171 protein-coding genes and 3 tRNA genes (1 of these 174 cut by a window edge) are annotated in these 184,951 nt (G+C 61.3%); 117 read left to right on the forward strand and 57 right to left on the reverse strand.

All coding sequences use genetic code 11. The features are described 5' to 3' along the window. Positions 1 to 321 carry the final stretch of a uracil-DNA glycosylase gene (locus ACFIQF_RS08365; protein ID WP_393941885.1) on the forward strand. The gene continues 372 nt to the left of window position 1, outside the view, so the window shows 321 of its 693 coding nt (coding positions 373–693); its start codon lies beyond the left edge, outside the window; its stop codon occupies positions 319 to 321. On the opposite strand, the gene ACFIQF_RS08370 is transcribed toward ACFIQF_RS08365, so the two are convergent. Both ACFIQF_RS08370 and ACFIQF_RS08375 read right to left on the reverse strand, forming a co-directional pair. Continuing rightward, on the reverse strand, positions 315 to 1,340 hold the full coding sequence (locus ACFIQF_RS08370) for a DMT family transporter (RefSeq protein ID WP_393941886.1): 1,026 nt from the start codon (positions 1,338 to 1,340) through the stop codon (positions 315 to 317). The genes ACFIQF_RS08365 and ACFIQF_RS08370 overlap by 7 nt on opposite strands. 188 nt (positions 1,341 to 1,528) lie before the next feature. Continuing rightward, positions 1,529 to 2,443, reverse strand: coding sequence for a LysR family transcriptional regulator (locus tag ACFIQF_RS08375; protein WP_393941888.1), 915 nt, complete (start codon positions 2,441 to 2,443; stop codon positions 1,529 to 1,531). Between the two features lie 237 nt (positions 2,444 to 2,680). Between ACFIQF_RS08375 and ACFIQF_RS08380 the strand changes: the two genes are divergently transcribed. From ACFIQF_RS08380 to ACFIQF_RS08395, 4 genes are all read left to right on the forward strand, one after another. Continuing rightward, positions 2,681 to 3,712 (forward strand): Bug family tripartite tricarboxylate transporter substrate binding protein, encoded by a 1,032-nt coding sequence (locus ACFIQF_RS08380; RefSeq protein ID WP_393941890.1) that lies wholly within the window; start codon positions 2,681 to 2,683, stop codon positions 3,710 to 3,712. An 86-nt stretch (positions 3,713 to 3,798) separates the two neighbouring features. Next, positions 3,799 to 5,400, forward strand: coding sequence for a gamma-glutamyltransferase family protein (locus tag ACFIQF_RS08385; RefSeq protein ID WP_393941892.1), 1,602 nt, complete (start codon positions 3,799 to 3,801; stop codon positions 5,398 to 5,400). 157 nt (positions 5,401 to 5,557) lie between these two features. Beyond that, positions 5,558 to 6,109: an HdeD family acid-resistance protein gene (locus tag ACFIQF_RS08390; protein ID WP_393941893.1), complete on the forward strand. Its 552-nt coding sequence runs from the start codon at positions 5,558 to 5,560 to the stop codon at positions 6,107 to 6,109. 578 nt (positions 6,110 to 6,687) lie between these two features. Continuing rightward, a complete protein-coding gene (locus tag ACFIQF_RS08395) occupies positions 6,688 to 10,722 on the forward strand; it encodes a DUF5979 domain-containing protein (protein ID WP_393941894.1) in 4,035 nt (1,344 codons plus the stop codon). A 120-nt stretch (positions 10,723 to 10,842) separates the two neighbouring features. On the opposite strand, the gene ACFIQF_RS08400 is transcribed toward ACFIQF_RS08395, so the two are convergent. Beyond that, positions 10,843 to 11,694 carry a DMT family transporter gene (locus ACFIQF_RS08400; protein WP_393942156.1) on the reverse strand — a complete coding sequence of 284 codons (852 nt, stop codon included), beginning with the start codon at positions 11,692 to 11,694 and terminating at the stop codon, positions 10,843 to 10,845. 598 nt (positions 11,695 to 12,292) lie between these two features. On the opposite strand from ACFIQF_RS08400, the gene ACFIQF_RS08405 reads away from it, so the two are divergent. From ACFIQF_RS08405 to ACFIQF_RS08430, 6 genes are all read left to right on the forward strand, one after another. Further along, entirely contained in the window at positions 12,293 to 13,243 is a 951-nt protein-coding gene (locus ACFIQF_RS08405) for a siderophore ABC transporter substrate-binding protein (protein ID WP_393941896.1), read from the forward strand. A gap of 114 nt (positions 13,244 to 13,357) precedes the next feature. Beyond that, positions 13,358 to 14,311, forward strand: coding sequence for an ABC transporter permease (locus ACFIQF_RS08410; RefSeq protein WP_393942157.1), 954 nt, complete (start codon positions 13,358 to 13,360; stop codon positions 14,309 to 14,311). A 67-nt stretch (positions 14,312 to 14,378) separates the two neighbouring features. After that, positions 14,379 to 15,341 carry an iron chelate uptake ABC transporter family permease subunit gene (locus tag ACFIQF_RS08415; RefSeq protein ID WP_393941897.1) on the forward strand — a complete coding sequence of 321 codons (963 nt, stop codon included), beginning with the start codon at positions 14,379 to 14,381 and terminating at the stop codon, positions 15,339 to 15,341. A gap of 13 nt (positions 15,342 to 15,354) precedes the next feature. Continuing rightward, on the forward strand, positions 15,355 to 16,110 hold the full coding sequence (locus ACFIQF_RS08420) for an iron ABC transporter ATP-binding protein (protein ID WP_393941899.1): 756 nt from the start codon (positions 15,355 to 15,357) through the stop codon (positions 16,108 to 16,110). A gap of 267 nt (positions 16,111 to 16,377) precedes the next feature. Continuing rightward, on the forward strand, positions 16,378 to 16,728 hold the full coding sequence (locus tag ACFIQF_RS08425) for an FHA domain-containing protein (protein ID WP_393941901.1): 351 nt from the start codon (positions 16,378 to 16,380) through the stop codon (positions 16,726 to 16,728). 246 nt (positions 16,729 to 16,974) lie between these two features. Then, positions 16,975 to 18,018, forward strand: coding sequence for a hypothetical protein (locus ACFIQF_RS08430; protein ID WP_393941903.1), 1,044 nt, complete (start codon positions 16,975 to 16,977; stop codon positions 18,016 to 18,018). A gap of 55 nt (positions 18,019 to 18,073) precedes the next feature. Here ACFIQF_RS08430 and queA read toward each other — a convergent pair whose 3' ends face one another. Continuing rightward, the gene (queA, locus tag ACFIQF_RS08435; protein ID WP_393941905.1) at positions 18,074 to 19,255 is read right to left on the reverse strand and encodes a tRNA preQ1(34) S-adenosylmethionine ribosyltransferase-isomerase QueA; all 1,182 of its coding nucleotides are present in this window, start codon (positions 19,253 to 19,255) and stop codon (positions 18,074 to 18,076) included. A 225-nt stretch (positions 19,256 to 19,480) separates the two neighbouring features. Here queA and ACFIQF_RS08440 point away from each other — a divergent pair, with 225 nt between their 5' ends. Both ACFIQF_RS08440 and ACFIQF_RS08445 read left to right on the forward strand, forming a co-directional pair. Beyond that, positions 19,481 to 20,509 (forward strand): ABC transporter substrate-binding protein, encoded by a 1,029-nt coding sequence (locus ACFIQF_RS08440; protein ID WP_393941906.1) that lies wholly within the window; start codon positions 19,481 to 19,483, stop codon positions 20,507 to 20,509. Between the two features lie 81 nt (positions 20,510 to 20,590). Further along, the gene (locus tag ACFIQF_RS08445) at positions 20,591 to 22,150 is read left to right on the forward strand and encodes an ABC transporter permease/substrate-binding protein (RefSeq protein ID WP_393941907.1); all 1,560 of its coding nucleotides are present in this window, start codon (positions 20,591 to 20,593) and stop codon (positions 22,148 to 22,150) included. A 30-nt stretch (positions 22,151 to 22,180) separates the two neighbouring features. Here the strand turns inward: ACFIQF_RS08445 and ACFIQF_RS08450 are convergent, their stop codons facing one another. Further along, complete coding sequence (locus tag ACFIQF_RS08450) at positions 22,181 to 22,531, reverse strand: FHA domain-containing protein (protein ID WP_393941909.1); 351 nt, start codon at positions 22,529 to 22,531, stop codon at positions 22,181 to 22,183. Positions 22,532 to 22,862: 331 nt separating this feature from the next. Here ACFIQF_RS08450 and recG point away from each other — a divergent pair, with 331 nt between their 5' ends. The 4 genes from recG to ubiA all read left to right on the forward strand — a co-directional run bounded on the left by recG (position 22,863) and on the right by ubiA (position 28,347). Next, positions 22,863 to 25,100, forward strand: coding sequence for an ATP-dependent DNA helicase RecG (recG, locus tag ACFIQF_RS08455; RefSeq protein ID WP_393941911.1), 2,238 nt, complete (start codon positions 22,863 to 22,865; stop codon positions 25,098 to 25,100). 280 nt (positions 25,101 to 25,380) lie between these two features. Then, positions 25,381 to 26,349, forward strand: a complete 969-nt coding sequence (locus tag ACFIQF_RS08460; protein WP_393941913.1) for a LysR substrate-binding domain-containing protein — start codon at positions 25,381 to 25,383, stop codon at positions 26,347 to 26,349. Between the two features lie 162 nt (positions 26,350 to 26,511). After that, positions 26,512 to 27,414 carry a phosphatase PAP2 family protein gene (locus ACFIQF_RS08465; protein ID WP_393941915.1) on the forward strand — a complete coding sequence of 301 codons (903 nt, stop codon included), beginning with the start codon at positions 26,512 to 26,514 and terminating at the stop codon, positions 27,412 to 27,414. Between the two features lie 45 nt (positions 27,415 to 27,459). Next, positions 27,460 to 28,347 (forward strand): 4-hydroxybenzoate octaprenyltransferase, encoded by an 888-nt coding sequence (gene ubiA / locus ACFIQF_RS08470; RefSeq protein ID WP_393941917.1) that lies wholly within the window; start codon positions 27,460 to 27,462, stop codon positions 28,345 to 28,347. 245 nt (positions 28,348 to 28,592) lie between these two features. On the opposite strand, the gene ACFIQF_RS08475 is transcribed toward ubiA, so the two are convergent. After that, positions 28,593 to 29,873 carry an aspartate carbamoyltransferase gene (locus ACFIQF_RS08475; protein WP_393941918.1) on the reverse strand — a complete coding sequence of 427 codons (1,281 nt, stop codon included), beginning with the start codon at positions 29,871 to 29,873 and terminating at the stop codon, positions 28,593 to 28,595. A gap of 225 nt (positions 29,874 to 30,098) precedes the next feature. Here ACFIQF_RS08475 and ACFIQF_RS08480 point away from each other — a divergent pair, with 225 nt between their 5' ends. Then, positions 30,099 to 30,743: a DUF1269 domain-containing protein gene (locus tag ACFIQF_RS08480; protein WP_393941920.1), complete on the forward strand. Its 645-nt coding sequence runs from the start codon at positions 30,099 to 30,101 to the stop codon at positions 30,741 to 30,743. A gap of 101 nt (positions 30,744 to 30,844) precedes the next feature. On the opposite strand, the gene proC is transcribed toward ACFIQF_RS08480, so the two are convergent. The 6 genes from proC to ACFIQF_RS08510 form a co-directional block, all read right to left on the reverse strand. Continuing rightward, positions 30,845 to 31,678 (reverse strand): pyrroline-5-carboxylate reductase, encoded by an 834-nt coding sequence (gene proC, locus ACFIQF_RS08485; RefSeq protein ID WP_393941921.1) that lies wholly within the window; start codon positions 31,676 to 31,678, stop codon positions 30,845 to 30,847. A 21-nt stretch (positions 31,679 to 31,699) separates the two neighbouring features. After that, on the reverse strand, positions 31,700 to 32,422 hold the full coding sequence (locus tag ACFIQF_RS08490; RefSeq protein ID WP_393941922.1) for an ABC transporter ATP-binding protein: 723 nt from the start codon (positions 32,420 to 32,422) through the stop codon (positions 31,700 to 31,702). Beyond that, positions 32,419 to 33,210, reverse strand: coding sequence for an ABC transporter ATP-binding protein (locus ACFIQF_RS08495; RefSeq protein ID WP_393941924.1), 792 nt, complete (start codon positions 33,208 to 33,210; stop codon positions 32,419 to 32,421). Before ACFIQF_RS08495 ends, ACFIQF_RS08490 begins: the two co-directional genes overlap by 4 nt. Next, positions 33,207 to 34,094: a branched-chain amino acid ABC transporter permease gene (locus ACFIQF_RS08500; RefSeq protein WP_393941925.1), complete on the reverse strand. Its 888-nt coding sequence runs from the start codon at positions 34,092 to 34,094 to the stop codon at positions 33,207 to 33,209. The genes ACFIQF_RS08495 and ACFIQF_RS08500 overlap by 4 nt, the downstream gene beginning before the upstream one ends. Beyond that, complete coding sequence (locus tag ACFIQF_RS08505; protein WP_393941927.1) at positions 34,087 to 34,980, reverse strand: branched-chain amino acid ABC transporter permease; 894 nt, start codon at positions 34,978 to 34,980, stop codon at positions 34,087 to 34,089. The genes ACFIQF_RS08500 and ACFIQF_RS08505 overlap by 8 nt, the downstream gene beginning before the upstream one ends. 199 nt (positions 34,981 to 35,179) lie before the next feature. Further along, positions 35,180 to 36,295, reverse strand: a complete 1,116-nt coding sequence (locus tag ACFIQF_RS08510; RefSeq protein ID WP_393941929.1) for an ABC transporter substrate-binding protein — start codon at positions 36,293 to 36,295, stop codon at positions 35,180 to 35,182. Positions 36,296 to 36,455: 160 nt separating this feature from the next. On the opposite strand from ACFIQF_RS08510, the gene ACFIQF_RS08515 reads away from it, so the two are divergent. Next, positions 36,456 to 37,124: a GntR family transcriptional regulator gene (locus tag ACFIQF_RS08515; RefSeq protein ID WP_393941930.1), complete on the forward strand. Its 669-nt coding sequence runs from the start codon at positions 36,456 to 36,458 to the stop codon at positions 37,122 to 37,124. Positions 37,125 to 37,238: 114 nt separating this feature from the next. Here ACFIQF_RS08515 and ACFIQF_RS08520 read toward each other — a convergent pair whose 3' ends face one another. Further along, positions 37,239 to 38,477 (reverse strand): esterase-like activity of phytase family protein, encoded by a 1,239-nt coding sequence (locus ACFIQF_RS08520; protein ID WP_393941932.1) that lies wholly within the window; start codon positions 38,475 to 38,477, stop codon positions 37,239 to 37,241. 161 nt (positions 38,478 to 38,638) lie between these two features. On the opposite strand from ACFIQF_RS08520, the gene aqpZ reads away from it, so the two are divergent. Then, positions 38,639 to 39,343 (forward strand): aquaporin Z, encoded by a 705-nt coding sequence (aqpZ, locus tag ACFIQF_RS08525; protein ID WP_393941933.1) that lies wholly within the window; start codon positions 38,639 to 38,641, stop codon positions 39,341 to 39,343. Between the two features lie 67 nt (positions 39,344 to 39,410). Here the strand turns inward: aqpZ and ACFIQF_RS08530 are convergent, their stop codons facing one another. From ACFIQF_RS08530 to ACFIQF_RS08575, 10 genes are all read right to left on the reverse strand, one after another. After that, positions 39,411 to 40,310, reverse strand: a complete 900-nt coding sequence (locus ACFIQF_RS08530) for a DMT family transporter (RefSeq protein WP_393941935.1) — start codon at positions 40,308 to 40,310, stop codon at positions 39,411 to 39,413. Between the two features lie 17 nt (positions 40,311 to 40,327). After that, positions 40,328 to 40,645 carry a hypothetical protein gene (locus ACFIQF_RS08535; protein WP_393941936.1) on the reverse strand — a complete coding sequence of 106 codons (318 nt, stop codon included), beginning with the start codon at positions 40,643 to 40,645 and terminating at the stop codon, positions 40,328 to 40,330. 19 nt (positions 40,646 to 40,664) lie between these two features. Beyond that, entirely contained in the window at positions 40,665 to 41,315 is a 651-nt protein-coding gene (locus ACFIQF_RS08540) for a GntR family transcriptional regulator (protein WP_393941937.1), read from the reverse strand. Positions 41,316 to 41,364: 49 nt separating this feature from the next. Beyond that, the gene (locus ACFIQF_RS08545; protein ID WP_393941939.1) at positions 41,365 to 41,820 is read right to left on the reverse strand and encodes a VOC family protein; all 456 of its coding nucleotides are present in this window, start codon (positions 41,818 to 41,820) and stop codon (positions 41,365 to 41,367) included. Between the two features lie 21 nt (positions 41,821 to 41,841). Further along, a complete protein-coding gene (locus tag ACFIQF_RS08550; protein ID WP_393941941.1) occupies positions 41,842 to 42,624 on the reverse strand; it encodes an amino acid ABC transporter ATP-binding protein in 783 nt (260 codons plus the stop codon). A gap of 8 nt (positions 42,625 to 42,632) precedes the next feature. After that, entirely contained in the window at positions 42,633 to 43,505 is an 873-nt protein-coding gene (locus ACFIQF_RS08555; RefSeq protein WP_393941943.1) for an amino acid ABC transporter permease, read from the reverse strand. Between the two features lie 69 nt (positions 43,506 to 43,574). Further along, positions 43,575 to 44,468, reverse strand: a complete 894-nt coding sequence (locus ACFIQF_RS08560; protein WP_393941945.1) for an ABC transporter substrate-binding protein — start codon at positions 44,466 to 44,468, stop codon at positions 43,575 to 43,577. Between the two features lie 57 nt (positions 44,469 to 44,525). Further along, a complete protein-coding gene (locus ACFIQF_RS08565) occupies positions 44,526 to 45,029 on the reverse strand; it encodes a gamma-glutamylcyclotransferase family protein (protein WP_393941947.1) in 504 nt (167 codons plus the stop codon). Positions 45,030 to 45,360: 331 nt separating this feature from the next. Then, positions 45,361 to 46,854: a glycerol kinase GlpK gene (gene glpK, locus ACFIQF_RS08570; protein WP_393942159.1), complete on the reverse strand. Its 1,494-nt coding sequence runs from the start codon at positions 46,852 to 46,854 to the stop codon at positions 45,361 to 45,363. A 102-nt stretch (positions 46,855 to 46,956) separates the two neighbouring features. Further along, on the reverse strand, positions 46,957 to 47,730 hold the full coding sequence (locus ACFIQF_RS08575) for a DeoR/GlpR family DNA-binding transcription regulator (protein WP_393941949.1): 774 nt from the start codon (positions 47,728 to 47,730) through the stop codon (positions 46,957 to 46,959). Positions 47,731 to 48,084: 354 nt separating this feature from the next. Here ACFIQF_RS08575 and ACFIQF_RS08580 point away from each other — a divergent pair, with 354 nt between their 5' ends. From ACFIQF_RS08580 to ACFIQF_RS08680, 21 genes are all read left to right on the forward strand, one after another. Continuing rightward, on the forward strand, positions 48,085 to 49,689 hold the full coding sequence (locus ACFIQF_RS08580) for a glycerol-3-phosphate dehydrogenase/oxidase (RefSeq protein WP_393941951.1): 1,605 nt from the start codon (positions 48,085 to 48,087) through the stop codon (positions 49,687 to 49,689). Between the two features lie 274 nt (positions 49,690 to 49,963). Then, positions 49,964 to 50,332 (forward strand): 50S ribosomal protein L14, encoded by a 369-nt coding sequence (gene rplN / locus ACFIQF_RS08585; protein ID WP_393941953.1) that lies wholly within the window; start codon positions 49,964 to 49,966, stop codon positions 50,330 to 50,332. 11 nt (positions 50,333 to 50,343) lie between these two features. Further along, entirely contained in the window at positions 50,344 to 50,661 is a 318-nt protein-coding gene (gene rplX, locus ACFIQF_RS08590; protein ID WP_393941954.1) for a 50S ribosomal protein L24, read from the forward strand. A gap of 10 nt (positions 50,662 to 50,671) precedes the next feature. Beyond that, complete coding sequence (gene rplE / locus ACFIQF_RS08595; protein WP_184705455.1) at positions 50,672 to 51,220, forward strand: 50S ribosomal protein L5; 549 nt, start codon at positions 50,672 to 50,674, stop codon at positions 51,218 to 51,220. An 8-nt stretch (positions 51,221 to 51,228) separates the two neighbouring features. Beyond that, entirely contained in the window at positions 51,229 to 51,534 is a 306-nt protein-coding gene (gene rpsN, locus ACFIQF_RS08600) for a 30S ribosomal protein S14 (RefSeq protein ID WP_393941957.1), read from the forward strand. 18 nt (positions 51,535 to 51,552) lie between these two features. Then, on the forward strand, positions 51,553 to 51,948 hold the full coding sequence (gene rpsH / locus ACFIQF_RS08605) for a 30S ribosomal protein S8 (protein WP_393941958.1): 396 nt from the start codon (positions 51,553 to 51,555) through the stop codon (positions 51,946 to 51,948). A gap of 28 nt (positions 51,949 to 51,976) precedes the next feature. After that, on the forward strand, positions 51,977 to 52,510 hold the full coding sequence (rplF, locus tag ACFIQF_RS08610; protein WP_393941960.1) for a 50S ribosomal protein L6: 534 nt from the start codon (positions 51,977 to 51,979) through the stop codon (positions 52,508 to 52,510). Positions 52,511 to 52,521: 11 nt separating this feature from the next. Further along, on the forward strand, positions 52,522 to 52,887 hold the full coding sequence (gene rplR / locus ACFIQF_RS08615) for a 50S ribosomal protein L18 (protein ID WP_393942161.1): 366 nt from the start codon (positions 52,522 to 52,524) through the stop codon (positions 52,885 to 52,887). A gap of 15 nt (positions 52,888 to 52,902) precedes the next feature. Continuing rightward, positions 52,903 to 53,421 (forward strand): 30S ribosomal protein S5, encoded by a 519-nt coding sequence (gene rpsE / locus ACFIQF_RS08620; RefSeq protein WP_393941962.1) that lies wholly within the window; start codon positions 52,903 to 52,905, stop codon positions 53,419 to 53,421. A 14-nt stretch (positions 53,422 to 53,435) separates the two neighbouring features. Next, entirely contained in the window at positions 53,436 to 53,618 is a 183-nt protein-coding gene (gene rpmD / locus ACFIQF_RS08625; protein ID WP_066475638.1) for a 50S ribosomal protein L30, read from the forward strand. An 11-nt stretch (positions 53,619 to 53,629) separates the two neighbouring features. Continuing rightward, positions 53,630 to 54,061, forward strand: a complete 432-nt coding sequence (gene rplO, locus ACFIQF_RS08630) for a 50S ribosomal protein L15 (RefSeq protein ID WP_184705467.1) — start codon at positions 53,630 to 53,632, stop codon at positions 54,059 to 54,061. 21 nt (positions 54,062 to 54,082) lie between these two features. Beyond that, complete coding sequence (gene secY, locus ACFIQF_RS08635; RefSeq protein ID WP_393941964.1) at positions 54,083 to 55,402, forward strand: preprotein translocase subunit SecY; 1,320 nt, start codon at positions 54,083 to 54,085, stop codon at positions 55,400 to 55,402. A 93-nt stretch (positions 55,403 to 55,495) separates the two neighbouring features. Then, positions 55,496 to 55,609, forward strand: a complete 114-nt coding sequence (gene rpmJ, locus ACFIQF_RS08640; protein ID WP_003050535.1) for a 50S ribosomal protein L36 — start codon at positions 55,496 to 55,498, stop codon at positions 55,607 to 55,609. A 21-nt stretch (positions 55,610 to 55,630) separates the two neighbouring features. Beyond that, on the forward strand, positions 55,631 to 55,996 hold the full coding sequence (gene rpsM / locus ACFIQF_RS08645) for a 30S ribosomal protein S13 (RefSeq protein WP_393941967.1): 366 nt from the start codon (positions 55,631 to 55,633) through the stop codon (positions 55,994 to 55,996). 18 nt (positions 55,997 to 56,014) lie between these two features. Then, positions 56,015 to 56,419, forward strand: a complete 405-nt coding sequence (gene rpsK, locus ACFIQF_RS08650; RefSeq protein WP_054257670.1) for a 30S ribosomal protein S11 — start codon at positions 56,015 to 56,017, stop codon at positions 56,417 to 56,419. A gap of 82 nt (positions 56,420 to 56,501) precedes the next feature. Further along, complete coding sequence (gene rpsD / locus ACFIQF_RS08655; RefSeq protein WP_393941969.1) at positions 56,502 to 57,125, forward strand: 30S ribosomal protein S4; 624 nt, start codon at positions 56,502 to 56,504, stop codon at positions 57,123 to 57,125. 119 nt (positions 57,126 to 57,244) lie between these two features. Beyond that, positions 57,245 to 58,240: a DNA-directed RNA polymerase subunit alpha gene (locus tag ACFIQF_RS08660; RefSeq protein WP_393941971.1), complete on the forward strand. Its 996-nt coding sequence runs from the start codon at positions 57,245 to 57,247 to the stop codon at positions 58,238 to 58,240. A 114-nt stretch (positions 58,241 to 58,354) separates the two neighbouring features. Beyond that, positions 58,355 to 58,741 carry a 50S ribosomal protein L17 gene (rplQ, locus tag ACFIQF_RS08665; protein WP_184705477.1) on the forward strand — a complete coding sequence of 129 codons (387 nt, stop codon included), beginning with the start codon at positions 58,355 to 58,357 and terminating at the stop codon, positions 58,739 to 58,741. 259 nt (positions 58,742 to 59,000) lie between these two features. After that, a tRNA-Met gene (locus tag ACFIQF_RS08670) sits at positions 59,001 to 59,077 on the forward strand. 103 nt (positions 59,078 to 59,180) lie between these two features. Continuing rightward, a tRNA-OTHER gene (locus tag ACFIQF_RS08675) sits at positions 59,181 to 59,264 on the forward strand. Positions 59,265 to 59,593: 329 nt separating this feature from the next. Further along, positions 59,594 to 59,670 (forward strand) — tRNA-Met (locus tag ACFIQF_RS08680). Between the two features lie 279 nt (positions 59,671 to 59,949). On the opposite strand, the gene ACFIQF_RS08685 is transcribed toward ACFIQF_RS08680, so the two are convergent. Continuing rightward, positions 59,950 to 60,363, reverse strand: a complete 414-nt coding sequence (locus ACFIQF_RS08685) for a VOC family protein (RefSeq protein WP_393941973.1) — start codon at positions 60,361 to 60,363, stop codon at positions 59,950 to 59,952. Between the two features lie 126 nt (positions 60,364 to 60,489). Between ACFIQF_RS08685 and ACFIQF_RS08690 the strand changes: the two genes are divergently transcribed. Both ACFIQF_RS08690 and ACFIQF_RS08695 read left to right on the forward strand, forming a co-directional pair. After that, complete coding sequence (locus ACFIQF_RS08690) at positions 60,490 to 61,245, forward strand: PhaM family polyhydroxyalkanoate granule multifunctional regulatory protein (RefSeq protein ID WP_393941975.1); 756 nt, start codon at positions 60,490 to 60,492, stop codon at positions 61,243 to 61,245. 120 nt (positions 61,246 to 61,365) lie between these two features. Further along, entirely contained in the window at positions 61,366 to 62,592 is a 1,227-nt protein-coding gene (locus ACFIQF_RS08695; RefSeq protein ID WP_393941976.1) for an FIST signal transduction protein, read from the forward strand. A gap of 39 nt (positions 62,593 to 62,631) precedes the next feature. Here the strand turns inward: ACFIQF_RS08695 and ACFIQF_RS08700 are convergent, their stop codons facing one another. Next, positions 62,632 to 63,372: a helix-turn-helix domain-containing protein gene (locus tag ACFIQF_RS08700; protein WP_393941977.1), complete on the reverse strand. Its 741-nt coding sequence runs from the start codon at positions 63,370 to 63,372 to the stop codon at positions 62,632 to 62,634. A 92-nt stretch (positions 63,373 to 63,464) separates the two neighbouring features. Here ACFIQF_RS08700 and ACFIQF_RS08705 point away from each other — a divergent pair, with 92 nt between their 5' ends. Genes ACFIQF_RS08705 through ACFIQF_RS08720 form a run of 4 tightly spaced genes read left to right on the forward strand, consistent with a single transcriptional unit; the run spans position 63,465 to position 67,211 of the window. Further along, complete coding sequence (locus ACFIQF_RS08705) at positions 63,465 to 64,316, forward strand: hypothetical protein (RefSeq protein WP_393941979.1); 852 nt, start codon at positions 63,465 to 63,467, stop codon at positions 64,314 to 64,316. Between the two features lie 57 nt (positions 64,317 to 64,373). Continuing rightward, complete coding sequence (locus ACFIQF_RS08710) at positions 64,374 to 66,305, forward strand: MFS transporter (RefSeq protein WP_393941980.1); 1,932 nt, start codon at positions 64,374 to 64,376, stop codon at positions 66,303 to 66,305. Then, complete coding sequence (locus tag ACFIQF_RS08715; protein WP_393941982.1) at positions 66,302 to 66,814, forward strand: hypothetical protein; 513 nt, start codon at positions 66,302 to 66,304, stop codon at positions 66,812 to 66,814. The genes ACFIQF_RS08710 and ACFIQF_RS08715 overlap by 4 nt, the downstream gene beginning before the upstream one ends. 46 nt (positions 66,815 to 66,860) lie before the next feature. Beyond that, positions 66,861 to 67,211: a DUF333 domain-containing protein gene (locus tag ACFIQF_RS08720; protein ID WP_393941983.1), complete on the forward strand. Its 351-nt coding sequence runs from the start codon at positions 66,861 to 66,863 to the stop codon at positions 67,209 to 67,211. A gap of 92 nt (positions 67,212 to 67,303) precedes the next feature. Here the strand turns inward: ACFIQF_RS08720 and ACFIQF_RS08725 are convergent, their stop codons facing one another. The 6 genes from ACFIQF_RS08725 to tgt form a co-directional block, all read right to left on the reverse strand. After that, on the reverse strand, positions 67,304 to 68,209 hold the full coding sequence (locus tag ACFIQF_RS08725; RefSeq protein ID WP_393941985.1) for a dienelactone hydrolase family protein: 906 nt from the start codon (positions 68,207 to 68,209) through the stop codon (positions 67,304 to 67,306). Between the two features lie 86 nt (positions 68,210 to 68,295). After that, a complete protein-coding gene (locus ACFIQF_RS08730; protein ID WP_393942163.1) occupies positions 68,296 to 69,459 on the reverse strand; it encodes an ABC transporter substrate-binding protein in 1,164 nt (387 codons plus the stop codon). 332 nt (positions 69,460 to 69,791) lie between these two features. Then, positions 69,792 to 72,620: a DUF7933 domain-containing protein gene (locus tag ACFIQF_RS08735; RefSeq protein ID WP_393941986.1), complete on the reverse strand. Its 2,829-nt coding sequence runs from the start codon at positions 72,618 to 72,620 to the stop codon at positions 69,792 to 69,794. A gap of 762 nt (positions 72,621 to 73,382) precedes the next feature. Next, positions 73,383 to 76,022 carry an alpha-ketoglutarate dehydrogenase gene (mdeB, locus tag ACFIQF_RS08740; protein ID WP_393941987.1) on the reverse strand — a complete coding sequence of 880 codons (2,640 nt, stop codon included), beginning with the start codon at positions 76,020 to 76,022 and terminating at the stop codon, positions 73,383 to 73,385. Between the two features lie 175 nt (positions 76,023 to 76,197). Continuing rightward, complete coding sequence (locus ACFIQF_RS08745) at positions 76,198 to 77,616, reverse strand: GGDEF domain-containing protein (RefSeq protein WP_393941989.1); 1,419 nt, start codon at positions 77,614 to 77,616, stop codon at positions 76,198 to 76,200. Positions 77,617 to 78,004: 388 nt separating this feature from the next. Continuing rightward, a complete protein-coding gene (gene tgt, locus ACFIQF_RS08750) occupies positions 78,005 to 79,177 on the reverse strand; it encodes a tRNA guanosine(34) transglycosylase Tgt (protein ID WP_393941991.1) in 1,173 nt (390 codons plus the stop codon). 137 nt (positions 79,178 to 79,314) lie between these two features. On the opposite strand from tgt, the gene ACFIQF_RS08755 reads away from it, so the two are divergent. Continuing rightward, positions 79,315 to 79,785 (forward strand): universal stress protein, encoded by a 471-nt coding sequence (locus tag ACFIQF_RS08755; RefSeq protein WP_393941992.1) that lies wholly within the window; start codon positions 79,315 to 79,317, stop codon positions 79,783 to 79,785. 88 nt (positions 79,786 to 79,873) lie between these two features. Here the strand turns inward: ACFIQF_RS08755 and ACFIQF_RS08760 are convergent, their stop codons facing one another. Further along, positions 79,874 to 80,410 (reverse strand): MarR family winged helix-turn-helix transcriptional regulator, encoded by a 537-nt coding sequence (locus tag ACFIQF_RS08760; RefSeq protein ID WP_393941994.1) that lies wholly within the window; start codon positions 80,408 to 80,410, stop codon positions 79,874 to 79,876. Positions 80,411 to 80,524: 114 nt separating this feature from the next. Here ACFIQF_RS08760 and ACFIQF_RS08765 point away from each other — a divergent pair, with 114 nt between their 5' ends. From ACFIQF_RS08765 to ACFIQF_RS08820, 12 genes are read left to right on the forward strand one after another with little or no spacing between them, the layout of a single operon-like run. After that, positions 80,525 to 82,858, forward strand: coding sequence for a bifunctional salicylyl-CoA 5-hydroxylase/oxidoreductase (locus tag ACFIQF_RS08765; RefSeq protein ID WP_393941996.1), 2,334 nt, complete (start codon positions 80,525 to 80,527; stop codon positions 82,856 to 82,858). A gap of 1 nt (position 82,859) precedes the next feature. Beyond that, positions 82,860 to 83,630: an SDR family NAD(P)-dependent oxidoreductase gene (locus ACFIQF_RS08770; RefSeq protein WP_393941998.1), complete on the forward strand. Its 771-nt coding sequence runs from the start codon at positions 82,860 to 82,862 to the stop codon at positions 83,628 to 83,630. 13 nt (positions 83,631 to 83,643) lie between these two features. Continuing rightward, positions 83,644 to 84,498, forward strand: coding sequence for an enoyl-CoA hydratase family protein (locus ACFIQF_RS08775; RefSeq protein ID WP_393941999.1), 855 nt, complete (start codon positions 83,644 to 83,646; stop codon positions 84,496 to 84,498). A gap of 1 nt (position 84,499) precedes the next feature. Further along, complete coding sequence (locus ACFIQF_RS08780) at positions 84,500 to 85,663, forward strand: acyl-CoA dehydrogenase family protein (RefSeq protein ID WP_393942000.1); 1,164 nt, start codon at positions 84,500 to 84,502, stop codon at positions 85,661 to 85,663. Between the two features lie 58 nt (positions 85,664 to 85,721). After that, positions 85,722 to 87,338 (forward strand): benzoate-CoA ligase family protein, encoded by a 1,617-nt coding sequence (locus ACFIQF_RS08785; RefSeq protein WP_393942001.1) that lies wholly within the window; start codon positions 85,722 to 85,724, stop codon positions 87,336 to 87,338. Positions 87,339 to 87,386: 48 nt separating this feature from the next. After that, entirely contained in the window at positions 87,387 to 88,571 is a 1,185-nt protein-coding gene (locus ACFIQF_RS08790; RefSeq protein WP_393942003.1) for an ABC transporter substrate-binding protein, read from the forward strand. A 46-nt stretch (positions 88,572 to 88,617) separates the two neighbouring features. Next, positions 88,618 to 89,538 (forward strand): branched-chain amino acid ABC transporter permease, encoded by a 921-nt coding sequence (locus ACFIQF_RS08795; protein ID WP_393942005.1) that lies wholly within the window; start codon positions 88,618 to 88,620, stop codon positions 89,536 to 89,538. Continuing rightward, complete coding sequence (locus ACFIQF_RS08800; RefSeq protein WP_393942007.1) at positions 89,531 to 90,538, forward strand: branched-chain amino acid ABC transporter permease; 1,008 nt, start codon at positions 89,531 to 89,533, stop codon at positions 90,536 to 90,538. The genes ACFIQF_RS08795 and ACFIQF_RS08800 overlap by 8 nt, the downstream gene beginning before the upstream one ends. Further along, the gene (locus ACFIQF_RS08805; RefSeq protein WP_393942008.1) at positions 90,535 to 91,296 is read left to right on the forward strand and encodes an ABC transporter ATP-binding protein; all 762 of its coding nucleotides are present in this window, start codon (positions 90,535 to 90,537) and stop codon (positions 91,294 to 91,296) included. Before ACFIQF_RS08800 ends, ACFIQF_RS08805 begins: the two co-directional genes overlap by 4 nt. After that, positions 91,293 to 92,003 carry an ABC transporter ATP-binding protein gene (locus ACFIQF_RS08810; protein ID WP_393942010.1) on the forward strand — a complete coding sequence of 237 codons (711 nt, stop codon included), beginning with the start codon at positions 91,293 to 91,295 and terminating at the stop codon, positions 92,001 to 92,003. Before ACFIQF_RS08805 ends, ACFIQF_RS08810 begins: the two co-directional genes overlap by 4 nt. A 7-nt stretch (positions 92,004 to 92,010) precedes the next feature. Continuing rightward, on the forward strand, positions 92,011 to 92,469 hold the full coding sequence (locus ACFIQF_RS08815) for an acyl-CoA thioesterase (RefSeq protein ID WP_393942012.1): 459 nt from the start codon (positions 92,011 to 92,013) through the stop codon (positions 92,467 to 92,469). Positions 92,470 to 92,483: 14 nt separating this feature from the next. Then, entirely contained in the window at positions 92,484 to 92,876 is a 393-nt protein-coding gene (locus tag ACFIQF_RS08820) for a RidA family protein (RefSeq protein ID WP_393942014.1), read from the forward strand. Between the two features lie 81 nt (positions 92,877 to 92,957). Here ACFIQF_RS08820 and ACFIQF_RS08825 read toward each other — a convergent pair whose 3' ends face one another. After that, positions 92,958 to 93,953, reverse strand: coding sequence for a helix-turn-helix domain-containing protein (locus ACFIQF_RS08825; protein WP_393942015.1), 996 nt, complete (start codon positions 93,951 to 93,953; stop codon positions 92,958 to 92,960). Positions 93,954 to 94,151: 198 nt separating this feature from the next. On the opposite strand from ACFIQF_RS08825, the gene eat reads away from it, so the two are divergent. The 4 genes from eat to ACFIQF_RS08845 all read left to right on the forward strand — a co-directional run bounded on the left by eat (position 94,152) and on the right by ACFIQF_RS08845 (position 99,176). Beyond that, positions 94,152 to 95,555: an ethanolamine permease gene (gene eat, locus ACFIQF_RS08830; protein ID WP_393942017.1), complete on the forward strand. Its 1,404-nt coding sequence runs from the start codon at positions 94,152 to 94,154 to the stop codon at positions 95,553 to 95,555. Positions 95,556 to 95,582: 27 nt separating this feature from the next. Beyond that, complete coding sequence (locus ACFIQF_RS08835) at positions 95,583 to 96,971, forward strand: ethanolamine ammonia-lyase subunit EutB (protein WP_393942018.1); 1,389 nt, start codon at positions 95,583 to 95,585, stop codon at positions 96,969 to 96,971. Positions 96,972 to 96,985: 14 nt separating this feature from the next. After that, positions 96,986 to 97,816: an ethanolamine ammonia-lyase subunit EutC gene (gene eutC / locus ACFIQF_RS08840; RefSeq protein WP_393942020.1), complete on the forward strand. Its 831-nt coding sequence runs from the start codon at positions 96,986 to 96,988 to the stop codon at positions 97,814 to 97,816. A gap of 73 nt (positions 97,817 to 97,889) precedes the next feature. Next, positions 97,890 to 99,176, forward strand: a complete 1,287-nt coding sequence (locus ACFIQF_RS08845) for an HAD family hydrolase (RefSeq protein ID WP_393942021.1) — start codon at positions 97,890 to 97,892, stop codon at positions 99,174 to 99,176. An 88-nt stretch (positions 99,177 to 99,264) separates the two neighbouring features. On the opposite strand, the gene ACFIQF_RS08850 is transcribed toward ACFIQF_RS08845, so the two are convergent. From ACFIQF_RS08850 to ACFIQF_RS08860, 3 genes are read right to left on the reverse strand one after another with little or no spacing between them, the layout of a single operon-like run. After that, positions 99,265 to 100,452 carry a phospholipase A gene (locus ACFIQF_RS08850; RefSeq protein ID WP_393942023.1) on the reverse strand — a complete coding sequence of 396 codons (1,188 nt, stop codon included), beginning with the start codon at positions 100,450 to 100,452 and terminating at the stop codon, positions 99,265 to 99,267. Positions 100,453 to 100,500: 48 nt separating this feature from the next. Further along, positions 100,501 to 100,926: a polymer-forming cytoskeletal protein gene (locus tag ACFIQF_RS08855; protein WP_393942024.1), complete on the reverse strand. Its 426-nt coding sequence runs from the start codon at positions 100,924 to 100,926 to the stop codon at positions 100,501 to 100,503. Positions 100,927 to 100,938: 12 nt separating this feature from the next. Continuing rightward, positions 100,939 to 103,017, reverse strand: a complete 2,079-nt coding sequence (locus tag ACFIQF_RS08860; protein WP_393942025.1) for an ATP-dependent helicase — start codon at positions 103,015 to 103,017, stop codon at positions 100,939 to 100,941. Positions 103,018 to 103,286: 269 nt separating this feature from the next. Here ACFIQF_RS08860 and ACFIQF_RS08865 point away from each other — a divergent pair, with 269 nt between their 5' ends. The 8 genes from ACFIQF_RS08865 to ACFIQF_RS08900 all read left to right on the forward strand — a co-directional run bounded on the left by ACFIQF_RS08865 (position 103,287) and on the right by ACFIQF_RS08900 (position 111,319). Beyond that, on the forward strand, positions 103,287 to 103,994 hold the full coding sequence (locus ACFIQF_RS08865; RefSeq protein ID WP_393942026.1) for a hypothetical protein: 708 nt from the start codon (positions 103,287 to 103,289) through the stop codon (positions 103,992 to 103,994). Then, positions 103,991 to 104,563: a GTP-binding protein gene (locus tag ACFIQF_RS08870; protein WP_393942028.1), complete on the forward strand. Its 573-nt coding sequence runs from the start codon at positions 103,991 to 103,993 to the stop codon at positions 104,561 to 104,563. Before ACFIQF_RS08865 ends, ACFIQF_RS08870 begins: the two co-directional genes overlap by 4 nt. Continuing rightward, positions 104,560 to 104,958 carry a roadblock/LC7 domain-containing protein gene (locus ACFIQF_RS08875; protein ID WP_393942030.1) on the forward strand — a complete coding sequence of 133 codons (399 nt, stop codon included), beginning with the start codon at positions 104,560 to 104,562 and terminating at the stop codon, positions 104,956 to 104,958. The genes ACFIQF_RS08870 and ACFIQF_RS08875 overlap by 4 nt, the downstream gene beginning before the upstream one ends. 125 nt (positions 104,959 to 105,083) lie before the next feature. Further along, positions 105,084 to 105,443: a hypothetical protein gene (locus ACFIQF_RS08880; protein WP_393942032.1), complete on the forward strand. Its 360-nt coding sequence runs from the start codon at positions 105,084 to 105,086 to the stop codon at positions 105,441 to 105,443. Positions 105,444 to 105,592: 149 nt separating this feature from the next. Continuing rightward, positions 105,593 to 106,555: an AEC family transporter gene (locus tag ACFIQF_RS08885; RefSeq protein ID WP_393942034.1), complete on the forward strand. Its 963-nt coding sequence runs from the start codon at positions 105,593 to 105,595 to the stop codon at positions 106,553 to 106,555. A gap of 215 nt (positions 106,556 to 106,770) precedes the next feature. Next, positions 106,771 to 108,537, forward strand: coding sequence for a PHA/PHB synthase family protein (locus ACFIQF_RS08890; RefSeq protein WP_393942036.1), 1,767 nt, complete (start codon positions 106,771 to 106,773; stop codon positions 108,535 to 108,537). A gap of 120 nt (positions 108,538 to 108,657) precedes the next feature. Beyond that, positions 108,658 to 110,100 carry a bifunctional enoyl-CoA hydratase/phosphate acetyltransferase gene (locus ACFIQF_RS08895; protein ID WP_393942038.1) on the forward strand — a complete coding sequence of 481 codons (1,443 nt, stop codon included), beginning with the start codon at positions 108,658 to 108,660 and terminating at the stop codon, positions 110,098 to 110,100. Positions 110,101 to 110,128: 28 nt separating this feature from the next. Next, positions 110,129 to 111,319 carry an acetate/propionate family kinase gene (locus ACFIQF_RS08900; protein WP_393942040.1) on the forward strand — a complete coding sequence of 397 codons (1,191 nt, stop codon included), beginning with the start codon at positions 110,129 to 110,131 and terminating at the stop codon, positions 111,317 to 111,319. 76 nt (positions 111,320 to 111,395) lie between these two features. Here ACFIQF_RS08900 and priA read toward each other — a convergent pair whose 3' ends face one another. Beyond that, positions 111,396 to 113,516, reverse strand: a complete 2,121-nt coding sequence (gene priA, locus ACFIQF_RS08905) for a replication restart helicase PriA (RefSeq protein WP_393942042.1) — start codon at positions 113,514 to 113,516, stop codon at positions 111,396 to 111,398. A 910-nt stretch (positions 113,517 to 114,426) separates the two neighbouring features. Here priA and ACFIQF_RS08910 point away from each other — a divergent pair. The 3 genes from ACFIQF_RS08910 to ACFIQF_RS08920 all read left to right on the forward strand — a co-directional run bounded on the left by ACFIQF_RS08910 (position 114,427) and on the right by ACFIQF_RS08920 (position 116,923). Then, positions 114,427 to 115,221: a lysophospholipid acyltransferase family protein gene (locus ACFIQF_RS08910; RefSeq protein ID WP_393942043.1), complete on the forward strand. Its 795-nt coding sequence runs from the start codon at positions 114,427 to 114,429 to the stop codon at positions 115,219 to 115,221. Positions 115,222 to 115,383: 162 nt separating this feature from the next. After that, entirely contained in the window at positions 115,384 to 116,406 is a 1,023-nt protein-coding gene (locus ACFIQF_RS08915) for a M48 family metallopeptidase (RefSeq protein WP_393942165.1), read from the forward strand. 82 nt (positions 116,407 to 116,488) lie between these two features. Further along, positions 116,489 to 116,923: a rhodanese-like domain-containing protein gene (locus ACFIQF_RS08920; protein ID WP_393942044.1), complete on the forward strand. Its 435-nt coding sequence runs from the start codon at positions 116,489 to 116,491 to the stop codon at positions 116,921 to 116,923. A 73-nt stretch (positions 116,924 to 116,996) separates the two neighbouring features. On the opposite strand, the gene lysM is transcribed toward ACFIQF_RS08920, so the two are convergent. Continuing rightward, positions 116,997 to 117,455, reverse strand: a complete 459-nt coding sequence (gene lysM, locus ACFIQF_RS08925; protein ID WP_393942046.1) for a peptidoglycan-binding protein LysM — start codon at positions 117,453 to 117,455, stop codon at positions 116,997 to 116,999. Between the two features lie 196 nt (positions 117,456 to 117,651). Here lysM and ACFIQF_RS08930 point away from each other — a divergent pair, with 196 nt between their 5' ends. The 24 genes from ACFIQF_RS08930 to ACFIQF_RS09045 all read left to right on the forward strand — a co-directional run bounded on the left by ACFIQF_RS08930 (position 117,652) and on the right by ACFIQF_RS09045 (position 141,686). Next, positions 117,652 to 118,425 carry a type III pantothenate kinase gene (locus tag ACFIQF_RS08930; protein WP_393942048.1) on the forward strand — a complete coding sequence of 258 codons (774 nt, stop codon included), beginning with the start codon at positions 117,652 to 117,654 and terminating at the stop codon, positions 118,423 to 118,425. Between the two features lie 209 nt (positions 118,426 to 118,634). Continuing rightward, entirely contained in the window at positions 118,635 to 119,690 is a 1,056-nt protein-coding gene (gene rfbB, locus ACFIQF_RS08935) for a dTDP-glucose 4,6-dehydratase (RefSeq protein ID WP_393942049.1), read from the forward strand. A gap of 61 nt (positions 119,691 to 119,751) precedes the next feature. Then, positions 119,752 to 120,645, forward strand: coding sequence for a dTDP-4-dehydrorhamnose reductase (rfbD, locus tag ACFIQF_RS08940; protein ID WP_393942051.1), 894 nt, complete (start codon positions 119,752 to 119,754; stop codon positions 120,643 to 120,645). A gap of 3 nt (positions 120,646 to 120,648) precedes the next feature. Further along, the gene (gene rfbA / locus ACFIQF_RS08945; protein ID WP_393942053.1) at positions 120,649 to 121,539 is read left to right on the forward strand and encodes a glucose-1-phosphate thymidylyltransferase RfbA; all 891 of its coding nucleotides are present in this window, start codon (positions 120,649 to 120,651) and stop codon (positions 121,537 to 121,539) included. Positions 121,540 to 121,544: 5 nt separating this feature from the next. Beyond that, positions 121,545 to 122,093: a dTDP-4-dehydrorhamnose 3,5-epimerase gene (gene rfbC / locus ACFIQF_RS08950; protein ID WP_393942055.1), complete on the forward strand. Its 549-nt coding sequence runs from the start codon at positions 121,545 to 121,547 to the stop codon at positions 122,091 to 122,093. Positions 122,094 to 122,209: 116 nt separating this feature from the next. Then, a complete protein-coding gene (gene gspE / locus ACFIQF_RS08955; RefSeq protein WP_393942057.1) occupies positions 122,210 to 123,946 on the forward strand; it encodes a type II secretion system ATPase GspE in 1,737 nt (578 codons plus the stop codon). Then, entirely contained in the window at positions 123,939 to 125,210 is a 1,272-nt protein-coding gene (locus ACFIQF_RS08960; protein WP_393942059.1) for a type II secretion system F family protein, read from the forward strand. Before gspE ends, ACFIQF_RS08960 begins: the two co-directional genes overlap by 8 nt. A gap of 26 nt (positions 125,211 to 125,236) precedes the next feature. Next, positions 125,237 to 125,668: a type II secretion system major pseudopilin GspG gene (gene gspG / locus ACFIQF_RS08965; protein ID WP_393942060.1), complete on the forward strand. Its 432-nt coding sequence runs from the start codon at positions 125,237 to 125,239 to the stop codon at positions 125,666 to 125,668. 32 nt (positions 125,669 to 125,700) lie between these two features. Continuing rightward, on the forward strand, positions 125,701 to 126,183 hold the full coding sequence (locus ACFIQF_RS08970; protein WP_393942062.1) for a GspH/FimT family pseudopilin: 483 nt from the start codon (positions 125,701 to 125,703) through the stop codon (positions 126,181 to 126,183). Further along, positions 126,180 to 126,614, forward strand: coding sequence for a prepilin-type N-terminal cleavage/methylation domain-containing protein (locus tag ACFIQF_RS08975; RefSeq protein ID WP_393942064.1), 435 nt, complete (start codon positions 126,180 to 126,182; stop codon positions 126,612 to 126,614). The genes ACFIQF_RS08970 and ACFIQF_RS08975 overlap by 4 nt, the downstream gene beginning before the upstream one ends. Positions 126,615 to 126,625: 11 nt before the next feature. Next, positions 126,626 to 127,315, forward strand: a complete 690-nt coding sequence (locus tag ACFIQF_RS08980; protein WP_393942066.1) for a prepilin-type N-terminal cleavage/methylation domain-containing protein — start codon at positions 126,626 to 126,628, stop codon at positions 127,313 to 127,315. After that, a complete protein-coding gene (locus ACFIQF_RS08985; RefSeq protein ID WP_393942068.1) occupies positions 127,312 to 128,172 on the forward strand; it encodes a type II secretion system minor pseudopilin in 861 nt (286 codons plus the stop codon). Before ACFIQF_RS08980 ends, ACFIQF_RS08985 begins: the two co-directional genes overlap by 4 nt. 18 nt (positions 128,173 to 128,190) lie before the next feature. After that, positions 128,191 to 129,480, forward strand: a complete 1,290-nt coding sequence (locus ACFIQF_RS08990; RefSeq protein ID WP_393942070.1) for a PilN domain-containing protein — start codon at positions 128,191 to 128,193, stop codon at positions 129,478 to 129,480. Then, complete coding sequence (gene gspM / locus ACFIQF_RS08995) at positions 129,477 to 130,046, forward strand: type II secretion system protein GspM (RefSeq protein ID WP_393942072.1); 570 nt, start codon at positions 129,477 to 129,479, stop codon at positions 130,044 to 130,046. The genes ACFIQF_RS08990 and gspM overlap by 4 nt, the downstream gene beginning before the upstream one ends. Then, a complete protein-coding gene (locus ACFIQF_RS09000; protein ID WP_393942074.1) occupies positions 130,043 to 130,669 on the forward strand; it encodes a hypothetical protein in 627 nt (208 codons plus the stop codon). Before gspM ends, ACFIQF_RS09000 begins: the two co-directional genes overlap by 4 nt. A gap of 132 nt (positions 130,670 to 130,801) precedes the next feature. Further along, positions 130,802 to 133,219, forward strand: coding sequence for a type II secretion system secretin GspD (gene gspD, locus ACFIQF_RS09005; protein WP_393942076.1), 2,418 nt, complete (start codon positions 130,802 to 130,804; stop codon positions 133,217 to 133,219). Between the two features lie 158 nt (positions 133,220 to 133,377). After that, positions 133,378 to 133,797 (forward strand): hypothetical protein, encoded by a 420-nt coding sequence (locus tag ACFIQF_RS09010; protein WP_393942078.1) that lies wholly within the window; start codon positions 133,378 to 133,380, stop codon positions 133,795 to 133,797. 235 nt (positions 133,798 to 134,032) lie between these two features. Continuing rightward, positions 134,033 to 135,736: a cell surface protein gene (locus ACFIQF_RS09015; RefSeq protein WP_393942080.1), complete on the forward strand. Its 1,704-nt coding sequence runs from the start codon at positions 134,033 to 134,035 to the stop codon at positions 135,734 to 135,736. A gap of 106 nt (positions 135,737 to 135,842) precedes the next feature. Continuing rightward, positions 135,843 to 136,742: a peptidylprolyl isomerase gene (locus tag ACFIQF_RS09020; protein WP_393942082.1), complete on the forward strand. Its 900-nt coding sequence runs from the start codon at positions 135,843 to 135,845 to the stop codon at positions 136,740 to 136,742. A gap of 188 nt (positions 136,743 to 136,930) precedes the next feature. Continuing rightward, positions 136,931 to 137,671: an ABC transporter permease gene (locus ACFIQF_RS09025; RefSeq protein ID WP_393942084.1), complete on the forward strand. Its 741-nt coding sequence runs from the start codon at positions 136,931 to 136,933 to the stop codon at positions 137,669 to 137,671. Further along, positions 137,668 to 138,975, forward strand: coding sequence for an ABC transporter ATP-binding protein (locus ACFIQF_RS09030; protein WP_393942086.1), 1,308 nt, complete (start codon positions 137,668 to 137,670; stop codon positions 138,973 to 138,975). The genes ACFIQF_RS09025 and ACFIQF_RS09030 overlap by 4 nt, the downstream gene beginning before the upstream one ends. Before the next feature lie 51 nt (positions 138,976 to 139,026). Then, complete coding sequence (locus tag ACFIQF_RS09035; protein WP_393942088.1) at positions 139,027 to 139,902, forward strand: SAM-dependent methyltransferase; 876 nt, start codon at positions 139,027 to 139,029, stop codon at positions 139,900 to 139,902. 8 nt (positions 139,903 to 139,910) lie between these two features. Next, complete coding sequence (locus ACFIQF_RS09040; protein WP_393942090.1) at positions 139,911 to 140,780, forward strand: class I SAM-dependent methyltransferase; 870 nt, start codon at positions 139,911 to 139,913, stop codon at positions 140,778 to 140,780. Between the two features lie 39 nt (positions 140,781 to 140,819). Continuing rightward, positions 140,820 to 141,686 (forward strand): class I SAM-dependent methyltransferase, encoded by an 867-nt coding sequence (locus ACFIQF_RS09045; RefSeq protein ID WP_393942091.1) that lies wholly within the window; start codon positions 140,820 to 140,822, stop codon positions 141,684 to 141,686. A 63-nt stretch (positions 141,687 to 141,749) separates the two neighbouring features. On the opposite strand, the gene ACFIQF_RS09050 is transcribed toward ACFIQF_RS09045, so the two are convergent. Beyond that, positions 141,750 to 145,514: a methyltransferase domain-containing protein gene (locus tag ACFIQF_RS09050; RefSeq protein WP_393942092.1), complete on the reverse strand. Its 3,765-nt coding sequence runs from the start codon at positions 145,512 to 145,514 to the stop codon at positions 141,750 to 141,752. A gap of 72 nt (positions 145,515 to 145,586) precedes the next feature. On the opposite strand from ACFIQF_RS09050, the gene ACFIQF_RS09055 reads away from it, so the two are divergent. The 11 genes from ACFIQF_RS09055 to ACFIQF_RS09105 all read left to right on the forward strand — a co-directional run bounded on the left by ACFIQF_RS09055 (position 145,587) and on the right by ACFIQF_RS09105 (position 158,150). Further along, complete coding sequence (locus tag ACFIQF_RS09055) at positions 145,587 to 146,393, forward strand: glycosyltransferase family protein (RefSeq protein ID WP_393942094.1); 807 nt, start codon at positions 145,587 to 145,589, stop codon at positions 146,391 to 146,393. Then, positions 146,393 to 147,493 (forward strand): glycosyltransferase family 4 protein, encoded by a 1,101-nt coding sequence (locus ACFIQF_RS09060; protein WP_393942095.1) that lies wholly within the window; start codon positions 146,393 to 146,395, stop codon positions 147,491 to 147,493. Before ACFIQF_RS09055 ends, ACFIQF_RS09060 begins: the two co-directional genes overlap by 1 nt. A 74-nt stretch (positions 147,494 to 147,567) precedes the next feature. After that, positions 147,568 to 148,461 carry an acetylglutamate kinase gene (gene argB, locus ACFIQF_RS09065; protein ID WP_393942097.1) on the forward strand — a complete coding sequence of 298 codons (894 nt, stop codon included), beginning with the start codon at positions 147,568 to 147,570 and terminating at the stop codon, positions 148,459 to 148,461. Between the two features lie 191 nt (positions 148,462 to 148,652). Beyond that, positions 148,653 to 149,333: a nucleoid occlusion factor SlmA gene (gene slmA, locus ACFIQF_RS09070; protein ID WP_393942099.1), complete on the forward strand. Its 681-nt coding sequence runs from the start codon at positions 148,653 to 148,655 to the stop codon at positions 149,331 to 149,333. Positions 149,334 to 149,553: 220 nt separating this feature from the next. Beyond that, positions 149,554 to 150,267, forward strand: a complete 714-nt coding sequence (locus ACFIQF_RS09075; protein WP_393942101.1) for a TetR/AcrR family transcriptional regulator — start codon at positions 149,554 to 149,556, stop codon at positions 150,265 to 150,267. A gap of 21 nt (positions 150,268 to 150,288) precedes the next feature. Beyond that, on the forward strand, positions 150,289 to 152,091 hold the full coding sequence (locus ACFIQF_RS09080) for an acyl-CoA dehydrogenase C-terminal domain-containing protein (protein ID WP_393942102.1): 1,803 nt from the start codon (positions 150,289 to 150,291) through the stop codon (positions 152,089 to 152,091). 40 nt (positions 152,092 to 152,131) lie between these two features. Then, positions 152,132 to 152,578: a DUF2147 domain-containing protein gene (locus tag ACFIQF_RS09085; protein ID WP_393942104.1), complete on the forward strand. Its 447-nt coding sequence runs from the start codon at positions 152,132 to 152,134 to the stop codon at positions 152,576 to 152,578. Positions 152,579 to 152,644: 66 nt separating this feature from the next. Further along, positions 152,645 to 155,053, forward strand: coding sequence for a 3-hydroxyacyl-CoA dehydrogenase/enoyl-CoA hydratase family protein (locus ACFIQF_RS09090; protein WP_393942105.1), 2,409 nt, complete (start codon positions 152,645 to 152,647; stop codon positions 155,051 to 155,053). 17 nt (positions 155,054 to 155,070) lie between these two features. Further along, the gene (locus ACFIQF_RS09095; RefSeq protein WP_393942106.1) at positions 155,071 to 156,267 is read left to right on the forward strand and encodes an acetyl-CoA C-acyltransferase; all 1,197 of its coding nucleotides are present in this window, start codon (positions 155,071 to 155,073) and stop codon (positions 156,265 to 156,267) included. 172 nt (positions 156,268 to 156,439) lie between these two features. Further along, entirely contained in the window at positions 156,440 to 157,282 is an 843-nt protein-coding gene (locus tag ACFIQF_RS09100; protein WP_393942108.1) for a thioesterase family protein, read from the forward strand. An 85-nt stretch (positions 157,283 to 157,367) separates the two neighbouring features. Further along, positions 157,368 to 158,150 (forward strand): enoyl-CoA hydratase, encoded by a 783-nt coding sequence (locus tag ACFIQF_RS09105; protein ID WP_393942110.1) that lies wholly within the window; start codon positions 157,368 to 157,370, stop codon positions 158,148 to 158,150. Positions 158,151 to 158,232: 82 nt separating this feature from the next. Here the strand turns inward: ACFIQF_RS09105 and ACFIQF_RS09110 are convergent, their stop codons facing one another. Genes ACFIQF_RS09110 through ACFIQF_RS09120 form a run of 3 tightly spaced genes read right to left on the reverse strand, consistent with a single transcriptional unit; the run spans position 158,233 to position 160,510 of the window. Continuing rightward, complete coding sequence (locus tag ACFIQF_RS09110; RefSeq protein ID WP_393942111.1) at positions 158,233 to 159,042, reverse strand: ChbG/HpnK family deacetylase; 810 nt, start codon at positions 159,040 to 159,042, stop codon at positions 158,233 to 158,235. Beyond that, positions 159,039 to 159,446, reverse strand: a complete 408-nt coding sequence (locus ACFIQF_RS09115; RefSeq protein ID WP_393942113.1) for a GtrA family protein — start codon at positions 159,444 to 159,446, stop codon at positions 159,039 to 159,041. Before ACFIQF_RS09115 ends, ACFIQF_RS09110 begins: the two co-directional genes overlap by 4 nt. Beyond that, complete coding sequence (locus ACFIQF_RS09120) at positions 159,446 to 160,510, reverse strand: glycosyltransferase family 2 protein (RefSeq protein WP_393942116.1); 1,065 nt, start codon at positions 160,508 to 160,510, stop codon at positions 159,446 to 159,448. The genes ACFIQF_RS09115 and ACFIQF_RS09120 overlap by 1 nt, the downstream gene beginning before the upstream one ends. Before the next feature lie 126 nt (positions 160,511 to 160,636). Here ACFIQF_RS09120 and ACFIQF_RS09125 point away from each other — a divergent pair, with 126 nt between their 5' ends. Next, the gene (locus ACFIQF_RS09125; protein WP_393942117.1) at positions 160,637 to 161,134 is read left to right on the forward strand and encodes a thioesterase family protein; all 498 of its coding nucleotides are present in this window, start codon (positions 160,637 to 160,639) and stop codon (positions 161,132 to 161,134) included. A gap of 175 nt (positions 161,135 to 161,309) precedes the next feature. After that, positions 161,310 to 161,948 carry a bactofilin family protein gene (locus ACFIQF_RS09130; protein WP_393942119.1) on the forward strand — a complete coding sequence of 213 codons (639 nt, stop codon included), beginning with the start codon at positions 161,310 to 161,312 and terminating at the stop codon, positions 161,946 to 161,948. Positions 161,949 to 162,036: 88 nt separating this feature from the next. On the opposite strand, the gene ACFIQF_RS09135 is transcribed toward ACFIQF_RS09130, so the two are convergent. Then, complete coding sequence (locus tag ACFIQF_RS09135; RefSeq protein ID WP_393942121.1) at positions 162,037 to 162,453, reverse strand: acyl-CoA thioesterase; 417 nt, start codon at positions 162,451 to 162,453, stop codon at positions 162,037 to 162,039. A gap of 41 nt (positions 162,454 to 162,494) precedes the next feature. On the opposite strand from ACFIQF_RS09135, the gene ACFIQF_RS09140 reads away from it, so the two are divergent. Then, positions 162,495 to 164,312 (forward strand): ABCB family ABC transporter ATP-binding protein/permease, encoded by a 1,818-nt coding sequence (locus ACFIQF_RS09140; RefSeq protein WP_393942123.1) that lies wholly within the window; start codon positions 162,495 to 162,497, stop codon positions 164,310 to 164,312. A gap of 57 nt (positions 164,313 to 164,369) precedes the next feature. Further along, positions 164,370 to 165,878, forward strand: coding sequence for a PIN domain-containing protein (locus ACFIQF_RS09145; RefSeq protein ID WP_393942125.1), 1,509 nt, complete (start codon positions 164,370 to 164,372; stop codon positions 165,876 to 165,878). Positions 165,879 to 165,916: 38 nt separating this feature from the next. Here the strand turns inward: ACFIQF_RS09145 and ACFIQF_RS09150 are convergent, their stop codons facing one another. From ACFIQF_RS09150 to exaC, 3 genes are all read right to left on the reverse strand, one after another. Continuing rightward, a complete protein-coding gene (locus tag ACFIQF_RS09150; protein WP_393942126.1) occupies positions 165,917 to 166,354 on the reverse strand; it encodes a polyhydroxyalkanoate granule-associated phasin in 438 nt (145 codons plus the stop codon). A gap of 181 nt (positions 166,355 to 166,535) precedes the next feature. Beyond that, positions 166,536 to 166,922 carry a DUF779 domain-containing protein gene (locus ACFIQF_RS09155; protein ID WP_393942128.1) on the reverse strand — a complete coding sequence of 129 codons (387 nt, stop codon included), beginning with the start codon at positions 166,920 to 166,922 and terminating at the stop codon, positions 166,536 to 166,538. Between the two features lie 151 nt (positions 166,923 to 167,073). Next, positions 167,074 to 168,594, reverse strand: coding sequence for an acetaldehyde dehydrogenase ExaC (gene exaC, locus ACFIQF_RS09160; RefSeq protein ID WP_393942130.1), 1,521 nt, complete (start codon positions 168,592 to 168,594; stop codon positions 167,074 to 167,076). Between the two features lie 316 nt (positions 168,595 to 168,910). Between exaC and ACFIQF_RS09165 the strand changes: the two genes are divergently transcribed. Next, positions 168,911 to 170,893 (forward strand): sigma-54-dependent Fis family transcriptional regulator, encoded by a 1,983-nt coding sequence (locus tag ACFIQF_RS09165; RefSeq protein ID WP_393942131.1) that lies wholly within the window; start codon positions 168,911 to 168,913, stop codon positions 170,891 to 170,893. On the opposite strand, the gene ACFIQF_RS09170 is transcribed toward ACFIQF_RS09165, so the two are convergent. After that, positions 170,881 to 171,471, reverse strand: coding sequence for a hypothetical protein (locus ACFIQF_RS09170; protein WP_393942132.1), 591 nt, complete (start codon positions 171,469 to 171,471; stop codon positions 170,881 to 170,883). The two genes, ACFIQF_RS09165 and ACFIQF_RS09170, sit on opposite strands and share 13 nt — an antisense overlap. Before the next feature lie 117 nt (positions 171,472 to 171,588). Between ACFIQF_RS09170 and ACFIQF_RS09175 the strand changes: the two genes are divergently transcribed. After that, complete coding sequence (locus tag ACFIQF_RS09175) at positions 171,589 to 172,434, forward strand: creatininase family protein (RefSeq protein ID WP_393942133.1); 846 nt, start codon at positions 171,589 to 171,591, stop codon at positions 172,432 to 172,434. Positions 172,435 to 172,525: 91 nt separating this feature from the next. Here the strand turns inward: ACFIQF_RS09175 and ACFIQF_RS09180 are convergent, their stop codons facing one another. From ACFIQF_RS09180 to ACFIQF_RS09220, 9 genes are all read right to left on the reverse strand, one after another. Then, entirely contained in the window at positions 172,526 to 173,515 is a 990-nt protein-coding gene (locus tag ACFIQF_RS09180; RefSeq protein WP_393942135.1) for a glycosyltransferase family 2 protein, read from the reverse strand. 104 nt (positions 173,516 to 173,619) lie between these two features. Continuing rightward, the gene (locus ACFIQF_RS09185) at positions 173,620 to 174,597 is read right to left on the reverse strand and encodes a threonine dehydratase (protein ID WP_393942137.1); all 978 of its coding nucleotides are present in this window, start codon (positions 174,595 to 174,597) and stop codon (positions 173,620 to 173,622) included. A gap of 25 nt (positions 174,598 to 174,622) precedes the next feature. Next, entirely contained in the window at positions 174,623 to 175,312 is a 690-nt protein-coding gene (locus ACFIQF_RS09190; RefSeq protein WP_393942139.1) for a VOC family protein, read from the reverse strand. Then, positions 175,309 to 176,244 carry a PhzF family phenazine biosynthesis protein gene (locus tag ACFIQF_RS09195; RefSeq protein WP_393942140.1) on the reverse strand — a complete coding sequence of 312 codons (936 nt, stop codon included), beginning with the start codon at positions 176,242 to 176,244 and terminating at the stop codon, positions 175,309 to 175,311. The genes ACFIQF_RS09190 and ACFIQF_RS09195 overlap by 4 nt, the downstream gene beginning before the upstream one ends. 31 nt (positions 176,245 to 176,275) lie before the next feature. Continuing rightward, positions 176,276 to 177,151 (reverse strand): PhzF family phenazine biosynthesis protein, encoded by an 876-nt coding sequence (locus ACFIQF_RS09200; RefSeq protein ID WP_393942141.1) that lies wholly within the window; start codon positions 177,149 to 177,151, stop codon positions 176,276 to 176,278. 51 nt (positions 177,152 to 177,202) lie between these two features. Further along, positions 177,203 to 177,844: a glutathione S-transferase family protein gene (locus ACFIQF_RS09205; protein ID WP_393942143.1), complete on the reverse strand. Its 642-nt coding sequence runs from the start codon at positions 177,842 to 177,844 to the stop codon at positions 177,203 to 177,205. Positions 177,845 to 177,998: 154 nt separating this feature from the next. Beyond that, a complete protein-coding gene (locus ACFIQF_RS09210; RefSeq protein ID WP_393942144.1) occupies positions 177,999 to 179,186 on the reverse strand; it encodes an aminotransferase-like domain-containing protein in 1,188 nt (395 codons plus the stop codon). A gap of 126 nt (positions 179,187 to 179,312) precedes the next feature. Next, positions 179,313 to 180,260: a DMT family transporter gene (locus ACFIQF_RS09215; RefSeq protein ID WP_393942146.1), complete on the reverse strand. Its 948-nt coding sequence runs from the start codon at positions 180,258 to 180,260 to the stop codon at positions 179,313 to 179,315. Positions 180,261 to 180,294: 34 nt separating this feature from the next. Further along, positions 180,295 to 180,891 carry a LysE family translocator gene (locus ACFIQF_RS09220; protein WP_393942148.1) on the reverse strand — a complete coding sequence of 199 codons (597 nt, stop codon included), beginning with the start codon at positions 180,889 to 180,891 and terminating at the stop codon, positions 180,295 to 180,297. A 195-nt stretch (positions 180,892 to 181,086) separates the two neighbouring features. Here ACFIQF_RS09220 and ACFIQF_RS09225 point away from each other — a divergent pair, with 195 nt between their 5' ends. Next, positions 181,087 to 182,559, forward strand: a complete 1,473-nt coding sequence (locus ACFIQF_RS09225) for an aminotransferase-like domain-containing protein (protein ID WP_393942150.1) — start codon at positions 181,087 to 181,089, stop codon at positions 182,557 to 182,559. Positions 182,560 to 182,633: 74 nt separating this feature from the next. Here ACFIQF_RS09225 and ACFIQF_RS09230 read toward each other — a convergent pair whose 3' ends face one another. Beyond that, entirely contained in the window at positions 182,634 to 184,574 is a 1,941-nt protein-coding gene (locus ACFIQF_RS09230; protein WP_393942151.1) for an ATP-binding cassette domain-containing protein, read from the reverse strand. Between the last annotated feature and the right edge of the window lie 377 nt (positions 184,575 to 184,951).

The following is a 184,951-nucleotide window of genomic DNA, read 5'->3' on the forward strand; positions in this document are numbered from 1 at the left end:
TGGGCCACGCATGGCGTGCTGCTGCTCAACACTTGTCTCACGGTGGAAGAAGGCCAGGCCGCAAGCCACGCCAAAAAAGGCTGGGAGCAGCTGACCGATGCGGTCATCCAGCAAGTGGCCGAGGGCGACAAACCTGTGGTCTTCATGCTCTGGGGCAGCCATGCGCAGTCCAAGCAAGTCTTCATTCCGCCCGATCGCGGGCACCTGGTACTCACCAGCAACCACCCGTCTCCGCTATCGGCGTTGCGCCCGCCGGTGCCATTTATTGGCAATGGGCATTTCAGCCAAGCCAAGGCTTTCCGCGAGCAGCACGGCTACTGACGCGCAGGCCGCTCGCGCGCAGTCAGCCAGATGCTGATGCAGCCGCAAAAGCTGATCAGCAGCATGCCGACGACGGACAGCGTATCGGGCACCTGGCCAAACGCGGCCCAGCCCACCAAGGTGGCAAAGCCGATCTGGCTGTACAAAAAGGGCGAGATCACCGCCGGCGTGGTGCGGGCGTAAGCGGTGAGCAGGAGCAGGTGGCCAATGGCGCCAATTACGCCCATGGCCGCCAAGGCCGCCCAGGCGAGCCAGGGTGCACCGGATTGCCAGAACAGCGGCAGCAGTGGCGCGCCCAGCAGTACCGGTATCCAGTTGCTGTACAACTGCGTGGTGTTGGGGCCGTCCAGCCGCGCCAGGCGGCTGCCCAGCAACTGGTTGGCCGTGCCGCACACCAGCATGCCTATGGGGTAAATCACCGCCCAGCCTAGTGGCGCGGCACCGGGCTCGGGCCGGATGATCAACAACACCGCGCCCAGGCCGATCACCAGCAGCAACCAGCGCGACCAGCCCACCGGCTCCTTGTAAAGCAGCGCAGAAGCAGCCACCAGCAGCAAAGGCACAACGGACCACGTCGCGGTGAAGTTGGCCAGCGGCATGTTGAGAATGCAGAAAAAGCCGCAGGCCGAGGTCATGCAGCCCAACAGCGCCCGCGAGTACTGAAAGCGCGGGTGCACCGTGCGCAGCGCGGCGAGGCCTTGGCGCGGCAGCACCAGCGCGGTTGTCACCAGCGCCTGCACCAACAGCCGCACCCACAGCACCATCAGCATCGGCAGCACCTGGCCAACATAGCGGGTCACGCCGTCCATCACCGAAAACAGCGCACAGGACAGCACCGCAAATGCAATGCCCGCCAAGGCCGATGGTGCTGCGGCGCTGGCTGATGCGGTGACGGTGGCGGTATTGGTGCTGACGGTGGCAGGTAGCGCTGCTGCGGTACTGCCGGCGAGCGGGGCGACGGTGACCGGCTGGCCCAGGCGGCTGGCAGTCTGCGGACGGGAATCGGTGGTTGGCGACACGCAACGGCAATCTGCCCACCCGGGCCGGACGCCTGCGGCATCGAAGGGCGGAGTGGTGCGGTGGCTTGATTGTAAAAATGACCAGGCGGTCACGTGCTTGTGTTTGCGGTCACTCAGGTGGCAATGTATCTGCTGTTTGCTATTGAATATATAGCTTTCGGTATAGACACAATGCGCTTTTTCATGGCCTATGCCGAGGCAGTCAAATGCTGCACCAGCAGTTGCAAAAATGCATCTGCCGCGGCTGGCAGTTGCCGGCCTTCCAGGGTTTGTACTTCGATATCGCGCAAGTCCATGCCGGCGTCGGACAAGGGTTTGGCCAGCAACTCGCCGCTGGCCAGCAGGTGGCGCACGCTGACTTCGCTGGAGACGCTGACCCCGCCGCTGTGCTGCACAAACTTGAGCAGGGTTTGCGCATGGCTGCTCACCAAGACCGGGTCCAGCGCCAGTTCCTGCCTCGCGCAGGCCATGTCTACCACCTGGCGCACAGCTGTCTCAGCCGGCGGCAGGGCCAGCGGGTAGCGTGTCAGCTCGGCCAGGCTGAGGCGGGCCTTGCGCGCCAGCGGGTGTTTAGGCGGCAAAACGGCCACCACAGGCGCCGATTGCCGGTGCACCACGCGAATGCCTTTGGCCGGCGCCAGGCTGAAGCACAGGCCGACCTCGGCGTCGGTGGCCAGTACTTTGCTGGCGACCTGGGCCGTGGGGCACACCAGCACCTGAAAGCGCACGCCGGGGTAGTCGCGCTGAAACTGCGCGCAAACCTGGGGCACCAGCTCGTTGGCGAATGCGTCCGATGTAGCAATGCGCACCGCACCACTGCGCAGGTTTTGCAGGGCGTGGATGTCTTCCACGGCTTGCCTGGCTTCCAGGCTGATGCGGCGCGCATGGTGCGCCAGTATTTCGCCCGCCGCCGTGGGCACCATGCCGCGTGCGTGGCGCTCGAACAAGGGCGTCTCCAACTGCGCTTCCAGGCTGGCAATCTGGCGGCTGATGGCCGACATGGCCACATGCAGGCGCTGCGAAGCCAGGCTGACTGAGCCGCACTGCACCACTTCCAGAAAGTAGCGCAGCGCGGTTTCTTGCAGGTAGGTGGAGGGACGCATGGGACAGGGCTATTGCTGAAAACAGCGTGATTATGCTTAAAGCATTGCTGTATTGGCAAACCGGCCTTGCCAAATCAGTGGTGGTCCTTGGAGGCAGGGGCTTTTACCATCGGGCTTTGGGGTACCCACCGCAACGCCCGCCCAGCACCCTGGCAGGCGTGATGGCTGGCGCTAAGCGCGCACGGTCAGTGGCAGGGCAGGTGCTCTCGTCCCAATCCTCTGACTTTGATGACTGCCATGCCACGTTTGAATGCTTTGTCCCTGAGTTCCCGTTCCTCGGCGCTGTCGCGCCGCAGTGCTTTGCTGGCGGCCACCGCGCTGTTAGCTTCGGCTGCCGTGCCTTGGGCGGCGCATGCGCAGGGCGCTGCCTGGCCTGAGCGCTCGATCCGTGTGATCGTGCCTTTCCCGGCCAGTGGCGCAACCGATCTGGTTTCGCGCGTGGTGGCGCAAAAGGTGGGCCAGGAGCTGGGCCAGTCGCTGGTGATCGACAACCGCCCCGGCGCAGGCGGCACCATCGGTACGGCCGAAGTGCTCAAGGCCCCGGCCGATGGCTACACCCTGCTGTTCACCACCAGCAGCACGCACGCCATCTCGCCGCACCTGATGTCCAAGCTGGCCTACAAGGCGGACAAGGATTTCACGCCGATCGCCCATGTGGCCGACGCCGCCAGCGTGCTGCTGGTGACGCCTTCGCTGCCGGTCAAGAACGTGCAAGAGTTGGTCGCTTACGCCAAAGCCAACCCCGGCAAGCTGAACTACGCCAGCAGCGGCAACGGCACCATCGTGCACCTGAATGCGCTGGAGTTCTCGGCCCGCTCTGGCGTGCAGATGACCCATGTTCCCTACAAGGGCACGGCGCAGTCGATCAGCGATCTGGCGACCGGCCAGGTGCACGTTTTGTTTGATTCGATCCCCACCGGCATGCCGCATGTGACCAGTGGCCGCCTGCGTGCGCTGGCGGTGACCAGCGAGCAGCGCAGCAAGCTGGCGCCCGAGCTGCCGACCGTGGCGGAATCGGGCCTGCCCGGCTATTCGTCGGTGACTTGGTTTGGCGTCTATGGACCGGCCGGCATGAAGCCCGAGCTGGTGGCCAAGGTCAACGCGGCTTTTAACCAGGCCATTGCCGACCCGGCGGTTGCCGCCAGCCTGGCCAAGCTCGGTGCTGAAGTGGCCAAGCCCGGCACGCCTGCGCAGTTTGCCGATATGGTCAAGGCCGACAGCGCGCGCTGGGCCAAGGTCATCAAGGACAACAACATCTCTTTGGACTAGTGCGCCGGGGCCGCTGCGCAATAATTTCGGGCCGTGTGCAAGCCACAGAAAACACGGCCTTCACCTTGAACAGATGGATGGAAGACATGACGAAGATTAAAGACTGGACGCTGCCTTACGCCTCGCACCGCTCCTCCGTGCTGGGCCGCAATGTGGTCAGCACCTCGCAACCGCTGGCCGCGCAGGCCGGCTTGCGCATGCTGCTGGCGGGCGGCAATGCGGTAGACGCCGCCTTGGCGGCCGCAATGACTTTGACCGTGGTGGAACCCACCGGTTGCGGCATTGGCAGCGATGGCTTTGCGATTGTCTGGGACGGCAAAGAGCTGCATGGCCTGAACGCATCCGGCCGCTCGCCCGCTGGCTGGACGCCCGAGTATTTCGACAAGCTCGGCGGTATCCCCGAAAAGGGCTGGAACGCGGTGACTGTGCCCGGCGCGGTGTCGGCCTGGGTCGAGCTGTCCAAGCGCTTTGGCAAGCTGCCGTTTGCGCAAGTGGCGCAGCCGGCCATCGACTACGCACGCAACGGCTTTGCCGTCTCGCCCACCATTGCCAAACTGTGGGAGCTGGGCCTGGCCAAGCTCGGCGACCAGCCCGGTTTCAAGGAATGTTTTGCCCCCGACGGCCAGGCGCCCAAGGCTGGCGAAGTGTTCAAAAGCGAAGCCCATGCGCGCACGCTCGAAGAGATTGCCGCCACCATGGGCGAATCTTTTTACCGTGGAGAGCTGGCCAAGAAAATCGCGGCCCACTCGCAAGCGAACGGCGGAGTGATGACGGTGGAAGACCTGGCCGCGCACCAGTGCGATTGGGTAGGCACGGTGGCCCAGCCGTTTGGCGATTCGGTGATCCACGAAATTCCGCCCAACGGCCAAGGCATTGCCGCGCTCATGGCGCTGGGCATGCTCGATGCCATCGGCATCGGTGAGCAGCCGCTCGACAGCGTGGAGACGGTGCACCTGCAGATCGAGGCGATGAAGCTGGCGCTGGCCGACTTGGCGCAGTACAACGCCGATATCGACCATATGCGCGTCCAGCCGCAAGAGGATTTGCTCAACCCGGCTTACCTGGCCGAGCGCGCCAAGCTGATCGACCGCAGCAAAGCCAGCCTGGCCAGCTACGGCGCGCCCAAGCCCGGTGGCACGGTCTACCTGTGCGCTTGCGATGCAGACGGCATGATGGTGTCGTTCATCCAGTCGAACTACATGGGTTTCGGCTCGGGCGTGGTGGTGCCGGGCACCGGCATCAGCCTGCAAAACCGCGGCTTCGGTTTTACCACCGAGGCGGGCCACGCCAACCAGATGGCGCCGCGCAAGCGCCCTTCGCACACCATCATTCCGGCCTTCGCCATGCATGCCGACGGTACGCCGCAAATGGCGTTTGGCGTGATGGGCGGCCCCATGCAGTCGCAAGGCCATGTGCAAATGGCCGTGCGCGTGCTGCGCTACGGCCAGAACCCGCAAGCCGCCGCCGATGCGCCGCGCTGGCGCGTGACCGGCGGCAACAAGGTGTCTGTTGAGCTGGGCTTTGACGAGCAAGTGGTGGCCGCATTGCGCGCCCTGGGGCACGACATCAGCGTGGAAGAGGGCAACGGTGTGTTCGCGTTTGGCGGTGCGCAGCTGATCTTGCGCGATGGCCAGCACTACATAGCTGGTTCCGACCCGCGCAAAGACGGCCAGGCCGTAGCTTTCTAAACTCGAACACCACCTTGGGTGAACAACGCCGCTGCGCACTCTGCGCGCGGCGTTTTTTCATGCGCGAACCGAGTGCGGCGCTGTCGGTCTTGGATGACGCAGTGCTGTCGCAGGCAATGCGCATAATGGTTTCATCATTGGCAACCGGAGAAACCGCATGCAAGTCCCCGAGCAGATCCAGCAAACCATAGGCCGCAGCTGGTGGCTGATTTTGTTGTTCGGCGTGGTGTCTACGCTGTTTGGCGTGATGGCCTTGGTGAACCCGGTGGCCGCGGGCGCCAGCCTCACCTGGGCGATCGGCATTCTGGCCGTTGCCGAAGGGGTGGTGGGCCTGATGGGCGCATTCAGCAAAAACGGCGGCGTCTCGCGCGGCTGGATGGTTTTTTACGCGCTGATATCGCTGGTGTTCGGCGCCATGGCCATTGCCAACCCGGTGTCAATGGCGGCGAGCATCGTCATGGTGGCCGGGGCCTGGTTTTTGGTGGCAGGCGTGATGCGGGTGATTTTTGCGATCCGCGTGCGCAAGGAAATCGACCACGAATGGATGCTGATTCTGGGTGGCGTGCTCGGCGTAGCGCTGGGCATTTTGCTGCTGGCCGCACCTCTGGCGGGTTTGATTGTGGGCGTGATCTGGATTGGCATTGGTGCGCTGATTTACGGTTTGCTGCAGATCTACGCTGCATTCAAGGTGCGCAAACTGCCGCACTGATGTGTTTGCGATTTTGAAGATGCGCTGACGCTGGGGCCGGCTGCACACCCGCCACCTGCACTAGCCATCTGCCCGATCCCGCTGCCTTGCAAGCCTGGCGTTTGCAAGGCTTTTTTCATTTCCGGGCGTGGGTCTGGGTGCGGGCGGAAATTGCTTTGCGGTAAATCATTGTTTCCAACTATTTTTGTCTCCCGCGAAGCGGGGGCCGTGTTTCCGACCGCTTGTGCTGGCGCGCCAAGCTGCAAGCCGTGGCCAGGCGGTGCACCGAGCCTGCAATTGCGGGAAGTACATGGATCGGTAAAAGCCCAGATTTAGGTTGTTTGGAAAGTGAGCAATTGCACTGTGAACAAATGCCAAGTCTCTACAGCCTTTGATTAACCTTTGGTCATAAATGATATTAATGATCATAAATGATCAATGCGACGCTAAGATATTGGGTTAATCAATATGTAACAGCTATGTATTGCGTGGCGCCTGCGTGGCCGCTGGCGCCGGCTGTTGCTGCAAGGCGGCTGCTGGGCCGCTGTGTCCGGGCGGGTCTGCCCACGGACCCCGACACCCAAGCTCAGGAGGAAATCATGGGTCAACAATTTCCGTATCGGTTGCAGACAGGCGCTCGCTGGTCTGCTTGGCGCCTGCGCTGGTTGCCAGCGTTGGCGCTGGCTGGCTTCACCGGTCTGTGGTCTGCTCCAGCGGCGGCCGCCATCACGCTCGACTCGATCTCGGTGGAGCGCGATGGCTCGCCCGGTACCTTTGATGCAGACGACCTGCCGGGCCACGACAGCAGCCCGATCAACGGCTGGGTGCGCACGCAGGATGAAATGGCCTTCAAGGTGAGCTACCACTCATCGGGGACCACCGCAGACACCATCACCCTGCAAGTGCCGCAGGGCATGCGTTTCAATGAGAGCGCTAAGGCCAGTGCCGTCTGCAATGTGAGCGGGGCGCTCAATGCGGACAAGACCGTGCTGACCTGCGTGCGCGCGCCGGTGGCGGGCATCGAGTCCTTCACGGTCATGGCGATGGCGGGCGCGCTGGCCCATGGCACCGATGTCGCCACCCACGGCGCGGGCGTCAGCGGCCATACCGCCAGCAACAGCACCCGTGTGAAGCTGCCCGTCGGCCAGCTCCGCATCTCGGCGGCTCCCCAAACCCAGGTGTATACGCTGGCCGAGCAATATGCGCGAAAGCAGGTCGGCGGTGTGAACGGGCGGCGCTTTGTCCAGAAGGTCTATTTTGGTGCCTCCCTGCCGGCCCGCGAAAGCAGTGTGGACGCCTACAAGTTCAAGGGTTTCGAGGCTTTGCAGACGCCTATGAAGCTGGCCATTCAGGTGATGCCTGGCGCCTTGCTGCAGTCTTGCAACCCTGCTGTGGTGTGCTCGCAGCCAGGTGGCGCGGGCGGCGCTATCGAACTGACTTTCGGCAGCGCTACACGCACCGATTTTCTCGACCCGGTGCGCTTTCCGGTCACCGGCGCTAGCGATTGGTATGCCACCACCTCCACCCCGGCCGTGAGCCTGGAAATCTGGACGCCGGATGGGCCCAACTTCCCGCCTGGCGTGCTGAGCAGCTTGCAAACCGTGCTGACCGGCTTTCAGCCACTGGGGCTTTCCGGGGCTGGCAACCTGTCCGGCCAACCTGCGCACGACACGCCGGGCGGCCTGGCTTGCGGCGTGGCCGACAATCCCCGCCGTACCCAGGCGCCCTCGTGCTTGGGTTTGGGGGTAGACCGCCGCAACCCGCTGCGCGTGCAAGACATTCCCAGCTCGGCCGTGTATTCCCGTGCCTCGTATCTGTATGGCGATACGCACGGCTTTGTTCAGAGTGCGGAAAAAGTCGTCCCTGGGCAAGATTTTGTGGCCATGGTGGGGCGCGGCAACTCGGTGAACTCGGAAGAGAACCTGCTGTATTCGTCGGGCTGTGTGGCCTGGGATCCAAAGTGGCTGGAGCTGCGTGCGGCGCCCACTTTGCACCTGGTGCTGGACAACGGCATGTTCTTCTCGACCGACCACATCAACCGGCCCGCGCCGGCCAGCGGCAACTACGTCATCGAGTACTACACCGGCGCCCATGCCAATGACCAAGAGCGCAAAACCTTCAGCTGCGGCACGCCCGGCACGCCTGCCAGCGGCTGGGGTGCGCTGCCCGCCGACCCGAGTGTGGTCACTGCCGTGCGCTATGCGTATGAAGACACCCATATCGATGGCGGCATTCCGCCCGGCTCGGCGCTGGGCCTGGGCATTCCCATGCGCCGCAGCAGCAATGAAGACGCCAAGACACTGCCCACCGACAGCCGCTTGCCATGGTTCTACCAGTACCGGGACAAAGACGCTGGCGCCAACTGGGTGCCGTCCACCTACGACCCGGCCATGGATGGCATGGCCACCGGTGGCGGTGTGCAAAGCGTGGCTGCGCGTGTACGCCACGGCATTCAAGTGACGCCGGTGGCGGCGCCCAATGAAACGGCGGCATTCACCATCACCCCTCGCCTCATTGGCCCACCGCTGGCCGGTGTCAATACCAAGGCGGAAAACCTCCAAGTCAAGGTCAGCTTTGAGGCGCAATACCTCGAGCTGCCGAGTACTGCGCCAACCGGCGTCACCTACTTCAACGGCAATGCCGGGCCCGACGGCATTTGGGGAACGGCTGACGATGTGGCGTCTTACGCCGAGTTCAAACTGGGCAATCCTGATGCGCTTGGCGGGCCGGTGACGGCGGGCTACCAAGGCCATATGACCGAGCTCGCGCCGCTGACGTTTGAGCTGCATGTCAAGGCCGATGCACCGCAGCGCAGCTACAGCTTTCGCAGCGTCATCTCGTCGGACAGCGATTCCAGCTACGAGGACTACAGCGGTGTGAACGGTATCCTCGGCTCTGCCGCTGCGCAAGACCGCACCGAGACCACCTCGATGGTAGTGGCAGGCGTAGCCTCGTTCAGCGTCAGCAAGGCTGTGACGGGCGGTGCTGTGCGCGAAGACCCGAGCGACCCGACATCGCCCTGGATCATCACTGCCGGTGAGCCTTTCAGCTACACCATCCGCTTTGCCAACGTCACCACGGCGGCCACCGGCCCAGGCCATTTTGTCGACGTGTTGCCATTCAATGGCGATGGTCGCGGCACCAGCGGCCTGCCCAGTGCGCTTCAATTGCTGGCTGTCAGCGCCGAGATGGAAGAGCCCAGCGCGATGACGATCAGTGCCGAATACACCACCGACGCCGCAGCTGCCGTGTTGGCTGCCGTGCAAATGCCTGGCAACGAACACGCGACCAGCGGCGTGCATTGGCAGAGCCTGGATGCGGCGGCTATTCCAGCAGCGGCCACGGCCTTGCGCTTCAAAACCTCGGGCAATCTGGTAGCGGGCTCCAAAGGCAAGATCAGCCTGACTTTGCGCGCCGACGGCGATGTCTCCGGCGTGGGCGGCGTGGTCAACGATCTGTATGGCCGCACCATGGATGCCGTCGATCCCAAGGTCATTCGGGGCGATGCCGTGGCCAAGATCAAGGGCGCACGTGCCGGTGCATCGCTCGAAGGCCGGGTGTTCCACGACGCCAATGGCAACGGCCAGTGGGATGTGGGCGAAGCCGGTATCAGCGGTGTGGAAGTAAACATCAGCTGCGAAGCGGGCTCCAGCGCTTGCGTGGCTGGCAGCACGTTGACGGGCAGTACCGATGCCACGGGTGCCTACCACTTCAGCAACCTGCCCAGCGGCAACTGGACGCTTGCCATCGCTCCGCGGCCCGGCTGGCAGGCGATTGCTTCTCTGCCCGGCACGGTGAACGGCGCCGCCACCGGTACGGCTGGTGTACGCCAGATCACCGGCATTGCCATCAGCTCTGCAAGCACTGCAGTGGATTACCAGTTTGCCGAGCGCCAGCAGCTGGGCATACTGACCATCCGCAAAGCGCTGGATCTGCCTGCGGGCGTGAGCGGGCCTTTGGCATTCAGCTTCCAGGCGCTGTGCGACGGGCAAAGCTACACGGCGCAGATCAGCGACTACCCGAACACCAGCTCGGTGACGGTGGCGACGGCCCTGCCGCTGGGCATGCAGTGTACGGTGACGGAAGACGCTCTGCCCGCTGCGCCGGACGGCTACCACTGGGCCAGCCCCAGCATCAGCCCGGCAGGCCCGGTGACGGTGACGAACGCTGGCGCCGAAGTGTTGGTGACCAACCGGCTTGAGGCGCAAAGCGCTGGCTCCAGCGCCACTGTTCAGCTGAGCCTGCAGCTGGATCTGCCCAGCGGCGTGAGCGATACCTTCAGCACTGCAGTGGAAATGACTTGCGCTGGTCAAAAGCATTCCAGCGTACTCACTACTGCGGCTGCTCAATCGCAAACCGTCGCCGCCGATGTGCTTTGCACGGTTGACAAAGCGATAGCTTCTGAGGCGCCTGCGGGATACACATGGGGCGCCCCTGTTATCAACCCGGGATCGCTGACCACGGAAGCCGGCAAGACCGCGTTGGTGCTCATTTCTCTGCGCTTGCTGAGCGACGAAACACCGCCGGTCGCCACCGCAACGCCGGTGCCGGTGAACGCGCCGCTGGCTTTGCTGCTGGCGAGCCTGTTGCTGGCAGTCGGGGCTGGTTGGCATTTGCAGCGCCGCCAGCGATAGCACAGGGCCTGCGCGAGCGGCTGTAAAACAAAAACAGCGCTTCGGAGCTTTCCGAAGCGCTGTTTTTTATGAGAGGGTGATGCTGATGCGGCTGCCTGGGAGGCAGAAAATTTTGCTGCCTCAGCGCCGGTCGCGCATCGACAACCAGGCGCTCAGCGCGCCGCCCACGGCAATGGCCAGCATGCCCAGCACGGCCCAGTGGTCGGGGATATGGCCATACAGCAGCCAGCCGGAGAAAACGGCAAACGGAATCTGGCTGTAGAGGAAAGGCGAGATGGTGGCCGGCGTGGCGTGCTCATAGGCCTTGAGTAGTGCCAAATGGCCGATGGTGCTGCCCAGGCCCATGGCCAGCGCACCTAGCCACAGCGCCCAGGTGTTGGGCCATTGCCAGAACCAGGGCAGGCTGGCACTGGTGAGCAGCAGAGCCACCAGGCTGGTATAGATCTGCGTGGTCACCGGGCGCTCTTTGCCGGCCATCTGGCTGCTGACAATCTGGTAGGCGGTATTGGCCAGCAGTTGCAGCAGTGGCCAGATGAGCGCGCCGCCGCTGAAGTTGGCGCCACCGGGCCGGATGATGATGATGGTGCCGATAAAGCCCACAGCCACCAGCACCCAGCGCAGCGGGCTCACCGCCTGGCGCAGCCAGAGCGCGGCCACTAAGGTCATGGCGAGCGGCGTCATCGCGACCACGGCGGTGAACTCGGCCAGTGGCAGGTAGCGCAGGCTCATCATCGCGCAGGCATTGCTGGTGCAGAACAGCGCTGCGCGCATCATCTGAAAGCGCGGGTGCGTGGTGCGGAAAATATCAGCGCCGTGCTGCGCCACACCCCAGCCCACGGTAAAAATGGATTGCAGCAGGTAGCGCAGCCACAGTGCCATCAGCAAGGGCAGGGCTGCGCCCACGTATTTGGAGCCGGTATCCAGCACACAGAAGAACACGCAGGCCGCCACGGTCAGCGCAATGCCGGTCAGGGCCGATCCCTGGCCGGGGCGCGGCGGGCGTGGTGCAGGTGTTGTGGCGTTGGCGGCGGGCGCGGCAGGCGAAGCGGGCAGCGAAGGCGGGAGAGTGGCGGTCAGGGCGGCAGGGCTCAGAGCCGCTGGCGCGGTGGAAGCAGTCGGGGGTGTCACGCGGGCAAGGTCAGCGTGCGGCAGCCGGTCTCCTGCGGAGTCGAAGGGCGGGCGCGCTGGTGCCGCCATTGTAGAAAAAACCGGCTGTCTGACCAGCGCTCTGTGGTGTTGCTCGGGCCGACTGGTGGCGCCATTGTCGGCTCAGCGACAGTCCGCTGGCCAAGCCTCAAAGCCTCACCGGGCTCGCTGGATTTAGCGCTGCCGTTTGGTTCCTGGCGCAACCGCGTGTTACCATCAAATGAGAATGATTCGCATGTGTGTTAATTTCTTGTAAAGCCTGTGCCATTGGGCAGGCTGTCGGCGCATCGCGCAATCATTGCAATCAATTAACCGCTGGGGCAGGTGTGGCGGGCGCAAGCAGCTATTGAAGCAATAGCATTTCGTAGCGATACGGTCTTGGGTCAGGTGCATGGGCTGCCAGCACTCGACCAAAGGATGTTCCATGTCGCGCTCCGCCTCGCTTTCGATCAACCGCCGCCAATCGCTGCTGCAATTGGGCGCCATGGTGAGTTTGCCCTGGGCGGCGAGCGCGGCGCTGGCGCAGCAGAGCTTTAGCGTGCAGCAAGCCAATGGCGCGGTGCAAGTGCCCGTCAAACCCAAGACGATTCTGGTGTTCGACCTGGCAGCGCTCGATTGCTTGCGTGCCCTGGGCGCCGAAGTCCAAGGCGTGCCCGAGGTGGTGAAGTTGCCGCCCGTGCTGGAGCAGTACGCCGACAAAAAATACACCCGCATCGGCAGCCTGTTCGAGCCCAACTACGAGGTGGTCAAAGGCCTCAAGCCCGATGTCATCGTGGCCGGTGGCCGCTCGGCCGCCAAGGTGGCCGAGCTGTCCAAGATTGCGCCTACGCTGGATCTGACGGTGGATAACACCAAGCCGGTGGACAGCGCCTTCAAGCACCTCAAAATTCTGGGCCAGATGGTGGGCCAGGAGGCCAAGGCCGAGGAGCTGATCAAGGCCATGCAGGCCGATATCGACAAGCTCAAGGGCCTGACTGCTAGCAAGGGCACCGGTTTGATGGTGATGACCAATGGCGGCAAGCTCAGCGCTTACGGCCCGGGCTCGCGCTTTGGCATGCTGCACGATGTGTATGGCATTCCGGCCGCGAACAAGGACATTCAGGTGGCGGGCCACGGCCAGGCGATCTCGTTCGAGTTCATCCTCAAGACCAACCCGGACTGGCTGTTTGTGCTGGACCGCGATGCCGCCATTGGCCGCGAAGGCGCCTCGGCCAGCAAGCTGCTGGACAACCCGCTGGTCAATGCCACCAAGGCGGCCAAGAAAAAGCAGATCGTCTACCTGAACTCGGCCAACTGGTACCTGCTGGGCAACGCCAGCCCGGGCTCGCTGCACGACGATGTGACGCAGCTGATCACGGCTTTCTCCAAGGCCTGAGATGGCTTGCGCTGAAGCCAGTCTGACACCAGCCACAGCATGTCTCCGATGGTTTTGAAAGTGCCATGCAGCGACCGCAGTGCGCTGCGCTCGCTGGCTTTCGCTGGCCCGGCCATGGCCGCGTTGGCGGTGCTCGCTTTCATCAGCTTGCTGGTGGGCGTGAGCGATGTGTCGGTGGGCACGATTGCCCGCCTTTTCTCGCACAACGAAGACGACCTCGCCACCCAGGTGCTGGTGGCCAGCCGCGTGCCGCGTACCTTGGCATTGCTGCTGGCTGGCAGCGCCATGGCGGTGGCCGGTTTGCTGATGCAGATGCTGGCGCGCAACCACTATGTGGAGCCGGCCACCATGGGCACAGCCGAGTCGGCGGGCATGGGCATGCTGGTGGGAATTCTGCTGTGGCCGGACATGCCGATCTTCGGCAAGATGGGCCTGGCTGCGTTGTTTGCGCTGGCGGGTACGGCGCTGTTTTTGGCGCTGCTCTCGCGCATCCGCCTGCGCTCGGCCTTGATCGTGCCGCTGGTGGGCCTGGTGCTGTCGGGCGTGATTGAGGCGGCCACTACCTTCATCGCTTATCGCTTTGATCTGATGCAGGCGGCGCGTGCGTGGATGACGGCCGATTTCTCAGCCATCGTACAAGGCCGCTACGAGCTGCTGTGGCTGTCTCTGGGCGTCACTGTGCTGGCCATGCTGGCGGCTGACCGCTTTACCGTAGCCGGCATGGGGCAAGACTTTGCCACCAATCTGGGCCTGAACTACAAGCGCCTGGTGGCGCAAGGCGTAGCCGTGGTGGCGGTGGTGACGGCGTCGGTCATCGTCACGGTCGGCATCATTCCGTTTGTCGGGCTGATCGTGCCCAACCTGATGCGTCTGGTGGTGGGCGACAACGTGCGCAAATCGGTGCTCTGGGTAGCCTGGGCGGGCGCGCTGATGGCGCTGGTTTGCGACCTGATCGGCCGCCTGGTGATTGCGCCTTACGAGGTGCCAATCGGCACGGTGATGGGCGTTATCGGCAGCGCCATGTTTCTGTCTTTGCTGCTGCTGCGCCGCAAGCGCATGGGAGGCTGAGATGGCGCAAAGCTCACTGAATTCCAGCCCGCTTGCGCGGGCTCAGAGCCTAGGCCAGAGTGCTAGCGTGCGCAAAAGCTGGCTGGCCGATCCCCTACATTGCCTGTGGCTGCTGCTGGCGCTGGCCGCCGTGGTGAGCGGCTTGTTCATGACGCTCAATGTGCAGGCCGAATGGAGCTTTGTGCTGCCGCTGCGCGGAGGAAAACTGGCTACGCTGTGGACAGTGGCGTTCGCGATTGGCGTGTCGACCGTGCTGTTCCAGACCGTCACCAACAACCGCATTCTGACGCCTGCAGTGATGGGCTTTGACGCGCTGTTCCAGTTGATCCAATCAGTGCTGGCTTTCAGCATCGGCGTGGCAGCCATGCAGATGCCCGAGCTCACGCGCTTTGGCATGAATGTGGGTCTGATGGTGCTGCTCTCAACCAGCCTTTTCGTCTGGCTGTTCCGCGGCCAATCCAGCAACCTGCATTTGCTGCTGCTGGTGGGCATTGTGGCGGGCATCTTTTTCCGCAGCTTGAACAACTTTGTCTGGCGCATCATGGACCCGAACGAATTCGTGGTGCTGCAAGACCGCTTGTTCGCCAACTTCAACACCGTGTCGGTGCCGCTCCTGCTGCTGTCGCTGGCGGTCATTGCGCTTGTTGGCGTCTGGGTATGGCGCCAGCGCCATGTGCTCGATGTGCTGGCGCTCGGGCGCGAGGTGGCCATCAACCTGGGCGTGGATTACCAGCGCTCGGTGCTGGGCGTGCTGGTGGTCATCGCAGTGCTGGTGTCGGTTTCGACCGCGCTGGTCGGGCCGGTCACTTTCTTTGGCCTGCTGGTCAGCAACATGGCCTACCAGCTGATGCACACGCACCAGCACCGCTACACCTTGCCAGCCACGGTGCTGTTGGGCGCGCTGCTGTTGGTGGGCGGCCAGATGGTGCTGGAGCGGGTGTTCAGCTTCAACACCTCGCTGTCCATCGTGGTCGAATTTCTGGGCGGGCTGACCTTTATCTATCTGTTGGTGCGCAAGGCCAAGAACTGAGCGCGGCAAAGCCATGATTGAAACTGAAAACCTGCGCATGACGCACGGCAGCACCACGGTGCTGCACGACGTCAGTCTGCGCATTCCACAAGGCCAGCTCACGGCCATCATCGGCCCCAATGGTGCGGGTAAATCGACGGCGCTGTCGCTGATCAGCCGCCTGGTGCCGATGACCTCGGGCTCGGTGCGCATCGAAGGCCAGGACATCACGACCACCGCCAGCGACGCTTTAGCGCGCATGCTCGCCATCTTGCGGCAGGACAACCAAAGCGCACTGCGCTTGACGGTGCGCGACTTGGTGGCCTTTGGGCGCTTTCCGCATTCCAAGGGCCGGCTCACGCTGGAGGACAAAGCGCATGTGGACCGCGCCCTGGCCTACCTGAAGCTGGAGCCGCTGCAAGAGCGCTTTCTCGACGAGCTCTCGGGCGGCCAACGCCAGCGCGCCTACATCGCCATGGTGCTGTGCCAGGACACGCGCTACATCCTGCTCGACGAGCCCTTGAACAACCTCGACATGGCGCACGCCGTCGGCATGATGAAACTGCTGCGCCAGGCGGTGCAAGACACCGGCAAAACCGTGGTGGTGGTGTTGCACGACATCAACTTTGCCGCCAGCTATGCCGACCACATCATCGCCATGAAGGATGGGCGTTTGTACTGCGAAGGCTCGCCGCAAACCGTGGTGCGCGACGAAGTGCTGAGCGATCTGTACGAAATCGAGGTGCGTGTGCACGAGGTCGCGGGGCGGCGTTTGTGCGACTATTTTTAGCGGATCGCTCGTCTGGACCGCTGCGCCCCAATGCTTGTTAATTTATTTTATTTAATAATCAATCTAATAAATAAAACATCTTGCAAATGTAATCAATCCAACCTCGCTGTGCCTGTTTCTCCAGGGGAATGCTGATTGAGGCGTGACGAGGATCAATTAATTCATTGGGAAAATAGATAGAAACCCTGATTTCCCTCAAAGAAGTGAAACTTTTGAGCAAACCGTATGATCTAGTTTCAATTAGATACATTGAAATATGAGATTGCGATGTTGCCTGAGCTATTGGTCCGAGACAAAAACGAGTTGATCCTGCGTTCGCTGATATTGGAAGACGGCTATTCCACCATCGGCCGCGAGCCCACCAGCACCGTGGTGCTGGACGATCCCAGCGTCAGCCGCAACCACGGCGCCTTCTTTTTGCGCGAGCGCTTTGGCATCCTGACGGTGGAAGACCACGGCAGCATGAACGGCACCTTTGTCAACGGCCTGCAGGTCAAGCGCAAGATCCTCTACGCGGGCGACATCGTGCAGATGGGCGATTTCCAGATCTACATCCGCCACGGCTCCACCCTGCCCAACAAGCCGATGCCAGACAGCAGCGAAATCCGCAAAGACTGAACCGTTGCCTCAGCCGCGCATGTCTGCCGGCTACGACAGCGTCTGTTCGTGGTGTTTGCAGTAAAAAACATAACAATGCATGCTGGCGAATCCACAAGCCCATCGCTTGGCCCCGTGCTTTCTGGCGCTTGCTGAGCGCTGATCTCCCGCTGCTGAGGCTTTGTTCACAAAGCCTGCGTCTCCTGCGCGGGCCGCATTTCCGGCCCGGCATCTATGATGGGCAGTCCACCACCGATGGCCCACTCCATGCAGCTCTTGTACGCCTTTGCCCTGTTTCAGCTCGCGCTCCTGGCGCTGGTGTTGCGTTTGTACTGGCGCAATCGCGCCATGAAAAAACGCCAGGATGCTTTGGTGGCCGGCTTGCAAGGACAGCGCTACTGGCGCATCAACATGGCGCGGCAGCCTTTCTTTCAACGTTGGTTGCGCGTGCTGCCTTTTGAGGCCAAGGGCGTGTTGATCGACGAAGGTGCGCAACTGCGCATCCAAGGTTTTTGGCTGAACACTGCCAAGGCTTTTGATGTGGCGGTAGAGAAAAGCCAATGCCAGGTGGAATGGCTGGGCAACCGCAGCCTGCGCGCCGGCAACCTGTATTGGGCCGAGCTGGTCACGGCGCGCTGGCGCTTGCTGTTTTGCGCCGACACCGGCATGTACGCCTTGCCTTCGCGCGAGGCGCTGGCCGATATCTTTCGCAGCGTTTTCCCCCAAATTCCGCTGGACAAAGCAAAAACCTCCGACTTTGCGCTGGAGAAGAACCCGCGCAGCCTGGTGGCGGTTTGTCTGTTTTTGGCGCTCATGCTGTTTGCCTTGCTCGACAGCTTTGTCTTCAACCATTTCGAGCTGGTGGATGCGGCACTACTCAAAGGTGTTTGGCCCCTGCTGGTCGGCGCCTTGCTGCTGCTGATCTTGCCCGTGCTGTTTTACCGCTGGCTGGCGAGCGGTGCTGTGCCAGCGCGTGAATCGCTGGTGCTGAGCATGATGCTGACGCTGAGCATCTTGCTGGCCGCGCTGCCGCTGGCCAAACGCGCAGACCAGGTGCTGGCCGGCCAACCGGCGCAAATGCATGCTTACCGGATCAACGCGCCAGGCAAGCTGGAGCCCGTGGACACCAGCCAGGGTTTGCCATCGCTGGACTATTCGCGCCTCAAGGAATACTGGGCCCAGTTCCCGGACGGCACGGTCTACCAGGTGCCGCTGCTGCGCGGCCCGCTGGGCTTGTGGCAGTTGGATCACCAGATTTTTGATGTACCGATCCAGGCGTTCTACAAGAACCCCGCAAACACCAAACCTTGAAACAAAAAACCGCTCCTGGAACGAGCGGTTTTTTTGTGGGCGAGAGGCTTGCCGATCAGGCGGCGTCTTGGGGCTCTTCGGCCTGCGCGGCGGGTGCTTGCGCTGCTTCGTCAGGCTGCGCTTCTTCGCCGTGCGCCATGTGCTTTTTGCGTTGCAAGAGCATGGAGTCGCCATAGCTGAAAAAACGGTACTGGTTTTCCACCGCGTGCTTGTACACGGCCATGATGTGTTCGTAGCCGGCAAAGGCGCTGACCAGCATCATCAAGGTGCTCTTGGGCAGGTGGAAGTTGGTCACCAGCATGTCGACCACGCGGTACGGAAAACCGGGTGTGATGAAGATATTGGTGTCGCCCGAGAGCTGGCCGGTGCGTGCCCAGGATTCGAGCGTGCGCACGGTAGTGGTGCCCACCGCTACCACGCGGCCACCGCGTTGGCGGCAACGCTCCAGCGCCGCCAGTGTGGCGAGCGGAATGTTGTACCACTCGCTGTGCATCTGGTGGTCTTTGAGGCTCTCGGTCTTGACCGGCTGGAAGGTACCGGCGCCCACGTGCAGCGTGACGCTGGCGCGCTCCACGCCCTTGGCTTGCAGCGCGTTGAGCACTTTTTCGTCAAAGTGCAGAGCGGCGGTAGGTGCGGCCACGGCGCCGGGGTTTTTGGCAAACACCGTCTGGTAGCGCACTTCGTCTTCGGCTTCGTTGGGGTCCTGGCCCGATTGCTGCTCGCGCTCGATGTAAGGCGGCAGTGGAATATGGCCGTGTTGTTGCATCAGCTCCCAAGGCGTTTCGCCGTTGGGGCCGTCCAGGCGCAGGCGGAAGAGGGCGCCCATTTCGTTGGGCCAGCGGCCCATCAGGGTGGCATCAAAACCGCCGGCTTTTTTGCCGCCCATCATGCGCAGCACGCCGCCGACCGGGGGCTTTTTGCTGACTTTCATGTGGGCCACGACTTCGTGCTCATCGAGCACGCGCTCGATCAGCAGCTCGATCTTGCCGCCGCTGCTCTTCTCGCCGAAGATGCGCGCCTTGATCACCTGGGTGTCGTTGAACACCAGCAGGTCACCGGCTTGCAGTTGCTCGGGCAGGTCGTAGAAATGGCGGTCCACCAGCTCGGCTTCGCGGGCATCAAGCAGGCGCGAGGCACTGCGCTCGGCAGCCGGGTGTTGGGCAATCAGCTCCGGGGGGAGCTCGAAATCAAAATCACTCAGGTGAAAGGTGCGGCGCGCACCGGAAAAGGCAGTCATCGTCGGCTCTTGCAGGCGGAACACACCTGCAGCTCACAGGGATCAAAACAAGGGGGCGATTGTGCCACCGCCGCAGTGGCACAGCTGGCAGCGCGGGCTTGCGCAGTGCGGGGCAGGGGAAGCGTTGGTTTGCGACTTGTCACAAATTGGTCACAATTGCGGCTTGCTGTGGCTACGGCTGCAACAAAAATGCAAACCACCCACAAATACCCAACAGGAGCACACATGGCGCACTTTTCTCTTCGTTCCCTTTCTGCCGCTGCGGCGCTGGCGGCCTTGGCCGCAGGTGCGCAAGCGCAAGGCGTGGTCAACGCCCTATGCAGTACCGACGCACCCTGGTGCGAGGCAGCGGCCAAGGAGTTCACCAAGAAAACCGGCATCAAGGTGAACCAGGCGCACAAGGGCACGGGTGAGATCGCCGCCCAGCTTCGCGCCGAGGCCAACAACCCCAAGACCGATATCTGGTGGGGCGGCACGGGCGATCCGTTCTTGCAGGCGGCCGAGCAGGGCTTGCTGGCCGAGTACCGCCCGGCTTACATCAACGATTTGCGTGATTGGGCGGTGCGCCAGTACGCCATGTCGGGCAACCAGGTGGGCGGCTTTTACAGCTCGGCCATCGGCTTTGGCTACAACACCGACATCCTGAAGAAAAAGAAGCTGCCCGAGCCCAAGTGCTGGGCCGATGTGGTCAAGCCCGAGTTCAAGGGCGAGGTCGAGATTTCGCACCCCGCCAGCAGCGGCACGGCCTACACGGTGATCGCCGGCCTGGTGCAGCTGATGGGCGAAGACAAAGCGTTTGACTACCTCAAGGCTTTGCACAAGAACACCACCACCTACACGCGCAGCGGCCAGGCGCAGGCGCCCAACGTGGCCAAGGGTGAGGTGGGTGTGGGCATCACCTTCATGTTCAATTTTGAAAAGTGGAAGGCCGACAAGTACCCGGTCAAAACCCAGGCGCCTTGCGAAGGCACGAGCTACGAAGTGGGCGGGATTGCGCTGGTCAAGGGCGCTCGCAATATGGACAACGCCAAGAAGTACTACGACTGGTTGATGAGCCCCGAAGGCCAGGCCGTGGGCGCCAAGGTGGGCAGCTACCAGGTGCCCGCCAACAAGACGTTCAAGATGGACCCGCGCATTCCCACCATGGACGACGTGAAGCTGATCAAGTACGACTTCGAGAAGTACGGCAAATCGGCCGAGCGCAAGCGCCTGATCGACCGCTGGACCAAGGAAGTGGAATCGCTGCCACGCTGATGCCCGTCGGCTTGGCACGATCGCAGCATTTGTAGGAGACGGCCCGCAGACTGCAAGCGGGCCGCTCGCTATAGTGGCGCGATGAAACTTGCCCACCGCCTGCTGGCCGTTTGCTCTGTGTTGCTGTGCGGCTGGGCCAATGCCCAGGCGCCGGCGGTCGAAACACTGCAGGTGGGTTCCAAGCGGTTTACGGAGTCGTACATCCTCGCCGAGATCGTGGCGCAGACGGCGCAGCAAGCGGGCGCCCGCACGCAGGTGCGCCAAGGCTTGGGCAACACCGCCATCGTGTACGAGGCCTTGCGCAGCGGCCAGATCGATGTTTACGCCGAGTACACCGGCACCATTGCGCAAGAAATAGTCAAGGACCCGGCGCATGCCTCGGTCGAAGAGCTGAACCAGGCGTTGGCGCCGCTCGGGTTGGCGGTGGGCGTGCCCTTGGGTTTCAACAACGGCTATGCGCTGGCCATGCGGCGCGAGCAGGCTGCCCGGCTGGGTATTCGCAGCCTCAGCGACTTGGCGCAGCACCCGCAGTTGCGCTATGGCTTGTCGAACGAATTTATCGGCCGCGCCGATGGCTGGCCCGGCCTGGCGCAACGCTACGCTTTGCCAGCGCGGCCACTCGGCCTGGACCACGGGCTGGCCTACGAGGCCATGGCGCAGCAGCATATCGACGTGATGGACATCTACACCACCGATGCCAAGATCGACGATCTGGGCCTGCTGGTGCTGCAAGACGACAAAACCTATTTCCCGCGCTACGACGCGGTGCTGCTCTACCGCAGTGATTTGCCGCAAAAGCAGCCGAAAGCCTGGGCGGCGCTGCAGCGTTTGCAAGGGCGCATCAGCGAAGCGGCGATGATCCAGATGAACGCGCAGGCCGAGTTGCACGCGCAAAGTTTTGAGCGCATTGCGCAACAGTTCTTGCAGGGTGGGCCGGCAACGGGTAGCAGCGCTGTTGCTGATGCGAATGCGCCACCTGCGTCACCCATGGCTCGCCCAGGCTTTGCCGTGCAGCTGTGGCAGCGCTTGGTGGCCGACGACCTGTGGCGTTTGACCGGCCAGCATCTGCTGCTGGTGCTTTTGTCGGTAGGTGCCGCTGCGCTGATTGCGGTGCCGGCGGGCATTGCGCTGTTTCCACACCAGCGCCTGCGCGCCCTGGCCTTGGGTGCTGCGGGGGTGATGCAGACCATTCCGTCGCTGGCGCTGCTGGCGGTGTTGATTGCGGCGCTGGGCATGATCGGCCGCATACCGGCTTTGCTGGCGCTCACCGCTTATTCGATCTTGCCGATTCTCAGCAACACCTGCGCCGGCCTGGCCGAGGTCTCGCCCGGATTGCGCAGCGCCGGATCGGCTCTGGGCATGACCCGGCCGCAGCGCATGCGCTGGGTGGAGCTGCCGATTGCCATGCCGACGGTGATTGCCGGCATCCGCACGGCTTGCGCGATTGCCATTGGCACGGCCACCATTGCCGCCTTTATCGGTGCGGGCGGCTTGGGCGAGCGCATTGTTACCGGGCTGGCGCTCAACGACAGCGCTTTGATGTTGGCTGGCGCCTTGCCCGCAGCAGCACTGGCCTTGCTGAGCGAGTTGCTGTTTGAGCTGTGGGAGCGCTACTTGCGCCGCAAGCGTGTGCGGCGCTGAATCTGAGCCGGCGCCGCTTGGTTTTTATATTTAGTGGGCCGTGGCGGTACTGAGCAGAGAGCTGGATACTGCCGGCCCGGACGAGCCCTGGCGCACCACGATCTCGTAATTGCCCACGCGCACCACATCGCCCGAATACAGCACCGAGCGCCGCATTTGCAGGCCGTTGACAAAGACGCCGTTGCGGCTGCCCTGGTCTTCGACCGACAAGACGCCAAACAGGCTGGAGTGCAGAAAGGCCGCGTGGTGGCGGCTGATGTCGGGCGAGGGCAGCACGATGGAGCAGCCCGGCTCGCGGCCCACGGTGAACAGGCCGTCGTTGACAATCAGCGAGCGCAGCACTTGCGACTGGGCATTTTTGACAAGCAGTTCGGGCAGCATGGGCGTTGGTGTTGGCGAGAACAGATGGCTGGCAATTTAGCAATTTGCGCTGGCTTGCGCACTATCCAAATGAACAGGCGGTAGCCTGCCCCAGTCAATAACATGTATTCTTACTGATCTGTGTCAAGTATTCTGTCAGTGTTGGCCTCTGTTCTTTGCCGGGCAGGCTCGCATTGCTGCTAAGCACTTTGCCCCTGTGCAAGCTTGGGCACTGGCCGGATCGGGTGTGCGAAAAGCAAGGCCGGAAAAGGCAGAAAAAGCGTCGGCAGCTATGGTTTTTGCATGTTGACTTACTGCGTTTTTAACCAGTGTTGCAGCATTCCGTGCCAGAATGTGCGGCAGATGGAATCTGCCCATGCCTGCTAGCTCCGCCCCCACTTCTGCTGCCAGCGCTGCCCCTGAGGCGCGCAAGCCAGGCCGTCCGCGCAAGGCGGCGGCTGCTGCGGCGAGCGCCGAGCCGGCAGCGGCCAAGACACCGGCCAAAAACCCGGCGCAGCAAGCGCTGGTCAAGCTCGGATTGGTGCGCGATATCGATCTGGCTTTGCACTTGCCTTTGCGCTACGAGGACGAGACGCGCATCACCCCCTTGCGCAATGCCCGCGATGGCGAGGTGGCGCAGATCGAGGCGACCGTGGTGTCCAGCGAAATACAGATGCGGCCTCGGCGGCAACTGGTGGTGCGGGTAGAAGATGCGGCGGGCGACCAGTGCGAGCTGCGCTTTTTCAGCTTTTACCCATCGCACCAGAAAACCCTGTCGGTTGGCAGCCAGCTGCGCATCCGGGGCGAGATCAAAGGCGGCTTCTGGGGCCGGCAAATGGTGCATCCGGCGTTTCGCCAAGCCGGCGGTGAGCTGCCGCAGTCGCTCACGCCGGTCTACCCCACCACGGCCGGTTTGCCGCAACCGTATTTGCGCCGCGCCGTCATCAGCGGCTTGCAGCGCGCAGACCTGGGCGAGACCTTGCCGCCAGGCGTGGAGCTGCCCTATGCCCGCTATTACGGCGCGGGCGGCCAATTGCAGCCTTACAGCTTGCGCGATGCCTTGCAGTTTTTGCACCATCCCACGCCCGATGTGGCGCTGGCTACGCTGGAAGACCACAGCCACCCGGCTTGGCAGCGCCTTAAAGCGGAAGAGCTGCTGGCGCAGCAGCTTTCGCAGCTGACCGCCAAGCGCGAGCGCGACCGCTTGCGCGCGCCAGCACTGGTGCCGCAGCGGCCTGCCGATGGCAGCCTGAACCTGCACGAGCAGTTTCTGGCCGCGCTGCCTTTTTCGCTGACGCAGGCGCAGCGCCGGGTCTGCGAAGAGATTGCCCGCGACTTGGCGCGCCACGTGCCCATGCACCGCTTGCTGCAGGGCGATGTGGGCTCGGGCAAAACAATCGTGGCGGCGCTTTCGGCGGTGATCGCCATCGATGCCGGTTGGCAGTGCGCGCTGATGGCGCCTACTGAAATTCTGGCTGAGCAGCACTTTGCCAAGCTGGTGGGCTGGCTGGAGCCGATTCTGGCGCCGCACGGGCTGAAGGTGGCCTGGTTAGCCGGCGCGCAGAAAAAGAAAGAGCGTGCTGCCATGCTGGCCTTGGTGGAGAGTGGCGAAGCGGCACTGGTGGTGGGCACGCATGCGGTGATCCAGGAGCAAGTGCAGTTCAAGCGCCTGGGCTTGGCGGTGATCGACGAGCAGCACCGCTTTGGCGTGGCGCAGCGCCTGGCGCTGCGGCAAAAACTGGCAGCCACCGGCATGGAACCGCACATGCTGATGATGAGCGCCACGCCCATCCCGCGCACCCTGGCGATGAGCTATTACGCCGACCTCGATGTCTCGACGATTGATGAATTGCCGCCCGGGCGCACGCCTGTCGTCACCAAGCTGATCAGCGACAGCCGGCGCGACGAAGTGGTGGCCCGCATTGCCGACCAGATTGCCCAGGGCCGGCAGGTGTATTGGGTGTGCCCGCTGATCGAGGAGAGCGAGGCGCTCGACCTGAGCAACGCCACGGCCACCCACACGGATCTGAGCGAAGCCTTGCCAGGCGTGATGGTGGGGCTCTTGCATTCGCGCATGCCGACGGCCGAGAAAAAAGCGGTGATGGAGCTGTTCAGCGCCGGTGTGATGGGCGTGCTGGTGTCCACCACGGTGATCGAAGTGGGTGTGGATGTGCCCAACGCCAGCCTGATGGTGATCGAGCACGCCGAGCGCTTTGGCCTGAGCCAGCTGCACCAGCTGCGCGGGCGCGTGGGGCGCGGCGCGGCGGCATCGGCCTGTGTGCTGCTGTACTCGGTGGGCGACAGCGGCAAGCTGGGCGAAACCGCCAAAGAGCGCCTCAAAGCCATGGCCGAGACCAGCGACGGTTTCGAGATTGCGCGGCGCGATCTGGAGATTCGCGGCCCCGGCGAGTTTCTTGGCGCCCGCCAATCGGGCGCGCCGCTGCTGCGCTTTGCCGATCTGGAGGCCGACAAGCATTTGCTGGAATGGGCGCGCGAGCTGGCCCCGCAAATGCTGGACCACTGGCCCGAGCTCGCGGCGGCCCATGTGTCGCGCTGGTTGGGTGGCAAGGCCGAATACCTGAAAGCCTAGCCTGCGAGCGCGCGCGACAGGTCTTTGTGAAAAGTCAACATCTAATAAATAAAGGCTTTCCCGGTGAGCGGGCGCCAGCATTTGGCGCATAATAGCTAAATCCTATTCTTGCTGTCGGACATTTCAAAACCACGCTGCGCCGGAATCGGGTACAACTACACGCTTGCTTCTTTATTGAATCCCGTTCTATTGGTGCGTCGTGCTTTTGACCAGCTGGGGAAACTTTTCTCCGGCCCGCGCTCAGTGCATGCACAATACGCGATTCGCACAAAAAACTGACATGACACTTACTGAGCTCAAATACATTGTTGCCGTTGCACGCGAAAGACATTTCGGCCGTGCAGCTGATGCGTGCTACGTGTCGCAACCCACCTTGTCGGTCGCCATCAAGAAGCTGGAAGAAGAACTCGAGGTCAAGCTGTTCGAACGCAGTGCCTCGGAAGTGTCTGTCACCACTTTGGGCGACCAGATCGTGCGCCAAGCACAGATCGTGCTGGACCAGGCGGCCGCTATCAAGGAAATCGCCAAGCGCGGCAAGGACCCGCTGGCCGGCGTGCTGACCCTCGGCGTGATCTACACCATTGGCCCCTACCTGCTGCCCGAGCTGGTGCGCCAGTCGATCGAGCGCACGCCGCAGATGCCGTTGATGATCAACGAAAACATGAAGGCCAAGCTGCTGGAGATGCTGCGCACCGGCGAGATCGACTGCGCCATCGTGGCCGAGCCTTTCCCCGACACCGGCTTGGCCATGGCCCCGCTGTACGACGAGCCTTTCTACGCTGCCGTGCCCAGCACCCACCCGCTGGCCACGCGCGACAGCATCTCGGCTGGCGAGCTGAAGAACGAAACCATGCTGCTGCTGGGCGCAGGCCACTGCTTCCGCGACCATGTGCTCGAAGTCTGCCCTGAGTTCGCTCGCTACTCCAGCAACACCGAAGGCATTCGCCGCACCTTTGAAGGCTCGTCGCTCGAAACCATCAAGCACATGGTGGCAGCCGGCATGGGCGTGACCCTGGTGCCACGTCTGTCGGTGCCCAAGGATGCGCTGGAAAAGGGCGTGCGCCGCCGCAAGTCGGACGAAACCCATATCCGCTACATCCCGGTAACGGACGAGGCCAGCGGCGATTCGCCCAAGCGCCGCGTGGTGCTGGTGTGGCGCCGCAGCTTCACCCGCTACGAGGCCATTGCAGCGCTGCGCAATGCCATCTTTGCCTGCAACCTGCCTGGCGTGACCATGCTGCAGTCCTGATCGGCCCAGCCTCTAAAAAACAAACCCCATGCGCGTCTGGCGTGCATGGGGTTTGTTTTTGAGCGCTGCTCCTTGCCCATACAAGGCAATACCTGGTTGGCGCTGCGTGCAGACCCAGGGATTTCAACGTGGCGTTGCTGGCCGGGGAGCTTGACCTCTATCATGGCTGTCATGTTTCAGCGCTCTTCTTTGTGGTTCGCGCCTTTGTGGGCGGTCTTGTTGTTGCTCAGTGGCCCGGCGGCGGCCATGGTGTCGCCCGAGACGGCGCGCCAGGTGGCCGCAGGTCTGAAGCGGCTCGACCCCTGGATGCCGCTGCTGCTGGTGTTGTGGCTGGTGCTGGGCGCTCTGGGCTGGTGGCTGGTCACACAGCCCTTGCGTGCGCGCCAGCGCTTGCGGCAGCAAATGGGCGCGGATGCACCTGTGGCAAAGATTGCGGCGCTCCAGCCGTTTGTGCTGGCGCTGCTGTCCTTGCTGGCCGTGCTGTGGTTGGGGCGGGCCGTATTGCAGCCTGAGAGTTGGGGCCATGCCAGCTTGTTGGCTTGGGATGCTTGGGCGCAGCAGTGGTCGCAGCAGCATGTCAGCGCGGCAGCGCGCAGCCGTCTGCAGTACCTGACCGATACGGGCGATGTGCTGTGGCTGGGTGTTTTGTCCGTCTTGGTGGCCGTGCTGTTGGCTGCACGGCGCCAGTGGTTGCCGTTGCTGGTGTGGGGACTGGCGATTGGCTTGAACGGCCTGGGCACCCGTGTTCTGAAAAACGCTTTTCAGCGCGAGCGTCCTGTGGCGCTGTACGACATGCTCACTTCGGGCGCCAGTTTCCCCAGTGGACACACGGCGGGCTCCATCGTGGTCTATGGCTTGCTGTGGTGGTTGCTGCGGCCGGCGCTGGGGGTGCGCAAGAGCTGGCTGCTGGGTGCTGGCTTCAGCTTGCTGGTGGTGCTGATAGCGGCCAGCCGCATCTGGCTGGAAGCGCATTTCTTCACTGATGTCTTGGCTGGGGCGCTGTGGGGCCTGGCGATTCTGGGCTTGGCGGTTTGGGCGCTGGAGCGTGGCCGGGCGCTGAATTGAAAACCCCCTGCCTGGGGTACCACTTGCGCGCTATGCTTGCCGCCTATGTCTGCTGCTGCCCGTCCTCCTTTGCCTTTGTCTGAGCGCTTCTCGCTCTACCTCGACCTGATCCGTTTCAACCGCCCCGCAGGCTGGCTGGTGTTGGTCTGGCCCACCTTGGTGGCGCTGTGGGTGGCGGCTGACGGCTTCCCGGGCTGGCACCTGCTCATCGTGTTTGTGCTCGGCACATTTTTGATGCGCAGCGCCGGCTGCTGTATCAACGATATTGCCGACCGCAAGTTCGACAAACATGTCAAACGCACCGCCAACCGGCCTATCACGACCGGCAAGATTTCGGTGTTTGAGGCGGCTATGGTCGGCGTGGTGTTGACGCTGGTGTCGCTGGGCCTGGTGCTAACCACGCGCTGGGAAGCGGTGGCCTGGTCGGTGCCTGCGGTGCTTTTCACCATTCTGTACCCGTTCACCAAACGCTTTTTCGCCATGCCGCAGGCTTTCCTGGGCATCGCTTTCAATTTTGGTGTGCTGATTGCCTTTGCTGCGGTGCAAGGCGCCGTGCCGCTGACTGCCTGGCTGCTGTGGCTGGCCAACATGTTCATGGTGCTGGCCTACGACACCGAATACGCCATGGTCGACCGCGATGACGACCTGAAAATCGGCATGCAGACCTCGGCCATCACCCTGGGTCGCTTTGACGTGGCGGCCATCATGCTGTTCTTTGTGCTGTGCCTGGGTTTGACGGTGGCGGCCATTGCGCCTTACCAGCTGGGCTGGCCCTGGTGGGCGGGCGTGGCGGTGGCCGGCGCGCAGATGCTGTGGCATTACACCTTGATCCGGGGCCGCACCCGCGAGGGCTGCTTTATCGCTTTCAGCAAAAGCCACTGGATGGGCGTGAGCCTGTTTGTGGGCGTGGTGCTGGCCTACGCGTTGCGCTAAGAGCGTGTTTACGATCTCCTCGCGCCTAAAGCAGCGGGCCGCGCCATTGCGGCAAACACCAATGGTGAGGTGGCCGGGCTTGTGTACAAATTTCTCGTAATTTCATAGCCTTATACAGAAAAAAGCGGCCATCCTTGGATGGCCGCTAACACTGGAGTCGCAGGAAAAAAACGAGAAAAACAAGCAGGATTTGAGGCGATTTTTAGAAAAAATGTCTCAAATCATGGTGTTGTGTAAGGCAGAGTTTAATCCAAAGTATCGAACACTGCATCATCCGGGCCCACAAAAGCCGGAGAACGCCAGGTGACATCTCGGAGATTGCGGGCAATCTGGTTCTCCACGCCCATCAAAACCGCGAACAAAGCCATACGAACTGGTATGCCATTGTCGGTCTGGCGGAAGATGGCCAGGCGTGGATCGTGGTTCAGGTCGGTCGACAAATCATTGGCGCCGGCGCGGGCATCGCGGGGCAGCGGGTGCATGATGATGGTGTCGGGCTTGCAGACCGCGTCCACCAGCGATTTCTGCACCTGGAACTCGGGCGTATAGCCCTCGATGTTCTCACCGGCAAAACGCTCTTTCTGGATGCGCGTGGCATACACCACATCGGCGCCCTTGAGATCTTGCAGCGAGGTGGACACTTCCACCACGTGGCCGTTGCTTGACGCCAGATCGACCAGGTAGGCCGGCATCTCCAGCGAGCTCGGCGAGATCAGCGTGAACTTCATGCCCTTGTAGAGCGACAGCAGGCGGATCAGCGAGTGCACGGTGCGGCCGTACTTCAGGTCGCCCACCATGGCGATGTGCGCGCCGTCCATCAGCTTGCCCAGGCGCGAGAACTCGCGCTGGATGGTGTACATGTCCAAAATCGCCTGGCTGGGGTGTTCGCCCGGGCCGTCGCCGGCGTTGATGACAGGGATGTTGGTGGCGCGGGCAAACTCGGCCACCGAGCCTTGCTCGGGGTGGCGGATGACCAGCGCATCCACATAACCGGCCATCACGCGGCTGGTGTCGTAAATCGATTCGCCCTTGGCCATCGACGAGAAGGTGAAGCCCGTGGTGTCGCAGACCGAGCCGCCCAGGCGGCTGAAAGCGGCGCCAAAGCTCACGCGGGTGCGGGTGCTGGCCTCAAAGAACAGGCTGCCCATGACCGCGCCTTCGAGCACGCGGCAGACCTTGTGGCGGCGTGCAATCGGCTGCATCACATCGGCAATGCGGAACAGCTCTTCGAGGCTTTCGCGCTCGAGCTGGGCCACCGACAGCAGCTGCGGCCGGCCATCGGCCGACATGCGCTCGGCCAGCGGGCGCTGCTGCTTTTGCGTGTCGTTGCCAGCAGCTTCGCGCAAGAGGATTTCCGAGACGAACTTCTGCGCCATGTCGGGCATGGCGCGGGCCTCGCCCGAGGCCTCGGGCAGCAGCCAGGTGTCCAGCGTGCGGCGGCGCACCCCCAGACGTTCGGCGAACGCGTCGCGCGTCAAGTTCAAACGGCGCATTGCGTCGCGAAGAAAATCCTGTTGGCTGTCCATGGCCTGACTCCGGTGCAGTGGTGAAACGGTGGCGAATTATACGCTTTGCGTTTGTGTTTTGCTAGAAATATACGCAATGCGTTGCCTGTGCGGCGGCCAGTCAAAGCCTGCAAAGCTTGCAAGCATGTGTATTTGTAATCTATTTGATAAAAATGATTGCGCTTATGTATTTATAGTGGTCCGGACGAGTGCAGCAGGTGCTGCGCCAAACCAGGGAGCTATCAGATGGACAAAAACGTAGTGGTGCTGAGTTTTGCCGAGGCCAGCAAGGCCTACCAGGCCTTGTCAGAGCTCAAGGTCGCCGCCGGCCAAGGCAGTGTGGAGCTGGACACTGCCGCCGTGGTGGCGCGTGGTGCCGAAGGCAAGATCGAGGTGAAAGACGGCGCCAGTGACGGCACTGCCACCACCGGTTCGCTCACCGGCACCTTGGTCGGCTCGCTGATCGGTATTTTGGGCGGTCCCTTGGGTATGCTGCTGGGCGGCATGTCGGGCGCCTTGGTGGGAACGGCCATGTCGCTGGAAAAAGTCACCGGGCGCCTCAGTGTGCTCGAGCAGGTGATGCGCGCCATGCCGGTGGGATCGACCACGCTGATCGCCACGGTCGAAGAAGCTGAGCCGGACGTGGTGGACCAACTGGCCGCCAACTTGGGTGGTACGGTGCTGCGCCGCCCGCTGGAGGCGGTGCTGGCCGAAATAGAAGCCGAGACCGAAGCACAGGAAGCTGCTGCCGAGCAGGCGCGCAAGGTGCTGCGCGACAAGCAAAAAGACGAGTGGCGCGACAAGTTCGACAACTGGAAAGACGAGCTCGGCGAAGGCATCGACAAGCTGCAAGCCAAAATAGCCGAAGCCTTTGGCGGCAAAAAAGGCTGAACTCGCCACGCCCAGTGCCTGCTTGTTGGCAGTAACAAAAACGCCACCTCAACGGGTGGCGTTTTTGCATGAGGCGGCTGCAGTTTGCAGGCGCGGCAGGCTTATTTGCCGAACTCGTCGCCCAGCTCTACAGCGCGCTTTTCAGCGGCCTTCATGGCAGTAATAAAGTGCTGGCCCAGGTTGGCGGCGCGCATGCTTTCCAGCGCTGCAAACGTGGTGCCGCCCTTGCTGGTGACGCGCTCGCGCAGCACGGCAGGTGGTTCGCTCGATTGCGCTGCCAGCTGCGATGCGCCGGTGAAAGTGCCAATCGCCAGCTGCAATGCTTGCTCGGCCGGCAGACCCATCTCCACGCCGGCTTGCTGCATGGCTTCGAGGAAATAGAACACATAGGCCGGACCCGATCCGGACAGCGCGGTTACCGCGTCGAGCTGCTCTTCTTTTTGCACCCAGATGAACTGGCCGGTGGTGCCGATGATCTGCTCAGCCAGCGCTTGCTGTGCAGCAGTAACGCCAGCGCGTGCAAACAGCGCCGTCATGCCTTGGCCCACCAAGGCAGGCGTATTGGGCATGGCGCGCACGATGGCTTCGTTGGCCGTCCACTGGGCAATCGAGCTGCTGCGGATACCGGCGGCCACGCTCAGGTGCAGTGCATGACCGGTGAACGCTGCCACCGACGAAGCCGCATCTTTGAAGGTTTGCGGCTTGACGGCCCACACCACCACTTGGGCGTTGGCCAGGGAGTCGTCAGCGGCTGGCAGCGCCTGAATGCCAAACTGCTGCAGCAGCACGGCGCGCTGCGGCTCGTAGGGTTCAACGATCAAGATGCGCTCGGCAGGCAGACCTTGGCGGATCAGGCCGCCGATGATGGCGCTGGCCATATTGCCACCGCCGATGAAGGCGATCGAAGGGAGCGAGGAAATGGGTGCTTGGGACATGATGGGGCTATTGTCGCTGTTTTAATTTGCGCTGCGTCCGCCCAGGTAAAGCTCCCGCACCTTCTCGTCCTGCAGCAGTGCATCGGCACGCCCGGTCAGAGCGACGGCGCCCATGGACAGCACGTAGGCACGGTCGGAAATGCGCAAGGCTTCCATGGCGTTTTGCTCCACCATCAAGATGGTCACGCGTTCCTGGTTGCGCACATGGACGATGGCGTCAAAGACCTCGTGCAAGACCTTGGGTGAAAGGCCGGCGGAGGGCTCGTCGAGCAGCAAAATCTCGGGCCTGGGCATGAGCGCACGGGCGAGCGCCAGAATCTGCCGCTCGCCCCCGGACATGGAGGCAGCGCGCGCATCATACTTCTTGGCCAGAATCGGGTAGAGCGTGCACAGCTCTTGCATGCGGCGCTGGCAGTCGCTTTTGCTCATGAAGCTGCCACCGACCTGCAGGTTTTCGCGGATGGTCAGGGCGCTGAAGACGTTGTCGGTCTGCGGCACAAAGCCCAGGCTGCAATGGCGTATTTTGCGGTGCACCGGGATCTGCGAGACATCTTCGCCACGCAATTGCACGCGCCCGCTGCGCGGCAGCAGGAAGCCGGCAATGGTCTTGAGCAGCGTGCTCTTGCCGCAGCCGTTGGGGCCCAGCAAGGTGACGATCTCCGACGCTTGCACCTGCAAGCTCATTTTGCGCAAGATATCTATTTCGGCGGTGTAGCCCGCCACCACGTTGTCGATCTCGATCATGAGGCGCTCTCTGCTTTCAAAGGCTGGGCGCCGGCAGAGCCCAGATAGGCCTGCAGGACGCGCTCGTTGCTGGCCAGCTCGTCGGGGCGGCAGCTGGCTACGATATGGCCGCGGTCGAGCACCACGCAACGGGTGCAGACATCGCGGATGAAGTGCATGTCGTGTTCCACGATCACCAGGCTCATGCCCTGGGCGTTGAGGCGCTGCAGTGCAGTGACGATGTCGCGGCGCAGGTTGGGGTGCACGCCGGCGGTGGGCTCGTCGAGCAGCAGCATGCGTGGCTTGGCCATCAGTGCGCAGACGATGCCCAGCAGCTTTTTCTGCCCTCCGGAGATGGCCGAGGCTGGCAGATCACGCACGGGGGTCAGCAGCAGCTCGCCGAGCAGGCGTTCTGCGTCATCGCGCGCCTGGCGTTCGGTGGCGCGTGCGCCAGCGGTGCCCAGCAGCGTATCGAACACGCCGTGGTGCGCAGTGGCCGCTGCCATGGCCACTTCCATGACAGACATCTTGGTGGGCATGGATGGCAGTTGAAAGGTGCGCGCCATTCCGGTTTGCACAATGCGGTGCGCGGGCATGCGGTCAATGCGCTGGCCGGCGAAATGCACGGTGCCGGCATCGGCCGGCGTGAAGCCGGTGATGACATTGAGCAGCGTGCTTTTACCCGAGCCGTTGGGGCCTAGCAGACCGACGATTTCGCCGGGCGCGATGTGCACGCTGATGTCTTCGAGCACCTGGTTGCCGCCGAAGGCTTTGGCCACAGAGTGGACTTCGAGGAATGCGGTAGTCATGGGATTTTGCGCAGCTTTTCGGGGATGAGACCCTGGCTGCGCCACAGCAGGCAAGCCAGGAGGATGGCGCCAATCAGGCCCAGGCGCACGGCGCCTGCCAGATCGGAGCTGAACTGGAAATGGTCCTTGGCAAACGGCACCAGGGCGTAGGCCGCTTGCACCAGTACCACGCCGGTGAGCACGCCCAGCGTATTGCCCAGGCCGCCGATCATCAGCATGGTCCAGAGCAGGAAGGTCTCGGACGCGATCATGTAGTCGGGGCCGGCAAAGCTCATGTAGTGCGCGTACAGTGACCCGCCCAAGGCCGTCACGGCTGCGCCCGCCATGATGGCGTGCGATTTGAGCTGGCGCAGGTCATAGCCCATGCACACGGCCAGCTGAGGCTCTTCCCGCATCAGGCGCAGTGCCCGGCCAAAACGGCCGATGGTCAGGCGCTGGCAGAGCCAGGCGAAAGCAGCGAGCACCACCAGCACCACAGCCAAAAAGGCCAGTGCGCTCCAGGGGCGGCCCAGACCGTCGAACAGCGAGGGGATGCCGGCGATGCCGTTGGCGCCGCCGGTGAGCCAGTCTTCATTGGTGGCGATGGTGCGCAATATCTCGGCAATGGCCAAGGTGGCGATGCCCCAGTAGTCGGCGCCCAATTGGCGCCCCAGGCGGGCCATGCACCAGCCCAGCGCCATGGCAACCAGCATTCCGCAGGCCGTACCCGCCAAGGGCGGCCATCCAGCCTGAATGGCAATGCCGGTGCCGTAAGCGCCTATGCCGGCAAAGGCAATATGACCAAAGTTGAGCAGGCCGCTGACGCCGGCTTGCAGGTTCAGGCCCAGCGCCATGAGGCCGTAGATGCCCGCCACCGTGAGCGTGGAGATGAGGAAATCAAACACGGCGTACCTCCCGGTCGAACAGACCATAGGGTTTGAACAGCAGCGCCAGCAACAAGATCAGGAAGGAGCCTGCGCTGATGTAGGAGACCGGCAGAAACGCCATGGATTTGCCCAGCAAGGGGCCGAAATTGAGGTTGGTCACCAGTGTCTCGGTGAGGGCGATCAGCAATGCACCCAATACCGCGCCCAGTGGATTGCCCAGGCCGCCCAGAATGGCCGCAGCAAACACGGGCAGCAGCAAGTCGTGCCCCAGGTTGATGTGCGCACCCGTGGACAGCGCCAGCACACTGCCGCCGAGGCCGGCAATGGCGCCGCTGGCAAAGTTGACCAGGCGGGTGATGCCTTCGGCATTGAGACCGGATGCAGCAGCGAGAGCCGGGTTGGTGGACAAAGCCCGCATGGCGCGGCCGGTGCGGGTGAAAAACAGCAGCAGGCTGAACAAGATCAGCAGCACGGTGGTGGTGGCCATCGATGCGATCTGGGTGTGCGACAGGCGCACGCCGCCGATGAGGACCGGCTCGGTGATCGGCAAGTTGAACATGCGCGGAAATGAGCCGGCAAAACCTTGCGCAAACGCCACCACCAGCATGGCCACGGCCAGCGAGCCGATCATGGTGATGGCAGGGCCCGCGCGCAGCAGGCGACGAAAGACCAGCAAGTGCAGCGCCAGTGTGACCAATCCGGTCAGCACACTGGCCAGCGCGATGGCGACGGGCAAAGGAGCACCCAGCGAAAAGATGCCGTAGCTGGCGTATGCGCCCAGCATGGCGTATTGCACATGGGCGATGTTGGGAAACTTGACCAGGCCGTAGACGGTGCTCAGCCCCAGGGCGATGAGCGCGAGGTCTGAAGCACGCAACAGCGTGTCAAAGAGCAGTTGAAGCATGGGAGGGGATGGGAGCGGAAGGAGGAAGGCTGCCAGCGCATGGTGACGGAGCACGCAAGGGGCAAGCCGGCGCGGCCGACCAAGATCGGCCTGCCGGCCCGCAGGCGTTGGGCGCCCGAACAAGCCGCAGTGCAGCAACACGGTGGCGAATCACCGTGCGCTGACTCAACCCTGGGCGGCAACAGTGGCAGCAGCGGCTTTAACGGGGGACGATCTTGTCCTCGTACTTGAGCTTGGCGTATGGCGGGTCAACGCGCTGGCGCTCTGCATCCAGCACCACGGGGCCGGTCACGCCCACATAGCCTCCTTTGCCGATCTCTTTGAGGGCGGCCTGCACCGCGGCGGTGTCGGTGGATTTGGCCTTGTTCATGGCGGCCGCGGTCATCAGCACCGCGTCATAGGCATAGCCGGTGTAGGAGGTCTTGATGCCTTCTTTGTGCTTGGCGGCAAAGGCATCGGCATAGGCTTTGCCGGCGGCGCCGTAGACGCTGCCCACTTCCATGCCGATCTGGCCCTTGGCGATTTCAGGGGGCGTGTCCGACAGGCTCATCGAGAACAAAATGGCATAGAACGGCTTCGCGCGCAGGCCCAGCTCCATGGCTTCCCGGTTGATGACGGCAGACTCCTGGCCGTAAGCGGTGTAGATGAAGCCATCGGGGTTCGAGCGTGCCAACTGTTGCAGCTCGCGGCGGTAGGTGGATTGGCCGGCGGTGTACAGCGCCTCGGCCACCACCTTGCCGCCCAGCTTTTCAAATTCTTGTTTGAACCCGTGCACCACGCCCTGGCCATAGGCATTGTTGGGTGCAATCATCACCACGTTGCGCATGCCCAGATCCCAGACGTCCTTGGACGAGAACTGGTTGCCCTTGTCTTCCAGCCCGATGAGGTTGAAGGACGAGGCCCCCAGCTCGCGCACCTTGACGCTGGTGCTGGCGATATTGATATGCGCCACGCCTTCTTTGACCAGGTACTGCGCCATCGGCAACGTGATGCCCGAGGAGTACTCGCCGATCACCACAGGCACCTTGTCCACGCTGACCAGTTTGCGTGCCGCGTTCAATGCCGTGGTGGCATTGCCGCCCGAGTCTTCCACGATGACGTTGAACTTTTTGCCCAGCACGCCACCGTCGGCATTGACCTTCTCCACCGCCAAGGCCACGGCTCGGCGCACGTCTTCGCCGACGGTAGCGTTGGCGCCGGTCAGCGAGAGCACGGCCCCCATGTTGATGGTTTCCTGCGCGCTGGCGGGCAGGGCGGCGGCAAGGCCCAGCGCAAGCGCTGCAGCAGTGGAGATTTGGCGGCGGGTCAAAGACATGGGAGTTCCTTCTCAGGGGGTGTTGAAAAAGCCAGAAAGTGCTGGTTCAGCACTTCGTAATATCCGAATGATTAGTAATTGGATACAAATGTATTTAATTGGATCCAAAACAGCAAGTAAGGAGAAACCCTGCGCACAAAATCTGATCCAATAAGGTGCCATGAAGCCCCACACTTCAGCGCCCCGGGCGCTGCACCACCACATCCGAGAGGCCCTGCGCCATGACATCCTCAGCGGTGAATTGCAAGCTGGCCAAGAGCTGCGCCAGGACGCCTTGGCCGAGCGCTTCAACGCCAGCCGCATTCCTGTGCGAGAAGCGTTGCGCCAGCTGGAAGCCGAAGGCCTGGTGGTGCACCAGCCCAACCGCCGGGCCGTGGTGGCCGGGATGAGCATGACCCAGTTGTGTGAGTTGCTCGATATCCGCATTGCGCTGGAGTGCCATGCTGCACGTCTGGCGGTGCCCAACATGGTGCAACGCGATTTCGAGACCATGGAGCAGATCCTGGCGGACTACGCTGCCTCGGATTCGCTGAACGAGTGGGCTGAATACAACCGCCAGTTCCACCGGGCCATCTGTGCGCCTGCCAACAACGCACGGCTGCGCCAATTGATTGAAGAGTTCTGCCTCAACACCGACCGCTACACACACCTTGCCATGTCGGAGGCCACGGGCCTGGAGCGGCCCATGCGCGACCACTACGCCTTGCTAGAAGCCTGCCGCGCTGGCGATGCGGAGTTGGTGGTGAGCTTGCTGCGCGACCACATCGACCACACGCGCAAGGAGTTGCAGGCGTCGGAGCGCCAGCGCTCCTTGGGCAAGCCCGCGTAGCACGCGCGTCCGGGGTTTTCTGCGGGCGCGCCGGTGGTCAGACCCCCTCCGGCGACCGTTCAGCAGCGGGTGCCAAGACTCAGAACCTGGCCAAAAGCCAGGCCTTGCCATGTATCAATGTGTACAACCGTTTTGCGCCAGCGCTACGAACTGCGTCACCTCGGCGGGGTTGAAGTTGTTGTCGCTCACCAGCAGCAGCACGCGCTCGCCGCTGGGCAGGCGCGGGCCCCAGGTCATGCCTTCGATGTTGTCCACCGTTTGGAGACCGAGCTGCGCGGCGTCGAACAGCAGTTCTTTGGCAGCGGGCTGGAACTGGCCGGGCACTAGCATATCCACGTCCAAGGTATTACTGGCGCCGCTCTTGCTTGGATCGGTGTTGGTCGCGATGCGGTACAGCCGCACCGAAAACCCGCTGCCCAGCACATAAGAGCGCTCCAGCACCAGCAGGTGGTCGGGGCCATCGGCCAGGATTTCGCTGACGCCGTTCACCGCCAGCAGCGGCAGCGTGAAATTGTCGGGCGGCAGCGCATCGGGCACATAGGCGATCTGGCGCAAGGGCTGGCGTGTGGCGATGTCGTACTCGGTGATCCTCACCGGCCCGCCTTCGCGGCCTCGGGCGGGCAACGGGCCGTCTTGCTTCAAGGCGCCTTCCATGGCGAGCCACAGCCGGTGCTGGTCTTCGCTGATGGCCATGCCTTCCAACGTCATGTTGTTGCGCGGGCCGGTGCGGCTGGCGTCACCGCTGGGCAGTTGCAAATGCTGGGGCAGCGGCCAGGGGCGCAGCCAGCGGCCATCCAGGCTTGCCTCGTTCAGCTCCGGCCCAAAGCCGCGTGAGAAATCGCCTTCGCTGCTCCACACCAAACGGTGGCTGCCGGGCAGCACGCGCAGCGCCTCGGGGTCGGGCACGGCAATGCCTGTGCGTGCGTTGCGCTGGTTGGCGTAGTGCTGCCCATCGGGCGCGCCCAAATACACCGCTTGCTCCAGCTGCACTTGGTGCAGGCCGTCTGCGTCGTAACGAATGCTGGCGCGATACAGCCGCGCGCTGTCGTGGGCAGAGCGGTCATCGCTGACCAGGTAATAGCTGCCGTCTGCCGCGTTGTAGTCGATGGAGGAGAGCCCGCCCACCGGCACGCCGCCAAACTGCATATCCAGCCCCCAGCGCACTTCGCCGAGCAAGCGAAAACTGGGCGCGCTGTTGGCGCTGCAGGCTGGCGGTGCAGCCGCTGCAGGCGCGGTTGCATTGGGTGCTGGCGGCGTTCGCTGGGCACAGCCCAAAGCCAGCGCGCTGGCCAAAAGCCCGGCAAGCAGCCAAGAGTGCTGGCGGGCGCGTAGGGAATCGGGGTTGTGGTTCATCTGCTGCAGTGCATCAGAGTCTTGCTGGGGCGGAGGAAATTGTTCACATTGCCCCGATGTTGCCTGACACACGGAATTTCTAACATGGTCTTGAACGGCGCGGCGGGTGCAATCGGACTGTGCTGCGCATGCCAATGTTTTATCAAAAGGGGTTACATCGCATGGCGACGAAGATGCAAAAGTGGTCGGCAGAGTTTTTGGGCACATTCTGGCTCACCTTTGGGGGCTGCGGCAGCGCGGTGCTGGCGGCAGCTTTTCCGCAAGTCGGTATCGGCCTCTTGGGCGTGTCCTTTGCTTTCGGCCTGACGGTGCTGACCGGTGCCTACGCATTTGGCCCGGTTTCGGGCGGTCACTTCAACCCGGCGGTGTCGGTGGGGCTGGCGACGGCCGGGCGCTTTCAATGGGGCGTGTTGCCGGGCTACATCATCGCCCAGGTGCTGGGCGCCATTGCGGCCGGTGCGGCGCTGTACCTGATTGCCACGGGCAAGGCGGGCGCCAATGTCACTGACTTGGCGACCAACGGCTATGGCGAGCATTCGCCCGGCAAGTTCAATCTGGTGGCGGCCCTGGTGACCGAAGTCGTGCTGACGGCGGTGTTCCTGCTGGTGATTTTGGACTCCACCACTAAAAAGGCAGCGGTCGGTTTTGCCGGCATGAGCATCGGCTTGTGCCTGACACTGATTCACCTGATCTCCATCCCCGTGACCAACACCTCGGTCAACCCCGCACGCAGCACCGGCCCCGCGCTGTTCGGCCCGGCGATTGCGCTGGAGCAGCTGTGGCTGTTCTGGCTGGCACCCATTGTGGGCGCCATCATCGGCGCGCTGATCTACAAGGCGCTGCTGGGTGGGGATAACGCGGAATAAGCGCGGGCTTGAAACGGCAAAGGGCGCGCTGGTGTTCACTTAGCGCATCCTTGGGAATGGTTGGTTTTCAACATGGTTTGGTAGCACTTTGTTTGTCGCCATGGCCAGCCGGGTTTGTGACGCTGCGACGCGTCATCCAGGCTGCCAAGCAGCCGCTGACCAGGATCAAGGCCATACCGATCGCTGTGCGTGTGCTGGGCAGATGGCCGAACAAGGCCCACCCCAGCAAGCCGGCCCACAACAGCTGTGAATACGAAAATGGGGCAATGGATGCCGGTGGCGCATGGCGGTAAGCCAAGACTACCAACCATTGCGCAGCGCACCAACAGGCGGCCATGGCAAGCAATGCAGGCCAATGCGCGATGACCGCTGCGAGCTGGGCTGTTCCACTGGGCGGAGTCAGCACCACCACCCCCAACGCCGAGGAGTACAGCATGGTGGTGATGGCTGAATCGCTATTGCCTAGCAGGCGCGTGCAGATGACGGCAGCGGCCCATCCCAGGGATGAGGACATGGGGTAGAGCACAGCAGGGTTGAACTGCATCTGGCCGGGTAGGGCAATGATGAGTACGCCTACAAATCCCATCAGTACCGGTATGGCTCGGATCAGGCTGAAGGGCTCGCGCAGCAGTAATACAGACAGCACGGTCACATACAGCGGTGAGGCAAAAACGAGGGCTGTTGCATCGGCAATGGGCAGTGATTTGAGCCCTTGCAAAAACAGCAGCGCGGAGCCAACCAAGCCCAATGCTCGGCCCACTTGCACCCAAGGTCTTGACGAACGCCATAGGCGCGGTTGGCGGGCCAGCAGGGGCAGTACGGTCAGCAGCAGCAAGCTGTAGCGCAGCCATGCCAATTGGGCCGGAGGCAGGCTGGAACCTGCGTATTGGACCAACGCATCCGACAGCGAAAAAGCGCCCATGGATGCCACTAGCAAGAAGATACCTGTAGCGGGAGACGAGGACATCACGACCTCAAAGTGGCTTAGGGTGGAGTGAAGGTGACAGGCGGTCGCAGTGCGCGCCAAGTGTGCGGCGTGCTGTGTGCCTGCAGCAACCAGATCTGGGCAGCTATCGAGCTGCCGCGCGCCGTTTGACGCGCTGCCAGCCGCAGCAGCCAGTCTGGGCCCGTTGCAGCAGACAGTTGTCCATGGCCTTGGGTTTGGTCGGAGAACTCGATCAGCACGTCGTCACCAGCGCGCCAAGTGCCATTAGCAGATGCGGGCTCGGCAAGCTGCAGCAGCGCACCCGCAAACAGGTGGCTGCAGCCCGTGCGCAGAATCCAGAGTGCGAGGTGCGCCATGGTCTGCGTTCTGTCGGGTTCAGCGCTCGCCCAGTGCGTCGGCCACGATGCGCATCGTAGATGCGATGTGCTCGCGCGTGAGCTTTTCCGCCAGATCGCCGTCGTGCCGCTCTACCGCTTCGAGAATCTCCAGGTGCTGCACTGCCGAATGAGACAACTGGTCTTGCGCAAAAATCACCGGCAGGCGCAGGCTCCAGTAGTGGAACTGGGTTCGTGCGTGCTGCTCGACGAAATACGGGTTCTCGGATAGGGCCACCAGACGGCGGTGGAAGATTTGGTTGAGGCGGTTGACTTCGCTGCGCGAGATCGCTTCGGCCGCATCCATTTGCTGGAGCAGGGAGCGCAGTTCGGCCACGGTTTCGGGTGTGGATCGCTCGGCGGCCAAGCGGGTGGCATAGCCTTCGATGGCCATACGGCCTTCGAAGATGCTGCGAAACGCCAGCGGCGCACCGGTGCCTACAACCCAGCCACGGCTGCGCGTGACGAGGCCTTCGCCTTGCAGGCGTAGCAGGGCTTCGCGTACGGGCGTGCGGCCGGCCGACAGGCGCTCACAGATCTCGTCTTCGACCATGCGGTCGCCTGGTTTGGCTTCGTGCGACAGAATTTTGTCGCGCAGCAGCTGGTAGATATCGGTGGCAATGGAGGCAGTGGCTGGACGATTCGGCGTCATGGCTGTAGCGGGTGTTGGAGGCACATCGGTGAAAGCTTTTCAGCGCGGTTCAGGCTGCGGTCTTACGGACTTCGAGCACCACGCCGGCACCAGCTCGGGTGTCAAAGTAGCTGAAACCGGATTGGTCGGCGCGGCGGCCGCGGGCCGTGATGCCGACGCCGGACTGTTGTGCCTGTGCTTCGGCCTGGTCGCAATCAGGAACTTCGAATCCCAGGTGGTACACGCCTTCGCCGTGGGTGTCGAGAAATCTACGTTGCGGCGAGTCTAGCATGGAGGGTTGGCATAGCTGGAGCTGGAAATTGTCCAGGTCCAGGCATTTGTAGCGCATCTCGGCCGAGGCCTCCGGGTTAGGTACGTCAAAGGCCACGTAGGCCTGGCCTTTGGGATAGTCGAACCAAGGGCCCATGCCCAGGCTTTCGTAGTAGGCGACTGCCTTTTGCAGGTCGTGCACGACGATGCAGACATGGTGCAGTTGGCGGAACGGGGTGGTGGCGGTAGAGTGCATCAGCATAGGTCTTGAGGCCTTTCAATGGGCCAGGTGGTGGGCAAGAAACTGGCGGCCGCGTTCGCTGGCCGGCGCGGAGAAGAACTGGCGTGCTGGGGTGACGTCTTCGACGATTTCGCCGTTGACCATGAACAGCACGCGGTCGGCAAAATCGCGAGCCAGCGACATCTCGTGCGTGGCCATCATCATGGTGATGCCGTCCTCGGCCAAGCGACGGATGACGGCGACCACCTCCTGAGCGAGCTCGGGATCGAGGGCACTGGTGGGCTCGTCGAGCAGCATCACCGAGGGCTCCATCGCCAAGGCGCGGGCAATGGCCACGCGCTGTTGCTGACCGCCCGAGAGCTGGTTGGGGTAGACACCGGCCTTTTCTTCCAAGCCTACTCGTCGCAACAATGCCAGTGCTTGCGTGCGCACTTCGGCTTTGGGGCGACGCAGTACGCTCAGCGGACCGGACATGACGTTGTCGAGCACCGTCATGTGGCGAAACAGGTTGAAGCTCTGGAACACCATGCCGGTCTTGCGCCGCTGCAGACTGCTGTCGTGGTCGCTGAGCTCGTAGAGCACATCACCGCGCTCACGGTAGCCGATGGTGTCACCTTCGACGACGATCTTGCCGCCGTCAATGGTTTCGAGGTGGTTGACGCAACGCAGCAAGGTAGATTTTCCCGCCCCGGAGGGGCCCAGCACGGCCACGACCTGGCCACGCGGGATGGAAGCGGTGACATTGCGCAGTACGCACTGGCTGCCACGGAATTTCGTGACCCCCATCAGGTCGATGGTAGGAGAGACAGAAGTGGGCATGGTGAGGCTCAGCGGTGGGGAAAGAGTTTCTCCAGTGCCGTTTGCACGGCAGTGGCAAAGGCGGTCATCACCAGGTACCAGAAGCCAGCCACGGCCAGCAATTCGACCACGTGGAAGTTGGAGGCGTAGATATCGGTGGAGATGCGCAACAACTCCAGATAGCCGATGGCAGATGCCAGCGAGGTGGACTTGAGCAGCAAGATGTATTGGTTGCCTGCTGTTGGCACGATGATGCGCGCCGCTTGCGGAATCACCACCTTACGCATCAGCAAACTGTTGGACATGCCGATGGCGCGTGCAGCATCGCGCTGGCCGTTGTCCACTGCCATGAAGCCACCTCGGATGATCTCGGCCATGTAAGCGCCCTCGGCCAGGCTCAGGCCAATGAGGGCTGCCACATGCGGGGTGATCACATGGGTCATCTGGATATCGAGCAGCACCCAGTTGGTGAATGGAATCGCGATGTAGAGCTGCGGAAACATGATCGGGAAGGCGTTGAACCAGAAGATCAGCTGGATCAGCATCGGTGTGCCGCGAAACAGGTAGATGTAGGTCGAGGAGATGGCAGTGAGCACCGGGTTGCCGCTCACGCGCATGAGTGCGGCAACCAGGCCGACGGCAGCGGCCAGGAACATGGCGATAGTGCCGAGCATCAACGAGTTGACGGCGCCGGCGAGCACCAGTTCGCTGAACAGATACTCCAGAAAAATCCCCAGGTTCATGACCTTGGAGGCGATGGCAGCCTTGAGCAGCAAGGCCAGCGCCAGCACGACCACGATGGCAAAGGCCCATGGCCCCCAGGAGCGCCGATGCACCACACGTTGTGGCGCCGCAGTGCCAGCGGGTGCGGTGGTAGAAATGACAGAAGTTGCGGGAGTCACAGAGAAAGCTCCGGTAGGAATGAATCGCTGGCGCATGGTGCGCACAGGGCTGCATGCAGCCCTGGTGGATTACTTGTTGCGTTTGGTCGCTGGCAGGTTGACGCTGATGGCCGGCAGTGCGGCGCCGCTGACGCCCCACTTGTCGAGCAGCTTCTGGTAGCTGCCGTCATCCATCATGGATTGCGTCGCTTTTTGCACTGCATCGCGCAGGCCGCTGCGGTTCTTGGCGAAACCCCAGCTGGTGATGTAGGAAGTCAGCATGTAGTTGCCGCCGACCAGCTTGTAGCGTCCGGGGAACTGCTGGCCCATGTAGACGAGGGCGGGAAAGTCACCAAGATAGCCGTCGACCCGGCGCAGGTCGAGCTGCATCCGGGCATCGGGCGCCGAGGGCAGTTGCTCGGAGCGGATCGTGGACTTGCCCGCTTTGACGCAGCGCTCGGAGGCGGCTTCGACCTGGGTCATGATCACGCGGCTGCCGAGCAAGGTGGCGACGCTTTTGCCGCAAAAATCGTCGATGGTTTCCAGCTTGGCGCTGTTGTTGGCGAGGACCAGGATGCTGGCTCCCGAGAACATGTAGTTGACGAAGTCGACCTTCTGCTCGCGCTCTTCGGTATCGCTGATACCGCCTGAGGCGAGGTCGAAGCGGTCGGCTTCCAGGCCCGGGATCAGTGCCGAATACTCGGCCTGAATGAACTCGAGCTTGAGGTTCAGGCGCTTGGCCACTTCGGCCAGCAAATCGCGGCTGGCGCCGGTGACTTCGCTTTTGCCGGCCTCGCGAAATTCAATCGGCGGAAAGGTCTGCTGTGAGCCCACTCGCAGTGTCCCACGGGCCTTGATCTCAGCGGGCAGTGCTGCCTGCACGTCCGCTGGCAAGCTGGTGGTAGTTTGGGCTAACGCGGCGAACGGTGCGGCACAAGCCAGCGACAGCAGCAGGCGACGGGAAAAAGGCGTAAGAAAACGCATGGTGACATCCTTCAAAGAGGGGCGGGTGGGCTCTGGGAGCTGGAGCGGCTAAGCGGGTTAGCGGCTCTCGGCCGATTTGCCTGGAATGGCCGATGGGTTGGGGCGATCGGCGCGCGGGCACTCGGCAGCGGCATCGAAGGTGGCCTGGACCGAATCGATATAGGCCTGCGGGAAGTTCCAGGCTGTCAGGCCGTCCGGAATATGCTGCCAGTAAAAGTTGGGCGGACGCATGGCCATGCCGGGGTTGGTCAGGCGGTAGGTCCAGCAGTCATAAGCCTTGCCGTCATCGCCATGGACGGTGAGGAAGAAACGCTCAAAGTCGTCGTAGTCTTCGTTGAACTGGTGCGGCTCGTGTTCAAACACCACGCCCAGCGCATTGACGCCGTGGGCATCAGACACGCCATTGAGGTGGCACCAGCCACGGTCCTTGCGATCGGCGGCGGCGTGGAATTGCAGACGGTGGTTGGCTGCATGGCCCTTGGTAATGGCTTTGACGGTGGGCCAGTAACGGCGGATCTCAGGGTCGTTGAGCCAGGTGCAGTAGGCGAAGTAGTAGAGCATGGAACTTATCTTTCAAATAAAACACAGGAATCAAAACAGATTTGTAACGTACACAGAAACATATACGAAACAATTTTCTGAAAAAGCTGCAGTACACGAGGTAGACGCAGCTTGATCAGCTCCCGCCCTCAGCGGGTTTCTGTTTCATATATATTAGAATATATGATGCAATGGCTGCGAATCGGGACTAACCCGGAGCGGGGTAATTGCATGCAGATTTTGGGCCTGCAGCCCGCTGGGCTGCGTGGCTTAAAGCGCACTGGGTTGCAAACAAAAAAGGATGCCGTCGGGCATCCTCTGCTGGCGTGCCACCAACGTGGCAAACGACCTGTTACACCGCCGTAGCTTGCCGCACGGCTTGTTCCCAGCGGGCCATCAGGGCGTCGGCGCGGGCTTTGTCCAAGGTGGGGACAAAGCGGCGTTCGGCTTTCCACAGGGCGGAGAGCTCTTCGGTGCTTTGGTAGACGCCGGTGGCGAGGCCCGCCAAGTAGGCGGCGCCCAGGGCGGTGGTTTCCACGCAGGCGGGGCGCACCACGGGGATGCCCAGCAGATCGGCCTGGAACTGCATCAAGAGGTTGTTGACGCAGGCGCCGCCGTCCACGCGCAGTTCGCTCACGGGCTGGCCGCCGTTGGCGACGGCGTCGCGGCTCATGGCTTGCAAGAGGGCGGCGCTTTGGTAGGCAATGGATTCGAGCGCGGCGCGTGCAATGTGGGCGATGGTGGTGCCGCGTGTCAGGCCGGTGATGGTGCCGCGGGCATCAGCGTTCCAGTACGGCGCGCCCAGGCCGGTGAAGGCGGGCACCATCATCACGCCGCCGCTGTCGGGCACGGATTCAGCCAGTTGCTGCACCTGACCGCTGTGTTCGATGGCTTGCAGGCCATCGCGCAGCCACTGCACGACGGCGCCGCCGACAAACACGCTGCCTTCCAGCGCAAACTGCGGCTGGGCCGTGGCTTGTGCGGCGCTGGTGGTGAGCAGGCCGTTGCGCGATGTCTGGAACTTGTCGCCGGTGTGCATCAGCATGAAGCAGCCGGTGCCGTAGGTGTTTTTGGCCATGCCGGCCTGGAAGCAGGCCTGGCCGAAGAGGGCGCTTTGCTGGTCGCCGGCCATGCCGCCAATGTGGATGGGCGCTCCCAAAAAGTCTGCCGTGGTATCGCCAAAATGGCTGGCCGAGGGCTGTACTTCGGGCATCAGCGAGCGCGGGATGCGCAGCAAGGCCAGCAGCTCTTCGTCCCACTGGTTGCTATGCACGTTGAAGAGCATGGTGCGGCTGGCGTTGCTCACGTCAGTGACATGGCGCTGGCCGCCGGTCAGCTGCCATACCAGCCAGGTGTCGACCGTGCCAAAAGCGAGTTCACCGCGCTCGGCCGCTGCGCGGGCGCCGGCCACGTTGTCCAGCAGCCATTGCAGCTTGGTGGCCGAGAAATAGGCATCGACCAGTAAACCGGTTTTTTGCTGGATGGTGGCCGCATGGCCATCGGCGCGCAATTGGGCGCAGACGGGTTCGGCGCGGCGGTCTTGCCAGACCAGGGCGTTGTGGATAGGTTGGCCGGTTTTGCGGTTCCAGACCACGGTGGTTTCACGCTGGTTGGTGATGCCGAGCGAGGTGATCTGGCTGGCGCTGATGCGGGCGTTCTTCAAGGCTTCGCGAGCTGTTGCCAGTTGCGTGCCCCAGATCTGCAGCGGATCGTGCTCCACATGGCCGGGGCGCGGGTAGATTTGCGGCAGCTCTTGCTGGGCCATGGCGACGATGCTGCCACGGGCGTCAAACACAATGCTGCGGGAGCTGGAGGTGCCCTGGTCGAGGGCGAGCAAGTAGGTCATATCCATCAGCCGGCTTGCGCCGGGGTGCTATATCAATGGCGGCTTTTGGGGCACTTTGTGCGGGTGCGCCAAAGCCGGTTTTGGCTGAAATTTTTACCGGAATCAAGCCACCGTGCAACGCACATTGGCGTCTTGCAGCAGGCGCGGAAAAGGTTCGGGCGGCGGCTCGTCGGTGAACAGGCGGTCCAGGCGCGAGAGCGGCCCCACTTCGACCATCGCTGGTCGGCCAAATTTGCTGTGGTCGGCCGCCATCCACACTTCGCGCGCCTGTTCCATGATGGTTTGCGCCACCTTCACTTCGCGAAAGTCGAAATCGCGCAGGCTGCCGTCTGACTCGATGCCCGAGATGCCGATCAGCGCAATGTCGACGCGGAACTGGCGGATGAAATCCACCGCCGCTTCGCCGATGATGCCGCGGTCCCGCCCGCGCACCACGCCGCCGGCCACGATCACTTCGCAATCGCTGTTGCTGCTGAGCGTGGCCGCCACGTTCAGGTTGTTGGTGATGACGCGCAGGCCGCGGTGCTGCATCAGCGCGCGCGCAATGGCCTCGGTGGTGGTGCCAATGTTCAGGATCAGCGAGCAGTTGTTGGGCACTTGCGCCGCCACCGCTTTGGCAATGCGCGCTTTGCCGTCGGCATGCAGCGATTCGCGCTGCGTGTGGGCCAGGTTCTCGGTGGTGGAGCTGGGGAGTCGCACACCGCCATGAAAGCGTGACAGCACGCCTGCATCGGCCAGGCGTTGCACATCGCGGCGCACGGTTTGCAAGGTGACGCCCAGAAGATGGGCCAGCTCGTCGACCGTGACCGATTGGCGCTGCTGCACCTCGCTGAGCAAGCGGAGCTGGCGGGGGTTGGTGTTGGGGAGCACCGTCATGGGCTGAAACGAATGAAAACGAAAACTCTCGCAAATATAGTGCAAAAGCGGGTGGCTGGGCAGGCGGGCGGCCCAGGCTGCTCCCAGTTGCAGGCGGATCTACTGGAATAGCGGCTGGCTGGGGCTGTCATCAGGCTGGCATGCGTAAGCCTTAAGCTTTTGCGAAATTACCACGGTGCAATAGCGCTAAATTCAGCGGTAATTGCGCAAATGCGAAACAAAAAAATCAAAAACGAATAAAATTTACTGCTAAAAAGCGCAATAACGAAATATCTCGGGCTGCGCTTTGGTGGGCGTGGCACCACTCATGCGGAGGGTGCCACTGCAACTTTCTGATCCAGCCAGGCCAATTCCATGCCATCCGAATCCAAGACCGCTCCCATGTTCACTTCTCGCAGCGAATTGCTGGCGCAGCTGGGCGCTGCGCAGCAGTTTGACTTGGCCGTCGTTGGCGGCGGAGCAACCGGTTTGGGCGTTGCGCTGGATGCTGCAGCCCGCGGCTTCAAGGTGGTGTTGCTGGAGGCAATGGACTTTGCCAAGGGCACCTCGTCGCGGGCCACCAAGCTGGTACATGGCGGCGTGCGCTACCTGGCGCAAGGCAATATCTCGCTGGTGCGCGAGGCGCTGCACGAGCGCACCACCTTGCTGCAAAACGCGCCCCATATTGCGCAGCCGCTGGCATTTGTGATGCCCTCGTACAAGCTGCTCGATACGCCGTTTTATGGCGTGGGCTTGAAGATGTATGACGCGCTGGCCGGCAAGGCAGGCCTGGGATCGACGCAATTTCTGTCGGCAGGCGCGACGCGCAAGCTGCTGCCCACGGTGCAGACGCAGGGCTTGAAAGGCGGCGTCAAGTACTGGGATGGTCAGTTTGATGATGCACGCCTGGCCTTGGCTTTGGCGCGCACTGCTGCGACCAAGGGGGCGTTGCTGCTGAACTATTGCCCTGTCACCCGTTTGCTGCAGGAAAACGGCCGTGTGGTAGGTCTGGAGTGCCAGGATGCGGAGAGTGGCAAAAGCTATACCGTGCGTGCCCGCTGTGTGGTGAATGCCACCGGGCCCTGGGTTGACCAGCTGCGCCAGCAAGACGCCGAGCTGCTGGGCAAGCCCGTCAAGCCCATGGTGGCGCCCAGCCAAGGCGTGCATGTGGTGGTGGACCGAGAGTTTCTGCCGACCGACCATGCCTTGCTGGTGCCCAAGACGGCGGACGGCCGCGTTTTGTTTGCCGTGCCTTGGTTGGGCAAGGTGATTTTGGGCACGACGGATACACCGCGTCACGACTTGGCACGTGAGCCGGTGCCGTTCGAGGAAGAGCTGAACTTCATCCTGACGGAAGCGGGCAAGTACCTGACGCGCCAACCCACGCTGGCCGATGTGCGCAGCATGTGGGCGGGCCTGCGTCCCCTGGTCAAGCCGCAGGACGACGATGGCGAGAACACCAAGAAGATCAGCCGCGAGCACACGGTGCTGACCAGTAAATCCGGCATGGTCACGGTGACCGGCGGCAAGTGGACCACCTACCGCGCCATGGCTGAAGATGTGCTCGAAGCCTGCTTCAATGCCGGCGAGCTGCCGCGCAAGCCGGGCGGGGTGACGGTACACCTGCCTCTGGTGGGGGCACCTGCGTCGGGCCGTTCGCAGCACAGCATGCACATGGCGCAGGGCATGCACTCCTATGGTGGCGAAGCCGCGCTGGTGAGCGCGCTGCCAGGGGCTTCGGTCTGGCTGGCCGACAGTCTCAGCGAAGGCATGGTGCGCTTTGCAGTGCGCTATGAATATGCGCGCACCGTAGAAGACGTGCTGGCGCGCCGCAGCCGCATGCTGTTTCTGGATGCGCGTCTGGCGGCCAAACTGGCACCGCGCGTGGCTGACATCCTGCGTGAAGAACTGATTGCCGAGCCGGCCTTGGAGGCCTTTTTGGTGCTGGCGCAACAGTACAGTGCAAAAAAACCGGTGTAAAACCCGAAAATTCTGGCAGAACCAAGGCCGCTTGCTTGACGAGATGTGCTATGTCTGTCAGAATCATCAGCTTCGCGTTTAATTTAATCGCCATTGGTGCCTCGCGCGCCAGGCGGTGGTTGGGTTAAGGCGCGAGGTTTCTGCCCAGGAGAAGCATGGCGAAATGGTTCGCGATGTGGACGACGGGCCCAAGACTGACTGGCTGCTTGGCTGTCCATGAGGATTAATTCTTATTGGGCTGTCCGGTCTGCTGGTGCAAGTTGGGAATATTGAAATGATCCAGACAGAATCTCGACTCGAGGTTGCCGACAATACCGGCGCGAAGTCTGTCCAGTGCATCAAAGTGCTGGGTGGTTCGCACCGTCGCTATGCGAGTGTTGGTGACATTATCAAGGTGAGCGTGAAGGAAGCTGCTCCACGTGGCCGCGTCAAAAAAGGCGAGGTTTACAGTGCTGTGGTGGTGCGTACCGCTAAGGGTATTCGCCGTCCTGACGGTTCGCTCGTTAAATTCGATGGCAACGCCGCTGTGTTGCTCAACGCCAAGCTGGAGCCTATCGGCACCCGCATCTTTGGCCCCGTGACCCGTGAACTGCGTACTGAAAAGTTCATGAAGATCGTGTCGCTGGCCCCTGAAGTTCTCTAAGGAATAGCACCATGAACAAGATTCGCAAGGGCGACGAAGTTATCGTGCTGACCGGCCGTGACAAGGGTAAGCGCGGTGTTGTGACGCTGCGTTCGGACGACTCCCACCTGGTGATCGAAGGCATCAACCTGGTGAAGAAGCACGTCAAGCCAAACCCCATGAAGGGCACCAACGGCGGTATCGTGGAAAAGGCCATGCCTATCCACCAATCCAACGTGGCTATCTTCAATGCGGCAACCGGCAAGGCTGATCGCGTGGGCATCAAGGTGAACGCCGACGGCGCACGTGTTCGCGTGTTCAAGTCCAATGGCGCTGAAATCGCAGCCTAAGGAGTAAGACATGGCAAACGTTGCACGACTGCAAAAACAATACCGTGAGCAAATCGCTCCCGAACTGATGAAGAAGTTCGGCTACACCTCCCCCATGGAAGTGCCTCGCCTGACCAAGATCACCCTGAACATGGGTGTGAGCGAAGCCGTTTCCGACAAGAAGGTGATGGACAACGCTGTGGCTGACCTGACCAAGATCGCTGGTCAAAAGCCTGTGGTGACCAAGGCCAAGAAGGCTATCGCTGGTTTCAAGATCCGCGAAGGCCAAGCTATCGGCTGCATGGTGACCCTGCGTGGCGTTCAGATGTATGAATTCCTGGACCGTTTCGTGACCGTGGCTCTGCCCCGCGTGCGTGACTTCCGTGGTATCTCCGGCCGCGCATTTGATGGCCGTGGCAACTACAACATCGGCGTCAAAGAACAGATCATCTTCCCTGAAATTGAGTACGACAAAGTCGATGCACTGCGTGGTCTCAACATCAGCATTACGACGACTGCGAAGAATGACGACGAAGCCAAGGCTTTGTTGCAAGCTTTCCGCTTCCCGTTCAAGAACTGAGGTGATGCATGGCTAAACAAGCACTGATCCAACGCGAACTGAAGCGTGAAAAGCTGGCTGCCAAGTACGCAGCCAAGTATGCAGAACTGAAGGCTATCGCCGGTGACAGCAAGCGCACCGACGAAGAGCGCGATGCAGCCCGTCTGGGTCTGCAAAAGCTGCCTCGTAATGCCAACCCCAACCGTCAACGTGCACGTTGCGAAATCACGGGTCGTCCCCGTGGCACATTCCGTCAATTCGGTCTGGGCCGCGCCAAGATTCGTGAACTGGCATTTGTCGGCGCCATCCCTGGCGTGACGAAGGCCAGCTGGTAAGCAGTCAGGAGATTAAACATGAGCATGAGTGATCCAATCGCTGACTTGCTGACCCGTATCCGCAACGCCCAAATGGTGTCCAAGGCCACCGTGTCGGTGCCATCTTCCAAAGTGAAGGTTGCCATCGCCCAGGTGCTGAAGGAAGAGGGTTACATCGACGGCTTCGACGTGAAGACCGAAGATGGCAAGTCTGAACTCGCAATTACTTTGAAGTACTACGCCGGTCGTCCTGTGATCGAGCGTATCGAGCGCGTGAGCCGTCCTGGCCTGCGTGTGTACAAGGGCTGCAATGCAATTCCTCAAGTCCAAAACGGCTTGGGCGTTGCCATCGTGACCACGCCCAAGGGTGTGATGACCGATCGTAAAGCGCGCGCTGCCGGTGTCGGCGGTGAAGTGCTTTGCTATGTGGCTTAACCCGTGACATTGAAGGAGAAATACTGAAATGTCCCGCGTAGCAAAAATGCCTGTGAGCATCCCCCAAGGCGTGGATGTCTCCATCAAGGAAGACCAAATCAGCGTGAAGGGCGCCGGCGGTACGCTGGCTCTGGCTCCTAACGCCCTGGTCAAAGTTTCCAACAACGACGGTAAGCTGGCTTTCGAGCCCGTGAACGACTCCCGTGAAGCCAATGCCATGAGCGGCACCATGCGTCAGCTGGTGAACAACATGGTGGTTGGCGTGAGCAAAGGCTTCGAGAAGAAGCTGTCTCTGGTGGGCGTGGGTTACAAGGCTGCAGCCTCTGGCAGCAAGCTGAACCTGAGCGTTGGTTATTCTCACCCAGTCAACTTTGAAATGCCTGCTGGCATCACCGTTGCCACCCCTACCCCTACGGAAGTGGTGATCAAGGGTGCTGACCGCCAAGTGGTGGGTCAGCTGGCAGCTGAGATTCGTGCCGTTCGTCCTCCCGAGCCTTACAAGGGCAAGGGCATCCGTTATGCGGATGAGAAGGTCACGATCAAAGAGACTAAGAAGAAATAAGGAGCTGCATGATGTTCAACAAGAAAGAGCAGCGTCTTCGTCGTTCCCTGCAAACCCGTATTCGCATTGCCAACCAAGGCGTTGCGCGTTTGACGGTGAACCGTACGAACCTCCATATCTATGCCACCATCATTTCCGGCGACGGCACCAAGGTGATCGCTACCGCATCGACGGCCGAAGCCGAAGTGCGCAGCAGCCTGGGTGCATCCGGCAAGGGTGGCAACACCGCAGCAGCCACGATCATCGGCAAGCGCATCGCTGAAAAAGCGAAGGCCGCTGGCGTTGAAAAGGTTGCATTCGACCGTGCAGGTTTTGCATACCACGGCCGCGTGAAGGCTCTGGCTGATGCAGCCCGCGAAGCCGGCCTGCAGTTCTAAGCGGAGTGGATAGAAATGGCTAAATTTTCCCCCAAAGTGCAAGACGAAGGTCGTGACGACGGTTTGCGCGAAAAAATGATCGCGGTCAACCGCGTCACCAAGGTTGTGAAGGGTGGTCGTATTCTCGGCTTCGCTGCACTGACCGTGGTTGGCGACGGTGACGGCCGTGTTGGCATGGGCAAGGGCAAGTCCAAGGAAGTGCCTGCTGCCGTGCAGAAGGCTATGGAAGAAGCCCGTCGCAACATGATCAAGGTGTCGCTCAAGAACGGCACCCTGCATCACACCGTGATGGGTCACCATGGCGCTGCCAACGTGATGTTGGCTCCTGCTCCCAAGGGTACCGGTATCATCGCCGGCGGCCCAATGCGCGCCGTTTTCGAAGTTCTGGGCATCACCGACATCGTGGCCAAGAGCCATGGTTCGTCGAATCCCTACAACATGGTTCGCGCCACTTTCGACGCTTTGAACAACTCCACGACCCCTGCGGAAGTGGCTGCAAAGCGTGGCAAGTCGGTTGAAGACCTGTTCGCCTGATCGGAGTCGTCACTATGACTACACAACAAACTGTGAAGGTCCAATTGGTGCGTAGCCCGATTGGTACCAAGCAAGACCACCGCGCCACCGTGCGTGGTCTGGGTCTGCGCAAGCTGAACAGCATCAGCGAACTGAAGGACACCCCTGAAGTGCGTGGCATGATTAACAAGATCGCCTACCTGGTGAAGGTTCTCTGAAAGGATTGATGATGGAACTCAATAGCATCAAGCCTGCAGCAGGTGCCAAGCACGCCAAGCGCCGCGTCGGTCGCGGTATCGGCTCCGGTCTGGGCAAGACTGCAGGTCGCGGTCACAAGGGTCAGAAGTCGCGTTCGGGTGGCTACCACAAGGTAGGCTTCGAAGGCGGTCAAATGCCTCTGCAGCGCCGTCTGCCTAAGCGCGGTTTCAAGTCGACCACGCTGAAGTTCAACGCCGAAGTGTCGCTGGCTGCTCTGGAGCGCCTGGGCGCTGCGGAAGTGGATCTGGCGGTACTGAAGCAAGCTGGCCTGGTGGGTCAGCTGGCCAAGGTCGTCAAGGTGATCAAGGCTGGTGAACTGACCAAGGCTGTGAAGCTGAACGGCATTGGCGCCACCGCTGGTGCCAAGGCTGCGATCGAAGCTGCTGGCGGTAGCATCGCCTAACCCTTTCTGAAAGATTCATCAGTGGCTACGAACACCGCAACAATTGCAAAGACCGGTAAATATGGCGATTTGCGTCGTCGCTTGGTTTTTCTGTTGCTGGCGCTGATCGTGTACCGCATCGGGGCTCATATCCCGGTGCCGGGCATCGATCCGAACCAGTTGCAGCAACTGTTCAATAGCCAACAGGGTGGAATTCTCAATCTGTTCAACATGTTCTCGGGCGGAGCGCTCTCGCGCTTCACCGTGTTTGCACTGGGGATCATGCCGTACATCTCGGCATCGATCATCATGCAATTGATGACCTATGTCGTCCCAACGTTTGAGCAGATGAAGAAAGAGGGCGAAGCTGGCCGTCGCAAGATCACCCAGTACACCCGTTACGGTGCGCTGGCTCTTGCACTGTTCCAGTCGCTGGGCATTGCCGTGGCACTGGAAGGTACTGCTGGTTTGGTTCTCAACCCTGGTTTCGGGTTCCGTCTTACTGCCGTGGTCAGCCTGACCGCCGGTACGATGTTCCTGATGTGGTTGGGTGAGCAGATCACAGAGCGTGGTTTGGGCAACGGGATCTCGATCCTGATCTTCGCTGGTATTGCTGCGGGTCTCCCCAGCTCCATCGGCGGACTGCTCGAATTGGTGCGCACTGGTGCGATGAGCATCATTGCCGCGATCTTCATTGTTCTCGTTGTGGCAGCCGTGACGTACTTCGTCGTGTTTGTCGAGCGTGGACAGCGCAAGATCCTGGTGAATTACGCGCGCCGTCAGGTTGGAAACAAGGTGTATGGTGGCCAGTCTTCGCACTTGCCACTGAAGCTGAACATGGCCGGGGTCATTCCTCCCATCTTCGCTTCCTCGATCATCTTGCTGCCTGCTACGGTTGTGAACTGGTTCAGCGCTGGCGAATCGATGCGTTGGCTCAAGGACATTGCAAGCACGTTGACTCCTGGTCAACCGATCTATGTGATGCTCTACGCCGCAGCGATCATCTTTTTCTGCTTCTTCTATACGGCCCTGGTTTTCAACAGCCGCGAAACGGCCGATAACCTGAAGAAGAGTGGTGCCTTTATTCCCGGGATTAGACCAGGGGATCAGACAGCACGTTATATTGATAAGATTTTGGTGCGTTTGACACTTGCAGGGGCGATCTACATCACCTTTGTGTGTCTGCTGCCAGAATTCTTGATCCTGAAGTACAACGTTCCGTTCTATTTCGGTGGCACTTCCTTGTTGATCATCGTTGTGGTGACCATGGACTTTATGGCCCAGGTACAAAACTACATGATGTCCCAGCAGTATGAGTCGCTTCTGAAGAAGGCGAACTTCAAGGCCTCGGCCAAGAGCTGAGATCGACAGGAAAGTGTGCCCTCCAGTCCATTGGGGCCAAAAATTTGAAATGCCGTCACGGACTGGAGCGGATGGAAGTTTTAGGAGAATGAAATGAGAGTTTCAGCTTCGGTAAAGAAGATTTGCCGTAACTGCAAGATCATCCGTCGCAAGGGTGTCGTTCGTGTGATCTGCACCGACCAGCGCCACAAGCAGCGCCAAGGTTGATTGAAAGACTAGAGGACGCAAATGGCACGTATTGCTGGTATTAATATCCCTCCGCACCAACATGCGGAGATCGGCCTGACCGCTATCTATGGCATCGGTCGTACCACGGCTCGCAAGATCTGCGAAACGACCGGTATCGAGTATTCCAAGAAGGTCAAGGACTTCACGGACGCTGATCTGGAAAAGATCCGCGACGCGATCGCTCACCTGACCCTGGAAGGTGACCTGCGCCGTGAAACCACGATGAACATCAAGCGTTTGATGGACATCGGCTGCTACCGCGGTTTCCGTCATCGTCGTGGTCTGCCCATGCGTGGTCAACGTACCCGCACCAATGCCCGCACCCGCAAGGGTCCGCGCAAGGGCGCAGCGGCTTTGAAGAAATAAAGAGATTGAAGGTACACAATGGCTAAGTCTCCTGCTAACAACGCAGCTGCTCGTGTACGTAAGAAGGTTCGTAAGAACATTTCTGACGGTATTGCACACGTTCACGCTTCGTTCAACAACACCATCATCACGATCACCGATCGCCAAGGCAATGCACTGTCTTGGGCTTCGTCCGGTGGCCAAGGCTTCAAGGGCTCGCGCAAGTCGACGCCTTTCGCAGCCCAGGTCGCTTCCGAAGTGGCCGGTCGTGCTGCTATGGAACAAGGCATCAAGAACCTGGACGTCGAGATCAAGGGCCCCGGCCCAGGTCGCGAATCCTCGGTTCGTGCATTGGGTGCACTGGGCATCCGCATCACCTCCATCTCGGACGTGACGCCGGTTCCCCATAACGGCTGCCGCCCTCAAAAGCGTCGTCGTATCTAATTCACCATAAGCCCACCGCCGCCAGCGCATGGTGCACTGGCGGCTCCCGCATTTTTGCGGTAGCTGAAAAAAGGATATTCAAGTGGCACGTTTTATTGGCCCTAAGGGCAAGCTTTCCCGCCGCGAAGGCGTAGACCTGTTCCTGAAGAGCGCTCGTCGCTCGATCGCGGACAAGGTCAAGCTGGACACCAAGCCAGGTCAGCACGGCCGCACCTCCGGTGCCCGTACCTCTGACTACGGCCTGCAACTGCGCGAAAAGCAAAAGGTCAAGCGCATGTACGGCGTGCTGGAAAAGCAATTCCGCCGCTACTTCGCTGAAGCAGACCGTCGCCGTGGCAACACCGGCGCCAACCTGCTGAGCCTGCTGGAAAGCCGTCTGGACAACGTGGTCTACCGCATGGGCTTCGGCTCGACCCGCGCTGAAGCACGTCAGCTGGTGTCGCACAAGGCCATCACCGTGAACGGCCAAGCCGTCAACATTCCTTCCTTCATGGTCAAGGAAGGCGACGTCGTGGCAGTGCGCGAAAAGTCCAAGAAGCAAGCCCGTATCGTCGAGTCGCTGCAATTGGCCGGTCAAGTGGGTTTCCCCGCTTGGGTGGAAGTGTCGGCTGACAAGGCTGAAGGTACCTTCAAGAAGGCTCCTGACCGCGATGAATTCGGTGCCGACATCAACGAATCGCTGATCGTCGAATTGTATTCTCGTTAATTTCACGGTCGTTCCCGACTGCGAAAGTGTATCCGTCCCAGAACCGCGAGGCATCGCGGTTCTGGTGCTTCACCAGCCTTACCGGTGTAACGAGCCGGGGGTATTGAGAGGAAGTTTGCATGCAGACCAATTTGCTGAAACCCAAGACAATCAACGTAGAACAGCTGGGCCACAACCGCGCCAAGGTAGAGCTGGAGCCGTTCGAGCGCGGTTACGGTCACACGCTGGGCAATGCCCTGCGCCGCGTTTTGTTGTCGTCGATGGTGGGTTATGCAGCGACGGAAGTAACCATTGCAGGTGTGCTGCACGAGTACTCGTCCATCGATGGCGTGCAGGAAGATGTGGTCAACATCTTGCTGAACCTCAAGGGCGTGGTGTTCAAACTGCACAACCGTGATGAAGTCACCCTGAGCCTGCGTAAAGACGGCGAAGGTGTGGTGACGGCTGCTGACATTCAGACGCCGCACGATGTTGAAATCATCAACCCTGATCATGTGATTGCCAACCTGTCGCAAGGCGGCAAGCTGGACATGCAGATCAAGGTGGAAAAGGGCCGTGGCTATGTGCCCGGTAACGTGCGCCGCTATGGTGACGAATCGACCAAGTCGATTGGTCGCATCGTGCTGGACGCATCGTTCTCGCCCATCAAGCGCGTGAGCTACACGGTGGAATCTGCCCGTGTGGAACAGCGTACCGACCTGGACAAGCTGGTTCTCGAGATCGAAACCAACGGCGCCATTGCTGCTGAAGACGCAGTGCGCTCGTCGGCCAAGATCCTGGTGGAACAGCTGGCCGTGTTTGCCCAACTGGAAGGCGGCGCGCTCGACGTGTTCGACCAACCTGGCGGTCAAGCGCGCAACAACGCAACCTTCGATCCGATCCTGCTGCGTCCTGTGGACGAGCTCGAGCTGACCGTGCGTTCTGCCAACTGCCTGAAGGCCGAAAACATCTACTACATCGGTGATCTGATCCCGCGCACCGAAAATGAGTTGCTCAAGACGCCTAACCTGGGCCGCAAGTCGCTCAACGAGATCAAGGAAGTTCTGGCTTCCCGTGGTCTGACCCTGGGTATGAAGCTCGAAAACTGGCCACCTGCCGGTTTGGAAAAGCGTTAAATTATAATGGCGGGCTTTCCCTCCTATCGGGGGGAGCCCATTTTGTTAGTAGTGCGTCAGACAGTACCTGATCCGGCTGTTTGATTGAATCAATTCTTAATAAGGAAAAGCACCATGCGTCACGGACACGGCCTCCGTAAACTGAACCGCACCTCGTCTCACCGCAAGGCGATGCTGCAAAACATGATGAATTCGCTCATCGAGCACGAAGCCATCAAGACCACCGTGCCTAAGGCCAAGGAACTGCGCAAGGTGATCGAGCCCATGATCACCCTGGCCAAGGTGGACACCGTTGCCAACCGTCGTCTGGCATTCGACCGCCTGCGTGACCGCGACAGCGTGACCAAGCTGTTCAACGTGCTGGGCCCCCGCTCGGCCAACCGTCCTGGCGGCTACACCCGTATCCTGAAGATGGGTTACCGCGTGGGCGACAACGCTCCTATGGCGTACGTTGAGCTGGTGGACCGCGCTGAAGAAGCCGGTGAAGCAGCAGCTGAATAAGCAAGAGGCATCAGCCCCTTGTTGGAAAAGCCCACTTCGGTGGGCTTTTTCTTTGTCTGAGCGCTGGCTCCCAGGGCGTGCAGTCCGGGCGAGCCGTCATCGTCTCTGCCCCGCATTTCTTGCTGAGCCTTGTTTTGCTTGTGTGGATGGGCCACGCCCGACAGGGGCTGCAGGCTGGATTCACTTGCTGCACTGCAAAATATTTCCGAAATATGGCATGCAACTGCATATGCTGGAAATCCCTGGGTTATAATTGCGGTGCGCGATGGAGCAGTCTGGTAGCTCGTTGGGCTCATAACCCAAAGGTCGGAGGTTCAAATCCTTCTCGCGCAACCAGAACAATGCAAGTAAAGCCAGCTGATCAGCTGGCTTTTTTTGCGTTTAAGGCGTCCGAAGCCTCACTGCGTTCGTTTCTATCTTGAGAGAACGTGGAGAGCGGTGCGCGATGGAACAGTCTGGCAGCTCGTCGGGCTGGGGTCGTAGAGCCCAAAGGTCGGAGGCTCAAACCCTTCTCGCGCAACCAGAATTACAAAGCCAGCTTTCGAGCTGGCTTTTTTGCGTCTGGGGCGTTCGCAGCTTCACGGCATTCGCTTCTACCTTGGGAGAAGTCGATGGCGGTGCGCGATGGTGCCGTCTGCCAGCTCGTTGAGCTGGGTTTCATCGAGTCCCAAGATCGGTGGCTTTAATTCTTCTTGTGCCACAGGAACAGCCAAGCTTGGCTGGTTCGTTTCTCCCTTGGTTTTCGCGGGTGTAGTCCGGAAATTTTCGTGCTATCAAAAGCGAAGCTGGAAAAATAATCAGCAAAAGCGCAGAACTCGAAAATTGTGCGGTTCTATCGCGCTATAATTGCGGTGCGCGATGGAGCAGTCTGGTAGCTCGTTGGGCTCATAACCCAAAGGTCGGAGGTTCAAATCCTTCTCGCGCAACCAGAACAAAGCAAGTAAAGCCAGCTGATCAGCTGGCTTTTTTGCGTCTGGGGCGGCGTACGAAGCCTCACTGTGTTCGTTTCTCCCTTCAGAGCAATCAGATGGAGGTGCGCGATGGAGCAGTCTTGCAGCTCGTCGTGCTGGGTTCATCGAGCCCAAAGTCGGTGGCCCAAACCCTTCTCACGCCACCAGAACACCAAAGCCAGCTGTCGAGCTGGCTTTTTCGTTGTGGTGCCAAGACTTGCTGGCACATTCTTCAAGCCTCACGCGGGGCTGCATGTCTCAATGCGCGTAAAGCGTCTCCAGCGAGCGGAAGCCTTTCACTTCAATCGGGTTGCCGCTCAGGTCGTAGAAGAACATGGTCCACTGCTCGCCGGGTTCGCCTTCAAAGCGTACTTGCGGCTCCAGCACAAACCGGGTGTTGGCGGCGCGCAGGCGCTCTGCCAGTTTTTTCCAGTCTTCCAGCTGCAGTACCAGGCCAAAGTGCGGCATGGGCACCAGGTGTTTGCCCACGTGGCCGGTGTTGCTGGTGCTGAAGGGCTGGCCCAGATGGCAGGAGATCTGGTGGCCGAAAAAGTCAAAATCTACCCAGGTATCGGTGCTGCGGCCCTCGGCGCAGCCAAGCGTGGTGCCGTAGAACTGCCGTGCGGCATCCAGATCGTGAACGTGAAAGGCGAGATGAAAAAGGCTTTGCATGGAGGTCTTTCTGGTCGGTGTCGCCGCAAGGCGGCTTTGGCGCGAACTACGCATAGGCAGCGGGCAGCCAATCGGGTAAGCTGCCGCCTTGCACATTGGAAACTATAGCAAGAGGAGGCAGTCGCCATGGCAAGCAGCAATGATTCCTTCAATCCGTTCGCGCCGGGTTTTGACTTTTTGCAGCGCCTGGGCCAGGCGGGCAAGGGCGCAGGCGCCAGCTTTCCCTCTTGGGGCGATTGGGCGGCGCCGACGGTCAGCGTCGAAGAGCTGGACAAGCGCATTGGCGAACTCAAAACCGTGCTTTTCTGGCTTGAGCAAAACGAGCGTGCCTTGATGGCCACCATCCAGGCCATGGAAGTGCAGAAGATGACTTTGTCGACCCTGCAAACCATGAACGTGCCCATGGACAACTGGGCGCAATCGATGGTGCAGCATTGGCAGAAGTTTGCCCAAGGCGCAGCGCAGTCCGAGCCCGCCGCGGAGGCCGCTGCGCAGCCGCCTGCCCCAGCTCCCGCACCTCCGCCTGCCGCAGCGGCCCCTGCCGAACCGCCAGCCAGCGCACCAGCGGCCACACCAACAGCAGCTCCGGCTGCTGCAGCCGCTGCTGATCCGCTGCTGTGGTGGAGCGCGCTAACACAGCAGTTCCAGCATATTGCGCAGCAAGCGGTTAGCGACGTGACTCAGCACGCCATGCAGCACGCCGCCACTACGCAAGAGGCGGCAGCGTCGGCCGTGCAAGCCATGGGGGCCGCAGCGGCGCCGCGCAAAGCGGCTGCGCGCAGCACAACGCGCAAGCCGGCGGCCAGCAAATCGACTGCGCCCAAGGCCAGCAAATCCACGGCCACCAAGGCCAAAGCGCCAGCCAGCAAACCCAAGCGTTGATCGGCGCAGAACAGCAGCGACAAGCGGCCTCGGCTGACAGCGCAGATGGCCGGGGTGCCCCTTAGAATGGACCGCATGAAGCGGTTCCCTTACGGCCATGCCACGCATCCTGACTGGCGTATGGCAGTTTCTTTGGTGGTTGCCCAGATCCGTGGCCGCATGGCGCAAAAAGCCTATGCCAGCCATCCCGGCCTGGGTCTGGCTTATTTCAGCGACCACTTTGCCCCGCATGCCGAGGCCTTGCTGGAGGTGTTGCAGGATGAGTTTCCCGAGGTGAGCGACTGGTCTGGCGCAGTGGGCGTTGGCGTGGTGTCCACGCAGGCCGAGTACATGGGCGAGCCCGCGCTGGCGGTGATGCTGCTCGATTTGCCGCCGCAAGCCTACCGCGTGTTCTCCGGCATTGCTCCCTTGCGGGCCGATGCGCATTCACCGGCCTGGGAGCGCGCCCTGGTGCACGCCGATGCGGGCTTGCCCGATCTGCCGGAACTGGTGGAAGAGCTGGCCGCACGCACCAGCGCCGGGCAATTGTTGGGCGGCCTGTGCTCCGGCACGGTGGCGCCTTTGCAATGGGCTTGGAGCAAGGCGCTGGAGCCGAGCCACAGTGGCGTATTGCGCGGTGGCATGTCGGGCATTGCTTTTGCCGCCGAGGCGGGCGTGCTGCAATCGGTTACCCACGGCTGCCAGGCCACCAGCGCCCGTATGCGCATCACCGCGCTGCAAGACAACGTGCTGCTGTCGCTGGATGGCCGCCCGGCGCTCGATGTGCTCGAAGAGTTGATGCTGGTGCGCATGGACGAAGCGCCCGAAATGGCCACGCGCAAAATGCGCCATTTGCAAGTGGCGCTGGAGAGCGAAGAACACGCCGGCGTGCTTTACTCCGGCCAGTTGCCGCCGCAAGCGCGCGTGTCCACCCTGGTGGGGGTGGATATGCAGCGCCGCGGCATTGTCTTGCCCGAATCGGCGGTGCAGCAAAAATACCTGCGCTTTTGCCAGCGCAACTGGACGGCGGCGCGCGCCGATCTGCTGCGCATGTGCGCCGAGCTGCGCGAGTCGCTGGCGCCCCAGAGTGCCTCGCTGGCAGATGGTGAGGAGCCCGGGCAAGCCGGGGCCGCTGCCGAAGCCTTGTGGCCCGAAATCGGTGCTGAGCGTGCTATTGCCGGTGCTGTCTACATCAGCTGCAGCGGGCGCGGTGGCAATTACTTCGGCAGTACCAATGCCGAGCTGGATTTGCTGCACCATGTGCTGGGCGATATCCCGGTGATCGGCTTTTTCAGCCAGGGCGAAATAGCCGGCCAGCAGTTGCACCGCTACAGCGGTGCGCTGCTGGTGTTTACGCAGCCGGTATGAAGCCTGAGGCCAGGGCTCCTGTCACTGGCGCAGCCGGTATCAGGTATTGGTACGGCGCATGGCGGTAAAAACCGAGAGTTCCCAGCTGCGCATGGCCAGCAGCAGGGTATAGCCTTCACGTTCTTTTTCGGGCAGGCGCTGGTCGGTCAGGTGTTGCTGGGCAAAGTCTTGCGCCACGCGTTGCAGGCGCTCCAAAAACGCTGGTGCCAGCGTGCGGCTGATGGAGCCGTGCACCAGCATCAGGCCTTCGCCCGCTTTGTCGAAGGTGCCAGAGTAGTAGTCATGCAGCGCGTTCTCGCGGAAATACTCCATCACCGGGCCATGCGGGCGCCAGCGGAAAGTCTTGGCGAGCTTGAGCCGGTAGCGGTTCATGGGCCGCAGCTCGATGATGCCGATGCGGTCCAGCTGCGCCAGGTATTTGATGCCTTCGGCCTCGGTCAGGCGGTAAGTGGCCAGCACCTGCTCCAGCGTCCATTGGCTGAGCACGCAAATGGCCATCAGCAGCAGCTTTTTGTCGGCAATCACGGCCTGCTCCTGCTGCTGCGTCAGCTCTTTGATCAGCGGCTGGTTGTCGGCCACGCGGCGCGAGAGATCGGCAAAGTCCAGGCGCAGCACATGGCAGATGGCGTCAATGCGCGAGAGCGGCATGTCGCCCTTGGCCAGCATGCGCTTGACGCTGGATTCCGCCATGCCCAGCGCCTGGGCCAGGTCGGCGTAGGTCATTTGCGCGGCTTTCAGCTCTTTTTTCAGCGCCAGAATCAGATCGGCAGTGGTGCTCATAGGTATCGAAAATCAGTACTCCCGGCGCCATCATAGGCGATCGTGCTTTTTGTTCGAGACTGAGCGTTGGGCGCCCGGCACAGTTCGCAGCCATGACTGATACCGCCATTCATCACCCATCTTCCTCCACTTCGCCAGCCAGGGCCGAGTGGTTGCTCTACACCGCGTATGCCGCGTTGGCTGCATTGGCTCTGTGGGGGCCGTATGTGCCGCAAGTCGCGCATTACCACGAGTTTGCCGACCAGCGCAGCCTCTGGGGCCTGCTCAATGCGGCCGATGTGCTCAGCAACCTGCCGTTCTTGCTGGTCGGTATTTGGGGGCTGTGGCGCACTGTGTGGCAGGCGCCCGACGCCGTGCGCGCCAGCGGTGCTGTGCCCTGGTTGGCGCTGGTGTTTGCCGGCCTGCTGACCACAGCCGCAGGCTCCACCTATTACCACCTGGCGCCGAGCGATTGGCGCGTGTTCTGGGATCGCATGGGTATGGTGCCGGTATTTGCCGGTGTGCTGGCCCTGGCAGTGCATTCCTTGTTGGGCCAGCGGGCCGCGTTGGTGACCGCATTACTGGTGCTGTTGGGCGGGCCGCTTGCCTTGCTGCAATGGTTGCAAACTGGCCAATTGCTGGCCTGGGCGGTGATGCAAGGTGGTGGCATGGTGCTGCTGCTGGTGCTGGCTTTTTGGCAGTGGCGCCACGCCATTCCAGCACCGCGCATTGCTTGGCCGCTGGCCGCGGTGTTGGCCTGGTATGTGCTGGCCAAGTTGTTCGAGCTGGGCGACCACGCCATCTGGCAAGCCAGCCAGCATGTGCTGGCCGGCCATGGCCTTAAGCACCTGGCTGCCGCGCTGGCGCTGGTGCCGCTGCTGCAAACAGTGCAGCGCCTGCGCAACGCTGGCCCCGCACAAGTGGCTGGCGCAGGCAAAATGCCCCAGGCAGTGCGCGAGGGTTGAGCCATGACAACCGCTACCAAACCAGCAGCCACCCCCGCCCGCCAGGAGACGCAACGCATGAGCCACAACCACCCGCCCACTGACGCCGAGGCGCATCCCAACCAGTTTGCCTTGCTGGGCCAGCGCCGCTTTGCGCCGTTTTTCTGGACCCAGTTTGCCGGCGCGGCCAACGACAACCTGTTCAAGTTCGCATTTACCGTGATGGTCACCTACCAGCTGCAGGTGGCTTGGATGCCGGCGTCGATGGCCGGCCTGGTGATTGGGGCGCTGTTCATTCTGCCGTTTCTGCTGTTCTCGGCCACCTCGGGCCAGATCACCGACAAGTTTCCCAAGCACCGCATGATCCGCGTGGTCAAAGATCTGGAGATCGGCATCATGCTGATCTCCGGTGTGGGCTTCTGGATCGAAAGCCCGGTCATCTTGCTGGGCTGCGTTTTCCTGATGGGCTTGCATTCCACCCTGTTCGGCCCGGTCAAATACGCCTACCTGCCGCAGGTGCTGCGCGACAACGAATTGACCGGCGGCAACGGCATGGTCGAGATGGGCACTTTTGTCGCCATTTTGCTGGGCAATGTGGTGGGCGGTTTGCTGGTGGCTTTGCCCGAGATCGGCCATGCATCGGTAGCGGTGGCCTGTATCGCCTTGGCGCTGCTGGGGCGGTTGATGGCGCAAGGCGTGCCGCCCGTGCCGGCCACCGATCCGGGGCTGCAGATCAACTGGAATCCGCTCACCGAAACCTGGCGCAACCTCAAGCTCGCCAAGAGCAATGTGGTGGTATTCCGCTCGCTGCTGGGTATCAGCTGGATGTGGTTCTTTGGCGCGGTGTTTCTGAGCCAGTTTCCCAGCTTTGCCAAAGAGGTATTGCACGGCAACGAGCATGTGGCTTCGCTGCTGCTGGTGGTGTTCTCCATCGGCATCGGCATTGGCTCCTTGCTGTGCGAGATGATGTCGCGCCGCCAGGTGGAAATTGGCCTGGTGCCGCTGGGCGCCATCGGCATGAGCGTGTTCGCGATCGATCTGTACTTTGCCTCGCGCAACCTGCCTGCTGCACCGCTGATGGACATTGGTGCCTTCGTCTCGCAATGGGCGCATTGGCGGGTGATGGCCGATCTGCTGCTGCTCTCGCTGTTTGCCGGCCTGTATAGCGTGCCCATGTATGCGCTCATCCAGATGCGCAGCCAGCCCACGCACCGCGCCCGCATCATCGCGGCCAACAATATCTTGAACGCGCTGTTCATGATCGCCAGCTCGCTCATCGCGGGCAGCTTGCTGGGCGCGGGTTTCAGCGTGCCGCAGATCTTTTTGTTCACTGGCATTGCCAATGCGCTGGTGGCCGGCTACATCTTTTTTCTGGTGCCCGAATACCTGCTGCGCTGTGTGGCCTGGGTGGCCACGCATCTGGTCTACCGCTTCAAGGTGGAAGGCGCGCAAAACATTCCCACCAACGGCCCGGCGCTGCTCACCTGCAACCATGTGAGCTTTGTCGACCCGATCTTGCTGATGGCGGCCAGCCCGCGCCCGATCCACTTTGTCATGGATTACCGCATCTTCCGCGCGCCTTTGCTCGGCTGGCTGTTCCGCCTGTGCAAAGCCATCCCGATTGCGCCGCAAAAAGAAGACCCGGCCGTCTACGAAGCCGCCTTTGCCCGCGCCGCGCAGGTGCTGCGCGATGGCGATTTGCTGGCCATCTTCCCCGAAGGCGCTATCACCCGCGACGGGCAGCTGCAAGCATTCAAGGGAGGCATGATGAAGATCCTCGAGCAAGCCAAGGCCGATGGCCTGGATGTGCCCGTCGTGCCCATGGCGCTGTCCAACTTGTGGGGCTCGTACTTCAGCCGCATCGAGCCCAACGGCGCCATGAGCAAGCCTTTCCGCCGCGGCGCCTACAACCGTGTCACTTTGCGCGTGGGCGAGACCATTGGCCCCGAGCAGTGTCAGCCCGAGACACTGCGCCAGCGGGTGCTCGGCTTGCTGGAGCGGCAGGCATGATCGAGCCGCTGGACGAGGCCGAGACGACCGAGCGCATTGTGCAATTTCTGCGCGACATAGGGCTGGAGGTCAAGGATGCCGTGCTGGCTGACGACTGCTTTCTGCCCGGTATCCGCATCACGCAGGGCGGCCTGCAGGTAGATCGTCAGCGGCTGCGCTGGCCCGGCGACCTGCTGCATGAGGCCGGGCATCTGGCAGTGGTGCCTGCGGCTTTGCGGTCTGGTATGGACGACGCGCTGGAGGATCTGCCCGCAGTGGAGCACGGTGGCGAGATGGAGGCCACCGCCTGGGCCTGGGCCGCGCTCAGCCATTTGCAACTGCCCGCGCACGTGTTGTTCCACGACGGTGGTTACCGGGGCCATGCAGCGGGCTTGCGCTTGAATTTCGAGATGGGCGTATACCTTGGTGTCTCCGGCTTGGTACAGGCGGGCCTGGCATGGCCGCCGTACCCGGCGCGCGCTGACGAGGCGCCTGTTTATCCACAGTTGCGCTGTTGGTTGCGCAGCTGAGGTCATCTGCTGCAGACTGACGCGCGGCGCGAAGGGCTTTGGGATAATGCAGGTATCGCAACGCAGCCGCCTCGCCTGGACGCGGCTGCACCAAGGCATGGAGATGATTGTGATTGCACGCCTAGTAAAAAGCGTTGCTGCTGTAGCAGCGCTGGCGGCCCTGGCCGCTTGTACCAGTACCTCCGGACTCAAGCCGCTGGAAGACCCGAACGAGAAAAAGCAGGATTCCTACGCCACCACCTACAAAGGCCCGCGCAGCCCTGCGGCTGCGTATTGCGTGCAGATGGGCGGCGCCATTCTGGATACGCCCAAGGGCAAGAACACGCTGTGCCGCTGGCCCGATGGCAAGGAGATGGATCCCTGGGAGCTGTTCTGGCGCGACAACCCTTTGAACTGAGCGCTGCGCCCGCGATCGGGCGCATCCAAAAAAACAGCTGCTGGCGCGGTTTGACCGCGCTCCAGCAGCTGTTTTGTTTGTAAAGCCCGGGGTTACACCACGCCCTTGGATTTGAACCAGTCGAGCATGCGTTTCCAGCCGTCGTCTGCAGCGTCCTTGCGGTAGCTGGGGCGGTAGTCGGCGTGGAAGGCGTGGCCCGCGTCGGCGTAGATATGGAAGGTGGAAGCAGCTGCTGCCGCGTTACCTGCACTGCCGGCTTTTTGCAGTGCCTCTTTCATGGCATCGACCGAGTCCAGCGGAATGCCCTGGTCTTTGCCGCCGTACAGGCCAAGCACCGGCGCTTTCAGCTCGGCGGCCAGCTCTACCGGGTGCTTGGGCTGGTTGGCGCTGGCGGCGCCTTGCAGGCGGCCATACCAGGCCACGCCGGCTTTCACCTTGCCGGTGGCTGCGTACAGCCAGGTAATGCGGCCACCCCAGCAAAAACCGGTGATGCCGGCGCGGCTGGTGTCGCCGCCATTGGCGGCTGCCCAGTCGAGCGTGGCGTCCAGGTCTTTGAGCACCTGGGCATCGGGCACCTTGCTCACCAGCTCGGCTTGCAACTGGCTGATCTCGGTGTACTTGCGCGGGTCACCCTGGCGCGCAAACAGCTCGGGCGCTATCGCCAGATAGCCCAGTTGCGCCAGGCGCCGGCAGGTGTCGGCAATGTAGTCGTGCACGCCAAAAATCTCTTGGATCACCAGCACCACCGGCAGGCCGGTTTTGCCCTCGGGCGCGGCGCGGTAGGCGCTGACCTCGAAGCCATCAACCGTGTACTTGACCGTGCCCGCTGTCAGCCCGGTCTCGGGCGTTTTGATGGCGGTCTGCGCCATCACCGGTGCAGCGGCGGCGGCATAGCCTACGCCGAGCGCCATCTGCAGTGCGGTGCGGCGGGTGCTGCCGGCGGCGGTGGAGCGGCCGGGCAGCAGGGAGTCAAATTCGGCGTCGGGCTGGATGGGCATGGAACTTCCTTTGGGGGGGAAAACGCGGGAGGGTGGACGAAAAACGCCTGACCACAGGCCAGGCGTTGTTTTGGGGTGTGCTCAGCTTACTTCCACAGTGGGCACTTGGTTTCGGCCTTGGTGGTGAAAACCTCGGCACCGGGCAGTTGCTTGACGATCTTGTAGTAATCCCAGGTGCCCTTGGATTCCTGCGGCGTCTTCACCTGCACCAGGTACATGTCGTGCTCGTAGGTGCCGTCCGGGCGCAGCTTGCCCGAGCCGAAGAAATCTTTCATCGGCATGGCGCGCCAGGCGGCCATCACCTTGTCGGCATCGGTGGTGCCGGCGGCCTGCACGGCCTTGAGGTAGTTCATGGTGGCCGAGTAGTCGGCAGCCTGGATTTCGGTGGGCCGGCGCTGGGTTTTCTTCATGTAGGCGTCGGCGAACTTGCGCGTCTCGTCATTCATGTCCCAGTACCAGCTGGTCACAAACTGCATGCCGGCCGTGTTCTTCAGGCCCAGGCTGTGGATGTCGCTGTAGAACACCAGCAGCGGCGCGATCTTCATCGACTTGTCGATGCCGAACTCTTTGGCCGCCTTGATCGAGTTGATGGTGTCACCGCCCGCATTGGCCAGCGCCAGCACCTGCGCCTTGGAGCTTTGTGCCTGCAGCAGGAAGGACGAGAAGTCCGAGGCGTTGAGCGGGTGGCGCACGGCGCTCGCCACGCTGCCGCCCTTGGCCTTGACCACGGTGGAGGCGTCCGCTTCCATGGCATGGCCGAAAGCGTAATCGGCCGTCAGAAAGAACCAGCTCTTGCCGCCGCCATCGACAATGGCGCCAGCGGCGCCTTTGGACAGCGCCACCGTGTCATAGGCGTAGTGCACGGTGTAGGGCGTGCACTGCTCGTTGGTGATGGCCGAAGACCCGGCGCCGTTGTTGATCATCACGCGCTTTTTCTCGTCGGCCACCTTGGCCAGCGCCAGCATCACCCCGGAGTTGGTGCCGCTGAAGATCATGGTCAGGTTCTGGGTGTCGATCCATTCGCGCGCCTTGCTGGCGGCAATGTCGGCCTTGTTCTGGTGGTCAACGCTGAGCAGCTCGATGGGTTTGCCCAGCACCTTGCCGCCAAAGTCGTCAATCGCCATCTGGATGGCGGTGGCGCCGCCTTTGCCTTCGAGGTCGGCGTACAGGCTGGACATGTCCGAGATGTAGCCGATTTTCACTTTGTCCTGGGCATGGGCGCTGCCCATGGCGGCGCCGAGGCCGATCATGCCCAGCGCAGCCAAGGCGCGGGCCAGACGAGTACGTTGCATAGTTGCTCCTGGTATAGCTGTGTTCTGTCTCAATGCAGCAGCCGCAGTGCGGCTGTGCTTCGATACTGGCACGCTTGCGGGCGCAACGCATTGGGGCAATCACTGCAGTGTGCGTGTGCTCGGGAGGCCCAATCAGTCAATAAAAATTGCCGCCAAGCTAAATCAGAAAAGCGCTGTTAGCTATCAAAATAATCAGAATATAGGCTTGGGCATCCACGCACAGCGGCGTGGCATTTTTGCCCAGCAACAAAAAACAACCCCGGCCAATGCCGGGGTGGGTGACAGTCCTTTTAGTTCAGACTTTGTTTGCGACGGGAGGCGCCCATTAGCAGCATGCCCAAGGCTCCACTCAGGCCCAGCAGGGCGAGTGGGTGGTTCACAGGCACAGGCTGAACCTTGCCATTGCCGTTACCAATAACGCCGCCGTCCTTGGTCACTGTCAGGCTTACGACTGCGGTCGAGCAATTGTTGGGCTGAGCCTTTTCGCAGACCTTGTAGACCAGCGCATGCGGGCCCTCGGGCGTTCCTTGCTTGACGGTGACAGTGCCGGTGGCCGAGTCGAGTGTGATGCTAGAGGCCTTGGTGGTCGCTTCGGCGGCACGGGTCGTAGACTCGGTCGTCAGCACCAACTGATCGCGGGCGAGGCTGGCAGACTGGCCGTTGAAACTGTCATTGGCCAGTACATCTGCCACGGCCACCTTGTCACCGTCGCTGACATTGACGCTGGCGCTGTCGGGCTGGGCTGTCAGGTTGCCGCTGCCGACAGTGATGGTTGCGGTGGCGGTAGCGCAGTTGTCGGGCAGGGCTACTTCGCAGACCTTGTAGTTCAACGTTTGGTTGCCGGCAGGCGTACCTTTTTTGACGCTGACGGCGCCGCTGTTGGGGTCGAGCGTGAGGTTGGCGTGGCTGGCGCTCACAGTGCTCAACACCAGTTGACTGCGTGCAGTATTGGCTGCCTGGCCGTTGAAACTGTCATTGGCCAGAACGTCGGCCACGGCCACCTTGTCACCGTCGCTGACATTGACGCTGGCGCTGTCGGGCTGGGCTGTCAGGTTGCCGCTGCTGACAGTGATGGTTGCGGTGGCGGTGGCGCAGTTGTCTGGCAGGGCTATTTCGCAGACCTTGTAGTTCAACGTTTGGTTGCCGGCAGGTGTACCTTTTTTGACGCTGACGGCGCCGCTGTTGGGGTCGAGCGTGAGGTTGGCGTGGCTGGCGCTCACAGTACTCAACACTAGTTGACTGCGCGCAGTACTGGCTGTCTGGCCGTTGAAACTGTCATTGGCCAGAACGTCGGCCACAGCTACCTTGTCACCGTCGCTGACATTGACGCTGGCGCTGTCGGGCTGGGCTACCAAGCTGCCACTGCTGACAGTGATGGTCGCGGTGGCGGTGGCGCAGCTGTCGGGCAGGGCTACTTCGCAGACCTTGTAGTTCAACGTCTGGTTGCCGGCAGGCGTACCTTTTTTGACGCTGACGGCACCGCTGTTGGGGTCGAGCGTGAGGTTGGCGTGGCTGGCGCTCACAGTACTCAACACCAGTTGACCGCGTGCAGCACTGGCAGACTGGCCGTTGAAACTGTCATTGGCCAGAACGTCGGCCACGGCCACCTTGTCACCGTCGCTGACATTGACGCTGGCGCTGTCGGGCTGGGCCACGAGCTTGCCTGCTGTCAAAGTGACAGTCAAGGTCACGGTAGCGGTGGAGCAGTTATCGGGCAGGGCGGTTTCGCAGATCTGGTACATCAACTTTTGCGTACCGGTGGGCGTGCCCTTTTTCACGCTGATGGCACCAGTAGTGGGGTTCAGCAAGACGTTGGCGTGGCTGGCGCTCAAGGCGGTCAGACTCAGCAAGCTGCGGGAGCCAGAGGCAGGCTGGCCATTGAAGCTGTCATTGGCCAATACGTCGGGTACGGCAATCTGGTCGGCGCTGGTGATATCGGCAGTGCCACTGTCTGGTTGGGCCACGATGGCGCTAGCTGTCACCTTTATCGACGCGGTCGCAGTGGAGCAGTTATCGGGCAGGGCGGTTTCGCAGACCTGGTATTTCAGGCTGTGATCGCCGGCGGGCGTGCCTTTTTTGACGGTGATGGCGCCCGAGCTCGAGTCGAGGCTGATATTGGGGTGGCTGGAAGACAGCGTGCTCAAGGTCAGCAGCCCACGAGCGGCAACTGCACTTTGGCCGTCAAAGCTGTCGTTGGCGAGCACATCGGCTACCGCAATCTGGTCGGCGTTGGGGTTGGTTGCACCCACGTCGTCTGTGGCAGCGATGTCGCGCTTGACTACTTCCAAAACCTCATCGATCACCATGTTGGCGATATTGACCAAGCTCGTGATGTTGTCCGTCTTGTTGTGGTACCTGCCCGGTTGCGTAGCGACCACATCGACGGCGATTTCGCAGTGCAGCTCATCACCTGCAATGGCAACCTTTTGCAAAGTAGCGTTGGAGACTTTGATGCTTGCGCTTCCTGCGGTTGCCTCGACCGCCATACCCGCAGGCAGGTTTGCTGACATGGCTGTGCCTGCAGGGCAACTGGTCTGGATGTTGGGGGTGGGCGCTACGGTAACGCCTGTCGGCAGGTTGTCGGTGAAGCCCAGGCCCACAACATCCGTGGTCTGTCGGTTGGCCAGGCTAAAAGTCAGTCTGGACGCCTCTGCAGTTTTGACCGTTGCAGGCGTGAATCTTTTGAACAGATCGACAGGACTGTAGGTGAAGGCGACACGGTACTGCACCACAAAACTTGGAGCACCAGATGGCACGTTCCACTGCACGCCCAATCCATTGTCTACATCGGAGTTGGGCTCAACTGTGTTGGACAGATCTCCAGTGCTACTACCCATCTCGGTGAGCGGGGTGCTATATCGGCCCGTGAAATAGCGGTCCCAAATAGGTGTTTGGGCCGAAAAATCGTGCACCAAGGTTTCCATTTGTGCACCTTTTACTACGCCCACATAGTCCGGCACATTGGTCGTATTGTTCGGCGTTGTGCGGATGAAGCCTGGACCTTGGTCGTCATTGCTGGTTGCTGGATTGCGGTCGTCCAAGAAGGTGTCGATGAATTGGTAGAGCTTGAACTTTTCGCCGCTGGCTGGGAGGCCACTGATCTCGATACGTCGGGTCAACCATAGCTGTGACTTGACATAGCTGTCGATAACTTTGATTTTGATGTCAGGGTAAGACTGTAGTGGGTCGCTTCTCACCGGAAGCAGTTCAGTCACCACTGTCCAAGGGGCTGCTGCGCTACCGTCGCCGCTAACAGGTGTTTGGGTGGACAGCCCGTCGCTGCCGAGAGGCTGCTTGAACCCACGCCCTCCTCCATTGTCTCCGGCCGCATAGATGGCTTTTTGGGCGCCAGTCGCATCTTCAATCCGCAAGGCAGGGCCGTTATAAATACTGCCGTTTTTGGGATAGGAGGTTTGGCCGTAGGTTTGTCCAGTACCGCCCAGAATCACTTGGAATTGGCCATTGCTGCCAATATGCCACTTCAACCCATCTGAAACATCCGCTAGCTGGCCACCTGTGGGGTTGATCACTTGCTCGGAGAGTGCTCCTGATGCCCAGACGTTGCTGCTCAGCCCTGCAGCCAGCAGGCCCAAGGACATCCCCAGACGTCGTACCCACGCAGAACGTGGATTGTCAAACCAACGATGCATCTAACACCTCCCCTCGATTGATTTAAATAAACTATTAAAAATTGGATTTTATTTGATCATTCTTTTTTAAAACAAGTGTTGATTTAATTGAATTTAACTATTCTGTTGGTGTTTGGCGGCATAGCCTGCTTAGGCTGCCGGTAGAAATAAAAAAGCTGCTAACGCACTTATTAAAAGCGTTGGCAGCTATCAAAAATGGAGTGCAGGCGCGTGATGCGCACCTGCAATGTGTTACGGCGTCATCTGGCTGCGCAAACAGGTTTGCACAATGGCCTGCGCATCCACGGCAAAGTGGCGGCGCAGTGCGGCGCGCGAATCGCTGCGGCCAAAGCCGTCGGTGCCCAGCGTGTAGTAGCGCTGGCGCGGCAGGCCACGTTCGTCGCAGGGCAGGTAGGCGCGCACCAGCTCAGGCAAGGCGCGCACATAGTCGCTGGCGGCGATGACCGGGCCTTGCGTGGCCGCCAGCTGCTGCGCAAACCAGCCCGGCTGCAGGGCTTGGCCGCTGCTGCTGTTGCGCCAGGCTTCCAGCTGGGCCTCGCCGTCGCGGGCCAGCTCGGCGTAGCTGGTCACGCTCCACACATCGGCGGCTATGCCGTGCTCTTCTTGCAGAATGCGCGCGGCCTTCAGCACTTCGCCCATGATGGCGCCGCTGCCCAGCAACTGGGCGCGCTGTGGCAGATCGGCCGGGCCGGCCTGCAGCAGGTACATGCCGCGGATCACGCCTTCGTGCGCCTGGGCCGGCAAGCTGGGGTTGGCTACGTTCTCGTTGGTGACGGTGATGTAGAAAAACTCGTCGCGCTGCTCTTGCAGCATGCGCTGCATGCCGTGGTCGATGATCACGGCCAGCTCGCCGGCAAAGGCCGGGTCGTAGCTCTTGCAGTTGGGCACGGTCGATGCGGTCAGCAAGCTGGAGCCGTCCTGGTGCTGCAGCCCTTCGCCGCCCAAGGTGGTGCGGCCCGAGGTGGCGCCGATCAAAAAGCCGCGGGCGCGCTGGTCGGCGGCGGCCCAGATCAGGTCGCCCACGCGCTGAAAGCCGAACATGCTGTAGAAGATGAAGAACGGCAGCATGGCCGTGCCGTGCGTGCTGTAGCTGGTGGCGGCCGCCGTCCACGACGAAATGGCGCCGGCCTCGCTGATACCTTCTTCCAGAATCTGGCCCGTGGTATCTTCGCGGTAGAGCAGCATCGAGGCGTTGTCTTCGGGTTGGTAGAGCTGGCCAAACGGCGCGTAGATGCCTACCTGGCGGAACAGGCCGGCCATGCCGAAAGTGCGTGCCTCGTCGGCCACGATGGGCACGATGCGCGGGCCCAGCTCCTTGTCTTTGAGCAGGTTGCCGAGCTGGCGCACAAAGGCCATGGTGGTGCTCATGGGTTTGCCATCGGCCTCCAGCGCGAACTGCGCGGTGGCTTGCAGGCTGGGCACGGCCACCACGGGCGCCTGGGTTTTGCGGGCGGGCAAAAAACCGCCCAAAGCCTGGCGGCGGGCGTGCAGGTAGCGCATTTCGGCGCTGCCATCGGCCGGCTTCAAGAAAGCGGCGGCGGTGGCTTGCTCGTCCGTCAGCGGCAGCTGGAAACGGTCGCGGAAAGCGAGCAGGTCTTCCGCGCCCAGCTTTTTCTGCTGGTGCGAGGTCATGCGCCCCTGGCCGATGCTGCCCATGCCGTAGCCCTTCATGGTTTTGGCCAGCACCACGGTGGGCTGGCCGCTGTGCGCGGCAGCGCTGGCAAAGGCGGCGTGGATCTTGACCGGGTCGTGGCCGCCGCGGCGCAGACGGTCGATGTCGCTGTCCGACAAATGGGCCACCAGCGCGGCCAGTTCCGGGCTCTGGTTGAAGAAATGCTCGCGGTTGAAAGCGCCGTCGTTGGCCGACAAGGTTTGGAACTCGCCGTCCACCGTGTGCGCAAACGTGCGCGCCAGAACATGCGTGTGGTCGCGTGCCAGCAGCGCGTCCCACTCCGAGCCCCAGAGGCATTTGACGACGTTCCAGCCCGCGCCGCTGAACAGGGCTTCGAGCTCGTCAACAATGCGGCCGTTGCCGCGTACCGGGCCATCGAGGCGCTGCAGATTGCAGTTGATGACGAAGATGCAGTTGTCCAGCCCTTCGCGTGCGGCGAGTGTCAGCGCGGCAATCGATTCGGGCTCATCCATCTCGCCATCGCCAAAAAAGCCCCAGACCTTGCGCCCGGCCGTATCGGCCAGGCCGCGGTGCGCCAGGTAGCGCATGAAGCGCGCCTGGTAGATGGCGTTGATCGGGCCGATGCCCATCGAGCCGGTGGGGAACTGCCAGAACTCGGGCATCAGATACGGGTGCGGGTAAGAGCACAGGCCCTGGATGCCCTGGCTGGCGGCCACCAGCTCTTGCCGGTAGTGGCTCAGGTTGTCTTCGCCCAGGCGCCCTTCGAGAAACGCTCGCGCATACACACCGGGCGAGGAGTGCGGCTGAAAATACACCAGGTCGGCGGCCTGGTGGCCGTCGTCGGCGCGGAAAAAGTGGTTGAAGCCGGTTTCGAACAGATCGGCGGCCGAGGCATAGCTGGCAATATGGCCGCCCAACTCGCCATGCGCGGCATTGGCACGCACCACCATGGCCAGCGCGTTCCAGCGCAGGATGGCGCTGAGCTTCTTCTCCAGCTCCACATCGCCAGGGTAGGGCGGTTGCTCGTCAACGGTGATGGTGTTCAGGTAGGGCGTGTTGCCCGATGGCTTCCACGGCACATGGCGCTTGCGGGCGTGGGCCAGCAAAGCGTCCAGCAGTGCCGCAGCTTGTTCTTTGCCTTGCGCGTTGCCATAAGCGGCCAGCAGGCCGTCGAAGGCATCGCACCACTCGGCCAGCTCGGCGGGGTCGGCATTGGTGGGGGCGGGCTGCTGGCGCATGGCGGAGTCTCCTGTCGGCATCGGTTGTGGGGGGCAATGGCGGGCCATCATGCCATGAGTGCAGGCGGCATGAAGCAGGCTGCGCGACAGCCACAGGCAAGGTCGCTGCAAGTGCCCGCAGGCACGGCGAACCAGGGAGACGGAAGGCGCGGAAGCCGGAGAAGCCGTCGCCGGATCAGCGCACCGGGCTGAGCACCACGCGGTCGCGGCCGCCGGCCTTGGCCTGGTAGAGCGCCACATCGGCGTCGCGCAGCAGGTTCTCTATCGAATCCTGCGAGGCGAGCTGCGTGATGTAGGCCACGCCAATGCTGACGGTGGCGCGCAGCGGCTCGTTTTGCGTGGTCTGGAAATTACCGCTGCGCACGGCGTGGCACAGGCGTTCGGCAATGGTGGCGGCATCGGCCGCGCTGATGCGTGGCAGCACCACGGCAAACTCTTCGCCGCCAATGCGGCCCAGCACATCTTGCGGGCGCAAGGTCTGGGTCATGGTGCGGGTGAACTCGCGCAGCAGCAGATCGCCCGTGGCGTGGCCGTAGCTGTCGTTGACGCGCTTGAAATGGTCCAGATCGAGCATCAGCACCGCCACCGAGCCGCTCTCGTGCGTAAGCCGCTGCAGCAGGGAGTTGCTGGCCTGCACAAAGCCGTTGCGGCTGAGCACATCGGTCAGGCTGTCGTGGTGGGCCTGGTAGCGCATGCGGTGCAGCAGTTCGGAGCGTGCGGCGTGCGCGCCTGCCACCGACAGCGGGCCGAGGATCAGCATGGTGATGCCCAGTCGCAGCGTGGCCACATCCACATAGTGCGCGGGCGTGAAATCCATGCTGCCCGCCGATGCGGCGATCACCTTGGTGGCAAACACCAGCATGGTGATCATGGTGGTCGTGATGATGCGGTAAGTGAGTGCGCACCAGATCAGGGCCGGCAGCGAGAACACCAGCGAGCCTACTTTGCTGCCCACGGTATAGCTGGCCGCTTCGAGCAAGACCACAGCCACCACGGGCAGCACCAGCGCCAGGCCTTGGGCTCGGTCGTGCGGCAACGCCGTTTTGCGCACCGTCGGCAGAGCCAGCAGGAAAGGGAGGATGATCATGGCGTTCATCCACTCGCCGGTCCACCACATCACCAGGCCTTTGACCAGCGGGATGTTGAAGGCGTAAACGCTGATGGTGCCGCCCAGCAGGGCCGAGACGATGGAGGCCACGCCGCTGCCGTAGAACACCAGCAGGCCCGAGTACTGGCCTTCCATCTGCAGGTCGCGCTCGGACTGTTTGTGCAAGATCAGCCAGGCCACCGCAGCACCAGCCATGTTGGCCAGCGTAAAGCCCACCGACACCCAGAGCGCGCTGCCGGTGATGAGGTCGGCCAGCACAAAGCTGGCAAAAATGGCGAGCAGGCTGAGCGGCTGCAACAGCACGCGCGGGTAGCGCAGTATCAGCACCAGCAGCAATTGGTTGGCCGGCCAGAAGACCGACAGATAGCCGATCGGGCGCAGCAAAATGCCCATCATGCAAGCCACAAAAATGCCCAGGCAGGCGAGAGCGAGCAAGCGGCCGCTGTGCGACTGGCTGGTGGAGGTGGCGGTGGATGCGAGCAACATGGCTTGTAAGCAGATGTGTTGAATATACCTGCTTGCCCGGCTTTCCTATGTATCCCAACCCTGCGCCCAGCTCACGCTTTTTTGGTGCAGAGCTCGCCTGCAAGCGCGCTGGTCGGAGCGGGCGCCAGTGCAGCAGCGCCATTGCTGAGCCCATGTTTTGCTCTTAAATTGATAGTGTTGCAGGCTCGCAGGAGTAGCTCTTGGCTTCGGTTTGGTCCTGCCCGCAGCGGCCTTTCCGGTTGCCATGCGCAGCGCTGATGCAGCGGTTCAACCGCTCTGCGCACGGTCGCCAAAGCGCTGTTGCAGGAATGTCAAACCTTGTCAAAGCTGTATCGCGCAGCGGACGCCGACACCCGGTCAGCGCCCGTATACAGCTTTACAAATCGGCTTATACGCCGCGTGCGCGGTCGGCCTTGAACTGGGCACGGAACTGGGCAAAGGTGCCGGCATCGAGCGCGTTGCGCACTTCCTGCATCAGGTTCAGGTAGTAGTGCAGGTTGTGGATGGTGGTCAGCATCGGGCCGAGCATTTCGCCGCAGCGGTCGAGGTGGTGCAGGTAGGCGCGGCTGAAGCCGTCGCGGCCGCCAGCGTCCCAGCTCACGCCGCTCTTGCCGGCGCAGGCGTGGCAGGTGCAGGTGGTGTCGATGGGCTGGTGGTCGGTCTTGTGGCGGGCGTTGCGGATCTTCAAGTCGCCGTAGCGGGTGAAGATGGTGCCGTTGCGTGCGTTGCGCGTGGGCATCACGCAGTCGAACATGTCTACGCCGTCGGCCACGCCTTGCACCAGGTCTTCGGGCGTGCCCACGCCCATCAGGTAGCGCGGCTTGTGGGCGGGCAGCAGGTGCGGCGTGTGCTGCATGATGTCGAGCATCTCATCCTTGGGCTCGCCCACGGACACACCGCCCACCGCGTAGCCGGGGAAATCCATCTCCACCAGCGCTTGCAGCGATTCCTCGCGCAGGTTCTTGAACATGCCGCCTTGCACAATGCCGAACAGCGCGTTGGGGTTGCCCAGGCGCTCGAACTCGTCTTTGGAGCGCTGGGCCCAGCGGCGGCTCATCTCCATCGACTTGCGCGCTTCGGCCTCGGTGGTCTTTTTGCCGTTGGTCTCGTACGGCGTGCATTCGTCGAGCTGCATGACGATGTCCGAGTTCAGGATCGTCTGGATCTGCATGCTCACCTCGGGCGACATGAACAGCTTGTCGCCATTGACCGGGCTTTGGAAGTGCACGCCTTGCTCGGTGATCTTGCGCATGGCGCCCAGGCTCCAGACCTGGAAACCGCCCGAGTCGGTGAGGATCGGCTTGTCCCACTTCTCAAAACCGTGCAGCCCGCCGAACGACTGCATGATGTCCAGCCCCGGGCGCATCCACAGGTGGAAGGTGTTGCCCAGGATGATCTGCGCGCCCATCTCTTCGAGGCTGCGCGGCATCACGCCTTTGACGGTGCCATAGGTGCCCACGGGCATGAAGATGGGGGTTTGCACCACGCCATGGTTGAGCGTGAGCGTGCCACGGCGGGCGTGGCTGGTCGGGTCGGTTTTGAGAAGGTCGAACTGCAGCATAACCGCGCATTTTCGCAGATGTGCCGGAGGCAACGCGTGCGGGCAGACTTTCCCGGAGCCCGGCTGGTGGCTTTGCTTTGGGCCTCTACACTGTGCTGACAGGTTTTCTCGAACTCAATCGTTTCAGGAGAGTGAATATGTTGACGATCATGATTGCCGTTGATGGCTCGGAACCATCGCTGCACGCCGTGCGCCACGGCATCTGGCTGGTAGCGCAGGGATTGCCCGCGCGCGTTTTGCTGGGCCATGTGCAAAAAAGCGCCAGCCTGACCGAGCTGGCCACCATTGGCCCGGCTGGCACGGCAGACGCCAGCCTGCGCGCCGGCATGGATTTGCTCACGCCCGCCATCGCCTTGCTGCGCGATGCGGGTGTGACGCACGATGTGGACGTGCGCATGGGCGATGTCTACCCCACCTTGCTGGACATTGCCGAAACCCACGAGGCCGAGCTGATCCTGATCGGCGCCACGGACGAGGGCGCGCTCTCGCGTATCTTCCTGGGCTCGATCGGTAACGATCTGGTGCGCCACAGCCGTGTGCCCGTCACCATTGTCAAAGCACCCGAAGTGCTGGAGGCCGACGACGAAGAAGAAGCCGCGCAAGACTGAGGCGGCTGCGCGCATTGGTGTGCGCACTTTAGCCCGCCCCTGTGCCAGCTAGCGCCTGCAGCGCCTGGCACGGTGGGCTTTTTGCTTTTTAGCTGTCTTCCGCACCACTGGCGGCCGCATCGGTTTGCGCCAAGGTCTGGCGCAGTTGGCCCAGCTGCGCATACAGCTCGCGCGCCGTGGCTGCGCCCAGTGGGGCCAACAGTTGCTCCAGCCATTGCTCGTGCGCCTGGGCCATGGCGCTGAACTGCTTTTTGCCGCTGCGCGTCATGCGGATGATCATGGCGCGGCGGTCCTCGCCATCGGCCACCCGCTCCACCCAACCTTCGGCCACCAGTTGGTCGGTCAGCCCGGTGATATTGCCGCCGGTCACCATCAGGTACTCCGACAGGGTTTTCATGCGCAAACCTTTGGGGAAACGGCTGAGCTGCGCCAGGTAGTCAAAGCGCGGCAAGGTGGTGCCAAACTGGGTGCGCAAATTGCTGCGAATCACTTGCTCGATCTGCGTGCTGCAGGTCAGAAGGCGCAGCCACAGACGCACGGCCTGGTGGTCGTCGTGCGACAGGCCGGCCTCGCGTCCGGGGACATGGGGCGCTGCAATCAAAGGCTTGTCTGGTGTGGTGTCCATGGCGATATCGTGCCCGCTGCCGTGCAAAAAAGTCCTAGGGTAATTGCGAATTTTATTCCAATCTTCATACATAAATAATTTAGGTGTAAAGCAATTTGCCGGAGCCTGAATTCCATGAAAATTGTCTGCATTGGCGGTGGCCCCGCCGGTCTGTATTTCGCGCTGCTGATGAAGCAGATGAATCCGGCGCATGACATCCGCGTGGTCGAGCGCAACAAGCCCTATGACACCTTTGGCTGGGGTGTGGTGTTCTCGGACGCGACCATGGACAACATGCGCCAGTGGGATCCGGCTACGGCTGCCGAGATAGAGCAGGCTTTCAACCACTGGGACGATATCGAGCTGCTGTTCAAAGGCCGCAAGATCCGCTCGGGCGGCCATGGCTTTGTCGGCATCGGGCGCAAGCACCTGCTCAATATTCTGCAAGCCCGCTGCGAGGCCTTGGGCGTGCAACTGGTGTTCGAAACCGATGTGAAGAACGACGAGGATTACGCCGACGCCGACCTGATCATTGCCTGCGACGGCGTCAACTCGGTCATCCGCAGCAAATACCAGGACATCTTCAAACCCGACATCGTGGTGCGCCCCAACCGCTACATCTGGCTGGGCACGAACAAGGTCTACGAGGCCTTCACCTTTGATTTTGTGCGCACCGAGCACGGCTGGTTCCAGGCGCATATCTACAAGTTCGACGACCAGACCTCGACCTTCATCGTTGAAACCACCGAAGACACCTGGAAAGCCAGCGGCCTGGATAAGGCCGACCAGGCGCAGTCCATCGCCTTCTGCGAAAAAATCTTTGCCGACAACCTGCAAGGCGAGAAGCTGATGACCAATGCCCGCCACCTGCGCGGCTCGGCCTGGATCAACTTCAACCGCGTGGTGTGCGAGCAATGGTGGCTGAAAAACCCGCAAGGCAGCCATGTGGTGCTGATGGGCGACGCAGTGCATACGGCGCACTTCGCCATCGGCTCGGGTACCAAGCTGGCCATTGAAGATGCGATCGAGCTGGCGCGGCAGTTCCAGATCGCGGGCGACAGCAAAGACCAAATTCCCGAGGTGCTGGCTGCCTACCAAGAGGTGCGCCGGGTGGAGACGCTGCGCATCCAGAACGCCGCCTGGAACGCGATGGAATGGTTCGAGGTCTGTGGCCAGCGCTACTGCGACCAACTCGAACCCGAGCAGTTCATGTATTCCATGCTCACCCGCAGCCAGCGCATCAGCCACGAAAATCTGCGCTTGCGCGATGCGCAATGGCTGGGCGGTTACGAGAAATGGCTGGCCGAGAAGAATGGCGTTGCTGTGGACGGCAAGGCGCCGCCACCGATGTTTTTGCCATACACGGTGCGCGGCCTCACGCTGAAAAACCGCATCGTGGTTTCGCCCATGGCGCAATACTCTGCCGTCGATGGCGTGCCCGGCGACTACCACCTCATGCACTTGGGCGCGCGTGCCATGGGCGGCGCAGGTCTGGTGTTTGCCGAAATGGCCTGCGTCAGCCCGGAAGGCCGCATCACGCCCGGCTGCCCCGGCACCTACAACGAAGCGCAAAAGCAAGCCTGGAAGCGTATCTGCGACTGGATCCACCAGAACACCGATGCCAAGTTCGCCATGCAGATCGGCCACGCTGGCGCCAAGGCATCGACCCGCCTGGCATGGGAAGGCACGGATTTGCCGCTGGAGCAAGGCAATTGGCCGATCATGGCCGCGTCCGAGCAGCAATACCTGCCCGGCACCAGCCAAACGGCCAAGGCCATGACACGCGCTGACATGGACGAGGTCAAGCAGCAGTTCGTGCACGCCGCGCAAATGGCTGCCGACATTGGCGTCGATTGGCTGGAGCTGCACTGCGCCCACGGCTACCTGCTGTCCAGCTTTATCTCGCCGCTCACCAACCATCGCACGGATGAATACGGCGGCAGCCTGGAAAACCGCCTGCGCTATCCGCTGGAAGTGTTCCGTGCCATGCGCGCCGTCTGGCCGCAAGACAAACCCATGTCGGTGCGTATCTCGGCCACCGACTGGGTACCCGGCGGCACGACGGCTGAAGACGCAGTGCAGATAGCGGCCGCCTTCAAGGCAGCGGGAGCGGATGTGATCGACGTGTCGTCCGGCCAGGTGAGCAAGCAGGAAAAGCCGGTCTACGGCCGCATGTTCCAAACGCCGTTTGCCGACCGCGTGCGCCAGGAAGCGGGTATCGCCACCATCGCCGTGGGCGCCATCAGCGAGGCGGATCATGCCAATTCCATCATCGCCGCTGGCCGTGCCGATTTGTGCGCAGTGGCTCGCCCGCATCTCGCCAATCCTAACTGGACGCTGACCGAAGCCGCCAAAATTGGCTACACGCCCATCAGCTGGCCCAAGCAGCTGTACCAAGGCAAGCGCCAGATGGAAAGCCTGTTCGAGCGCGAGAAAGCCCAGCAGGCCGCTGCGGCGGCGGGGCACTGACATGGCGGGAAAGCTGCACAAGCAACATGCGCTGGTGACGGGCGCTGGCCAAGGCATTGGTGAAGCGATTGCGCGCGATCTGCTGGCGCAAGGTGCCAGCGTCACCGTGCTGGGGCGCCGTGCTGAGCCCTTGCAAAAACTGGTGCAAGAGCATCCCGGCCGCTGCCAGATGGTGTTGGCCGATGTAGCCAACGCAGAGCAAGTGCAAGCTGCGTTTGCGCAAGCGGTGGCTGCGCAAGGCGCCATCAGCATCTTGGTCAACAACGCCGGCCAAGCCAGCAGCACACCGTTTTTGAAGATGGATGCTGCCCACTGGCAGAACATGCTCGATGTGAACCTCACCGGCACCATGCTCTGCATTCAGCAAGCGCTGCCAGCCATGCTGCAAGCGGGTTACGGCCGCATAGTCAACGTGGCCAGCACGGCTGGGTTGACGGGTTATGCGTACGTGTCTGCCTATGTGGCGGCCAAGCATGGCGTAGTGGGTTTGACGCGCGCGCTGGCGCTGGAGCTGGCGCAAAAAGGCATCACGGTGAATGCCGTGTGCCCCGGCTATACCGAAACCGAGATTGTCAAAACCAGCATCGAGCGTGTGGTGGCCAAGACCGGCCGCACGCCCGAGCAGGCGCTGGCCGAATTTGTCAAAGGCAACCCGCAAGGCCGTCTGGTGCAACCGCAAGAAGTGGCCGATGCGGTGCTGTGGCTGTGCGGCACGGGGGCAGCCGCCATCACCGGCCAGGCGATTGCCGTTGCCGGTGGCGAAATCATGTGAACGAGGAAGCAAGATGAGCGCATACAACATCGATCCCGGCCTGGTTGCCGGCAACCACCAGCAACTGGCCGGCTACCAGGCCGAGCATTTTTTGTGGCAGGTCAGCGACCAGGTGGCCACCATCACGCTCAACCGACCCGAGCGCAAAAACCCGCTCACTTTCGACTCTTACGCCGAGCTGCGCGATCTCTTCCATCGCCTCAAGTGGGCGCAGGATGTGAAGGCCGTGGTGCTGGTGGGCGCGGGCGGCAACTTCTGCTCGGGTGGCGATGTGCACGAGATCATCGGCCCGCTGGTGCAACTGAAGGCGCCCGAGCTTTTGATGTTCACCCGCATGACGGGTGAGCTGGTGAAGATGATGCGCGCTTGCCCGCAGCCCATCGTGGCAGCGGTAGATGGCATCTGCGCTGGCGCGGGCGCCATCATGGCCATGGCATCGGACATGCGCCTGGGCACGGCGCGCAGCAAGACGGCTTTCTTGTTCAACCGCGTCGGGCTGGCCGGTTGCGACATGGGCGCCTGCGCATTTTTGCCGCGCATCATCGGCCAGGGCCGCGCCAGCGAACTGCTCTACACCGGCCGCAGCCTGGGCGGCGAAGAAGGCGAGCGCTGGGGCTTTTTCAACCGCCTGTGCGAGCCTGATGCCGTGCTGGCCGAGGCGCAGAAGCTGGCCGCCGATCTGGCTGCCGGCCCCAGCTTTGCCAACGGCATCACCAAAACCATGCTGCACCAGGAATGGGCGATGACGATCGAGCAGGCCATCGAGGCCGAGGCGCAAGCCCAGGCCATCTGCATGCTGACTGAGGATTTCTCGCGCGCCTACCACGCGTTCGTGGCCAAGCAAAAGCCCAAGTTCGAGGGCAACTGACATGGCCGATACCAGTTACCTCCAATGGCCGTTTTTTGCGACCGCGCACGCCCGCTTGGCTACCGAGCTGGACGCCTGGGCCGCCCAAAACGCAGCCCATGTTCACAGCGATGACAACGACGCCGATTGCCGCCAATTGGTACGTGCACTGGGCGCTGCCGGCTGGTTGCGCCACGCGGTGGCAGGCACGGAAAACGGCGGTGCCAGCGCACAGATTGACACGCGGGCGATTTGCCTGATCCGAGAAACGCTGGCGCGCCACAACGGCTTGGCCGATTTTGCCTTTGCCATGCAAGGTTTGGGCTCGGGCGCCATCTCGCTGGCCGGCACGGCCGAGCAGAAACAGCGTTACCTGCCCAGAGTAGCCAGTGGCGAGGCGATCGCGGCCTTTGCCTTGTCCGAGCCCGATGCCGGGTCGGACGTGGCGGCCATGGCTTGCGAGGCGCGATTGGAAGGCGATCACTACATCGTCAACGGCGAGAAAACCTGGATATCCAACGGCGGCATCGCCGATTTCTATGTGGTCTTTGTGCGCACGGGCGAAGCACCGGGCTCGCGTGGCATCTCGGCGCTGATCGTCGATGCGGGCACGCCCGGCTTTGAGATTGCCGAGCGCATCAACGTGATTGCACCGCACCCCTTGGCCAAACTGCGCTTCAGCGATTGCCGCATTCCGGTGACGCAGCGCGTGGGCGCTGGCGGCGAAGGTTTCAAGGTGGCCATGCGCACGCTCGACGTGTTTCGCACCTCGGTGGCCGCAGCGGCGCTGGGCTTTGCGCGCCGCGCCATGGACGAGGCATTGCACCGAGCCACCACGCGAAAAATGTTTAACGGCGTGTTGGCCGATTTTCAGCTGACGCAGTCCAAGCTGGCGCTGATGGCGACGCAGATCGACAGCGCCGCGCTGCTCACCTACCGCGCCGCCTGGCAGCGCGACCAGGGTGAGAACGTCACCCGCGCTGCCGCCATGGCCAAGATGACGGCCACCGAGAACGCGCAACAGGTGATAGACGCAGCGGTGCAGATGTGGGGCGGTTTGGGCGTGGTCAGCGACCAGCCGGTAGAGCGCTTGTACCGCGAGATCCGGGCCTTGCGCATTTATGAAGGCGCGACCGAGGTGCAGCAGCTCATCATCGGCCGCGATCTGATCAAGAACCACAGCTAGAGCTGGCAAGCTTTGCCTGCCCACTCAGAAACACGGTTTTGTTCGAAAGGTTGGGTTCATGTCGTATACCGCGCATATCGACCGCTTTACTGCCAACAATCTGCCGCCACCCGAGCTGCAGCCAGACTACATTTTTGAGCTGCCCGAGCTGCAGTTTCCCGAACGGCTCAACTGCGCCGCGGAGCTGCTCGACAAACATGTGGCCCAAGGCCGTGGCGGGCGCTTGTGCATCCAGGCCGAGGGCGTGCGCTGGAGCTACGCCGAGCTGCAGGCCCAAGCCAACCGCATTGCCAATGTGCTGACGCAGCAGCTCGGCCTGGTGCCGGGCAACCGCGTGCTGCTGTGCGCACCCAATAACCCGATGCAGGTGGCTTGCTGGTTTGGTGTCATCAAGGCGGGCGGCGTGGCGGTGGCGGCCATGCCTTTGCTGCGCGCCAAGGAGCTGTCGACGATTGTCGATATCGCGCAAATCAGCCATGCGCTGTGCGACGAAGCCTTGCGCACCGAAGTGCTGGGCGCGCAAGAAAAATCGCCGCAGTTGCAGGTGGTGCGCTTCTTCAACAGCCAGGGCGAGCAAGCGCTGGAAAGCCTGATGGCGCAGGCCTCGGACCAGTTCACGGCGGTGGACACCGCCGCCACCGACACCTGCTTGCTCGGTTTTACCTCGGGCACTACCGGCGTGCCCAAGGCCACCATGCATTTCCACCGCGATGTGATGGCCATCTGCGCTTGCTGGCCGCAATCGACCTTGCGCGCCCATGCCGACGATGTGTTTGTGGGCAGCCCGCCCATCGCTTTCACTTTTGGTTTGGGCGGGCAGGTGCTGTTCCCCATGTCGATTGGCGCCTCGATGGTATTGCTGGAGAAAGCCAGCCCGCCGCTTTTGCTCGATGGCATAGAAAAATTCGGTGCCACCGTGGTGTTCACGGCGCCCACTTCTTACCGGGTGATGGCGCAGCAGGGCGAGCGCGTTCGCCAAAGCAAGCTGCGCAAATGCGTGTCGGCTGGCGAGGCACTGACCGCATCGACCCGCGCCTTGTGGCGGGATGCGACGGGCATCGAAATCATCGACGGCATCGGCTCTACCGAAATGCTGCACATCTTCATCTCGCACCGCGAAGAAAATGCGCGCCCGGGCGCCACCGGCAAGGCCGTGCCCGGTTATCGCGCCAAAGTGGTCGACGATGAGGGCAATGAGGTGCCGCCGGGCACCGTGGGCCGGCTGGCGGTGCAAGGCCCGACCGGTTGCCGCTACCTCAACGACAGCCGCCAGACCAAGTACGTCAGCCGGGGCTGGAACCTGACGGGCGACGCCTATCTGATGGACGAGGACGGCTACTTCGTCTACCAGGCACGGACGGACGACATGATCATCTCCGCCGGCTACAACATCGCCGCGCCCGAGGTGGAAGAAGCGCTGATGGCGCATGCTGGCGTGGCCGAGTGCGCCGTGATTGGCGTGGCCGACAGCGAGCGTGGCCAGATTGTGAAGGCATTTGTGGTGCTGCGCTCCGGCCATGCGGCGGGAGAGGCCATGGCCAAGGAGTTGCAGGACTTTGTCAAAAGCACGGTGGCACCCTACAAATACCCGCGGGCGGTGGTTTTTGTCGAGCAGCTGCCGCGCACGGCTACGGGAAAACTACAACGTTTTCGCCTGCATAGCTCGGTTCAGTAACGGGGTTTTGCTTTTAACCTCAAGCCATCATTCAACCAGGAGATCGCCATGCAGTACCCCTCTTTCCGCCGCCCTTTGTTGGCCTTGTCCATCAGCGCCTTGCTGGCCACGGCAGCGCACGCTGCCGACCAGGTGAAGGTCGGCATGCTCAGCACCTTGTCCGGACCGGGCGCGGGGCTGGGTATTGATATCCGCGACGGCTTCAACTTGGCGCTCAAGCACATGAACGGCAAGATCGGCAATCTGCCCGCCGAGGTGATCGTGGCCGACGACCAGCAGAACCCGGAAGTGGCCAAGCAGACGGCCGAGCGTCTGCTCAAGCGCGACAAGGTCGATTTCATGACCGGCACCGTGTTCTCCAACGTGATGCTGGCCGTAGGTACACCGGCTTTCCAGAACAAGACCTTCTTCATCAGCCCCAATGCCGGCCCTTCGCAGTACGCGGGCGCGCAATGCAATCCGTACTTCTTCAACGTCTCGCAGCAAAACGATGCGCTGCACGAGGCTGCGGGCAAGACCATGCAGGACAAGGGTTTCAAGCGCGTGGCACTGATCGCGCCCAACTACCCGGCAGGCAAGGATTCGATTGCCGGCTTCAAGCGCTTCTACAAAGGCGAGATCGGTATGGAAACCTACACCGCGCTGAACCAGCTCGACTACGGTGCCGAGCTGTCCAAAATGCGCGCAGCCGGGGTGGACGGCGTCTACATCTTCCTGCCCGGCGGCCTGGGGGTGAACTTCATCAAGCAGTTTGTCGGTGCTGGCCTGGCCAAGGACATGACCTTGTACGCGCCCGGCTTCTCGGCCGATGAGGACGTGATCCGCGCCGTGGGCGATTCCATGCTCGGCACCTTCAACACCACGCAGTGGGCGCACGATATCGACAACGCGGCCAACAAGAGGTTCGTCACCGATTTCCAGAAAGAATTTGGCCGCATGCCTTCGCTGTACGCATCGCACGGCTACGACGCTGCACGTTTGATGGATTCAGCCGTGCGCGAGGTCAAGGGCAAGCTTGACGACAAGGCTGCGCTGCGCAAGGCGCTGGAAGCGGCCAAGTTTGACTCGGTGCGCGGCGCCTTCAAGTTCAACAGCAACCACTTCCCGGTGCAGGATTACTACCTGCGCGTGGTGAGCAAGGATGCGCAGGGCCGCCTGACCAACCGCACGGTGGGCACGGTGTTCAAAAACCACCAGGACGCCTACGCCAAAGACTGCAAGATGCCCGGCTGATGCCGTTGCCTCTGTACTGCTGCACCTATCTGCCTGACCCTTTGCGATGAACTCGATCCTGATTCTGGAACAACTGCTCAACGGCCTGCAGTTCGGGCTCATGCTGTTTTTGCTGGCGGCGGGCCTGACGCTCGTCTTCGGCATCATGGACATGATCAACCTCGCCCATGGCTCGCTCTACATGATCGGCGCCTATCTGGTGGCCACGCTGACTCAGGCCACCGGCTCGTTCTGGCTGGGCCTGTTGCTGGGCGTGGTGGCCACGGTGCTGGTGGGCATTGTTCTGGAATACACGGTGCTGCGGCGGCTCTACCACCGCGACCATCTGTCGCAGGTGATGGGCACCTTCGCCATTCTCCTGATGAGCAATGAGCTGGTGCGCATCATCTGGGGCGCCCAGCCTTTGCAGCTGAACCCGCCCGCCAGCCTGGCCGGTCCGGTGGAGCTGTTCGCCGGCTTCTCTTACCCGGCTTACCGGCTGCTGATCATTGCCGTAGGTTTGGTGGTGGCGGCGCTGCTCTACGTGCTGGTCACGCGCACGCGCTTTGGCATGCAGGTGCGTGCGGGTGCCGCCAACCACGAGATGGCTACCAGCATGGGCGCCAATGTGCGCCGCCTGTTCACCTTGGTGTTTGCCTTGGGCGCGGCCTTGTGTGCGGTGGCCGGCGGCATGCTCGGCCCGCTGCTGGCCGTGCAGGTGGGTATGGGCGAGAGCATCCTGATTCTGGCCTTTGTGGTGATCGTGATTGGCGGCATTGGCTCGGTGCGTGGTGCGCTGCTGGGCGCTTTGCTGGTGGGCCTGGTCGACACGGCTGGCCGCACCGTGGTGCCCATGTTGTTCGAGCACACCATGGGCCCAGATATTGCAGCCAACGCCGGCCCGGCGGTGGCCTCGATTCTGATCTATGTGTTGATGGCCGCTGTGCTGTTCTACAAACCCCAAGGCCTGTTCCCAGCCCATGACTGAAAACACTTCCTCCCCGGCGGCGGCCAAGCCGCCCGTGCTGGCGCTGCACAGCATTCTGGATCACCGTTTGCACTGGCGGCTGATGCTGCCGCTGCTGGTCTTGCTGGCGCTGTTTCCCACCATCGCCAACGCTTTGAACGAAAGCTTTTACATCGGCGTGGCCAGCCGCGTGCTGATCTTTGCCTTGGCGGCGGCCAGCCTCAATTTCATTCTCGGTTTTGGCGGCATGGTCAGCTTTGGCCACGCGGCTTTTGTGGGCCTGGGGGCCTACACGGTCGGCGTGCTCGCGCAGCAAGGGCTGACCTCGGCCTGGCTGGCCTGGCCGCTGGCGGCCTTGATGGGCGCCTTGTTTGCCTTGCTGGTGGGGGCCATCAGCCTGCGCACGCAGGGCGTGTACTTCATCATGATCACTCTGGCGTTTGCGCAAATGCTGTTCTATCTGATCATGTCGTTCAAATCGCTGGGCGGTGATGACGGCCTGTCGCTGGCTGCGCGCTCCAGCGTTGGCCTGGGCCTGGATCTGGGCGACGACAGCACCTTCTACTACGTGGTACTGGCCGTGGTGGCGTTGTGTACCTTGCTGATGGCGCGCATGCTCAACGCCCGCTTTGGCCATGTGCTGCAGGCCATCAAAGAGAACGAGACCCGCATGCTGGCGATCGGCTTTCCGGTCTACCGCTTCAAGCTGGTGGCTTTCACGATTGCCGGCGCTTTTGCCGGCCTGGCTGGCGCCATGCTGGTGAACCAGAGCAACTTTGTCGGCCCCGGTGTGCTGCAGTGGACGCAGTCGGGCATCTTGCTGATCATGGTGATTCTGGGGGGCGTGGGCTACCTGTATGGTGGGCTGGTGGGCGCTGCGGTGTTCTTGCTGCTGGAAGAGTTTTTGGCCGCCTACACCATGCACTGGCAACTGGGTCTGGGCGCAGTGTTGCTGCTGGTGGTGCTGGTGGCACCCAACGGCTTGCTCAGCCTGCGCCGCGGCCTGTGGAGAAAGCCATGACAGCCAACACGCCCTTGCTGGAAGTACGCCAGCTCGTCAAACGCTTTGGTGGGTTGACGGCCACCGATCACGCCAATTTCAGCGTACAAACCGGTGAGATCCACGCGCTGATCGGCCCCAACGGTGCGGGCAAAACCACGCTGATCCACCAGCTCTCGGGCGCGCTGGCGCCTGACAGCGGTGACATCGTTTTTGCCGGCGAGCGCGTGAACGCGCTGAGCATGCCGGCGCGCGTGCAGCGCGGTCTGGTGCGCTCGTACCAAATCACGAGCATCTTCAAACGTTTGTCGGTGCAGGAGAACCTGGCGCTGGCTGTGCAGGCGCGCGATGGCTCGAACTGGCGCTTTTGGCGCCCGGCACGGGCCGAGGCCGAGCGCTATGCGCAGGCCGCCGAGTTTGCCGAGCGTGTGGGCCTGCAAAAGCAGTTGCACCACCTGGCTGGCATGTTGGCGCACGGCGAGCAGCGCCAGCTCGAAGTGGGGCTGGCGCTGGCTTGTCAGCCGCGCATGCTGCTGCTCGACGAGCCCATGGCCGGCATGGGGCCGGACGAGTCGGAGCGCATGGTGGAGCTGCTGCTGCAACTGCGCCAGCACACCACCATCTTGCTGGTGGAGCACGACATGGACGCGGTTTTCCGCCTGGCCGACCGTATTTCTGCCCTGGTGTTTGGCAAGGTGATTGCCAGCGGCACGCCGGACGAGATTCGCCGCAACGCCGATGTAAAACGGGCCTACCTGGGCGATGAGGAGCTGGCATGAGTGCCTTGCTGGAAGTAGAACAGCTCGACACCGCCTACGGCAGCAGCCAGGTGTTGTTTGGCATGCAGCTGGCCATTGGCCAAGGCGAAGTAGCCAGCTTGCTGGGGCGCAATGGCATGGGCAAAACCACCACGGTGCGCAGCCTGCTGGGGTTGACGCCGGCGCGCGCTGGCAGCATCCGCTTTCGCGGTGAGCGTATTGAGCGTTTGCCGGCCGATCGCATTGCCCGCATGGGCATGGCCGTGGTGCCTGAAGGGCGGCAGATTTTTGCCAACCTGACGGTGCAGGAGAACCTGCTGGCCTTTGCCGCACAGCGCAATGCATCGCCCACGCCGTGGACGCTGGAGCGCGTGTACGCGCTGTTCCCGCGCTTGGCCGAGCGCTCGCGCAACCTGGGCAACCGGCTCTCGGGTGGCGAGCAGCAAATGCTGGCCATCGGCCGCGCGCTGATGACCAACCCGCACCTGCTGATTCTGGATGAGGCCACCGAAGGCCTGGCGCCGCTGATCCGCGAAGAGATCTGGCGCTGCCTGGCGGCCTTGCGCGCTGAAGGGCAGACGATTCTGGTGATCGACAAATACGTCAAGCGCCTGGTGGCTTTGGCAGACCGCCACACCATCATTGAGCGCGGTCAGGTGGTGTGGCAGGGCGATTCGGCCAGCCTCGAAGCGCAGCCCGAGCTGTGGCAGCGCTATATCGGAATTTGAGGCGGCCATGCAAGAAGCACAAGACAAGACGAGCCCGCGCTGGTTCAGCACGCAAATGCCGATCCGCTTTGCGCACTGTGATCTGGCAGGCATCGTGTTTTTTCCGCAGTATCTGGTGCTCTTCAACGGCTTGGTGGAAGACTGGTTCAACCACGGCCTGGGCTACGGTTATGGCCGCATGCTGCAGCAAGAGCGCGTGGGCCTGCCTATCGTGCACCTGGATTGCGATTTCAAGGCCATTGGCCGCATGGGTGAGGTGCTGCAGCTGCGCCTGGCGGTCGAGCATTTGGGCAGCCGCTCTTTGCGCTTGCGCGTAGAGGCGCTGGGCGCCGATGGCGAGTTGAAGGTTTCGGCCCACAAAGTTTTGGTTTTTACCAGCCTGGACACGCACCAGGCAATTGCTGCGCCAGCGGCTTTGCGCAGCAGCATCGAGCAATGGATGGGCACTGGGCCCACGGTTTTTTGAGGAAAGGAAGCGCAATGCAAGTTCTACTGCCACCGGGATGGCCCCGCCCCAAAGGCTATGCCAACGGGGTGACTGCCAAAGGGCGCATGGTGTTTGTGGCCGGCATGATCGGCTGGGACGCTCAGGGCGTATTCCACACCGACGATCTGGCCGGCCAGGTGCGCCAGGCGCTGCAAAACATTGTCGAGGTGCTCGCCGCGGGCGACGCCAAACCTGAGCACATTGTGCGCATGACCTGGTACGTGACCGACCGCAAAGCCTATGAAGCGGCTTACCCGGAAATCGGCAAGGCTTTCCGCGAGCTGATCGGCTCGTTCAACGCCGCGATGACAGCGGTGGAAGTGGCCGCGCTGATCGAAGACCGCGCCAAGGTGGAGATCGAGGTGACAGCTGTGGTGCCGGACTGAGCCTTTGGTTGCTGAGTACACAGGCTCAAAAAACAGGGCGCTGCCGTGGCAGCGCCCTGTTACGTTTTGCGCTGAGCGGCGTCAGTGAAAGCGCTTGGCGGTTTGCGAGGGCAGCTCGCCAAACAGCGCCTTGTACTCTTGTGAGAAGCGCCCAAAATGCCAAAAGCCCCAGGCGGCTGCCGCGTCTGACACGCTGCTGCTTTGCTTGATGGCGCGGCGCGCACCATTCAAGCGGACAGCGCGCAAATAGTTTTGCGGCGAGATGCCCAGCACCTCCTGGAAAGAATATTGCAGCGCTCGGCGGCTCACCGCCAGCTCCTTGCACAGGCTCTCTACCGTTGCCGAGCCATCGGCGCCGCTGCCCACCACCTGGTCGCGGGCCATGCTGACGATGTTGGCGCGACGCTGGTAGCAGAGCGATTCCTGTACATCGCTGCCCAGGCCATCGAGCAGCACCGAGGCCACGCCCGAGAGCAGATCGTGCACCATATTGGCCACCGGGCCTTCTTGCAGGCCTGCTTCGGGCAGGCGCGCCATGGTCTCCTGGGCATCGGCCAGCAAGATCGGCAGGCGCTTTTTCTCGTGTGCGCTCACCGTGCGCAGATGCGGCTTTTCCAGCTGCGCCAGCAGCGCGTCGTACTCGCCGGGCGTGAAACAGCTGTGCAGGCTGTGGGCGTCCACCACGAAGTTGAGAATTTTCAGCCCGCCGGGGGAGACAAATTCAAACGGTGTCTCGCCCGAGAACACGATCGCATGCTCCAGGCTGCAAGCCTGGTTGCAGAACATGGTGTTGCCCTGCAGCTCCAGCGGCAGGCCGACGGCGACCTGGCCTTTGCCAAGCTCACCGGTCTGGTGCAGGGCCTGGTTGGTAAATTCTTGTAACGCCAGAATTGGCCCCAGGCTCAGGGTTTGGACGCTGCCCTGAAATGGCCCGGAGGAAATCTGCTCGTAATTCTGGTTCCAGCCCTGCAGCAAGGCTGCTTGTTCGTCGACATCGCAGGTCTGGGCCACCTGCAGGCGCGCGCCAAGCCCGCTGGCAGCAGCGGAACTGAAGAGGGACGTGGCTTCTAGGGTCATACGGCGTTCCCGGTGGAGGGTGGGCAGGCGCTGGTGGCGCGATGTTGCCATGGTCAGCCAAAGGCCAGGCAGGGTCAATGCAGCATTCTCCCCATCGAAATTTGCCGAAAGTGGATAGAGCGCTATCGCATTTATCGCGACGATGAATGCAAGCGATCTTATTTCAGGTCTTATTCATCCACTCTATGTGAGGCTGCTATGGCAAATGAAACCAGTGTCTCCGGAACCGGCCAGGCGGTCGGTGCTGATTATTTTGACCAGCGGCAGCTCAAGCGCGGCGCGGCCGGCTGGTTGCTGCTGGTCGGTCTGGGCATCGCCTATGTGATCTCCGGTGATTTCGCCGGCTGGAACTTCGGCCTCAAAACCGGCGGTTGGGGCGGTCTGATGATCGCCTCCGGCCTCATGGCCACCATGTACACCTGCATGTGTTTTGCCCTGGCAGAACTGGCCACGATTGCGCCCACCGCCGGTGGCGGTTACGGCTTTGCCCGGCGCGCTTTCGGGCCCTGGGGCGGGTTTTTGTGTGGCGTGGCGATCTTGATCGAATATGCGATTGCGCCGGCGGCGATTGCGGTGTTCATCGGCGCGTATTGCCAGTCGCTGTTCGGTATCGACGGCTGGATGGTCTACCTCGGCTTTTACGCGGTGTTTCTGGGCATCCACATCTACGGCGCAGGCGAGGCCTTGCGTCTGATCTTTGCCGTGACCGCGCTGGCGGTGGTGGCCCTGGTGGTGTTCATCGTGGCCATGGTGCCGCATTTCCAGGTGCAAAACCTGTTCGACATTGCGCCTACCAATGCCTGGGGCGCCAGCTCTTTCCTGCCGTTCGGCTATATCGGCATCTGGGCTTGCATTCCTTATGGCATCTGGTTTTTCCTGGCGGTGGAAGGCGTGCCGCTGGCCGCTGAAGAGGCCAGCGACCCCAAGCGCGATCTGCCGCGCGGCCTGATTGGCGCCATCTTGGCGCTGGTGCTGTTCTGCGGCCTGATTCTGGTGCTGGCACCGGGCGGTGCGGGCGCTGCGGCGCTGATGAATTCGGGCAATCCGCTGGTGGAAGCGCTGGAGTCGAGCAAGGTGTTTGGCGGCCCCAACTGGATCAGCCGCTTCGTCAACTTTGTCGGGCTCGCCGGTTTGATTGCCAGCTTTTTCTCGATCATCTACGGCTACTCGCGCCTGGTGTTCGCCATGTCGCGCTCGGGCTATCTGCCGCGTTCGCTGTCGCTGACCACCCAGCGCAAGACGCCGTTTCTCGCGCTGCTGGTGCCCGGCATCATCGGCTTTGCGCTGTCGCTCACCGGCCAAGGCGATCTGCTGATTCTGGTGGCCGTGTTTGGTGCCACGCTCTCCTACGTGATGATGATGGCCTCACACATCTGGCTGCGCATCAAAGAGCCGAATCTGCCGCGCGCTTATCGCACGCCCGGCGGTGTGGTGACATCGGGCATTGCCCTGGTGCTGGCTTGCATTGCGGTGGTGGCGGGCTTTCTGGTTGATCCTCGGGTGCTGGTGGGCGCGCTTATTGTCTACGCCATCTTCGTGGCCTACTTTGCGTTCTACAGCCGCCACCACCTGGTGGCCGACGCGCCCGGCGAGACCGATTGACACGCCTGACCGAGTTTCGAGGAAAGCATGAGTTACTCCCATATTGCAGGCGGCGAACGCCACCAGTTTGCATCGTTGCGCGAGGTGATGGCCAAGGCCACGCCAGCGCGCTCGGGCGACTGCCTGGCCGGCGTGGCTGCCGCCAACGACGAAGAGCGCGTAGCTGCGCAGATGGCTTTGGCCGATGTGCCGCTGAAGCGTTTTTTGAGCGAGGCGCTGGTGCCTTACGAGTCGGACGAAGTCACGCGGCTCATCATCGACGAGCATGACGCCAAGGCCTTTGCGTCGGTAGCGCATCTGACGGTGGGCGGCTTTCGCGACTGGCTGCTGTCCGATGCGGCGACCGAAGCCAGCCTGGCGGCGCTGGCCGCCGGTTTGACGCCGGAGATGGTGGCCGCCGTCTCCAAAATCTGCCGCAACCAGGACCTGATCCTGATTGCGCAGAAATGCCGGGTGGTGACGCGCTTTCGCAGCACGGTCGGGCTCAAAGGCCGCATGTCCACACGCTTGCAGCCCAACCACCCGACCGATGACCCGACCGGCATTGCTGCGAGCCTGGTCGACGGGCTGATGTACGGCAATGGCGACGCGGTCATTGGTATCAACCCGGCCACGGACAGCATCGCGGCGGTGACCACCTTGATCCACATGCTCGACGAGGTGATCCAGCAGTACAACATTCCCACCCAGTCTTGCGTGCTCACCCATGTGACCACCAGCATCGAGGCCATTCGGCGCGGCGCGCCGGTGGACCTGGTGTTCCAGTCGATCGCAGGTACGCAGGCCGCCAACCGCAGCTTTGGCGTGGATTTGGCGGTGCTGCAAGAAGGCTACGACGCTGCGCAAAGCTTGGCCCGCGGCAGTGTAGGCAACAACGCCATGTACTTTGAAACCGGGCAGGGCAGCGCGCTGTCGGCCGGGGCCAACCACGGGCTCGACCAGCAGACCTGCGAGGCCCGCGCCTATGCGGTGGCGCGCAAGTTCAAGCCGCTGCTGGTGAACACGGTGGTGGGCTTTATCGGGCCCGAGTATTTGTACGACGGCAAGCAGATCATCCGCGCCGGTTTGGAAGACCATTTCTGCGGCAAGCTGCTGGGCCTGCCGATGGGCTGCGATGTTTGCTACACCAACCACGCCGAGGCCGATCAGAACGACATGGATGTGCTGCTGACGCTGTTTGGCGTGGCGGGGATCAATTTCATCATGGGTATTCCGGGCTCGGACGACATCATGCTGAACTACCAGACCACGTCCTTCCACGATGCGCTCTATGTGCGCAAGGTGCTGGGGCTGCGGCCTACACCCGAGTTCGAAGCCTGGCTGCACGGCATGGGCATTGTCGAAGCCGGGCCTGAGCTCCGTCTGGCACCGGGCTTGCCGGCGCCGTTTCAGCGCGCTTTGGCGCAACTGGCCTGAGAGCGGAGGGCAGCATGGCATCTGATTTGAACGATTCCACCACCGCCGCTACCACCTCTGCGGTGACGCCCAATCCCTGGGAAAAGCTGCGCCAGTTCACGGCAGCGCGTATTGCGCTGGGGCGGGCCGGCACCAGCATGCCGACGCAGCCGCAATTGGCTTTTGCCCAGGCCCATGCGCAAGCGCGCGTAGCGGTGCACCGCGAAGTGGATTTTGACGCGCTGGAGCGCGAGCTGCAGGCTTTGGGCGCGGTAGTGCGCTTGCATAGCGCAGCGCACGACCGCCCCACGTATTTGCAACGCCCGGACCTGGGCCGGCGCTTGAGCGAAGACTCCCAAGCGCTGTTGCAACAGCAAGCGGCAGACTCGCCCGATGTGGTGTTTGTGATTGCCGATGGCCTGTCTTCGTTGGCGATTGAGCGCAATGCGCAGGCGTTTTTGCAGCGCCTGTTACCTGCCATTGAAAAAGACTGGCGCGTGGGCCCGCTGGTGCTGGTGAAGAACGCCCGCGTGGCCGTGGGCGACGAGGTGGGGGCCGCGCTGGACGCCGCCTTGGTGGTGGTGCTGGTGGGCGAGCGGCCGGGCCTGAGCTCGCCCGACAGCATGGGCATCTACCTCACCTGGAGCCCGCGCGTGGGCCTCACCGACGAGTCGCGCAACTGCATCTCCAACGTGCGCCTGGAAGGCATGTCTTATGCGCAAGCGGTGCACAAGCTGCGCTATCTGATGGAGCAGGCGCGCGAGCGCCAGCTCTCGGGTGTGCGGCTCAAGGACGAATCCGATGCGCTGATCACCTCGCAAGAGGCGCCGGCGCGGGCCTTTCTGGTCAGCGCGCCACCGCCCTGAGCACGTCTCAGCCCCTGGAGTGTTTTTTCCTGGTTTCTGTTTTCCCCTCACCCACCCTTGCAAAGGAAGCATCATGGATAGACGTGTTTTTCTCTCCACCGCCGTGTCCAGCGCTCTGCTGGCAACGGGCTGCGCCAGTACCGCCACGGGCAGCAGCTCGGCCTCGTCATCGGGCGCCATGCCGCTGGGCAACTGGGACCTGTTCAACCATGGCCAGCTCCAGCAGATGATTGCTGGCCTGGGCAAGGCATCGAAGGACTACCGCGCCGACAAACCGCCATATGTGGTGTTCGACTGGGACAACACCAGCATCTTTCTCGACATCCAGGAGGCCTTGCTGGTGTACCAGCTGCAGCAGCTGGCCTTTGGCGCCACGCCCGAGCAGCTGAACAAGGCCTTGCGCATGAACATACCTGGCAAGGCGTTCAACAAGGAGTTCAACAACGCGGCGGGCCAGCCCGTGGCGATCGATGCCATCGCCACCGACATCGTCGCCAGTTACACCTGGCTGTACGGCCAGTACTCGGGGCTCAAGGGCAGCAAATCGCTGCAAGAAGTGCAGGGCTCGGAGCACTACCAGGCCTTTATCACCAAGCTGCGTTATTTGTACGAAGCGATTGGCGGTACCTTCGACCATGACACCTCGTATCCGTGGGTCACCTATCTGAGCACCGGTCTGACTGAGCAGCAGGTGCGCAAGCTGACGGCCGAGACTGTGCGCTGGCAGCTCAAGCAGCCGATCGAAGCGGTCAAGTGGACTTCGCCGGCCAGCTTGCCGGGCCAGGCCGGCGTGGTGTCGGTGAGTTGGAAGAACGGCCTGCGCCTGGTGCCCGAGATGCAGGGGCTGTACGCCAGCTTCCGTAACGCCGGCTGGGACGTGTGGATTTGCTCGGCATCGTTTGTCGACGTCATCAAGGAGATCTCATCGAACCCCGAATTCGGCTACGGCCACCGCGATGACCGCGTGCTGGCCATGGAGCTGGAGCGCAACGCCCAAGGCCAGCTGCAGGCCGAGTTCCGCCGCGGCTACGACCAGACCCAGGGCCCGGGCAAAACCGCGTCGATCAAGCGCTTCCTGGTCAGCAAGTACGGCTACGGCCCGTCCTTTATTGCCGGCGACAGCGAAGGCGACCAGAACATGATGGTGGACTTTCCCTCGCTGCGCAAAGTGCTCATCATCAACCGCCTGCGCGCGCCTGACACCATCATCGGCAAGCTGTCGATCAAGGCGGTGGAGACGTACCAAAAGCCGGACAGCGTGTACCTGCTGCAGGGCCGCAATGACAATACGGGGCAGTTGATGCCGATGCAAAAATCGATCCCGTTGGGCAAGAAGGATGCAGTGGCACTGAAGTCCTGATAGCCAACCCGAAGCCCATAAAAAAACTCGCAGTGCGTGACAGCGCTGCGAGTTTTTTGCCCTGCGCAGTGCGCGCAGGCTCAACCGATCAGAAATCCAGCAGGCTGAAGCCGACGGAGACCACGGTGCGCTTCTTGTTGTAGTCGATCAGGCTGTCGCCATAACCGTGGAACAGCTGGGCATGCAGGCGCAGGTTGCTCTTGCCGCCCATCCAGCCGTCGCCGAGTGTGCGCATCCATTCGATGCGGCCCGAGCCCTTGCCGTGGCCGTTGAGTGAGCCGCGCGCGGTCAGGCCCAGCCAGTGGGCCTGGTTCACGTTCCAGCCGAGCTTGAGCTCGCCGCGGCCGATGTAGTTTTCGATGCTGGGGTTGTTGTCCTCGTTGGCGCCTTCGCTCATGCGCTTCCAGAGCTTGGCCTGCACTTGCCAACGGTTGTCCAGCTCCAGGCCGGTCATCAGGTAGTAGCGGTTCCAGCTGCGCGAGAGCGGGTCGCTCTGGCCGTTGGATTGGTGCACCAGGCCCACGCCCGAATAGCGCCAGCGCCAGCCAAAAGGCAGTTGCGCAGTGGTGGGGTAGACGTAGAAGATTTCCGGCTCGTGGTCGGTGGTGCGGAAGGGGCGCGAGAGGTCGGAGTTGAACACCTGCCAGTACGACAGCCCGGTGTAGCCCAGCCACAGCGAGTCGCGCAGGTTGGAGCTGGAGTCGGTCAGCAGGTTTTGCGCCAGCTTGGTACGCACCGACAGCTGAATGCGCATTTCTTGCTTCTGGTAGTCCTGAGCCACCGTGGACGAGTTGTTCGGGTTGCCCGAGCGGGGTTGGGTGTTGACCGAATCACCCGCCGAGATCGACACCGACAGCGGGCGGAAGCCACGGAAGCTGAAGGTGCCGCAGTCGGTGCCAGCTTCCAGCTCCCAAAAGCGCGACATTTCGGTGTAGTCCGCATCGCGGCAACCGCCGATGGCGCTGCTGGTTGGAGTGGCATCGGCCAGGCTGGCGGGCGGCTGCAACTGGGGCTGGCCCGCTGCGGGCAGCGTGGTGTTGACGCTGGCTGCTGCGCTGGTGCCGGTGGCGGCCACGGGCGCTTGCTGGTGCGCCAGCTGGTCATAGCAGGCCAGGCGGGCAGTCGGGTCTTGCTGCATGCGGCACTGGCGCAGGGCTTCGTGCGCGCTTGCTGCGCTGGGCGCGCTGCTCTGGGCCATGGCGGCTGCCGGCCACAGCAGGCTGGCCAGCAGGCCGCTACAAGCCCATTGGACCGGGGAAAAAACGTTGGTGTTCATGGTGTTGGAAGAAGAGGGCGCGGCCGCTGCGGGCCGCGTGGACGCACATTATTGCGACTGTTTGCGCATCACGAAAGGGGTGCTGTTGTCTTTATCATCCAGCCACTCGCCGCGGATTTCGCGTGCGCAGCTGCCGTCCACCACATCGCCAAGCCAGGTGCCGCTGACCTTTTTGCCATCGGCCGATTCTTCCATGGTGAGCTTACCCTGGTTCACGTCGCCCACCACGATGGCCTGGCCCGTCGGGCGCGTGATCGTGCCTTTGACGGTGCCGTTCCACTCGGGGTGTGGGCCCAGCTGCAAGCTGGTGGGCTGGGCCTGGCCGGCCAGGGTGGCTTGCCAGCGGCCAAGCAGCTCGGGCTGCTCCATTTGCTGGGCCGTGGGGCAGGCCGGGCGTGGTTGGGGCGCTGGGGAGCTGGCGCAGGCGCTCAGCAGTGCGGCGCTGGCGGCGATCAGAATGAAAATTTTGGTCATAGGTGTGAAAGGCTAGGCAGTGCCGCTGCCCTGTGTGGCGGCGTCTTGCGCTTTGCGGGCAAATTCTTCGCGCAGCTTGCGCAGTTTCTCGCGCGGGTCTTCGCGGGCGGTGCTTTGGTCCAGGCCCATTTCGGCGATAAAGCGGCTGGGCAGTGCGGCCACCAGCTCACGGCCTTTTTTGCGCCGCTTGGTCCAGCTCACGGCCAGCGAGCGCTGGGCGCGGGTGATGCCCACGTACATCAGGCGGCGCTCTTCCTGCAGGCGCAGCGCGGTGTCTTCGGTGACTTTTTGCTGGCGACCATCGTCGTCGTCCAGTTTGAAAGGGAGCAGCCCTTCGTTGACGCCGATGAGCATGACGTGCGGCCACTCCAGGCCCTTGCTGGCGTGCAAGGTGGAGAGCACCACCATGTCTTGCTCTTTCTCGCGCTCGCTGATGGTGGAGAGCAGCGCAATGGTCTGCGAGACTTCGAGCAGGCTCTTGGCCTCGGCCGTGGTGGTGATGTCGGCGCTGGTCGTGGTCTGGCCGCCGGCGCGCTGGGCCATCCAGTCGCAAAACTCCAGCACATTGGTCCAGCGTGCAGCGGCCACGGTTTCGCTGTCCTCGGCGTCGTACAGGTGCTGCTCGTAGCCGATTTCTTTGAGCCATTCCATCAAGAAGGCCAGCGATTGCTCGGCGCCCCGGGTCTGGCGGGCGCGGTATTCGAGGTCGTTGATATAGCGGCCGAACTCCAGCAGGCTCTCGCGTCCCTTGGCGGGCATGGCGTCTTCGAGCATGTGGTTGAACAGCGCGGCAAACATGCTGCAGCGGTGCGCTTTGGAGAACTCGCCCAGGCGGCCGAGCGTGGTGTGGCCGATGCCGCGTTTGGGGTTGGTGATGGCGCGCAAGAACGCCGGGTCGTCGTCGTTGTTGATCCACAGCCGGAACCAGGCGCAGAGATCGCGGATTTCAGCGCGGTCGAAAAAGCTGGTGCCGCCCGAGACTTTGTAGGGCACGTTTGCTTTGCGCAGCGCTTTCTCGAACGGCTTGGCCATGTGGTTGGCGCGGTAGAGGATGGCGAAATCCTTCCAGTCCGGCGGCGGATTGGCGGCGGCGCGCAGGCCCATGATGCGCGCCACGGCTCGCTCAGCCTCGTGCTCTTCGCTGTCGCTGTCGACAATGCGCACCGGCTCGCCTTCGCCCAGCTCTGAGAACAGGGTTTTGGGGAACAGCTTGGGGTTGGGCTGGATGACGTTGTTGGCGGCGCGCAAGATGGCGCTGGTGGAGCGGTAGTTCTGCTCCAGCTTGATGACCTTGAGCTGCGGGAAATCGACCGGCAGCTTTTTCAGGTTGTCCAGTGTGGCGCCGCGCCAGCCGTAAATGCTCTGGTCGTCGTCGCCCACGGCGGTGAAGTGCGCGCGCTCGCCCACCAGCAGTTTGAGCAACTCGTACTGCGTGGCGTTGGTGTCCTGGTATTCGTCCACCAGCACGTGGCCCAGGTGCTCCTGCCATTTGGCGCGCACCTCGGGGTGGTCGCGCAGCAGGCGCAGCGGCATGCCGATCAGGTCGTCAAAGTCCACGCTCTGGTAGGCGGTCAGGCGCTCTTCGTAGCGCTGCATGATGACGGCGATGGCGCGCTCGTTGTCGTCCGCAGCCTGGGCCAGGGCGGCCTTGTAATCCAGGCCCATGTTCTTCCATTTGCTGATGGTCCACTGCCACTGGCGGGCGGTGGCGGCATCGGCCGTGCCGCCGGCCGCGTCTTTGAGGATGCCGACCACATCGTCGCTGTCAAGAATGCTGAACTGCGGCTTGAGGCCGAGTACATGGCCGTCTTCGCGCACCATCTTCACGCCCAGTGCGTGGAAGGTGCAGATCAGCACGTCCTTGGCGGCGCGGCCGATCAGGCCTTTGGCGCGCTCGCGCATTTCAGCGGCGGCCTTGTTGGTGAAAGTGATGGCGGCAATCTTGCGCGGCGCGAGGCCCGTTTCGATCAGCCGGGCGATCTTGTGCGTGATGACACGGGTCTTGCCCGAGCCCGCACCGGCCAGCACCAGACACGGCCCTTGCGTGTAGTGCACTGCTTGGAGTTGGGCGAGATTGAGGCCGGCAGCCATGGGGCAAACACCTTCGACGAAGAAAAAAGCAAAGCCCACAAGAATAGCCGCAAGCGCTGCCTGCTGCAGCCGCGTGGCTTTGTAGAAGTAAAATTGTTACAAAAAGTGCACGTTCTATCGTATCGATTGTCAACCAATGTTGGTAAATCGGCGACAGCGGTCGGAAAGGCTTGCAGGGAACTGACAAGCTTCTAGAATTCCCCATAGCGCCCACTCATATCTGAGTCGGTGTCTTATAAATTTTATCTATAACAGGCTGGTAATCTCTCATGCTCACTGCCGGTATATCCGCAGAATTGCTCACGCCCAGTGTTCGGCATCGCTTTGTGCAGCTGTTCGGCGTGGCAGCGCGTAAATCGGTGCTGTCGTGGAAAGAAGTGCCGCGTGACCGATCGCAGCTGCTGATGATCGACCAGGGCATGGCCGATGCGATTTCCTCGCTGGGCTCTACGCCCTGCGTCATTGCGGTGGGCAATGTCGGCAGCAGCCTGTTGGCCAACGCCTCATGGGTGGGCCGGCTCGAAGTGGGTTATACGCTGGGCGATCTGATCGATGTACTCGACCGCGCCGCCGTTTTCCTGCTCGATTGGGAAGCGCGCCAAAAGGTAATGGCGGCCCGCGCGCCCGCGCCAGTTGCCGAGCCCCAGGCGGGCGCAGCGGCCAAACAGGAATTCCTCTACCAGCTCAAGGCCTGGGTGTCGATGGGTGCGCCGTTCAATAACGGCGCCTGCATCCGGGCGTTGGCTTTGCTCTCGCGCGAGCCGGTGTCGCTGGGCCAGTTGTGTACGCACAGCGGCCTGGATGTCAACACGGCGCGTAGCTTGCTGGTCGAGCTGGGCAACCGCGGTGTGCTGCGTGGCGTAGCCAAGCAAAATCAGCGTCCGGCAGCCTCCGCAAGCACCCGCCAGCCAGTACACTCCAGTGGATTATTAGGCCGACTGGGCCGGTGGATTCGCGGAGGAGGAAAGGCGTCATGACTCAGGAGATGGACTGGGAAGCGCAGCAAAAGCTGTCGCTGCCGCGTATCGCTTTGTGCGGGCCCATGGGCATCGGCAAAACCACCGCAGTGCGTTCACTGTGTGGCGAGCTGATGTCCAACTCTGACGTGCGCAACCTTGACCGCGCCACGCACGCCAAAGATTTCACCACCGTCGGCACCGAGTTCGGTGAAATCGACCTGGGCGGCGGCGAGCGCGTGCAGATCTGCGGCTGCCCGGGGCAGGAGCGCTTCAGCTTTGTGCGCCAGTGGGTGTTGTCGGTGTCGATGGGCGTGTTCATCATGGCCGATATGAACGACCCCAAGGCCCTCGATGAGACCACGCATATCCTGGCCGAAATCAGCCGCCTGGAGACCGCGCCTGTCACCCTGATTTTGAGCGCGCGTGACGCCAACGCTACACAAATTGAAACATTCGCGCAAGGCGTGTATTCTGCGGGCTACGGCGTTGTGCCGATCCTGCAGGCCGATCCGCGCAACCGCGATCAGTTGCTGGAAGTAATGAGTGTGCTAGTTTCCATGCTGTCCCTGCAAAGCGAGAATTCATGACCGCATCTCAACCCATGATCCCTGCCCAGGTGGTAACGGCAGGCCAGCAGGCGCTGGAAAAACTGATTGGTCCGGTAGACGGCGTGCGTGTGGCTTTGCTCAGCACCCCCGATGGTTTCGAGATCGCTTCGCTGCGCACCAATAGCGAGCTGCAGCTTAACCGCCTCTCGGCCATGGCAGGCTCGCTGATGGCCATGGCCCGCGCCGTGGGCCGCGAAATCAACCACGCCGGCTGCAAGCGCCTGACCTTCGAGACCGACAGCGGCGTCGTGGTGTTTCAGATGGTCACCTCCGAATTTCCCTGCATTTTGTGCATGGTGCTCGACACCAGCGCCGTCCTGGGCCGCGTGCTCTGGGCGGCGGCCGAAGTGGGCACCGAGATGAACAAGGCCTGAGGCCACGCTGGCCCGGCGCGCCGGGCCGAAAACTGTTTTTCTGCCAGCAAAAGCTGACCCATGCGTAGCATTGGCCGGGTGGGACCAGCAACGACAAACAGCCAGTGTGTGAAGGGGTGAGATTTATGGCATCGGTACAAGACGCTTTGACCCAACTGCTGACCGTTGATGGCGCCATGTGTGCCGCCCTGGTCGACAGTACCAGCGGCATGCTGCTGGGCAGCGCCGGCTCCGGGCTCGATCTGGAGCTGGCCGCCGCGGGCAACACCGAGGTGGTGCGCGCCAAGCTCAAGACCATGAAGTCGCTGGGTCTGAATGACTCGATCGACGACATCCTGATCACGCTGGGCTCGCAATACCACATCATCCGCCCGATGGCGCAAAAAGAAGGCCTGTTCCTCTACCTGGTGCTCGACAAGCAGCGCAGCAACCTAGCACTGTCGCGCCGCAAATGCGCGGAAGTGGAGAAGCTGGTCACGATCTGAGCGGCCACGCGCCACACGATCAACCCCAAACCTGCCGGTGGCGCCCACCAGCAGGTTTTTTTGCGTCTGGCGCCACAAATTAGTGCCTCTGGTCTCGCGCGCAACAGCGCCGGCCGCCGAGCCTGGGCACAAATCGGCACAATACGCCGGTGCTGTCTGTCTTTCTCGTCACCTTTCCATTTTTTGCCCTGGTGCTGTGCGGCTATCTGGCCACGCGACGCGGGGTTTTCCCGCTGTCGGCGATAGCGGGCGTCAACGCCTTTGTGCTGTATTTTGCGCTGCCTTGCATGTTGTTCAAGGCGGGTTCTTCGCTGCCGTTTGAGCAGCTGATGAACGTTCCGGCGCTGCTGCTGTTCATGCTGTGCCAGGTGTTGATGGTGGCCGGCTGCGTATTGGCGGCCCGCAAGAGCGGAATGGATTGGAACAACAGCGCCTTCGGAGCCCTGGTGACCACTTTCCCGAATACCGGCTTCATGGGCTTGCCGCTGCTGGTGGCGCTGCTCGGCGAGGCGGCGGCCGGCCCCAGCATTTTGGCGATGCTGGTGGACATGGTGCTGACCACGTCGCTGTGCTTGGCCTTGTCGCGCCTGGACGGTGCGGCCGGCAATATGCGGCCGGCGCTGGCCAAGGCATTCAAGGGCGTGCTGAGCAACCCGATGCCGTGGTCGATTCTGCTCGGCGCTCTGGCCTCGTTCATGCAGTGGCGCTTGCCGGTTGCCATCGACAAAACCGTGAGCCTGTTGGCCAGCGCGGCAACGCCCGTGGCTTTGTTTGCGGTGGGCGCGGTGCTGGCGCGTTCCAAAATGGTGCAGGCCGAATATGCCAAGCCGTCCAGCTACGTGCCACTGGCGCTGGTCAAACTGTTCGTCCACCCGCTGCTGGTGCTGGGTCTGGGCCACGCCGCCATTGCGCTGGGTCTGCCGGTGGACCCGTTTGCGGTGACGGTGCTCAGCCTGGTGGCAGCGCTGCCAAGCGCCAGCAATGTCACCTTGCTGGCCGAGCGCTATGGCGCGCACAACGGCCGCATTGCCCACATCATTTTGGTGAGCACGGCGCTCGCCTTTGTCAGCTTCTCCGTCGCGGTGCGCTGGCTGACGCAAGCGGGCAGCTGAGAGCGCCAACCCGCTCCGAGCGCGGAAAGTTCCCGCGCCATCGTTCCATGGGCGGCACCAATGTGTCGCAAGCCCAAGTCCTGAGACATTGATTCAAGTCATGCCCGCCATGGGCGCTCAAACCCACAATCGTTTGGGTTGTTGGTTTAGCACTAGGAGCGCATGTGAAAGAACACAAGGATCTTTGGTCCCTTTGGAACCAGACGCAGCGGGGTATGGAAGACACCTGGGACGACCGGGTGCGCGGCAAGCTCAGCCGCAGCATCATGGGCCTGTCGCCCATGGCGCTGAACCTGTCGGCCGCCGACTGGCTCATGCATGTGGCGGCAGCGCCTGGCAAGCGGCGCGAGCTGGCGCGTTATGCCTTGCATTTGAACAACCGGGTGGCGGCCAGCACTTTCAAACAGGAGCAGGCAGTGCAGGACGAAAGCGCGGGCGAGACCGACCGCCGTCTTCGCTCGGCCGGCTGGTCGCAGTGGCCCTATCGCACCATCAAGGAGAGCTTCAAGGCCTCGGAAGAATGGTGGAGCTCGGCCGTGCAGGTGGAGGGCATGACGCGCCACAATCAGCAGATGGTGAATTTTTTCGCCCGCCAGTGGGTCGATGCACTGTGCCCGGCCAACTGGCCTTGGTGCAACCCTGAAGTGCTGGCCAAAGCCCGTGACACCAAGGGCCAGAGCCTGCGCGATGGCCAGAAGTACCTCTGGCAAGACCTGGGCCGGCTGGCGCAGCAGTGGGTGGAGACACCGGTGGAAAAGCTGCCGCCGCTGGAGTTCGAGGTGGGTAAGGACGTGGCCGTCACGCCCGGCAAAGTGGTGTTCCGCAACCACCTGATCGAGCTGATCTGCTACACGCCGAAGACGGCCACCGTGCACCCGGAGCCCGTGCTGATCGTGCCCTCGTGCATCATGAAGTACTACATCCTGGACTTGTCGCCCAAGAACTCGATGGTGCGCTACCTGCTGGAGCAAGGGCACAGCGTCTTCATCGTCTCGTGGCGCAACCCCACCGCCGAAGACCACGCGCTCAAGATTGAAGATTACCTGAGCAGTGGCGTGCTGGCGGCCATGGCGGCCGTGCAGTCGCGCAGTGGCGCCCAGCGCATCCACGCCATGGGTTACTGCCTGGGCGGCACCTATCTGGCCATTGTGGCCGCCACCCTGGGCCGGCTGGCGCGGCAGAAAAAGCGCGAGCGCAGCGAGCAAGAAAAAGCGCTCATCCCCGAGCAATTGCCTGAGCTGGTATCGGTGCTGCTGCTGGCCGCGCAGACCGATTTCACCGAGCCTGGCGAGCTGGGCGTGTTCATCGACGAAGACCAGCTCGCCACCTTGCGCCAGCGCATGCAGCGCAAAGGCTATATGTCGGGGCAGGACATGGGCAGCTCCTTCCAGTTTCTGTCCTCGCGCGAGCAGGTCTGGTCGCGCAGCATGCGCCGCTACTGGCTGGGCGAGCCCGAAGCCGGTTTTGACCTGATGAGCTGGAACTCCGACCAGACGCGCCTGCCTGCCGCCATGCACACCGAGTACCTGAGCTCGATGTTCCTCGAAAACGCCTTGGCCCGTGGCCAGTACCGCTTTGCCGGTGCCGCCGTGGCGCTGATGGATATTGCGGTGCCGCTGATGGTGGTGGCCACCACCAAGGACCACGTGGCGCCTTGGCGCTCGGTCTACCGCATCCACCTGCAAACCAGTGCGCCGGTGACCTTTGTGCTGGCCGCCGGCGGGCATAACGCCGGCATTGTCTCCGAACCCGGCCGCCCGCGGCGCAGCTACCAGATATCGACCGAAACCGATGAACAGGTCTGGACCGATCCCGACGAATGGGCCGCCACCACGCCGGTGGTGCAAGGCTCCTGGTGGGAAGCTATGCACGCATGGTTGAAGCAGCACTCGGGCGAGCGGGTGGCTCCGCCAGCAATCAAACCCGAATACGTGCTGGCAGACGCTCCTGGCGACTATGTGATGGTGCGCTACTCCGATTGAGCGCCTGCCCGCGCCGCTGCAAGCCCGCTCCGGCGTGCGCAGCGGCGCTGTTTTTTCCCCTCTTCTTTTGATTTTTCTGATGTCCTGGGCGGCTGCTGCCAGCCACCAGGCGGAGAACCTATGACCGATCCTCAAAACGCTGGCAACGCCGGCGAATGGCTGGAAAACCTGACCTATGACGAGCTGCAAGTGGGCCAGAGCGCGCGCTTGCTGCGCACCTTGACGGCAGACGATATCCAGGCTTTTGCCGCTGTGACCGGCGATGTCAACCCGGCACACATGAACCCGGCTTACGCGCAAGACACCTTGTTCCACGGCATCATCGCGCACGGCATGTGGAGCGCGGGGCTGATCTCGGCCTTGTTCGGCACCGAATTCCCCGGCCCTGGCACCATCTATCTGGAGCAGCAGTTGCGTTTCAAGCAACCAGTGCGCGTGGGCGATACCTTGACGGTGGTGGCCACCGTGCTCTCCAAGGACGATGCCAAAAAGCGCGTGGAGATGGATTGCAGCGTCACCAACCAGAATGGCGCTCTGGTCTTGCAAGGCGTGGCCAAGCTGTTGCCGCCTGCCAGCAAAGTGCGCCTGCAGCGCACCAAGGCGCCGCTGTTCAAGGTGTTCGACCCTGAGGCACGTCACAACGCACTGTTGGCCAAAAGCAAGGGGCTGGAGGCGCTGCGCTGCGCGGTGGTCCATCCCTGTGATCCCGGCTCTTTGCAAGGCGCCCTGGATGCCGCACGCCAAGGCCTGATCGTGCCGGTGCTGATCGGGCCTGTTGGGCGCATTCGCAAAGTGGCGGAAGAGGCGGGTATCGAGCTTGAGGGCGTGGAGATCATCAGCGTCGAGCACAGCCATGCTGCAGCGGCCAAGGCTGCCGAGCTGGCGGCCAGCCACCAGGTGGAGTTGATGATGAAAGGCAGTTTGCACACCGACGAGTTGCTGCGTGCGGTGCTGGCCGAACCGGCCCTGCGCACCGGGCGGCGTTTGTCGCACGTCTTCCGTTTTGATGTGCCGCTCTACAGCAAACCGCTGCTCATTACCGATGCAGCCATCAACATCAGCCCCAGCCTGAGCGAGAAGGCCGACATTGCGCAAAACGCCATCGACCTGGCGCGGGTGCTGGGCGTGGAGTTGCCCAAAGTGGCCGTGCTGGCGGCGGTGGAAACAGTGGCCGCCAACATGCCTTCCACCTTGGATGCCGCAGCGCTGTGCAAGATGGCCGACCGTGGCCAGATCACGGGCGGCATGCTCGATGGCCCGCTGGCGTTTGACAACGCCATCTCAGCCGAAGCGGCGCGTATCAAAGGCATCCGCTCCGAAGTGGCGGGCGATGCTGATGTCTTGCTGGTGCCCGATCTGGAAAGCGGCAACATGCTGGCCAAGCAGCTGGAGTATCTGGCGGGCGCCAGCGGCTCGGGCGTGGTACTGGGCGCCAGAGTGCCGATCGCGCTCACCAGCCGGGCCGACGGCCCGCGGGCCCGCGTGGCCTCGGCTTTGCTGGCCTTGCTGATGGCGCATGCACGCCGCCGAATCGAAGCCGACAACGCCTGGAAACGCGGCTGACAGCGCAGGCAAGCACAAGGAGAAAACCATGGCCATCTTGGCAATCAATTCCGGCTCGTCGTCGCTCAAATTCTCGCTCCACCCGGTGGCCCAAGGCCAGGTGCAGGCGGAGCTGCTGGCGGGTAATGTGCAAGGGCTGGAGCCCGGCGGCAAGCCGCATATTGGCTGGAAATACCGCGGCCAGAATGTGCAGCAACCGCTGGAAGTGGCGGCTGGGCGCACGCCTTTTGAAGAGGCGTTGGAGCGGCTGCGCGGGCTGGTGCCGATGCTCGACCAATACGCGCCGCTACAAGCCATTGCGCACCGCGTGGTGCACGGCGGTGGCGAGTTCGACCGCAGCGTGCTGGTGGACGACGCCGTGCTGGAGCGGCTGACACAGTTCAACTCGCTCGCACCACTGCACCAGCCGCACAACGTGGAAGGCATTCGTCGCTTTCGCAAGGCGTTCCCGCAATTGCCGCAGGTGGCCTGTTTTGATACAGCCTTCCATGCCAGCATGCCCGAGCTGAACTACGCCTTTGCCTTGCCGCGCGATCTGCGTGAGCAAGGTGTGCGGCGCTATGGCTTCCACGGTCTGTCGTACCAGTACATTCTGTCGGTGCTGCAGGCGCGCAGCCAGCGCGCCAATGGTCGCCTGGTCATGGCGCATCTGGGCAACGGCGCCAGCCTGTGCGCTTGCCAAGCTGGCGCCAGCATTGCCACCACCATGGGTTTCTCGGCACTGGACGGTTTGATGATGGGCACCCGCAGCGGCAGCATTGATGCCGGCGTGCTGCTGTATCTGATGGAACAGGGCTGGAGCCACGCGCAAATAGAGACCTTGCTCTACAAGCAAAGCGGCTTGCTGGGCGTCTCCGGCATCTCGGCCGACATGCGTACTTTGCGTGCGGATGGCAGTGCAGATGCGCAGCGCGCCATCGACCAGTTCACCCACCGCGTAGTGCGCGAAACCGGTGCCTTGGTGGCTTGCCTGCAAGGCTTGGACGTGCTGGCTTTCAGCGGCGGCATTGGCGAGCGCGATGCCATCTTGCGCCAGCAAGCCTGCGAAAAGCTGGCCTGGCTGGGCGTGCAGATCGATGCCGAGCGCAACCGCCGCGCTGATGGCCGCGAGCCCTGTGCTGTGCATGCCGAAGGCAGTGCGGTAGAAATCTGGGTGGTGCCTACCGATGAAGGGCGGGTGGCGGCCCGCGAAACGGTGGCGCTGCTGCAGTTGCAGTAACGCCTCGGCATTGCTGCTTTTGCAAAGCCGCTGGTGCATTTTTGCAGGCACCAGCGGCTTTCGTTTTGCCTTCGTTTTAGATAGCTTGCGGATCCACGTCTACCAGCCAACGCACCAGCGGTTTGTGCTCGGGCTGGCTACGCAGCCAATGCAGCGTGGGCTGCCAGGCGCGCAGAAACTGCTGCAGTGCCTTGCGCGATGGGCTTTCCACCAGCATCTGAGCGCGCTCCACCTGCGCCACGCGTTGCACGGCCAGCGGTATGGGCGGGTAAACAAAAACCTCGTCCGAACCCGGCAACTGCTGGGCTTGCGCTGCTTCTGAGGCAGCACGAAGAAAGCCTTGTGCTACTTCTTGTGTGCGCGCATCGGCGCGGATGATGGCTTGGTGTGCAAACGGTGGCATGGCGGCATCGCGGCGCTCATGCAATTGCTGGGCGGCAAAACCGGGGTAGTCCCAGCGGCGCAAGGCTTGGTAAACGGCATGCTCGGGTTGCTGGGTTTGCAGCCACATTTCCACGCTGCTGCCGTGCTCGGCCACATAGGCGGCATCGCGCCCGGCACGGCCTGCAGCTTGCAGCAGCAGCGAAAAAAGCCGCTCCGGTGCGCGGAAGTCGCTGGACATCAGCGCGTCATCGGGCTGCACGGCAGCTACCAGGGTGACGCGGCGGAAATCATGGCCTTTGGCCACCATCTGTGTGCCCACCAGTACGTCCACTTCGCCAGCATGCATGCCGGCCAGTTTTTCCTGCAACTCGCCCTTGGCTTTGGTGGTGTCGGCATCAATGCGGGCAATGCGTGCCGGGTCGCCGTCGGGGCGCTGCACGTTGCGCAGCAGGCGTTCCAACTCTTCTTCCAACTGCTCGGTGCCTTTGCCCAGCGGCAGGATGTCGGGGTTGCCGCAGTTGGGGCAGGCATGCGGCACGCGCTGGCTGAAACCGCAGTGGTGGCAACGCAGGCTGCGGTCGTTCTTGTGGAAAACCTGGTGGGCGCTGCAATGCGGGCAATCGCTTTTCCAGCCGCAGTCGCCGCAAAACAGCACGGGCGCAAAGCCTCGGCGATTGAGCAGTACCAGCGATTGTTCGCCGCGCTGCACGCGCTGCGTGATGGCTTGCAGCAGCGCATCGGAAAAAACGGTGCGGCGCGGTTGCTGGCGCATGTCCACCAAGCGCAGGCGGGGCATTTGCCCAGCGCCTATCCGGCTGGGCATGGCCAGCCGTAGATAGCGGCCGCCCGGATCTTCCGGGCCGCCGCTTCCTGCCGGCCGGCTGGCCCACCAGCTTTCGAGCGAGGGCGTGGCTGAGCCCAAAATCACCTTGGCACCCAAGTCATGGCCGCGCCAGATCGCCAGATCGCGTGCCGAATAGCGCGCGCCTTCCTGTTGTTTGTAGCTGGGGTCGTGCTCTTCGTCGACGATCACCAAGCGCAGCTGCGGCATGGAGGCAAACACCGCCATGCGCGTGCCCAGCACCATGCGTGCCTGGCCGGTGTGCGCGGCCAGCCAGCTGTTCAGGCGCTGGGCCGGAGTCATTCCGCTGTGCATGCTGACCACGGCAGCTTCGCCCAACTGCGCGGCAAAGCGGGCGCGAAAGCGCGCTTCGAGCTGCGGCGTGAGATTGATCTCGGGCACCATCACCAGGACCTGGGCCGAGGCGTCTTGCTCCAGCAACTGGGCCGCCTGGTGCAGATAGACTTCGGTCTTGCCGCTGCCCGTGCTGCCAAAAAGCAGAAATGGGCCGCTATGGTTGTCTATTTGTTGGCAAACAGCAGTTTGTTCGTCACTCAGGGCGAGTGCGCAATCGCTGTCGGTTGTGGCGCTGCTGGCCTTGCTTTTGCGTTTGAGGCGGCGCGCCAATTGCTCGGTGCTCAGGTCGCGCAGGGCTGGCGGCAAGGCAGTGATGGCCATTTCGCCCAGGCTGCGCTGGTAATAACGGGCTGCAAACTGCACCAGGCGCAGCCAGCTGGCTGGCAGCGGTGCAATGCCGTCCAGTACCGCAGCAATGGGTTTGAGTGCCTCGGGTGTGCCGCTGTAGGTGCTGTCCTCGCCCCAGGCCACACCTAGCACCTCGCGCTTGCCCAGCGGTACGCGCAGCAAACTCCCCGTGGGAACGGCAGTGTCTGCGCGGTAGGTCAGCAGTTCGCTGCTGGCGCTGATGCTGGCATGGGCAGGGGTTTGGACGGCAACGGAAATCAGAGGCACGGTGGCAAGGGCAAAGAAAAGGGGCAGACGGAAACGGGCAAACGCAAGTTCCAGTGTAGAGGCTGGCAGCAGCTTTTGGCGCCAAGGCACGCCGCTGCCGGCAGCAGATAGCCACGTGGGTATAGGTATTTTTACGGCATGCCTTGGAGCGGGCAAGGCAGGCGCCGGCTTGTAGGAAACTTACTCACAGGGGAATTCTGACGATAAATCAATGGTGCAGCCGAATTTCTGTGGATAACTTTGTTGACTAACTGGCACTGGTTCCGCTGTGTTGGACATAGCACAGATTGTCAGGCGCTGATGCCTTGGCGGCGACAAAAAATTTTATTAATTATTTTCAACAAGTTATATTGATTTACTGCCGGTTTTGAAAAAGCGACCTGGAGATTTGTGCTAAGGGGTCTGCTTTCCACATTGTGTGCATAAGTGCTTGCTCACTGCAAATGCGGCAGAGGGTGTGAGAGATTTTAGCTATTGCGATTATTAAGGCAATCTCTTGTGATGGCTGACTTATCCACTGCAATGGCTTGATCTGTAAAGAAATTCAGTGCCATTCTTTGTTTCTCTTGCAACTTGTTGATAAGCTGGTGGCAGCTTGTGTGCGGTCTGTGGTTTATTGCTTTTTACATGCAAAAAAAATTGTTTTATTCCAATGACTTGGTAATTTTTTGTCGGCGCTGGAGTGTTTGGCGTAAGCAAGGGCAACCCGCAGGCCCAAGCAGGGCAAGATCGGTGCAAGGCCGCCTTGGCTTGTGCGTTATCCCCACGCGGCATGGCTTTGCGCATCCGATATGATGGGCGCTTCTTCACCACTGTGGCGCAGACGTTGCTCGTGCACAAGATCTTTGCCCGGCCAGGCCGGGTTGGGTCCAGGGCTTGGTGAACCCCGCATTTCCCCCGCTAGCCATTCATGTCGCTGATTCGATCGATTTTGCATGCGCTCTTCATGAGCCTGACGGTGATTCCGTACACCTTGACCATTTTGCTGCTGCGCGTTTTTGGCGCGAGCAGCCTGACGCGCTACAAAGTGGCGCGTGCCTGGCTCAAGCTGGCCGCTGACAGCACGGGCTGGATCTGTGGCCTCAAGGTGCGCACCCAGGGTATGGAAAATCTGCCGGTCAACAGCGAGCAGGGCGTGGTGCTGCTGTGCAAGCACCAGTCCACTTTCGAGACCTTTTTGATGCCGGCCATCATGCCCAAGCCGCTGGCCTATGTGTTCAAGAAAGAGCTGCTGAAGGTGCCGTTTTTTGGCTGGTCGATCGGTTCGCTGGACATGATCCACATCGACCGCAAGGACGGCAGCCGCGCCTTCCACAAGGTGGTTGAGCAGGGCAAACGCCTGCTGGGCCAAGGCATCTGGGTGATCATGTTTCCCGAAGGCACGCGTATCGCCCGTGGCGAAGCTGGTGATTACAAAACCGGCGCCACTCGCTTGGCCATCATGACGGGCGCGCAGGTGGTGCCGATTGCGGTGACTTCGGCCAAATGCTGGCCGCGCAAGGCGTTTATCAAAACGCCAGGCATTGTGGATGTGTCTGTGGGCAAGCCGATCGACAGCAAAGGCCGCAAGCATGATGAGCTGATGGCCGAGGTGGAGTATTGGATTGAATCCGAAATGCGCCGCCTGGACCCGGAAGCCTATGTGGGCAAGCCTGCCTTGGTGCCGCCTGCCGAGCGTGCAGCCGCCACCGCAGTGGCCGATTGACAGACAGGAGACGGCCGACTTGCCTGCTTGCGATCTCCCACTTTTGTCGCAAAAAATGAGAAAAATCAGAGCTGCCAGTGCTTGCCTGCCAAGTGCTGGCAGTAGTTTTTTCTGCCCGATGTGCCGCTGGGCTTGGCTGGGAGGCAGGGACTGATGGTCGATGTGCGCCGCCTGGTGCAGTTGGCACTGGATTTGTGGGACCGCAGCGAGCCCGAGGCCGCCAAGGCTGAGCCAGAGAAGCCGGCTCCGGCGCCTGCGCCAGCTGCGCTGCCGCCAGTTGCTCCAGCGCCATTGCAGCCGGTAAAGCCGATGCCGCCCAGTGCACCGCGCGCTGTTCATCCGCTGGGTTCGCCGCCTTCGCTGTCAACAGAGGAGTCGCAAGCCCAGCCTTTGTCTGGCAGCTTGCTGCCGCAATCTTTCGAGCACCCGGCGGCCAATCGAACGGTGCTGCTGGCAGGCACGCATGTCGCCTACCAGTTGCAGCGCGCCAAGCGGCGCAGCATTGGTTTTTTGGTGGGCGAAGACGGCTTGGTGGTGCGTGCGCCGCGCTGGGTCACGCAAAGCGGCATTGATGAGGCCTTGCTGGAAAAATCCGACTGGATCGTGCGCAAGCTCGGAGAGATGCAGCGCCGCCATGCGCACAGCCTGAGTGCCACCATTCGCTGGGAAGACGGCGCCAGCTTGCCGTTTCTGGGCCAGCCGCTGCAATTGGTGATTGACAGCGAGCAGCGCGTGGCGCGCGCAGGCGCGGTCTGGCGGGTGGAGCAAGAGCTGCCGGGCAGCCCCTCGCGCCTGTATCTGGCCTTGCCGCGCCATGCCACGCGCGAGCAGATCCGCGATGTGGTGCAGGCCTGGTTCATGAGAAGTGCACGCCAGCATTTTCTGGCGCGGCTGGCGCATTTTGCGCCGCTGCTGCGCGTGCAGTACACCAGCCTGCGCTTGTCGAGCGCCGAAACGCGCTGGGGCAGTGCCAAATCGGACGGTTCGATCCGCCTGAACTGGCGTTTGATGCATTACACGCCGGCCATCATCGACTATGTGGTGGCCCACGAGTTGGCCCATTTGCGCGTCATGGACCACAGCCCGCGCTTTTGGGACACCGTGGCCGAGGTTGTGCCCGACCATCGCGCCCTGCGCCAGCAGCTCAAGGAAATGCCCGCCCCGCCGTGGGAGCAGGCGCTCTGAGCGCAGTAGAATTTCGCCGCAAACCCTGCCGGTGATGGTGTGCGAAGCGCTGGCAGCCACTCATTCAGACAAAGGATTCGCCATGGCTTTGAGCGCCGAGCAGCAAACCATTCACCCCGCCAGCGGCTACGCGGGCGACATTGCGCCGCAACTGGCCTGGCACTGGGTGCAGACCGGCGAGGCGGTCATGGTGGATGTGCGAACCGACGCCGAGCGCGCCTGGGTAGGCCAAGTGCCGGGTGCCGTGCCCCTGGCTTGGAAGCAATGGCCTGGCATGGCGCAAAACCCGGATTTTGATGCGCAGTTGCAAGCCCTGGCGCAGCAGGCGGCAGGCAAAAAACTGGTGTTGCTTTGCCGCAGTGGTGTGCGCTCGGTAGCGGCGGCCAAGCGCGCGGCGGAGTTGGGTATTGATGCCTACAACATTCTGCAGGGCTTTGAGGGTGATGCTGATGCGCAAGGCCAGCGCGGCAAGCTCGGAGGTTGGCGCTTTCACGGCCTGCCCTGGCAGCAAGGCTGAGAGCGACCCGGATAACAAAAAGGACAACAAAAAAGGACTCCGAAGAGTCCTTTTTGCTGGGTTCCACACTGGCTTACAGCGCAGGAATGCGCAGCTTCTGGCCGGGGTAGATTTTGTCGGGGTGGCTCAGCATGGGCTTGTTGGCCTCGAAGATCACCATGTACTTGTTGGGATCGCCGTAGAACTGCTTGGAGATCTTGGACAGGTTGTCGCCCGAGACCACGTCGTAGTACTTGGCTTCCGGCTCGGGGTTGGTGACGGACATCTGGTTGTCCACATCGCTCACGCTCGAGACGTTGCCGCAGCACAGAGTGACTTTTTCCTTGGCGGCCTGCGTGGGCGCCACGCCGGTCACGGTGACCTTGCCTGCGTCAAATGCCACCTTCACGTCAGACACGCCCAGGTTTTGCGTGCCAATGTACTTTTCAATGGCAGCGCCAGCGGCTGCGTTCAGGTCTTGCGGGGCGGCGGCGGCTTCTTTGCCACCGAACAGTTTTTCACCGGCTTCCTTGATAAAGCTGAACAGTCCCATTGCTTGACTCCTTGAGGGTTGGTTGCAGGAAGCGCTCAATATAAACGCCTTTGTTGACATGGCAAGGCTTGACAGCGGCGCTTCAACAAAATTCACAGTACCTTCCCGGCCCATAGTGAAACACCAAGCATAAAAGACCTGCCAGATGTTGCATCTGCAACAAGCGGTGAGCGCAAAAAGGCTCATAATGCCGCCCATGCATTTTCTGGCCATCGACGTAGGGAACACACGCCTCAAGTGGGCCATGTATGACGCAGCGCGCCCCGGCGCAGACGTGCTTGCGCATGGCGTGGAGTTTTTGGATAACATCGAACGCCTGGCCGAAGGCAGCTGGGCCGAGCTGCCCGAGCCGCAACACATGCTGGGCTGCGTGGTGGCTGGCGATGTGGTGCGCCGCCGCGTGCAAGAGCAGCTGGAGCTGTGGGATGTGACGCCCAACTGGGTGGTCTCCAGCACGCAAGAGGCGGGGCTGACCAATGGCTACGACCATCCCACGCGCCTGGGAACCGACCGCTGGGTAGCCATGATTGGCGCCTGGCACCATGTGCTGGCGCAAGGCCGGCAGCGTCCGGTGGTGGTGGTCATGGTCGGCACGGCAGTGACGGTGGAAGCGATCGATGCCAGCGGCAAGTTTTTGGGTGGCCTGATCTTGCCCGGTCACGGCATCATGCTGCGCGCCCTGGAAGCGGGCACCGCCGGCCTGCATGTGCCGACCGGTGAAGTCACCGCTTTTCCCACCAATACCAGTGATGCACTGACCAGCGGCGGCACCTACGCCATTGCGGGCGCCGTCGAGCGCATGGTGCAGCACGTGATTGCGCATTGCGGTGAAGAGCCGGCCTGTGTGATGACGGGCGGTGCGGGCTGGAAAATGATGCCCAGCATGACCCGCCCTTTTGAGCTGGTGGAAAACCTGATTTTTGACGGCTTGCTGCATATTGCGCACAGCCGCTTTGGCAGCAAGGTCTGATGGCAGGCCCAGGGTTGGGTGAATAAATTTAGAGCAACTACCTTGTAGTCAATCACTGCTCGCTCTTGAATTGATAGCATCTGAGCCCTTCACTCATCGTTCTCTTCGCTTGCTAACAACAGCGGGACAGGCTTTGCCGTTTGTCCAGGGGCTGGATGAAAGGGCAGTGCGATAATGGGCGGTTATTTGCTCTACTACGCTCACTGCCCATGATTCTCGTCACCGGAGGCGCCGGCTTTATCGGCTCGAACTTTGTACTGGACTGGCTGGCTGGCTCGGACGAGCCGGTGGTCAATCTCGACAAGCTGACCTACGCCGGTAATTTGCACAATCTGCAAAGTCTGCAAGGCGACGAGCGCCACCGCTTTGTGCAGGGCGATATTGGTGACCGCGCGCTGTTGGATCGCCTGCTGGCTGAGCACCAGCCACGCGCCATCATCCACTTTGCCGCAGAGAGCCATGTGGACCGTTCCATCCACGGCCCGGAAGACTTTATCCAGACCAATGTCGTGGGTACCTTGCGCTTGCTTGAAGCAGCTCGCGCCTACTGGAACGGTCTGCAGGGCCAAGCCAAGAGCGATTTCCGCTTTTTGCATGTGTCGACCGACGAGGTCTACGGCAGTCTGGAAAAGACGGACCCCGCGTTTACTGAAGACAACAATTACGAACCCAACAGCCCGTACAGCGCCAGCAAGGCAGCCAGCGATCATCTGGTGCGCGCCTGGTTCCACACCTACGGTTTGCCGGTGCTGACCACCAATTGCAGCAACAACTACGGGCCCTATCACTTCCCGGAGAAACTGATCCCGCTGATGATCGTCAATGCTTTGGCCGGCAAGGCGTTGCCGGTGTACGGCGACGGCATGCCGATCCGCGACTGGCTGTATGTCAAAGACCATTGCAGTGCCATCCGCCGAGTGCTGCAAGGCGGGCAATTGGGTGAAACCTATAACGTCGGTGGCTGGAACGAGATGCCGAACATCGAGATCGTCAAGCGCGTCTGCAGCTTGCTCGATGAGCTGCGCCCACGTGCCGATGGCCAGTCGTATGCCGAGCAGATCAGTTTCGTCAAAGATCGTCCCGGCCACGACCGCCGCTATGCCATTGATGCGCGCAAGCTCGAGCGCGAGCTGGGCTGGAAACCGGCCGAAACCTTTGACACCGGTATCCGCAAGACGGTGCAATGGTATTTGGACAACCAGGACTGGGTGCAGCAGGTGCAATCCGGTGCATACAAGGAATGGCTGAACAAGCAGTACGCCTGATCTTGTCCGCCACACGGCAGCAGGTATTGGCTGGCCATGCACTGAAGCCAGAATGGATGCAATGAAGATATTGTTATTGGGCAAGAACGGCCAGGTGGGCTGGGAGCTGCAACGCAGCCTGCAGCCGCTGGGTGAAGTAGTGGCGCTGGATCGCCACAGTGCTCCCCTGTGTGGCGATTTGTTGCAGCCTGATCAACTGGCGCAGACCGTGCGCTCGGTGGCGCCAGACGTCATCGTCAACGCCGCCGCCTACACCGCAGTGGACAAAGCTGAGAGCGACAGCGCAGCCGCCCGCACCATCAACGCCGAGGCGGTTGCTGTGCTGGCCCGTGAAGCGCAGGCCCTGGGCGCCTGGCTGGTGCACTACAGCACCGACTATGTTTTCAACGGCGGTGGCAGCCAGCCCTGGCGTGAAGACGATGCGACCGGGCCGTTGTCTGTTTATGGCCAGACCAAGCTGGAAGGCGAGCAGGCCATCACGCGCAGCGGCGCCAAACACTTGGTGTTTCGCACCAGCTGGGTGTATGCAGCGCGTGGCGGCAACTTCGCCAAAACCATGCTTCGGCTGGCGCAAGAGCGCGAGCAACTGGCGGTCATTGACGACCAATGGGGCGCGCCCACCGGTGCAGAACTGATTGCCGACGTGACCGCGCAAGCTTTGCGCAGTGCCATGGCCAGCGAGCAGGACCTGGGTGGCATCTACCATTTGGTGGCTGCTGGCGAAACTACCTGGAACCGCTACGCCAAGTTTGTGCTGGAGCAGGCTAAGCAGATCAACCCGGCTTTGAACCTGCGCGCCCGGGAGGTGCAAGCGGTGGAAACGGCTGCTTTCCCGACGCCAGCCAAGCGCCCGAACAACTCGCGACTGAATACTGAGCAATTGCAACAGCGCTTCGGGCTGGCCTTGCCGCAATGGCAGGCCGGTGTGCAGCGCATGCTGCAGGAAATTTTGTAAAACATGACTACGCAAGCACGCAAAGGCATCATCCTGGCGGGCGGCTCCGGCACCCGTCTGCATCCAGCTACCCTGGCCGTCAGCAAGCAATTGCTGCCGGTCTACGACAAGCCCATGATTTATTACCCGCTGACGGCCTTGATGCTGGCGGGGATCAAAGAAATCCTGATCATCAGCACGCCGCAGGACACGCCTCGCTTTGAACAACTGCTGGGCGACGGCAGCCAGTGGGGCATTCAACTGCAATACGCGGTACAACCCAGCCCGGATGGCCTGGCCCAGGCATTTCTGATTGGTGAGTCGTTCCTCAACGGTGCGCCGAGTGCGCTGGTGCTGGGTGACAACATCTTTTATGGTCACGATTTCTACAAGCTGCTGGGCAGCGCCATGCAGCGTGAAGCTGGTGCCAGTGTGTTTGCCTACCACGTCAACGATCCGGAGCGCTATGGCGTGGCCGAGTTCGACAAAGAGGGCAAGGTGCTGTCGCTGGAAGAAAAGCCTGCCAAGCCCAAGAGCAATTACGCGGTGACCGGCCTGTATTTTTATGACCACCAGGTCGTGGAGCTGGCCAAGAGCTTGAAGCCTTCGCCACGCGGCGAGCTGGAAATCACCGATCTGAACCGTTTGTACCTCGAAAAAGGCCAGCTCAGCGTCGAGATCATGGGCCGGGGCTATGCCTGGCTCGACACCGGCACGCACGACAGCCTGCTCGAAGCGGGTCAATTCATCGCCACGCTGGAGAGCCGCCAAGGCCTGAAGATCGCCTGCCCGGAAGAAATTGCCTGGCGCAGTGGTTACATCGACGACGCGCAGCTGGCAGCCTTGGCCAAGCCGCTGGCCAAAAACGGCTATGGCCAATACTTGCAGCGTTTGCTCAAGGACCCGCAGGAGTAAAGCGCATGCAAGTGATTGATACCGCTATTGGCGACGTCAAGATCATTGAGCCCAAGGTGTTTGGTGATGCACGTGGTTTTTTCTTTGAAAGCTTTACCCAGAAGGCCTTCGATGCTGCCGTGGGCAAGCACTACGATTTTGTGCAGGACAACCACAGCAAGAGCAGCCGTGGCGTGTTGCGTGGCCTGCACTACCAGATTGAGCAGGCGCAAGGCAAGCTGGTACGGGTAGTGGAAGGCCGTGTGCTGGATGTGGCGGTCGATATCCGCAAAAGCTCTCCCAGTTTTGGCCAGTGGGTGGCGGTGGAGTTGAGTGCTGACAACAAACGTCAACTCTGGGTGCCACCAGGGTTTGCCCATGGTTTTGTGGTTTACAGCGAAACGGCCGAATTTTTGTACAAAACCACCGATTACTATGCGCCTGCACACGAGCGCTGCATTGCCTGGAATGACCCGCAGCTGGCGATTGACTGGCAGTTGGGCGACATCACTCCCCAGCTCTCGGCCAAGGACCAGCAAGGCAAGGCCTTTGCTGCGGCCGAAGTGTTTGCCTGACGCAACCAAACTGCCTCCTCTATCGCCTCCCAAATGTCTCCCTTTGTTGCCCCTAGACTGACGGCCTCGGTGGCATGGACAATAGCCGCCACCATGGGCAGAAAGCATAACAACGCATGACTACCAGCACGATTGACGAGAACCTGAGCAGCGCCGACCCGGCGGTGGCTCAAGTACGCCCATTTTTGGGTGAAATGCTGGTGCAGGCGGGCAAGCTCTCGCCGCGCGACCTGGAGCGTGCGCTGCAGGCCCAGCAGGAAATGGGCAACCTGATTGGCCAGGTGCTGGTGCAGCTGGGTCTGGTCTCCGAGATGGATCTGATGCAGACGCTGGCGCTTCAGCTGCAGATCCCTTTCACCTTGGCCGCGGATTTTCCGACGGAAGTGGTTGAAGTGCCTGGCCTGTTACCGGAGTTCCAACACGCGCAGCATGTGTTCCCGTTGAAACTGGAGAACGGCGTGCTGGAAGTGGCGATGACCTCGCCGCAGGACCCGTTCGTCATCAAGGCGCTGCAAATGTCTACCGGGCTGGAGATCCGCCCGCATCTGGCGCTCGAAGCCGACATCGAAAAAGCCCTGCAAGAGCCCGAGCCCGAAGAGGAAGAGGGCGACGACGACGGCCTGTTTGGCGATGGCGCCGATGTGGGCGACTTTGTCGAGCACTTGAAAGACCTGGCCAGCGAAGCGCCGGTGATCCGTCTGGTCAACAGCATCATTGGCAAGGTCACCGATTTGCGCGCCTCGGATATTCACCTGGAGCCGTTTGACGACGGTCTGCATGTGCGCTACCGCGTGGACGGCGTGATCCACCCTGGCGAGCTGGTGCCGCCGCGCCTGTCGGCCGCTGTCGGTTCGCGCGTCAAGCTCATGGCGCATCTGGACATTGCCGAGCGCCGCTTGCCGCAAGACGGGCGTATCAAAACCCGGGTCAAAGGCCGTGAGTTGGATTTGCGCGTCTCGACCGTGCCCACGGTGCATGGCGAAAGCATCGTGATGCGTGTGCTGGACCGCGCCAGTGTGCGGCTGCAGCTCGAAACCATGGGGTTTGCCAAAGACACGCTGGCCAAGTTCAACGACTTGCTGGCGCGCCCGCACGGCATTTTGCTGGTGACCGGTCCTACCGGCTCCGGTAAAACGACTACCTTGTACGCGGCGCTCTCGAAGATCGATGCAGAGGCCAACAAGATCATCACGGTGGAAGACCCGGTCGAATACCAGCTCGAAGGCATCAACCAAATCCAGGTGCACTCGCAGATCAACCTGACGTTCGCCAACGCCTTGCGCTCCATCCTGCGCCAAGACCCGGACATCATCATGATCGGTGAAATGCGTGACGGCGAAACCGCGCAGATCGCGGTGCAGTCGGCCCTGACGGGTCACTTGGTGCTCTCCACGCTGCACACCAACACGGCCGCTGGCGCCATCACCCGTATGCAGGATATGGGTGTGGAAAGCTATCTGATTACTTCGTCGGTCAACGGCGTTCTGGCGCAGCGCCTGGTGCGTACCCTGTGCAGCAACTGCAAGGAAGCCTTCGAGCCGGGCGAAGAAGTGCGGCGCGTCTCCGGCCTGGCGCGTTTCAGCCAGGTGGGCCAGCCGGTTTACCGCGCAGTCGGCTGCAATGTGTGCCGCCAGACCGGCTACAAAGGCCGAACCGGCATCCATGAGCTGTTTGTGCTCGACGAGCCCATGCGCAATGCCATCAATGCAGGCAAGGATTCGAACGAGCTGTTCAACCTGGCGGCCAAATCGGGCATGCTCAGCCTGCACGAAGACGGCCTGCGCAAGGTTGCAGCCGGCATGACCACGCTGGACGAAGTGGCCCGCGTCACCCAGGACCAAGTCGATGGCTGATTTTGCTTGGCACGCCATCAACGCCAGCGGCGAACAAGTCCGCGGCACCTTCCACGCGCCCAATGTGGCCGCGGTGCAAAAGCACTTGCGCGCGCAAAAACTGACGCCGGTGCGCATTGTCGATGCGGCCGATGCCGCAGCGCTGATGCCTGCAGGCGGCAAGGCGGATAAAAAGGCCGACGCCGGCAATGCCATCGTCAAGGCCAAAGCCACCAAAACGCAAAAAGGCCCGGCCAAGGCAGCCGATGTGCTGTCCATGACCTCGGAGCTGTCGATCATGCTCAAGGCCGGTCTGGCTTTGGACAACGCTTTGCGCGTGCTGATCGACATGGCCTACAAAGACAGCATGCGTGAGCTGCTGACCGGCGTGCTGGAGGCGGTGAAGGGCGGCGTGCCGCTGTCCAAGGCGCTGATGGCACACCAGGAGCTGTTTGGCGACTTTTATATCAATATGGTGCGCTCGGGCGAGGCCAGCGGCCAGATGTCGGCTGTGCTGCAGCGCCTGGTCGAGCACTTGGAGCGCCAGCGTGCGCTCAAGGAAAGCGTGATCTCGGCCACCATCTACCCGATGATTCTGGTGGCGGTGGCGATTTTGTCCCTGATCGCCATGCTTGGCTTTGTGGTACCGCAGTTTGAAAAACTGTTCACCGACATGGGCGACGCACTGCCCACGCCGACCAAGATCGTCATGACCATTGGCCAAGCGTTCCGCAAGAATGGCTGGCTGATTTTGCTGGGCACGGCGCTGTTCGTGTACCTGGTGCGCCGCTGGTTCCAGTCGCCCAAGGGGCGGTTGTGGTGGCAAGGCGTGCTGCTGCGCATGCCGCTGCTGGGGCGCTTGGCGCTCAAATACCAGCTGACGCTGTATTCGCGCTCGCTCGGCACACTGCTGGGCAATGGCGTGCCGCTGCTGACAGCGCTGCACATCGCCACTGACACGGTGAGCAACCGTTTGATTCAAGGTGAGCTGGCCAAGATTCCGCCCATTGTCAAAGAGGGCGGCAAGATGGTTCAGGCCATGAACACGACCACGGTTTTTGAGCCGCTGGCCGTCAATCTGGTGCGCGTGGGCGAAGAAACCGGTCGCCTCGGCCCGATGATGCTGGAGCTGTCGAACATTCTCAACCGCGAGGTGGAGACCGGCATCAAACGCGCACTGACCATGATCGAGCCTATTTTGATTCTGGTGCTTGGCATCTTGATCGCCTCGATCATTGTTTCGATCCTGATGGGCATTCTGTCCGTCAACGATCTGGCTGCTTAATTTATTTACTGCAAGGAGAGCCCGCCATGAAGGCCTTTATGAACCAGAAGCTGCAACGCAAGAGCCGCGGCTTCACGCTGATCGAACTGCTGGTGGTGCTGGCTATTCTGACCCTGCTGGCCGGCCTGGTCGGCCCCAAGGTGCTGAGCCAGTTGGGCGGCGCCAAGTCCAAAACCGCCGGTGTACAGATTGCCGATTTGCAAAAGGCGCTGGACATCTTCAAGCTCGATGTGGGCCGCTACCCCACCTCGGAAGAAGGTTTGGCCGCATTGGCCAAGCAGCCGGGCAATGTGCGCGGCTGGAACGGCCCTTACCTGACTGGTGGCGTGCCCAACGATCCTTGGAACAACCCTTACCGTTACACGCTCAACGGCGGCCAGGTCGAAATATTGACGCTGGGCTCGGATGGCCAGCCTGGCGGTGAAGGCGAAGCTGCTGACATTCGCAACGCCCAGTAAACGACTGCTTTGCTCAATCCACTGAGGCTAAAGTGAACACCATCCGGCCATGGCCGCGCCACACCACACGCACAGCAGAGCGGGGCTTTACCCTGATCGAGCTGATGGTGGTGTTCGCCATCATGGCCTTGGTGGTGGCCATGGCGCCGGTGGCTTATGACAAACTCAAAGAAGGCGTGGAGTACCGCGACACGGTACGCACCATGCTGACCCAACTCCGGGCCGCACGCTTTGGAGCGGTATCGCAGGGCGTGCCGGTGCGCTTTACGGTCGATCTGCAAAACCGGCTCTACGGCACGGATGCTGCGCACAAGGCCATCCCGGAAGCGGTTGAGCTGCGCACCACGGTGGCGGATCGGGAGTTTGATCCCGGCAAAGCGGCCTCCATCGTCTTTCTGGCCTCAGGTGGCTCTACCGGCGGCAGTATTGAAATACTGCGCAAATCCGGTGCCGGCACGCGCCTGCGGGTGGATTGGTTATCCGGCCGCGTCACCCAGGAGCCCTTGTTGCAATGAGGGCGCTCACTGCTATTTCGGCTGCACGTCGCCAGCGCGGGATGACCTTGCTGGAGATTCTGGTGGCGCTCGCCATCATGGCCATCTCTCTGGGCATGATTTACCGTGCCACGGGCAGCAACGCTCGCAGTGTCGGCGATCTGGACCGTTACCAATACGCGGTGCAACTGGCGCAGTCGATCATGGAGTCGCGTGACTCGGTCTATGAAAGCGGTTGGAACGAGGCGGGCGAAAGCAACGGCTACCACTGGAGCGTGCAAAGCGCGCCCTACAAAACCGATGTGGGCGAAAGCCCCAATATTCCGCTTTTGCACCAGGTGCACATCACGGTGAGTTGGGCAGAGGGGGAGCGCGCCCGCAGTTTTGAACTGGACACACTGCGTGCCCAGCGCCGGCCGCCGGATCCATCAGAAAGCGGGCGCCAACCATGATGGCTGTCCGTATGAAACACGCGCGACGTTCGCGCGCCCGAGGTTTTACTTTGGTGGAAATGCTGGTGGCCTTGTCGCTGCTGTCGTTGATCGTGCTCGGCCTGGCGGGCGCCATGGGCACGATGGGCCGCACCGAAACCAGTATCGACAACCGCCTGGAGCGCATGGACGAGTCGCGCACCAGCGCCGATTTCCTGCGCGCCATTTTGGGCCGCATCTCGGCCAAGCGTATAGAAGGCCTGCAAGTGCAGGGCATGCTTGAGCGCAATACGCCGCAATACTTTTTCTCCGGCGCGGCTCAGGCGATGACTTGGGTGGGTGTCATGCCCGCACGCTATGGCGCCGGTGGCCGTTACCACTTCCGCTTGGCCATGGGCGAGTATCTGGGTGCCCCCGCTGTGGTGCTGAGCTATACGCCCTGGGTAGACCAGGAAACCCAGCCCAATTGGGGAGCTGCTGAGAACTATCCGATCTTGCCGCATGCAACAGGTTTGAGCCTTCAGTACCTCAATGCCGCTGTTGATCCGCCCGTATGGGGTGCAAGCTGGGGTGCGCCAGACCAATTGCCACAAGCTGTACAAATTGTGATGGCGACCGAGACCTCCGTGCTGCCACCTGTGGTGGTGCAGATGCGCGTGATGCCTGCGGGTGATCCTCGGGGTGGCGGCGGGGGTGCCTCACTGGGAGGGGGAGCCGGATGACTCGTTACGGTAAGGCAAGAACAGCTTCTGAGCGCGGTATGGCGCTGATCGCGGTGCTGTGGCTGGTTGCTGCGTTGAGTTTGATGGTCACAGGCGTCAGTGGCGTGGTCCGCCAGGAAACGCGCGCTTTAGGCACGGCTAAAGACCGCGTCAACGCGCAAGCGGCAGGTGATGCGGCGGTGATCTTGGTGCTCCAACAACTGACGGCGGAAAGAGTGGTGATTCAGCAGTGGACAGACACCTCCGTGAACTTCCAAGGGGTCGATATTCCAGTCAGCATCATGCCACTGAGTGGACTGATCAATATCAACGGCGCATCGCTACCTCTCTTGTCTGCATTACTGACAGTTGGGGGAGGACTGCCAGAAGGTGCTGCTCAGGAGCTGGCTGTGCGTATTTTGGACAGGCGTGAGCGCTCGTCATTGGAGGGGCATCGCCCCGAGCGTTTCGAGGCGATTGAAGACCTGATGCAAGTGCCCGGAATCGATTATGACCTCTATGCTAGACTCGCGCCCTTGGTCACAACCGCCAGTGCTGGTTCTGGCGGATCTGCGGTCAACCCACTGGCGGCACCGTTCGAAGTCTTGCGGATTCTGACCAACGGCAATGATGGCGCTGCCCAACAAATAGTTGCCAGTCGGGCATCCGGTCCCGATGGTATCGATCTCACCGGACTCGACCCCAGCCTTGCTCGCGCTGGTGGTGGCCAACGGCGTTACCGAGTGACAGCAAAAGTTCCTATGGCGGATGGCAGAGTATTCCTTGTTGATCGCAGCGTGTATTTTGGTGCTCGCAGCCGTGATGGTTTGCCCTGGTACACATTTGAGTCGCGCCAAATGCTACAGCCCACGCTTTGAGAAAGCAGAAGAAACGGTATGGCAATTTCTACAGAGTCGCGATTTTTCGGCCTGGATTTAACCCAGCTGAAGGGCGACTTCCTCAATACTTGGCGAAAGTCTCGCCAGTGGGCCCCTTTGAGCTGGCTGCAGCCAGAGCAACTACTGACTTTGGTGCCGGCAGATGGACAGCCACGTGCCGTTTGGGAGTCGGGTGAAGCGGCGCATGTCAAAAAGCCGGCGGTATTTTGGGCTTTGGAGTTGCCTGAGAGCATGGTTTTGCGCAAAAACCTGCAAATGCCTGCTTTGGATCCCCAAGACTGCTTGAGCGCCATGCAGCTGGAGGCCCAAGCCAACAGCCCATTTGGCGCCCAAGATTCGCTGTGGGGATATACCGAACTGCAGCGCAACAGCAAGCAAGTACGTTTGCAATTGGTTTTGGCGTCGCGTGCTGCGGTCGAGCCCTATGTGCAGCGCAAAATGGCCGAGCTCCAGCAGGCGCAAGCGGACAATAAAGGCATCCCGGCACCGGAAGTTTGGGTTTTCACACCAGATGGCAAGCCGATTGTCTTTGCCGGGTTTGGTGAGAATGCCCGCTACCAAGCTGCGAAAAAGCAACTCAAGCTCAATGTCGCAGGGGCTTTTGTGGCCTTGATGTTACTTCTCGGTATCGCCATTACGCCTACTTCTCAGTTACGGTTGCGCGCGATTGAGGCGGTCAAGGCTTTTGATGGAATGGTAGCCAAGGCGGGTGATGTGGTGAGCAAGCGCGAGCGCTTGATGCAAAGCGCCGACCAGGTGGCTTCGTTGTCTGATTTTTTAGCAGAGCGCATCGACATGGTCAAGGTGCTCAGCATGCTGACCTCTACGCTTGGAGATGATACGGCGCTGCAGACTGTTCGCGTCCAAGGCAATAAGTTGGCGATGACTGGGTTGACTGGTAATTCTTCGGCGCTAATGCAAAAGCTGAGCTCTCAACCAGGTATCAGCGATGTCAAAGCCCCCAGTGCCGCCACGCGCATTCAAGGCACGGACAAAGAATCTTTCTCGATCGAGCTGGCATTGGATCCCAAGGAGTTTGGCCCGACCTTGAAGCAGGAGGCGCCGGTAGAGCCGCCCAAGTCGCCAGTACAAGAGGGTACCGTCGCCGGTGATCCGGCACAGACGGCTGGGACGCCAGCAACCGCTGCTGCCACGACACAGGAAGGAGCAGCCCCGGCGACCCCCCCCAAGCGCAGAGGTGCCTCCTTGGGAGGCGGTGGAGGTGAGGTCGTGGCACCTAGTTCGGCTCCCGCTCCGGCAGCAGAAACCGGAGGGAACAAAAAATGATCGCACTAAAACCAAGCCGAAAAGAATGGACCATCCTGTTAGTCACGGTGGCCGTGGCTCTGATTCCGCTGGTAGTGGTCGGTGGCTATATTGCCCAGAAACACCGTTGGGCACAGTCGCGTCTGGCAGAGCTGGAGCCCCGTTATGCCAGGCTCAATGGTCTCGATTTGCAACGCTCGGAGATCGAAGGCGCGTTGGCGCATGCCAGCGAGATTCGCTCTGCCTATGTATTCCCAGCAGATCAGACAGCGGTGCAAACGGGCAATGCTGTGCAGCAAAAGGTGCGCGACCTGTTGACGACAGCCGGCCTGACCGTAGTGAGCAGCCAGGTATTGCCAGCCAAGAGTGAAAAGGGCTTCGATCGAATTCCATTGTCGGTCCGGGCTGAAGGGGAAATGCTGGCGGTGGCTACGGCTTTGGCTGTGCTCAACGAGCAATTGCCCGTGCTGTTGCTCAACGATGTGGAAGTACGAAACCAAGGCAGCTTGCAAGCGATGAATACCAAGGTAGCTCCGCGTATCGGACTGCAACTGAGCCTGAGCGTTTTGAAGGAGCAACAACCATGAAGCGGCATTTGGGAGTTGCTTTGTTGGCGCTCAACTTGTTACTGGTATTGCTATTGGTTTGGCTGTGGGTTCGCCCTGATGGCGGGTTGAAGAACGTCCATTGGGTTGAGCCCAAAGCGCAGACGCTGAATCTGGACAACTTGGTCCCCTCCCTGGGCCGGCCCATGCCGATGGACCAAAGCCAATTTTTGGCCATGCTCGATCGCCCCGTGTTCTCTCCCACGCGTCGGCCGCCACCACCGCCGCCACCGCCTCCGGTGCAGGCACCACCGCCGCCGCCCGATTACCTGTCAGATGCGACGCTGACGGGCGCTTATGTCTCTGCAGACGGAACGACTGGTGGTGTGATTATTCGCTACCAGAACAAGGACAAATCCTTGCCTTTGCGCGGGGTGTTGGACGGCTGGACGCTGTCCTCCATCGCCGGCAATCGCGTGTATTTCAGCCGCGATGGGCAAACACGAGAAATTACTTTGCAAAAGGCCAAGTTGCAAGGGGGGCCCGAATCGGCTGCGCAAAGACCCAGCGCTGCGCCAGATTTTGGTGCACCTGACCCGTCAGCCAGCGGGCAGCCTGCTGCACCAAGAAGAAGAGGGGCGACGCTCGGTGGTGGTCATCAGTAGGCACTCGCTAGTTTGTACCCGTATTCAGGCATCAGCCATTCCCTGTGAATTACCGTTTTTGGGCTTATTTTTATGACAGCTCCTTCTTATATCCAATCGGCATTGTGCTTGGCACTGGGCCAGTGCTTCGCTATGGCGATTGCCCACGCTCAAGCGCCCGTAGCCCCGAATGCGTTGCCGTCGAGCAATGCGGCTGCGGTAGTGTTGCAGGCGCCAAATATCCTCATCACTCCGCAGCGACCAGGAGGAAACAAAGACGAAGAGCAGGAAACGGATCCCCGTGTGATGCGCGGCACCGACAAAGTGCTCAATATTGAGCCATCGGCCCCCATTGCTAAAGGTGCGCCTGTGAGCTTCCGCTTTGAAGAGGCGCCTGTGGCTGAAGTCGTTCGCACCATATTGGGCGACATTCTCAAGCTGGACTATGTGGTGCATCCACCGCTTCAAGGAACGGTGACTTTGGCGACGCCCTCTCCGATCGATCCGGACAAGGCGGTTTTTTTGTTAGAGGCCGCACTGCAAGCCAATGGCTTGGTCATGGTTCGCGATGCACGGGGAACCTACCAGGTCGGCAGGCCAGAAGCCTTGCGCAGCTTGGTTGGCAATGTGCGTCTTGCCGGTGCGCCGGGCAGCATGGCTCCAGGCTACGGCATCATTGTGATGCCCTTGCAATATATTGGTGCAACGGAAATGTCCAATATTCTGAAGCCCATTGCGCCCCCAGATGCGATTGTCAAGGTTGACACGGTACGCAATGTCCTGATCATGCAGGGCAGCCGTACGCAGTCAGAAGGTTGGATGGAGCTGGTCAAAACCTTTGACGTGGACCTGTTGAAAGGCATGTCGGTGGGTATTTATCCGCTGAAACATGCATCCATTGAAGAGGTATCTGCTGCATTGCAGGTGATCAATGGCAGCGGGCAGGGCCAGGCGCCAGTGGCCGGCGCTAGCGCAGGTGTGGCAGGCCGTGCTACGCCCGGCCGTCCCGTGACAGCACAAGGTGCAGGAGCTGCAGGCGGGGCAAATGTCGGCGCAGGCGCGCAAGGCGCACAACTCAGTGGCAATGCCGCTGCAGCGGCGGCATTGTTGTCCTCATTGGGAGATTCGAATCCGCTGTACGGTGCGTTGCGCGTTCTTCCTATTCCTCGACTGAATGCGGTGATGGTGATCACGCCGCGAGCTGCCTACCTGGAAGAGGCCGAGAAGTGGATTCGCCGTTTGGACGTTCCGGGCTACGGCGGCACGGAGCCGGAACTGTATGTCTACCGCGTACAAAATGGCAATGCCAAGTATTTGGCGCAAGTGCTCAATGGCATTTTTGGTGGGCAGCAAGCGGGTGCTGCTGGCAATATGACTTCCGGGGTGGCCCCGGGACTGGGGGGCACCGCCAACCGCCAAACTGGCTATGGCAACACCAGTTGGGGCAACAACAACAGTTTTGGTGGCGGTTCGGGCTTTTCATCCGGCTTTGGTAACAACAACCGATTTGGCACCAACCAGGGCAACCAGCAAGGCAATGCGCCAGCTATCACGGCCACGGCCATTGGTGATATCCGGGTAGTGGCGGACGAATTCAACAACACCTTGCTGGTGTGGAGCACCGGCTCGCAGTTCCGCAAAATCGAAACATCGCTCAAGCGCCTGGACGTGGCGCCGATTCAGGTCTTGATCGAGGCCAGCATCATCGAGGTGTCGCTTAACGATTCGTTGCAGTATGGCGTTGAGTGGCTGTTCCGAAACAAAGGCCTGGGCGGCAGTGGGCGTAATTACACTGGAGTCGGTCAGTTCGGCTCGCTGGCAACCGGCTCCAGCAGCTCCGACAGTTCCAGTAGCTCCGACAGCACCACCTCGACGAGTGGCGCTTTTACCTATTCGGTTCTGAACGGCACCAACTTGGCTGCGCGTTTGAGCGCGCTTGCGGGCACGGCGCAGGTCAAAATGCTGTCCAGCCCCTCAGTCATGGTCATGGACAACCACCCGGCCAGCATCTCCGTGGGTGACCAGATCCCGGTGTTGGCCACGGGCTATGTCGCCACTACTAGCAACTATGTGGCACAGAACTACACGCTCAAAGACACCGGGGTGATCTTGAATGTGACGCCTTCTGTCAACTCAGGAAACATGGTGAGCCTGAACATTGACCAGGCGGTGGTGGATGCAGGTGCGATTGACAAAGCCACGGGCCAGACCCGCTTCTCGAACCGGCAATTGACCACCAAGCTGGCGGTTCGCTCTGGAGAGTCCATTGTTATGGGCGGCCTGATCAAGAACAGAACCGCTGATTCCGACTCCGGCATTCCCCTGCTCAAGGATATTCCCATCATTGGCAAGGCCTTCAGCAGTACCCAGGTCACCAAAGATCGCACGGAACTTTTGCTGGTGATGACGCCTCGTGTAGTGCGTACCGATGTGGATGTGCGCGAGGTCAGTGAAGAATTGCGCGATCGCCTGCGTGGCCTGGATGATGATGAGTTGTTGCGGAATATTTCAAAACGCGACTTGCCCCGCCAACAACCGGTCAATCCTGTCCAGCCGCTGGCAGCACCCTGAAGTGCTGAGTCAAGGGGATTTGCTGTCGTGGCCAGACCAGTATTCCTAGATTCATTAAGTTGCATTATGTAACTGTGTCAGAAAGGCTGGAAGTTCTATCTTTCGCATGGGTTTCTAAGCTTGCAAGCCGTTTGTTGAACGTATTTAGGTAAAAATTTATGAAAATCAAAACACTGCAGGTGTCGCTGCTCAAGGCTGGAATGTTGGTGGCTGGCGCTGCCATGCTGAGTGCGTGCGCCTCGCTCGCCCCCAAGACACCAGAAGAAGCGGTAAGCCAGCGAGCTCAAGCCTACTGGGATGCTCGCCTCAAGGGCGACAAGGCCAAGGCCTATACCTTTACCCACCCGTCGTACAAACAAGTTGCAACGGAAAAGGATTACGCTTTGCAGTTCCCGGGAACCTTTGCTACGGCGGCAGAAGTGCGCAAAGTGAGCTGCGAAGCTGAGACCTGCGAGGTAGGAGTAAACTTCAAAGTTACACCTCCTGTCATCGGTAGCAAGCTCAAGAACATCGACATGTATGCGACGGAGACCTGGCTGCAGGCGGACGGGCAGTGGTGGATTTATATCAAGCCATAAGTGCTAGGCTTGAAATTCAGCGCTAATTTGGTTTACATTGCTGCCTGCTGGTAGTTGGCGCACAGGCTGTGGTGAATGATCCGCTCAGAGCGATGCCGTCTGTTGCAAGCTTGCGACAGCTGTGGAAAAAAGGCTGGGCTTGCTTTACTCACCTTGCTGCCGTTATGCTACTATTTCTTAGCGTAAACAATCGTGGTAGTTGCGCTGACTAACTTTTTTTAACTGGAGTGTGTTTATGAAGAAAAATGTTCTGGCTCTGAGCATTGCTGCCATGATTGGCGGCTTTGCTGGTGCTGCATCTGCTCAAAACGTTGAGCAAGGTACCGGTCCTCTGACCATCAAGAACGACGTCACGTCGAAGATGGACAAGTCCACCGCCACCCAATTCGCTATCTCCGAAGGCGGTTCGGGCCACGTGCTGTTGGTGCCTTACTTCACCTCGCAAGACAAGAACATGTCGGTGATCCATGTGGTCAACACCGACAGCAAGAACGGTAAGGCTCTGAAGGTTCGCTTCCGCGGCGCTGCCAACTCTGACGACCTGCTGGACTTCACCGTGTTCCTGTCGCCTGGCGACGTGTGGACCGGCGCTGTGCAAGCCAACGACAAGGGTTCGTACTTCCGTACCGACGACGGTTCTTGCACGATCCCCGACATCCGTAAGACCGACGTTCAATTCGGCAAGAGCCGCCTGAACAAGAGCTGGGATGCTGACAAGCTGACCAACAACACCAAGGAAGGCTACGTTGAAATTTTCAACGCTGCTGACATTCCTAGCGACAAGATCTACGGTAAGGATGGCGATGCTCAATCCGCACTGTACACCGCTATCAAGCACGTGAATGGCGTTGCTCCTTGCACCTCTTCCGTGCTGGACACCACGCTGAACTACGGCGGCGAGCTGGATACCGAAGCCAAGAAGGCTAACTTCGGTTTCAACACGCCTACCGGCCAGCTGACCGGTGACTGGTATATCCTGAACGTGGATCAAACCACCACGTTCTCGGGTGCTGCTACCGCTCTGAAGGCTCTGGATGCTGCTGGCGTTTCCGGTCGCGGTAACTACGTGCTGTTCCCACAACAAGGTGAAAGCGTTGCTGCAGACCAGTACACTGCTGACCCATTGCTGATCACCAAGCCAGTCAACAAGGATGGCAAGGTTCTGAAGGGTCCTCTGGTTCAGCCTAACAACGCTGACCTGCCTGACCTGTCGACGCCTTACTTCGTGGGTGGTGCTGACGCTGCCGGTGTGAACGCTGCTAAGCAAGCATTCGAACTGACCGCTTCGCTGGCTAAGGGCGCTGTGAGCAACCAGTACGCAACCGATTCCATCCTGAAGGCTAAGACCGACTGGGTGTTCTCGATGCCTACCCGTCGTTACAGTGTTGCTGCTAACTACAATGCACTCGTTTCGTCGGCTGACTATGCTGTGTTCAACCTGGGTGTGAACACTGCTGGTAAATTGGCTGGTGCAGCTCAATCGGCTGCTGCTGTGGCATCTACGCCTGCTCAAGCTGCTACCGAATTGGTGTACTTCAACACGTCGAACGTGTCGATCGATGCCACCACGGGTAATCTGTGCGTGAACTCCTCGGCTACCAAGTTCTATGACCGTGAAGAAACGGCTAAGACCGGTGGTTCGTTCGTGTCGCCAGTGGAATCGCAAACCCTGCGCTTCTGCGGCGAAACCAGCGTGCTGTCCTTCAGCAACGACAAGTCGGTGCTGGGTGCTTCTATCGCTCGTAGCGTGACCACCGAAGCCTACGTCAACGGTTGGGCTAACGTGTCGCTGGCCAAGGCTAACTCGGCCAACGCTAACGTGATCGGCGGCCTGCCAATGGTTGGCGCTTCGTTCATCAAGCTGACCAACTCGGGCGGCCTGGCTAACAACTTCAGCGGTACCTACGGTATCACCTGGCCTCACCGCTATGGCAACTAATTTGCGCAAGCAAAATAGTTGACTTAGCCTAGGCTAAACAAAAGGCAGGGAACTTTCCCTGCCTTTTTTCTTTCTGATGGGTTTACCCTTGGATATGGATAAAAGGATGAACAAGCAAATGCTGTTGGGTGGTGTGCGCCCTGTCTTGTTGGCGCTAGGTATGGTGTCGTTGTCTGGTTGGGCGATGGCGCAAGCGCCTCAGACATTTATTACAGGTATGGGAAAGACCGTGACTTCGGCCGACATCTTGGCAGATGCTGAGCGAATCCCGCAAGACTTGCGTCAAGGCTATATGAGCAAGCCGCAAACGGTGCAAGAGTTGGCTACCAACTTGTATGTGCGTCGCGTGATGGCCGAGCGTGGACGCGAGGCTGGTGTTGCCAAGTCGGATGAAATCCAGGCCGCTATTCAAATTGCGATCGACAAAGTCGTCTCCGACGCTTACCTGAAGAAGTTCGATGCAGAGAACAAGCCATCGGATAAGGCCATTGACGATCTGGCCAAGGCGCAGTATCAGGCGGAAAAAGCGAAGTTTGTTGAACCCGAGAGTGTGCGTGCATCTCACATTCTGATTTCGGGCGATAGCGATGAGTCCAAGGCCCGAGCAGAGAAGTTGCTGCAGGAATTGAAGGCCGGTGCAGACTTTGCCGCTCTGGCCAAGGTGAATTCCCAAGACCCTGGCAGCGCTGTCAAGGGAGGGGATCTGGGCTTTTTTGGCCGCGGTCGTATGGTGCCTGAGTTTGAAAAGGCTGCGTTTGCGATGAGCAAGCCGGGTGAATTGAGTGGTTTGGTGAAGTCGCAGTTTGGCTACCACATCATCCAGTTTCAGGAAAAGCATGCTGAAAAGCAATTGAGCTATGACGAAGTGGCTCCTAAGCTCAAGGAGCAAGCGGTAATCGAATTGACCAACAAGGCACGCACGCAAGCTGTCAAACAAGTGGTTGATAAGATGACCGTGAACAAGGATGCGCTGGACGCATTCAGCAAGAAGTTTGAGAGCAAGTAACAGTACTGGGCCGTTGCATAGCAGTGCAGCTGCGAGGGCTGTAGCGCTCGGCTAGAATCGAAAACATTGCAACCAACGCTGGTGCGGCAGATGCGGCGCCAGCGTTTTTTGAATTCTAGGCGGTGCCATTGACTAGCTTTGGGGAAGATGTTCGGAGTCTTTGGAGCTCCCGAACTTTGGTTGCGGTGATGGTGCGCCGCGAGGTAGCTGCGCGCCATGCGGGTACCGCTGTTGGTGTGCTCTGGCCTTATTTACAGCCGCTCCTGACGGTGGCAGCCTATTATTTGGTATTCGATATCGTGTTTTCCATGCGCCTGGGTGAAGGCGCTCCAACGCATGCAGTCGGTACCTTTTTGATTGTAGGGGCGTTGCCATGGATGGCATTTTGTGACGCCATCTCTCGAGGCATGAGCAGCTTGATTGATGCAGGGGCCATGCTGCAGAAAAATGCGCTTCCGCCAGTCTTGTTTCCCGTGCGTTCGGTATTGGCGAGTGCGGTGATCTTTGGTCCTTTGATGTTGTTGGTGGCGCTGTGTTATTTCCCGGTGCACCACCTGCAATGGGGTGTATCGGCGGTATTGCCACTCATGGTTTTGCAATTGATCATGAGCCTGTTATTGGCCTATGTCTTGGCCATTTTTGCTGCAGCGCTTCGTGATACGGTGCAATTGGTGGGTTTTGGCCTATCGGTGGGCATTTACTTGACGCCTATTTTATTTCCTATCACGATGTTCCCAGAAAAATGGCGTTGGGTGCTTTGGCTCAATCCGATGGCTTCGTATGTGCTAGGGTACCAATCAGCGCTGTTACAGGGGCAATGGCCTTCTGCGTCGGTCTGGCTGGTGTGCATTGTCTGGATAGGGCTGTTGGTGGCGCTGGTGAATGTCATGGTGAAACGCAGCCGTGACCAATTGGTGGACTGGCTATGAACAAGATGCCTCATTCACCGATGATGCCAACAGAGTCAGTACTGGTGGTAAAAAACCTTGGCAAAGAGTACAAGCTCTACGACTCACCTCGCCAACGTGTCAAGGCTTTGTTGACGGGGCGCGCCATGCATCGCAGTCACTGGGCCCTGCGCGATGTCAGTTTTACCTTGGCGCGTGGGCAGTGCATAGGTGTGATTGGCGACAATGGAGCGGGCAAGAGCTCGTTGCTGAAGATGCTTGCCGGTACTATGCAGCCGTCGACAGGCTCGATCGAACGGACAGGGCGTATCACGGCAATTTTGGAGTTGGGGGCTGGCTTTCACCCTGATTTCAGTGGGCGAGATAATCTGTATTTTGCTGGTAGTTTGATTGGTATTGATCAGGCGGAGATGCGTAAACTCGAACCCGAGATTATTGCTTTCTCTGAACTGCATGATGCGATCGATCGGCCGGTGAAAACCTATTCTTCGGGCATGAATGTCAGGTTGGCATTTGCGCTGGTGACGGCAGTGCAGCCAGATGTATTGATTGTGGATGAAGCGCTGGCCGTTGGGGACCAAAGCTTCCAAAAGAAATGCATTGATCGGATTCTGGATTTTCGCCAAAAGGGCTGCACCATATTGTTTTGCTCGCACAGCCCCTACCATATTCGCCATTTGTGTGATGCAGCGTTATGGCTGGAAAAAGGCCGAGTGCAGATGTTTGGCGAGACTGAAGCAGTGCTGGCCGCTTACGATGTCCGCACCCGCGCCTTGCAAGAAGAGAAAGATCGTTTGCAATGGGGAGATGATGCCCATGGGGATGTGGTTCCGGCTGCTGCGCTGACCACAGGCGCAATTGCCAGTACCGCCAATCTGCCCTATGCCGTGGCAGCGCCAGATACCAAGCAGGTTCGGCCGGAAGGTGGCGCCTGTATCTTGTCGGCAGCGATCAGTGATCTGTCCACGGATATGCCGCCCATGCTGGAGAGCCAGGACCTGGTGGTGACGATCAAGGTGCGCGGAAACGGATCAGAAGTGCCCAATGTCGGCTTCATGATTGAGCAGAAGAATGGTGTGGGAATCACCTGCATCGGTACCCATGAAGAAGGCGCTCAGCCAGTTTTGCAATCCGATGGAAGCTGGCAGACGGTGCTGAGTTTTCCGGATTTACCGCTGCACAGCGGGGACTATGTGGTCAGTGCCTACTTGTTCGATAGCTCTGGGTTGGCGGTGTATGATTATTGGTTTCAGTATCAGACCTTCCGCTTTGTTTATCCCAAGCCTCTGCCGGGTCTGGTGCGCCTTCCCCATGCGTGGAACTGAGGCCTTGCGCCGTTGATGGGTTCACGCTTTTCGTTTGCCCGAGATACTTCTATGACCCAATCCCTGCATCCGCTGATCGACGAAGCACAGCAATTGCTAGCGGAGGGAAACAAAGAAGGGGCTGCGCAGGTTCTGCAGCGTGCCCGAGCGGAGCGTGAAACCATGCTACAGGCACATGCACTGATTGAGCAGCATGGCCTGAACGGATCCTTCCGAAACATCATGGGGTTCGATTGCAGTATCTCTGACAAAGATGATATTTTTGGTTTCTTTGTCGGTCACCCCTCTAGTACCAACCCCTTGCGTGACTACTTGGCCGATGGCTGGCGTACCTTGGCTGAGCTGATGAGCTTGCTGGAGTCGGTGGGGCAGCCCTTGATGGCGAGCCAGCACTTTCTGGAGTTTGCCAGCGGTCATGGTCGTTTTACACGACACTTGGCCAAAGCACTGGGGGCGGAGCGTGTCACGGTGTCTGATGTGGTTGCAGATGGCGTGGCTTTTGCGACCGAGAAATTTGGGGTGAAAGGATTTGTGTCGGTCTCGCAACCGCAGCAGCTCCAAGCGCCACAAAAATACGATGTGGTGTTCGTGCTCTCGCTGTTTACGCATTTGCCGCGCTCCACCTGGAGTGACTGGCTGCGGGCATTGTGGAGCCTGGTAGAGCCTGGTGGTTTGCTGGTGTTCACTACGCATGGCGCCAAGGCAATTGCGTACGACAAAATCCAGGTTGACGATACAGGTTTCTTTTTTGCTCCAGTGAGCGAGTCGCATGCCATTGATCTTCAGGAGTATGGAATGACTTTCACTACCGAAGGCTTTGTGCGTGAACAGATCGATGCGGTGATGGGGGGCGACAAGTTGCTGAAGTTCTCTCCTGTGCATTTCTGGAACCACCAGGATGCCTTTGTGCTGCGCCGCCCCGCCTGAGGACTGATATGCGTTTGCTTGATCAAATGCAGGAGCGGCTCTGGGGTATTGCCCCTTGGGACCCCAGCAAAATGACCGATGCTTGGATTCGTGGACATTTTGAATATGCAGCCGACGTGGTGCATGAGTGGCTGGGCAGCGTGCTGGATGTCAAGCAGTCTCGGCTGCTGCAATTCGGCTGCGGTGATGGCGTCACGGATCTGGCATTGGTGTTGCGTTATGGGGCACAGTCGATCCATGGTGTGGACGTGCTGCCAGGCTACCGCAAACTGGGCCAGGTGGCTCGCGCACAACTGGGGTTGAAACGGCTGCCCGTCGCTTTGAGTTTTCAGACCATTGAGCCTGGCGCCGTGCTGGCTGGGCAAAAGCGGCCGTATGACGCCATCATGAGCTGGTCGGTGTTCGAGCATGTGCAGCGCGACCAGTTATTGCCTATTTTGCGAGATCTGTACCAGTGTCTGCGCCCCGGTGGTTATTTTTTCTTGCAGATCGAGCCACTCTATTTCTCAGCCTATGGCTCGCACTTGCGCCGTTTTACCGACGTGCCTTGGTTGCATCTTCAGCTCTCCGATGATGCGCTGTGGGAAACCGTGCGCTCCTATCAGGATGCAGTAAAAGCCGATGAGGCGGATCTGGCGCTGGAAGATCTGGGCCTTGAGAAGTACAAGCGTTACATCTTCGACGAGTACCAAGTCCTGAACAAGTTGACGGCGGATGAGCTGGTCGATTTGGTGCAGCAGGCTGGTTTTGGCATAGTGCGTGAACAACGACGCCATTTTGAGCCACCTGAGGCGATTCCAGAGATATTGCTGGCGCGCTATCCGCGTGAGCAACTAACCAACAACGAGATTTTTCTGCTGATGCAAAGACCGCTCTAGTGCGTCTATTTTTGCTGAGCAGTATAGGAACAACCCAGCATGCGATTGGTGAGGCAACTGCAGGATAAATTTTTTGGCCTGGCTCCCTGGGATGCCAACCTTATTACCGATGAATGGTTTCGCGCCCATTTTGGGTACGCTGCAGATGTGGTGAATCACTGGCTTGGCAGTGTGGTGGATTTGAAAAGCGCCCGTTTGCTGCAGTTTGGCTGTGGTGATGGTATTACCGATTTGGCGTTGGTGGTGCGCCATGGGGCGCATGCGATTCATGGTATCGATGTGCGCCAGGAGTATGCCAAGCTGCCGCGCATTGCTGCCGAGCAACTGGGCATGCGCCGCATTCCATCGGCTTTGAGTTTTCAGACCATTCAGCCATCAGCGCCGTTGGCTGGGCAGGCTCCTCTCTACGATGGCATCATGAGTTGGTCGACGTTTGAGCATGTGCAGCGTGACCAGTTGCTGCCAATTCTCCAAGACCTTTGCGCTTGTCTCAAACCAGGTGGTCACTTTTTTTTGCAGATTGAGCCGTTGTTCTATTCGGCCTATGGTTCACACCTGCGTCGCTATGACGATGTGCCGTGGCACCATTTGCAAGTGAGCGAAGAAGTGCTGTGGGAGGTGATTGAGCGCTACGACGGTGAGCTCAGCCCGGATGAAGTGGATTTTGGCTTTGCGGACTTTGGCCCCGAAGGCTACAAAAAGTTTGTCTTCCATGAGTACCAAATGCTGAACCGCTTGACTGCCGATGAGCTGATAGATCTGACACAACAAGCGGGCTTTGCCGTGGTCAAGCAGGAGCGGCGTAACTATGAGCCTGCACCTATTCCCGATGAGCTGCTGCAGAAATACCCGCGTGAGCTTTTGCTGAACAACGAGATTTTTTTGCTTTTACAAAAGCCTGCCTGAGTCCACTGGGCTGCACAAAGCAGCCAACGCCATGGCGGGCGCTGGCTGTTGTTGATGGATAGGCTACTTGAGCAGCCAGTTCTTGACTCTGCGTTGGGTACTGGCTGGAATGATGCGGGCTACGCCGCGTAAAACAGGCATGGAGCGCAATCGTGCCAATTGATTTAGTGCCCCAGAGCGGATGCCGTTAGCTGCTGTTGCACGTGTGGCGTAGCTGGCAAGGGTGGCCAGAGGAAGCGCCTGTGCTTGGGGCTTTTCGGGCAGGCCTTGTAAATAATCACGCTCGTAGATGAAATCCGCGAGCGAATCTGAAAACGCTGGCGCAACGGGTGGGACCGGGCTGATGCTGGGTGTGAAGTGTTGGTCTCGCATCTGCTCGAACCATACCGCCCACTGGGCTGGGGTTTCGTCCCAGGGTCTGACCCAGCTCCATTCGCGGCCCGCAACGCGTTCGGCAAAGGCTCCGATATCAGGTACCGCAACCGGAAGGCCTTGTTGCAGGCAAGCGCTCAGCGTGTAGCTATAGGTTTCTGGCCATTGTGCCGGGAACCAGACCAGGTGGGGCTTGAGCCATTGCAGCAATTGTGGCAAATCTTTCTCGGCATAGGCTCCATGTACGGTCAGTGCAGCACGAGGCTGGGTGACGAGGTTTCGATAACCAAAGCCCAGCAGGTGGAACTCGATCTTGAGGCCTTTTTTGGCCGCTTCCATCGCGGCGGCTTCTAGAACATCTGCGCCTTTGATCATGCTGAGCGCACCCAACACGACAATGCGCAGGTTTTCGCCTTCCGCCAGCGGCGGCACGCTTGGCGCTGGCAGGCTATGGAGGTGAGGCAAATCGGTATGCGGCACGGCCAGCACGTTAGCAGACGGCGCAAATGCTCTGATACGCTGCGCCGTGTCCAGACTGGGTGCAATAACCTGGCGGGCAGCTGTTAGCAGCAGTCCATTGCTGTCGCGCCATTGCGACATGGTGGTACCGGCGAGTGGTCCGGATTCCGCAGGCTTGCAGCAGGCACACGTTCCAAGACGGGGTTCGGGCAGATACTTGTTTTTCTCGCCGGAGAGACTGATGTGTTTGCAAAAGCTGTAGTAGTCGTGCGCTGTGAATACATGCGGTACTTGTAAGCGGTAGGCCAGCTGCAGAACCAGCGGGTCATGGCCAAGCAGGTGGTGGTAATGCACCAGCCGCACACCCAGGCTGCCTAAAGTGGTAACCAAATCGTCGAGCTGCTGAGGAATGGCGAATTCCAGATCAAAACCTTCCGCAGCAGAGGCCATGCGCAGGCGTACACGGTTTTGCGGGGAGGGCGTCAAAAGCAAAAACTGTGCTTGGTCTTGCAGGTGTTCACTCAGCTCGTAAACGTGACGCAGGGTGCCGCCGTCACGGTTATGACTCACGGCTAGTACTGCAGGCTTGCCAGCTTGCTGCATGCGGGCCGTATCCAGTGCCAAGCGATAGGGCAGGCCAGGGTCTTTTTGTAAAAAAGAAAGCACATTGGCTTCGTACTTGGGATGGAGCTTGCGCAGCATCTCCATCGCTGCCTGCTCTCTTGGGCTTTTGCTATCGCCAAAACTGACCCCGCCAGTGTGCAAGACAAAAGCGTCCAGGTTGTGCAGATTGCGCCAGCCCTTGTCGGCTGCACGCTGGCAGAAGTCATTTTCTTCGCCGTAACCTTTGCCAAAATGCTCGGTGTCAAAGAGGCCTACCTCTTGCAAGCTGTCGCGGCGGATGTACATGCAAAAGCCAACACCGGTGGGAATGTCTACCACCGCGCCCGGGTTGGTGGCCGCACAAAGCGCGTCGAGCGTTGCTGTGGTGTAGCCCGGCGGCAAATCATTGCCCTTGCAAAACAGCGGATAGCTACAGATGGTTGCGTTATTGGAGAACGGCGTTACGGAGGCCACTTTTCTGTCGCTGTACGCCGCATTTCGGATGCGGTCGAGCCAGTCGTTGGCCACCTCTGTGTCGCTGTTGAGCAGCAGTACGTCGTTGTCGCCAGACAAAGCCATGCCGCGGTTGACCGTGCCGACGAAACCCAGGTTTTCTTCGTTCTCCAACAGCAATATGCGAGAGTCCTGCTTGGCGCGCTCACGCAGCCAATCCGTCACTGCTGGCTCTGGACTGCAGTCATTGATGACAACCAGCCGGTAGGGCGTAGACATATTGCTCGAGAGTACGGAGTCGATGCACAGCCGTGTGTCCGCCAAGCCTCGGTATACGGGAACAATAATGTCTACCGGATGCTTGTTGGGGCTGATGGGGTGAGCCGCAACCGTTGGAAGTTGTGCAGGTAAGGCGGAGCCACGGCCAAGCAGTCGGTCAAAGAACATTTTGGTGTGTACCAGCGGACGGGTTGCTTTGAATATGGTGGAGTTCTCGATGCGCTTGAGATGGCTCGCTAGCTCGTTGTATTCGCGGTTGAGGCGAACGGACTCTTGCTGCCACTGGAGTTGCTGTTCGCTCAGGCTTTGGTTGGCCTCGGCAAGGGTGCGGGCCCGTGCACGGACCTGGGTCAACTGCATGTCCTGTTGATTGACTTTATGTTCTAGGTTGCCTTTCTGGTCTTGCAAGGTTTGCTGGCTTAGCTGCAATCGCTTGACCGTGGTTTCTACAGTCTCCGAGAGCTCCATATAGTCCGCAGACATCGGCCAGCCGACCGAGGCGGTCACCGTGGCGCCCGCCAGATCGACATCGGCAGGCAGCTCATGGCCAGCACGCAGTTGTATCCAGGGGTCATCACCGGACAGCAGCATCAGCGAGGCTGGTGCCACTGCTGCAGCAGGATTTTTCCAAAGTATCTGGTGCTGGGGCAAGCCGGTGATCTTGGCCGATTCATCGCACTCATGCTTCCATTCCCAAACAACCTCGCCGTCGGGCAATTGAACACGCAGGCTGTAAAGATGCATGAAACCAGGACGATCGGCGATGTCGAGCTTGAGATCGTTCAGGCCGCCGATGGTCGGCAGCCGAAAGTTTAACTCCTGGGGCGATTGGCCGATGATGCCGCGCGTGGTGAGCTTGGCATCTTCCTGGAAGCTCTCGCCACTTGCGTAGTACAACTCACTGGTGAAATGGGCTTGTGCGGTTGCTGTGCTGCCCAACATGTCGACAAAAGACTGGTTGTTGGCCTGGGTGACTGGAATGGCGGCTGCAATCAGCTGGTAGCTCAAAGCGTCATTGCCCGCAAGCAACTGGCGAGCGACAGCTGGCGGCAGGCTATCAAAGCGGGTGCGAAATTCGGAATCTGGCAGCTCTCGTTGGATGGTGTCCAGTACCTGCAACTGCCAGCCTTGCTCTTGTAGAAAGCGGGCCAGCGAGCGGCGTGTGAAAAAGCGAAGGTGGGTGCGATCGAGCAGACCTTCTTCGCGGTAGAGGAACTCGCCCTGGATCAATTCCGCAATCAACCCGCTGTAGCTGGCGTTGGGGATGGAGATCAGTAACTGGCCGCCTGGAGCCAGCATGTCCCTGGCCTGTCGCAGGATATTTTCGGGTTGGCGCAGGTGCTCTAATACATCGGCGCAAACAATATAGTCATAGCGTTTGCCCGCGAACATGCTGGCTAGATGACAGGATTCCAGATCCGCAATTTCTACCTGGCGGTAGTAGGGGCGAGCATGATCGGCTTCTGCGGAAGACCAGGTAATGCCATCAGCGGTGACCCCTTGCTTCATTGCAACATACTGGCCCAGCGCTCCACTGCCGCAGCCCAGGTCCAGCATAGTGGCATTGGGGTGCATCATGCTGGCGAGAACGGACAGCGAGGTGCGCTCATCCTCGCGCACCTCGCGCAAATACACGTGCAGATCTTGAATCGTTTGCGTCATAGCCCGCAATTATCGCTACTCTGCGCCCACCGGGCGGGGAGGGGGGGCCATTCGCGGCGACAATAGGCGCTGATGACGTATCCAACTGTTTCTGCTTCCAACGCTGGATCACAAACCGCGCAGCCCACGGTGGTGGTCTCGGTGGTCAGCCATGGGCATGGCGCCATGATTGAGCGCTTGCTGCGTCAGATGGCGCGGCTGGGTACGCCAGCGATAAGCCGAGTGGTTCTGACGCAAAATTTGCCGGAGCCCGCGCCCCAGCCGGAACAAAATGACTGGCCTTTCGTGTTGGAGCTGCGCTGCAACCCTTCGCCACTGGGCTTTTCAGCCAACCACAATGCCGCGTTGGCCGGTGCGACAGAGAACTATGTCTGTGTGCTCAATCCCGATGTGGAGTGGGCTAAGGATCCGATGGCTGCTTTGCTGCGGGCAGTCGCTTTGCCTGGAGTGGGGATCGCATACCCCTTACAGTTGGATGCGCAAGGCCAGCAACAGGACAGCGAGCGGGAGGTGCCCACGCCATGGTCTTTGCTGCGACGTTATGGTTGCAGGCGCAAGGAACTGCGGGCGGAGTGGGTCAATGGCGCCATGTGGTTGTTGCCACGAGGGGTCTGGCAGCAAGTTGGCGGCTTGGATGTGCGTTACTTCATGTATTGCGAGGATGTTGATTTTTGCCTGCGAGTGCGCTTGGCTGGCTACACATTGGCACGTGCGCAAGCTTCAGTGGAGCATGCGGGTCAGCGCGACAGCCACCGTCACTGGCGCAGTACTCTGTGGCATATTCGCAGTCTGCTCAGGTTGTGGACATCGGGCGTATTTTGGCGCTCACGTACTTTGTTGCGACAGATCCCTGCCTCTGCGCTCACCATCACAGAATAATGATTTTTTTGGCAGTAGTTGCTTTTTTGTTTGCGCTGGTAGGTGCAGGCTTCATCGTGCGCCGCGTGCGCGGTCATGCCAAGCGCTATGGCAAAGACATGCCGCAGCGCTTCCACATGGGCAATATTCCGCGCTTGGGCGGTTTGGCCATGTATGCCAGCATGCTGCTGACAGTGTGTGCCGCCGGCGTGCAAAACTGGCTGGGCTATTACGGCAATGCCTTGCATTGGAACGAGTGGGTGCTGTTCTTTTTTGTCGCCATGCTGCCTGCGGTGGCTGGTGGCATTGCAGAAGACATGACGCAGCGTATGACCGTGCGCTACCGCTTGGCCTTAACGTTGCTGACCGGTGTTCTGGCGGTGTATTTGCTGGGCATGACGGTGCCACGCCTGGGTCTGGTGTGGCTAGACACGGTGTTGAGCGCTGCGCCTTGGCTGGGCATGGGTTTGGCCGTATTGGCCATCGCTGGTTTGCCACACGCCTTCAATATCATCGATGGCTATAACGGTTTGGCGGGCATGGTGGCGCTCATCATTTGCGCTGCCTTGACCCACGTGGCCTTGCAACTGGGCGACCGGGAGTTGGCAGCCATTTTGGTGATCACGGCAGCAGCCACCATGGGCTTCATGTTCTGGAACTACCCGATGGGCCAGCTGTTTGCCGGTGATGGCGGCGCCTATGTCTGGGGCATCGTCATCGCGTTTTGCAGCATCACCCTGGTGCAGCGCCACCCGATCGTGTCGCCTTGGTTCCCCATGCTGTTATTGATCTACCCGGTGTGGGAGACCATGTTCTCGATCTACCGCAAGCTGGCACGCGGAGATTCCCCAGGCATGGCCGATGCGCTGCATCTGCACCAACTGATCTACCGCCGCATTGTGCGCAGCGTGCTCGATGAAAACGCTGCGCGCCGCATGCTGCGCCGTAACAACCGCACTGCCCCCTATTTGTGGGCGTTCACGTTGCTGACCGTGGTGCCAGCCGTGCTCTTTTGGCGCAATACCTATGTATTGATTGCCTTTTGCGTGCTGTTCTGCATTTCCTATGTGGCGGCTTATCTGGTGATCGTGCGCTTCAAGCTGCCGGGCTGGATACGCTGATCGGGTGCATGGTGCGCGGTTTGCGGCACAATGCGCGTTTTGATCCTTCCGTCCTGTTGTAAAGGCCTGCATCCATGACGACCCAACCTCTTTCCATTGCTCCGCGCGACAAGGCTGAAATCCTGGCGCAGGCGCTGCCTTACATCCGCAAGTTCCATGGCAAGACCATGGTCATCAAATATGGCGGCAACGCCATGACCGACCCCGAGCTGCAGGCCGACTTTGCCGAAGACGTGGTGCTGCTCAAGCTGGTGGGCATCAACCCGGTGGTGGTGCACGGCGGCGGCCCGCAGATCGAAAACGCGCTCAAGCGTCTGGGCAAAGAGGGCAAGTTTGTCCAGGGCATGCGCGTGACCGACGCAGAAACCATGGAAGTGGTGGAGTGGGTGCTGGCCGGTGAGGTGCAACAAGATATTGTTGGCCTGATCAACCAGGCCGGCGGCAAGGCTGTGGGCCTGACCGGGCGCGATGGCGGCCTGATCCGCGCACAAAAGCTCAAGCTCAAGGACAACAAAGACCCGTCGATCGAGCACGATGTGGGCCAAGTGGGCGACATCCTGTCGATCGACCCCAGCGTGGTCAAGGCGCTGCAGGATGATGCTTTCATCCCCGTGGTCAGCCCCATCGGCTTTGGCGAAAGCAATGAGAGCTACAACATCAATGCCGACGTGGTGGCCAGCAAGCTGGCTACCGTGCTGCAAGCCGAAAAGCTGATGCTGCTCACCAATATTCCCGGCGTGCTCGACAAGCAAGGCCAACTGCTGACCGAGCTGACCTCTCGCCAGATCGATGATCTGATCGCCGACGGCACCATCTCCGGCGGCATGCTGCCCAAGCTGGCCGGCGCCATCGATGCAGCCAAGAGCGGCGTGAACGCAGTCCACATCGTCGACGGCCGCGTGCCGCATGCCATGCTGCTGGAAATCTTGACGGATACGGCGTATGGCACGATGATTCGTAGTTATTGATACATTTGATTGCGTAATTGGTCAATGTTTATAGCGATAGGGATGATTTCCATCACTATCGCGTAGATTTTTTGCAGTAAGATGTTACAAAGCCTCGGGCTGGAACCCCGGTCCGAGGCGAAAATAATCGACAAATCAATTGCCTGGCGGTGTTGGGAGACGGCGCTGGGCGCCAGCCCTTTACCTAACGCATGTCTGACCAAGAATCCTCTTTCGCCGCTGACCTTGTTGAAGCGCCGGTAGAAGCTGCTAGCCCAGCGCCTACCCGCAAACGCCCCAAACCCGGAGAGCGCCGGATCCAGATTCTGCAGACCTTGGCCGCCATGCTGGAGCAGCCGGGCGCGGATCGCATCACCACCGCGGCCCTGGCAGCGCAGATGTCGATCAGCGAAGCGGCGCTGTACCGCCATTTCGCCAGCAAGGCGCAAATGTACGAAGGCCTGATCGAGTTCATCGAGCAATCGGTTTTCACGCTGGCCGTGCAAATCACGGGCCGCGATGTGCCGGACCCGGCCAAAACGGTGGAGCAAGGCATTGCCCAAGCCCAGCGAGTGGTGGCCATGGTGTTGCAGTTTGGTGAGCGCAACCCTGGCATGGTGCGCGTGATGATGGGCGATGCACTGCAGTCCGAACACCCCCGCTTGCAGCAACGCATGCAACAGTTTTTTGAGCGCATCGAAACCACGCTGCGCCAGTGCCTGCGCACGGTGCCCGGTGCCGACAGCTCGGCCACGCCTACGGCCGATGCGAATGTGCGCTCCAGCGTGCTGATGTCTTTCCTGATCGGTCGTCTGCAGCGTTTTGCGCGCTCGGATTTCCGTAAACTGCCGACCGAGCAACTCGATGCCTGCCTGGCGCTGATGGCGCACTGACCGCAAGGCTAGTTTCGTCACAAAAAGCTGCTGGCGCTTGGGACCCAAGCGCCAGCAGCTTTTTTGTTGCCCATTGCTGGGGCGGCCGCGTTAAGGCTCCTGGTACTTGCGCTGGCGCGGCGGCGTCCTGTCGTTTACCCTTGCTTTGCAAAGCAAGCATTGGCAGCGCCCAAAAATTGTGCAAAAATCAAAAAAGAACGGTCGTGCTATTTTTTGATTTATGTCCACCAACGCTGCTATCCACCCTGAAACCACCAAGCTGGCCAAAGGCGCGCAAACGCGTGCCGCCATCTTGGACACGGCCTTGGCTTTGTCCGCCCAGGAAGGGCTGGACGGCTTGTCGCTGGGCATGGTGGCGCTGGCCATGGGCATGAGCAAATCGGGCGTGTTTGCCCATTTTGGCTCGCTCGAAGAGCTGCAGTGCTCGGTGGTGCGCGAATACCATAGCCGCTTCGAGCGCGAGATTTTCGGCCCAGCCTTGGCGGCCCCGCGCGGCCTGCCGCGCTTGCTGCACATGGTGACGGGCTGGATGGGCAGCACCGCGCAGCCCAACGATGCCAGCCGCCTGTACGGCAGCCTGTACATCAGCGGCGCAGTGGAGTTTGACGACCGCCCCGGCGATGTGCGCGATGCGCTGGCCGAATCGGTGCAGATCTGGATGGATGCCATGCGCCGCGCCATCGCCCAATCGCAACAGCAAGGCCAACTGCTGGCCGATGTCGAGCCCGACCAAGTGCTGTTCGAGCTGCACGGCATCATCCTCTCTTTGCACTACGAAACCCGTTTTCTGCACGGCCCGCAAGCCTTGCAGCATGCCACGCGCGCGTTGCGCAGCCTGCTGCGGCGCTATGCCGTCGATCACCAGCGCGACGCTGCGCTGATAGATAACGCGCTCGTCCTTTTGAGCGCCACTTCCAACTCTGTATCGACCTAGTCATTTTCCAAAGGACGTTCCATGCCTCAGTACACTCCACCGCTGCGCGACATGCAGTTCCTCATGCAAGAAGTGCTGGGCTTGCCCGCCCGCTTTGCCCAGTTGCCGGCCTATGCCGAGGTCGATGCCGGCACCATGGAGGCCATTTTGGAAGAGGCGGGCAAGTTCGCGTCCGAAGTGATCCAGCCGCTCAACCTGTCGGGCGACAGCGAAGGCTGCACACGCAACGCGGCCGATTCAAGCGTCACCACGCCCAAAGGCTTCAAAGAGGCCTATGCCAAATACGTGGAAGGTGGCTGGGCGGCTTTGTCTTGCGACAGCGCTTATGGCGGCCAAGGCTTGCCCTTTGTGTTGAACCAGTGCCTGTATGAAATGCTCAACAGCGCCAACCAGGCCTGGGCCATGTACCCCGGCTTGTCGCATGGCGCTTACGAGGCCTTGCATGTGCACGGCTCGGAAGAGCAGAAAAAGCTCTATCTGCCCAAGCTCACCAGCGGCGAATGGACGGGCACCATGTGCCTGACCGAGCCGCACTGCGGCACCGATCTGGGCATGCTGCGCACCAAGGCTGAGCCAGTGGGCGACGGCACTTACAAAATCACCGGCAACAAGATTTTCATCAGCGCTGGCGAGCACGACATGACGGAAAACATCGTGCACCTGGTGTTGGCGCGCCTGCCCGATGCGCCCAAGGGCAGCAAAGGCATCAGCTTGTTTTTGGTGCCCAAGTTCCTGGTCAATGCCGATGGCTCGCTGGGTGCGCGAAACCCCATCAGCTGCTCGGGGCTGGAGCACAAAATGGGCATCCACGGCAATGCCACGGCGCAGAACGCGATCGATGGCGCGCTCGGCACCCTGGTGGGCCAGCCCAACAAGGGTTTGCAAGCCATGTTTGTGATGATGAACGCCGCTCGCCTGGGCGTGGCCAACCAGTCGCTGGGCCTGATGACGGTGGCATTCCAAAACGCACTGGCCTACGCCAAGGACCGCGTGCAGATGCGCAGCCTCTCGGGCACCAAGTTCAAGGAGCTGCCGGCCGACCCGATCATCGTCCACCCCGATGTGCGTCGCATGCTGCTCACCGCCAAGGCCTACAGCGAAGGCGGCCGCGCCATGATGGTGGCCACCAGCGCGCTGCTTGATGAAGAGCTGAACCACCCGGACGAAGCAGTGCGCAAAGCCAACGCAGCGCAGGTGGCGCTGCTCACGCCCATTCTCAAAGCTTTCCTCACCGACAAGGGTTTTGACGTGACGGTGCTGTGCCAGCAAGTGTTTGGCGGCCACGGCTACATCCACGAAACCGGCATGGAGCAGTTTGTGCGCGATGCGCGCATCAACATGATCTACGAAGGCACCAACGGCATCCAGGCGCTTGATCTGCTGGGTCGCAAGGTGCTGGGCGACCAGGGCGCCGCGCTCAAGGCTTTGGGCAAGCTGGTGCAAGGCCTGGTGGAGGAAGAGGGCGTGAACGAGCGCATGGCCGATTTCATCAACCCGCTGGCGCAACTGGCCGGGCAGATGACGGGCATCACCACCGAGCTGGGTCTGAAATCGCTGCAAAACCCCGATGAAGTGGGCGCCGCATCGGTCGATTACCTGTGCATCATGGGCCACCTGGTCATGGGCTACTGGTGGGCGCGCATGGCGCAAACCTCGCTGCGCGCACTGGCGGCGGAAGAGGTGGCCGACAAGACTTTCTACGAAGGCAAGCTGCAGACCGCACGTTTTTACTTCGCCCGACTGTTCCCCGAAGCGGGCCTGCGCGTGCGCACCATGCGCACCGGCAGCAAGCTGCTGATGAACACCGACGCTGCGCTGGCTTGACGCTGCACAGAGCCGTCCACCACAACACCAGGAGACAAGGATGCGAAATATTCTGAAACCGCTGCTGGCTCTGACGGCCTGTGCCGTGGCGCTGCCTGCGCTTGCGGCCGAGATGTCGCCCGTAGGCTTGTGGCGCACCACGGACGAGAAAACCGGCGAGGCCAAATCCGAGGTGCGCATTGTGGACAACGCCGGAGTCGTCAGCGGCAAGGTGGAAAAGCTCTTGCGCAAAGGCGCTGATCCCAAGGCCGTTTGCAGCCAATGCAGCGACGACCGCAAGGACCAGCCGCTGGTGGGGCTGGAAATCATCCGCGGCGCGAAAAAAGCCGAAGGCAAAACCGTGTGGGAAGACGGCAAAATTCTCGACCCGGAAAGCGGCAGCACCTACAGCCTGAAGTTGACGCCGGTAGACGCCGGCAACAAGCTGGAAGTGCGTGGCTCGATCGGCCCCTTCGGCCGCACGCAGACCTGGACGCGTGTGGAATAAATTGGAATAAACAAGCCGCTGGCGCGCATCTGCTGCGCGCCATCCGCTTTCAAAAATGGAGTAACCATGTCCCGATTTGTGGTGAAAAAGGTGGCCGTGCTGGGCGCCGGTGTGATGGGGGCGCAGATTGCGGCCCACCTCGTGAACGTGCGCGTGCCGGTGGTGCTGTTCGACCTGCCAGCAAAAGAAGGTCCGAAGAGCACTATCGCGCTCAAGGCCATTGCCAATTTGAAAAAGCTCAAGCCTTCGCCGCTGGGCGTGGCGGCCGAGGCAGATCTGATCCAACCCGCCAACTACGAAGAGCATCTGGACCTGCTCAAAGACTGTGACCTGGTGATCGAAGCGATTGCCGAGCGCATGGATTGGAAGCGCGATCTGTACCACAAGATCGCGCCTTTTGTGGCGCCTCACGCCATCCTGGCGTCCAACACTTCGGGCCTGTCGATCACGGCTTTGTCCGAGGCTTTGCCCGAGCAACTGCGCCACCGCTTCTGCGGCATCCACTTCTTCAACCCGCCGCGCTACATGCAGTTGGTGGAGTTGATCCCGACCGCCGCCACCGAGCCGCAGGTGCTGGACCAGCTGGAAACCTTTGCCACCACCAACCTGGGCAAGGGCGTGATCCGCGCCAAAGACACGCCCAATTTTGTGGCCAACCGCGTGGGTGTGGCTGGCATGTTGTCGACGATTGCCGAGGCCACGCGCTTTGGCTTGACGTATGACGTGGTGGACGACCTGACCGGCAAAAAACTGGGCCGCGCCAGCTCTGGCACTTTCCGCACCGCCGATGTGGTGGGGCTCGACACCTTGGGCCATGTGATTGCCACCATGCAGTCGCAACTCAGCGCGCAGACAGATTCGTTCTACGACAGCTACGCCACGCCGCCAGTCCTGACCAAGCTGATTGCCGATGGCGCTCTGGGCCAGAAAACCAAGGCCGGCTTTTACCGCAAAACCAAGCTGGGCATTGAGCGCTTTGACCCTGAGCACCAGGCCTATGTGCCTTCGGGTGAAAAAGGCAACGACGTCTATACCCGCATGCTGAAAAAGCCGGCGGGCGAGCGCTTGCAGTTGCTGCGCAACGCCGAGGGCGAGCAAGGCCAGTTTCTCTGGGCCATTTTGCGCAACAGCTTTCACTACGCCGCCGTGCACCTGAAAGACATTGCCGATAACGCCCGCGACGTGGACTTGGCCATGCGCTGGGGCTTTGGCATGCAACAAGGCCCGTTCGAGCTGTGGCAAGAAGCCGGCTGGCTGCAAGTGGCGCGCATGGTGCAAGAAGATATCGATGCCGGCAAAGCACTGAGCAAAGAGCCTTTGCCCAAGTGGGTGTTTGAAGGCCCGGTGGCCGATGCTGGTGGCGTGCACACGCCGCAAGGCTCTTGGAGCGCGGCCGAGAACCGCTTTGTGCCGCGCCGTGATCTGCCCGTGTATGCGCGCCAGCTTTTCCCCGAGCGCGTGCTGGGCGAGGCCAATGCGCCTGCGCAAGACTGGAAAACCGCCGGTCGAACCATCACGGAAAGCAAGGCTTCGCGTGTCTGGACCTTGGACGAGCAAGTGCTGGTCTTCAGCATCAAAACCAAGATGCACGCTATCAGCCCCGATGTGATGGAAGACCTGCAAGCCGCGCTGGCGCTGGCGGAAAAAGACTTTGACGCCATGGTGGTCTGGTCGGGCGATGCACCTTTCAGCGTGGGCGCCGATCTGCAAGCCATGATGCCGGCGTTTGCGCTGCAAGGCCCGATGGCCATCGACCAGATCGAGCAGGTCATGCAGCAGCTTTTCTTGAGCGTGCGCTACGCGCAAGTTCCAGTGGTTGGTGCTGTGCACGGCATGGCGCTTGGCGGCGGTTGCGAGCTGCTTTTGCATTGCGCGCGCCGTGTGGCACATATGGAAAGCTATATTGGCCTGGTCGAAATGGGCGTGGGCCTGGTGCCCGGCGCTGGCGGCCTCACCAACGTGGCTTACCAAGCGGCGCGCCATGCGCAGTATTCCACCGGCAATGATCTGTTGCCGTTCCTCGCCAATGGCTTCACGGCGGCTGCCAAGGCGACCGTCGGCACCAGTGCGCTGGAATCGCAAGCGCTGGGTTATCTGCAGGCCGACGATGTGATCGTGCCGCACCGCGACGAGCTGCTGTTTGTGGCGCTCGCGCAAGCCAAGGCCATGGCGCAATCGGGCTGGCGCCCACCACAGCGCAAACCTTTCCCGGTGGCGGGCCGCAGCGGCGCTGCCACCTTGCGCAGCACCTTGGTCAATATGCGCGAAGGCGGTTTCATCACCGAACACGACATGCTGATCGCCAGCCACATGGCCAACGTGGTGTGCGGTGGCGATGTGGATGCCGGCACCCTGGTGAACGAAGAGTATTTAATGGCGCTGGAGCGCAAAGCCTTTACCGATCTGATCGTCAAAGAAAAGACGCAGGAGCGGATTCTGGGCATGCTGAATACCGGCAAGCCGGTGCGCAACTAAAGGCGAAGGAGCATGAAATGAAACAAGTACAAGACGCCTATATCGTTGCCGCCACGCGCACGCCGATTGGCAAGTCGCACAAGGGCTATCTGCGCAATATGCGCCCGGACGATCTGCTTGCCACCACGATGAAAGCCGTGCTGGCGCAGGCGCCGGGGCTGGATCCGCAGGCGATTGAAGATGTGGTCTGCGGCTGCGCCATTCCTGAAGCGCAGCAGGGCCTGAACGTGGCGCGCATTGCGGCGGTGTTGGCTGGCTTGCCGGTAGGAGTGGGGGGCGTAACGGTCAACCGCTTTTGCGCGTCGGGCCTGACGGCGCTGCAGATGGCGGCAGACCGCATCCGCGTGGGCGAGGCCGATGTGATGATTGCCGCCGGCGTTGAGAGCATGAGCATGGTGCCGATGATGGGCAACACGCCGTCACTGTCGCCTTCCATCTTTGAGCGCGAAGGTGATGTAGGCATTGCATACGGCATGGGCTTGACGGCCGAGAAAGTGGCGCAGCGTTGGAAAGTGAGCCGCGATGCGCAAGACGCATTTGCCTTGCAATCGCACCAGCGTGCATTGGCTGCGCAACAGGCTGGCGACTTCAGCGCCGAGATCACGCCGATCACGGTGACGGACCGCGGCTTTGACATGGCCAAGGGCGAGGCGGTGAGCCAGTCGCGCACGTTCGAGCTGGACGAAGGCCCGCGCCCCGATACCTCGATTGAAGGCCTGGGCAAGCTCCGCACTGTGTTTGCCGCACGCGGCTCGGTCACCGCTGGCAACAGCTCGCAGACCAGCGATGGCGCAGGCGCTTTGCTGGTGGTGAGCGAGGCAGCGCTCAAGCGCTTCAACCTCACGCCGCTGGCGCGTTTTGTCAGCTATGCCAGCAAAGGCGTGCCGCCCGAGATCATGGGCATTGGCCCGATTGAGGCGATTCCGGTGGCGCTGCGCCACGCGGGTCTGAGCCTGCAAGACATGGACTGGATCGAGCTGAACGAGGCCTTTGCAGCGCAGTCGCTGGCCGTCATCGAGCAGCTGGGCATGGACCCAGCCAAGGTCAACCCGATGGGCGGTGCCATCGCCTTGGGCCACCCGCTTGGCGCTACCGGCGCTATCCGTGCTGCCACGGTGGTGCATGCCTTGCAGCGCAAAAAGCTGAAGTACGGCATGGTGACCATGTGCGTGGGCATGGGCCAGGGCGCGGCGGGCATTCTGGAGCGCGTGTAAGCCTTTCCAGTTGGGCGCTTGTCTCGCAATGGCTTGCCTTGCGCCTGGCCGGGTGGTAGAAACAGCCGGGCTGTCGGTGGCAGAAAATGCAACTGGCAGCCCGTATCCAGTGCTTGCAGAGCGGGCATTGGGGTAAAAACCACCTCTGTCACCACTTGCGAAAACTGTCCCAATGAGCAACCCATCTACCGCCGCCACAGCACATGCTTTTGACCGCGCCATGGCTATGGCGCCAGCCGGAAAAAACCAGTACGCAGCCAGCGCCAGCAAGGACTACTGGAACATGGTCGGCCCTTACGGCGGCATTACTGCGGCCCAAATGGCGCAAGCGGTGCTGCAACACCCGGATCTGTTGGGCGAGCTGGTGGCGATCACGGTGAACTATGCGGGCGCAGTGGGCGAGAACCCGTATGTGATCGAGGCGATCCCCGCGCGCACCAACCGCAGCACGCAGCACTGGATCATCACCATGCGCGAGCAAGATGCAGATGGCCAGTGGCACACCACCACCACCGCCACGGCCATGACGGCGCTGGCTCGCAGTACTTGGTCGGACGACGAATACGCCATGCCTCAGGTGCCGCCTTCGCACCAGGTCGAGCGTTACACCACCGATTTCCGCGTGGAGTGGCTCAACCGTTACAGCATTCGTCCGCTGGCCGGCAACTACCCGACCGAGTGGGACGAGGCCATCCGCCCCAGCCTGACACGCATGTGGGTGAGCGATGAGCCGCCGCGCCCGCTGGATGTGCCCGCGTTGACCTCGCTGTGCGATGTGTTCTTCCCGCGCATCTGGCTGCGCCGCGCCAAGCGGGTGCCGATTGGCACGGTCTCGTTCACGGTGTACTTCCACGCCAGTGCCGAAACCTTGCAAAAAGTGGGCGACCAGCCCGTGCTGGCGCAAGCCCAGGGCCAAGGTTTTCGCGATGGCTTTTTCGACCAGAGCGCGCAGATCTGGTCGCCCGATGGCAGCCTGCTCGCCACCAGCCACCAATTGGTGTACTACAAGGAATAGGCGCGGAATGCGTTAGCATCGGCGCCAACGCGGCCTGGCAGCCTGAGCCTGCCTTTGTGGCCGCTGCAACTTCAACGAGAAAACCATGACCATCCAATCGAGCTGCGAAGACATTCTGGTGCTGACCGAAAACGGTATCTGCAGCATCACCTTCAACCGCGTTGCCAAAAAGAACTCCATCACTGGCGCCATGTACCTGGCGATGGCCAGCATCCTGCAGCAGGCCGCCAGCAGCGCTGACGTGCGCGTGGTGCTGTTCCAGGGCGACGCCACGGTGTTCACCGCTGGCAACGATCTGGGCGATTTTCTGAACGGCCCCAAGCCGGACGAGAACGCGCCGCCTTTCCAGTTTTTGCAAGCGCTGGCTGCCTGCCCCAAACCCATCGTGGCCGCAGTCTGTGGCCCGGCGGTGGGCATTGGTACCACCATGCTGCTGCACTGCGACTTGGTGTACGCGGGCGACAACGCCATGTTCTCGCTGCCTTTCGTCAACCTGGGTTTCTGCCCGGAAGGCGCATCCAGCCTGCTGTTGCCGCAGCTGATGGGCCACCAGCGCGCTTGCGAAGCGCTGCTGCTGGGCGACCCTTTCATGGCCGAGGCTGCGTTGGAAATTGGTTTGGTCAACCGCGTGGTGCCGCCTACCGAATGCAATGGAATTGCCCAAACCCAGGCGGCCAAGCTCGCGGCCAAGCCGCTGGCGTCGCTCATCATCAGCAAAAAGCTGCTCAAGAGCGGCCAGCAAGCCAGCGTACAGGCGCGCATTGCCGAAGAAGGCAAGCTGTTTGCCGACCTGCTGCAACAACCCGCGGCCAAAGAAGCGATGAGCGCCTTCCTCGAAAAGCGCAAGCCTGATTTCAGCGGCATGTAAAGGCTGAGCGCGGCAAGCGTTGCCGATACAGCAATCCAAGCTGCTGGTGTTGATAGGAACACCAGCAGCTTTTTGTTTTTGCTTAACGAACCTGGGCCGGTTGCGCAATGCGGCAGCGCTGCGCAGCCAGCAAATCGCCAAATGCGGCCGAGCGCAGATAGGCAAATTCCACCGGTCTTTGCTGGCCGATGGCGTCGCCTGCAACGGGTGTATCGGCTGGGTGGCACATCAATAGCGTTCCTTCTTCGCAGGCGCTCAGCCACTGCTGCATTAGCGCGCCATAGGCAGCGGCGCTGGGTGCATCAAAACCATAGACGCCAGCCATGCGCTGGTTCATGGGCCAGTGCATGCTGCGCAATTGGTGCGTGAGCGTGTAGCCGCCCAGCAAAGCGATGATCGCCGCCTTCGGCTGCCAGCCCAGCTTGCCGGCAGAGATGGTGGAACGGATCCAGGGGCGGGCGCTGCCGTAGCGCTGTTCCAGCTCTGCCAGCATGGCCGCCCGCACGCTGGGCAACTGGTGCACGTGCTGGTGGCCGTCGACATAATCGGGCGGTGTGCCAAGCGCATCTTCAAACGCATCCAGTTGCTGGCACCATGCATCGCGCATGTGGGCCAGGGAGAAGCGCCCGGTATACGCTTTGGCGATGATGATGCTGAGCTCGGTATTGGGCTTTACGCCATGGCCTTCGGTCAGATTGAAGTGCAGGCCCACGGCCAACTTGCTGCGCAGTGCGGGCAGGGCGCGCGCTGCTTCTGGCCAGCGTGGCGCAGTCGTCATGCAACTGGTGGCCGACAAGCGGCCCGCTTCTGCCAGTTGCTGCACGGCAGCGTCGACCGCAGGGTGCAGACCATAGTCGTCTGCGCAGAGGGTGATGCTACGCTCGCCGTTCATGCTGCCCCCTTGGCAAATGCCCAAAATTTGGCCGCCACAAAAGTGACAACGGCAACTATCACCAGCACTGCAAACAGGCTGGGCAGATAGGGCCAATGCAGCCAGTGCAAGGCGGCGTAGTAGAGCGCCTCGTTCAGCAGGAACGAACTGCAGGCCACCAGAAAAAAGCGTGGCAATGCTTGTTGGTGGGACGAGTGCTGCGCAGAAAAAGTCAGCATGGCGTGGCCACTGTAGCTGACGCAAAACGCCAGCAGAAAACCGACGACATTTGCCGCCAGCGGTGCCCAGGCCAGGGTTTGCACCAGCAGCGCCACCACGAGCAAATGCGTGGCGGCCGCGGCTGCGCCAACGCAGACAAATTGCAAGCTTTGGGGCAGGCGGCGCAAGGTGCTGATCAGAGGCATCAGGTTTTGGGGGAATCAGAGTTGCTGGGAGCGGGCGCCGGTGTTTCTGCAGCGGCCGTAGCGGGCCTGGTGTCGGACAAGGCGTGGGTAGCCACGTGCTGGTCCACCACGTACAAAGGCCGGCGCTTGACTTCTTCGTAGATGCGCCCGATGTATTCGCCCAACATGCCGATCGACATCAGCTGTACGCCCGAGAACAGCATCAGGCCGGCAGCCAAGGTGGGCCAGCCATCGGTCGGGTTGTCAAAAATCAGTGTTTCGATGGTGATGTAGATGCCATACAGAATGGCTGCGAGCGAAATGCAGAAGCCCGCCAGGCTCCAAACCCGCAGCGGGATCGTGGTGAACGAAGTCAGCCCTTCAAAAGCCAGCGATGCCAGGCGGTGCAGGTTGAAGCTCGATTGGCCACTGCGCCGTGCGTCGGGCACAAAGGGCAGCGCCACGCTCTTGAAGCCGGCCCAGGCGTACAGACCTTTCATGAAGCGGTTGCGCTCGGGCAGCTGGCGCAACACGTCCACCACCTTGCGGTCCATCAGGCGGAAATCGCCGGCATTCTTGGGGATCTGGAAGCGGCTGTTGCGGTTCATCAAATAGTAGAAAAGCCGGGTACCCCAGCGCTTGCTGGCGCGCTCATCGCTGCGGTCGGTGATAACGCCATACACCACGTCGTAGCCGCTGTGCCACAGCTGCACCATCTCGGTCACCAAGGGCAGCGGGTGCTGGAAATCGGCATCAATCAGCAATACCGCATTGCCGCGTGCGTAATCGAGCCCGGCGCTCAAGGCGGCCTCTTTGCCAAAGTTGCGCGACAGTTGCACATATTGCAGCGGCAGTTGCTGGGCTAGGCGCAAGGCGGTTTCGTGCGTTTCGTCCTGGCTGCCGTCGTTGATCAGCACGATCTCGCACTCTGCGGCCAGACCGCTGACCACTTGGTGCAGCGCGGGCAAAAAGGCTTCCAGATTGGCTGCCTCGTTATAGGCAGGCACCACGCAGCTCAGTCGCAGCGGCGGGCGCTGGCTGTTGGTGGTGGTAGTGGCCGGCTGGGGAGATGGGCTATCAGACATGGCGATGGCAAGGGTTGGCAGGCAGTCTAGCGCAAGCGCTGGCTTGCGCGCGGTGATGGTGATTGCCGTTGTGCAAGCTTGTATGCATACTGCCTGAAAACACGCTTAAACCTTTTTTGGAGACCTATGACTGCCAGCTTGCCTGCTACTGCTTTTGTGTCCATGCAAGGCCTGGACGATGCCTACATCGCCGGCCTGCGTGAAATTTTTGAAGAGCGCATTGTCTTCAACCAGTTGTTGGGGCTGAAGCTGGTGGGGGTGCAAGATGATGCGCTGCTTGCCTCATTGGAGATGCGGAACGAGCTGATTGGCCACTTTGGTCTCAAGCGTATTCACGGTGGTGTGATCAGTGCCAGCCTTGATGCGCTGGGCGGCATTGCCGTCATGGCAGCCTCGGGCACCAAGCACCAGGACGAGCCAGTACTGCAGCGCCTGATGCGCTTTGGCAAGTTGGGAACGATTGACTTGCGCGTGGATTATTTGCGCCCCGGCACGCAAGGCCCGTTTGCTTTGCAGGCACGGGTGCTGCGCCTGGGTTCGCGCGTAGCTACCACGCGCTCGGAGTTTTGTGACAGCAGCGGCCAGGTGCTGGCTACGGCCACGGCGGCTTACATCGTGTCTTGAGGCTTGGCCGTGCTGCTGTCTAGGGTTTGTTGGGAATTGTGAAATTTGTCCAAGCTATGAAAATATTGATAGCAAACCGTGCAGCCTTGGTGCGCAGTTACGACTGGTGTCAAATTTGCTTCACACGGTAGCTATAAATTGAATAGCATTTGCTGGTTTTTCACAAGGAGATCCGATGGCTGTACAAAACCCTTTCTTCGGCGGTCGCCGTGACAACGACAATTCCGCATCCAAGTTCATGGGCGGCTCGTCATCGAGCTCCTCCGGCAGCACCTTGCCGAGCACGGCGGCCGGCTCGGCCAGTTCGGTGCTGGGCGGCAACCTGGCCAGCAAATCCGAGGACCACAGTGCCTCGGCTGCACCCGTTACCCCTTCCACTACCTATACCAGCACCGTGACCACAGACACCAATGCCAGCGCCGGCAGCAAACTCACCGTTGGCCCGAACATCAAGCTCAAGGGCGTTGAAATCACCGATTGCGACACCTTGGTGGTCGAGGGCACGGTCGAAGCCACCATGAACTCGCGCGTGATCCAGATCACCGCCGAAGGTGCCTTCCGCGGCTCGGCCGAGATCGATATCGCCGAGATCCATGGCGAGTTCGAAGGCAATCTGACGGTGCGCGACAAGCTGGTCATCTTTGGCAGCGGCCGCGTGCACGGCAAGATTCGCTATGGCAAGGTCATCATCGAAGAGGGCGGCCAGCTCACCGGCGAGATCGAGTGCTCGAACAGCACGCGCAAAAGCGGCCTTGGCGCGGTGGTCAGCAATGCTGCCGCCAAAGTGGAAAAAGCCGTGGAAAGCCTGGTTTGAACCGGCGCCCGACAAGGGTGGATCACCAAGCAAAAGCGCTGCCGAGGCAGCGCTTTTTGTTGGGTCATTGGCCCGGCTTTATCCAGGCTTATTGGGCCGGCAGCGGTGGCACCTTGCGCGGGTGGCCTTCTTCGTCGATGGCCACATAGGTCAGCGTGGCGTCGGTCACCTTGATGAACTGGCCTTGCATGGACAGGCGCTCGGCCACCACTTCCACTTCCACCGTCATCGAGGTGGTGCCCACGCGGGCCAGCTTGGCGTAGAACGACAGAATGTCGCCCACGCGCACGGGCTGCTTGAAGATGAATTCATTCACTGCCACCGTCACCGTGCGGCCACGCGAATGGCGCAGCGGCAGCACCGAGCCGGCCAGATCTACCTGCGACATGACCCAACCGCCAAAAATATCGCCATTGGCATTGCAGTCGGCAGGCATGGGGATGACGCGCAGCACCAGTTCCTTGTCGGTCGGGAGCTGGTCAGATGCGGTGCGGACGGTATTCATGGGCACAATCGAGGGAGATAACAATTCGACAATTGTCCCCCATGCGCCGTGACCAGGAAGCCCCTCCCCCAACAAGCCCTGCTCAAACCAAGGGTAAACCCGAATCCAACGATGGCCAGACCCTGAGGCGGCTGCTGCCGTATCTGTGGGCCTACAAATGGCGCGTGCTGGCAGCGCTGGTGCTGATGGTGGGTGCCAAAGTGGCCAACGTAGGCGTGCCCGTGCTGCTCAAGCATGTGGTGGATGCGCTCGATATCAAACCCGGCAGCGCGCAGGCCTTGCTGGTGGTGCCGGTGGGTTTGTTGCTGGCATACGGTGGCTTGCGTTTGCTGACCTCGGTGTTTGGCGAGCTGCGCGAATTGGTGTTTGCCAAAGCCACACAGGGCGCGGCGCGCTCGATTGCGCTGCAGACTTTCGAGCACCTGCATGGCATGAGCCTGCGCTTTCACCTGGAGCGCCAAACCGGTGGCATGACGCGAGATATTGAGCGTGGCGTCAAAGGCGTCGAATCCCTCATCTCTTACTCGCTCTACAGCATCATCCCCACCTTGATCGAGCTGGTGCTGGTGCTCGGCATTTTGGCCATTCAGTTCGACATCTGGTTTGCGCTCATCACCATCATTGCGCTCACGGTCTACATCACGTTCACGGTGACCGTCACGCAATGGCGCACGCAGTATCGGCGCGAGGCGAATTTGATCGACTCATCAGCGCATAGCAAGGCCATCGATTCGCTGCTCAACTACGAAACCGTCAAGTACTTCAACAACGAGCAGTTCGAAGCGCAGCGCTACGACCAGGATCTGGAAAAACTGCGCCGCGCCCGCCTCAAGAGCCAAAGCAGCCTGAGCCTGCTCAACAGCGGGCAGCAGCTCATCATTGCGGTCGCTCTGGTGGCCATGTTGTGGCGCGCCACGCAAGGCGTGGTCGACGGCAAGTTGAGCCTGGGTGATCTGGTCATGATCAATGCCTTCATGATCCAGCTCTACATACCACTCAACTTTCTGGGCACCTTGTACCGCGAAATCAAGCAAAGCCTGACCGATCTGGACCGCATGTTTAACCTGATGGACAAAGAGCGCGAAGTGGCCGACGCTCCCGGCGCCATGCCCTTGCAGCTGGCGGGAGAGCCCGATGTGCGCTTTGACGATGTGTACTTTGCCTACCACCCTGAACGCCCGATTCTGCAGGGCCTGAGCTTTGTGGTGCCAGCGGGTAAAACCGTGGCCGTGGTGGGCCCTTCGGGCGCGGGCAAATCAACCTTGGCGCGTCTGCTCTTCCGCTTTTACGATGTGCAGGCAGGCGCCATCCGCATCGCCGGGCAAGATATTCGCCAGATCACCCAAAGCAGCCTGCGCCGCGCGATCGGCATCGTGCCGCAAGACACTGTGCTGTTCAACGACACGGTGGAGTACAACATCGCCTACGGCCGCCCGGGTGCAACGCACGAAGAGGTGGTGCAGGCGGCGCAAGCGGCGCGTATCCACAGCATGATTGCCGCCACGCCCGATGGTTACGCCACCCGTGTAGGCGAGCGCGGCCTGAAGCTCTCTGGCGGTGAAAAACAGCGCGTGGCCATTGCACGCACGCTGTTGAAAAACCCGCCGATCCTGATTTTTGACGAGGCCACCTCAGCGCTGGATTCGGCCAACGAGCGCGCTATCCAGCAAGAGCTGCAGCATGCCGCCCAGGGCAAAACCACTTTGGTGATTGCGCACCGCTTGTCCACTGTGGTGGACGCACACGAAATTCTGGTGATGGACGCCGGCCGCATCATCGAGCGCGGCACACATGCGCAGCTGCTGGCGCTTGGCGGGCGCTATGCCGGCATGTGGGCTTTGCAGCAGAACGAAAACTGAGCGAAAACTGGCGCTGGCTGAGCGCGAACTGCCAGCTTGAAACAAGAAAGAAATGCCATGGACATAAAAGCCTTGCAGCGGCGGCTGCGCGACTTTGCTACAGCCCGAGACTGGCAGCCCTACCACGCGCCTAAAAACCTGGCGATGGCCTTGATGGTGGAAGCCGCGGAGCTGATGGAGCACTTTCAGTGGAGCACATTGCCTGAGTCGCGCGGTCTGACGCGAGACCCGACCAAGAAGGAGGCGATTGCTGATGAAATAGCCGATGTGCTGCTGTATTTGCTGCAATTGGCCGACCACACGGATGTGAACATCGAAGAGGCGGTAGAGGCCAAGCTGCGTAAAAATGCCATCAAGCATCCCTCCAAGCGCCCTGAATTGCCTGCTCCGTCAGTGGCTGCCGCATCGCCTGAGCGGCCCCGTGTGCATTTGCTGGTGGATTGGGAGAATGTTCAGCCCGATGGCAAGGCGCTTTTGGCCCTGGTTCCCCATGCCACCGACGTCTGGTTGCTGCATGGGCCTTCACAGGAAGTGGAAACCAGCAGCCATGTGCAATGCTTTGGTGGGGAGCAGGTCACTCTGGTTCCGCGTGCTGGCACTGGTAAGAATGCGCTGGATTTTCAGCTTTGTTTTTATACCGGCTATCTATCGTCCAGCAAGAAGGGCGACGAGTTCGTGGTGATTGCCAACGACAAAGGCTACGACGCCATGGTGGAACATGCGCGCCTGTTGAAGTTTTCTGTCAGCCGTGTCGGATACCAAAAAAAGGCGGTCGCTCAATTGCCTTCTGTTGCGCCGGTTGATCGGCCCAGCGCTGCACAAATTGCGTGGCGGCTCATAGTGCACCGCCGAAAGAGTAAGGCGCGTAACCAGGCTTGGGAGCAAAAAGACATGCATGCCAAGGCGCTGGACTGGATTCCAGAAGGCGCCCTTGGCAGAGAGGCGCTTGCAGCACAGGCTTGTGGACTTGCGCAGAGGCGGCTTGGTCAGCTTGGCCTGGACCGCGTGGCTTGCCCAGCATTGGCTACTGCTGCTGAAATAGCGGCTGAGAGGGCTTCGCCTGTGGTGCCGAAAAAGACGGCGAAAAAGAGGAGTATGGGCGAGGCCTCGTTAGCAGCGAACAACGGGACAGCGGCTCCAAAGATGGCTCCTGCCGCTTGCTCTGTGTATGCCAAGCGGGTTGTCGCCAGCCTTCAAAAGATGCAGGCCAATTTGCCGAGTACCCAGGGCGCTCTGTTGAAGACAATTCAGGCGCATATTGGCAAGCAAGCCGAAGCTCCGGAACTTGCTCAGCAGGTTCTGGTGGAACTGATCAGGCGACAGGATTTGCAATGCCTGCCTGATGGTAAAAGTGTGCGCTTTCCTCGGCTGGTGGCGGAGAGCAAGCAAGTGGTTCAGCCATCGGCGGCGAAGAAAAAAACGGCGTCCAAGAAAGCAGTGGCCCATCCAGTAGCACGGCCTCGGCCTGCAACAGGGAAAAAGGCATTGGCAGAGGCAGTGCCTACAAAAACAACTGCCAAGTCGCCTGCTAAAACTATCAAAAAAAGAGCTGCTGGCGCTCCGTAAAGGGGCGCCAGCAGCTCTTTTGATTCAAATACTTGGTCTTAACGCTTGCTGCGCGACAAGCGCTTGGCATTGCTTACCGCCTTGGCGTGCACGGGGCTGATGCCGGCGTTGAGCACATCCGTCACTGCGTGCACTTGCTCTTTTACCATGCGCTTGGTGGCTTTGCTGACGCCAAAAGGCGCGAAAGGGTTGCTGGCCGTGGGCGTAAGCAATTGTGGGACCGAGGCCATGCTGGCAGCGGCTTGCCAGTACGAGGTGTAGGCCTGGCTCCACATGCCGACCCAGGATTCGTAGAAGGCGACGACTTTTTCGTTGCCCATGCGCATGAATTCCTGCTGGTCGCGGGCCGAGGGGTTGGGGCCGGCCGTCATCATGCGGGTGACGCGCTGGGCCACCACTTGGGGCGCGGCCAGCGACAGCTCCAGGCTTTTGGTGGCCAGGTTCTGCACAGAGGCGTGGGTGCGGCGTGTCGTCATGGTTTCCTCATCGTTTCTTGAACAACCAGTACAAATTGTAGGGAGAAACGGTGAATGCTGCATTGCAACAAAGTGTGCGGAGTGCTTTGCAGGGTATTTCTATCTTTTTGATAAACAACAGAAAAGAGTGCTTGTTGCGCCTGCTTTGGCGGGTGCGGCTGTGGCCAAAAAGCCTGCTGTGTCAGGGATTGTTTGCAATTGCTTGCTCTTGCGCCAGGGCTTGCAGCTCTTCATCACTGAAAACGCGCGAGCGCGTATGGAAGGCCTTGCCCTCCGGCCCTTCGAGCGAGAAGGTGCCGCCGCCGTGGGTATCGATCACGTCGATGATGAGCTGGGTATGGCGCCAGTACTCGTACTGCGCTTTGCCAATGTAGAACGGGCAGCCGCCGATATCGCCGAGATAGACGTCGCCCTGGCCGATGGTCAGCTCGCCGAGCAAGTAGCAGTTGGCTGCGCTGTTGTCGCAGCAACCGCCCGACTGGTGGAACATCAGCCCAGGGCCGTATTTGCTTTTGAGCAGCTCGATCAGCTCCAGCGCTGCGGGGGTGGCAATGACTTTGTCGACCATGGCATGCTCCTGCTCTCAAAGGAAAAGCGGCTGAGCGTCAGCCGCTGGTGGCGCATCAAGCTGGTGATGCGCCGGTGTGTCAGGCCTGGCATCAGGCAACTGCATGGTAGCGTGCAGCTGCCTTATTGCCCAGGCCTGCCGGGCGCTGCGATCAGAAGAAGCCCAGCTTGTTCTCCGAGTAGCTCACCAGCAGGTTCTTGGTTTGCTGGTAGTGGTCGAGCATCATCTTGTGGTTCTCACGGCCGATGCCCGATTCCTTGTAGCCGCCAAAGGCCGCGTGGGCTGGGTAGTGGTGGTAGCAGTTGGTCCACACGCGGCCTGCCTTGATGGCGCGGCCCATGCGGTAGGCGACGTTGCCGTTGCGGCTCCACACGCCGGCGCCCAGGCCGTAGAGCGTGTCGTTGGCCAGCTCCAGCGCTTCTTCCTCGGTTTTGAAGGTGGTCACAGCCAGGACCGGGCCGAAGATTTCTTCCTGGAAGATTCGCATTTTGTTGTGGCCCTTGAACACGGTGGGCTGCACGTAGTAGCCGCCATCCAGATCTCCGCCGAGCTTGGCTTGCGCGCCGCCAATCAGCACTTCGGCGCCTTCTTGCTTGCCCAGATCGAGGTAGCTGGTGATCTTGACCAACTGCTCCTTGCTGGCCTGCGCGCCCATCATCGAGTCGGTGTCCAGCGGGTTGCCGTGCTTGATGGCGGCAATGCGCTTGAGCACTTTTTCCATGAACTTTTCGTAGATCGATTCATGGATCAGTGCGCGGCTCGGGCAGGTGCAGACCTCGCCCTGGTTGAAGGCGAACAGCACCAGGCCTTCGATGGCCTTGTCCAGGTAGGCGTCGTCCTTGTCCATCACATCGGCAAAGAAGATGTTGGGCGACTTGCCGCCCAGCTCCAGCGTGGCGGGAATCAGGTTGTTGGCCGCAGCCTGGGCGATGACGCGGCCGGTGCTGGTAGAGCCGGTGAAGGCGATCTTCTGGATGCGCTTGCTGCTGGCCAGCGGCATGCCGGCTTCGCGGCCAAAACCGTTGACGACGTTGAGCACGCCCGCCGGCAGCAGGTCTTCGATCAGTTCCACCAGGATCAGCAGGCTGATGGGTGTGGATTCGGCGGGTTTGAGCACCACGGCGTTGCCGGCAGCGATGGCGGGCGCCAGCTTCCAGGCGGCCATCAGAATGGGGAAGTTCCAGGGAATGATCTGGCCGACCACGCCAAGCGGCTCATGGTAGTGGTAGGCCACGGTGGTGTGGTCGATTTCGCTGATACCGCCTTCTTGCGTGCGCAGTGCGCTGGCAAAGTAGCGGAAGTGGTCGGCCGACAACGGAATATCGGCGTTCAGCGTTTCGCGGATGGCTTTGCCGTTGTCCACGGTTTCCGCGTAGGCCAGCAGCTCGGTGTTGGCGTCGATGCGGTCGGCAATCTGCAGCAGCACATTGGCGCGCTCGGTAGCCGATTTTTTGCCCCAGGCATCGGCCGCGGCGTGGGCGGCATCCAGCGCCAGTTCAATGTCTTCGGCGGTAGAGCGGGCGGCTTGCGTGTAGACCTTGCCGTTGATGGGCGAGATCACGTCAAAGTACTGGCCCTTGACCGGGGCGGTCCACTTGCCGCCAATGTAGTTGTTGTATTGCTTCTTGTAGCTGATCTTGGCGCCGGATTGGCCGGGGAAAGCGTATTGCATGGCTGTGTCTCCTGTCGATGGAATGGTGAATGTGGCCTGATTCGCGCTTGCTCTTGCTGGCAAAGTGCGGCGAGTCACAGTTCACCTATCAAGATGCGTGCCAGCAAATTTTCAGGCTTAACTGCTTGATTTGTATGACAGGTGCTCTGGCCTGCGGACGACGGTGGAACAAGTGCTGACACTGTCACTGTTCCAATCTGGAACACTTGGACAGCTATGTGGACATGGCCTCTTGGCAGGCCGTTGGCTTTTTCTATACTGGTACCCACATGTTCGGACCAGAGCCTGCGCAGACGGGCCCAACCAGGAGACAGGCATGGACCCTCAGATCACCTCGCAGGTGCTGCGCCAGGCGCGTGTGCATTTGCTGGCGCATGGCGAGTGCCCGCCGGGCGCCGTACAAGAGCGCATTGCCAGCTCATGGCAACGTAGCCTGCGGGCGGGCGTGCAACCGGTGGGCCGGGCGCAGGCGCAAGACCCGCTCACCAGCAGCGAGATGCGGCAGGTGCTCTCGCGCAGCGAAGACCTGCTGGCCATTGCCCGGCCGGTGATGGACTATGTGTTCGAGCAGATCCAGGACAGCCACAGCATGGTCGTTCTGGCCAACCCGCAATCGACCCTGCTTCACACGCTGGGCGATGCGCCGTTTTTGAGCAAGGCTGAGCGCGTAGCTTTGCGCAGCGGGGCGATCTGGACCGAAGAGGCGCGTGGCACCAACGCCATTGGCACAGCTTTGGTAGAGGCCAAGCCGCTGCGCGTGGAAGGTGCGGAACACTTTTTGGAGGCCAATGGCTTTTTGACTTGCGCGGCATCGCCCATCTTCAGTGCGCAAGGTCAGTTGCTGGGCGTGCTCGATATCTCTGGCGACCAACGCCAATCACAGCCGCACACCTTGGGGCTGGCGACCACGGCAGCGCGCATGATCGAAAATCGCTGGATGCTCTCGCGCCACCAGCGCGACTGGCGTCTGCACTTTCACACGCAAGCCGAAGGTGTGGGCACAGCGGCCGAAGGTATTCTGGCGCTGGCGCCCGATGGCACGCTGCTGGGCGGCAACCGAGCCGCGATGCAGGCGCTGAAAATCGCAGCGGCTGATTGGGGCAGCTTGCAGTGGCAAGACATCAGTCCCATGCCGCTGAACCAGTGGCTGGCGCAGGGGCGCTTTCCTGGAGACGCGGTGCAGGCGCTGCCCTTGCACAGCGGCCGGGCCGTGTTTGCGCGCTTGGTGCTCACCGACAAAGAGCTGCAGGCGCGCAGCCTGAGAGCGCCATCCACAGCGGTCCATCCGGCTTCAGTACCAAGCGTGGGACGTGTGGATGCTTTGGCGCAATTGGATACGGGTGACGAGCGCTGGCGCACTGCCGCCGAGCGTGCACGGCGCGTGCTGGACAAAGGCATTGCCTTGCTGGTGCAGGGCGAATCGGGCGTCGGCAAAGAGCTGTTTGCCCGCGCCTTGCACGAGAGCAGCGAGCGCCGCGCACGGGCCTTTGTGGCCATCAACTGTGCGGCGATTCCCGAGCACCTGATCGAGGCCGAACTGTTTGGCTATGAATCGGGCGCTTTCACCGGCGCGCGGCGCGAAGGCCAGATCGGCCGCCTGCGCGAAGCCCAAGGCGGCACGCTGCTGCTGGACGAGATTGGTGACATGCCGTTGGCGTTGCAAACCCGCTTGCTGCGCGTGCTGCAAGAGCGCTCAATCACGCCGTTGGGCGGCGGTAAGGCGCAGCCGCTGGATTTCCAGCTTATCTGCGCCACCCACCACAACCTGCGCGAGGCGGTAGCGCAAGGGCGTTTCCGCTCTGATCTGTTCTACCGCATTAACGGGCTGGCCGTGCAACTGCCGGCGCTGCGCGAACGCAGCGACCGTGAGGCGATTACCCACAAGCTGCTGGCGCAGTTCAACCCAGGCGCGGCGGTGCGCCTGCACACCGATTTGGCCGTGGCCATGGCGCATTACCCCTGGCCGGGCAATTTGCGCGAATACGCCAATGCGCTTCAAACCGCATCGGCTCTGTTGCAAGCGGGCGAAGACACGATCGGCTGGGCGCACCTGTCCGACGATTTGGCGCAAGAGTTGCTGCGCTACCGCGAAGGCGCGCCTCAAGCAGTGACGTATGCCGAGCCTGAGGCAGCGGCCAGCTTGCCTGCTACCAATTTGAAGAGCCTCTCGCACACCGCCATTGCGCAAAGCTTGCAGCAATGCCGCGGCAATGTCTCGCAAGCGGCCAAGCAATTGGGCATCAGCCGCCAAACCTTGTACCGGCGTTTGAAAGAGGCGCAGGCCACTCAGTCGCTGTAAACATGCGTGGGCCGCAGCCTGTCGCCCAGATGGGGCGCCAGCCAGCGGGCATACGCCTCGATGGTGGCCAGAGGCAGGCCCTTGCCCAGCTCCAGCCGCTGCGGCTTGCCACGGGCATTGAGCACATCAACCAGCAGCATATTGCTGGAGCCGGAGTGGACCGGCAACACAGACTGAATGGCGCTGAAAGGCCTGCTGCAGGTTTGCGGCGAAAACCAGGCGCGACGCTCCACGGTCTCCAGCATCTGTGTATCGCTGTCAAAGCAAAAGGCCTCGACATCGCGGAAAAGCAGCATCCATGGCAACAGCGTGGAAGACAAGCCCACCGACAGCAGTGCGCCACCCAGCCACAGTTCCGGATCCAGCCAGCCCGCGGCAATTGCCAACCAGTCTTCTCCTCGCAGCAATACCGCCACTGACACCAAGGCAAACGCAATCAAGCCGCAGGCGAGCAGGCATGCGGCAAAGTAGAGCGACAAGCCGCCAACGAGCCGGAGAGCATCGATGGCTCGCAGTGCGGGATCGGTAGAGCGCCACTGCAGGCGGGTGTTGGGTGCGTTTGTCGGTTCACGCTGCATTCGCGCAGCATAGCGGATGCGCGTTGCCTCTTGCAGGGCGACAAGCGGTAAGATCGTCTACCCATTTCCTGTTTGCAAGCATCGGGCGCGCCAAGCGCGGATGCGAGGTTTTGACACATGCCTGATTCTTCTTCTGCCGCGCTGCACTGGTCATCCCGCCACTGGTCCCACATCAGCACGCGCGAGTTTGCTGAGGCGCAGGCCAGTGGCTTGGCCGCGCGGACGGTGGCTGTCTTGCCTGTCGGTGCAGTCGAGCAGCACGGCCCGCATTTGCCCGTGTCAGTGGATGCCACTTTGCTGCAAGGCATTGTCGATGCCGCCTTGCCGCAATTGCCCGCTGATGTGCCAGTACTGTTGCTTCCCGCGCAAAACGTCGGCCTGAGCACCGAGCACCTGAACTTTCCCGGCACCCTGAGCTTGCCGCCCAAGCTCATCATCGATCTGTGGACCGCCATGGGCAACGCTGTGGCGCGTGCCGGCATTCAAAAACTGCTGATGTTCAACACCCACGGCGGGCAGGTGGCGGTGATGGACATCGTCGCGCGCGAGCTGCGCATCGCACACGGCATGCTGGTGTACAGCAGCAGCTGGGGCAACCTGCCGCTGCCGAGCGAGGTGACCGGGCTGTTCAGCGCCCAAGAGCATCGCTTCGGCATCCATGGCGGCGAAGTCGAAACCTCGATGATGCTGCACCTGGCGCCCGAGCTGGTGCAGATGGATCTGGCCGGCTGCTTCCACTCCACATCGCAAGACCGCGCCCAGCATTTCGCCATTCTGGGCAACGGCAAAAGTGCCAAGATGGGCTGGGCCATTGAAGACTACAACCCTTGCGGAGCGGTGGGCAACGCAGCAGGCGCCACCGCAGCGAAAGGCCAAGCGGTGGTGTCGGCGGCAGGGTTGCAGCTGGCGCGGTTGTTGCAGGAAATCAGTGCACTGGAATGGCGGCCTGCGCGCCCGGCGTAGTGCTCTTGCTTTGGCGCGCGGTACAAGACGGGCTGCTTAAAGGCGATTTACGCAGCCAGTTCAGGACGCGTCAACCGCAGTCAGCCCCAGGTCAAACCACATCGTCCAGGTGGCGCTGCGAGCTGGTGGGCTCGGATGCCACGTCAAAGGCGATAAAGGCCAGGCAGAGCTGCACGCCCAGCATGATGGGCAAGGCGCTGATCATCACCGTGCCTGCGCTGGTGACTGCGCCTGCGCTGATCGAGCGCATCCAATGGTGGCCGCCGAACCAGGCACCCCAGCCGATCAAGGCCAGCCCCAGCGGCAACTCCAGCGATGCGACGGACATGCCGCGCAAGTAGTAGTTGTAGAAGATACGCTTGCAGAAATTGCGGAAGTGGCCGTAGAAGAACTCGCCCAGAATCCGTGAGATTTTGAGGTTGCTGAACTCGGTCTCGTATTTGGCGTCCATCGGAATATCGAGGACGACGGCCCGAACCGTGTTCAGCCGAAACAGCATGTCGGTTTCAAAAAAGTAGCTGCGGCTGATGCGGTGCAAAGGCAGCTTCGCTGCAGTACTGGCTGCAATGGCGGTGTAGCCGTTGGTGGGGTCAAAACTGCTCCAGTAGCCACTGGAGAACTTGGCCATGAACGACAGCACGGCGTTGCCAAAGATGCGCATCTTGGGCATGCGTGCGATTTTTTCCAGGTCGTAGAAGCGGTTGCCCTTGGTGTAGTCGGCGCGGCCGCTGATGATCGGCGCCACAAAGCGCGGCAGCAGGCTCGGGTCCATCTGGCCGTCGCCGTCGATCTTGACGATGATGTCAAAGCCGTCGTCAATGGCAGCGCGGTAGCCCGCCATGACGGCGCCGCCTACGCCCAGGTTGACCTCATTGAACAGCACGCTCACCCGTGGGTCGCGGTTGTGCTCTTGCACAAAACGGCCACTATGGTCGGGGCAGCAATCGTCCACCACATAGATGCGATCGACCTCGGGGCCGATGTTCTGGATGACGGCTAGGATGTGGCGCGTGACCTTGTAGCTGGGGATGACCACCGCGATGGTGCAAGCTTGGGCGGCAGCTGGGATCGATAGGCTCATGGTGGCGAGCGGGGCTCCGAACCGGGGCGGAGACCCTGCAGATGGCGTGTGCGGGCTGGTTTGCGAAGCTTCGATTGTTGCACAGCCCCGGCTTGGGCAGCGCGTCAGCCGCCTCGGGCTTGCAAGACCTGGGCGAACACCGCCGCGTCGACATTGCCGCCCGTCAGCGCCAAACCCACGGCTTGGCCAGCGATGTGCGCCTTCTCCTGCAAAGCAGCTGCCAGCGCTGCCGCCCCTGCGCCTTCGGCGACATTGTGGGTATCGCTGAACAATAGCTGCATGGCTTTTGTGACTTCTTCGTCGCTGACCGCCACGATGCGGTCCAGGTGCTGGCGCAGGATGGACAGGGCCTGCGGATCGGCACGGCGCACGGCCATGCCGTCGGCGATCTGGGTGGAGACGGCAGCTTCCACCACCTGGCCGGCGGCGATTGAGTCGCGGTAGGTAGTGGCCAGCGTGCTGACCACGCCGACAATGCGCACCGGGTGCTGCAAAGCCAGTTTGGCCGCCACGGCGGCGCAAGCGCCGGAGCCCAGGCCAATGGGCACATAGGCGGTTTGCATGTGCGGCACGGCGCGCAAAAACTCCCACCAATAAGTGCTGACGCCGCTGACCAGATCGGGGTGAAAACTGGGCACCATATGCGCGCCGCGCTCTTTGGCCAGGGCAATGGCATGTTCGCGTGCGGCCTGAAAATCCTCGCCGTGTTCCACTAATTGCGCACCCAAAGAACGCATGGCGGCGTTCTTTTCCACCGAGTTGCCATGCGGTACGACGATGGTGGCGCGCACGCCGTGGCGCCGCGCTGCCCAGGCAATGCTTTGGCCGTGGTTGCCGCGTGTGGCGCTGATCACCTCGGCCGGCAAGGCATTGCGTGCGGCCATCTGGGCAAAGTAAGTCAGTCCGCCGCGGATCTTGAATGCGCCTACCGGCGTGTGGTTCTCGTGCTTGAGCCAGCATTCGGCGCCCACCCGTTCGCTGAGCAGTTGCCAGCGGTACTGGGGCGTGGCCTGAAATTCTTCGTAGACCACGAGTGAGGCCGCTTGGATCTCGGTCAGGCTGGGCAGGGCGGGGTGTTGCATGAAAATTCCTGTGTCGGTAGATGGCTTACGCCAGGCTGCGCAGCTCAACAATCCCCTTAGGGGTTTGCAGTTGAGCCTTGAGGGAAGGGGTGGCGCTGTAGCTCACATGCACCGCTGCTTTTGCAGGCAGACCCAAATTGCGCAAAGCGCCTGCCAGCGTTTCGCTTTGCGGGTGCTGCAGCTCCAACTTAAGCAACTGCACGCCGTGGTCCTGCATGCTGGTTTCGGGGTGGATGGCGCCCCAGTGGATCAGAGTGGGCAGGCAGCCGTCGAGCAAGCGCTGGCCGTCGCTGCGCAGGCCGATTTGCCATTCCAGCAAGCCGCGTGGAGTTTGGCGGCTGGCGGCCTGTGGCTGGCCCGCCATCAGGCCCAGCGCATGGAGCGCTTGTGTGCTGGCACCGATATCGGGGACACGCGCCACCCAGTGAATGAGCTGTGGACCGTGGTTTTCCACTGTGTTGCGCAGGGCGGCATGGTCCATGTCGAACCAGCGCTGGCTGGCGGGCGCCTGGCCGGCAGGGTCGATGGCGATGATTTCCAGGTAGCTGTTGGAGAAAGCGGCGCTGCTGGTGCGCAGCAAGCGGTTGTGCGTGCCCATGAAGGCGTGCTGGCCGCCAGCGTCAGGTGTTACGCCGAGGGTCGCTTCGCACCATTGCACGCCTTCGTCCAGGCTGTGGGCCATCACCACCAGATGGTCGAGCTGGGCCGGGTTCATAGCCGTACCGTGCCGTTGATGCAGTTGCTCACCTGGCCGCCCACCCAGACTTGGCCGCTGGCATCCTGGCTGATGTTGACGCTGCCAGAGCGGTCCAGGTTGACGCCTTGGCTGGCCAGGTACGGCGCCTGGATTTGGCCTTCGGCCAGCAGCCACTGTGCCAGGCTGGCGTTCAGGCTGCCGGTGATCGGGTCTTCCGACAGGCTGGTGCCGGTGTTGAACCAGACGCGCACTTCCACGTCGGGATCGGCGCTGGCTCCGTCATGGGTGTTGCTGGCAAATGCGCGTGCCTCGCGGCTGGCGCGGCCGATCAAGGCTTTGCCCGCTTGCGGGTAGATGGCTGCCACGGCCAGTTCTAAGCCCAGGGCGTGCAACGCGGCTGCATTGGGCTGCAGGCCGAATACCGTGTCTGCGTCGTCCAGCAGCAAGGTCCAGAACAGCGGGCCGTTGTTCAGTTTTTGGCTGGCGATTACTTGCTGGGCCTGCAAGCCCGCAGCCTGCAAAACCGGGGCCAGCTCTTCGTTGCTGATGGCGCTGCGGCTGAGCGCTGGCGCGGCAAACGCCAGGCGCCCGGTTTGCGCATCCACGCGCAGCGGCACCAGGCCTTTGGCGCATTCCTGCACCACCGTGCCGGCCTGTTTGGCTTGGCCGCCTGCGGCCAGCCAGGCGTGGCAACTGCCAAGGGTGGGGTGGCCAGCAAATGGCAGCTCGCCGCCTGGTGTGAAGATGCGGACGCGGTAGTCTGCCCCCGCCGCTGAGCCGGCTTCACTAGGAGGCAGCAAGAAGGTGGTTTCGGACAGATTGGTCCAGCGCGCAAAAGCCTGCATGGCCTCGTCGCTCAGGTCTTCGCCATCCAGCACCACGGCCAGCGGGTTGCCCTGGTAAGCGGTTTCGGAAAAAACATCGACTTGCATGAAGGCGCGTGCGCGCATAAGAACTCCTTGGGAATGGGGTTGGATTTGTTTAAAGCGTGACCAGGCCGTCGAGCACGCCATGCACCTGGCCTTGCACCCACAACTGGCCTTGGTCGTCGGTGTACAAACGCATGCGGCCGGCACGCTGAATGGCTGTGCCCTGGTGTACGCGGTAGGGCAGCTGGGCTTGGCCGGTGGCGCTCAACCATTGGGCCAGGCTGGCATTCAGGCTGCCGGTGGCGGCGTCTTCGGCAATGCCGTGGGCAGTGAGGGTGATGCCGCGCACTTCCAGCACCGGTTCTGCATGCGGCGTAGGCGTGTGCCAGGCGCAAAGCCCGGCTTTGACGCCCAGGCGTTGCAGTGCCTCGGCATTGGGCAGGGCCCGTGGCAGCACATCGGCCTTGCGCATGAGCAAGCCCATCCAGCGCGAGCCGTTGTCCAGCCATTGCGCGGCAAGCAGATCGGCGGTCTGCAATTGCAACGCATCCAATACTTCGGCTTGCAGTGGCTCGGGGACTTCGCTGCGTTGCAAAGGTGGTGCAGCAAAGGCCAGGCCCGGGTTGTCGTTGCCAGTGGCGCGGGCAATGCGGATTAAACCCTTTGCGCACTCTTGCACGACCACGCTGTTTTGTTGGGCGCTGCCGCCTGCGTTCAGCCAGGCCTGGCATGTGCCAAGCGTCGGGTGGCCGGCAAAGGCCAGCTCGCCGGCAGGCGTGAAGATGCGCACGCGGTAGTCTGCGCCGCGGGCTGCGGCATCTGCCGTGGGTGGCAGCACGAAAGTGGTTTCGGACAGATTGGTCCAGCGCGCAAAGGCTTGCATGTCGGCGTCGCTGAGGCCTTCGCCGTCCAGCACCACAGCCAAGGCATTGCCTTGCAGGGCTTGTTCGGCAAACACATCCATTTGCATGAAGCGGCGTTGGCGCATGGCTGAATCCTTGCTGATCTTCTGATGGGTTTGTAGCGGGTATTGCGTTGCTTATTCCACACGCAGGTCCAGCACGCCACGCGCTGCAGGCCGTGCTTGCAGCGCAGCGAACCAGCGTTCGATGTGCGGGTAGCCTGGGCGCTGGTAGTCAGCGCCGGGAAGGCCCCACCAGCGGTGGATTTCGCAACCTAGCGGAATATCGGCCATGCCGAAGGCATTGCCTTGCACAAAGCGGTGTTGCGCCAAGTGCTGTTCCAGCAATTGCAACTGCGCTTGCATGGCGGTGATGGATGCAGCAATCTTGCCGCTGTCGCGCTGCTCAGGCGCAGTGCGAACCAGTTGAATGAAAGCATCGCGGCCTGCCGGGTTCATGCTGGTTTGTTGCCAATCCATCCAGCGCTCGGCATCAAAACGCTGGGACAGTGCGGCTGGGTAGAGCACGCCGGGCGAGTAGCGGGCACACAGGTAGCGCACGATCACGTTCGATTCGAACAGCGTCACCTGGAAAGCGTCTTCGCCGTCCTCGATGGCGGGAACCAGGGCGTTGGGATTGCGGGCCAGGAACTCTGGCGTCTGCGTGCCGCCGAATTTGCCGCCAGCGTCTATGCGTTCAAACGCCAGGCCCAATTCTTGGGCGGCCCAGACGACTTTGCGAACATTGATGGAGGTGATGCGGCCCCAGATTTTCAGCATGGATGGCTTTCGTAGTGCAGGGCTGCGAGCCTGGGGCTGGCAGCGCTTGCCGGGTTGCGGGTAAAGAAAGCCCGCCGCAACTGGAAGAGGTTTCTGGCAGTCAGGGCGGGCGGTGGCAAGGCGGCTCTCCGCCTTGCCAGCAAGCACAGTGTGCTTACTTTTGTGCCAGCGTTGCGCGCACGGTGTCGGCGAGTGCTTTGATGGCGGTGCGGATCTGTTCTTCAGACGCAGTGACGTAAGACAGGCGCATGGTGCGGTTGTCCGGCCCGTCGGCATAAAAGGCGGCGCCGGGCACATAGGCCACGTTGCGCTCCACTGCGGCGGGCAGCATTTTCACGGTGTCCACGCCTTCGGGCATGCGCAGCCACAGGAACATGCCGCCAGCGGGCTTGGTCCACTGCACATCCAGATCGGCAAAATTCTCTTGCAAGGCGGCCAGCATGGCATCGCGCTGTTTTTTGTACAGAGCGCGGATGGTGGGCACATGGCGGTCTAGGAAGCCGTTCTTGATCACCTCGGCCACCATGCGCTGGTTGAAGGTAGGCGTGTGCAGATCGGCCGCCTGTTTGGCTTGCAGCAGCTTGGGATAGACCGCTTTGGGTGCCACGATGTAGCCCAGGCGCAGGCCGGGGGCAAGCACTTTGGAGAAAGAGCCCAGGTACAGGCCGCCTTCGGGGTTGCGGGCGGTCAGCGGCGCGGCAGGCTCTTCGTCGTACCACAGGTCGCCATACGGGTTGTCTTCTAAAAAGGGGACGCCCAGTTGGGCCAGTTTGTCGACCACAGCCTGGCGGCGCGCCTCGTCCATGGTGCGGCCGGTGGGGTTCTGAAAGTTGGGCAGCAAGTAGATCAGGCGTGCCTTGTCGGCACCTTCGCCCACCTTGCGGTCCAAGTCGGCGGGGATCACGCCGTGCTCGTCGCTCTCCACGCTCACCACCTTGGGTTGCTGGGGCGAGAAGGCCTGCAGTGCGCCCAGGTAGGTGGGCGTTTCCACCAGCAGGCGGCTGCCTTCGTCCAGGAAAATCTTGCCCACCAGATCGAGGCCTTGCTGCGAGCCGGTGGTGATCAGCACCTGGTCGGCGCTGATCTCCCAGGGCAGTTGCTGGGCGATGAACTCACGCAGCGGGCCGTAGCCTTCGCTGGCCGCGTACTGCAGCGACGAAGCGCCGTCTTGCGACAACACCTTGTCTGCCGCTTGCTTGAAAGCGTCGATCGGGAAGGTCTTGGGGGAAGGCAGGCCACCGGCCAGGCTGATGATGCCGGGCTTTTCGGTCACTTTCAGGATCTCGCGGATCACCGAAGGGTTCATGGTGGAGGCACGTTTTGCCAAGGTCCAGTTACTCATTTTTTCCTCGTCTTGATGTGTGGCTGGCGCCGCACATATCCAAATGCAGGTGCTGAATACAGCTTTTTCTTCAAGGTGGCGGCTGCCGGGCGTCTGGGGTTGCGCACGGCGGGCGGCAGCGGCCGGCTAGCTTGTGGCTGGCGTGTTGATCTTCATTTTCCGCCCAAGTGCGACGGTGGCGATGATGGCCAGACCAAATCCCAGACTGACAACGTCAAGTGATTCGCCCAGCAGCGGAATGGCAACCAGCATGGCCAAAATGGGTTGCACCAGCTGGATCTGGCTGACCCGTACCGTGCCGCCCAGCGCCAAACCCTGGTACCAGGCGAAAAAGCCCAGCCACATGGAGAACAGCGATACATAGCCCAGCGCGCCCCAGGCACTCAGCGGCAGGGGCTGCGCTGGCCAGCTCAGCCAGGTGAGCGGCAGCGTGATGGGCAGCACCATCACCAAGGCCCAGCAAATCACGTGCGCTGGCTTCATTTGCTGCGACAGCCGGGCGCCAAAAGCGTAGCCCAGCGCGGCCAGCGCGATGGCGGCAAACAGCAAACCATCGGCCGGGTGAATGCTCAGGCTCTGCCCGCCCGATTGGTAAACCGCAAACCCCACCACCATGGCAGCGCCCAGTACAGCGCAGGTCCAGAAGCCGGCGCTGGGGCGCTGGCGGGCCAGCAAGGCGCCGGCGGCAGCGGTGGCCAGAGGCAGCAAACCCGTGATCACAGCCGCGTGCGTGGCCGATACATAGCGCATGGCCAGCGATGTCAGCAAGGGAAAACCAAACACCACACCCAAGGAGGTCAGTGCCAGCAACCACCATTGCTTGCGCGTTGGCCATGGCGCACTCTGCCACCACAGCAGCAGCGCCGACAGCACACCGGCAACGGCGGCACGCGCCATGGCGACGAACAGGCCGGACATCAGCGGCGCATCGGGCGTGCCCACGGCAACCCGCGTCATCGGCAAGGTGAGCGAGAACACCGCTACGCCCAGCAAGCCCAGCCACATGCCTTTGCGCTCTTGCGCGGCGGCAGAGACGGATGGCGCTAGCGGTGGGGTGGAGGAGAGGGCGGTCATGGTGTTCAGTCAAAAAAATGCAGAGTGGGGAGAATCAGGCTTTGACCATCCAGATGGCGGTCAGCACCAGCACGAGGGCCATCAGACGGTTGAACCAGAGCAGGCGTTGGCCTTGGGCTAGCCAACTGCGCAGCATGGCGCCGATCGAGGCGTAAAGAAAGTTGCTGGAGAAGGCGAAGAACAGCATCACCGGCACCACGATGGCGAGGCGGGCCAGCTGGTCTTCAAAGCCCACCACCCAGCCCGCCACAATGGCCAGAGCCAGCAACCAGGCTTTTACGTTGACAAACTGCAGCCCCACGCCTTGCCAAAAACCGATCAGGCTGCTGCTGCGGGCTTCGGCCAGCTTGCCGCTGCCCGACAGCTTGTAGGCCAGCCACACCAGGTAGGCAATGCCCAGCGCTTTGATGGCGGTCTTCATCACTGGCGCGGCCATGACCAGCGCGCCCACGCCACTGGCACACAGCAGCAGCAATGCGCACCAGCCCACGGGCACGCCCCAGACAAAGCGCATGGTGGGCTTGAGCCCCCAGTTGGCGCCCATGGTGGCGGCCATGGTGGTATTGGGGCCGGGCGTAAAGCTCATCGCCGTGGCCAATACCAGAAAGGCAGTGAATTCGACAGCAGTCATTGTGGTGGTCATGTGGGCGGTTACAGGTCTGCAAAGCCGCCATTGTGGCGAGGCCAATGCTGCTTGGGCATCGCTGCCGCGACAGCGCTTGCGCTGGGCAGAGCCAAGCGTTACTATAGTCAAATGACCAATACAGTAGCAGTACAGATGTGCGATCAAACATGCAAACTGTATTGGTGAAACCATTGATACACCATGCTGACCCGAGACGCCACCCAAACCCTGACTGAACAACTGGCCGAGCGCTTTGCTGAACGCATTCGCTCGCGTTTGCTGCCGGCGGGCACGCGTTTGCCATCGGTGCGCGCCTGCGCGGCGCAGCAAGGCGTCAGCCCGCATACGGTGGTGGCCGCCTACGATTTACTGCAGGCCCAAGGCTTGGTGGAGTCACGCCGCCAGCGCGGTTTTTATGTGCGCGACTATGTGGCCAAAGCGGTAGCAGAGCCGAGCGGCGAAGCGCTCGCGGCGATCAAAAGCCGAACGCTGAAAGACGCAGTGTCGCTGTCCATGCCGGCGGCCTCGGCGCGCATCAATGCCACATCGCTGATCCGCGGCATGATGCACAAGGCCACGCACCCGCAGCCGGGCGCAGGCATGTTTCCTCCCAACTGGTTGCAAAACCAGTTCATGACCTCGGCCCTGCGCAAAGTGGTGGCGTCAGAAGAGCTGCACACCATGTCTTGGGGCTATGGCGTGCCGATGGGCGACGAGCTGTTGCGCGAGCTGCTGGCTGGCAAACTCAAGGCGCTGGGTTTGCCGGTGGCCAGCGACCAGGTGATGACCACAGTGGGCGCTACGCAAGGGCTGGATATTGTCAGCCGCAGCCTGCTCAAAGCGGGTGACGCCGTCATGGTGGAAGAGCCAGGTTGGTCCGTTGAATTTGCACGCTTGGCGGCGCTGGGGATGCGGGTTCTGCCGGTGCCGCGTGGCGTGGATGGGCCGGATTTGGCTGTCATGCGCCAATACTGCGAAACCCACGCGCCCAAGCTGTATGTGAGCGTGAGCGTGTTGCATAACCCCACCAGCCAGAATCTGCATCCGGCGGCTGCGCATCAGGTGTTGCAGTTGGCGCAGGAGTTCAACTTTTATGTGGTGGAAGACGACACCTACAGCCACATCGCCCCCGAGCATGCCACACGCCTGACGGTGTTGGACAGCCTGCAGCGCACCATCTACGTCAGCGGCTTCGCCAAAATTCTGGCGCCCAATTGGCGCGTGGGCTACATGGCTTCGCCCCCCGATCTGGTGGACCGCATGCTCGACACCAAGCTCTTATCCACCCTCACCAGCCCGGCAATGACCGAGCGCGCCATGGCGCTGTGCATAGAAAACGGCCAGCTGCGCCGCCACATTGAGCGCGTGCGCAGCCACCTGATAATCGCGCGCAAACACAGCGTGCAACTGGCGCAGCAGGCCGGCTGCCAGTTTGTGACCGAGCCGGCGGGCATGTTTGGTTGGGTAGATACCGGCATGGACACCGAAGTGCTGGCGCAGCGCATGCTGGACGAAAACTACCTCATCGCCCCCGGCAGCCTGTTCTATGCCAGCCGCCAGCCTTCAACGCTCATGCGCATCAACTACGCTTGCACGCAAGACGCCAGCTTCTGGAACGTCTACCGCCGGGTTCGGGCTGAGTTTGCGCAGACGGATGAAGTTGCTGCGGTGTAGGGGGCTGGCAAAACAAAAGCTACTGGCGCTTTATAAAACGCCAGCAGCTTGTTCGAAACCATCGGGGCGTTGATTTAACTCGCCAGCTCTTCCATGCGCATCAAAGCTTCCAGCAATTCTTCTTCAATAGCTGCATCGCGCTGCTGCAAGCTGACGGCTCGCTCGTAATTGCTGTTGTAGAGGCTGCCATCGGCCAGCTCGGTCTGAATGGTTTTTTGCTCGGCCTCCAGGGCTTCAATACGGCCAGGAAGTTGGTCCAGCTCGCGCTGGTCTTTGTAGCTCAGCTTGCGCTTGGGAGCGGCAGCGGCGGCTGGAGCGCTGGCCGGTGCTGGCGTGGGCGCAACGGGCGCGGCTTTGCTTTCTTTGGCTGCTTTGTTGGCTTGCTGTTCGGCAATCTCGCGTGCACGGCGCGATTGTGTTAACCAGTCTTGCACCGAGCCCTCGTACTCGCGCCAATGTCCATCACCCTCGGCCGCGATGATGCTGGTCACCACGTTGTCCAAAAAGGTACGGTCGTGGCTGACGAGGAAGACTGTGCCGTCGTACTGCTGCAGCAAGTCTTCCAGCAGATCCAGGGTGTCGATATCCAGATCGTTGGTGGGCTCGTCCAGCACCAGCACATTGGCGGGGCGGGCAAACAAGCGGGCCAGCAGCAGGCGATTGCGCTCGCCGCCAGACAGTGAGCGCACGGGCGAGTTGGCGCGCGCCGGCGAGAAGAGAAAATCGCCCAGATAGCTCTTCACGTGCTTGCGCTGGTTGCCAATCTCGATCCACTCGCTGCCGGGGCTGATGAAATCTTCCAGCGTGGCGTCCAGGTCAATTGCGTCACGCATCTGGTCAAAATACGCGACGGTGATATTGGTGCCCTGGCGCACTGTGCCCCAAGGGCTGTTGCCGGGCTCGGGTGCCGGGGCATCAGCGGGCGCGGGGTCGGGCTGCAGTTGGCCGAGAATGAGCTTGAGCAGGGTTGTCTTACCAGCGCCGTTGGGACCCAGCAGGCCAATTTTGTCGCCGCGCAAGATGGAGGCGCTGAAATCGCGCACTATCTGGCGCTCACCAAAGGCCTTGCTCACATGGGTTAGCTCGGCCACGAGCTTGCCGCTCTTGTCGCCGCTGCTCACGTCCATCTTGACGCTGCCTTGTGCGGTACGGCGGGCGGCGTGCTCGGCACGCAATTCTTTCAAGCGCACAATACGGGCGGTGGCGCGGGTACGGCGGGCTTCAACACCCTTGCGGATCCAGATTTCTTCCTGGGCCAGCAGTTTGTCGGCCTTGGCGTTGATGACTGCTTCTTGCGCCAACTGTTCCGCCTTGTTGGTGACATAGGCGGCGAAGTTGCCGGGGTAGGACATCAGCTGGCCACGATCCAACTCCACAATGCGGGTTGCCACGTTGTCCAAGAAAGATCGGTCGTGGGTGATCAGAATGATGGAGCCCTTGAACTCGCGCAGCAGGCCTTCGAGCCAGACTATGGAATCCAGATCCAAGTGGTTGGTGGGCTCATCTAAGAAAAGTACATCTGGTTGCGCCACCAGAGCCTGCGCCAAAGCCACGCGTTTGCGCACGCCACCAGACAAGGTGCCCACAATCGCGTCGCCTTTTAAATGCAGACGCTGCAAGGTTTCTTCGACGCGCTGCTCCAGGTTCCAGGCGTCGTGCGCTTCAATGAACGACTGCAGCGCATCCAGGTCTTCGCCGTCGGCCGCCGCAAAATAGCGCTCACGCACCGCCACAATCTCGGCCACGCCATCCAGCACCGCTTGCGCAATGGTGTGTTCGGGGTTCAGGTTGGGCTCTTGGGCCACATAGGCAATGCGGGTGCCGGTTTGCACCTGCACGCTGCCGTCATCGGGCTTTTCCATCCCCGCCAAAATCTTGAGCAGCGAGGACTTGCCCGCGCCGTTGCGGCCAATCAGGCCAACGCGCTCTTGCGTTTCCAGCGAAAACTCTGCGTGATCGAGCAAAGCAACATGGCCGAAGGCCAGCTGCGCATCTAATAAGGTAATCAATGCCATGTTGGGGTCTATTATCCAGGGCTGGTGAAGGCGTTTACTGGCAAGGTGTACTTGCCAGCGTCCGCTGGCGCAGCAGCCGGTGCGCTGTCATGAGCAGGTCATGTGGTTCCGGTTCAATCTGAAATTTTTTGCCAACTTGCGCCGCCCCCGGGAAAACTCCTATACAATTGCGTTCATCGACAGCACGACGCCTTGCAAAGCTGCCAGACACAAATGGTGGTGAGCGAGGCTTGATTTTTTGGTGGTTGCGAGATGTGTGAAGCAAGCGATTGCGAAAACAACTTCTTCGAAGCTAAAAATTCTGTGCTACAATACAAGGCTTCGCTGATTGCAGCGGGTTGAATCTGAAGGTTGAGAGATCTTTGGGTTGGTCTTTA

This window comes from Comamonas trifloxystrobinivorans, assembly GCF_043359985.1.
Taxonomy (GTDB): Bacteria; Pseudomonadota; Gammaproteobacteria; order Burkholderiales; family Burkholderiaceae_C; genus Comamonas; species Comamonas trifloxystrobinivorans.

What these genes read in the sequence shown, in the direction of transcription:
- ACFIQF_RS08375 (WP_393941888.1), bottom strand. Translation starts at nt 2,443, where the DNA reads ATGCGTCCCTCCACCTACCTGCAAGAAACCGCGCTGCGCTACTTTCTG.
- ACFIQF_RS08380 (WP_393941890.1), top strand. Translation starts at nt 2,681, where the DNA reads ATGCCACGTTTGAATGCTTTGTCCCTGAGTTCCCGTTCCTCGGCGCTG.
- ACFIQF_RS08385 (WP_393941892.1), top strand. Translation starts at nt 3,799, where the DNA reads ATGACGAAGATTAAAGACTGGACGCTGCCTTACGCCTCGCACCGCTCC.
- ACFIQF_RS08390 (WP_393941893.1), top strand. Translation starts at nt 5,558, where the DNA reads ATGCAAGTCCCCGAGCAGATCCAGCAAACCATAGGCCGCAGCTGGTGG.
- ACFIQF_RS08395 (WP_393941894.1), top strand. Translation starts at nt 6,688, where the DNA reads ATGGGTCAACAATTTCCGTATCGGTTGCAGACAGGCGCTCGCTGGTCT.
- ACFIQF_RS08405 (WP_393941896.1), top strand. Translation starts at nt 12,293, where the DNA reads ATGTCGCGCTCCGCCTCGCTTTCGATCAACCGCCGCCAATCGCTGCTG.
- ACFIQF_RS08410 (WP_393942157.1), top strand. Translation starts at nt 13,358, where the DNA reads ATGGCCGCGTTGGCGGTGCTCGCTTTCATCAGCTTGCTGGTGGGCGTG.
- ACFIQF_RS08420 (WP_393941899.1), top strand. Translation starts at nt 15,355, where the DNA reads ATGATTGAAACTGAAAACCTGCGCATGACGCACGGCAGCACCACGGTG.
- ACFIQF_RS08425 (WP_393941901.1), top strand. Translation starts at nt 16,378, where the DNA reads ATGTTGCCTGAGCTATTGGTCCGAGACAAAAACGAGTTGATCCTGCGT.
- ACFIQF_RS08430 (WP_393941903.1), top strand. Translation starts at nt 16,975, where the DNA reads ATGCAGCTCTTGTACGCCTTTGCCCTGTTTCAGCTCGCGCTCCTGGCG.
- queA (WP_393941905.1), bottom strand. Translation starts at nt 19,255, where the DNA reads ATGACTGCCTTTTCCGGTGCGCGCCGCACCTTTCACCTGAGTGATTTT.
- ACFIQF_RS08440 (WP_393941906.1), top strand. Translation starts at nt 19,481, where the DNA reads ATGGCGCACTTTTCTCTTCGTTCCCTTTCTGCCGCTGCGGCGCTGGCG.
- ACFIQF_RS08445 (WP_393941907.1), top strand. Translation starts at nt 20,591, where the DNA reads ATGAAACTTGCCCACCGCCTGCTGGCCGTTTGCTCTGTGTTGCTGTGC.
- ACFIQF_RS08450 (WP_393941909.1), bottom strand. Translation starts at nt 22,531, where the DNA reads ATGCTGCCCGAACTGCTTGTCAAAAATGCCCAGTCGCAAGTGCTGCGC.
- recG (WP_393941911.1), top strand. Translation starts at nt 22,863, where the DNA reads ATGTGCGGCAGATGGAATCTGCCCATGCCTGCTAGCTCCGCCCCCACT.
- ACFIQF_RS08460 (WP_393941913.1), top strand. Translation starts at nt 25,381, where the DNA reads ATGACACTTACTGAGCTCAAATACATTGTTGCCGTTGCACGCGAAAGA.
- ACFIQF_RS08465 (WP_393941915.1), top strand. Translation starts at nt 26,512, where the DNA reads ATGGCTGTCATGTTTCAGCGCTCTTCTTTGTGGTTCGCGCCTTTGTGG.
- ubiA (WP_393941917.1), top strand. Translation starts at nt 27,460, where the DNA reads ATGTCTGCTGCTGCCCGTCCTCCTTTGCCTTTGTCTGAGCGCTTCTCG.
- ACFIQF_RS08475 (WP_393941918.1), bottom strand. Translation starts at nt 29,873, where the DNA reads ATGGACAGCCAACAGGATTTTCTTCGCGACGCAATGCGCCGTTTGAAC.
- ACFIQF_RS08480 (WP_393941920.1), top strand. Translation starts at nt 30,099, where the DNA reads ATGGACAAAAACGTAGTGGTGCTGAGTTTTGCCGAGGCCAGCAAGGCC.
- proC (WP_393941921.1), bottom strand. Translation starts at nt 31,678, where the DNA reads ATGTCCCAAGCACCCATTTCCTCGCTCCCTTCGATCGCCTTCATCGGC.
- ACFIQF_RS08490 (WP_393941922.1), bottom strand. Translation starts at nt 32,422, where the DNA reads ATGATCGAGATCGACAACGTGGTGGCGGGCTACACCGCCGAAATAGAT.
- ACFIQF_RS08495 (WP_393941924.1), bottom strand. Translation starts at nt 33,210, where the DNA reads ATGACTACCGCATTCCTCGAAGTCCACTCTGTGGCCAAAGCCTTCGGC.
- ACFIQF_RS08505 (WP_393941927.1), bottom strand. Translation starts at nt 34,980, where the DNA reads ATGCTTCAACTGCTCTTTGACACGCTGTTGCGTGCTTCAGACCTCGCG.
- ACFIQF_RS08510 (WP_393941929.1), bottom strand. Translation starts at nt 36,295, where the DNA reads ATGTCTTTGACCCGCCGCCAAATCTCCACTGCTGCAGCGCTTGCGCTG.
- ACFIQF_RS08515 (WP_393941930.1), top strand. Translation starts at nt 36,456, where the DNA reads ATGAAGCCCCACACTTCAGCGCCCCGGGCGCTGCACCACCACATCCGA.
- ACFIQF_RS08520 (WP_393941932.1), bottom strand. Translation starts at nt 38,477, where the DNA reads ATGAACCACAACCCCGATTCCCTACGCGCCCGCCAGCACTCTTGGCTG.
- aqpZ (WP_393941933.1), top strand. Translation starts at nt 38,639, where the DNA reads ATGGCGACGAAGATGCAAAAGTGGTCGGCAGAGTTTTTGGGCACATTC.
- ACFIQF_RS08530 (WP_393941935.1), bottom strand. Translation starts at nt 40,310, where the DNA reads ATGTCCTCGTCTCCCGCTACAGGTATCTTCTTGCTAGTGGCATCCATG.
- ACFIQF_RS08535 (WP_393941936.1), bottom strand. Translation starts at nt 40,645, where the DNA reads ATGGCGCACCTCGCACTCTGGATTCTGCGCACGGGCTGCAGCCACCTG.
- ACFIQF_RS08540 (WP_393941937.1), bottom strand. Translation starts at nt 41,315, where the DNA reads ATGACGCCGAATCGTCCAGCCACTGCCTCCATTGCCACCGATATCTAC.
- ACFIQF_RS08545 (WP_393941939.1), bottom strand. Translation starts at nt 41,820, where the DNA reads ATGCACTCTACCGCCACCACCCCGTTCCGCCAACTGCACCATGTCTGC.
- ACFIQF_RS08550 (WP_393941941.1), bottom strand. Translation starts at nt 42,624, where the DNA reads ATGCCCACTTCTGTCTCTCCTACCATCGACCTGATGGGGGTCACGAAA.
- ACFIQF_RS08560 (WP_393941945.1), bottom strand. Translation starts at nt 44,468, where the DNA reads ATGCGTTTTCTTACGCCTTTTTCCCGTCGCCTGCTGCTGTCGCTGGCT.
- ACFIQF_RS08565 (WP_393941947.1), bottom strand. Translation starts at nt 45,029, where the DNA reads ATGCTCTACTACTTCGCCTACTGCACCTGGCTCAACGACCCTGAGATC.
- glpK (WP_393942159.1), bottom strand. Translation starts at nt 46,854, where the DNA reads ATGACCTACTTGCTCGCCCTCGACCAGGGCACCTCCAGCTCCCGCAGC.
- ACFIQF_RS08575 (WP_393941949.1), bottom strand. Translation starts at nt 47,730, where the DNA reads ATGACGGTGCTCCCCAACACCAACCCCCGCCAGCTCCGCTTGCTCAGC.
- ACFIQF_RS08580 (WP_393941951.1), top strand. Translation starts at nt 48,085, where the DNA reads ATGCCATCCGAATCCAAGACCGCTCCCATGTTCACTTCTCGCAGCGAA.
- rplN (WP_393941953.1), top strand. Translation starts at nt 49,964, where the DNA reads ATGATCCAGACAGAATCTCGACTCGAGGTTGCCGACAATACCGGCGCG.
- rplX (WP_393941954.1), top strand. Translation starts at nt 50,344, where the DNA reads ATGAACAAGATTCGCAAGGGCGACGAAGTTATCGTGCTGACCGGCCGT.
- rplE (WP_184705455.1), top strand. Translation starts at nt 50,672, where the DNA reads ATGGCAAACGTTGCACGACTGCAAAAACAATACCGTGAGCAAATCGCT.
- rpsN (WP_393941957.1), top strand. Translation starts at nt 51,229, where the DNA reads ATGGCTAAACAAGCACTGATCCAACGCGAACTGAAGCGTGAAAAGCTG.
- rpsH (WP_393941958.1), top strand. Translation starts at nt 51,553, where the DNA reads ATGAGCATGAGTGATCCAATCGCTGACTTGCTGACCCGTATCCGCAAC.
- rplF (WP_393941960.1), top strand. Translation starts at nt 51,977, where the DNA reads ATGTCCCGCGTAGCAAAAATGCCTGTGAGCATCCCCCAAGGCGTGGAT.
- rplR (WP_393942161.1), top strand. Translation starts at nt 52,522, where the DNA reads ATGTTCAACAAGAAAGAGCAGCGTCTTCGTCGTTCCCTGCAAACCCGT.
- rpsE (WP_393941962.1), top strand. Translation starts at nt 52,903, where the DNA reads ATGGCTAAATTTTCCCCCAAAGTGCAAGACGAAGGTCGTGACGACGGT.
- rpmD (WP_066475638.1), top strand. Translation starts at nt 53,436, where the DNA reads ATGACTACACAACAAACTGTGAAGGTCCAATTGGTGCGTAGCCCGATT.
- rplO (WP_184705467.1), top strand. Translation starts at nt 53,630, where the DNA reads ATGGAACTCAATAGCATCAAGCCTGCAGCAGGTGCCAAGCACGCCAAG.
- rpmJ (WP_003050535.1), top strand. Translation starts at nt 55,496, where the DNA reads ATGAGAGTTTCAGCTTCGGTAAAGAAGATTTGCCGTAACTGCAAGATC.
- rpsM (WP_393941967.1), top strand. Translation starts at nt 55,631, where the DNA reads ATGGCACGTATTGCTGGTATTAATATCCCTCCGCACCAACATGCGGAG.
- rpsK (WP_054257670.1), top strand. Translation starts at nt 56,015, where the DNA reads ATGGCTAAGTCTCCTGCTAACAACGCAGCTGCTCGTGTACGTAAGAAG.
- ACFIQF_RS08660 (WP_393941971.1), top strand. Translation starts at nt 57,245, where the DNA reads ATGCAGACCAATTTGCTGAAACCCAAGACAATCAACGTAGAACAGCTG.
- rplQ (WP_184705477.1), top strand. Translation starts at nt 58,355, where the DNA reads ATGCGTCACGGACACGGCCTCCGTAAACTGAACCGCACCTCGTCTCAC.
- ACFIQF_RS08685 (WP_393941973.1), bottom strand. Translation starts at nt 60,363, where the DNA reads ATGCAAAGCCTTTTTCATCTCGCCTTTCACGTTCACGATCTGGATGCC.
- ACFIQF_RS08690 (WP_393941975.1), top strand. Translation starts at nt 60,490, where the DNA reads ATGGCAAGCAGCAATGATTCCTTCAATCCGTTCGCGCCGGGTTTTGAC.
- ACFIQF_RS08695 (WP_393941976.1), top strand. Translation starts at nt 61,366, where the DNA reads ATGGCAGTTTCTTTGGTGGTTGCCCAGATCCGTGGCCGCATGGCGCAA.
- ACFIQF_RS08700 (WP_393941977.1), bottom strand. Translation starts at nt 63,372, where the DNA reads ATGAGCACCACTGCCGATCTGATTCTGGCGCTGAAAAAAGAGCTGAAA.
- ACFIQF_RS08705 (WP_393941979.1), top strand. Translation starts at nt 63,465, where the DNA reads ATGACTGATACCGCCATTCATCACCCATCTTCCTCCACTTCGCCAGCC.
- ACFIQF_RS08710 (WP_393941980.1), top strand. Translation starts at nt 64,374, where the DNA reads ATGAGCCACAACCACCCGCCCACTGACGCCGAGGCGCATCCCAACCAG.
- ACFIQF_RS08715 (WP_393941982.1), top strand. Translation starts at nt 66,302, where the DNA reads ATGATCGAGCCGCTGGACGAGGCCGAGACGACCGAGCGCATTGTGCAA.
- ACFIQF_RS08720 (WP_393941983.1), top strand. Translation starts at nt 66,861, where the DNA reads ATGCAGGTATCGCAACGCAGCCGCCTCGCCTGGACGCGGCTGCACCAA.
- ACFIQF_RS08725 (WP_393941985.1), bottom strand. Translation starts at nt 68,209, where the DNA reads ATGCCCATCCAGCCCGACGCCGAATTTGACTCCCTGCTGCCCGGCCGC.
- ACFIQF_RS08730 (WP_393942163.1), bottom strand. Translation starts at nt 69,459, where the DNA reads ATGATCGGCCTCGGCGCCGCCATGGGCAGCGCCCATGCCCAGGACAAA.
- mdeB (WP_393941987.1), bottom strand. Translation starts at nt 76,022, where the DNA reads ATGCGCCAGCAGCCCGCCCCCACCAATGCCGACCCCGCCGAGCTGGCC.
- ACFIQF_RS08745 (WP_393941989.1), bottom strand. Translation starts at nt 77,616, where the DNA reads ATGTTGCTCGCATCCACCGCCACCTCCACCAGCCAGTCGCACAGCGGC.
- tgt (WP_393941991.1), bottom strand. Translation starts at nt 79,177, where the DNA reads ATGCTGCAGTTCGACCTTCTCAAAACCGACCCGACCAGCCACGCCCGC.
- ACFIQF_RS08755 (WP_393941992.1), top strand. Translation starts at nt 79,315, where the DNA reads ATGTTGACGATCATGATTGCCGTTGATGGCTCGGAACCATCGCTGCAC.
- ACFIQF_RS08760 (WP_393941994.1), bottom strand. Translation starts at nt 80,410, where the DNA reads ATGGACACCACACCAGACAAGCCTTTGATTGCAGCGCCCCATGTCCCC.
- ACFIQF_RS08765 (WP_393941996.1), top strand. Translation starts at nt 80,525, where the DNA reads ATGAAAATTGTCTGCATTGGCGGTGGCCCCGCCGGTCTGTATTTCGCG.
- ACFIQF_RS08770 (WP_393941998.1), top strand. Translation starts at nt 82,860, where the DNA reads ATGGCGGGAAAGCTGCACAAGCAACATGCGCTGGTGACGGGCGCTGGC.
- ACFIQF_RS08775 (WP_393941999.1), top strand. Translation starts at nt 83,644, where the DNA reads ATGAGCGCATACAACATCGATCCCGGCCTGGTTGCCGGCAACCACCAG.
- ACFIQF_RS08780 (WP_393942000.1), top strand. Translation starts at nt 84,500, where the DNA reads ATGGCCGATACCAGTTACCTCCAATGGCCGTTTTTTGCGACCGCGCAC.
- ACFIQF_RS08785 (WP_393942001.1), top strand. Translation starts at nt 85,722, where the DNA reads ATGTCGTATACCGCGCATATCGACCGCTTTACTGCCAACAATCTGCCG.
- ACFIQF_RS08790 (WP_393942003.1), top strand. Translation starts at nt 87,387, where the DNA reads ATGCAGTACCCCTCTTTCCGCCGCCCTTTGTTGGCCTTGTCCATCAGC.
- ACFIQF_RS08795 (WP_393942005.1), top strand. Translation starts at nt 88,618, where the DNA reads ATGAACTCGATCCTGATTCTGGAACAACTGCTCAACGGCCTGCAGTTC.
- ACFIQF_RS08800 (WP_393942007.1), top strand. Translation starts at nt 89,531, where the DNA reads ATGACTGAAAACACTTCCTCCCCGGCGGCGGCCAAGCCGCCCGTGCTG.
- ACFIQF_RS08805 (WP_393942008.1), top strand. Translation starts at nt 90,535, where the DNA reads ATGACAGCCAACACGCCCTTGCTGGAAGTACGCCAGCTCGTCAAACGC.
- ACFIQF_RS08810 (WP_393942010.1), top strand. Translation starts at nt 91,293, where the DNA reads ATGAGTGCCTTGCTGGAAGTAGAACAGCTCGACACCGCCTACGGCAGC.
- ACFIQF_RS08815 (WP_393942012.1), top strand. Translation starts at nt 92,011, where the DNA reads ATGCAAGAAGCACAAGACAAGACGAGCCCGCGCTGGTTCAGCACGCAA.
- ACFIQF_RS08820 (WP_393942014.1), top strand. Translation starts at nt 92,484, where the DNA reads ATGCAAGTTCTACTGCCACCGGGATGGCCCCGCCCCAAAGGCTATGCC.
- ACFIQF_RS08825 (WP_393942015.1), bottom strand. Translation starts at nt 93,953, where the DNA reads ATGACCCTAGAAGCCACGTCCCTCTTCAGTTCCGCTGCTGCCAGCGGG.
- eat (WP_393942017.1), top strand. Translation starts at nt 94,152, where the DNA reads ATGGCAAATGAAACCAGTGTCTCCGGAACCGGCCAGGCGGTCGGTGCT.
- ACFIQF_RS08835 (WP_393942018.1), top strand. Translation starts at nt 95,583, where the DNA reads ATGAGTTACTCCCATATTGCAGGCGGCGAACGCCACCAGTTTGCATCG.
- eutC (WP_393942020.1), top strand. Translation starts at nt 96,986, where the DNA reads ATGGCATCTGATTTGAACGATTCCACCACCGCCGCTACCACCTCTGCG.
- ACFIQF_RS08845 (WP_393942021.1), top strand. Translation starts at nt 97,890, where the DNA reads ATGGATAGACGTGTTTTTCTCTCCACCGCCGTGTCCAGCGCTCTGCTG.
- ACFIQF_RS08850 (WP_393942023.1), bottom strand. Translation starts at nt 100,452, where the DNA reads ATGAACACCAACGTTTTTTCCCCGGTCCAATGGGCTTGTAGCGGCCTG.
- ACFIQF_RS08855 (WP_393942024.1), bottom strand. Translation starts at nt 100,926, where the DNA reads ATGACCAAAATTTTCATTCTGATCGCCGCCAGCGCCGCACTGCTGAGC.
- ACFIQF_RS08860 (WP_393942025.1), bottom strand. Translation starts at nt 103,017, where the DNA reads ATGGCTGCCGGCCTCAATCTCGCCCAACTCCAAGCAGTGCACTACACG.
- ACFIQF_RS08865 (WP_393942026.1), top strand. Translation starts at nt 103,287, where the DNA reads ATGCTCACTGCCGGTATATCCGCAGAATTGCTCACGCCCAGTGTTCGG.
- ACFIQF_RS08870 (WP_393942028.1), top strand. Translation starts at nt 103,991, where the DNA reads ATGACTCAGGAGATGGACTGGGAAGCGCAGCAAAAGCTGTCGCTGCCG.
- ACFIQF_RS08875 (WP_393942030.1), top strand. Translation starts at nt 104,560, where the DNA reads ATGACCGCATCTCAACCCATGATCCCTGCCCAGGTGGTAACGGCAGGC.
- ACFIQF_RS08880 (WP_393942032.1), top strand. Translation starts at nt 105,084, where the DNA reads ATGGCATCGGTACAAGACGCTTTGACCCAACTGCTGACCGTTGATGGC.
- ACFIQF_RS08890 (WP_393942036.1), top strand. Translation starts at nt 106,771, where the DNA reads ATGGAAGACACCTGGGACGACCGGGTGCGCGGCAAGCTCAGCCGCAGC.
- ACFIQF_RS08895 (WP_393942038.1), top strand. Translation starts at nt 108,658, where the DNA reads ATGACCGATCCTCAAAACGCTGGCAACGCCGGCGAATGGCTGGAAAAC.
- ACFIQF_RS08900 (WP_393942040.1), top strand. Translation starts at nt 110,129, where the DNA reads ATGGCCATCTTGGCAATCAATTCCGGCTCGTCGTCGCTCAAATTCTCG.
- ACFIQF_RS08910 (WP_393942043.1), top strand. Translation starts at nt 114,427, where the DNA reads ATGTCGCTGATTCGATCGATTTTGCATGCGCTCTTCATGAGCCTGACG.
- ACFIQF_RS08920 (WP_393942044.1), top strand. Translation starts at nt 116,489, where the DNA reads ATGGCTTTGAGCGCCGAGCAGCAAACCATTCACCCCGCCAGCGGCTAC.
- lysM (WP_393942046.1), bottom strand. Translation starts at nt 117,455, where the DNA reads ATGGGACTGTTCAGCTTTATCAAGGAAGCCGGTGAAAAACTGTTCGGT.
- ACFIQF_RS08930 (WP_393942048.1), top strand. Translation starts at nt 117,652, where the DNA reads ATGCATTTTCTGGCCATCGACGTAGGGAACACACGCCTCAAGTGGGCC.
- rfbB (WP_393942049.1), top strand. Translation starts at nt 118,635, where the DNA reads ATGATTCTCGTCACCGGAGGCGCCGGCTTTATCGGCTCGAACTTTGTA.
- rfbD (WP_393942051.1), top strand. Translation starts at nt 119,752, where the DNA reads ATGAAGATATTGTTATTGGGCAAGAACGGCCAGGTGGGCTGGGAGCTG.
- rfbA (WP_393942053.1), top strand. Translation starts at nt 120,649, where the DNA reads ATGACTACGCAAGCACGCAAAGGCATCATCCTGGCGGGCGGCTCCGGC.
- rfbC (WP_393942055.1), top strand. Translation starts at nt 121,545, where the DNA reads ATGCAAGTGATTGATACCGCTATTGGCGACGTCAAGATCATTGAGCCC.
- gspE (WP_393942057.1), top strand. Translation starts at nt 122,210, where the DNA reads ATGACTACCAGCACGATTGACGAGAACCTGAGCAGCGCCGACCCGGCG.
- ACFIQF_RS08960 (WP_393942059.1), top strand. Translation starts at nt 123,939, where the DNA reads ATGGCTGATTTTGCTTGGCACGCCATCAACGCCAGCGGCGAACAAGTC.
- gspG (WP_393942060.1), top strand. Translation starts at nt 125,237, where the DNA reads ATGAAGGCCTTTATGAACCAGAAGCTGCAACGCAAGAGCCGCGGCTTC.
- ACFIQF_RS08975 (WP_393942064.1), top strand. Translation starts at nt 126,180, where the DNA reads ATGAGGGCGCTCACTGCTATTTCGGCTGCACGTCGCCAGCGCGGGATG.
- ACFIQF_RS08980 (WP_393942066.1), top strand. Translation starts at nt 126,626, where the DNA reads ATGAAACACGCGCGACGTTCGCGCGCCCGAGGTTTTACTTTGGTGGAA.
- ACFIQF_RS08985 (WP_393942068.1), top strand. Translation starts at nt 127,312, where the DNA reads ATGACTCGTTACGGTAAGGCAAGAACAGCTTCTGAGCGCGGTATGGCG.
- ACFIQF_RS08990 (WP_393942070.1), top strand. Translation starts at nt 128,191, where the DNA reads ATGGCAATTTCTACAGAGTCGCGATTTTTCGGCCTGGATTTAACCCAG.
- gspM (WP_393942072.1), top strand. Translation starts at nt 129,477, where the DNA reads ATGATCGCACTAAAACCAAGCCGAAAAGAATGGACCATCCTGTTAGTC.
- ACFIQF_RS09000 (WP_393942074.1), top strand. Translation starts at nt 130,043, where the DNA reads ATGAAGCGGCATTTGGGAGTTGCTTTGTTGGCGCTCAACTTGTTACTG.
- gspD (WP_393942076.1), top strand. Translation starts at nt 130,802, where the DNA reads ATGGCGATTGCCCACGCTCAAGCGCCCGTAGCCCCGAATGCGTTGCCG.
- ACFIQF_RS09010 (WP_393942078.1), top strand. Translation starts at nt 133,378, where the DNA reads ATGAAAATCAAAACACTGCAGGTGTCGCTGCTCAAGGCTGGAATGTTG.
- ACFIQF_RS09015 (WP_393942080.1), top strand. Translation starts at nt 134,033, where the DNA reads ATGAAGAAAAATGTTCTGGCTCTGAGCATTGCTGCCATGATTGGCGGC.
- ACFIQF_RS09020 (WP_393942082.1), top strand. Translation starts at nt 135,843, where the DNA reads ATGAACAAGCAAATGCTGTTGGGTGGTGTGCGCCCTGTCTTGTTGGCG.
- ACFIQF_RS09025 (WP_393942084.1), top strand. Translation starts at nt 136,931, where the DNA reads ATGGTGCGCCGCGAGGTAGCTGCGCGCCATGCGGGTACCGCTGTTGGT.
- ACFIQF_RS09030 (WP_393942086.1), top strand. Translation starts at nt 137,668, where the DNA reads ATGAACAAGATGCCTCATTCACCGATGATGCCAACAGAGTCAGTACTG.
- ACFIQF_RS09035 (WP_393942088.1), top strand. Translation starts at nt 139,027, where the DNA reads ATGACCCAATCCCTGCATCCGCTGATCGACGAAGCACAGCAATTGCTA.
- ACFIQF_RS09040 (WP_393942090.1), top strand. Translation starts at nt 139,911, where the DNA reads ATGCGTTTGCTTGATCAAATGCAGGAGCGGCTCTGGGGTATTGCCCCT.
- ACFIQF_RS09045 (WP_393942091.1), top strand. Translation starts at nt 140,820, where the DNA reads ATGCGATTGGTGAGGCAACTGCAGGATAAATTTTTTGGCCTGGCTCCC.
- ACFIQF_RS09050 (WP_393942092.1), bottom strand. Translation starts at nt 145,514, where the DNA reads ATGACGCAAACGATTCAAGATCTGCACGTGTATTTGCGCGAGGTGCGC.
- ACFIQF_RS09055 (WP_393942094.1), top strand. Translation starts at nt 145,587, where the DNA reads ATGACGTATCCAACTGTTTCTGCTTCCAACGCTGGATCACAAACCGCG.
- ACFIQF_RS09060 (WP_393942095.1), top strand. Translation starts at nt 146,393, where the DNA reads ATGATTTTTTTGGCAGTAGTTGCTTTTTTGTTTGCGCTGGTAGGTGCA.
- argB (WP_393942097.1), top strand. Translation starts at nt 147,568, where the DNA reads ATGACGACCCAACCTCTTTCCATTGCTCCGCGCGACAAGGCTGAAATC.
- slmA (WP_393942099.1), top strand. Translation starts at nt 148,653, where the DNA reads ATGTCTGACCAAGAATCCTCTTTCGCCGCTGACCTTGTTGAAGCGCCG.
- ACFIQF_RS09075 (WP_393942101.1), top strand. Translation starts at nt 149,554, where the DNA reads ATGTCCACCAACGCTGCTATCCACCCTGAAACCACCAAGCTGGCCAAA.
- ACFIQF_RS09080 (WP_393942102.1), top strand. Translation starts at nt 150,289, where the DNA reads ATGCCTCAGTACACTCCACCGCTGCGCGACATGCAGTTCCTCATGCAA.
- ACFIQF_RS09085 (WP_393942104.1), top strand. Translation starts at nt 152,132, where the DNA reads ATGCGAAATATTCTGAAACCGCTGCTGGCTCTGACGGCCTGTGCCGTG.
- ACFIQF_RS09090 (WP_393942105.1), top strand. Translation starts at nt 152,645, where the DNA reads ATGTCCCGATTTGTGGTGAAAAAGGTGGCCGTGCTGGGCGCCGGTGTG.
- ACFIQF_RS09095 (WP_393942106.1), top strand. Translation starts at nt 155,071, where the DNA reads ATGAAACAAGTACAAGACGCCTATATCGTTGCCGCCACGCGCACGCCG.
- ACFIQF_RS09100 (WP_393942108.1), top strand. Translation starts at nt 156,440, where the DNA reads ATGAGCAACCCATCTACCGCCGCCACAGCACATGCTTTTGACCGCGCC.
- ACFIQF_RS09105 (WP_393942110.1), top strand. Translation starts at nt 157,368, where the DNA reads ATGACCATCCAATCGAGCTGCGAAGACATTCTGGTGCTGACCGAAAAC.
- ACFIQF_RS09110 (WP_393942111.1), bottom strand. Translation starts at nt 159,042, where the DNA reads ATGAACGGCGAGCGTAGCATCACCCTCTGCGCAGACGACTATGGTCTG.
- ACFIQF_RS09115 (WP_393942113.1), bottom strand. Translation starts at nt 159,446, where the DNA reads ATGCCTCTGATCAGCACCTTGCGCCGCCTGCCCCAAAGCTTGCAATTT.
- ACFIQF_RS09120 (WP_393942116.1), bottom strand. Translation starts at nt 160,510, where the DNA reads ATGTCTGATAGCCCATCTCCCCAGCCGGCCACTACCACCACCAACAGC.
- ACFIQF_RS09125 (WP_393942117.1), top strand. Translation starts at nt 160,637, where the DNA reads ATGACTGCCAGCTTGCCTGCTACTGCTTTTGTGTCCATGCAAGGCCTG.
- ACFIQF_RS09130 (WP_393942119.1), top strand. Translation starts at nt 161,310, where the DNA reads ATGGCTGTACAAAACCCTTTCTTCGGCGGTCGCCGTGACAACGACAAT.
- ACFIQF_RS09135 (WP_393942121.1), bottom strand. Translation starts at nt 162,453, where the DNA reads ATGAATACCGTCCGCACCGCATCTGACCAGCTCCCGACCGACAAGGAA.
- ACFIQF_RS09140 (WP_393942123.1), top strand. Translation starts at nt 162,495, where the DNA reads ATGCGCCGTGACCAGGAAGCCCCTCCCCCAACAAGCCCTGCTCAAACC.
- ACFIQF_RS09145 (WP_393942125.1), top strand. Translation starts at nt 164,370, where the DNA reads ATGGACATAAAAGCCTTGCAGCGGCGGCTGCGCGACTTTGCTACAGCC.
- ACFIQF_RS09150 (WP_393942126.1), bottom strand. Translation starts at nt 166,354, where the DNA reads ATGACGACACGCCGCACCCACGCCTCTGTGCAGAACCTGGCCACCAAA.
- ACFIQF_RS09155 (WP_393942128.1), bottom strand. Translation starts at nt 166,922, where the DNA reads ATGGTCGACAAAGTCATTGCCACCCCCGCAGCGCTGGAGCTGATCGAG.
- exaC (WP_393942130.1), bottom strand. Translation starts at nt 168,594, where the DNA reads ATGCAATACGCTTTCCCCGGCCAATCCGGCGCCAAGATCAGCTACAAG.
- ACFIQF_RS09165 (WP_393942131.1), top strand. Translation starts at nt 168,911, where the DNA reads ATGGACCCTCAGATCACCTCGCAGGTGCTGCGCCAGGCGCGTGTGCAT.
- ACFIQF_RS09170 (WP_393942132.1), bottom strand. Translation starts at nt 171,471, where the DNA reads ATGCAGCGTGAACCGACAAACGCACCCAACACCCGCCTGCAGTGGCGC.
- ACFIQF_RS09175 (WP_393942133.1), top strand. Translation starts at nt 171,589, where the DNA reads ATGCCTGATTCTTCTTCTGCCGCGCTGCACTGGTCATCCCGCCACTGG.
- ACFIQF_RS09180 (WP_393942135.1), bottom strand. Translation starts at nt 173,515, where the DNA reads ATGAGCCTATCGATCCCAGCTGCCGCCCAAGCTTGCACCATCGCGGTG.
- ACFIQF_RS09185 (WP_393942137.1), bottom strand. Translation starts at nt 174,597, where the DNA reads ATGCAACACCCCGCCCTGCCCAGCCTGACCGAGATCCAAGCGGCCTCA.
- ACFIQF_RS09190 (WP_393942139.1), bottom strand. Translation starts at nt 175,312, where the DNA reads ATGAACCCGGCCCAGCTCGACCATCTGGTGGTGATGGCCCACAGCCTG.
- ACFIQF_RS09195 (WP_393942140.1), bottom strand. Translation starts at nt 176,244, where the DNA reads ATGCGCGCACGCGCCTTCATGCAAGTCGATGTTTTTTCCGAAACCGCT.
- ACFIQF_RS09200 (WP_393942141.1), bottom strand. Translation starts at nt 177,151, where the DNA reads ATGCGCCAACGCCGCTTCATGCAAATGGATGTGTTTGCCGAACAAGCC.
- ACFIQF_RS09205 (WP_393942143.1), bottom strand. Translation starts at nt 177,844, where the DNA reads ATGCTGAAAATCTGGGGCCGCATCACCTCCATCAATGTTCGCAAAGTC.
- ACFIQF_RS09210 (WP_393942144.1), bottom strand. Translation starts at nt 179,186, where the DNA reads ATGAGTAACTGGACCTTGGCAAAACGTGCCTCCACCATGAACCCTTCG.
- ACFIQF_RS09215 (WP_393942146.1), bottom strand. Translation starts at nt 180,260, where the DNA reads ATGACCGCCCTCTCCTCCACCCCACCGCTAGCGCCATCCGTCTCTGCC.
- ACFIQF_RS09220 (WP_393942148.1), bottom strand. Translation starts at nt 180,891, where the DNA reads ATGACTGCTGTCGAATTCACTGCCTTTCTGGTATTGGCCACGGCGATG.
- ACFIQF_RS09225 (WP_393942150.1), top strand. Translation starts at nt 181,087, where the DNA reads ATGCTGACCCGAGACGCCACCCAAACCCTGACTGAACAACTGGCCGAG.
- ACFIQF_RS09230 (WP_393942151.1), bottom strand. Translation starts at nt 184,574, where the DNA reads ATGGCATTGATTACCTTATTAGATGCGCAGCTGGCCTTCGGCCATGTT.